Genomic DNA, 224,668 nt, shown 5'->3' on the forward strand with positions numbered 1-224,668 from the left:
GATGGCGGAGCATTCTGCGCTCGGTGAGCACTATCTCGGTGGCGCGACCGAGGACACCATTCATGTTTGAGGTCGACTGGAGGACTCCGCACCTGTGGCGGAAGACGACAGCGGCCCGCAAGACGTCTCCAGCGCTCATCGGCGATATCGAAACCGATGTGCTCGTCGTCGGTGGCGGGTTTACAGGCCTGGCCTCGGCGCTCGGGGCTCGCGACAGCGGCACCGATGTCGTGCTGCTCGAAGGCAACGAGATCGGCTCGGCCGCTTCCGGGCGCAACAACGGGCTCGTCATTTCGCACCATTCGAAGGCCTCGCCGTCGGAGTTCGACAAGGCGTTCGGCAGGACGCACGGTGATCGCTTCAACGCGCTCGTCGCGAGCGCGGCGGATGTCGCCTTCGGCTTGATGCAGCGCTTCGGCATCGATGCGCATCAGGTTCAGGAGGGCTGGATACAACCTGCCCACACGGAGGCGACCTGTGCCCGCGCGCGGCAGTTCCACGATGAGTGGAGGGCTTTTGGAGCGCATGTCTCGTGGCTCGATCGCGATGAGGTGACACGCCGCGTCGGCAGCCCTTATCGCGCCGGCTGGATGGTCCATAATTCGGGGCACATCAACCCCTTCGCCATGACGGTGGGGCTGGCTGATGCCGTCGAGCGGGAAGGCGTGCATATATTCGAGAACACGCGCGCTGTGCGCATCGAAAGGGTGGAACGCGGTTGGCGGGTCTATTCGACGGGCGGCAGCGTCACCGCGAGCGAGGTTATCCTCGCCACCAACGCGCTGACGGATGATCTGTGGCCGGGCCTGAAGCGCACGCTGATCCCGATGAAGGTCTTTCAGGCCGCGACCGAGCCGTTGTCCGATGGTATCAAGGCGCAGATCCTCGTCGGCAATCCGGCCGTTTCCGATATGCACAACGACCTGCGCTATTTCCATTACGATTGCGATGGCAGGCTCGTCAGCGGTGCGACGCACACATTCTGGCATGACGAGGACAGGCGCGGTCGCGCCAAGGTGGCGCGCATGCTGACGCGCACCTTCAAGGCGCTCGGTGGTGAGCCGCCCATTGCTGAGTACTGGAGCGGTACCTTTGCCGTGGTGCCGGATCTCACGCCGCATCTCTATCGTCTGGCGCCCGGCCTCGTCTTTGGCGGGGTCTATTCCGGACGTGGTGTCGCGCTTTCCATGGCGCTTGGGCAGGAAATGGGACGCTGGGCGGCGGGTCGGCGGACGGATGCAGAAATGCCGCTTCCGGTCACGGCGATGCAGCCGATTGCCTTTCATCCGGTCGCGGTTCAGGTCGCCAACCGCATGCACGTCTGGAACCGCCTCAAGGACAGGCGCGCCTGAGCGCGCCTGTGGCAGGGCTTAGGCCTTTTTGTCGAGATTGCGGAAATAACGGACTTCGATGGCCCGCAGGATGTCGCGGGGTTCATCGTCGTAGCTTTCTGAAAACTGCTCTTCACCACATTCGATGGTGATGGCCCAGCGGCCGCGATGCGGATTCAGCGCGCAATCGGGGAAGTTCATGTGGTGATGCCAGGATTTTCCGGCGCTATCGATCTCCACGAGACGCTTGAGCAGCGGTGAACCATCGAGAAGCGTGTCTTCGGCGCTGGACGGATGACCGGCGTCGAGAATGTCGTCGCCATGCAGCATCCTCACCAGTTGCTTGTCGACTTCGGGAAATCCGTCGGACGGCGCGATATAGGCGGTGTGCGTCGCGTCGTCCTCCACGACGGCAGCATAGCGGCCATCGAACGGGTTGAACCGGCAGCCGGGGGACAGCACATGCGAGTGCCAGGGCTTGCCTTCGCGTTGCAGACGTTGTGCAAGCGGCAGGCACGCATCGAGCGCAATGGTCGTGTAATTGATGGAGCCGTGGTGGGCGGTGCCGTTGCACATGATGGGGCCTTTCGTTGGATGGGAAGGGGGATCAGCTCTTCGAGAAGCGGGTGCCACCGACGACCTGCCGGGTGGGAAGCATCTCGATGATGGAAAGGTCGACGGCCGGCGGGGTTGCAAGCATATGCGAGATCGTCGCGGCGACGTCCTCGGGCAGGATGCACTCATAGCCGTCATAAAAATCAGCATCCATTTCGAGCTGGTTGTGAATGCCTGTGCGAACACGGCCGAGGCGGATCTCGCCGACACGCACCGGTGTTTCCTGCAATTCGAACCGCAGGTTGGCGGCGACCGACTGCATGGCCGCCTTGGTGGCGCTGTAGGCGCCCGGGCCCGCGCCGGGGACGTTGCCGCAGATGGAGCCGAGGAGAACGATGCTGCCGCGCTGCCGTTCAACCATTCCAGGGACGACTGCGCGCAGCACATTGAACAGGCCGGTGAGATTGACGGCGATCAACCCGGCAATCGTCTCCGCCGGTGTCTTGTGAATGGGCAGGTTCGGGCCGAGGACGCCGGCGCCGTGAACAAGAACATCCGCGGTCAGCCCTGCAAGGGCCGCCTCGACGGCAGCCGCGTCGCCGATGTCGACGGCGATACCCTCGCACCCGTATCGTTCACAGAGATCATCGAGAGCCGCGCGGCGGGTGCCGACAGCAATCACGCGAAAACCTTCGCTGGCCAGGCGCTTGGTGACCGCATCACCGATGCCTCCCGTCGCGCCCGTTACGATGGCCGTTCCCGTCATTCGCGTCCTCCCGGAGGTATATGTTATTTGTTGTAACATTTAACGCGATGCAGCTTTTCGCGTCAAGGATCAGATTGGAAATCAGGCCTTTTGCGAGAAGATTGAGTTTTGGGAGAGATGGTCGGCGCAACGCTTGAGCGACGACGCCATGACGCCCGCGAGCGCACCTATCTCAGCGCGCCGCCTTGTGCCGGCGCTCGGTGCCCTGCTGGGCCTTGATCATATCGACCAGCGTATCTGCCGCGAAGTTGATGTCGACGACGACAGCGCTGGCAAGGCGCTCGGGATCGCGCGATTGAAGCGCACGCACCATCATCTGGTGATTGTTGATGCCCTGTTCGATCTGACCGAAGCGGGGATAGATGACGTTGAGATAGGAGCTGTTCATCATCCAGCGCTTTTCGATCATCCGTACCAGCTCATTCATCCCGCTCGCGCGATAGATCGCGAAGTGGAATTCCCAGTTCAACTCCATGACCCGGGCATAGTCCTTGCGCTCGTTTGCCTGGACCATCAGGTCGTTGATTTCGATGATATGGGCGATTTCCGCGTCGGTGATGCGCAAGGCCGCTTCGCGCGCGGCCAGACCTTCGAGCGCTGCACGGATCTTCGTGAGCTCGATGATCCGCTCCGTCGTCAGCGTCGGCACATAGACCGAGCCGTTCGAGCGCATTTCCAGAATGCCCTCGGCGGCGAGATTGTAGAGCGCTTCGCGCGCCGGCGTCAGGCTGACATCGAGTGCCGTGGCGACGGCGCGGATCGTGAGCTTCTGGCCCGGCTTGAAACGGCCGGCCATGATGGCGCTGCCGAGCTGGGTGCGCACCTGCTGTCCCAGCGTCTCGCTACGGCCGATCGGTGCCAGATCGATGCCGGCGAAGGAGGTGTCTTCGGTCTTCGTCTTGTTCATTTTGTCGCCGGCACCCGAGACGCCTCCAGCCCGATAACTGAGGCGTGTATTGTTATTTGCTGCACCACTTTACACGTGATTGATGGCGGACGGAAAGAGGCGGCGGCCGTCTCTCCCCGGTTCAGTGGCTCAGCACCTGGCTGAGGAACGTGCGTGTGCGCTCGTTCTTCGGGTTATCGAAAAGTTCGGCCGGCCGGCCCTGCTCGACGATCTCGCCCTTGTCCATGAAGATGACCCGGTCGGCCACTTGTCGTGCGAAGCCCATTTCGTGCGTGACGCAAAGCATGGTCATGCCGTCACTGGCGAGTTCCACCATGACATCGAGCACTTCCTTGATCATCTCCGGATCGAGCGCCGATGTGGGCTCGTCGAAGAGCAGGATTTTGGGTTTCATGCAGAGTGCGCGGGCAATAGCCACGCGCTGCTGCTGGCCACCGGAGAGCTGGCCCGGAAATTTCGATGCCTGCTCGGGAATGCGCACGCGCTCCAGATAGGTCATGGCGGTCGCCTCGGCTTCCTCGGCCGGGATCTTGCGGGCGAGCGTCGGCGCAAGGGTACAGTTTTCCAGCACGGTCAGGTGCGGGAAGAGATTGAAGTGCTGAAAAACCATGCCGACGTCGCGCCGGATATGGTCGATATTGCCGATATCGTCGTTCAACTCCGTTCCCAGCACGTCGATGCGGCCTTGCTGGTGTTCTTCCAGGCGGTTGATGCAGCGGATCAGCGTCGATTTGCCCGAGCCCGACGGTCCGCAGATGACGATCCGTTCGCCCGAGCCGACATCGAGGTTGATGTCCCGCAGGACCTGAAACCGGCCGTAGTACTTGTTCATGCCGGTGATGCGTATTGCGGCTTCACTCATGAGGGTTTCTTTCAATGCTGGCCGAAACGCATGCGCCGCTCGAGATAGGCGCCATAGCGGGAAAGGCTGAAGACGAACACGAAGTAGACGAGCGCCACGAAGATGTAGACCTCGAAATAGGCGAAGGACCATTCGCCGGTGCCGTAGGCGGCATTGCCCGACGCGAGGATGTCGAAGAAGCCGATGATGACGATCAGCGACGTTTCCTTGAAGGTGATGACGAGCTGGTTGATCGTCGGCGGCAGGGCATTGCGGAAGGCCTGGGGCAGCATGATGCGGCCGGTTCGCTGCCAGTAGCTCAGCCCGAGCGCCTTGGCCGCCTCTTCCTGGCCAACGGGGATGGACTGAATGCCGCTGCGTATGATCTCTGCCTGATAAGCGGCGAAGAAGAGAGCAAAACCGATGATGACGCGCCAGATCTTGTCGCCTTGAAGCCAATCCGGCAGGACGAAGGGGAAGATAAGGGCGGCGGTAAACAGGATGGTGACGAGGGGCAGGGAGCGGACACCGTCGATCAGGGCACCGGTCATTCTGGAGACGAGCGGCATTTCGGAACGGCGCAGTAGCGCCATGGCAATGGCCATGGGCATGCCGATCAGGACGCCGGCGGCATAGAGAAACACCGTAAGCGTCAGCCCGCCCCAATCGGCGGGCATGACGGCCCGCATGCCGAAAAGGCCGCCGCGCATCAGCACATAGAAGATGATGAAGCCGGCGCACCAGAGGATGGAAAGCCGCAGCGGTTTCCAGAACCATGGCAGGCAAGACAGCACGATCGTCACGACCATGACGACGCAGGCCAGCATGGAGCGCCACTGTTCGTCATAGGGAAACAGGCCGAAGATGATGATACGCCACCGTTGTTGGATCACAGCCCAGCAGGCGCCCGCGATGTCGCGGCAGACGGCGGACGTGCCATCCGGGGAAGACCACACTGCCTTCAACACCGCCCAATCGAGCGCATGATAGGCGAGGTAGAGGAGAGCTGCCATGCCCAGGAGCGAGATCAACGCGTTGGCGGGGGTGCGGAAGTAGCGCCGGCGAAGGCGCGTTGCGAGCCCGTCGGGCCGAAAGCCGACGTTAAGCGTTTGCCGGGGTGTGTTCATGTCGGAAACGGCGGTCATGGCGCTCTCCTCAGGTTCTCAACTGCGTGCCCTTGAGGGCAATCGCCTTGTTGACGCGGTTGAGGACGAAGGAGAGCGTGTTGTTCATGATCAGGAAGCCGGCCATCAGGATGGCGATCAGCTCCAGCGTCTGGCCGCTCTGGTTGATGGAAACCGAAATGACCGAGAAGAAGTCGGCAAAACCGACGACGATGCCGAGCGTGGTCGCCTTGAACAGCCAGACATACTGGTTGATCAGGGTCGGTAGCACCGCGCGGATGGCGAGCGGCAGGTGGACGCGGGAAAAGACGTGCCAGGAAGACAGACCAAGCGCGCGGGCCGCCTCCACCTGGCCCTTGCCGACGGACTGGAAGCCGGCGCGAATGACCTCCGCGATATAGGCGCCGCCATAGATGGCGGTGGCGATCGCCAGGGCTGACAATTCCGGCGGAATGGTGATGCCGCCACGGAAATTCAGGCCGCGCAGTTCCGGGACGGAAAAAATGTCCGAGCCGGGCTCTCGCGCATAAGCGAGAATGCCGACCATGGCAGCAAGCGTCAGGCCGGCCATGACGAACTGGAGCGTGCCGCGGTTCTTCACGCGCCGGAAGCGGCGCGACATGGAAAACCAGGCAAGCACGGACAGGCCGAACAGCAATGCCAGCGCGACGGCGGCAAACCACTGGCCACCGACGTTGAGGCTGGGCACGAACATGCCGCGGGCCGACAGGAAGATGGCGTCGAATAGCGAATAGGCCTGTTTCGTCGGCGGCAGATGGGTCAGCGCCGCATACCAGAACAGGGCCTGGAGGATGAGCGGGACATTGCGGAACGTCTCGATGTAGAGGGTGCCGATATCGTTGAGCACGCCATTGGAGGAAATCCGGAAGGAGGCGATGACCAGGCCGACGATGTTGGCCAGGATGATGCTGAGAATGCCGAGGAAGATGGTGTTTGCGATGCCGACCCACAACATCTGAAGGTAGCTTTCGAACGGATCGAACGGGACGAGCGAGAAGCCGATCCGGAAGCCGGTTGATTTGTAGAGGAAATCGAAACCGCTGGTCATGCCTTGTGCGGCCAGCTTCCTCGATGCCTCATGTACGGCGCCGAAGACGACGAGGGCGAGAATGACAAGAAACGCCACCTGATAGGCGAGGCTGCGCGTTTTTCTGTTTCTGAACATCTGCATCGGAACAGCCCTCCGCTGTCATCGGGGTCGCCGGCGCGTCATGCGCCGGCGACCAGCCTTGGGAGAAGGATCAGTCGAGAACGAGCGGATAGAGGATGCCGCCGTTCTTCATCAGGGCGTTTACACCGCGCTCGACCTTGTAGGGCGAGTCCTTGCCGATGTTGCGGTCCCAGATCTGGGCGTAGTTGCCGACGGTCTTGATGACGTTGTAGCCCCAGTCGTCAGTAAGTCCGAGCGGCGTGCCCATGCCGGGTGTCGCGCCCAGCAGCTTGCCGATGGCGGGCGTCGGCGGGTTGGCTTTCATCTCATCGACATTTTCGCTCGTCACGCCGGCCTGTTCGGCAAGCAGGAGCGCGGTCTGCACCCAGTTGGCGATGTCGACCCAGTTGTCGTCGCCCTGGCGCATGACGATGCCGACCGGCTCGGCCGAGAGGACGTCCGGCAGGATGACGAACTCGTCGGGGTTCTTGGCTTCCGTGGCGCGCAGGACGCCGAGCTGCAGATCCCATTCCATCATGGCGTCGCAACGGCCGGCAAGAAAGGCTGCGTTGGCTTCTTCGGTCTTCTCGAAGGGAACGACGTTCAGCTTGTAGCCGTTCTGCGCCTCGTGCTCGACGGCGTAGCGTTCCATGGTGGTGCCGCTCGGCAGGCAAAGCGTGCCGCCGTCGAGATCCTTGGCCGAGGCGACGTTCAGGTCCTTGCGCACCATGTAATGAATCGCGGCCATCATGTAGGGCTGCGCGAACTGGGCGCGGATTTCGGTGTCGCGGCTGAACGTCCAGCCGGACGATTTGATGACCATATCCAGTTCTCCCGACTGGAGCGACGGCCAGCGCTGTGCCCAGCTGGTCGGCTTGATATCGACATGACCTTCCCACGTGCCGAAGATCGCCGTCGCAACGGCATGGCACAGATCGATGTCGAAGCCCTTCCAGTTGCCTTTGTCGTCCACTTCGGCAAGGCCCATGTAAGAGCCGTTGTGGCCGGTGCAGGCGAGAGCGCCGCGCTCCTTCACCTTCCTCAGGGTGTCGCCGAACTCTGCATGGGCCGGTGCGACCGAAAGCAGAACCGTACCCGCGAGCGCGGCGACAAGTGTCGACTTGATAGACATGGATTCCCCTTTTTTGCTGCTTGCCGACAAGCCGGACCACCCGGCCGCCAAAAGTTATTTGTTATATAATGATCGAGGCTTCAGATTTGTCCAGATGATTCACGCACTGATCCGAGAAATCTAGTAAGTACATGTTTTTATGTTCAATATTGGAGAATTCGTGCGATCTTCACGCGAATTTTCGGGTTTGCATCAAAAAACAAATTGCGCGGCTTCTCCGTTATGATACGTGTTATAACAAATTAGGCCACGAGGACGATGATGATCAACGCGCCATCCACGGACGAACTGAAGGACATCCACCACAAGATGGTGGTGACGCGTGAACTTGAGGAAGTGCTTGGTACCTATGCCAAGGAAGGCAAGACCCGTGGCCCCATTCATCGCTGCGACGGACAGGAGGCCGTGGGCGTTGCAGCCTGTGCGGCCCTGCGCGCAGACGACTACGTCTGCACCACCCACCGCGGCCATCATGTCTATGTCGGCAAGGGCCTGACGACGCGCGGTATCGTCGCCGAGATCTTCGGCCGCGAGACTGGTTACTGCAAGGGCCGCGGCGGGCATATGCTGCTGGGCGACGTGAAGACCGGCATGCTCGGCGGCAACGCCATCGTCGGCGCCGGTATTCCGGCCGCGACGGGCATGGCGCTGTCCATGCAGATCCTCAAGCAGGACCGTGTCTCCATGGTGGTGTTCGGAGACGGCGCAGCCCAGACCGGCATCTGCCACGAGGCGATGAACATGGCGGGGCTTTGGAAACTGCCGGTCATTTTCGTGCTCGAGAACAACCAGTACGGCTTGACGGTGCGCCAGGAGGTGCAGTCGCCGGTGGAGGATCTCAGCATCCGGGCCGCCGGTTATGCGATGCCCGGCGAAATCGTCGACGGCAATGATGCCGAAGCGGTCTACCGCGCCGTTGCCGCCGCTGCCGAACGTGCTCGCCGCGGTGATGGTCCCACCCTTATCGAAGCCAAGACCTACCGCGTGAAGGGCTTCTCCACATCCGACATGGGCGGTTACCAGTCCGAGGAGGAAATGGCGCCCTGGCTCGACCGTGACCCGATCAAGCTTTCGGCGGAGAAGCTTTCGGCGCTGGTGGGCGCCGATACGGTTGCCGCCATCGAGGCGGCCGCCCGCGCGGAAGTCGCACAGGCTTTCGAGGTCGCGCTCTCCGACCCGTTCCCGACCTTTGAAATCCATGCCCCCTCGGCCGCCTATTCGGAGACCAAGTGATGACCGTGATGCGTTATGCCGAAGCGTTGAACGCCGCCCTCAGGGAGGAGATGCAGCGCGATCCGAGCGTGTTCCTGTTCGGCGAGGACATCGGACGATATGGCGGCGTCTTCAAGGTCTCCAAGGGCTTGCGGGACGAGTTCGGCGATGCGCGCGTCCGCGACACACCGATTTCCGAACAGGCGCTGACGGCGATGGCGGTCACGGCGGCGATGTCCGGCACGCGCCCTGTTCTCGAGATCATGTATGCCGATTTCCTGCCGCTGTCGCTCGATGCGCTCATCAACCAGGCCTCGGTCTTTACCTATCTCTGGGAAGGGCAGGTGGATATTCCCTTCGTGCTGCGCACGCAGGGCGGTGGCGGCGTGGGCACAGGCGCCCAGCACGCCAAGAGCCTCGATGCGATGGTCTGCCATATTCCCGGCATCAAGGTCGTCGCGCCGGCTACGCCCGCGGATGCGAAAGGCCTGTTGAAATCGGCCATCCGTGACCGCCAGCCCGTCGTCTTCCTCGAACACAAGCTGCTCTACAACACACGCGGCGAGGTGCCAGACGGTGACGAAGTGCTCGTGCCGATCGGCAAGGCGAAAACCGTCGTCGAGGGCAAGCATGTCTCGATCTTCGCGTCGTCCAAGATGGTGATTGAGGCTGAGAACGCGGCCAAACTGCTCGCCAAGGATGGCATCGAAGCCGAAGTGATCGATCTGCGCACGCTGCGTCCGCTCGATCTCGATGCGATCCGCGGATCCATCGCCAAGACCAACCACGCCGTTGTGGTCAATGAGGGCTGGACTTTCTGCGGCTATGCCTCGGAGCTTTCCGCGACGATCATGGAGCATTGTTTCGATGATCTCGATGCGCCGGTCGCGCGCGTCGCGATGCCCGACATGGCTATCCCCTATTCCGAGCCGCTGGAAATGGCCGTTCTGCCGAATGCGGTGAAGATTGCCGCCGCGGCGAAAAAGGCCCTCGCGTAAGGCCGGGAGACAGATATGGCAACGCCGATAACCGCAGGCGCCGTCGCCGGCGAATATATGGAAACGCTCGTGATTGTGGAGTGGCGTGTCGGAATCGGCGATGCGGTCGCCGAGGGCGATGTGCTCCTCACGATCGAAACCGCCAAAGCGGCGGTCGATATCGAGGCTCCCTCTGCCGGTGTGGTCAGCGCCATCTTCGCGGAGGTGGACAGCGAGGTTCCGGCTGCGGCCGTGCTGTGCCTGATCGGCAACGATATAGCTGATGTCGACTATGACGGCGGAGAGGCGCCTGTAACAGGTTCCAGCTCGTCATCCACGCCGGCGACGGCGGTCATGGCGGCGGAACGTGCCGCGGAGGCGCCGCGTGCGGCGGTGTCCTCCGCGCGCATTGTTGCAAGCCCGGCAGCGCGCCGCGCGGCCAGTGCCGCCGGCATCGATCTGCGCGTGGTCAGAGCGTCCAGTCCGTCCGGCCGGATCAAGCTGCGCGACATCGCCGGTGCATCGCAAAGCGCCCCGGCCTTTGCCGGGTCTGCGCCTGTTTCGGCTGGCCTTCCCGTTGACGAAAACGGCCCGCTCAAGGTGCACCGAAGCGGTGCCACGGGCGGCGCGCCCGTTTTCCTGATCCATGGTTTCGCGAGCGACTCGCTGTCCTGGTATCCGCTCGATCGCCAATTGGCGAAAAGCCATCCCGTATACCGTGTCGATCTGCCGAACCACGGCGCTTCGCCGAAACGGCAGGTCTCAGGCTTCGCCGATCTGGTGCGCGAAGTGCGCGACGCCTTCGATGCGCTCGATCTGGACGGCGCGCATGTGATCGGCCATTCACTGGGCGGGGCGCTCGCGCTTGCGCTTGCCGATACGCGGCCGCGCAAGGTGGCGTCCCTCACGCTCCTTGCACCGGGTGGTCTCGGCCCCAAGGTCAACGGCGACTTCATTTCCGGCATTGCCCGCGCCTCTCGTCCCGAAAGCCTCGCGGCCTGGCTGAAGGTGATGGTGCGTGACCAGACGCTCGTCGACCTCCCCTTCGTCAAGGCCGCCTTCGCGGCCCGTGCGAGCGCGGCCCTTCGTGCCGCGCAATCCCATATGGGTGAGACGCTGTTTGCGGACGGCACCCAGAGCTTCGATCTCGTGGCTGCGCTGCATCGCCTGGACTGCCCGACGCGGATCATCTGGGGCCGCAAGGACCGGGTTCTCGATTGGCGCGACGCCTTGCAGGCACCCGGTCATGTCGGCCTTCATCTTCTGCCCGACGTCGGCCACGTGCCGCATCTCGAGGCGCCGGATCTTTCCCTTGGCATCATCAGCGCCTTGATCAAGAGCATTTGAGGAGCGGCCCATGTCCCACACGCTTCTCCTCATCGGCTGCGGCAACATGGGTTTCGCCATGTTGCGCGGCTGGCTTCGCGAAGACCCGACGCTCACCGTCCATGTGGTCGAACCCGCCGATGCGCTTCGTGACCGAGCAGCCGGGGTGGGCGCGCTCGCCGTCCCGCAAGTGGCGGATCTGCCGCAAGGCCTCGCTCCTGAGGTGGTGTTCGTCGCCGTCAAGCCGAACCTCGTGGAAATGGTCCTGGCAGGCTGCGGCGACTTTGCCGCGCGCGGCGCGACCTTCGTCTCCGTCGCAGCCGGCGTAACCACCGCGGCAATGGCACATCGTCTTCCCGGTGGTGCCTCCATCGTCCGCTGCATGCCGAACACGCCTGCCGCGATCGGCGAGGGCATGATGGTTCTCTATGCTCGTGTTGACGTTTCCGATGCCGCGAAAACGCTCGTGGCCTCGCTGTTGGCGACCTCGGGCATGGTCGCGTGGATCGATGATGAAGCGCAGATGGACGCCGTCACTGCGATTTCCGGTTCGGGGCCTGCCTACGTCTTCCATTTCATCGAGGCCTTGACGGATGCGGGCATCGCCCTCGGCCTTCCGGCCAAGACCGCGGCGTTGCTCGCAAAGCAGACGGTGCTCGGCGCAGGCCGGCTTGCCATGGAAGCGGATGTGGATCCGGCCACGCTGCGCCGGCACGTCACGAGCCCGGGCGGCACGACGGCCGCGGCCCTGAATGTCTTCATGAGCGATGAGCGTACCGAAAAACTCGTGGCAGAAGCGGCTCGCGCGGCTCGCGACCGCAGCATCGAACTTGGAAAATCCAACTGACAGCAAATCCGGAAGGACATGGACATGATCAGCCTCATAACAGGCGGCGCGCAGGGCATCGGTTTCTCCACGGCGGAACATTTCGTCCGCAGGGGCGATAAGGTCTGCATCCTGGACCGCGCCGGCGTTGCCGAAGCGCGTGAGAAGCTCGGGGCCGATGTATTGGCCATTGAAGGCGACGTCACGAACCCGGCGGATGTCGATGCAGCTGTTGCGCGCACGGTCGAAACGTTCGGCGGGCTCGACACCCTCGTGACGGCCGCCGGCATTGTCGCCGTCGAGCAGGCGATGGATGTGGTGGCAGACGCTTTCATGCGCATGATGTCGGTCAACGTGCTGGGCAGCTTTCTGCCGGCCCAGAGTGCTGCGCGCCACATGAGCGAGAACGGCGGTGGCAGCATTGTCTTCATCGGTTCCGTCTACGGCTCCGTCGGTGCGCCCAAGCGCACGGCGTATTGCGCCTCGAAGGGCGCGGTTCACAACATGATGCAGTCGCTGGCGACCGAATGGGGCCCGCTCGGCATCCGCGTCAATGCGCTGGCACCGACGGGTGTGCGCACCCCGATGGTGCAGGACCTTATCGACAAGGGCATCTACAACATGGTCGGCGTCCGCAACCGCACGCCGCTCGGTCGCATCGCCGAACCGCAGGAAGTCGCGGCTGCGGCTGCGTTCCTCTCTTCGCCGGAGGCCTCGATGGTGCATGGCATCGTGCTTCCCGTCGATGGCGGCTGGATCGCAAACGGCTATACCTGGTGACATTTCCCGATCGAACCATTTCGGTTCAGGCATGAAAGGCTGAAGACAATGACGAAGCGCATCAACATCTCCTCCGGCTCCTCCTTCGAAAAGGCCTATGGTTACTCCCGTTGCGTGAAGGTGGGCGACACGGTCTACGTCTCGGGCACCGTCGGCATCAATTTCCAGACAGGCGAATGCAGCGCCGATCCGGTCGAACAGCTCCGGCAGGTCATCCGCAACATCGAGCCCTGGCTGGAAAAGGCCGGCGCCTCGCTGAAGGATGTGGTCCAGATCACGACCTATGTGACCTCGGCCGAGGTGTTCGCAGCCATTGGCCCGACGTTGAAGGACATTTTCGGTGACATCCTGCCGACCAATGCGGCGCTTGTCGTGCAGTTCCCGGTGCCGAACGTCAAGGTCGAGATTTCCGCAACGGCTGTCGTCGGCTGCGGCGCGTGACCGATCGGCCGCCGGCCTGAACCGGCGGCCTTCACCCCTGAGCCGTCTCAAAGGCGCCCCGGCATGCTTCGCAATCTCCTTCGCCCCGATAACCGGCATGCCCTGACCATGGGCATCGTTCTCGTCATCGTCGGATACTTTCTCTTCGCGCTGAACGATGTCGTGGCAAAGATGCTGGTCGCAAGTTTCGGCGTGGCGCAGGTCCTGACCATCCGTGCCATCGGCGCGTTCATGGTGCTCGTGCCGCTGGTGCGTCAGCAGCGGGAGACGCCTTTTCACAATGTGCACCGCCCGACCTTGCAAACGGTGCGAGCGCTGCTCATCACCCTCGACACATCGCTGTTCTATGCGGCCGTCATCTACCTGCCGCTTGCCGACGTCATGACCTTCTACATGGCCGGGCCGATCTACATGACGGTCGCCTCGCATTTCCTTCTGGGAGAGCGCGCCGGCTGGCGGCGCTGGACTGCGGTTCTCATCGGCTTCGTCGGGGTCGTCATCGCGCTCGATCCCTCTGCTTCGGCATTCTCCGCCCCGGCCTGGTTCGCACTGACCGGTGGTCTTGCCTATGCGCTGACCCTGGTGCTCAACCGGTCTTTGGCGCAAACCGGCGACGCGACGCTCGGTATCTACCAGGGGCTCGCCACATTCGTGCTCGCCGGGATTGCCTCCATTTTCGACTGGCGATCCTTCACCCTCGCAGAGGGCGCCTCGATGCTGCTTCTCGGTGTGATCGGCGCCTTCGCCCACCTCGTCGTCACGCGTTCGCTGAAGCTTGCGCCCGTCTCCATCCTCGCGCCGTTCCAGTACACGTTGCTCTTGTGGGGTATGGTGTTCGGCCTCATGTTCTTCGACGATGTGCCGGGCACGAACATGCTCATCGGATCCGCGATCATCGTCATCGCCGGCCTTTTCATCTCGCATCGCAAGGCGCAGAAAATCGAGCCCGTGCCCGAGACCGACCTGCCGGCACACCTGCCATGACGATGCTCTATTCAAATCACCGGCAGCGGTGCGACGCGTACAAAACCATTCCCGAATTTCCATTCCGACAACCCACCGAAGGTTAGTGATCATGTCCATGGCAAGCCCGATCGATCCCACCATGCAAGGCGTCGTCTGGACGAAGACGCTGCAGGAAACCGTCCGTGACTATCCCCGTCTTTCCGGCGGGGAGACAGCCGACCTCGTCGTGATCGGCGCGGGATATTCCGGTCTCAACACCGCGATCCACGCTGCAAAGAACGGGCTTCGTGTCGTCGTCCTGGAGGCCGGGCGCGTCGGAAACGGCGCCGCCGGCCGCAACGGTGGTTACAATGTGCCACAGTTTCCGGGCGGCATTACCCCATCGGTCGTCGAGGCGTCCGTCGGCCGGCGCAAGGGCCTCGCGCTCGCCGATCTCGTTCTGCACGGCGCCGACGCCGTCTTCCGGCAGATCGAGGCCTTCCAGATCAAATGCTCGGCGGTCCAGAACGGCTGGATGCAGCCGGCCCATTCCGACGCCTCGATGCAGAGGGTGCGAAAGGTCCATGACGAATGGAAGGCGCTGGGCGCCAAGGTGACATGGCATTCTGCCGCCGATGTGGCCGATCTTCTGGGGGCACAGGGTTATCTCGGAGGCTGGTCCAATGCGGAAGGCGGCACCGTCAACCCCTATAGCCTTTCGGTCGGCCTGGCGCGGGCCGCCGAGCAAAGCGGCGTGCGCATATTCGAAAATAGCGCCGTCGACGGTTTCGAAGAAACCGCGCAGGGCGTCGTCGTCCGCTGTGGTGCAAGTCGTGTGTCTGCGCGCTCGGCCGTATTTGCCACCAATGCCTATACGGGAGACTTCCTGCCGGCCGTACAGAAATCCGTCATTCCCGTTTATCTCTACCATGTCGCCACGAAGCCGCTGAGCGAGGCGCTACGCCAGAAAATCCTCAAGACGCAGCTGTGCTTTACGGATCTGCGCAAATCCGGCGGTTTCGGACGCCTGGATTCGGAGGGTCGCCTGATTTCCGGCGGGGCCGTCTTCGATTTCGGAAACAAGGTCGCCTATGGCGAAAATCATGCCCGCGGCCGCATGAAGATGCTCTTCCCGCAACTGACCGACGACGACATTCAGCTCGAAAGTTACTGGGAAGGCTATTGCGCCGTGACGGACAGCTATTTGCCTCACATCCTCCGGCTGGGTCGAAATGTCTTCTCAGTCGGCGGCTTCTCCACCCGAGGCGTCAACCTTGCGCAAAACCTCGGCCGTCTCATGGGCGAGTTCATCGCGGGTAAGCGCGAACTCGACGACGTGCCGGTCAATGTCTACGACCAGCGCAACGACGTCGCGCTGTGGTCTGTCAAAACCAGGGCCGCGAGATACGTCTTTCCGTATTACCGCCTGAAGGATCGCTTGGGAATGACGTGATCGAAGGTGTGAGCCATCTTCGCCCGACAGGATATCTGGTTCTCACCGCCCAGCCGTGCCGCCGGCAACGGAATCGAGTTGCTGCGGTAAGACCAATGTCACGGAGCAGATCGGCAAAGCGGCGACAAAATAATGGGCACGTTTGACACCAAAGCTAAGGCACAGCCAACGCCTCGGCGCTGAGAATGCCGGGTTGCGCATCGACTATCCCGGATTAAGCGCTAACGAGCACGCAGAATATGGCGTAGGGCGCCGCGCCACGACGCGGCCTTGGCATGCATTCAGCGGTGATTTGATCGGCAGTGAAATGCGCGGCAGCGCGCCGTTACTGGCGCGCGCCGCCTCGCATCTGGTCGACATAGTATTGTTGATAGAGGTCGCGGTACTTCTCGGCGGTGCCCGCGTCGCTGTAGCGGGGCAGGGTGTCCATGTCCGTCTTGTTGAGGATGACGCCGATGGTTTTCGCGTCGATGCGGCTTTCAGCGGCGAGAAGTTCCTTGACGAGGTTTGCCGGTGTGCGGCCCCATTCGACGACGAAGAGGAAACCGTCGGCCAGCGGCTCGAAAGCCTTGGCGTCTATCACCGGAGCGAGCGGGGGAAGGTCCACGACGACATAGTCGAAAGCCTGGCGTGCTTCTTCGACGAGTTGCTGCATGGCCGGCGAGGAGATGAGGTCATTGACATGGGGCGCGCAGGCGCCGTCGGGTTGGATGGCGATCGGCAGCATGGAGAGCTGGGAGTGTCTGTCGGTCTTGACCGCCTGGCCCCATGCGATGGTTCCCAGAAGCGCTTCGACGAGACCCGCCTGCGGTGCCGGCTTCATGATCGCACCCAGGCTCGGCCTGCGCATGTCTGCGTCGATCAGCAGGGTTCTTCTGCCACTCGCGGCAAGAAGTGCCGCGAAATTGATCGCGACGGTGGACTTGCCCTCGCCCGGCAGGGCCGAGGTCACGCCGATCACCCGATTCTTGCTGCTTGGGAGCGTCATGTCGCTGGCCAGCTTGGCGTTGCGCAAGGTTTCGGCAAAGACAGAGCGCGGCGCATCGAGGACGACGCGTGTCATGCGCTCGAGCGGCACCGCGTCCTCGCCGCTTTCGCCGGCAGCGTTGTCCGGTCCGGGTTCGGGCTTCACCGCCTTGGCGCCGATCGTGACGGGCCTGCCTTTCCTTACGCCGCCGATGAGTGGCAGGTAGCCGAGCGGCTTCAATCCAAGGATGGCGCGCACGTCGCTTTCGAGCCGGAAGGCGCGTTCGCGCATCTCCTGCACGAAGGTCAGGGCGCCGCCAGCCATCAGGCCGAGCACGGCGGCAAGGCCGAGCACCATGGTCTTGTTGGGGCTGGAGGCGGATGTCGGCACGCCGGCATCCGAGATCACCCGCGCCTTGGGGATGGGAAAGGACTGTTTCTGCGAGGCCTGCTCATAACGGGCGAGATAGGATTCCGAAAGCGCCTTCAGCGCCGTCGCCTTCTGCTCCAGCTCACGCAGGCGCACGGAGGAACGGTTCGCCTCGGCATTGCTGCCGGCGACCTTCTGGATGCTCTCGCGCAGGGAAACCTCGCGCGAGCGGGCGACTTCGTATTCGTTGCGGAAGCTTGCCGTCAGTTGCTGGAGTTCGCGGTAGATCTGTCCGGCGAGGTTTTCTCTCTCGGCTTGCAGCGCGGCGACCTGCGGATGGTCCGCGCCGAAATTCTGCGTGATGTCCTGCGCGCGCTTGACGACGGAATTGTAGCGTTCGCGCAGGTCCTGCAATACGGAGCCGCCGGCTTGCTGGGTCGGGATTGAGGCATTGTCGACGGCCTTGTCCGGCCCCTGATCGACGATGGCCCGGAACTGCGCGTACCGGGCGGACGCGCTCGCCGCATCGGCCTGGGCGAGAATGAGCTGGCTGTTGAGGTCGGCGAGCTGCTGCTCGGACATCAGCTCACCGCGGGCGGTGGTCAGACCGTTTTCGCTGCGGTAGCGCTCGACTTCCAGCGCAGCCTCCTGCGCGCGGTTCTGGATATCGGTAAGCCGCTCCTGCAACCAGGTCGAGGCCTGTTCGGTTGCGGTGAAATTGGCGCTGAGCTGGTCTTCGAAAAAGGCCTCGGCGTACCGCTTGGTGACGGCGGCCGCGAGCTGCGGGTCGGTCGAGCGGAAGGAGACGGCCAGCACGGCGCTGCGTGAGACGCGTTCCACCGTCAACGACTGTTGCAGGATGCTGGCAGCCTTGTCGCGGCGTCCCTTCGCCAGCGCCTCCTGCGAGGCGGGCTGGCCGGACGAACCGAGCGAGGCGAGCGATCTCGCCCAGCCTTTGACGGTCGCGACGGGCGACTGCGGCGGGTTGAGAACGGTTTCGTTGTCGGCCAGCTTCAGATCATCGACCACGCGCAGCGCCAGCCGGCCGGATTTCAGGATCTCGACGGCGCTTGCGATACGCATGTCGACCTGTTGGCTGCTTTGCGGCGACGGCTCGCTCTCCTCGGCGTAACGCGACAGATCCTCGTCGAGCAGGATTTGCGTCATCGACGTGTAGACGGGTGTCGCGAACACCAGATAGGCGACGGCGAGCGCGATGGCGACCGCGACCGAAAGGGCAATCAGCCGCGCCCTGCGGACGAGGATCGTCATCAGGCGGTTGAGATCGATGAAGGAATCGGACGGATCCGGTTCCCGGTGAAGGATGCGGCTGTGTGTTACCGTGCGTTGATGCATGGGGCTCCGTTCTGCCTTTCGGCGCGATGGATGCTTTCCTCCCCGATATCCTCCGGGCTTGTCTGGCCCGGGGGCACGAGATTATGCCGCGCGAATCCGGCCCTCGTGCGACGACATCATGTCGCGCAGGGATTCATAGACCGCGCCTCCGATATCCGGACGGGCGAGCGCGAAAGCGACATTGGCCTCGATGAAGCCGTGCTTGGACCCGCAATCGTAGGTCCGCCCTTCATAGGGATGGGCGTGGAAGGGTTGGCTTCTGGAGAGCTCCAGCATGCTGTCGGTCAGCTGGATTTCATTGCCTGCACCGCGCTGCTGGCGGGCGAGATGGCCGAAGACCTCCGGTTGGAGAATGTAGCGGCCGTTGAGGAAGAGATTGGAGGGCGCTTCGCCGGCTTTCGGCTTTTCCACCATATGGGTTACGGCAAAGCCGTGGCGCACGGGCGCACCCTTGCCGACGATGCCGTATTGCGAGGCGTCCTCCGGTGCGCATTGTTCGACACCGACGACGTTGCCGCCGACTTCGCCATAAAGCTCCATCAGGCCGGCCAGGCAGCCGCGCGGCCCGAAGGAGATCATGTCGGGCAGGAGCAGCGCGAACGGCTCGTCGCCGATGAGGTCGCGCGCGCACCAGACGGCATGGCCGAGGCCGAGTGGCGCCTGCTGGCGGGTGAAACTCACCGAGCCGGCGGTGGGCAGCAGGCGGCCGAGCTCGCTGACCTTGTCGTTCTTGCCGGATCTTTCGAGCGAGGAGATGAGCTCCGGCGTGTCGTCAAAATGATCCTCGATGACCTGCTTGTTGCGGCTGGTGACGAAAACGACATGTTCGATGCCGGCCTCGCGGGCCTCGTCGAGGGCATATTGAACGACGGGGCGGTCGACGATGGTCAGCATTTCCTTGGGCATCGCCTTCGTGGCGGGCAGGAAGCGGGTTCCGTTGCCGGCGACGGGAATGACGGCCTTGCGGACGGTCTTGTTTCGCACCATGGCATTATCCTTTATTCTTGAGCGCGATGTCCGGCGCTGTCGAGGAAGAAGAGGCCGCGCGGGACGCGGCCGTCTTGTGGTGGATCGGTGGCGTGGTCAGGCGGCGCCAACGAGCGGCGATGGGCATGGCGAGGTGCCGTATCGCGAGGGGATCACCAAGCGCCACCTTGGCGGCAGCGCCGAGCGAACGGTTCTTGAGGTGGTGGACGAGCGCGAGGAAGGCGCGCGTTTCCCTGAGGTTGCGCGTACGACGGCGCTGTGCGGCAGCGGCTTCGCCCGAGAGCGGGAAGCGGGCAAGCAGCCGACTGTCGCCGGCCAGCATGGCGTCGACATGGTCGAGATGCAGCACGCGCGAAATCGAGCCTTCACGGATATGATAGAGATAACCCGCCTCCGGAACGGCCGTGCAGCGGCCGCCCGAGGCGAGCACGGCGGCGAGCAGAAGATAGTCCTCGCCGATGCGCAGGGCCTCGTCGTAGGCGAGCCGGTTTTCCAGCAGGAAGGCGCGGCGAAAGACCGGTTTCATATAGCCGAAATTGTGCGTGCTGCGAAAAATCCGGTTGGAATCGATGAATGCCGGCAGCGTCAGTGCGGGCATGTCGGCCAGGAGATCTTGCGGGAACATCCGCTCCGTTCGGCCATCTTGATGCAGCACGTCCAGATTATCGACGGCTGCCACGGCATCCGCTCCTTCCGCAGCGGCGATCATGCGGGCAAGACGGTTCGGCCGCATCGTGTCGTCGGCATCGAGAACCGCGATCCAGCGGCCGCGCGCGGCGGCAAAGCCGGCATTGCGCGCTGCACCGGGCCCACCGTTGGAGCCGAGCGATACAAGCTTCACGACCGGCTCGCCGAGCGCGGCAACGATCTGGCGCGTCGCGTCGGTCGAGCAATCGTCGGCGACGATCACCTCCACCGATACGCCATCCTGCGCCAGGGCGCTGGTTATGGCGCGCTGGATGGTGTCGGCCGCGTTGTAGGCGGCGATCACGACACTGACATCGGGGGCGGTCATCGCGCCGCCTCCAGTTTTCCGTAGGGCTCAATGGCACGTGCGCCGAACAGGCCACCGACTGCGCCGGCATGAAGAAGGCCGCGCAGGAGGAAGCGGTTGCGGCGTACCGGAGAGAAGGCGAAGGCGCTCGCGCCGGCCAGGCAGACAGCGCCCTTCGCGGCAGCAAGCGCCGCTGCACCGAGGCGCGCTGCGCCTTCATGGCGTGCAGCGAGCAGCTGGCCATGGGTCTGCCCCATCCGCAGCCTCCGCTGCGCCAGCCAGGAGAAACGGGCGCGTTCGGCGGGAACGACTTCCTTCACCCATGCCTCCTCGGCGAAGGCGATGCGCCCGCCATCGGCATGCACCGCGCTGAAGAAGGCGGTGTCCTCGCCGCCGCTCCGCCCCAGTGCAAGATCGAAACGCCGGCCGGCGATCGCCGGTGCGGTGCGGCGCATCAGGACGTTGCAGGTATATCCCGTGCGGATTTCGCCGTTTACCCAGACCGGGCGCGTGGCGTGGAAATCGCCTTCACGCATCCAGTCCGGCGCGCCTTGCCCGTAGAGTGCGCGCACCGGGCCCAGCACCACGTCGGCACGGTGCTTTTCTGCGGTGGCAAGCAATGCGTCCAGCCAGAGCGGTTCCACGGTCTCGTCGTCGTCGACGAAGGCGATGAAGTCGGCATCGCTGTGCTCAAGGCAGGCGTTGCGGGCGATGGAGATGTTTCCAGCGGGGCAATGCACATAGACGATGCTGGCCGGCAGCATCGGCATCGCAGCTTCGACGCGGTTGCGGGCGCTCGGCTCCACATCGTTGTCGGCGACGATGATGCGAAGGCGTATGCCTGCGGGTACGACCAGCCGGGAGAGCGAGGTGAGCGTTTCCGTCAGCGCTGCGCGCCGAAAGGTGCAGATGGCGATATCGATGTGGAGGGGCGCTGTCATGCCAAGGCCCTCCGCTGGCGCGGATCCAGCATTTCGCGCCAGAAGCCGGCCGACCAGGCGAAGTGCATGATCATGGCGGAAACGGCGGCGAGCGGGCCGTACGGATTGCGTTGGCCGAGCGCCATCCACGCACCGTAGCCCATGCATGCGGCGGCCCACAGCACGAAGGGCACGGCGGCAATCCAGGTGATCGCGGCGAGGAACGCGCCGACCGCGACCGGCGCCACCATCAGCGGCAACATCTGCCGGAGGCTCGGCCGCGAGCGGTGTTTCAAGAAATTGCGCGCCCGGCCGCGGCCATAGCCGAAATACTGCTTGAAGAGCGGCAGGGCACTTGCCCGCGGATAATAGACCATGCTCGTGCGTGCGGTCATCCACACGCGGTAACCGGCCTGATGGAGCCGATAGTCGTATTCGGCGTCCTCGTTGGCGGTGAACGCCTCGTCGTAGCCACCGATGGCGCGGAAGGCCGCTATGCGCATCAGCGCATGATGACCATGGTCCGTCCAGTGACTTTCGGCGCCGACCCGGTGCTTGGCCCCGCCATTGCCCAGCACGGAGTTCTGCGCCACGGCCGTCGCCTTCTGGAACGTGCCGAACCCGATGGTCTGCATGGCGACCACGACCGAATCCGCGCCGGTTTCCAGCGCCTCCTCCACCAGCACACGGCAATAGTCGTCAGGATAGGTGCCGTGGGCGTCGATGCGGATGAGGTAATCATGTTCGGTGCCGAAGGTCGCGACGGCGAGGTTGATCGCAGCACTCTGGATGCGCTTCGGATTGTCGAGCACATGCATGTTCGGCACCTCTGCCGTGAGGCGGCGGGCAATGTCGCGCGTGCCGTCCGTGCTGCCGCCATCGACCACGACGAGGGTGGCGGTGAGATCGGCAAGGTCCGGTTCGAGATGTCGGACCAGACGCTCGAGATAAGCCGCCTCGTTGAGGCAGGGGATGACGATCAGGCAACGCACCGAGGCGACAGCATCAGCGTTCATGGCAATCCACCTTGTTGGCGATGAGGGACGGGAGGGGTTGCAGGGGCGCTGCCTGTCCGGACGGCTGGCGCAACGCGCCAAGGCGCTGGACGAAAGCCGTGCAGTCGGCGCGATCCAGGATCCAGGGCCGTGTGCCGAGCGCGACGAGACGCGCGTTCAGCGACTGGTAATCATCGTCGCCGAAGGCGGCGAAGCGCTGGATGAGCGTCTCCAGACGACCATCGGCAAGGGTGATGCCGACACCGTGCCGGGCGGCGAGGCGGGCCGTTTCAGTCCCCTCGAGAACGATGGGCAGGGCGCCGTGCCGACCACCTTCATAAATGCGGTTGGGCAACAGCCACTGCGAGTTCTGGCCTTCCTCGAAGAAGTCGATGGCCCAGGTGAAATCCACCTCGGCATAGATGGCCGACAGGTCCTCCGGGTTGCGGTAAGGGCCTTCAAAGCGGATGAAGGGTTCTCGTTTGACGATGCCGTCGAAATCATCGAATTCGCGGTAGGCCGGCCGGCCGCGCAACACCACCTCGAAACGTCCTTCCGTGCGTCGCGTAAACGCACAAAGCAGGTCGAGCGACTTGCGGCAGCGGATCGCGCCGAACCAGCCGATGCGCCAGGGGGCGCCGGTCGGGCGCATGCGCGCTGGCAGACCGGCATCGCCGCCGTCCAGTTCCAACACCCGGTTCTCCAGCAGATGGATGGGCGCGCGGATGCCCGAAAGGGGTTTGAAATAGTGTTCTATGAAGGCTGGCGAACTGGTGACGACAAGCCCTGCCTTACGCCCGAAATGGCGCTCGGCCCCACGTAGGAGGCGGCCGGCCGGACCTGCCTTCAGCATCAGGCGGTGCACGTCGAGGCATTCATAGGCGATGGGGACCTTGCCGAAGTGCGTCGAGGCGCGGCGGGCGAGCACCAGCATTTCAAGGTTGCGCGCAAGGATGATGTCCGGTTTCGCCAATCCTGCGAGCTTTCGGGGCAGCCGCGCTACCGCACCGGCTACCGCGACGAGCCGCTGGGCAAAGCGCGCGTCTGCGGTCGTGCCGAGTTCCAGCGGTGTGACGCCTTCGATGTCGGCGAGACGGTTTTCGCCGCGGCGGAAACCGGCAAGCATCACCTCCGCGCCGCCCGCCTGCAGCATCAGCACCCGCCGGCGCACGGCGGGGTCTGAAAGGTCGTGGACGAGGTAGAGGATCCGTAGCATCGGCGTCATCCGATCAATTCACCAGGCAGGCGACGGAACCGTCGAACTGGCAAGGCTCGCCCTCGGCGGTGAAGGCGAGACGCTCCACTTCCAGCCGCGCCGGGCCGGAAAAGGCAAAACGACCCATCCAGTCGGAGAGCGTGTCGGTGCCCCAAAGCGACAGGAAGATTTTCTGCGCGTGGTTGGGCAACTTCTTCGGGTCTGTCACCTCATGCACCAAAGTGCCGTTCACGTAATAGCGCAGGCTTTGCTTCTGCCAGACGAAGGCATAGTCGTTGAACCCATTGTCGGCGCCGCCGGGAACAGGCACGAGTTTCTCGTTTCCACCCTTGCCGGCAATGTACTGGTTGAGCTGGACGCGGTTGGTATCCTTGCCGAGAACCTCGAAGTCGATCTCGTCATGCGGTTTCTTGTCGGTCGGTCCGATGTAGGTGAAAAAAGCCGAATTGAGGCCCGAGCCGGTCGCCGTCTTCATGCGCACCTCGTAGGTGCCGTAGCCGTAGCGCTTGCGGGTCTGCACCTCGCCGCAGGAATACTGACGTTCGCCGGCGGGCTTCGCGTCGAAGGAAAGCAGGAGTTTTCCGCCTTCCACCTGCACCTGATCCTTCGACCACGTGCAGTTCTGGTGTGCGCCGTTGTTCCAGCCGTCCGAAACATACCACCGGGCGGTGTCGAGCCGATCGAACTCCTCGACGAAGGACGTGCCGTTCGCTCCGTCCTGCGCGGCGGCGGGAACCGTGGTGCACAGCATGCTGAGAAGGGCGGATGCCCCAAGGGCCTGTGTCAGGGAAACGGTCATGATCACCTCCGTTGGGCGACGGAGCCCTCGGGCTTCATCTGCGGGTGTGGGCGGCCGGCCGGAGCCCGTTTGCGGTCGCCCATGCGGCGACCGGTGAGGATGGCGTGCAGCGGGGGTACGAAGCGCTGTGCCAGCGCATGGGTGGAAACGAGGATGACGAGGGCCAGAAGCGGGCTTGCGATATAAAACAGCGGGTAATCCGCGCTGCCGAACCGGTTCCAGACCATCCAGAAGAGGATGAGCAGCGGATAGTGGCCGCAGAATATCCAGAAGCTCAGCCCGCCGAGCCGCGCCAGGCTCTGACCTGTGGCGGTGCGGACAAGCAGCGCCGAAAGCGCCCAGGCGCCGAAGATGCCGGCGATGGCGGTAACGGCACGCAGCATGTCGAGCCAGGCGGGAAATTCCGGACCATAGGCATAAAGCGCGAAGGAGAGCAGCACCGCCATCGCGAGCACGGCCAGCACGACAGGCAACGCGAAACGATCCATGCGCCTGATGTCGACGCGATGGAGTGCCATCGCCACGCCGAAGCTGAAGCCGAACAGAATGGATTTCTTGAGGAAAATGCCATTGGGAACCGGCAGCACGGCATAGGTCAGCATGAGCACGAGCACCGTGCGCGGATAACGCAGCACCGCAAGCGCGATCAACGGCGATAGGATCAGGCAGAGAAGGAGATCCCGCAGGAAATAGAGCGGAATATTGATCGGCCAGCTCTCGACGGCGAGCGCAAGGTTCATCATCTCCCGCGGCGTGGCATTGGGCACGTCGGGCAGGTAGCCGAAGCCGATGCCGCGCAGCTGGGCTAGATAGACGAGTGCGAGAAAGGTGATGTTCCAAAGCAGGAACGGCAGAAGAATCGTGGAGGTCTTGGTACGCAGTGTCCTGCGATAATCGAAGGCCTCGAAGCCGCGATGGAAAAGCAGATAGCCAGATATGGCACTGAGGCAGGGCACGCCGATACGAAACAGGCTGTCGCCCAGGAAGACGCGCATCCAGTCGAAACCGCTGACCGCGCCCGCATAAGCGCTCGTTGCCGGATCGTGGGGAACATGCACGAAGATGATCCCCGATATCAGCACGATCCGCATCATGTTGATGCGTGCGGAGACTGTCGCGTCGATTTGCACGGTTGCGTCACCCCTCTGGTGCGCCGTTCCCATCGGGCGGCCTTTGAACAAGGTCAGACCGAAGCCTGTGAAGAGGAGTTTGCACGATCGGACTGCAGAAAATGTGGCAGCGCAGCAAATTTTCCGGCAGGTCCGGTTGCATCGCAGCATCGGAAGCGAAATTGCATTCCGCCAAAGATGCACGCTCACATATGCGTGAGAGAAGCGTGATGTCTCTTTTGACAATACTTTGAAGATTATTCGAATGTACTGATTTAAGCGCAATTTCTGGGTGTAGGCGAACCGGATTTTTTTCAGTCTTCTACGGTGATTCAGGGCGGAGCCGCGCGAACTGCGGCGAATCTTCCCTGAATTGGGGCAGTCTCAAGGCAGGCTTGCGGCCGATGCGGCACGCGGCCGGCGCACCAGATCCAGCAGCTTCCGCAGCAGCGGCCGTTCGGTAAGAACGGTGAGAACAGCGTAGATCGCACCGCCGAACAGGATGCCGATGCCGACCTGTAGCGCGGGGTGGAACTGCGCGGCGAGATAGTGCTCGAGCGCGTAACGCACCGCAAGCGCCATCAGTGCGGCGGTGAGCATCGGACGGATGGATTGGTAGAAGCCGGAGAGGACAGGCGTTTCGTCGACCCGGAACACGACCCACGAATAGCCGACGAGCACCGCCGCGTTGACGAGGCAAAGGGCGACCATCGCCTCGATGAGCGTGCCATTGTAAGCGCCATAGGCGACGGCGGCTGTCGTTGCCGCCGCGCGCCCCACCGCCCACCAGAACAGCGCACTCCCGTGGCCCGAACCCTTCAGGTAAGGAATGAAGGTGCTGCAGGGCGTCAGCAGTCCCTTGGAAAGGGCCAATAGCCCGAGCACGGGCCAGGCGGCGGCCCATTGCGCACCGAACAGCAGCAGCATGGCCGGCTCGGCGACCGCCCAAAGGCCGAACATCATCGGCGCGAGCAGCAGGGTCGTGACCTGTGTGCTCAGCATCAGCGCCTGCGAGCGGCGTTGGCGGTCGTGCATCATTGCGCTGAAGGCGGGAAAGAGGACGCCCATCACGCCTGACAGAACAACCTGATTGGGGATGCTGGAAAAGCGGTTGGCGGCGGAATAGGCGCCGGCATCGGCAAGGCCGAGGAAGCGCGATATCACCACCATCGGGGACTGGAAAGTGACGAAATTTGCAAGTTCCGAGCCCATCAGGCCGAGGCTGAACCGGGTCAGCCGCACGACGCTTGAGAGGCGGAACTGCAGACGCGGCAGATAGCGCGAAACGAGGAAGAGGCCGACGAGCCGAATCACTCCGGCAACGAAAAGCTGGGCAACGAGCGCGAAGACGCCGAAACCGGAGAGCGCAAGGATCACCGCGGCGACGGCCGCAATCGATTCGGAAATCATGCTCCACAGCGCATCCCGGCTGAACTGCATGCGGCGGGCGACCAGTGCATAGGCGACGTCGCCGGCAAGCTGCAAGGGGATGAGCAGACACATGAGCTTCAACAGCCAGGCCGCATCCGCCGCGCCGAACCAGTCCGCCAGGGGTTCGGCGAAGACATAGAGCCCCGCCGCCATCAGGAAGGCGAAGCCGAGATTGGCCCAGAAAACCGAATGAACCGTCTCGGATTCTTCCTGTGCCTCAAGGATGAGCGCCGAGGCGAGACCCGCCCCGCCGATCATCGCCAGGAACTGCACGACGGCCAGCGCGACGGCCACCGCACCGAATTCTTCCGGCGTCAGCAGTCGGGCAAGAATGGGCACAGTGACAAATTTAAGCCCGAATGTGCTTGTCTTGGATAAGACGCTCCAGCCGACATTTCGCGTTACCGACTTCGCGTTCACGGACTGGGACATGGCGGAAACCTGCTTCAAAAAGGAGCGTCGACGAAGACAGAAGCCTGCGCCGGAAACGGCCGCGCCCCGGTGGGAGGAGACCAGACGAACCTCTTTCTAGAGAAACCACAGGGACGAAAAGATGGCGAAGCTGACAGTAATCATTCCCTTCTATCAGAAGGAGCCGGGCATTCTGAGGCGTGCGCTCACGTCTGTTTTTGCTCAAGAATTCAAAGACTTCGATGTCATCGTGGTCGACGATGAATCGCCTTTTCCACCCGATGGCGACCTGGTCGCCTTTTCGGAGGAGCAACAGGCGCGCGTGCGCGTCGTGCGCCAGGAAAATGCCGGTCCGGGTGGTGCGCGCAATACGGGGCTCGACAGCGTTTCAGCGGCGACCGACTTCGTCGCCTTCCTTGATTCGGACGATATCTGGACGCCCGACCACCTCGCTCTCGCCCATGCGGCGATGACCGAATTTTCTGCAGATTGCTACTTCGCCTCCATCACGGGGGGCGATGCGTTCTACTACCATTTCGGTATCGAGGACCTCGCACGAACCGAGGCGGTGGTGCGCCTCGCCGATGATCCGCTCCTCATCGAGATTCCCGATCTCACCCAGGTCATGCTGAAGAACTGGAGCTTCCTGCATCTCTCTTCGATGGTGATAGGCCGGCCGGTTTTCCAGCGTATCCGCTTCGACGCGGCGCTGCGGCTGGCGGCAGAGGACGTGCTGTTCTTCTGCGACTGCGTGCTTGCCGCGCGACGGGTGGTACTGAGCGGTGCGGCCGGTGCGGTTCGCGGGGAGGGGGTCAACATCTTCCACGGGATCGACAACGACTCACCCCAGTTCCTGCGCCAACAGTTCAACACCTGGGTCGCGCTCGACCGGTTGGAGGCGCGCTTTGCCGAGCGACCGGCCGAGGTGGCGTCGCTGCGATCCTACAAGCAGACCGCCCGCCGGCAGGCGCTGTGGAGCCAGGCGCGGCGCGTCAAGCACCGCAAGTTGCCGCAATTCGACATGCTGGCCCGCTGGGCGATGCGCGATCCGCGCATCCTCGCAAGCGCGGTGGGACTTGCCGTCGGCAAGTTCTCCCGCTGACGCAGACAAGGAGAGACCCATGAAGCCCTATTACTGGGAATCGCAGCACGGCAATTTCGGTGACGACCTCAATCTCTGGCTATGGGATTTCCTGCTGCCGGGGTTCCGCGAGGTACATGCCGATGTGCTGCTCGTTGGTGTGGGCACGGTGCTGAACGATGCCCTCCTGCCGCAGGACGGCCGCAAGCTCGTGCTCGGCAGCGGCTTCGGGTACGGCACCCTGCCTGACATGCGCGACCGGTATCTGTGGGACGTGCGCTGCGTGCGTGGCCCGCTGACGGCGGCAAGGGTAGGCCTGCCGGCGGAACTGGGCATCATCGATCCCGCCGTGCTGGTCGCGGACATGCCGGAGTTCGCAAACCGGCCGAAGCGCATCAAATGCGCTTTCGTTCCCCACTGGGAATCGGCGGTGGCCGGGCTCTGGCCGGTCGTCTGCGCGATGGCGGGCCTGCACTATATCGACCCGCGCGGCGAGGCGAAGGACGTGATCGGCGAGATCGCCGGATGCGAACTGATCGTCGCCGAATCCATGCACGGCGCCATTCTTGCGGATGCTTTCCGTGTGCCGTGGGTAGCGGTCAGCACATCGGCCAACATCAACGGCTTCAAATGGCGGGACTGGGCCGGGACGGTCGGCGTCGATCCGACCGCGCGGCGCATTCCCATCTCGACACGCGCCGAGGCCATCAGCAAGGGCGCCCGTTTCTGGGGCGTCGCCTACGATGGTGCGAGCCATGCAGCCGAGGAAAGCGCGGTCGCCGTTACCACGGCAGCGCCCAGCTCAGGTCTTCGTCTTGCCGCCAAACAGGTTCTCGCCGCGCCCTCCACCTTGGCTCTCTGGCAGGCAAGCCGTGCTGAACCCCAACTCAGCGCGGACGCGCGTCTTCTGGAACGCAAGGAGCGTCTATACGCCGTGCTGGAAGGCGTGCGCCGCGATTATCTCTAAGATCCTATCGCGTGGCGGAGGCGGGTAGGAGGTAGCGCAACCCGTCTTGCGGCGCCGAAGGCTCCGTCCCCATCCGCCGTTGCGCGGCTTGCAACTTGTCGCGCAGGATGTCGCCGGCAATGGCCGGCATGGCCGAGGGGTTTTTGACCGCATAAGCGAGGGCCGCACGCGCGCCGCCCTCCCGTTTGCGGTCGAGGAAATGCCGCAAGGCGTGGCGCCGGCCGATCTGGCGGCAATGGCGACGCATCGCGTGCTCAGCCTCGGATGGTACATTGCCCGCCGAAAGAATCGAGCGCTCCGCCTCATACAGCGCTTCGAGATCCTTCGTCCGATGCTGGCCGCTCAGGGAATCGGCACGCACGACCGCGCCGTAGCCGCAGCTTTCGATGACGGTGTAGCGGGCGCCCGCAAGCAGCGCTCGCACATAAAGTTCGTAGTCCTCGCCAAGGCGCATGTCCTCGCGGTAGCGGAGGTCGTGCGCATCAAGGAACGCGCGGCGCATGACCGGCTTCAGGAAACCGAGCTCGCCGCGTGGCGCGCCGCGCCGGGAAATGTTGCCGAGAACGAAATCGGCAAGGCCGAGCCGGCGCGGGCGCGGCGCGAAATCGTCCGGTTGCCGGGTGAGTTCGGCCTCCGGCATGAAGGCGATGTTATCGGCGATAAAATCCCAGTCCGGGCAGGCGAGCATGCGCCTGAAGCGACCGGGAAAGAAGAAATCATCCGCGTCGAGAATACTGATCAGAGGTGCGCGGGATACGGCGATGGCGTGGTTGCGCGCGGCCGATGGCCCCCTGTTCGTGCGGAAGCGGATGATGTCGAGCCGCCGGCTCGTATCGTCTGCTGCGGCCGCTGCTGCGAGCGTTCGGTCGTCCGACCCGTCGTCAACCACCACGACTTCGTCGACCTCCGGCTGCGCGAGCGCGGAGCGCACCGCCCGGCCGATCGTTTTTTCCGCATCCTTCGCGGCGATAATGACACAGACCTTTTCTTGCTGGATCACGGCATACCTCTCGTTCGTGCTAAGCCGACGGCGCAGACTTGTCCGCGCTGCAATGCAGCATGAAAGGGAAAGGGGGCACAAAAACGGCCCGGCAGGATCAGTTTGGGGTCAGGGCTTGGAGTGGCCCGGCTCGTTCATCGAAACGGGGACCGTGGGCTTTGCCTTTTCGAGGTCCGTCGCAGGGCGTCCCGATCCGGCCTTTTCCTTGCGAGCCTTGCCGACGCGCCAGGTAAGGTAGAGCACAGCGCCGAAGTAGCCGAGCTGGATGAGAACCGCGCAGATCAGGGTCTGGACCGCCGTTGTCGCGGCGGAGCCCGTGCTGGCATAGGTAACGGCGGCAAAGGCGACGAGCACAAGGGTCATGCTCACAAAAAAGCGTGGCGCATAGGCCATGCTGTCCCGCCATTTCGTATCCGGCGCTGGTTTCATCGATGGATCGCCTTCTCCTCTGAGGCTGGCCTGAACTATAGGCGGTGGCGGCACTGCATGCAACTAGCAGGACTAATGAGGGCGAGCATGGCCGGTTCCGAGTCGTAGCCGACCGATCTTGCGGTTCGGTTAAGGCGGTTGTGGTCGACCGAAGAATCGCGTCCGCCACCTTGCTGCCCAGATTTCGGCACCTTTCCAACCCGGGCGGCCGAAAATACCCCGAAAAAGCGAATACGTGCTTTCGCGTTGCAGCCGGTGGGTTGCGTTGCAGCATAGCCGTGATCACCTTTTGTTACAATATGAGGCGTCGCTTATGGAAAAAGTGTGCGCCGCAAAATAATATTGCAGCGCAAAATTATTAGCGGCCGCCAGGTTAAGGCGGGCCTATGTACCATCATATGCCGAGCCTGTAGCGTATAAATATGTAAAATTGGGTGCGGAAAGCCGATAACGGAAAGTCATTTTGGCGCGTGAATAGGAATATCGCACGCCGATCAGCGACCTGGTTCGACAAAATCCCATATTTGATACTTTTCATATACTGCCGGACAAAAAATTTTAGGACATAATGATTTTCTTAAATGCCGGGTTCCGGCAATCAATTCGTCACATCACGTTTCAAAAAACAAACTGTGACCATACACTGCGTATTGGATGTCTGAACGCGTCCGAGGGACCCGACCATCGCAATTCCAATGGAGCCATCTCTATGAAGTCCGCGAGCCGATCGGCCAGTTCGCCGTTATTCAATTCTGTGACAGCCGGTGCTCCGCCGGTGGGGGGAATATCGAAACGGAGCTTTGACATCCTGGTGGCACTTGCCGCGCTCATCCTGCTCAGCCCCATCTTCCTGCTGATCATGGCGCTTGTGAAATACACCGACGGCGGCAGCATCTTCTATGGCCACCGCCGCATCGGCTACAATGGAACGACCTTCCGTTGCCTGAAATTCCGAACCATGGCGGAGAATGGCGATGCCCTTCTCCAGCAATATTTCGAAGAAAACCCTGAAGCGCTGGAGGAATGGCGCGCCACGCGCAAGCTGCAGGACGATCCGCGTGTCACCGTGCTCGGAACGGTGCTTCGCAAGCTCAGCCTCGATGAACTCCCTCAGCTCATCAACATCCTGAAGGGGGAGATGAGCATCGTCGGCCCCCGTCCGGTGGTCGAAGACGAACTGGAGCTCTACGAGGCATCCGCCGTCTATTATCTGCGCAGCCGCCCGGGCCTCACCGGTCTCTGGCAGGTCAGCGGCCGCAATGACGTTTCCTACGCGGCGCGCATCGCCTTCGATACGCATTATGTGCGCAACTGGTCGCTCACGCGGGACCTCGTCATCGTCGTGCGCACCATCCCGGCCGTGTGCCTTTCGCGCGGCAGTTACTGATTTCCGCAAGAGGTTGCCATGAAAACGATCTCGACCGCAGCCACGGTTGCGCACGCCTTTTCCATGAGAATGCTCGGTGGCCTCACGCTCGCCGCGGTGCTGATGGCCGGATCCTCCGCCTCTGCGGAGGAATACCGGCTCGGCGTCATGGACAAGTTGCGCATCCGCGTGGCGGAATGGCAGACCGCAGAAGGCGCGATCCGCGATTGGAGCGCCGTCAGCGGTGATTACCGGATCGGTGCCGATGGTTCCCTTTCCCTGCCGTTCATCGGCCAATTGCCTGCCGATGGTCGCACCACAGCGGATCTTTCGGCCGATATCGGCAAGAAGATGCAGGTGCTCTTCGGCCTCAAGGACCTGCCGTCCGCCTCGGTGGAGATCGCCGAATACCGGCCGGTCTATCTGTCCGGCGACGTGCAGACACCCGGTGCCTATCCCTATGCGCCGGGGCTGACGGTCCTCAAGGCCATCAGCTTCGGTGGCGGGCTGCGCCGGGCGGATCCCGGCCAGCGCTTCGCCCGCGATTTCCTGCGCTCGGAAGGTGAGGCGGCTGTCTATGTCGCCGAGCGCAATCGTCTGCTCATCCGCCGCGCACGCATCGTGGCGGAGATGTCCGGCGCAACGGAGATCGAAATGCCCAAGGAGCTCTCCAAGTCCGAGGAGGCCAAGGCGATCATGGAAAGCGAGAAGGCGCTGATGGCCTCTCGGGAAAAGCGGCAGCGCTTGCAGCTGACGGCGCTGGCCGATCTCAAGTCGCTGCTTGAGAATGAAATCGACTCGCTCGCCAAGAAGTCCGAAACCCAGACGCGCCAGCTCGAACTCGTTCAGGGCGACCTTTCCAAGGTCGATACGCTGGCGGAGAAGGGGCTCGCGATCAGCTCGCGGCGTCTTGCGCTGGAACAGCGCACCGCCGACCTCCAGGCCGCCCTGCTCGATATCGACACGGCCTCGCTGAAGGCCAAGCAGGACATCAACAAGGCCTCTCAGGACGAGACGAACCTGACGAACGACCGGGATGCCGAACTGGCGCAGGAGCTACAGAACACCGAGCAGGAACTCGATACGCTCGCTCTGAAGCTCGGCACCAGCCGTGACCTGATGTCGGAGGCGCTGATGCAATCGGCCGATGCCGCCACGCTGAAGGGTGGACTTTCCGCCAATATCGGTTATTCGATCGTGCGCACGGTCGGGGACAAGACCGAGCAGATCCGCGCCACCGAAACGACGCCGGTCCTGCCCGGTGACATCGTGAAGGTGGAAGCCAGTCTCGCAACGCAGTGAGACGGACCATGCGGATCGCGAAGCAACGGCTCATCGGACCTGAGGGCAACGAGGCCTATGGCGCCTTCGCCGTCGCGCTGTCGTTGTTCGTCTTCGCTTATTCCTTCCGCTTCGGCCAGGTCTCGATCCTTGCCTATTACGCCCTGTGGCTGCCGTTGGTCGCCGTCGATTACCGGCGGGTTCTCGGCAACTATGCCCATTATCTCTGGCTTTTCGCGTTTGCGCTTTTTGCCTGCCTGTCCGTGTTCTGGTCGCAGGCGCCGGGCGCGACGATGCGCACCGGGCTGCAATATCTCTCGCACGTCGTTTGCGCCCTCATCGCGATGCGCGTGGTCGATACGCGCACGCTGGTACGCGGCGGGTTGATCGGCACGGGGCTGGTGTTGTTCTACTCGCTCGCCTTTGGCGTCTATCATCTCGATCCGCTCGACGGGACCTACAGCTTCGTCGGTGCCTTCGCTTCCAAGAACCAGCTCGGGTTCTATGCCTCGCTCGCCGTGCTCTTTGCCTTCGCCGCGCTTTTTCTCGGCATGGAGCGGGGTGTCTGGAAGCTGGCTGCCGTGGGCTGCGTGCTGGTCGCGCTCTATTGCCTGAAGGCCTCGCAATCGGCCACATCGGTCCTCACGACCGTCGCCGTCGCCGGCCTGTGCGTCGCGCTGCGCGCATTGGAAATGCTCGCGCCGCGCCACCGCAAGATGCTGTTTTCGGCGCTCGCCGTGCTGACCGTGGGGCTCGGGCTCGCCGCCGTCTATGGCGGTGGCTTCGAGATGATCCTCGGCGTCTTCGGCAAGGATGCGACGCTTACCGGGCGCACCTATCTGTGGCAACAGGGCATCGCGGCGGCGAGTGCTGCGCCGCTTGTCGGCATCGGCTACCAGGCTTTCTGGGTGCAGGGTTTTGCAGAGGCCGAGCGGCTCTGGGCGGCGTTCTTCATCGCCGGGCGCAGCGGCTTCCATTTTCACAACACGTTTATCGCCGCGACGGTCGAGACGGGCCTGATCGGCTGCCTGCTGCTGTCCATGGTTCTCCTTGCCACGCTGACGGGTCACCTGCGCCGGCTGCTGTCGGCTGCACGCGACCGCGAGGCGCTGGTGCTGTTCACCATCGCGGCATTGCTGGCGGTGCGCACCTTCGTGGAGATCGATATCCTCAACCCCTATCACGTCGGTTCCTTCCTGCTTTACTTTGCCGCCGGCAAACTGACGGATGGGCGGCGAAGCCGCGCGCATCGCTTCGTGCCGGCAGGAAGATCGATACGACCTCGCCTCGGAACGGTGGCCGCATGACGTCCCCGGCCATCCCCGAAGCGCGCCGGGAAACGCTCTACGGCATTCAGTATCTGCGTGCCTTCGCGGCGCTCGCCGTCCTCGCCTTCCATGCGGCCGAGCGAAGCGGTTACGCCTTTGCCATCGGCGCGGCCGGCGTCGATGTTTTCTTTGTCATCAGCGGCTTCATCATGTGGGTGATCGTCGAACGGCGCCCCGTTTCGCCCGGACACTTCCTGCGGGAGCGTATCCGCCGTATCGTGCCCATCTACTGGCTGGCGACCGGGGTGATGGTGGCGGGAGCGCTCGCGGGTCTGTTTCCCAATCTGGTGCTGACGGCCAGCCATATCTTCGCGTCGCTGTTCTTCGTGCCGATGCGCTCGCCGAGCACCGGAGAGCTTTGGCCGGTGCTCGTCCAGGGCTGGACGCTCAATTACGAGATGCTCTTCTACGCCGTCTTTGCCTCGTGTCTGCTCTTGCCCGGCCGCGTGCGCCTCGCGGTCGTCGCGGCGATCTTTGTGTCCCTCGTCGCGGTCGGCTTTATGGTGGAAAGCGACAACGCCCTCTTTGCTACCTATACGAGGCCGATCATTCTGGAATTCGTTGCCGGCATGATGATCGGCCGCCTTTGGCTTTCCAGGCATGTTCCACCCCGGTGGCTGGCGCTTGCCCTCATCGTCGCGTCATTCGCCGGCTTTGCGATGATCGGCATTCTGAACCTGCCGTTTGACGAATGGACGTGCGGTCCGCTCGCTGCCGCCCTTGTCTATGGAACCGCCTTTCTGGAAAAACACGGCCGTGGCGTGCCGTTCGCGAAGGTTCCCGCCCTTCTGGGCTCCGCATCCTATTCGATCTATCTCTGGCACACCTTTGCAATCTCCGTCGCGGCCAAGGCCGGCGGCGCTGTCGGCCTCGCCCCGCCGATCATCTTCGTCACATCGATGTGTGCCGGTTTGGCCGCAGGTCTCTGCGCCTATGTCGTCTGCGAGCAGCCACTCCTGCGCAGCAGGGGAAAGCTCCTGGCGCAGAGACGCCTTTTGCCCTTCATGCGGCGGAACCTAACTCAAGATCAAGGGAGATGACGTGCTGCGGTTATACATCCTGACGTCTTGGGATCTCTGTTTGGCGCTCAGGCCGATGATTGCACTCCATCACCGAGGCTCGGTTCTCGACGCTTGTTCATCGTCTGCGCCCTTGAGAAGCAAGGTCAGGCGGTCGGCCGCGCCGCGGAGGTGGTCTTCCGCCGCCAGCCGCGCCTCCTGCGGGTCGGCTTTGGCGATGGCACGGTAGATCGCCGTATGTTCGGCCTGAACCTGTTTGAGAAGGGCATTGCGCAATGTGCTGGCCCGCGCCTTGCGGATGAAGTTGCGGACATGGGATTCGAGAAAATCCGACATTTCACGGAAATGCGGATTGCCGCAGGCATCGACGATCTCCCGGTGAAACGCCAGGTCCTCCTCGATGCCGGCCTCGCCGTTGTCGAATGCCGTCTGGATGGCGTTGAGCCGCCGTTCGATCTCGCGGAGCTGCGTTTCGGAACGCCGCTCTGCCGCAAGCGCCGTCGCCGCGGACTCGACAGCCATTAGCAGTTCGATGACGTTCTGTACATCGAGCGCATCGGTCAGATCGACGCCCGCTAGCCGGAAGGCAATTTCCTTGGTTTCGATGACGAAGGCGCCAAGCCCCTGACGCGTCGCGACCAGGCCATCTCGCTTCAGTGAGCCGATTGCCTCGCGGATGATCGGCCGGCTCACGCCGTACTTCTCCGAAAGAACACGCTCCGTCGGCAGCTTGTCTCCCTTCGCATAGGTTCCGGACGTGATGTCGGCACGGATGCGGCCGGCGACCGAATCCGCAAGCGACGGGCCGCGTGTTACCCTGTCATCTAGCACCATGCGCGCCCTCCGAGCGTTTCCGTTTCCCTGACTCTACCATCCGGAGCGGTTTTAACAGGCTTTGCCGCCCGCAACTGCCCCATCGCATCTTTTTCCGCAAGAATAGCAGAAACCACTTGTCAGGCAACCATGTAATATGGTTCATTGTCCACAGGAGGAGGGCGGCCGCTGGTCGCCACGACGGGTTTCCGGTTGATCGAGGCGGGCAGGGTGCCGGAGGTGGTCCGGCGCCGCCGGCGAAGCGTGTCCAGCCGTCGTCCGGTGGGAAAGCACCAGGCCTCTGGGGACCAGATCAGAAGCGACAGGGAGGAAAGCATGAGCTTCTTTGATGACACCGTACGGCTGCGAAGACTTGCCGAGGAGGCCACCGAATTTGCGCAGTTCAGTCGGCGCACCCTTTTGAAGGGCGCGGCCGGCGTTATCGGCGGCGCGGCCCTTGCTGGGTCTGCGACGGTCGCGAGCGCGGAAGAGATCACGCCGCCAGCGCCTGGCAAGAAGGTGCGCATCGGTGTTCCGCTGACCTATGGGCCATTCAATCAACCCTGGCGGCGCGGCTGCTGGCAGATCGTCAAGGCCGTGCTCGATGCCGGAGGCGAGGTCGTGACCGTTCGCGGCGAGCCGACAAAGGCGAGCGAGCAGGCCGCTGCTCGCGCGCTCCTCGATCGCGGCATCGACGCGCTCGTCATGGGCATCTACTCCCAGGAATCCGAGACGGCCTATATCGCGGACGAAGCCCACAAGCGCGGCATCAAGACGGTCGGCTTTACCATACCCGTGAAGGATTCGCCCGCCGTCATGGACGATGTGTGGGGCACCGCCACGACGCTGGGCTACTTCGTGCAGAACTACTGCAAGCGTCAGGGCACTTTCGCCCAGACCGCAGAACAGCGCGGCTACTTCACCCCGTTCGACATGGAAGTCGACATGTTCGAGCTGATGTGTCGTTACGAGCCGCGCATGAAGGTCCTCCCGTTCATCGATGGCGGGCAGGGCACGACGGACGAAATTTCTGTGGGCCGCAAGAACATGTTGTCCCTGCTGCAGGCAAATCCCGAGCCCGGCTCGCTGGCCGGCTTTATTTCGTGGTGGTGGCCCTTCACGCTTGGAGCCGGGCAGGCACTCAAGCAAATGAACCGCGACGATGTTCCGCTGTTCAACCACTACCTGTCGACCCAGTTCCTCGAAGCCTGGGCCGCCAAGCAGGTTCCGGTGGTTTTCAGCTGCGACTCGCCGTTCCCCGAAATCGGCCGCAAGACCGGCGAGCTCGCCGTCAAACTCGCCCGGGGCGGGGATGTCCCGAACCTCGTCTACCGCATTCCGGTCATCACCAAGACGCCGGATCAGGCGGCAGAGGCCCTTGCCGAACTCAAGAGCATGGACGAGCAGGCGATCGCCCTGCTCAAGCAGTTCGGCGGCTGATGACCGGCCTGGCATGCGGCGGGCACCATCTTCCCGCCCGCCGCATGCGTCTTCCATCGCATGACAAACGGGTAGATCGTTGCGGCTCAGGCCGGCGCTTGCCCTCTATCGATCAAGAACGACTGGAACAGAACAGTGACGCAAGAGCAGGAAAGCCTCGCGAGGGCGAAGACGACGCGAAACGCCTTGGAAAAAACACAGGTCGCGGGACGAAAGGAGTCCGCTGCCATGCGCTTTCTGCGGCGCTGGGGAACAATCATCGTGCTCGTGCTGGCGGCGGTCGGCTTTTCCATCGCCTCGCCCTATTTCGCGACCGTATCGAACCTCAACAATATCCTGTTCTCCATGATCGTCAGTGCACTGGTATCGCTCGGCCTGACATGGGTCGTCATTTCCGGCAGCTTCGATCTGTCGATCGGCCTGACGGTGACCACGTCGTCAATCCTCGTCGCCTTCCTCATTCCAATCCTTGGGCCATGGGCCGCAATAGCCGTCGCGCTTGTGGCCGCCTGCCTGATCGGTGCGGTCAACGGCGTTCTCGTCACCTATGGTCGGCTGTCCGGCATCGTGGTGACATTGGGGGTGATGTTCGTTCTTTCGGGCATCAACATCTTCATCACCGGCGGCTATCAGGTGCCGGTCGGCTATGACGAGACGGCCTTCCTCTATTTGGGCCAGGGCAAGCTCGGCATTATCGGCGTTCCGGTTCTGATCCTGCTTGCGGTGTTCCTCGTTGCCTTGGTCGCCGCGACGCGCACGCGCATCGGCCACTATATCGCTGCTGTTGGCGACAATCCGATGGCGGCCTTCTACTCCGGCATCAACGTCTATCGCTGGGTCATCCTCGCCTTTGTGCTGTCTGCTCTCATGTCGGGCATTGCCGGGGTGATCGTGACATCCATCTCTTCGTCGGCGCAGCCTGTTGGTGGCGAAGGCTATCTGCTGGAGGCATTCGCTGCCGTGTTCCTCGGCGCGACCGTCCTCGGCAAGGGTAAGCCGCATCTGCTTGGCACGCTCGTCGGCGTCTTCTTCCTCTACATGGTGGATTCCGGCATGAACATGGTCGGCTTCCCGTTTGCCGCCCGCCACATCTTCCAGGGGCTGGTTCTCATCATCGCGGTCGGCGCAAACGCGCTTCTCAACCGCGAAGAAGTCCACCTCAAGTTCATCTGAGGTAAGGACCATGACTGACACAGCACTCGTCGAACTGAAAAATCTCGAAAAGGAATTTGCCGGCACCAAGGCGCTGAAGGGCGTGAGCCTCAGCTTTCTTGCCGGCGAGGTGCACGGTCTGCTCGGCGAAAACGGTGCCGGCAAGTCGACTTTGATCAAGATCCTCACGGGCGTTTATTCACCCAGCGACGGCGAGATCCTCCTCGAAGGCGCGTCTGTGCGGGTCTCCAGCCCACCCGAAGCGCGCCGCCTGGGTCTTGGCGCCGTCTACCAGGACGCCGAACTCGTTTCCAGCTTCACCGTCGGGCAGAATATCCTGCTTGGCAACGAACCGGGGCGGTTTGGCGTCAGCGACCGGGCAATCCACGACGAGGCAACCGCGATCCTGGCCGACATGGGCATCGACCTTGATGCGCGCCGCATGGCCAGCACGCTTTCTGCCGCCGAGATGCAACTGGTTACGCTGGCGACGCTCTTTCATCGCCGATACAAGCTGATCGTGCTGGATGAGCCCACGGCCCGCCTTTCCGCGGCGGAATCGGAAGTGCTCTTCCGCATCATCGAACGCTTCAAGAAGCAGTGCATCGCCATCGTCTACATCTCCCATCGCCTCAGGGAGGTGCAGGAAATCTGCGATCGTGCAACAATCCTGCGCGGCGGGCTGGTCTCCGGGACGCTGAACCGCGGCGAAGTCACCGAGGACCGGGTGACCGAGCTGATGGTCGATCGCAATCGCTCGGAGTTGTCGATCTATAATGATGGCAGCCGGGCTCGCCCGGAGGTTCTTCTGGAGGTCACGGAACTGGCGACGGCCAACCTGTCGCCGCTCTCATTCACCATCCGAGCGGGCGAGGTTCTGGGCATTACGGGGCCGGTCGGCGGCGGCATGGAGGATGTAGCGCGCGCACTAGGCGGCGTCGTGCGCCATGCGGGCAAGGCCAGCCTGCGCGGCAAGGCCATCGACGTCAGGACACCCATTGCCGCGCGCCGTTCGGGCGTGGCCCTTATTCCCGAGGATCGGCGCAAGCAGGCGCTCTTCCCGGCGCTCTCCGTTGCCGAGAACATCTGCCTTCCGATACTGAACAGACTTGAGCGGTTTTTGACCATACGTCCCGGCGCGATGAGGAAATATTCCGACGACGTGATGGGCCAGCTCGCGGTTCGCCCGCGCAACGCCGCCTTGCAGGTCCGTTTCTTTTCGGGCGGCAACCAACAGAAGTTGGTCATCGGCAAATGGATGAGTGCCGGTGCATCGCTCTACATCATCGTGGAACCGACGAACGGCGTGGATGTCGGTGCGATCAAGGAAATCTACGACATCATCCTGCAGCTTGCGCAGGATGGCGCGGCAGTATTGCTTGTGTCGTCATCGTTGCGTGAGACGTTGGCGCTTGCCGATCGCGTGATGGTCATTCACGACGGCAAGTGCGTCGCGGAAGCCCCGAAGACCCACTGGACCTACGATGAGCTTCTGGCCGTCACGCTGAGCGGCAAATCGAAAACCGCGGCTTAGCCGCAGCCTATTCATGACAGGAGGAGACCCCATGAGCACAGATATCAGGCTCTACATGTTCCAGACCGGCCAGATCCGGCAGAAGGAAGTCGACATTAAGCTCGGCTACAGTCAGGATCCGTTCTTCACGCCGATACCGTGGTATCTGATCGTCCATCCCAAGGGCAACATCGTCATCGATGGCGGTACGGCCGTCGAGGCGGCCCACGATCCGGAAGGCTGGTGGGGCGAGACGACCAAGAAGTACTACCCGATCATGGATCCGGTCGAGGGCTGCGTGAACCAGCTCGCCAAGATCGGCATGAAGCCTGACGACATCAAGTTCGTGCTTCACTCGCATCTTCATCTCGATCATTCCGGCGCCTGCGGCAATTTCCCAAAGGCGCGCCATCTGGTGCAGCGCCGCGAGATCGACTGGGCCTTCTCCGGGGACTGGTTCATGCAGGGCGGCTATATCAAGAAGGACCTGACAAAGGACGGCATCACCTGGGACGTGATGGAGGACGAAGACCAGTACGACGTGTTCGGCGACGGCAGCGTGCAGACGTTCATATCGCCGGGGCATACGCCCGGTCACCAGTCGATCATGGTGCGGTTGCCGAACACTGGCTCGATCCTGCTGGCGATCGATGCGGCCTACACGATGGATCACTGGAACGAGAAATGCCTGCCGGGTGCGCTGACCTCGGCGCGCGAGGCAGCGGCATCCGTACGCAGGCTGCGGCGTATCGCCGAGAAGGAAAATGCGATCGTCGTGCCCGGCCACGATATGGAAACCTGGCAGGCCTTCAAGAAGGCGCCTGCTGAATACTACGACTGATCCGCGCAACCAGGATGCCGTCGGCGGGCAACCGCTGACGGCGGGCGCCACGCTCTACCCTCCATTCCCCGAAACATAACCCATGATGGCTGCCGCTAGGTTTCCGTCCGAGAGCATCTGTTTTCAAATGCATGAAATAATCCTCAATCAGATAGAGCAGCGGTGGAACGATGCCGCGGCGACCTGGGATAGCAAGGCGCTCTCGCGGATCTACACGGACGACGCCGTTTTTTTTGGTTTGCTCCCCCGGCTTTATGTCGGCCGCTTGGATGTCGAGGCGTATTTCCGCAGCTATGAGGACGTTCTCCAGGGCGTGACGCTCTCCCTCATCGACCAGCAAATCCGCTCTCTAGGGGAGGGTTTGTTTATCGCGCAGGGTTTCGGCAATATCGTCAATCGCCGTATGGACGGCACGATCGTGCATAACAGGGTTCGCACCTCCTTCGTTGTGACGGAGACGGAAAGCGCATGGCTGATAGCGCTGCATCACTTTTCGAACGTGAAGCCCTCTGAAAGTGGGACGTCGTGATCCGGCGGTGTTTGAACTTTTTTCATCTCGTTGCCTCGCCCTGACGCGGCTTGTCGGCGCAGGCATTTAGCCGTCACGAACCGGCAGGCGGCTTCAGCCAGAATGTCTGGAACTGCATCACGATCAGCCCGAGGAAGATGAGGCCGAGACCGGCAAGGCGGGACCATGAAACGGGTTGTTGCGGCAGGCCGACGAGGCCCCATTGGTCGATGATGATCGACGCCAGCATCTGCCCGGCGATGACCGCCATGATGAAGCCGGCCGCGCCGAGTTTTGGCGCAAGCATGAGCGCGCCGGTGATGTAGACGACGCCGACTATGCCGCCGATCCATATCCAGCGCGGCGCGTGGACAAGGTTTGACAGGGTCGGCAACGGCACCTTCGTCAAAAGCATGACGGGCAGGATGCAGGCCAGGCTGACGCAAAGGGATACGAGCGTACCCCAAAGCGGATGACCAAGCGACCGTCCGAGAGCCGCGTTTGCTCCTGCCTGAAACGGAACGACCGCACCGGTCACGACGGCAGCGAAGACAAGGAATATTGTATTGGTTTGCATGGCGAATAACCTCCGATGCCCACCACGTGCACTATTTGGTGTGCTGATGGAAATTCCGATGTAATATCTTCGCTATGCATGATGTGAATAATCTCCGAGGCGTCGACCTCAACCTTCTTGTGGTCCTTGATGCCCTTCTGGCCGAGCGGCACGTGTCGCGGACAGCCACGCGGCTCAATATGAGCCAGCCGGCAGTCAGCCATGCGCTCGGGCGTCTGCGTCTTCTGTTCAACGATCCCCTGCTCGTACGCCGCGGTGGTCAGCTTGTTCCAAGTGCCAAGGCAATGGAGATCGCGCCGGTTCTGGGGCAAGCCCTGCGACAGATGAGGGAGGTCCTCGGCCCGAACGGCTTCGACCCTGCGCGTGAGAAACGGGGTTTTCGCCTTGCAATGTCGGACTATGGCTCTGCCGTTGTGCTCCCCGGTCTTTTGCGAAGGCTGCGTCGCGAGGCGCCAGGGATCGAACTTGTAGTGACCCAGTCGAGCCGGGAAGCCATGCTTCGGCTGCTGCTGGACGGCGAGTGCGATCTCGCCCTGGGCGTCTTTCCTGATCTTCCCGAACGGCTGCAAGCCGGGCAGCTCGCCATCGAGCACTTCGCCTGCGTGGCGGACCGCAGTTCGATGGCGGGCAAGGACCGCCTCGATATGGACGGCTATCTTGCAAGGCCCCACGTTCTCGTTGCGATGAACGACGGCACGAACACCGAAATCGACACGGCTTTACGCGCTTTAGGCCGTACGCGACACGTCGTGGTCACGCTGCCCCATTGGGGCAACGCACCGCGGCTGATCCATGGAACGGATCTCGTCCTGACGGTCGCGCGCAATGCGCTCGCACTCCATGAATCCGATCCCTCTCTGGTTTTCTTCGAGCCGCCGTTTCCGATAGCGCCATTTCCGTTTGTGCAGGTCTGGCATGAGCGTCGCGCGAGCGATCCTGCTCACCTGTGGCTTCGCAACACCATTGCAGATGTCGTGACACATGCCCAAAGACTGACAAGCTAGGGCGCACTGTCCAACGGCGAGATTTTCCGAAGCGTATTGAGGTCGGGCGTGCGGACGATGCGATAAGTACCCTCGGTCTCCTCGCCTCCTTGCGAAATCGTGCAACGAGCTGATCTCGCAAACGAGCGTAGCGGCCTTTAGTTCCATCGATAAATCGCCTGCCCATCCTGAGGGAAGGGCAGGCGGAGCGTATTAAGTCGTGAACCCATAAACGCGGACGACTATCTGATTTTTGCGACGATGTGCCGTTAATTCCAGATCGTCACCGACGTGTTCGCCTTTTAGGGCAACTTCCAGAGGAGGACGGACGGTCTTATTTCTTTTGATTGCCAGCGAAAGCGGCCGTCAAGCCAAGACCGATATACACGAAACCACTGACCCAGCGTTCAGCCTTGAGATAAACAGGACTGCGCTTCAGCCACTTGCCGGCCGTGCCGGCGGCAAGTGCGTAGGAGCTGTCCGTCAGAACGCCAATCGCTGTGTAAACGAGCCCGAGAAAAGCGATCTGCATAGCCACATGACCACGGTTGACGTCAACGAACTGCGGCAAGAAAGCCAGAAAGAACAATGCTGTCTTCGGATTGAGGAGATTGACGATAAAGCCCTCACGAAAGAGGCGCATGCGGCTTCGCGTCGGTAAACCGCCCTCAACGTCGGGAATGTCCGAGGGGCCGAAAAGCTTCTTGAGGCCAAGCCAGATCAGATAGGCCGCGCCAGCATATTTCACCACGCTGAAGGCGAGCGCGGATGACGCCAGCAGCGCCGACAACCCCACAGCGGCGGCGGCGACATGAACAAGCGTGGCCGCATGGATGCCAAGGATCGAAACGAGCCCGGCAGAGCGACCCTGCTCGACCGAGCGCGCGAAGATGTAAAGAACTGCCGGTCCCGGCACGAGAAGTAACACCAGTGTGGCGCTGACGAACAGGCTGAGATTCGTTGCGCTGGGAATTGCCAAATCCATGATTGTCTTGCCCCGTTTTATATTGCCCGAACGATAGCATCGAACTGCCTCCAATGCGAGGTCGTCTTCTGCTTTTACGCTTTCACATCGCGACGATTTCTGGTTCAGGGCTCACGATGAGCCGATATGACCTGACAGATTTTGAATGGCGCATGATCAAGCCGCTATTACCTAACAAGCCGCGAGACGTGCCTCGCGTCGATGACCGACGCGTGTTGAACGGTATCTTCTGGGTCCTGCGATCTGGCGCGCCGTGGCGTGATCTGCCTGATCGCCATGGCCCACGCAAGCGGAGGCATTGCATTTCGCCGTACATGACGGTTGAAAGCAATGTGTCCGAACCGGAAGCCGGCGCGGCTGAAGAGGTTCTTTTAAGCGCCCATCGCGCGCTCGGGAACCGTGGCCTCAACGGCGAGCAAGTCACCGCGGATCTGGACGATCATATTTCCAGGTGCAGCAAACGCTACAGGTCTTACCGCCCTGAAGACAATACATACCAGCCCTTCGACGGAGGTCCCCGGCGCCAGTGTCGGTAATGTCCCGCCCTCTGCACGGTCTATCAAGCTCTCAGGTGCTAGCTCGGGTTACTCCGGAATGTTCAAGGCTTGGTTCTCGTGAAACGCTGTTCGAGGACTTCGTTGCCCCACTGGGTTCCAAGCTGTTCCTCCGCGAGAACGAAGCCACGCGATTCGTATAAATATCGCGCCGTGTTGAGGCCGGCGAAGGTCCAGAGATGCGTCTGCTTGAAGCCATGCGCGTCCACAAAGGCCAAAGCTGCATCCAGGATGCGCTTTCCGGCCCCCATCCCTCGAAGGGCAGGGTCGACGATAAACCAGCGGAGATGAGCAGTATCCGGCCCGATATCCTCGCCGTCAATGGCGACCGAACCAAGGATCCGGCCATCACGCATTGCCGCCCATATCTGGTTTGTCGGCCTGTCCAGGCGGCCGCAAAACTCGGCCAAGCCGCTCGCGACGACGCTTTCGAATGGCTGACCAAACCCGTATGCCTGAGAATAGTAGAGCGCATGCAGCCCGGTTATCCCAGCGATGAGGCCGGCCCGATACCCATCCAGCACGTGGATACCCTCGGATCGGGTGGTGTCGTCTGGGGGCGACAATGCGCGGGCGTAAAGCCGCATGCCGTCGAGAACAACTCGATCTTGCCCCGGTTCCAGACGTTCCAGCGCTCCGGCAACCTGCTCGCGGGCGAAGGCATGGATGGCAGCGACGCGTTTCCGTCCAGCCGATGTCAGTGAAAGAAGTTTGGTTCGAGAATCCTCTTTGCCAGCAACCCATTGCACGTCGCCGGATTCGACGAGCTTGCGCAGCATTCTGCTGACGCTGGACTTTTCAAGGCGGAGAATTGCGGTCAGATCGCGCGCCGTCGCCGTTCCCTTCTCGATTTCGATGAGAGCGTGGACTGCAGAGGGCGAGAGCTCCGTGCCAGCAAAGTCTCCGCCCATGAAGCCAAGCTGCCGGACAAGTTGGCGGGAGGCTGCCCGGAGGGCATCGATTGTCGACTGAGATACGCCCATCACCATACGCAGACCTTATAAAGTTGTATCATGCAACTTTATGCGCGCGCTCGTTTCCGGCGTCAAGAGGAGGCGTGGTTTGCACGCCCTCTCACCCGCCGAAATCGTGCTCCCATGGAAGTTGGTCCAGCGACGGGCCCAAGTGGCCACGCCTACGCTGACTTGCGAGCGGCAATCTGGAGATTCCTCGGGCAGATGCCGTATCGCTTGCGAAAAGCCCGGCTGAAATAGGCCGGGTCGTCGAAACCGAAATCGAATGCGACCTGTGTGACGGACATGCTGCTGTTGCCCAGCATAAGGGCGTCTTTTGCGCCCTCCAGGCGGCGCTCTGAAAGGTAGCGCGAGAATGTGGTGCCGGTCCGCTGAAAAAGCTTCTGAATAGCGCGTGGTGAAACACCCTGTTGTCGGGCGACATCGGTAACTGAAAATGTGCTGTCCGCGAGGTTTCCTGCAATCGCCGTCTTGATCGCCGTCAGTCGGTCCGGACTGCCGGTCCGCTTCGTGTCGGCGGCAAGTTCAGCCACGAGCACGGGCAGCAACTGGTAGAAGTGGCGCACCATCATATCGGCGTGCCTGTCATTCTGCCGCTGTTGCTGCAGCATGTAGCCCGCATAGGTGATCAACAGTTGCAACGGCAGGCAGCTTGCGGAAATCTGCTGCATGAGAATGGCGGAAAGCTGCATATCCGACGCATTCACGACGTGGCTTGGAAGATAGGCGCAATCAAAACGCCCCCCGAGCGGCAATTCGATGGTAAGCGGTGCGTCCGCCATCGCGAAGATGACATCGCCTTCAGGGGCCTCGACCCGGCGTCGGCGCTGCTCGACGACAAGTGGCCCCTCCATCGCGCGCATGATCACGAGGCCCGATTCCGAAAGCCCGGTCGTCCAGAAGCGGACGGCGGTCGCCGGCAGGTAAAGTGTCGTCAGGGAGAGACCGAGCCTGGCAAAGAACAGGCCGGACGCTTTTTCGAAAATAGCATCGGACTCGACGTCGATATCGCCGAGCATTTCCCGCAGGACGAGCCGCCAGAGACCCTTGGGATACTCTGCACCTCTCGTTGCGCCGAACTTGAGTGGGGTGATCTGCCGGTTGCGATGCACTTCAGAAAATCCGATTCCGTTCGTTTCTGTCCAAGTCATGTTCGCGACAATCTGCGCACTCCAGTCGAGACGCTTATAAACATGACTAAATTAATCTTGTTTGGCAATCGGCCTTGATCTGGTGCTTGTCAACGTCTCGGAGATGAACTCATGCGTTTGGAACTTCGGTTTGGTGTCTCTTTGGTGGCCATGACTGCCGCGTTGCCGGCCTATGCGCAAGACGCGCTCGATAGGACACAAGCGACCGCACAGACCACCAGCCAGGGCGCGACCATGCTCGAGGCCGTCACGGTGACAGGCAGCCGCGCACCGCAGCAGATCTCCGAAACGGCAAAGACGATCCATGTGGTCGAGGCCGAGGAAATCCAGAGCCGCGCGCGATCCGGTGAGAACCTGCAGCAGATCCTCGCCCACGAGATACCGAGCTTCGACGCTGCGAGCTACGGTTCGCGTACGTCATACGGCCAGAACCTGCGCGGGCGTGCCGCACTCGTGCTGATCGACGGCGTCTCGTTGAATTCTGCGCGCGGGGTCAGCCGACAGTTCGACTCGATCGACCCATTCAATATCGAACGCGTAGAGGTGCTCAGCGGCGCCACATCCATCTATGGCGGAAATGCCACCGGCGGCATCATCAACATCATCACGAAGAAGGGCAATAATGCAGAGGAGGGACTGCACGCCGAGGTGACGGCGGGTGCGCAGAGCGGATTCGCCGGCAGCGGCGACCTGGACAAGAACGCGGCCGCCGCAGTGACGTACAAGAGCGAGGACTGGGACGCGCGTTTTGCGGTTTCGGGCCTTGGAACGGGTACATTTTATGACGGCCGCGGCAATTTGCTGATGCCCGATATCACGCAGACCTCGACCGCCGACAACCGGAGCCTCGATCTGATGGGTTCGATCGGATATCAGATCGACGCCAACAGGCGCCTTGAAGTGACGGGACAGTTTTTCGACAGCCGTCAGGACTCCGAATACGGCGTTTACTTCGGGCCGTTCCTGGCCGCGCTTTCCGATCCCAGCCTCTTTGAAGCGCGCAGCGGCTACAGTTCCGATTTCAATCCCCGCACACGCCGCACGATGCTGAACGCGACCTACACGGATGACGATTTCCTAGGGCAGAGCCTGATGCTGCAGGCCTTTCACCGGTCGGAGAAGGTGCAATTCCATCCCTTCCCATCGTCCACCTATTTTTATGGCAGTTCGCAAGACACGGACTATTATGGCGTCAAGGCCGCGCTCGTGGCCGAGCCGACGGATGGTCTGCGCATTACCTATGGTGTCGATGCCGACCGGGACTCTTTCTCCTCCCGCCAGAACATCTTCGACCTGATGACGGCGTTGACCTCGGGAGCGATGGACTTCGACACGATCGGCGTGACGGGATTGTATCCTGCCCTCGATGTCAGCACCGTCGCGGGATTTCTGGAGGCCTCCTATGAGGTCAACGACGCGCTCACGGTGAATGGCGGCGTCCGCTACCAATATGTCGACACGAAGGTCGGCGACTTCATCGGCGCCCAGCAGCAGATCGCCATTCTCCAGGGTACGGCCACCTCCGCCGACGCCATTCCCGGCGGTTCTGTGAGCTACGACGCGGTCCTGCTCAATGCCGGTGCGACCTACAGCATTACGAACACGCAACAGGTCTACGCGAATTTCAGCCAGGGCTTTGAACTGCCCGATCCCGCCAAATATTACGGCTTCGGCGCATATTCGCTGGCGGGCGGCCATTATACGCTGACCAACAGCGTGAATGTTGCGCAATCGGCTCTCGAGGCCATCAAGACGAACTCCTTCGAGCTCGGTTATCGGCTGGATGAGGGCGATTATCGTTTCGATACCGCCGCCTTCTACTCTTTGTCGGATCGATCCATCACGCTGAACCGCACGACGCTCGCCGTTGAAATGCAGGACCAGGAGCGACGCGTTTATGGTATCGAAGGCAAGGTCGGCGTCGATCTCGCATACGGCTTCGAAATCGGGGCGCTTGGCCAGTGGGTCCGTACGCAGGTTAAGAGCGACGCAGGCTGGAGCAACGACAGCGTCGGATCGGCAAGCGTCTCCAAGCTCGGCGGCCATATCGGCTGGCGCGGCGAGGCGCTCAGCCTGCGCCTGCAGGGCCAGCATGTCTTCGACCTGACCGACAAGGACGATTACAAGATCGATGGCTACACGCTCTTCGACCTCGTCGGCGCCTACCGCTTCGAGGATACCGCGACGACCGTGAATTTCGGCGTCCACAACCTGTTCGACAAGGAATATACGACGATCTGGGGCTCCCGCGCCAAGGCACTCTACGGTGCTTTGGCAAACGAGGCGATCTTCGATTACAAGGGCCGCGGCCGCACCTTCGCCGTATCGCTGACCAAGGCGTTCTAAAGTGTCGGTTCAAGAGCAAACACATGCGCAGCGGGGTCGGCTCTACGCCGTCCTCGGCGGCCTTTATCTCGCGCAGGGCATTCCGACCTACCTGCTGATCGTAGCGCTGCCGCCGCTCATGCGGGATGCCGGCGCGTCCCGAACGGTCATAGGTCTTTTTTCGCTCCTGATGTTGCCGCTGGTGCTGAAGTTCCTGGCGGCCCCTTTCGTCGACCGTATTTCGCCGCTGGCGCGACTGGGGCATCGGCGCGGCTGGGTCATTCCGACCCAGCTCCTGGTTAGCGCCCTGATCGCATCGATGGCGTTCTTCGATCCGTCCCGGGCGGGGCCGCTTTTCGCCATCGGGTTGGCGATCACAGTTCTTTCGTCTCTGCAGGATATCGCGACGGACGGATACGCGGTGCGTCATCTCGACGGCGCGACGCGGGCGGTTGGCAACGCCATTCAGGCGGGTGCGGTTGCCTTGGGCGTTGTGCTGGGCGGAACGATGGCCCTCGTCCTGTTCGGCAGGATCGGCTGGACGATGACGATCCTCATCGTGGCAGCGCTATCGCTCCTGCCGCTTGCCGCAGCAGTGTGGATGCGGGAGACGCGAGAGCACCAGCAGGTGCTTCGCGGCAAGCCCGCAGCGACCCTGCGCGCTTTCTTTATGCGTCCCAATGCCTGGATCATTCTTGGATTTGCCCTGACGTACCGCGCGAGCGAGGGCCTCGTCCGGGGCATGGAAGGCCCGTTCCTTGTCGATATCGGCCTGCCGGTTGAATGGATCGGCTATCTCAGCGGGGGCACGGCAGCGACGGCTGGATTGGTCGGCGCCGTCATCAGTGCATTTCTCATTCGCAAGGCCGGCCTCAAAGCCGCGCTCGTGACACTAGGCGTGCTCCGAACGGTTTGTTTCCTCGTGTTCACGCTTTGCGCGGCCCACGTCTTTCCCGGTCCGATCGTCGCCATGAGCGCCTCGGCCTTCCAGTCATTGATCCGCTACATGGAACTCGTCGCCATCTATTCGCTCTTCATGAAGTCGTCTTCCAACGAGCAGCCCGGCACCGACTTTACCATTCTCACCTGTGCCGAACTCATCGTTTATCTCGTCGGGGCCTCCATCGCCGGCTTCCTCGCAGATCGCCTGGGTTATGCCATCCTGTTCGGCATCGCGACTTTTGTTTCTTTCGCCGGCATAGGACTGGCCTATCGGCAGTTGGCGAAGCTCGATCAGCGTGAATTGCCGGTTCGGCAGGGCGAAAAGGCATGACGCGAGCCATGCAGACAACGGCCGATGTGCAATTGGCGAACCCCGATCTCTTCCTGACGGTCTTCCTGGACCATCTTGAAACACATGCTCATGTCGAGCGCCAAGCTGATGGCGCTGACATTATGAGCGAATATGGGCATGTGCGCCTTCGGCGGTCTCTTGCGGGCTTTGCCATCGAGGCGACCGCGTCGACGGCATCGGAACTCGCCGTCATAAGAACCTTCATTGCAGATCACGTGTTCGAGTTTGCTGCGGACGCGCAGGTCGAATGGTCGGGTGAGGGCGCAACAGACGCCGTTCCGGCCAATTTCCAGGAGGTTCGCGTCGAGCGCGCGGAAGCGGTTACGCCAAGAATGCGACGCGTCGTCTTTCGGGCTGGCCGACTGCCTGCATTCCTGAACACGAACCACCATCATGTCCGGTTGCTTTTCCCGCCAGACGGAAAGGTGCCGCGCTGGCCGCGCCAATCGGCAAGTGGCCGCCTGACCTGGCCGGCCGGGGACGACACGCTTTCCAGCCGCGTTTACACAATACGGTGGGTTGATGAGCGGACATCCACCTTTGCCATCGATTTCGTGCTGCATCACGAAACGACATCCGGCCCAGGCGTTGCCTTCGCTCACCGGGCGATACCGGGTGAGATAGCCGGCCTCATGGGTCCGGGCGGCGGTGGAACGCCTCCCGGCGAAAAGCTGCTTCTGATCGGAGACGAAACGGCGCTGCCTGCGATCGCCCGCATAGCGGAATCGCTTGCGGGACAAGCGGAAATAAAAGCCGTTGTCGAGGTCAGCGATATCGCCGAAACAGCCTATCTCTGTCCCGGGCCAGGTCTGCATATAGAGTGGTTACTTCGCAACGGACGTCCGGCCGGAGATCCCGCGATGATCCTTGATGCGGTGGAAACGCAGCTCGACGATAAAGCAGGCGGACTCAGCGTCTGGGCGGGATGCGAGCATGGCGTCGCCGCTGAACTTCGAGCGTGCCTGTCGACGAGACTGCCACGTCTTGGCAAGACGTCCGTAACGGCCTATTGGAGGCGGCCCGCCAACGGCACGCGTCAATAGCACCACCCGTTGCAAACCACCCCCAGCCTTGCTCGCGCCGGACGGTTTCGACCAAGGTTTGCAGTCCGGCGTGCGTCTGATGATCGGGTTCAACAAGAGGAAACGCCATGACGATCACAACGCGCTCCGGTTTTGCGGCCATCGCCCTATCCCTTTCGGTCTCCGCGCCGGCCTATGCAGGCTGGGAAACGACGCGATGGGGCATGTCGCCGAAGGAGTCCATCGCGGTGCTCGACGGTGCTGTCGAACATGCGCCAGCCGGCAATGAGATCTATGAGCAGGGGGGCAAAAAATACGCGCCGCTTGTCAAGCTTTCCCGCGAGATAGAGGGTGTGCCCGGTCAGGTATCATTGTTGTTCGACACCGATGAAACGCTGCGCTTCGTCATGTTCAATCCCGCCGACGTCGCGGCGTGTGATGCGCTGGGGGCGGCGCTGGCGGAACGCTACGGTGCCGCCGACGCCGTGGGCGCGGGTGCGATCAGCATCTCGGACTGGGTCGACGGCGCGGAGGTGATCAAGCTGGCGAAGGTCGGATCGTCCGTCTGCAACCTGTCCTACTCGGCGAACTGACGCCGATGGCTTACTGCGTCCCGATGTTGAGAATGCCGGCCTTGCGCGTGAAATAGGACGACAAGATCTGTTCGTAGGCCGGGTTTCTTTCGATGCCCGGCTCGGCGAGCACCACCTTGACGGCGGCTGCGCAGAGCCCGTCGATGCCCTCAGCGGTCCCCGCTGTGATCTTGCCCTGTGCGTTGTCGCCGGCCATCGTCGTCCATCTTTGGGCGATCATGTCGGCGGCCTGCTGGGCAATGGCGCAATCGGCATAAGACAGAGAGATACCGATAGCCGGTGTTTCAAGCTGGATGTCGGTGATGATGCCGCCAAGATAGGGCGGGATGCCGGCGCCGAGTTCGGCGGCCTGCGCTTCGATCTTCTTGCGTGTTTCGGCGATGTCCGCGGACGGTGAAAGGACAAGCGACGGATCGATGCCCGTGATGCCGAAGGCGGGCGATATGACGACCGCCTTCACCGGTTTCTTTGTCATTCCGTAAATCGTTTTCGGCCAACGGGGAACGGCGGCTCTTCTCGGTTCAAGGCGGATCTACCTCCAGCGGGCGAGCAATGGACCTGATGAACCATATACCGGATCGGTACGGGGCAGGGGCACAGACGCGATCGTCGAGAGTTGTTCGGCGGAGGCGGCAGATGTTTGGATATCAGCATGTTGGTTAGGTGGGTATGCGCCCACCACCTCGAAGTCGTCAGAGCAGCCGAGATTTTGGTGTCCGGTGCCCGCTGGAAGGACGAGGCAATCGCCCTTCGAGACATGCAAGTGACGGCCTCCCTGCCCGCCGATCAGGAGGGTGGCGTTTCCCTTCGACACACCCAGGACCTCATGGGCTCTCGTATGGTAATGCTGATAGTCGAAAACCCCGTTGGTCCAGATGCCGGTCCAGCCATTGGCCGCAAAAAGCGCTTCAAACGGCTTTTCACTTTCGACCGATCCATAGAGAAGAACCGGGAGCCGCGGATTGTTGGGTACCCATTCACTCGGATCGAACAGAATCTCTTCGACGGTCATTTCGGGCTTCTCCGCAATTCAACGCCGGCTTACCGATGTCACCGTTCATCATTGTGCACCTTAGCGCACATGCGGATCACGGTCTCGATGCAATCGCGATGCTGCAAGAATATGGCTGTCGGGTGCAAGCAGGTCATGTTTTTCTGCGAAGGCAGCGAACAGGCCGCGTGCCGTTTCCGCTTCGATCTCGCCGCGCAGTGCCGCGTTGCAAGCTTTGAGAGCGACCGAATGGGCGGCGTCCCTTGACGATGCCGGCCACTCGACGAGGTGCCGGTAAGCCTCCATTACCGAACGAACCTCGGCCGGAAAGCCGAGGCCGACAAGAATCGACAGGGGCTGCTCGAACAGATCGGGTTTCATCCAGCTTCTCCTTCCTTGCCTTGGATGTGCTTGGGCGCCGCCGCAACGGCGCCCTCCGACTGGCGTCTGCTCACGCGGCTTTTTGTGCCTCGATCTGCGCCGGGGCGGAAGACTGTTCAAGCGCCGGAGCGCTCTGAATGGCGATCTTCCGCGGTTTCATTTCCTCAGGGATTTCGCGAACCAGGTCGATCGACAGGAGGCCATTGTTCAGATCCGCAGCGTTCACCCGGACATGATCGGCGAGCTCAAAGCGGTGTTCGAAGGAGCGGGCGGGGATTCCTCGATGGAGGTAGCCTTCCGCCGACGCCTCCTGTCTCTTGCCTGTGACGGTCAGGAGATTGGATTGGAACGTGATGTCAAGGTCGTCTCGTGCGAAACCCGCGACCGCGATCGATATCCGGTAGCTGTCATCGCCCGTCTTGGCGATGTCGTAGGGCGGCCAGTCGCTGATCGAGCGGGCACGCTGTGCGTTTTCCAGAAGATTGAAGACCCGATCGAAGCCGATGCTCGAGCGGAACAGCGGTGCGTAATCGTAAGATGTTGCCATAGCCATATCCTCCTTGAAGCAACATGGGTACGGAGCGCCGAAAGACGACGCTTCCAGCAAACCAGCCCTATCCAGCGGCTGGCGGCAGTCGATTTGGTTGCAAGCAATCCGCGTTTCAAGAGTTTTTTCGGAAAAAATTGCGCCTGTTGCGGCGGTTGTTGCCGGCCTGTCCTCAGCCGGAATGCTGTCTCAGCGACAGATACCGGCTCGATTCGCTGCAAACAGGAAGGGTTCATCGGTTATTAAGGTTAACCTAACATAATGGCTCCATACTTTTGGGGACAGCACAATGGCATCAATTCAACACAAGATCACCGCCGCGAGCATTGCCATATTTCTCATCGCAGGGGGCGCTGCCGGCGTCGGAATCTGGTCGGCGTCGACGATGAATGCGGATGCCGTCGATATTGCCGGGTCGGGGCAGATCCTTCGCAATCACATGCAGGCCGACATGATGCATGACGCCCTTCGCGCCGATGTACTTGCCGCGCTGCATGCCTCCAATCCCGCGGCCGGTATCAAGTTCGACCAGGTGAAAGCCGATCTCGCGGAGCACATCGCCTCGTTCCGCAGCGTGATCGACGAGAACAAGGTGCTGGCGAAAGATCCCGTCACGCAGAAGGCGCTTGCAGATGTCGAGCCGCCGCTCCTCACCTACATCGACAGCGCCACCAAGATGGTGGCAGCGGCGGAGAAAAGCCCTGTCGATGCGATGCGTGCGCTACCGGATTTCATGACGCAGTTCTCGGCGCTTGAAAGCGCGATGGAGCACGCCGGGGATCAAATCGAGACGGTCACCGCATCGATCTCCGACCAGAGCACCCAGACCGCGAACACCATCAACGACATGCTGAAAGCCATTCTCGGACTGACGCTGATCCTGTCCATCGCCCTTTTTGTCTTCTTTCGTCGATCCGTGACGGCTCCCATTCTTCAGTTGTCAGCAGGCATGGTGAAAATTGCCGATGGTGATACGGATGTGAATTGCGCCGGGCTTGGTCGCAAGGACGAGATCGGGACGATGGCCGCCGCGGTCGAGGTGTTCCGCAAGGCGGCGATTGCCAAACGCCAACTCGAGATGGAGGCTGCGCGGGCTCGCGAGCAGGCGGAGAGCGACCGTATCGCGACGCAGCAGAAGGCGGAGGCCGACGCGGCCGAGCGGCTGCGCATCGCAACCTCCGGCCTCGCCGGTGGCCTCAAGCGCCTGGCATCAGGCGATCTTGCTTTCCAGCTCAACGAGCCGTTTTCGCCGGATTTCGAGAGCCTTCGCCACGATTTCAATGCGTCTCTAAGCCAGTTGGGCGGAACGCTGATGGCGATCTCCCAGGCAATTTCGGCCATCGACGGCGGCACGCAGGAAATTTCGTCCGGCGCCAACGATCTTGCTCACCGCACGGAACGTCAAGCGGCCTCACTCGAACAGACCGCGGCTGCACTCGATGAAATCACGGCAAACGTGAGCAATTCCAGCAAACGCACCGAGGAGGCCCGCGCCGCCGCAACGGAGGCTGATCATGGCGCTGTCCGATCGGTTGACGTGGTACGCCAGGCGGAGGAAGCGATGCAGCGGATCGAGAGCTCCTCGCAACAGATTTCAAATATTATCGGGGTCATCGATGAAATCGCCTTCCAGACCAACCTGCTTGCGCTGAACGCCGGGGTCGAAGCCGCGCGTGCCGGGGAAGCCGGCAAGGGGTTCGCCGTTGTCGCGCAGGAAGTCCGTGAACTCGCGCAGCGCTCCGCAACAGCCGCCAAGGAGATCAAAGCACTGATCAACACATCGTCTGCGGAAGTTGGAAGCGGCGTGCGGCTTGTGCGCGAGACGGGGGTCGCGCTCAATGAGATCGGAGAGCGCATTTCCGGTATCAACCAGCATATGAACGCCATTGCGACGGCGGCCAAGGAACAGTCGGTTGGCCTGGTGGAAGTCAACAAGGCCGTCAACACCATGGACCAGACGACACAGCAGAATGCGGCCATGGTGGAACAATCCACCGCAGCGTCCATGAACCTTGCTGCCGAAGCCCGTAAATTGCGGGATTTGGTGGGGCAGTTCCGTTTCGATGATGCCGCCACGCCAGGCGCTTCGAGACTTCAGATGGCCTCGTAGCAATCGCTCCAAGCGTGGCCGACGTCGGGCGAAGAATCGCCCGGCTGGCGTCGTTGAAGGTGCCTTGGCGCCTGCAGCGCTCCAGGCTATTCCAGGAATTCGCAGCCGGCTTCCTTCAGCGCCTTGTCGACCCAGTCGCGATTGACGGTGCCGGCCTTGGTTTCGGCCATCTGCTTGGCCTCGGCCTCGTGCTTTTTGATCGTCCCCTTGAGAACATCGGCCGCGTGCGCTTTCGGCACGCAGACGACGCCGTCGATATCGCCGAGAATCAGATCACCCGGCTCGACAACCGTGCCGTTGATCGCGATCGGAAGACCGATTTCGCCCGGGCCTGTGCGATATGGCCCCCGATGCGTCACGCCGACCGCAAAGGTGGGCAGATTGTGCTCCAGAAACGCCTCTGCATCGCGGATGGCGCCGTTGAGCACGAAGCCTGCGACACCGCGCCGGATCGCGTGCGCGAGCATCAGTTCGCCCATCAGCGAATTGGCCATATCAGCGGCGGCATCAACGACAATGACATCACCCGGCTGCGCCATGTCGATCGCCTTGTGCAGCATCAGGTTGTCGCCCGGGCGCGTGCGCACCGTCAAAGCCGGGCCGGCGAGCGTACCGGAGCGGTGCATCGGCCGCATGCTCGTGCCGAGCCCGCAGATGCGCGACATGGAATCGCTGACATTGGCAACGGGCAGGTTGCGGAAGGCGTCCACGAGCGAAGGCTCGATGCGGTCCCAGTTCAGTTTGATGCGAAATCCATAAGTCATTGCAAGCCTCAGGCAGACAGTTCGGTTGGAGTGGCGATCGAGCGCTGATCGGGCGGGTTGCCATCGAGAACGCTGATGATGTGCTGGGCGGCAATGACCGCCATCGCATCGGCAGAGCCATAGGTCACGCCGCCGATATGCGGCGTCGCAATGAGCGTGTCCAATGTCCACAGCGGGCTGTCGGCGGGCGGTGGCTCCGTGGCAAAGCTGTCGAGGGCCGCACCTGCGATGGTGCCGCCGGCAAGGGCCTGCGCCAAGTCCGCTTCGTTGATGATCCCCCCGCGCGCGGTGTTCACGAGGACCGCCGATTTCTTCATCAATCCAAGTCGTCGCGCATCGATGAGATTGCGCGTCGTCGCCGTGAGCGGGCAATGGATACTCAGCACGTCGACTGACGGCAGCATGGCATCGATATCACCGATGGATACGAAGCCATCGGCCTCGGCGGCTTCCGGTGCGAAGGGATCGTGGACCACGACCTCCATACCGAGCGCTTCGGCCATTCGCGCCGTCTCCCTGCCGATCCCGCCGTAACCGATGAGGCCGATCGTGGCGCCAAGGACATCCTTGCCCGTAAAGGTCGGCTTCGGCCATTCGCCGCGCTTCACGGCCCTGTCGAGCGGAAGCACTTCCTTGATCAGGCTCAGTGCCAGTGCGATCGTGTGCTCGGCGACGGCGCGCGAATTCGAGCCCATCGCCCGAAGTACGGGAATACCAAGCTTGGCCGCCGCCGCAATGTCGACATTGTCGACGCCGACGCCATGCTTGGCGATGACCTTGAGCTTCGGCGATGCGGCGATAACCTCCGCGTTGATGCGTCCCTGGCGCACCATCAGGCCGTCGATTTCCAGCTCGGCGGCGCGCTTTGCCACAACGTCGGACGGGTCGTAGGGCGGGGAAAAGAAAACGTCGATATCGTGTTGGTTCAGCAGCCTGATCGCCTTTTCGGCGATCTTGTTGTGGCTCACGAGAATGCGCCGGCCTCGCGTGCCATGCTCGACGCCCTGTATGATATCATGGGTCATGTGGCGGCTCGTCCTTTCTCAGATCTGCGAAGTAGATTTTCGGCGCGCGTCACGATTGGCGCGTCGACGAACTGGCCGTCCAGCATGAAGGCGCCTCGCCCTGCCGCCGCTTCCTGCCTGCTGGCCGATACGACCTTGCGGGCCCATTCGACTTCCTCTGCGGTCGGCGCGAAGCACTCGTTGAGAATGGGCACGACCGACGGATGAATGCAGGTCGCACCATCAAATCCGAAGTCGCGCGCTTCCAGGGCGGCAGCCCGTATGGCAGCTTTGTCGGCAAAATCCACGGTCGTTCTCAGCAATCCGAAGGAAAGCAGACCCGCTTCCTTGGCCGCATAATGGATCATCAACTTGGGATAGCGCAGAACTTCAGGCGTCGGCTTTGCACCCATCGCCGTCGCGAGGTCTTCGCCACCGGACGTGAGAGCGAACACGCGCGGGCCATGGGCGATCGTCCGGACGTCCAGCAGACCCTTCATGTCCTCGATAAGAGGAACGAAGCCGATCGGGTGCCGATCCGCTTCATGCCCGGAAAGACCTTCCGCCAGATGAACAAGGCTGTCGACGCTGCTGACCTTCGGAATATAGAGCGCGTCGGCATTGGCCGTTACGGCTGCGATTGCATCGTCGAGCAGCCGGTCGGACTGGTTCACACGAACATAGACCTGGCAGCCGCCTTTCTTGATCTCCGGTACCCATTTCGCCAGACCGTCCCGGGCCTCGCTTTTGGCATTTTCCGGCACCGCATCTTCCAGGTCGATGATGACGACATCGGCGCCTCGCTGTCCCGCTTTTTCCAGGAAGCGCGGTGCGTTGCCAGGAACGTAAAGCAGCGAGGAGATCACGCCTCGTCCTCCAGATCCGCCGGCGTCATGCCGATTTCGGAAAGGATCGCCTCGGTCTGCTCACCGACATCAGGCGCCGGATGCCGAAAGACCCCGGGTGTGCCGGAAAAGCGCGGAAAAATGTTGTGTTGTGAAATTCTGCCAAGATCGGCATCCTCGACATCCACGATAATCTCCCGCTCGGCGAAATGCGGGTCGGTGCTGATATCGGCGATATCGTAGACCGGTCCGACGGTGGCGCCGGCGCCGCGCATTACGGCGAGGGCTTCGTCCCGGGTGCGGGTGATGAACCATGCCCCAAGGGCGGCGTCGACCAGTTCACGATGCCGGACGCGTTCCATGTTCGTGGAAAAACGTGGATCGTCCTTCATGTCGGGTCGGCCGATGATGTCGAAGATGCGCATTGCGATGACCTGGGTGGATCCCGACAGGGCCACATATTTCCCGTCGCTGCACAGATAGACGTTGCGCGGCGATACCGTGTTGGAGCCCGAGCCGGAGCGTTGCTTGACCTTGCCGGTGACTTGATAGATCGAGGCTTCCGGGCCGAGCGACGCAAAGATCGGCTCGAGAAGAGACAGGTCGATGACCTGGCCGGCAGCATCGCCGCGTTCGCGGGCAAACAGCGCCATCATCACGGCGTTTGCGCCGGTGAGGCCGGAGATCATGTCGGCCAGGGCAAGCGGCGGCAGTACCGGCTCGCGATCCGGAAAGCCGGTGCGCGACGCAAAACCGCTCATGGCCTCAACCAGCGTGCCGAACCCGGGCAGTTCCGCATAGGGGCCGTCCTGCCCGAAGCCGGATATCCGCACAATGACAAGCCTCGGATTGAGTTCGAGCAGGCTTTCCGGCGAAAGCCCCATCTTCTCGAGCGTACCGGGACGATAGTTCTCGATGAAGACATCGGCTTTCGCCAATAGCTTCTTCAGGGCTTCCAGGGCCTTGGGCTGGCGCAGGTTGAGTACGATCGAGCGTTTGTTGCGGCCATAGGTCTTCCAGTGCAGCGAATAGCCGTTATCGCGCCATTCGCGCAGCGAGTCTCCCTGCGGCGGCTCGACCTTGATGACATCCGCACCGAAATCACCAAGCTGCAGCGACAACATGTTGCCGGCGACGACGCGGCTCAGGTCAACGACACGGATCCCGTGCAGGGGGCCTATGCGGTCTGCCTGAAAGCGAACGGTTTTCTTGCTGTCTGCCATCGGGGACCTCAATTCGCGCCGGGCTTGTCGGGGAAGACAGCGCAATGTTCCTGCGGGATATGCACCAGGACCGAATCCTCCTTCAGTTCGACGGGGGTCTGGATGCGGAACTCGATTGAGCCGGAGCGCACGGCATATTGCCAGACCGACCCGAGATAAGTCCGCTGATCGATCGAGACGCGCATCGTGTTCTGGCCGGCCGAGCTGGAAAGCTCGATCTTCTCCGGGCGGATGGCGACGACCACGGACCCGTCCCTTGCCGCGGCACCCGGCGGTGTGACGATCTCGCTGCCATCAGCCAGGCGGATGCGGGCTTTGTCCGTGCCGTTTTCAAGCATCGTGCCATCGAAGAAGTTCGACGAACCGATGAAGTCGGCGACGAAGCTGTCGGCGGGGCGCTCGTAGATCTCACGCGGCGTGCCGAGCTGGCGCATCCGGCCCATGCTCATGACGGCGATGCGATCGGAAACGGCCAGGGCTTCCGCCTGGTCATGCGTTACGTAGATGGTGGTCACGTTCAACCGCTCCTGCAACTCGCGCAGCCAGACGCGGGCGCGCTCGCGCAATTTCGCATCGAGGTTCGACAGGGGCTCGTCGAGCAGGAGAAGCGGCGGCCGGTAGACGAGCGCGCGGGCAAGCGCCACGCGCTGTTGCTGGCCACCGGACAGTTCGAACGGATATCGATCCGCATAGGGCAGCATCTCCACGAGACCCAGCGCTTCCTTGATGCGCTCGTCGCGCTCAGCCCGGCCGATCTTTCGCAGCGTCAGCGGGAAAGCCAGGTTTTCGGCAACCGTCTTGTGCGGCCACAGCGCATAAGACTGGAAGACGAGACCGATGTTGCGCCGTTCCGGGGGGACGGTGTTGCTCGGGTTGCCATCGAAAAGCACCCGCTCGCCGACGCGGATGGTGCCTGAGGTCGCGTGGTTGAGGCCGGCAACGGCAAACAGCGAGGTCGACTTGCCGCATCCCGACGGTCCGAGCAGCGTCAGGAATTCGCCGGATGCGACGTGGATGTTGAGGTTGTCGACGGCCGTGACCGCACCGTATTTGATGGTCAGGTTCTGAAGAACGAGATCAGCCATAGATTTTGGCTCCCATGACGCGGCGTGCAAGGATTACGAACGCGGCGGTAATGACGACTTGAATGGTTGCTAGTGCGGAGACCGGGCCGTTATCGCCTTGGGCGACCAGCTGCAGCATGGTGGTGCCGATGATTTCGGATCCAGGCTGATAGAGGAACGCTGCCGTCACGTATTCCTTGAAGAAGTGGATGAAGAGCAGGGCGTAGCAGCTGAACAATGCCGGTTTCAGGATCGGTACGATGATGCGCGTGACCGTCGTCCACCAGTCGGCTCCGGATATACGGGCACCACGGTCGAGCTCTTCGCCGACCTGGGCGAGCGCCGGCGCAATGGCGCCGAAGCCAACCGGGATGTAGCGGATCATGAAGGCGAGGATCAGGACCAGGATCGTGCCGCGGATGACATCCGCTCCGGGAAGCCAGATGACCGCGTAGAAGAAGCCGAGGCCGGCGATGATGCCCGGGAGCGAGCGCGGGAAAAGCGCGATATATTCGAGCGCGCGGTTGTGACGGAAATCCGACCGGCGGGCAACGAGCGCGATCACCAGGATGAAGAAGGTGCCGATCGCCGCGCCGATCGTTGCCACGAGGACGGAGTTGACGATCGAGCGCACATAGTTGGCCGAGCCCAGGACATGCTCGAAATTCGCCGTCGTCAGCACTTTCCAGAACGGGATAAGGGGCGTGAGGAAGCTCACGGCCGAGCGCATGAAGATGCCTCCGAAGATCGAGATGATCGTGAGGAACGCGAAGGCGAAGACGAACAGGAAAGCGGGCCAGCGCCAAGCGCCCAGATCCAGCGTCGAGGGACGGCTGGCCTTGCCGCGTACGGTGACGAAACGGCCTGCACCCTTCATGAGGAAGCCCTGGAGCCAGACGAGGAAGGCGACAACGAGGAGCAGGATCACTGCCGCAGCGCCAACGATGCCGTATTCAGGCCGGACCGCCGCGTTGATGCCGGCATTGTAGAGGAAGGTCGTGACCGTCTGGATGCCGGACGGTCCGCCGAAGAGCAGCGGGATCGCCAGCATCTCGATGCCGACGACGAAGTTCAGCACCGCGGAGTAGATGATCGCCGGGCGGATCATGGGGATGGTGACGGAAAACAGCGCCCGGAAGGGACCTGCGCCGGTGGATCGCGCCGCATCTTCGAGCAGCGGATCGGCCTTTGTGACGGCCGCCAGACACATGAGATAGGTGAGCGGCGCCTGGCTGAGGCCCGCGACGATTCCCATGCCGGTCACGGTGTAAAGGTTCCACGGCGCGCCGCCGAGATATGTCTTGGCAGCCAGCGTTATGAAGCCCGACGGGCCGTACATCGTGAACCAGCCGAAAGCGATGACGAGGTTCGAGACGAAGAGCGGCCAGATGAAGATCTCGCCCAGCCACTTGCGGCCCGGTAGATTGGTTCTGCCGACAAGCACGGCCATGACGGCGCCGAATACCTGGGCCACGATCATGGTCAGCGCGCCGAAATAGAGCGTGTTGAAGAACACGCCGGCCATGCCGGGTTCACTGAAAAGGCGCGTGAAGTTGCCGATCGTGACGACCGCGCTGTCATCATAGAGCGGCTTGTCGAGAAAGGCCTGGAAGATGATGGGGGTGATCGGACCAAACACGAGGATCGTCGTCAGCGCCGCAACGCCCCAGTAGATCGCCTGTGATCGGTCTATCCCCCGTCCGGCCGCGCCGGGGTGGCTGATATCCGTCATCGAATTTTCCTGTCAGGGTTGGTGGAAGGGCCGACCAGACGGCGGCCCTTCGGGTCGGCTTACTTGCCGGCGAGTGCGGCGTTCCACTTCTCGACGAAGGGACCCGCTTCGGTGATCAGGCGCTGGTCGAAGCCGGCCGTGATGATATTGTCCTCGCCGACGATCTCGCCGATCTTCTGGAACGTGTAGCGAACCTGGTCTTCCGGAACATCTTCCCGATACGGCACCAGACCGCCCTTTCCGACCTGTGTCTGGCCGTCCTGGCTAAGCGCGTAATCGACGAACAGCTTGGCGGAGTTCGGGTTGGCCGCCCCCTTGGGGATGCCCATGCCGCGCAGCATCATGATCGTGCCGTCGTCGGGGAAGGCAAAACCGAGAATCTCGCCGCCCGGCTGCTCGAGGCGCGGGAAGATGGTGATGCCGGACACGGCGATACCCATCAGATATTCGCCGGTGGCGATCTTTTCGTTCATCGGGCCGCCGGAGGTTTCACCGCGGATCATCGGGCCGATCTTACGCAGACCGTCCCATCCGGCATCACCCTTCTTGTCCATGTAGGCCCACCAGGCTGTCAGGCCGAAGCTGTTGCGGGCCGCATCATAGGTCGTGATCTTGCCGTTGAAATTGCCGGGATCGGCCGTCGCGGCCTCAACCAGCGATGCAAAGCCCTTCGGGCGCTGATCTTCCGTCAGAAGGGCCGCATTGTACGTGATGACCAGCGGATCGGTGGAAAGCACGTTCACGCCCGGATAGGGACGCGCGAATTCCGGCAGCTTATCGGCTTCCGGACTTTTATAATCGTCCATCAGGCCGTCTTTGCCATACGCCGCCCAGCGGTCGTTGGCGCCGGATACGAGCACGTCGGCGGTGCGGGCGCTCGATCCCTTCTCGGCTTCCCAGCGCGAGTGCACGGTGCCCGAGCCGAGGTCGACGGTCTCGACCTTTATCCAGGGATACTTTGCGTTGAAACCGGCGATGATCGGCTGCCAATTGTTGTCAGCCATGTTGGAATAGATCATCAGGCCCTTTTCCGAGCGCGAACCCTCGATGATCTTGGCGTAGTCTTCCGGATATCCGGCCGGCACGTCCTGTGCCTGCGCAAAACCGGCGATGCCGGCAAACAGGCCTGCAACGGCTGTCAGAGCCACGATTTTCATTCTTACCTCCCTTTGGATAAACGACGACTGCGGCGCGCCAGCTCCTCACTGATCGTCACCGCCGTTTCCCGGACCACTTCAGAAATGCGGTCGGAATTCTTGACGAACCGGACCTGAGGCCCGGAGATGTTGAGCGCGGCGATCGCCTTGCCGTTTGCGCCCATGATCGGCGCGGCGGCGCCCGCTGCGCCTTCGACGATCCCCATGGGATTGACGTAGAAGCCTGATTTGCGGGCGCTTTCGACGGCGTTCAGGAGCTTCGAACGCTCTGCCTCGGACAGTGAGGCGGACACGGCGTAAGCCTCGATTTCCGCGTCGCTTCCGGCTGCCAGCAGAACCACGCCGCTGGCGACTTTATGCGCGGGGCGTGTCGGACCGATATCGCGATCATAGAGGATTTCGCGTTTCGGCAGCACCTTGTTGAGATAGCGGATGGACGGGCCTTCCAAGACGGCGACAAAGCCTGTCTCGCCGGTCTGCTGCACAGCGTCTGCAAGATAGGGCGAAACGAGAGCGATGAGTGCACCGTAATTGCGGCCGTCCGGCGATATTTCGCCCGGCAGCCTGAGCAGTTGGTATTCGCCGCTGCCAAGACGATGAATGTAGCCGCGTTCGGTGAGCGACTGCAGCATCAGAAGCGCGCTCGACTTTGGCATGGCGAGAGCAGCCGCAATTTCGGAGAGGCTTGCGCCTTCCGGTGAGGCGGCAAACCACTCAATCATGTCCAAGACACGCTCCACTCCGCGTCCGCTCACGTCCATCCTCCGTCTTTGTTCAGTATATTGAACATAATCAAAATAGTGAATTTGTCGTGGCCCGTCAAATTGATTTTGCTCCGACGTTCCGGCGCGCACGGAAAACGGTCACCAACGCATGCGTGGTTCGCTTCATCGAACAGTGGAGGATGGCGGCCTGGACGCACTCATCGGCTCTGCCGCGACGGCATGGCCGGTTGCAGGCGAAGGGCAGTAATTCTACCGAACTGAGGCGAGTGGCGTCGGTCAGACTAAAGCAAGCCGGCAGGATCTTGCCTCGCGTTAAGCGAGGCAAGATCCTGCCGGCTTGTCAGGCTTTCCTTGCCTGCCGGGGTCGCATGACGAACAGGGCAAGGTCGGGAAATCGGTTTCTACACGGGTAGGGGCTACTTCGCTTCAGAAAGAATGCCGCGCACACTTTCTTCGTCGAGCTTGACCGGATTGCCGCCGGCACAGGGATCGAGCAGGCTCATCTGCGCCACCTTGTCGAGGTCGATGTCTTTCAATCCCATGCCCGACAATTTGTCCGGAATGGAGAGGTCGCCGCGCAGTGAAACGATCCAGTCGATGACACCGTCCGCGTCTTTGCGCGGGAGATCCAGAACGCGGGCCAGCAGTTCGAGTTTATCTGCAATCGCCGGGGCATTGAACGCGACGACATATGGCATCAGCACGGCGTTCAGCAGGCCGTGGTGTGCGTCGTGGAGAGCACCAAGCGGATGAGCGAGCGCATGGATTGCGCCCAGGCCCTTCTGCAGCGCGACACAGCCCATTCCGGAAGCGATCAGCATTTGACCACGTGCTTCCAGATTGCTGCCGTCGTGGGTGGCGGTCGGCAGCCATTTGTGAATCAGCCGCAGCGCGTTGAGCGCAATGCCCTCCGCCATGGGATGGAAGGAGGGGGCGCTCAGCGCTTCGAGCGCGTGGGACAGGGCGTCCATGCCTGTTGCGGCGGTGATATGCGCAGGCAGGCCGACGGTGAGCTCCGGGTCCATGACGACGATTTCGGGCATCATGCGCGGATGAAAGACGATCACCTTTCGCCTGTCGTCCTCATGCGTGATCACCGAGGAGCGGCCGAGTTCCGAGCCTGTCCCGGCTGTTGTCGGAATGGCGATGACAGGCACGAGGCCGACAGTGTTGGCGCGTTTCCAGTTGTCGCCGATATCCTCAAGATCCCACATGGGGATCGTCTGGCGGGCCATGAAGGCGATTGCCTTGGCCGCATCCAGCGCGCTGCCACCCCCGATCGCCACCACCAGATCATGGTCGCCGGCGCGAAAGGCCTCGACGCCGTCGGCGACATTGCCGCCGGTCGGATTGGGTTTGACGTTCCAGTAGAGCCCGGCCGCAAGACCTGCCGCTTTCAGCGCTTCAAGCGTACGCTGTACGGGATAAAGATCCTTCAGACCCGCATCGGTGACGACGAGCGGCCGGCTTGCGCCGAGTTCGCGTACCATCTCGCCCAGGCCAGCGATGCGGCCGTTCCCGAAACGCACGGCCGTGGGAAAACTCCAGTTGCTGGTGGCGGTGGGTGTATCAACAGGCATGTTGGAACCTTGCTTTTTAGGATGTGGCGATGCTGGAAGCCTGCCGCTTCAGCGCGCGGCGTCGCAGCACTTCGGCGACGATGACCAGGAGAAGGGCCGGCACGAGATTGACGGTGGCGAGCGCAGGATAGATCGGCGACGAGCCGACGGCGATGCCGCTATAGACGAAGATCGGTAGCGTGCGCGCCGTTCCCGCAAGGGAATAGGAGACGTAGAAGTTCCCCCAGGAGAGCAGGAAGGAGAAGATGGCGGCAGAAAAGATGCCGGGCCACAGCAGCGGAAACGTAATCTCGCGGAAGACTTCCCAACCGCTTGCGCCCGCATCCCGGGCAGCGTCCTCGAGCGTCTCGTCGAAGCCGTAGACCTGCACCGCCACGACAACCAGTGCGAAGGGAGTGATGTAGACGACGTGGCCGATGATGACGGTGACAAGGCCTGTCGAAAAACCCAGCCAGCTGCCGAGAACCGAGAACCACAACAGCATGACCACGCCGAGCAGCAGTTGCGGAAACAGGAGCGGCGCGAAGGTGAGCCCGCGGAATACACCCTGCAGGCGGAAACGGTATCTGACCCATGCGACGGCCCCTGCCGTGCCGAGTACCGTCGCGAAGAGCGTTGAGATCGTTGAAACGGCGGCGGAGTTTAGGACGGCGGGCAGGAAGTCCGGCTTGTTGAACAGTTCGCCATACCATTGCAGGGAGAAACCTTCGATCGGCAGCGTCAGCACGCGGCTCGACGTGAAGGAAAACGCGACCAGCGTGGTGATCGGCGCGTAGAAGAACACGAGAAGAAGAACGACCGAGCCGACCAGTGTGGTATCGACGAGCGCGTTGCGCATGCGTTGCGACATCATGCGGGTCTCCTCCCGGTGGACGGGCGGCGAAGGACGAATGCCGCACACGCAGCAAGCATCAGCGCGCCGATGGTAATCAGCACCATGGTCAGCGCCGCGCCGAGCGGCCAGTTGACACGGGTCTCGAAACTCTGGCGGATCAGTTCGGATGCGAGCGGAGACGTACCGCCGCCCAGCACCTTGGGTTCGAGAAATGCGCCAAGGCTGAGCACGAAGACCAGCACCGCGCCGGAATAAAGTCCCGGCCGCGACAGCGGCAGCGTAACCTCGAAGAAGGTCCGAATTCGTGACGCCCCGGCATCATAGGCCGCGAGCATCAGGTCGCGATCGATACGCACCAGCGACAGGTAGATCGTGAACATGGGATAAGCGACGAGATTGTAGACCATGCCGATCATGGTGCCGGTCGGCGTGAAGAGCAGGTTCAGCATTTCCGGCGGGAAGCCCAAATGCATCAGCAGCCAGTTCGCCACGCCATTCTTGTCGAGAATGAGGATCCAGCCGAAGGTCTTGAGCACCGCATCGGTCAGGAAGGCGAAGATGATCAGGATCTGGATCTGCGTCTTGAAGGTCTTCAGCCGCGTGGCAAGCGCATAGGCGGCCGGAAAGGCGATCAGCACGGTCAGAACGACACAGATCAGCGCCATCGCCACCGTGCGCATCATGATCGTCCAGTAATGCGGCTTGGAGAAGACCTCGGTCCAGATCTTGAGGTCCCACGTCCAGACGAGCCGGTAATATTGCGTGGTCTGGAAGGTCAGGACCGCGGTCATCAGGAGTGGCACGAGAAAGAACGCGACCATGACCAGCGCGAGCGGCGCGACCGTGGCGACGAAAACCGGATCGTTCCAGGATTTGCGTTCGATCCTCATGCTCACTCCGAAAGAAGGAAGGCTTGGGTGGGATCGAAGCCGATGCGCACCGCCTCGCCGACAGCGGCCGGCAGTACGATCGAGCCGGGAAGGTCCAGAATGACGGCGTTGTCGAGCCCGTGGACGCGGACACGGTACTGCGTCGATGCACCCTTGATGAAATATTCCTCCACGTGGCCGTCCAGCACCCATTCGCCGGGAGCGGCATCCCCCTTCACGAAACGAATGGTCTCGGGGCGGACAAGAAGCGCCGTGCCTTTCGCGGACAAGGACGGTGAGACATGCTCGGACGCGATGGTCGTTTTCCCGACAGCAACCAAGGGCGAAACGACCGCCATCCCGTCACCGGCGGCGCTTGCGGTCACGGGCAGGAAATTGGTCTCGCCGATGAAGCCCGCGACGAACATGTTGGCTGGACGGTAGTAGATGTCAGCGGGCGTTCCGACTTGAACGACGTGTCCTGAGCGCATCACGCAGATGCGGTCCGCCAGCATCATCGCCTCCTCAAGATCGTGCGTCACGAGTACGAAGCTGGTGCCGAGTTCGCGGTGCAGTTTCTTCAGTTCCGCCTGAAGGGATTTCTTGAGCTTGGCGTCGAGCGCACTCATGGGCTCGTCCAGCAACAGTACGCCGGGCTGGGACACCAGCGCACGGGCGAGCGCCACGCGCTGCTGCTCGCCGCCGGAAAGCTGTGCGGGATAGCGCTCGAGATAGTCCGGCTTCAGATGCATCAGGTCGAGCATCGCGCGAATGCGGCCGTTCGCTTCCGTCTTGCCGACCTTCTGGAGCTTGAGGGGAAAACCGATGTTCTCCGCGACCGTCTTGTGCGGAAAGAGCGCGAGTTTCTGGAAAACCATGCGCGTGGGGCGGCTTGCCGCCGGTACGCCGCGCATATCCCTGCCCTGAATTTGAAGATGCCCGCCTGTCGGCTCCTCGAAGCCTGCAAGGATTTTCAGCAGCGTCGTCTTTCCGCAGCCCGACGGACCGACGAGCGCAACGAATTCGCCGGTGCCGATCTGCAGCGAAACGCCGTGAAGCGCACGCGCCGTTCCATAGTCCTTGACGATGCCGGATGCATCGATGATGGGGCTGGCCAAGCTCGATTTCCTTGATATCTGCAATGGGAACGGACAGGCCTGCCCTTCGGGCGGCCTGTCGTTGTTCTGCGCGACTAGCGAGCGGCGAGCTCTTCCTGCCAGATCGCCAGCATGTCGTCGATATTGGGCGCTACGGTGTGGAACTGGCTGTTGTCCCAGGCCGTCCACATGTAGTCCATCTGCAAGGCCTTTTTCTCTTCTTCGGAGAACAGCGCCTCGGCCTTGCTGTTCGGCACCAGGTTGCAGGTCGCCTCGGTGATTGCGAGTTGCTTGGCGACATCGGGAGACACGATGTATTTCAGGAAGTCCGCCGCGATCTGCGAGTTCTTGCCGTTGTCGATCAGGCCGGTCGCTTCCATCCAGATGATGCCCTGCTTCAAGCCGTTCTTCGGCTCGGGCACGATGGACTGGATATAATCGTGGCCCTTCATGCGAAGCGCCGAGGTCGCATAGGTGCCGCCACCGATAAGGGCGCGGAAAGAGCCGTCGATCAGGCCCTTCTGCGCCACGGCGAGGTCGGCGACGATGGCACGCGTGTTCTTGAAGGCGGCGCGCAGGACTTTGCGGACCTCTTCGAGCGCCGCATCGTCCAGCTCCTCGTAGGGGTTGATGCCGGCATAGAGCGCCAGCGGCATGATCGGCCAGTCGCCCCAGTCGAGGAGGCAGATCTTATCCTTGTAGGCGCTGTCGAAGACAGGCGCGTAGCTCGACCATGTCTCCAGCTTGTCGAACTTGGTGTTGACGGTCGGGCCGACCCAGCCCCAGCGGGTCGGAAGGCCGGTCGCCTTGCCTTCGAATGCGAGCGGTGCGAAGGGCGCGCGGAATTGCGGGTAGAATTCGGCGAACTGGTCGGCGAAATCGGCTTCGTCTATATAGCGGCAGAAGCCCGCCGGTCCCATGCGCTGGATCCAGGGACTGTCGGAGGACACGAGGTCGAAGTCACGCGATGCGCCGGCTGCGAGCTTGGCGAAACCGCCGGCCGAGTCGGTGATCAGGTCGATCGAGATCGAGGCGTCCTTCGATTTCTGAAACGGCTCCAGAATGCTGGGTGCGTTATAACCTTCCCAGCACATGTAGTTGAGGCTTTCGGCCGCTGCGGCATCGCGCCGTGACGCCAGGAAGCCGCTGCCGGCTGCGGCCAGGCCGAGGCCGAGACCGCCCATGCCCTTGAGCACGGACCGGCGCTTCATGGCGCCGATGTTGGAGCTGGTATCTGCTGTTCCCTTTTTCATTTTTTCTTCCTCTCTTGATCATTCATTGGGGCGCGGCATCAGACCACGCCCAGATAGCGCCGGATCTCCCATTCGCTGACTTGTCGCTGATATTCGGCATGCTCCACCTCCCGGCTTTCCGCGAAGCTCTCGACGAAATCGCTGCCGAACAGCTCTCTTGCCTTGCTGCTCGCGCGCAGGCGCGTGGCCGCCTCATGGAGATCGCGCGGAAAGACGGTTTCCGGCGCCGGTTTCGATGCATAGAAGTCCGCAGCGCTGCCCGGTGGCGGCTCGATGCCTTCGCGAATGCCGGCGAGGCCCGCGCCCAGCATCATCGACAGGGCCAGATAGGGATTGGTGTCCGCCGACGGCACGCGGAACTCGATGCGGGTGCTTTCCGGCTGGTCGTTGATGACACGCACGGCAGCAGTGCGGTTCTGCACCCCCCAATTGGCTGCCGTCGGTGCCCAGGCGCCCGGCACGAGGCGCTTGTAGGCGTTGACGGTGGAGGAGCACATGGCCAGAAGCTCCGGCATGAGCTTCAGGAGGCCGCCAAGGAAATGCCGCGCCGCCTTGCTGAGGCCATCAGACGTTGATGGATCGGAGAAGACCGGGCGGCCATCACGGTCGCGCAGCGACAGATGAAGGTGGCCCGACTGACCGGACAGCTTGGGCGACAGCTTTGACATGAAGCTCACCGTCTTGCCATTGCGGGCGAAGTACGCACGGGCAAAATTCTTGAAAAGCATCGCGTCGTCCGCCGCCTTGATACCCTTCGCATGATAAAGCGGCGCTTCGAAGCAGCCGGGACCGAGTTCCGTGTGGATGGCATCGAGCCTGACGCCCATGGTCTCCATCGTCGTTTCGAGGCCGGCCAGGAGATCGCCGTGAAGCGCCGACGTCTGAAGGGAATAGGTCCGGTTTCCCTGCGCGAAATGCGTGAGATCGCGATACTGCTTCGCTTTCATGCTCTCTGCGGTCTCATCGAAAACGAAGAACTCGAATTCGAAGGCGGCATGCACGTCAAAGCCGAGTTCGGCAGCCTCTTCGATCTGCGCCAGGCAGACATTGCGTGGCGAGCGACGGCCGAATTCGCCGTCGAAATCCGCGATGCACAGCGCCATGTTTTCGGCGAAGGGATATGTGCGGATCGTCGTCGCATCGAGCTTGGCCGGCCGATCGATAAACGATCCATCGCGATAGGTGTTTTCGGCAATGTCCCAGAAATAGAGAACCTCGCAGAACGGATAGCCGTCCTTGGCGAGCTTCACCGCCTTTTCGGCGGAGACCAGCTTGTCGCGGAATTCGCCTTCGGGGTCCACCATGCCGATATGGACTGACCGGGCGCCGATCTCTTGCAATTTCGTTTCGAAGGATTTGTTCGTATCCGGAGATTTCGGCATGACTTGTTCCCGTTGTTGCGGTTAGCCTAGGGCGTGATGTCGTTGCGTGAAAATATCCCCGGGGGGATAGAACGCGCTGTCGGGTTTCGACGTCGGCAAACGGGCAAGGGGCAGCGGTTGGATCAGGGGTTTGCAGCATGGAACAGCGCGCTTGCGGGCGCCATGAAGGCCGTCGGTACGGAAAGCTTTGGACAAAGCCTTGAAGCGGCGCTTGCGACCATCATCGATTTCGACGTGCTGATGGTGTTCGCCTATCGCGGCGCGGAAAAGCCTGTCTGCTGCTACCACAACATCGATCCGAAGCGGGCGCGAACCATCATCGACGCCTATACCGCCGGTCCCTACCTGCTCGACCCCTTCTATGGCGCGGCCCTGGACACGAAGAAGACGTCGATCCTTCGGCTGAAGGACATGGCGCCGGATCATTTCTACAGCTCGGAATATTATCGTCAGCACTATGTCCTGACGGGCATCAGGGATGAGGTCGGCATTCTGTGCCGCACGCCGAACTGGACCGGAATTGTCATCAGCTTCACGCGTCCCGTCACCGCGCCGGCATTCGGCCGACGGGATCTTTCCCTGATCCGCGGTGCGGAGCCCCTGCTTCGAACCATCTGCGAGAGACATTGGAGTGTCGTCGGCAGCGATACCGGTGCGGGCCCCGTGCCGGGACACGATCCCATCAATGATACTTTGAACCGGATGACGAACGGCGTGCTGACACCGCGCGAGATCGAGGTAACGTCATTGATCCTGCGCGGCCATTCCAACGCATCGATCGCCGCGACGCTTAAGATCACGTCAGGGACGGTGAAAATTCACCGGAAGAACATCCACCAGAAGTTGAACATCACGAGCCAGGCAGAGCTTTTCGGGCTTTTCATCCGAAAGCTGGCGAAACTCTGAAGTCTTGCGGATTTCCCTTGCGGAAATTGGGCGTTCACTCCGAACCGCCTGTTCCAGCCAAACAGCACGGTTGGCCTGGAGGTGTTCATAAGAGCGGTTCCTGACACTGAAATAAACAATCCAATCTCAGGAACCGGCTGCTTCGGGTTATATCAAACGCCGCCTGCGACCATCGTATAAATCTTGCGGGTCTGCTCGTGAATGGTCCATTCCCCACGCCAGCCGAGCGGAAGGACGAACATTTCGCCGGGACCGATTTCCCGGGAGGTGCCGTCGCCATTGTGAAGCGTCACGCGGCCGGTGAGAATGTAACAGATTTCGGCATTCTGGCTGCGGTCCGCGGTGAAGCGACCCGGCGTGCATTCCCAGATACCCGTCTCCATCTGGCCGTTTGCACTGCTCCACAGCTCCAGCGTCGCCTCCATCTGGTCGCCGGCGATAGAAGTGGGTTTGGGCGTGAATTCGCCGATCTCGCGGTCGTGAAGGTCGCCGAAATTCTCGAAATTGATCATTGAGTATGTCCTTGAAAGGCGTCAGTGGCCGGTAATAGCGTCCGCGATCGCGGCGAGCCTGGATGTTTGGGCAAGGCCGGCGAATTCGCGTTCGTCGGCAATTCGATAGAGCTGGTACATGGAATGCACGCCGAGCCAGCGGAATGGCTCCGGCTCCCATTTGCGCACCGTCCGGTTGACCCACGGCAGGCCGGTCAGCGCCGTTTCCCGGCCAAGGACGAGATCGGCGAGCGTGCGCCCGGCAAGGTTGGAGCTGGAGACGCCGAGGCCGACATAGCCGCCGGCCCAGCCGATCCCCGTCTGCCGGTCGAAGCCGGCCGTCGTGCACCAGTCGCGCGGCACGCCGAGCACGCCGCACCAGGCATGATCGATCCTCAACGACTTCGTCTGCGGCAGCAGGCGCGTCAGGATGGCATGCAGCGCTTCGATGGTTGCCTGTTGTGTCTGGCCGTTGATGTCTGTCTTCGAGCCGAAACGGTAGGGCACGCCGCGTCCGCCCATGGTGATGCGGCCCTCGCGGGTGCGCTGCGCGTAGCAATAGGCATGCGCGGCATCGCCGAGCAGTTCATGCCCCTCCCAGCCGATCTGCTCCCACAATGCGTCAGGCACGGGCTCGGTGACGATCTGCGCGCTGTTGAGCGGCAGCCAGGTGCGCTCTTCTCCCGGCAGGCCGGCGGTGAAACCTTCAGTTGCGCGGATGATGACGGGTGCGAGCACCGTGCCGCGATCGGTCGTCACACGGCCCTTCTCGAAAGCGGTGACGGCCGTGCCTTCGAAAATCGGAACGCCAAGCCGCTCGACCACCGCAGCGAGCCCGCGCACGAGCTTCGCCGGCTGCACGCGCGCCATATCGCGAATGACGAAGCCGCCCTTCACGTTTGCGATGCGGATGCGTCTGGCGGCCTCTTCAGCCGACAGCATTTCGATCTGCTCGGGCGGCATCTCCCAGTCGAGATAGAACTGATACTCCTCCCGCGCGCGGTCGAGCTGCGGCTGGTTGGTGGCGACGGTCAGGTTGTCGGCGCGCAGGATATCGGCATCGATGCCTTCCGTTTCCGCCACCCGGATCACCTCGTCGACCGTACCCGCCATCGCACGCTGCATGTCCACAACGGCGCCACGGGTAGATGTCTTCAGGTATTTTTCGCGCGACCATCCGAACCCGCCGGAAAGCCAGCCGCCATTGCGGCCGGATGCGCCGAAGCCGGCGAATTCGCGCTCCACGACGACGATGTCGAGCGAAGGATTGGCCTTCTTCAGATAGTAGGCGGTCCACAGGCCCGTATAGCCGGCGCCGATGATGCAGACATCGGCGGTGCGGTCGCCGGGCAAGGGAGAACGCTTCTGCGGCAAGCCGCCGATATCGGCATACCAGAAGGAGATGTTACCGTTGGTCTTGACGTCCATGGCAGAGCTTTCGGTTCAGGTCAGCGTCACGTCGGCGCTGGCATCGTCGGGGAGGAGGATAAGATCGGAGGGCAGGAAGGTAACGTCGACGGTGTCGCCGATCGCGAAATCTGCGGAGCCCAGCGGGCTGCGCACGACTGCGGTGGTGCCGTCGGCCAGCCGGATTTCATATTTCGAGCCGGAGCCGAGATAGATCGCTTCCACGACCGTACCTGCCAGACGGTTCTCGCCGGACACGATATCCGCGCCGGTGCGCTTCAGCGCCAAACGCTCGGGCCGCAGAAGGATGACCGGACGCGCGTCACCGGCCAGATGGCCATGCGCGAGAACCTTCTGGCCACCGATGGTCATGACCGTGTCGCCGCCTGAAATCTCGGCGGTTCCGCGCAAAATGGTGGACTCGCCGATAAAGCGGCCGACGAAGAGCGTCGCCGGGCTGTCATAGAGTTCCCGTCCCGTGCCGATCTGCTCGATCCGGCCGCCGTTGAACACGGCGATGCGGTCGGACAGCACCAGGGCTTCCTCCTGATCGTGCGTGACATACACAAAGGTGGTGCCGAGTTCACGATGGATGCGCTTGATCTCCAGTTGCAGCCATTCGCGCAGCTTCTTGTCGAGCGCACCAAGCGGTTCATCCATCAGCAAAAGCGGCGGATCGAAGACGAGCGCGCGGGCGAGTGCCACGCGCTGCTGCTGGCCACCCGAAAGTTCGCTCGGATAGCGATGGGCGAAGTCGGCCATCTTCACCATGTCGAGGGCGCGGTGGACGCGCTTGTCGCGTTCGTCGCCCTTGATGCCGCGCAGCGTCAGCGGATAGGCGACGTTCTTGCCCACCGTCATGTGCGGGAAGAGGGCGTAGTGCTGAAAGACCACGCCGATGTTGCGCTTGTGGGAGGGCAGGCCGGTGACGCTCTTTCCGCCAATTTCGAGTACGCCCGAGGTGATGTCGGTAAAGCCTGCGATCAGGTTCAGCGTCGTCGTCTTGCCGGAGCCCGATGGACCCAGCAGTGTCATGAATTCGCCGGGACGGATATGCAGGTCGATGTCGTTGAGTGCCGTAAAGCGACCGTAGCGTTTGGAGGCCTTTCGAATTTCGATCGCGGCACCCGCGGAGCGTTGGGAAACAGGCATGGTCAGGTCCTTTCGCGGCGCATGCCCAAGAGGAGGCCGGCGATGATGATGAGCGACGTGGCGAGGAAGAGCAGCGTGCCGACGGCCGCGACCGTTGGGTCAGCGTCGCGCGTTATCGACGTGTAGATCTGAACCGGCAGCGTCTTGAGATAGGGGCTGGTGATGAACAGCGCGACGATGATCTCATCGAACGATGTGATGAAGGCGAAGAGCGCGCCCGATAGCACGCCCGGCAGGATCAGCGGCAGCGTCACCGTACGGAACACGGTCAGGCGGCCGGCGCCCAGGCTCGAGGCTGCCGTTTCCAGCCGGCGGTCGAAGACCTCGAGGCTCGCCTGCACGGCGATCAGCACGAAGGGAATGGCAAGCATGGTGTGTGCCAGCACGAAGCCGGTGACGGTGCCGACGAGGTGCGTATCGAGATAGACCGCATAGATGCCGATCGCCAGCACCACGCCGGGCACGACCATCGGCGTGATGAGCAATGCACGCAGCAGGCCGCCCGTGCGCGCGGCGGCGCGGCTGACACCGAAGGCCGCGAGCGTGCCGATTACGGTCGCCACGACGGCCACGATGATGGCCACGATCAGCGAGTTGGAGAAGCTCGTCGTCCAATCCGGGCTGCTGAAGAAATTTTCGTACCACTGCCAGCTGAAGCCGACGGGCGGGAAGGCGAGCGACTTGTTTCCGTTGAACGACATCGGGATGACGACCAGTGTCGGCGCAAGAAGCAGGATCGCCACGAGCAGGCAGAAGAGTCCGAGAAGAATGCGCGGGAAGGACGGCATGGTCACGCCTCCCTGCGCGAGGATGTGTGTTTCTGGCGCATCAACGGCGCGGCGATGGCGAGCAGCACGAAAGTGGCGACGAGGAGCACGACACCCATGGCACCGCCGCGGCCCCAGTTGAGCAGGCTGAGCACCTGGTTCTGCACAAGCGACGACAACAGGATGCTGCGCGGGCCCCCCAGCAGCGCCGGCGTGATGTAGAAGCCGAGCGAGAGAATGAAGACGATGATCGCGCCGGCGTAAACGCCGGGCAGAGAGAGCGGAACGTAAATCTGGAGGAACGCCTTCCAGGGCCGTGCGCCCAGGCTCCGCGCCGCTTGCAGCAGACGTGTGTCTATGCCCTTCATCACGGAATAGATCGGCAGGATCATGAAGGGCAGCAGGACCTGCGTCATGCCGATGACGACGCCCGGAAGCGTGCGGATAAGCTTTACGGGCGAAAGGCCGATGCCGCGCAGGATGGAGTTTATGACGCCGGAATCCTGCAGGAGGATGACCCATGCGAGCGTGCGCACCACGCCGCTGAGCCAGAAAGGCACCAGCACGCACAGGATGAGCGCCAGCCGCATGTTCCTGCCGACGATGGTCATGGCATAGGCGTAGGGATAGGCGCAGATGAGGCAGGCGAGCGTGACCCAGGCGGCGACGACGAAGGTCCTCTGCAAGACGGTGCGGTTGACGGCCGACTGGAAGAACCAGACGTAGTTGTCGATGCCGATCGCGGGATCGGAAAAAGAGCGCCAGACCACGATACCAAGTGGATAGGCAAGCGCAACGAGCAGCACCAAAACGGCGGGAGCGGTTAGCCACACAGCGCCCCGCGGGCGCAAACGCGGCAGGAACGGCGAGTGCGCGGCATCGACGGCTGTACCGGCTCGCTGGCCGTCATCGGGCGTGGCTGTCATCATCATCTCCCGTTTGGAAAGCAAGCCCGGCGCGACCGGGCTTGCAAGGCAGGCGATCGGCTCAGTTGCCGGAAAGAAGCGCATTCCACTTCTCGGCGGCGAGATCGAAGTTCTTCACCCAGAACGGGATGTTCTGCTGATAACCCTGCGCGTTGCGTTCGGGCGTCGAGGTGAGGAAGGCAGCCGTCGCCTCGTCGACCTTCGGCTTCGCGTCCATGTTGATGGGCGTGTAGGAGGTTTTTTCCGTGAGCACGGCCTGCGCGTTCGCGCCGAGATAGGCGTTGATGAGTGCATAGGCCGCATCCGTATCCTTGACGCCCACCGGGATGGTCAGCTGGTCCATGACGACGAGCCAATCCTGCCAGACCGGCGTATAGGCCGCACCGTTCTTGACGGCCGTCATCGCGCGGCCGGTCCACATCATGATCATGTCGGCTTCGCCGGATTCGGCAAGCTGCTGGCTCTCGGCGCCGGTTTTCCAGTAGATCGTGTCGGGGCCGAGATCGCGCAGTTTCTGGATGCCTTTCTCGATATCGTCCGATGTCATCGCCTTCGGATCGCCGCCGGCCGCCTTGAAAGCCTGCTCGATCAGGCCGCCTGTCGGATCGCCCGAGCCGTCGATGGCGCGCACGCCCGGGAACTTTTCGGTGTCGAAGAAGTCGGCCCAGCTCTTCGGCGGGTTATCCTTGTAGGCCTCGTTCTTGTACATGAGGACGACGCCGTAGTTCATCGCCGGAACCGAGCATTCGCCGACCTGACCCTGGGGGATCTTCGAGACGTCGAGCTTGGAAAGATCGAGTTTCTGGAAGAGCGTGCCACAATGGACGTAGGGTGGCAGGTCGGCGGTATCGACCACGTCCCAGGTGACGTTTCCGGCATCGACCTGCGCCTTCAGCTTGGCGATTTCGGTCGGGCCGTCGTTCAACAGCGTCACGCCGGACTTGTCGACAAATTCCTTGAGGGCGGCGACCTGACCATCCTGATAGATGCCACCATAGGACACGAAGGTCAGGGTCTTGCCCTTCAGCGATCCTTCCTTGACCTCGCCTGCGACCGGCTTGTCCTGTGCGAATGCCGGCAACGCCAGGGCGCACGTCATCGTTAGGGCCAAGGCCCTCGAAATTTTCTTCATGTTGATACTCCCAGTAGCGCTCGCGTTACGTTGTTCCTGCCGGGGCTACGAGCCGGGCCGAGGCAGGTATTGGTCGAGTTCATCCGCGACGCTGGTGGGCGGCGCGATCATCCAGATGACTTCAGCGGTTTCCGTGCCGATATTGACGGTCTTGTGCGGAACCGAGCTTGGATATTCAATGCTGTCACCGGATGACAGCCTATGGCGCTCCTCGCCGAGGGTGAGTTCCACCTCGCCGCGGATAACGAAGAAGAGTTCCTGCGAATCCCCGTGGCTATAGGGTTTGTCACCCGTCGAGCCACCCGGATCGAACTCGCCGATATAGACTTCCATGTCGCGGATCGGACGCCGGGACAGCAGCATCTTGCGATACCCTTCCGCCGGCGGCAGCGCCGGACGTTCCGCCTTGCGCAGTACGCGGCCGACGGCCGGTGAGCCATCGTCGAAAAGATCGGTCAGGCTGATGCCGAGCGCGCCGGCGATGCGCATCAGCGTGCTGATGTTGACGCCGCTGAGGCCTCGCTCGAGCTGGCTGAGAAAACTCGCCGTGGTGCCCGTCGCGTCGCCAAGGGCGCGAAGCGACATGCGCCGGGCGGTACGGAAGGCCTTCACCTTCTCGCCGATGCCCGACTGATTGTCCGCGTTTACCGAAATCTCGTTCACGGCCTCACCCTTCACTTAACGCCATATTAAGTGAAGGGCGAAGATTAGCAATATCGAAATGCGTGATTCCGATTTTTAATTTGGACGACCGCCGGCGGCTTGCAAACCTCGTCGATCACCGCACGAAATGGATGTGCGGCCTCGCATGATAGGGGGAGGGCGATACGTGCGCCTCCACGGAGAAAACATCGCCGAGCAGCTCGCGGGTCAGCACGTCTTCAGGCGCCCCGGCCGCAATGATCTTTCCCGACTTCATGACAAGCAGCCGATCGCAAAACATCGCAGCATGGTTCAGGTCATGCAGCGCGATGATGCTGGTCACCTCAAGCTGGGAAACGAGCCGCAGGAGGCTGATCTGGTGGTGTACGTCGAGATGGTTCGTCGGCTCGTCCAGGATGAGTTCTTTCGGCGACTGGGCAAGAGCACGGGCGAGGTGGGCGCGTTGCTTTTCCCCACCCGACAGGCTCTGCCAGGTGTCGTTGCGTTTCGCGGTCAGCTCCGTTCGATCAAGCGCATCGTTGACGGCAGCATCGTCGTCGCTGGTCCACCCGGAAAACATCGATCGATGCGGGAAACGGCCAAGCTTGACGACGTCCACGACCTTGAGATTGGCGTTGGTTGTTGCATGTTGCTCGATAAAGGCCACGCGCTGTGCGATCGCGCGTCGGCGGATCCTGCCGATGTTTTGCCCGTCGAGTGTGACTTGCCCCGAAAGAGGCCGCTTCAGTCCCGCCAGCAGCCGCAGCAGCGAGGTCTTGCCCGAGCCGTTCGGCCCCAGCAATCCCAGCATTTCACCGGGCTTGGCAATGAGCGAGACATCGTCGACGATCGTCTTCGCGCCGACCTTCCAGACCAGATTTTCCGCCCTGATGCTCATGATGCCCGCTGGAGCTTGTAGAGAATGATTGAGAAGAAGGGGACGCCAACCAGTGCGGTAACGACGCCGATCGGCAGCACCTGCTGAGGGATGAGCGTGCGCGAGGCAATATCGGCCAAAACCATGAACACCCCACCCGTGACCGCGCAGGCAGGCAGAAGCCGCGCGTGAAGGGGACCCACCACGAAGCGGGCGGCATGCGGTACGACAAGCCCGACGAAGCCGATCGTTCCGACCATGCTGACGATGGTCGCGGTCATGATTGCCGTCAGCGCGAAGAGAATGATCCGCGTTCGACCGACGTCGATCCCGAGGGAGGAGGCGGCCTCATCGCCGAAAGCAAAGGCGTCAAGCACGCGAGCGTAAAAGAGACAGACGATCAATCCCAATCCAACAATGATGGAGACCAGCCAGAATTCCGGCCAGCGAACGCCGCCGAAGCTGCCAAGCAGCCAGAACATCACGTCGCGGGCCTGCTGGGCATTGCCGGAGGTGGTGACGATGTAAGAAGTTGCCGCATTGAAGAGCTGCGATGTCGCAACGCCCGCCAGGATCGTTCTGTCGGCTCCGCCGCGTGCTCCGTTGGACAGAAGCGCCACAAACAGAAATGCGGCGAAGGCTCCGGCAAATGCGCCTGCCGAAAGCGAGAACGCGCCTGCGCCGATGCCGAGGATGACGACCGCCACGGCGCCGGTCGAAGCACCGGCGGAGATGCCGAGCACGTAGGGCTCTGCCAAAGGGTTGCGCAGCATCGCCTGCATGATCGCGCCGCACAGCGCCAGGCCCGCGCCGCAGAACACCGCGACCAGCGCGCGGCTCAGCCGGTATTCCCAGATCACGGTCTCGTGGATGGGGTTGAGCTGGACCATCGTCCAGCCCAGCCTGTTCGTGATCGCCGAATAGGTGGTCGACAAGGGGATGGGCATGTCACCGATCCCCACGCTGATCCCGACGACCAGCGCTATGGCCACGAGCGAGCCCAGAATGATCCCCGCGGCGACCGTGAGGTGCCGAGGTTGTCGTCCCGACGAACTGCGGATCGTCTCGGTCGTCACTTCAGGCCAAGCGTTTTCAGCTGTTGGGCGATCTGTTCGGCGCCGTAGATCGTCCGCACGGTCGGGTTCATGGCCTGGCCGTCCATGACCACGATCGCCTTGTTCTTGACGGCGGGCATCTGGCTCGTGCCGGGATCCGTCGTGAGGAACTTGATCTTGGCCTCCGACTTGTCCAGGTCCCAGCGGTTGCGATCGACCTGCGCGACCACGATGACATCGGGATTGCTGGCGATGATGCTCTCCCAGCCGAGCGCAGGCGACTCGGCCTCGGAGGTGATGGCGTTCGTTCCGCCCAGCACATCGGCGATATAACCGGAAGCGCTGTTCTTGCCGCCGAGATAGGCGTCGGCGGACGGCGAGGGGCTGGAGAACCAGAAGACGTAGGACAGCTTCTTCCCGTCCTTCGGTGCATCGGCGCGCAGCGCGGCCTCACGCTTCTTCAGGTCGGCAATGAGCGCGTCGCCCCGATCGCGCACGTCGAAAATCTGGGCGATCTCGTCGATCTCCCGGTAAAGCGTGTCCGGGTTCCAGAGCTGCGACCGGTCGCCGTAACCGAACTTGTCCTTGGCGCCACCTTCGGCGACGCAGGTGCTCGGCGAGATGTAGCTCGGCACGCCAACCTTCTCGAAGTCCTCGCGCTTGGCAACCTTGCTGGAGGGGCCAATCAGGCTCGGCAGGGCGGCTGCGACGAAATCCGGGGTCTGCGCCAGAATGGCTTCGAAGGTCGGAAACTCGACCGTCAGGACTTTGACCTTCGCGTTGGCCTCGGCCAGTTGCGGAAGAACCTTGTTCGGCCAGAACGCCGTGCCGACCATCCTGTCTTCAAGGCCGAGAAGCAACATGATTTCCGCGCTGTTCTGGCCAAGTCCGACGGCGCGTTCCGGAGCCTTGTCGAAGGTCACCGTCGCGCCGCAGTTCTCGATTGTCAGCGGATAGGTGGTCGAGGCTGCAAAACCCGGTGTCGCCAGCATGCCAATAACGGCGCAGACAGCCGCACTCACAAACACCCTGTTCATCGTCTCGCTCATCCTTGTTTCCGGTCGGGACAAAATATGAGCGCTCTGTAATCCTCGGCGCAAAGGAAAACAAGAGCGTTTTCCTCACCTTTCTCCTGCGCGTCGCACAGGGCTGGCCGCCGCGATGGCCTTTACGAGATGCCCTCCTGCCACGCCTGATAGACGGTCCTTATGCCGGGGCGGAAACCGAGGCTGCGGGCGAGGGATGTGTCGACATGCAGGTACCATGGATTTGCAAGAGGCTCGGCGCTTGATTTCATGGGGGACCCGACGATTCCCGCGAGTTCGTAGATGGAGGAGGGGGCTTCGTCCGCAACGTTTACAACGCGTCGGTCGAAAGCACCCCTGAGCGCCAGCGTGACCGCCTGTGCGATGTCGCGATGGTGGATCGTGCTCATGCGCTGTGCCGGATGCCAGGTGCCGACGTGATCGGGCAGGGATTCGAGATGTCCGTCCCCATCACCATAGACGAAGGGAAAGCGAAGGATCGACCAATTCAACCCGCTTTCACGCAGCTCCCGTTCTGCTGCAACCTTGCTTGCGGGGTAGGCGTGTTGTGGGTCGACCGGATCGTCTTCCCGTCCCGGATGCGGATTGTCCTTGTTGTAGACATGGCTGGTGCTCGACATAATGAAGCGCGCATCGGGAGCATGGGCCTTCACGGCCGCGATCAGGTTGCGCGTCCCATCGAGATTGCTTTTCCAGATGAGATCGGTGTCCTGCGTTCGGAAGACGGCCGCGAGGTGCACGACGGCAGAAATCTTCGTGACGGCCTTCGCCAAGCTCGAAGGGTCGAGAATATCGCCCGTAACCCCTGTGGCGCCCGCGGGGCAATCCTTGCCAGGCCGAAGCAGGACGCGGCAGGCAAAGCCGGCCTCGGCCAGCCGCGGGACAAGTCGCTCACCCACGAGCCCGGTGGCCCCGGTAATCAGTACGGTCATCTGCTCAATCCTTTCTCAACAGGGTCTGCAGTCGTTCTGTCGCTGATTTGAGAACACGTATGGTCGTGGCCAGATCAGCCTCGCTAATTCCGCCGAAAGCAGCATCGTGAATGAAAGAAAGATCAGGGAGCCGTCGCCATAGCGCCTCTCCCGTCGCCGTCAATGTCAGCAGACGTTGTCGCTGATCGTCGCCATCCGCGGTCTGCGCAACCAGATCCTTGCGGACGAGCGTTGCGATGATTCCGCTCAAGGTGGCGCGTTCGAGTTCCAGAGCGCGACCGAGGTCGCGCTGGACGGACGGGCCGTTGTTGACGAGATACCAGAGGACATACCACTGCGTGGACCCCAGATCGAAGGGTCTTAGGCGCTCGTCCATGAGGGCCCGGCCGGCGAAATAGCACCGCTTGGTCCAGGCGCCCACGGAGAGATTTTTGGTGTCCGACTGATCGTGCATTGAAAACTCATTCGTTTGCTACCTAACGATAATTGCAAGGTAGCGAACGAATGTCAAGGCTCAAGGAGAGTGGGCCAGGTAAGACGACAGCGATGTCACGATGGGCGCTATCGCCACCGCTTCACATGGTCGACGAGCGCACGCAGTTTCGGAGCGAGATTGCGCCGGCTGGGGTAATAGAGAAAAAACCCGGCAAAGGGTGGACAATAGTCCTGAAGCAGGGGAACCAGCTGGCCGGATTCGACATAGGGCTTGAAGGTGTCCTCCATGCCGAAGGTGATGCCTCCGCCGGCACAGGCTGTGCGGATCATAAGCAACATGTCGTTGGTGGTGATCTGGGGATCGACTGCCACATCGAAATCGCGCCCATCCTGGCCGAATTCCCAGCGATAGGGTGCGCTGTGCGGCGCCGGGCGCCAGCCGATACAGCGATGCGCTGAAAGCTCCGAAGGATGCGCGGGCATGCCGAAACGTTCGATGTAGGATGGCGCGGCGAAGGCGCCCTGGCGCTGATCGCCCGAGACGGGAACGGCAATCATGTCCTGATCGATGACTTCGCCCAGCCGTACCCCCGCGTCATAGCCTTCCGCGACGATGTCGAACTCCTCGTCCGTGACCGTCACGTCGATCTGAACGGCGGGACAGGCATCCGCAAAACGCGCCAGAAGCGGCCCGGAAATGAACTGTTCGGCGATGGACGACACGGCCAGCCGCAAGAGCCCGCTTGGTGCGCTGTCGCGGTCTGCCGTTGCGTCGAGCGCCAGTCCGACTTCGGAAATCGCCGGCGCCACACGCTGGTACAGTTGTTCGCCGGCCTCCGTGAGGCTGACGCTGCGCGTCGTGCGACGCACGAGCGCCACGCCGAGCCGATCTTCGAGACGACGGATGGCCTGGCTGATGGCTGGCCGCGTGACGCCCAGATTCTCCGCGGCCACGCGAAAGCTGCGCGCTTCCGCGATTGCCAGGAAAACAGAAATGCCGTTCAGATCGATCGCCATTGGTTAGATAGATTTACCAGCGTGGTCATCATTGGGCAAGTTGTTTGATCTTATCGAGCCGTCTACCTTGTTCTCGCAACCAGGAGAGAGCTGACATGGCGCTTGATGATTATAAACTTCTTGGACGGTCGGGCTTGCGCGTTTCACCGCTGAGCCTGGGAACGATGACCTTCGGTTCCGAGTGGGGCTGGGGTGCCGACGGCAACGAGGCGCGCCGCATTTTCGATCTTTATGTCGACCGGGGCGGCAACTTCCTCGACACGGCGGTCAACTATACCGATGGCGGTGCCGAACGCCTGCTTGGAACCTTCATCGCCGACAAGCGCGAGCGGATCGTTCTTGCGACGAAATTTACCATGGCACGCGACCCAGGCAACCCGAACTCGGGCGGCAACCACCGCCTGAACATGCTTCGCTCCGTCGAGCAGAGCCTGAAGCAGCTCGGCACGGATCGTATCGACCTTCTTTATCTTCACGCATGGGACATGACGACCCGGCCGGACGAGGTGATGAGGGCACTCGATGACCTCGTTCGTTCCGGGAAAGTGCTCTATCTCGGCATATGCAACACACCTGCTTGGCGCGTTGCACAGATGCAGACACTCGCCGATATCAGAGGCTGGTCTCCATTCGTTGCGCTACAGATCGAGTACAGCCTCGTCGAGCGGACCGTCGAGCATGAGCTTCTGCCGGCGGCAGCGGCTCTGGGTCTCGGCGTGCTTCCATGGTCGCCGCTCGGCGGAGGCGTGCTCACAGGCAAGTACTCCCTTGCCGATGTCGAGGATTCGCAAGAGGCAGCCGTGTCCGCCACCCGCAAGGGTGTCATAGCCTCGTCCGGGCATCTGAACCGGCGTGCGATCGACATAGCAAACGAGGTTCGAACCGTCGCGGAAGAGGCCGATTCCACGCCGTCGCGCGTGGCGCTTGCCTGGACGCTGGCCAACCCGGCCGTCGTCTCCCCCATCATCGGCGCGCGCACGCTTGCCCAGGCCGAGGACAATCTCAAGGCTCTGGATCTGGCGCTCACGCCGGAGCAACTGGATCGACTGGACCGGTTCAGCGCGCCGGCCCCCGTCTTTCCCGCCCGCTTCACGCAACGTCCCCTTGTCCAGCAACTGATCTTCGGCGGTGCGGCGGTCGAACGCCGTAACTGACCGTTGAAACGCGAGTCTCATCGACGGTGCATCCGGTTTCATTGCTCGTCGATAGGCCCCGCCAAGTCCCCAGCAACAGAAAGGATCGATACCATGACCATTTTTCCGACACGCCAGCGGGTTGCCGGCGCGAGCCATACGGCTCTGATCACAGTGGCATTGCTGTCGCTCGCCCTGCCGGGTCCAGCCATCGCCAACACAACGGCAACGCAGGTGCAGGCTGCCGATAGCGCCGCGGTCGAGCAACGGAACAAGGCGATCGTCGAGGCCGCCTTCGAAAAATGGCGCGGAGGCACCTATGTCTTCGCGGAACTCCTCGCCCCCGACGTCGTCTGGACAATTCATGGCTCGGGCCCGGTGGCCGGCACCTATCGAAACCAGAAGGATTTCGTCGAACAGGCCTCTCTTCCCCTGACCAGCCGCCTTGCGACGCCGATCATGCCGCAGGTGCACAACATCTTTGCCGACGGCGACACGGTCATCATCCGCTTCGACGGGACGGCGACGACGACGTCCGGCGCACCTTACCGCAACCAGTTCGTCTGGATTCTCAAGATGAAGGACGGCCTCGTGGTCAATGCGGAAGCCTTCCTGGATCTTGTTGCCTATCAGCAGGTCGTGGATAACAACGCCCCGCGTTCCCAATGACCGATGCTGCGGTTCGGCAGACCTGCGCGTCTGCCGGACCGGCACCGCGCGCGTATTCGCGCCCTCACCAGACCGCCAACAGCAACGTCTAAAGGAGCCAGACCATGCGACCGGCATTCGCAGCCCTCGTCACTGCCACCCTTTCGTTTCAATCCGTAGAAGCACAGGAAACAAATTTGCAGCCGAACCATCCCTACGCCGGCATGTGGGTCACCGACGACAACCGAGTCCGCCACGAACTTCTGCCGAACGGACGCTATGTCGAAGCGCGCGGCCAGCGCGAACGAGCCTATGAAGGCCGCTATGAAGTCGACGGAACGCATATCGAGTACTGGGACGACACGGGCTTTACCGCCGACGGCGATTTCGTCGATGCCAACACCTTGCACCATGGCGGCATGATCTTGCGTCGAAAGCCGGCGACACCCTGACATATCGAACGAGCCTGCGCTGCGCGATTGGGCCAGAGCGATCGTGTGGCAGGCTCGTCTCGATCCATCTGGCAGGCCATCTGACAGGGGCAGACGCCATGCGGCGTCGCCCCTTTATCGTGACCGGTCCACCTCCCGCAGGAGGTCGATGAAGGCTCGCAGCGGTGATGGTACATGCCGGCTGCGCGAATAATAGAGCGCCAGGCCGGGCAAGGGCGGGCACCAGTCATCGAGCACGGTCACCAACCGGCCCGATCCGACGAGCGGCCGCGCGAAATGTTCCGGCACATAAGCAATACCGCGGCCGTCCGCCGCCGCCTGCACGAGAAGATCACTGTCATCGAGGGTGAGGTTGCCCGGCACGTCGACAGAGATTTCGGCGCCGCGTCTGGAAAACTCCCAGCGATAGCGCTTGCCGCTCGGCAGACGTTGGCGGATGCAGCAATGCTGATGAAGATCATCGGGTGTTTGCGGTTTGGCCTTGCCGTCCAGATAAGATGGCGCTGCGACGGTGACGAAACGCACGTCGCCGCCGAATCTTACCGCGATCATGTCTTTCGGAACGGCTTCCAACAGGCGTATTCCGGCGTCGAAGCCCTGTTCCACAATGTCGACAAGGCGGCCTTCCGATACGAGATCAAGCTCGACGTCGGGATAGAGATCGAGAAAGCGCGGAACGACGTCAGCGAGAAGGATGCGTGCGCCGCTCTTGTTCGCATTGATCCGTAGCGTGCCACTTGGCGTGCCGCGTTCCTCCGAAAGCGTATCGAGCGCCTGATCGAGATCCTGAAGAAGCGGATTGACGCGACCGAGCAGGCGCGAGCCGGCTTGTGTCAGCGAAACACTGCGCGTCGTCCTGTTGAAGAGCCGAACGCCGAGTTTCGCCTCGAGACCGATGATCGCGTGGCTGAGGGCGGAACGCGAAACACCCATGACATCGGCTGCTTTACGAAAGCTCTGATGATCGGCCACTGCCGAAAAGGCGGCTAGATCGCTTAGGCTGGGGCGCACCATTCGTGAATTTTCCTCACTATCTCATCTCAAATTGCAAATCTTATATCACCAATCCGGGAGATCTACATTCGCGAATGGAAGATAAGGAGATCACATGCCAAAGACATGGTTCATAACCGGCGCTTCTTCGGGGCTCGGTTTCGAAATGACGCAGCGACTGCTTTCGCAGGGTCACACGGTCGTTGCAACTGTCCGCCGTCGCGGGGCGCTGACGCAACTCGAACAGACGTACCGCGAACGCCTGGACGTGGTTCTGCTCGATCTGGTCGAGCCGGAAAGCATAAGTCTCGCAATCGGAGATGCCTTCCGAAGGCACGGCCGGATAGACGTCATTGTCAGCAATGCCGGCTACGGACTGTTCGGTGCTGCGGAAGAGCTGACGAACGGCGAGATCGATCGACAGATCGCCACAAATCTCACGGGGTCCATTCACCTGATCCGCGCAGCATTGCCGCTTCTTCGAAAGCAAGGCGGCGGACGCATCGTCCAGGTGTCGTCCGAAGGCGGGCAGATCGCCTATCCGGGCTTCAGCCTCTATCACGCGACCAAATGGGGCATCGAGGGCTTCATCGAAGCCGTGGCACAGGAGGTGGCGCCTTTCGGCATCGACTTCATCATCGCCGAGCCGGGGCCGACGGGCACGAACTTCGGAGCCAATCTGGTCTGTGCGGATCCTATGTCTGCTTACGATGGAACGCCTGCGGGCGCCGTTCGCCGTGCAATCGCCGATGGCAGTTTCGAGATCAGGGGGGATGCGGCGCGCACCGTGGCCGCAATCCTGTCGGCTGCCGCAAGCGAGGCACCACCATTGCGATTGGCGCTGGGCAGCACGGCCTACTCCTCCATCTCGCAGGCGCTTTCCAAACGCCTGTCGGCACTTGAGGCGCAGCGGGACGTCGCGAATTCCGCCGACCGGCAGGATCTGTGAACCGCGCAGCGGCAGGACCCTATCATTCATAACAGCAGAGGAAACGACATGTTCATTCGACCGATCACATTGGCTGTAGCCGTCAGCATTTCGTCGGCTGCCTTCGCGCAGACTGCCACCGAAAATCAGGTCGTAGGCACCTGGCGCATGATCTCCGCGACGATCGACCCCGGCGGGGAAAATATCGCCGCCTATGGAGAGAAGCCCAATGGGCTTCTGGTCTTCACGCCTGACATGCATTTCGTGGAGGTCTTGACCGACGCCGAAATCCCGCCGTTTGCTTCCAACACGCGCGGCGAGGGAACGGATGATGAAAATCGCACGGCCATGTCACGCAGCATCGGGTTTTTCGGAACCTACACCGTCGATGAGAATGGAGAGTTCAGCGGAAACCGTGTCGAAGGGTCGACATTCCCGAACTGGGTCGGCAGCGTGCGAACGCGTGCTGATCTCACGCTCATCGTTGATGGCGATCGTATGTCCGAGCAATTCCGCCGGCCGGAAGGCACCGAAATCAGGATCGAATGGCAGCGGGTCAAATAAGGCATCGCCGACAAGCCGTTCCTGCCGCAATGCCGGCTGGAACGGCATCAGGTCCTGGCCTGCCAGTCATAGTTCCTCATGTAGTCGAGAAAGGCGCGCATGGCGGCGCTTGGAAGGCGTCGGCTGGGATAGTATAAGAACCAGTGTTGCAGGGTGTGGCTCCAGTCTAAGAGAAGCTCCACCATCCGGCCGGTTTGGATATGCGGCTTGGCGTAGTCATCCAAGACATGGGCAATCCCCCTTCCTGCCAGCGCAGCTTGCAGTTCGTTATGCGCGGAGCTGACCGTCAATCGGCCCGTTGGCGTGACTTCGATCTCTTCGCCCGCCTCGTCGAACTGCCAGGTGACGAGCGTGCCGCCCGGGAACCGGCGTCTTATACAGTCGTGATCCACAAGTTCTTGCGGTGTCTGCGGCTGTCCCCACCTTCCGATATAATCCGGTGAAGCGACGATGGCGTAGCGAAGTGCAGGGCCAAGCGGCAGCGCGATCATGTCCTGCGCCAGCTGCTTGCCGAACCTGACGCCGGCATCGAAACCCTGCTCCACGATATCGATGACGGCCGCATCGCTGATGATCTCGATTTTCACCTCTTGATAGGCGTCCATGAAATCGAACACCAGCGGGCAGAGAAAATGATCGACGGCCGGCGCGGGCGCGTTGATCCTGAGCGTACCGGATGGGCTGTCCCGGAGTTCATCGACCTCGGCGATGGCGAGCCTGATGTCGCCCAATGCAGGTGCCAGGCGTTCAAGAAGGCGCTGGCCTGCCTCCGTGGGGAACACGCTCCTCGTCGTTCGATTGAGGAGCCGGATACCCAGAGCCTCTTCCAGGGCGTTCATCGTTTGGCTCAGGGCCGATGAAGAGACCCCTCGCTCAAGCGCTGCCGCGCGGAAACCGCCGCAACGCACGATGGCCACGAAAACGTCGAAGCTGTCCAGACGAAGAGGGTTCATTGAGAAGTATTTCTAATCAAGCTGATAAACTTAATGCAGCTTATCAGATCAATTGTCCGGTGTCATGGTTGGCGTAGAGTTGAACGCCGCGCTCCATCCGGTTCCTTTGCCGGTCATTTAGGCCCCTGCGTAGCGAAGCCGGGCGTGGCCAATGCGAAAGGGAAGACCGATGAATGCCTTCACCCTCAACAGACGCTCTGTGATGCTGTCCGCCGTCGCAGGCGCATCAAGCATGCTCATACCCGGCCTGGCCGGTTCCGGCACAGCCCACGCCCAGGCCACGCCCGCGCTCGCTGGCAATGCCGGGCATTACCGCTTCCGCGTCGGGGACATCAGCGCGACAGTGTTGAGCGACGGCGTGATCGGTGGCCCGCCGCGCGTCTATGCGAGCGATGCGCCGGAAGCGGAGCTTCAGGAGGTCCTGCGTCAGGCCTTTCTTCCGGCCGATCACATGACACTCAACCTCAACACGCTGCTGATCGAAACCGGCGGCCGGCGCATTCTGATCGAAGCCGGAGCCGGCAAGACCATGGGCCCGAACGGCGGCCAGATCTTTGATAACCTCGCGGCTGTCGGCCTCGCGCCAGCGGACATCGATGCGATCGTTATCTCCCATACGCACCCTGATCACGTGGGTAACTTGAGAACCGCGGATGGCGGCAAGGCCTTTCCGCGCGCCACGGTTTTTGTCCCGAAGGCGGACTGGGACTTCTTCGTCCGGACCGATCCGGATCTCTCCTACATGCCGGTGCCGGAGGAGTTCCGCCTGCGCTTCGCCGCAAACATCAAGAACAGCCTCGCGCCGTTCATGAACGATGTGGAGCTTTACGAAGCTGGCGCCGAGATCGTGCCGGGCCTGACGACGATCGTCGCATCCGGCCACACGCCGGGCATGGCCACCTTCCTCGTCCATTCCGGAAACGACCAGTTGCTGCTGACGGCGGACCTGGCCTATCACCCCGTCGTCAACGTCGACAGGCCGTGGCTTCCAGGCCCGGATCGCGACAAGGAAACCGCTCTTGCCTCCCGTCGGCGCATCTTTGACAGGGCGGCCGCCGATCGTCTCCCGGTGCTCGGCTTCCATTTTCCCTTCCCCGGCCTCGGCCGGATGCTGAAAACCGACGGCGGTTACGCCTGGGTCCCCGCCAACTGGCAGTTTTGACGATTAAGGAAACAGGAGAACTCTCATGGACCAGTCAAAGATCAACAGGCGCGGTTTCCTCGGCACGATGGGCGCGGCGGCGACAGGGCTGGCATTTGCCAGCCACGCTGCGGCGCAAACCCAGGAAACGAATGCGGCGTCGCCAACCACTGGATCAAACCCGGACGTCCTTACCCGCACCTTGCCGCGGACCGGCGAAAGGGTCACGGCGCTGGGTCTCGGCACCTTCCTCACCTTCGACCTGAAGCCCGGTGACCGGCGCGACGCCTTGCGCCAGGTCTTCGAGCGGTATGTCGCCGCGGGCGGCCGTGTGGTCGACACATCGCCGCTTTACGGCTCGGCCGAGGTCAGCGTCGGCCAGTTCATGGGAGAGTTCGACGGTTCGGACGAGATATTCCTCGCCAACAAGGTCTGGTCGACGGGAGAATATCTCGGCGACGAAAGCCACGCGATGGAAAGCTTCCGGCAATCGCGCATGCGCACATGGCGCGACACGATCAATCTCATGCAATGCCACAGCATTACCAATGCGCCGGTCGTCGTCCCGCTTATGAAGGCCTGGAAGAAGGAAGGCCTCATACGCCATGTCGGCGTGACCCACCACGAGTCGGCGGCGCAGGACCAGCTCCTGGCGATCATCCAGCGTGATGATGTCGACTTCATCCAGACGAACTACTCGATCTTCAACCGCGACGCCGAACGTCGTCTTCTTCCCGCTGCGGCCGACAAGGGCGTCGGCGTTCTGATCAATCTGCCGCTCGAAAAGGCCCGCCTGATGAAGGTGGTCGAGGGCCATGAGCTTCCCGGTTTTGCAGCCGAGTTCGGAGCGACGAGCTGGGCGCAGTTCTTCCTGAAATGGGTCATGGCGCATCCTGCCGTCACGAGCGTCCTCTGCGGCACGTCCAACCCCGACCACATGAGCGACAATGTCCAGGCGCTGAAGGGCCCGCTTCCCGACGAGCGGATGCGCGCCCGCATGGTCGCGCATATGGAAACGATTCCCGGCTTTGGGTCCATCGGCACGATGCCGTGGTATCCCGGCAAGGAGAATATGTATGAAGGCCTTATCCGGGAGGCGCAGGCGAACGCCGCGCAACGCCTGCAGCCTTGACGGCGCGCCGATTAACCGACCATCACACTGGGAGACCGGTCTTGTCCGCCACCAGACGCTCGCTTCTGACTGCCTTTCTGACGCTGCCGTTCATCGAGGCGGCAAGAACAAGGGCGTATGCGCAGGCCGCTCCCGAGCTGCCGCTTACCCCCGCATGTGACGATGGAGACGAACCGACCCTGGAACGGGAAGCCGGTCCCTTCTTCAGGCCGAACTCGCCGCTCAATCGGGATCTCTATCCGGATGCGCCCGGAGGCGAGCGAATAACCGTCGCCGGCTTCGTCTTCGACAATCGCTGCCGGCCTTTAGCCGGCAGCCTCGTCGAGATCTGGCAAGCCGATGAGAAAGGCGACTATGACAGCGTGGGATTCCGCCTGCGCGGACACCAGTTCACCGACACGCAGGGGCGGTGGTGGTTCAACACCATCATACCCGCGCTTTATCCCGGCCGAACGCGCCATTTCCATTTCAAGGTCCAGCGTCCGGGTGGGCGCGTTCTCACCACCCAGCTCTATTTCCCCGGAGAGCCCGGAAATGCCGGGGACTGGTTGTTTGACGAGGCGCTGCTCCTCGACATCAGGCAGACCGGTGACGGAAGGTTCGGGCGGTTTGATTTCGTGACATGACGAAGGAAAGCTGCCGGAAAGGGCAGGGTTCAGTCGCGCTACGCGTTGGAAGTCGGATAATGCGAGGCCAAAATCACGCGTTGAAGCCTGCATCCACACTGAGAACCGCACCCGTGATGAGATCTGCCCCTGGACCGGCCAGGAATGCGACGGCGCTGGCAACTTCGCGGGGCTCGCCAAAGCGGCCGAGCGATGTGAGGCTCCGTTGATAATCCGCGTTCTCCCCATTGGCAGGGTTCATGTCCGTATCCGTTGAACCGGGGAGGACGAGATTGACGGTGATGCCCTGAGGCCCAAGTTCGCGCGAAAGGCCTCGCGTAAACGACAAGAGTGCGGACTTCGACATCGCGTAAGCCGTCACACCCGGGAAGGGCACACGCTCCGCCAGGGACGAGCCGATCGAGATGATCCGGCCGCCGGAGGACAGATGCGGGATCGCCGCCTGTGCGAACAGGAACGGCGCGCGAACGTTGACGTCAAGCATGGCCTGCAGGTCGGCGAGTGCCAGATCCGCAGTCATGCCGGCGGTCCCGACGCCCGCGCTGTTGACGAGGATATCAAGCCCTCCAAGCGTGTCGACCGTCTGGCCGACGGCGCGACGGATAGCGTCCGGGTCGGCGCTGTCGGCCTGGATGGCAAGCCCGCGCCGGCCCGTTTCCTCGATCGCCTGAACCACCGATGCAGCTCTGTCGGCCGAGCGCTGATAGGTGAACGCGACATCCGCGCCCTTCTCGGCGAGCGCAATTGCGATCGCGGCCCCTATGCCCCGGGAGCCACCGTTTACCAGCGCGCGCTTTCCAAGCAATTCCATGATCGTTTCCTTTATGCAGTGATCGATGCATAAATCGTTAGCGACATTGCAAACGGCCGTCAATCAATTTATACAGTGGTCGATGCAGAATAATGTTTCACCCTGTACCGACCATTCAGAACCGACCCTGCGCCCGCGCGGTCGGCCGCGCGAATTCGATCGCGTTGCCGCACTCGCCGCCGCAACCAGACTGTTCTGGGTCAAGGGTTACGAGGCGACGTCGATCGTTGATCTGACGGAAGCGATGGGGATAGGGACCAAGAGCCTTTATGCGGCTTTCGGTTCGAAGGATGCGCTCTATGCCGAGGCGCTCAAATATTACTACACGACGTATGAAGGGCTGGTCTGGACCCGCTTCAGGGCTGCATCGACCGCAAAAGAGGCGGCGCTGGCGTTTCTCCAGGATTCCGCTGTCGCCATGACCGGTGGAGACCGCGATCTGCCGCACGGCTGCATGGCGACGCTTGCAGCCGTGGGCAGCGAAGGACACTCCGAACTGGCCGAACTCATGCGAGCGACGCGCGCAGGCGGCTTCGATCTCCTCAAGGCGCGCTTCGACAGAGCGAAAAGCGATGGTGACCTCACGGTCACGGCAGATACAACCAGGCTGGCGAGATTTGTGCAGACAGTCCAAAGCGGCATGGCGATCCGCGCCCGCGATGGCGCGGATCGCGCCGAGCTGCAAGCCGTGGCGGAAATTGCGCTTTCCGGCTGGGACAACGTCACCGGCGGCATCGATCCCCGTTACGGTGACGGCTGATCATGACGACAGCTGGATTCTAGGTTGCCCCTTTATCCGGCGTTTGCGGTACGCTTGTCCAAACGTGTTGGGGGCGCGGTTTTCGCCTGCTTATACGATAGACGGCCGCGGGCGGGATGTTCGCGAACGTGCGGCCAACAAACGTCGCCTTCAAGCCGAGCCGGTCGAGGAGCGGTCTCGGTATCGGGCATCGCGGGCCATACGTGAACTGATAAAGCGCGCCCTCCTGGCGAAGATGCGAAAAAGCACCTTCGAGAATCGCGATCACTTTCCGCATGGGCATTGATAGAAGAGGCAGACCGCTCAGGACAGCGCCGACCGATGCCGAGGGCAGCACCGTCACCTTGCGCAGCTGCGCAGCGTCCATCTGGATGGTTCTGGCTGCGGGAAAGCGCAGGCTGAGCTTGGCGGCGAATTCCAGGCCGTATTCGACGAGAACAAGATCGGATTCCGCAACACCGCGATCGAGCAGCGCCTCTGTGAATACGCCTGTCCCCGGCCCGAGTTCAATGACGGTTCCTGTATCGGCCGAGATCTCTGAGGTCATCAGCGATGAGAGTGCCCGCCCGGAGGGTGTCACCGAGGCGACCTGCAGCGGCGCGGAGAGCCACGCGCGAAAGAAGAGGACTGCGTCTGCCGCTTTGCCGGTCATCGGGCATTTCCCTCCCGACGAAGCTGCTTCGTGAGCCGAAACTGCAGACGGAATATCAGGGCGACGATCACCTCCACGGCAACGAGAAGCACCATGGTCTTGAGTGCGAATGCTGATGAGTTGATGCTGGGCAGTACGAGTCCGGCCAGATAGCCAGCGGCGATGAACAGCCCGTTCCACAACACGATGCCGGCCGCCAGGTCGAAGGCGAGCCTCATGGCACTCGCTCCCATGAGCCCCGCGGCCAAAGGCGAGATCAGGCGTATGGTCGGGATGAGTTGTGACGTTATGATGATCAACCGTTCCCGGCCGCGCAGGGACGACACTGCTCGGTCGATGCGTTCTCGTGAAAGGCCGACCCATTTGCCGACTGTGTACAGAATCGCGGCGGACTTCGATTTGCCAAGCGCGCGGACAAGGAAATAGAGTGCGAAGGCGCCCAGGAAGCTGCCGACGGTCGTGCCGACAACAGCGGTGTGGATGGACCATGCATCGTCATGGGATGCGATGCCGATGGCAACAAGGATACCGTGGGACGGAAGTGCAGGAACGAAGCGTTCCGCAAGGCCGACCGTAACAAGGCCAATGATCCCATACAGCGCTATCCAATCGACGAGATTTGCGAGCGGGTCCATCCTTTAGCCTTCCCGAGCGAGGGATTGCGTAACCGGTTCGACGGTTGCCGACGACAGCCGCGGCTGTTCGAATGAAACGCCGGTCAGCCTCTCCGAGATTTCCCAGAGCCTTTGCGCGACATGGTTTTCCATTGCCTGCCTTGGTATCCGAGCTTCCGTTGGGTGGCCGCGTGTCTCCTGAAGCTTGTCGGGACCGTAGTAGCCGCCGCCATGTGCATCCGGCGATGTCGCTGCAAACAGGGTCGGCAGCGCTCCCTGGGACGCCGGCTGGAACAAAAACCACAACAGCGACCGCAGGAGGCCTTGAGCGCTGCGCCGGCCCGGTGCGTTGTGCAGAAGGTCGGTGCGGGATATCCCGGGATGGGCCGCAATGGACGAGAGGCCCCAACCGGCCTTCTCACTGCGCCGCTGGAGTTCCAGAGCGAACATCAGGCACGCCAGCTTCGACTGGCTGTAGACCGGCATCGGTTTGTAATCGTGCTCTGCCTGCAGGTCGTCGAAGTTGATTGCGGCGTTGGCCGTGCGCGCCGCAATGCTGGACAATGTCACGACCCGCGGCTCCCGGCCATTGATGAGAAGCGGCAGCAATCGGGCCGTCAGGGCGAAGTGGCCGAGATAGTTGGTGCCGAACTGCAATTCGAAGCCGTCGTCCGTCGTCTTGCGGATGGGGGGCGTCATGACGCCCGCATTGTTGATGAGCACATCCAGATGAGCGCGGCTGCCTCTCAGTCTTGTGGCAAGTGCCTCGATGGACGCGAGGTGGCCGAGATCGACTTGTTCGAACGTTACCGCAGCACCAGGCACGTTTTCCTTGATACGCCGAATGGCGCTGGCGCCTTTCGTCGGATTGCGGCCTGCGAGGATCACGTCACCACCGGCGCCGGCCAATGCGATGGCGTCCTCGAAAGCCAGGCCACCCGTTCCAGTGACGAGGATCGTGCGGCCTGTCTGTGATGGCATGTCATCAAGCGTCCAGTATTTCGACATTGTCAGTTCCTTCTCTTGGGCGGGGGGTGTCCGCCGCAGAGCCGGCGGGGAGGGGCCCTGCGGCGGACAAAGGTCGCTGTGGGGGGCGCGACCTCATGAATCCTGAATTGCGGAGCGAAAAGCGGGGCTTACTGAGCCGCGTCGACGATCTTGCCGAGCGGTGGTCTTGCCGGCACCTGACGGCTTCGCTGCATCCAGGCTGGATATTCGGGTGGGAGCCTGCTGACCTTGTCGAGTTCGGCCATTTCGTCGGAGTTCAACGCGACCTCCGTGGATCCGATACCGTCGTCGAGCTGGTTGATGGTTTTCGCGCCGATGATCACGCTCGTGACACGGGACTGATGCAAAAGCCAGGCGAGCGCAATCCGCGCGGCGCTCACGCCCTTCTTCGCGCCGATACGCTCCATGGTCTCGATTATGTCATATGCCCGATCCATGGCGACCGGCGGGAAATCGAAGGTGCTGCGGCGGCTGCCTTCTTCGACTTGCCGGCCACGGCCGAACTTGCCGCTGAGCAGACCGCCGGCCAGCGGGCTCCACACCAGAAGCCCGAGCTTCTCGGCATCGAGGAACGGTACGATCTCGCGTTCGATATCGCGGCCGGCAAGCGTGTAGTAATTCTGCGACGTTGCGATCTTCACGACATTGAGGCGTTCGCTGTGGCCTATCGCCCTGGCCATCTGCCACGCCGACCAGTTCGAAACGCCGACGTAGCGAACCAGGCCCTGCCTGACTAGACCGTCGAGCGCCTCCAGGCTCTCTTCGATTGGCGTCACGTCGTCAAAATTGTGAAGCTGGTATAGATCGATGTAATCGCGCTGGAGCCTCTTCAGGCTGGCTTTGATGCTGTCGAAGATATGAGCCCGTGAATTGCCCGCTTCGTTGGGTCCGGGGCCCATCGGGCCGCAGACCTTGGTGGCGATGACCACGTCTTCCCGCCTGACGCCAAGGTTCTTGAGCGACTGGCCTATCATCTCCTCGGAGACGCCATTCGAATATATATCCGCAGTGTCGATGAAATTGATGCCGTGCTCGAGAGCACGCGCGATCAAAGCCTGGGCGTCGCCCTGCTGGACGTTGCCCATGTTGGACCAGAGGCCTTTGCCTCCGAACGTCATCGTGCCGAGGCAAAGCTCCGAGACGAATAGACCTGTATTGCCCAGGGTTTTGTATTTCATGGGAGGCTCCTGAAAGCTGTTTTAAGTTTCAGTTGGGTGCTGGCGAAGGAAGATGCCGATGCGGCGACTTGCGACGAGCAGGGTGATGCCCGACAGGACACTGGCGAGGGGCACGATCAAGAGGCCCAGTCCCAGGCCATTGGAAATGCCGGTTGCACTTGCGGCATCGCTGATAACGCCGACGAAGAGCGGTCCAAGTGCCGGACCGGCAAGGCCGCTCCCGATCATCACGAGGCTGGACGCCTGGGCCTGCCGGCCCGGCCCGGCAACGAGGTGTGCGGCGCCAAACCCCCAGGGCAGCATGAAGGAGAACGACAGCATTCCCGGGACGAACAATGCGATCGACATCCAGCCGGCCGGAGCAAACAGCGCTGCCGTCGTTGTCAGGCTGGCGAGCAGGAAGAGAACCGCCGGAGGGCCCAGCACCCTGCCGGAGCCCGAGCGCACCGCGTGATCGAACCAGCGCCCGCCGCCCAGCGTGCCGATGATGCCCATCAGCCCCTGCAGCATGCCAAAGGAAACGCCGACCTCGGTTGCGGTAAAGCCATAGGTCCGTATCAGGAAGGGTATGGAAAAGGCGTAGAAGGGCGCACCGGCAAAGCCGAGGAAAACCGTGCCCAGGAACAGCCAGCGGAAAGCCGGAGACGACGAAAGATCGAGGCTTGTCCGCAGGAAGGGTTCGCTGCGGGTGGTCGTAAGCGGCAAGCGTGGCGTCGGGCCTGCGACAAGCGCCGTCAACAGGCCGACCAGGATGCCGATGACGCCGGCACCCATCAACACGACACGCCAGCCGAAGATGTCCGCAATGGCGCCGCCTGCTGCAAAACCCACCATCGTTCCGAGCGGGATTCCCATTGCGAAAAGGCCGATCGCAAGGCCGCGTCGTTCCGGTCCGATCTTGCGCGCGATTAATGCGTGGCCTGCCGGAACCGCTCCCGCCTCTCCGAACGCGACACCGAAGCGGGTCAGCGCGAGAAAAGCGAAACTTGCTGCGAAGCCGCCGAGTGTGGTCATGACGCTCCAGAGCAGGATGCAGGACACCAGCACAAGTCGCGGTGATCCCCTATCCGCAGCGCGCGCAAGCGGTAATGAGAGAAGGGCATAACAGACTGCAAAGGCGAGACCGGTCAGAAGTCCCATCTGGGTATCCGTGAGAGATAAGTCGGCCTTGATCTTTTCCGAGAGAATGAAGGGAAGTATTCGATCGATCTGCGACAATGCATTGATCAGGAGAAGCACGGCGCAGATGGCGACGATACGCCATCTGCTTGCGTATTCACGGCTTGATGCTTCAGAGAACACCCTTTTCGTGGAAGGATCTCTTGACCCTGCGGCGATTTCTGCCATCTTGAGACTACTCCTCGCTTGGTTGCACCCATAAGCTAGATGGAGTGTCCCATGACCAGAATGCCTGAACCCTCAAGAAACTTGCCCATTCCTGCAAAAGGCGTGACAATGCCGGCGCGGGGTCAGGTGTTTTCCTGGCCCGTGAAGGGTCGGGAGCCAAACGTGAACAGGCCATTGCTGGATGCCGTAACGGCGTATATCGACGAGCAGGGAGGTGGCCAGGGGCTGTTTCCGACCGCGATCGAAGGCTTCAATATTGTACGGTCCTTTCAGTCGATGATGCCGATGCGCAACATCTATCGGCCGTCGCTTTGCGTGGTGCTGGAAGGCGGAAAGGAGCTGCATCTCGGAGATCAGCGCCTCAGCTATGGAACGATGGAGTGCCTCGTCGTCAGCGTCGGGGTCCCCGCGACAGGCCAGATCGTGGAGGCAAGCGAAGAGGCTCCATATGTTGGCGTCATGATCGATTTCGACGTCGCCACGTTGCGGGAGGTTCTCGAGCAACTGGACACGCCGCCGGCGCAGGTAGAAGAGTCGGGCCCCTGTGCCTTTGTTGCCAAAGTGGATGAACCGTTGGCAGACTGCATTCTTCGTCTGGTTCGAATGCTGGCGACGCCGAAAGCAATCCCTGTCCTGGCGCCTTCGATCGTGCGCGAAATCTGCTTTTGGCTGTTGAGCGGCCCCCATGGCGGCGAGCTCTGCAAACTGGCTTTGCCGGAATCAAATATCGAGCGCGTCGTCAGGGCCGTATCGACGTTGCACACGAACTTTGCAGACACGCTTCGCGTCGAGCATCTGGCGGAAATTGCGCGGATGAGCCCATCGTCCTTCCACCAGCACTTCAAGGCATTGACCTCGATGACGCCGCTTCAGTTTCAAAAGCAGCTGCGTTTGTTGGAGGCGCGCCGGCTCATGGTCACGCAGGCGGTCAATGTTGCCGAGGCCGCCTACAAGGTCGGCTACGAAAGCGCGTCGCAGTTCAGTCGGGAATATTCGAGGACCTTCGGCATCGCGCCCAAGCAGGATGCGTTGAACCAGCAGCGCCTGCGCACCGCCTATGCAAGCCGAACCGTCCGCTCAGCGTAATCCTGTGGCGATCGGACTTTAACAGAGCTCCTAAGGTCCGGACTCCGCCAGCGCTTCCGCCCGGCGGAAGAGGGGCGGAGGCTTGCCATGACGATTTTTGTGTTGCTGGCGTTATTGTTTCTCTTCGAGATCCTCGGCCATTTTCAAATGGTGTTCCAAGGCGGGAACCGTCTTGGCAGCCCAGGCTTTCAAATCCGGGTTATCACCTTCCGAGCCGTAGCGCTTGAAAAGATCGACAGCGTCTTCATGCGCGTCTTCCTGTTCATCCTGGTAGGCTTCGTCGAAGTCGTTTCCGGAGAGGCCTCTGAGTTCTTCCGAGCTTGGAGGGCGTTGAATCGACTGTCTTTACCTGTCGCTCTTCCTGAATGAAGGCGCGCGCGCCCGGCATTCCTTCGCTTCATTTCAGGTGAACAGAAGGCTGCATTGCGGGATCACACACCTGCACCGAACGAAACGCCGCCAGCGACGGGTGGGTGAAGACTTCATTGGCGCTCTTATGTTCCCGTCTTTCTAAAAATTGTGACGCGGCCCACGCCGTTGTTGGAACCTGAGCGCCTTGCGGGGGTTAGGCTGATGTCTAAACATGGAGGTAACAATGAAGAAGATGATCCTTATCGCCTGCATCGGCCTGTCGCTCGGTGCCTGCACTGCCACCGAACGCGGTGCCGGTGTGGGTGCTGCAACTGGAGCCGTCGTGGGCGGGGTCGCAACCGGTAACGTCCGTGGTGCGGCTGTGGGTGCTGCCGTCGGCGGTGTCGCAGGCGCGCTGATCGGCAACGTCCAGGATCAGCCCGGCCAGTGCTACTATCGCGACCGCTACGGCCGCCGCTATATCGATCGTTGCTGAGGCGCAAGCCAGATCCAACGACTGCCAGCCCGGCGAGGCATATTCTTCGGCCGGGCTGGCTGTCGTGACTTGATCGTCAGCGATGGAAATCGGAGGATTTGCGTCTTTTCAGCGCGGGGCTGTCAGCCCGGCAGCACGCCGTTTTTTCGCTATCACGTCGGGCAGCAGGGAACGTTCCGCCTTCATGCTGGTTGGGTGCCCGAAAGGAGGGCCGCCATGCGTACATTCCTTCTAGATCATTGCAGCATCAATCTCCACCGTCCGTGACCACATTCATATCGCCGCCATGCGCGACGCCCACGGCAAGGTCGTGCGCTTCATATCGCAAATCGAAGACATCACCCGCCATAAGGAGCATGAGCGACAGCTTGCCGAGCGTGCGGCGCAACTTGAACTGGCGCTCGAAGCCATCCGCGGCGGCTTCTGGCAAATGGACATTCTGACCGGAAAATTCGAGACATCGGACCGGCTGGCTCAGTTTATCGGCGGTCCAACCGCCGCACGGCTTGATCTTGAGTGCTACGTCAACAGGGTCAATGTGAACGATGGCGCTCAGGCGGACCTCACGCCCCTGATCGCGGGAGAACTCGATCAGAATGTCGCTGAATATCGTCTCGATACCATCCATGGCGAACGCTGGATGCGCTGCGATAGGAGGCTGCTACGTGACAGCGAAGGCAGGCCGGTCAAAATCGTTGGAATGGCGTTCGATTTCACGGAAGAGCGGCGAAGGATCGAGATGCTGGAGGAGACGGCGCGCACGGACGCGCTGACCGGGCTCTTGAATCGCCGTGGCCTTTCGATCGCATTCGCTACTCTACAGTCGGCGGACGGCTTCGTCGTTCTTGCGCTCGACCTGGATGGCTTCAAGAAGGTGAATGACGTTCATGGCCATGCAATGGGAGATATCGTCCTGCAAACCGCCGCAACCCGCCTCACATCCGCTGTCAGAGAAAACGATCTCGTCGCGCGGATCGGCGGGGATGAGTTCGTTGTGGTTATCGCCGGGAGCCGCGTTACAGGGGAGGCCGCGGCCAAACGCATCATGGAGCGCATGAGGGAGCCTATCCCTATCGGCGGGAACATCGCCGACGTTCGCACGAGCATCGGCGGCACGTGGAGCTCTTCCAAGCGCGATATAAGCGAGCTGATCAACGAGGCGGACGCATTACTCTATGATGCGAAGGCGGCCGGTAAAGACGCCATGCGGTTCTAGTCCGCGTCGACAGCCGTGCGGGAGTCGCCTGGCTGTCGGACAAACATGATTCTCCGGCTGAAATCGACTACGGCGAATGCGACGGCAAAGTCGACTGGCCGTGCGGGAGGGTCTCCATCAGGAGACGCAATGTGAGCAAGGGCCTGAAGTCCTCATCCTGCAACTCGACCGAAATGCTGTCGACCGGTTCTTTGGGCAGTCCGTCGAGGGCCATTTCCGCCAAGAGGGTTTTCGCTTGCTCCGTCGCGTCCGCGACGGATTCAAATTCGAAGGCCCTGTCCGGGAGGAGTACGCCTTCCTGGTCTTGAATCTTGAAATAGAACCTGGCCACCTAATCCTCCGTTATGCGGTTCGGCCCTCAACGATTAAAAGGGGGCAACGTTCCCAAGCGAAAGTCATGGGCTTTCGCCTGCCACATCCGTGGCAGGCTCCGTCTCATCTTTGGGCTGTTTAGTGTTTTCCGCCCTTGCGTCCGGCTTCGGAGGCTTTTTCGCGATCGTTCGCGAAATTGCCCTTGCCGCCGCGTTCACCGCCGCTCTGGTCGCGACTGCCGGCAGCCTGACGTTTTTGATCATCGTTCTTGTGGCTCTGCTGACCAGCCTTTACGTGTTGTTCATGAGTTCCGCCTTGGTTCGGCATTATGCTTCTCCTTGGGTTTAGAAAGGCAGGCGTTCATTCGCCTGCGCCAAGTCAACCACGATCTGCGTCCGTCGTTCCCTGATGAAATATTTCGTGATTGGCGCCAGCGATCGGGCCACGAGTCTAGGGGCGGCGACGCAGTTGCATATCGCGGCGATGGAACTTTTTCAGCGGAATCCGTTTCTCTTAAACCCGCCCATGACTGACAAGGACAGCAGTCGGTCACATCAAAGCGCAAGCTCTGGAAGAGAAGATGGATTTCACCTCGACGGTTTCCCTTAAGGTCAACGGCCAGCCTTACCAACTCACGCTGGACAATCGCACCACGCTGCTCGATGCCTTGCGCGAGCATCTGCACCTCACCGGAACGAAGAAGGGTTGCGATCATGGCCAGTGCGGCGCCTGCACGGTTATCGCCGATGGTCGCCGCATCAATTCTTGCCTGTCGCTGGCGCTGATGCACGAGGGCGACGAGATCACCACCATCGAGGGGCTGGGCCAGCCGGAAAACATGCATGCAATGCAGTCTGCCTTCGTTCGACATGATGGCTTTCAGTGCGGCTACTGTACGCCGGGGCAGATCTGTTCCTCCGTGGCGGTTCTTCAGGAAATCGCCACCGGGATACCCAGCCACGTCACCGAGGATCTGACGGGCACGATCGCGCTTACGCCGGAGGAAGTTCGCGAGCGGATGAGCGGCAATATCTGTCGGTGCGGTGCCTATTCCAACATTCTCGACGCCATATTCGAGGTTGCGGAGGGCACGCCATGAGAGCCTTTACCTATGAGCGGGCCACGTCCGTCCAGGAAGCGGCCAACCTGGTGGCCGCTTATCCCAATGCGAAGTTCATTGCCGGAGGCACCAATCTCCTGGACCTGATGAAGCTGGAAATTGAAAGGCCGGCGCGATTGATCGATGTCAACGGTCTGGAGCTGGACCGGATCGAAGCCACACCTGAAGGCGGTTTGCGTATCGGCGCGCTGGTCCGCAACACGGACCTTGCGGCGCATGATACGGTTCGGCGCGACTACGGATTGCTGTCCCGTGCGCTGCTGGCGGGGGCATCCGGACAATTGCGCAACCGAGCCACCACGGCGGGAAACCTGCTTCAGCGCACGCGTTGCCCATATTTTTACGACACCAACCAGCCCTGTAACAAGCGCAACCCCGGCAGCGGCTGTGCCGCGATCGATGGTTTTAGCCGCCAGCACGCCGTAGTGGGCGTGAGCGACGCCTGTATCGCCACCCATCCGAGCGACATGGCAATCGCCATGCGCGCGCTCGACGCGACCATCGAAACCGTGAAGGGCGATGGCACCGGGCGCACGATACCCATCACCGATTTTTACCGCCTGCCCGGCGAGACGCCACATATCGAAACCGTCCTAGAGCACGGCGAGATCATCACGGCGGTGGTTCTGCCGCCGCCGGTCGGGGGAAGGCAGGTCTACCGGAAGGTGCGTGATCGCGCCTCCTATGCCTTCGCGCTCGTTTCAATCGGCGCGGTGGTCCAGTCCGACGGCACGGGCCGCATCGCTGTCGGCGGCGTGGCGCACAAGCCATGGCGTTCGGAAGAAGCCGAGGCGGAGCTTGCGAACGGACCGGGCCGGGCCGCTGCGGTCCTGATGGCTGATGCCCGCCCGACAGAACAGAACCGTTTCAAGGTCGATCTGGTCGAGCGCATGGTCGCTGCGATCTTCACGGAAGCGAGGGGGTAAGACATGCAGTTCGACAAGCCAGCAACCACAAATCCCATTGATCGGCTCAATGTTGTTGGGCGACCTGTTCCGCGCGTTGACGGTGAGCTGAAGACGACCGGCAACGCCCGCTATGCCTATGAATGGCATGATCCGCAGATGGATTATGCCTACGGCCACCCTGTCGGCGCCGCCATCGCCAAGGGCCGTGTACGATCGATCGATACGGAGGCCGCAAAAAAGGCGCCGGGTGTGCTGGCTGTGGTGACGACACTCGACGTCGGCGAGCGCGAGAAGGGCAAGTACAACACCGCGACGGTGTTCGGCGGCGACAAGATCCAGCATTACCATCAGGCCGTGGCCGTCGTCGTTGCGCGCTCTTTCGAGGAGGCCCGCGCCGCAGGCGCTCTCGTCAAGGTCGAGTACGCGCCTGAGGACGGCGCCTACGATCTCGAAGAGGCGATGGATGGTGCGGTGAAACCCGACGGTTCGGACAAGCCCGATACCGCCGTCGGTGATTTCGAGCGGGCCTTCGCCGATGCGCCGGTGACGCTCGACGCCGTCTACAGGACGCCCGACCAGTCGCATGCGATGATGGAACCGCACGCCTCCATCGCCGCCTGGAAAGACGACGATCTCACGATCTGGACATCCAGCCAGATGATCGATTGGTGGCGCAGCGATCTGGCGACCACGTTGGGCATCGACAAGGAACGGGTTCATCTGATGTCGCCCTTCATTGGCGGCGGCTTTGGGGGCAAGCTCTTCCTGCGTGCGGATGCCGTTCTGGCGGCCTTCGCCGCCAAGGCGGCCGGACGACCCGTCAAGGTGGCGTTACCGAGGCCGCTGGTGGCCAACAACACCACCCACCGTCCGGCGACTGTCCAGCGCATACGCATCGGCGCGGAACGTAATGGCCGGATTACGGCGATCGGTCATCAAAGCTGGTCCGGTGACCTTCCCGGCGGTCAGCCGGAGCTCGCTGTCAACCAGACGCGGCTTCTTTACGCCGGGGCAAACCGCAAGACGGCAATGCGGCTCGCCACACTCGACCTGCCGGAAGGCAATTCCATGCGCGCGCCCGGCGAAGCGCCGGGCATGATGGCGCTTGAAATCGCCATCGACGAAATGGCGGAAAAGCTGCAAATGGATCCGGTCGAATTCCGTATTCTCAACGATACGCAGGTCGATCCCGAAAAGCCGGAGCGTCCCTTTTCGCATCGCAACCTGATCGGGTGTCTCCGGCTGGGTGCGGAGCGTTTTGGTTGGCAGAAGCGCGGTGCGCCCGCAACGCGGCGGGAGGACGGCGCCCTGATCGGCGTCGGCGTCGCCGCCGCTTTCCGCAACAATCTTCTGATGCCTTCTGGTGCGCGCGTTCGCCTCGATGGCGACGGCATGATCACGGTTGAAACCGACATGACCGATATCGGCACGGGCAGCTACACGATCATCGCCCAGACGGTGGCGGAAATGATGGGGGTGGATATCGACCGGGTGACGGTGCGTCTGGGTGATTCCCGGTTTCCCGTTTCGTCCGGTTCGGGCGGCCAGTTCGGCGGAAACTCGTCGACATCGGGCGTCTACGCCGCCTGTGTGAAGTTGCGCGCGGCGGTCGCCGCCAGGCTCGGCTTCAACACGCAGGATGTTGTTTTCGACGGTGGCCGGGTCCGCTCCGGCGACCGGGCGGTGCCGCTCTCCCAGGCAGCCGGTGCGGACGGGCTGATCGGCGAAGACACGATGACATGGGGGGATCTCGACAAAACCCACCAGCAATCCACCTTCGGCGCGCATTTTGTGGAAGTCGGGGTCGATATCGTTACCGGCGAGACGCGTATCCGCCGAATGCTGGCCGTCTGTGCGGCGGGCCGCATCCTCAACCCGCTCACCGCACGCAGCCAGGTCATCGGTGCCATGACGATGGGCGCGGGGGCGGCCCTGTCCGAAGAACTGGTGGTCGATACGCGCCGCGGCTTCTTCGTCAATCACGATCTCGCCGGTTACGAGGTGCCTGTTCATGCGGACATCCCCCATCAGGACGTGATCTTCATGGATGAAACCGATCCGTTCTCATCCCCGATGAAAGCGAAGGGCGTAGGAGAACTGGGCCTTTGCGGTGTCGCAGCGGCCATCGCCAATGCGATCTACAACGCCACCGGTGTCCGGGTGAGGGACTATCCGATAACACTCGACAAGCTGATCGGCGGGTTGCCCGAGGTCGCGTAGGGCGAGCATGATGAACGACTGTCCGGGTTTGATATCGTCCTGCCTTGCGGCGGCCCGCACCGATGTCGATACGCGGGACGACGTCATCGCCGCTGACGGAACTCGGATGAAGTGAATCACTCCGGTCGTTTGTTTTGGGCGCATCAAGCACGCCACGCTGGGACTGCAGGAGCGATTGCCTTATCACTCGAATATCAGTTTCTCCATCAACGCCTTGAGCTCCCTGGCGACATCGAAGCTGTTCTCCTGGTGTTGACGCCGGCAGAACAGTTCGCAGCTCCACCAGCCTTTGTACCCCGTCGATTTTACCGCATCGACCCAGCTTTGCAGGTCGAGAACGCCTGCGCCGGTGGGCACATCCCGCAGCGCTGCCTCGTTGGGTACGCCCCCGCTATAGGCAAGGGAATCGCAAAGATGCACGCCGTAGATCAGGTCTTTGTCGAGGCGAGCGACACGCTCCGGACTGTCGCCCGACGTATAGGCGTGCCAGAAGTCGATCACGAGGCGCACGTTGTCCCGTTTGCACAGATCGAGAATCCGCATTTGCGCATCCAGGCTATTCAGAGGGGTCCAGGAAAGAGATTCGAGATAGACTATAAGCCCGTAGGTCGCCGCTATATCGGCGACCGTCCGGAGATTTGACGCCGTGCGTTCAAGTTGCTCCGTTTGCGGCAGGTCGATCAGGCCTCGGTACAGATCGGGGTGATGTTTTTTGGCATCGGCTTCAAAAACCCTGATATCCAGCGGCCCGGTGATCGCTTCAATCCCCCTGGCGCCGGCGGCGCTGGCGAGCACACACAAGGCTTCCGCCTCCTGCAGCATTTGCTTTCGAGCCTCTCCCTGCCGTTCGAGATCGATCAGGAAGCCGATACCGGGAAGGAAGAGACCGTCAAGCCGGGCTTTGAGCGCCTGTTCGTCATGACCGGCGTCGAGATAGGCGGAGATCTTGGCGCCGGACGTCTCCAGTCCGTCGAAGCCAACGCTTTTGGCGATCTCGATGTCGATCGCCAGCGAATTCGGTTTCGACGCCATGGAATGAAAAACGAGTTGGTTGTGGGATTTGATCACGGTCGGGCTCCGATGGTCCGTTTACTGGCTGACGATAACCGGCCGACGCTTCTGCGCGGCCTGAATGGCTTCTGCGACCTGAAGCGCGATGACATTGTCTTCGCCGAGCGAAAGCCAGATCCCGCCATTTTTTTGCGGAAGCGTCAGGAAAGCCTCCAGTGTCGACATGTGCTGGTCTCTGTCCCGCACAGGAATCAATTCGTTTCGGCCGTTCAGGCGCCGCACGAGGGTTCCTGACCCCTTTCCGCTGAGCGTCCCATGGGCAACGAGCGTTCCACGATCGCCTGCGAGCATCACGACGCTTTCGAATTCCGCTGCCGTGAAACTCTCATACGCCTGCAGGATCGCGCCACCGGACATCTCGATTGCATAGGCGCGTTGATCCGCGGCGATGAGCGCAGATGCGGCAACCGCTTCCTGCCCGGTCAGAAACCGGGCGAGATCGATGTCCTCCAAAGTGATGTCGAGCAGGGCTTGTTCGTGATCAACGACGTCGTCGATATGTCGGTTCGGTGGAGGGTGAAAAGGCGCGCCACGCGCGATCAGCAGGGATTGCAGGGTGCCGATTTCGCCCTCTTGCAGCAGGCGGCGCATCGTCTGGTGCGGTGACAAGGCACGAAGCGGCTGGTTGATCGCGAGGATCACGCCGGCCTTCGCGCAGGCATCGGTCAGCTCTGCGGCGACGCGGCTGCCGCCTGCGATCGGGCCGTCGCACAAGAGGTGCTTGCCCTCCGCGGCGGCAGCCAGGATGTAATGTTTTCGTCGGCTCCTGGCCGCACTGACATAGGCGAAGCCGACACGTTTATCGCGCAGGGCTTCGCGTGCGTCGATGGTGATGCCGGGTATTTCCATGTCCTGCGAAAAATGCGCGGCATATCTTTCGTTACGGCTGACGACCCAAAGCGGCTGGTGGCCTGCCGCGCGGATCGCCGCAACCATGTGCTCCGTTGCAATCGTGCCTGTGCCCATGACGGACCAGCCGGTGGCTTGCGTAGGGTGCACTAAAATCCTCCTCTTATCGCCTTGAGATTGATCCGGGACGTCTTGCGGCACAACTTCGCAGATGATTGATACCTTTAGCGATATGACGTATTTTGAGCGTCATAATGCGTCACTTTTGAGGGCCGGAATGGATCATCTGGGTAGAGACGGTAATGCCTTCGCGGCAAATCTCAGGACACTCTGCGGGCAGCACGGCTCCGTCGCTGCGGTCTGCCGCAAGATCAATGTCAACCGGCAGCAGTTCAACAAGTACCTCTCCGGCGCCCATGTCCCATCGGCAGCCAACCTCCGGATCATCGCGAACTATTTCGGGCTCAGCGTGCCGATGCTGTTTGCCGATCCCGACGAATTCCGCACCCTTGTGGAAGGCAATTTCTTTCACGCCATGGCGACGGCCCGTCAGATGCCCGAATTCACGCGTTTCGTTTCCGACATGATCGTGGAGAACAACAGGGCGGATCACGACGACATTGTGGGTGTCTACGATCGCTACCAGTTCTCCTCGATCTACAAGGGCTTCGTGTTGCGCTCTGCCTTCTGCATCTACCGCAACAACGAGTTCCTCCAGCACTATTACGTCGAGCGCTTCCCAAGCTTCGATAATCCGAAGAAGACGGAGTACGTCTTCAAATATTACGGTTTCTGCTTTCCCGTCGCCGACCGTTTGTTCACAGCCGATTTCGAGGGTATCCAGTCCAACGAGCTGACGTTCGGCGTCTATGCTCAGGTCAAGCGCAATGCCAAGCGGTTCATGTTCGGCATCTCCAGCGGCATCGCGGCGACCGTCTTTCGCCAGCCGTATTCCACGAAGGTGGCATTGCACTATCGCGGCCCGGGTCTGCTGGGCCGCGATCAACTCAAGGACCTGACAGTTCTCGATCGCAACGACCCGGCCATTCCCCGCGAGGCCCTGCAATATCTCGGCGATGGCTCGGACATGATCCAGATGAGCTGACGTCCGCCACCCTAGGGATGGAGTTCGACCGCAAGCCAGACGCTGTCGGTATCCGCATAGTAGCGGTGCCAGGGATAGGTCCATTGATTTTCGCCTGTCACCCGGCAGAAGGGGTCGTGCGAATAGCCGATCGGCATGACGACGTCCTCGTAGATCTCAGCGGCATCCCGCGTCTTGAACTTCTGCATGCGGCCCGAGCCATGGATCTGCGTATGGGTTTCCAAGAACGGGTGCTCGTTGTGGATAAAGCAATCCGTATCACCGGGCGACCACCAGAGATTGAGCTTCAATGTGAAGGTCTGCGACGCCTCTGCGCTCGCACGTTCATTGGTAAAGACCCGCGGATCGAGTGTCACCGTGCCGATCGTATCCTGCGCCGAGATGTAAAGCGGCGTATCGCGCGGAAAGCTGCGGATACGATTTCCCAGCCAATCCCAGCCCCGGAACATGCAGCCGCCCAGATTGGTCGGGTTGACGACCTTGATGACGGCGGCTCGCTCGGCTGAACGGATGCGCCCGCCCTTCAGCCAGGTGGATTTCCAGGCCGGGACGATGGCGGGGTGTTCATCGCCGGTCACCATGGGGGAGGGGCTGATATTGACGACGATCGCATCGGCCACATCGTAGTCGACCACATTTTCCACCAGCGTCGCCGTGATGAACGCGTCCGCGAAAGCCAGGTCTCTGCTCAGGTTCTGCACTGCAATGCCTCTCGTCTCTTTCTGTGCCCTAAACAAGCCACACCGGATGGCGTCAAAGAAGTTCGCGGCGCAACTTATTTCTTCGCATCATGACGCAAAATCCGCTTCAGCTTGCGAAGGATGCGCAGCCGGCCGCCTTTCAGCTTCTGGCGTTCTTCCGTGGCGACATGACGCGACATCCGGTCGATATTAGCCAGTCGAATGATGCAAAACTGCGCTGAATGTGCGTCACCTTGCGTCAGCGTTTCAATTGCTGCGAACTTGCGATGCGTCACGCTCCGCCGAAGAATGCGGCTCTCATCGGAAGACGCCCCGAGCTGCTGATCTTCCTGTAAGCACCATAACGATATTTCAGAGGGTCGATCACATGAAACTGACAGGTGGCCAAGTCGTCGCGAAGGCTTTGAAGGAATACGGCGTCGAATATGTCGCGGGCGTGCCGGGCCATGGCATCTGGTCGCTGTTCGACGCATTCCTGCAGGAGGGATCGGAAATTCCCTTCATCCAGGTCATGCACGAGCAGAGCGCGGTTCACATGGCCGATGGCTACTATCGCGCTTCGGGCAAGCCGATGGCGTGCTCGACCTCTGTCGGTCCGGGCGCCGCAAACACCATCATCGGCCTTGCAACTGCCTATTGCGACTCGACCTCGCTCTTTTACGTTTCCGGTTCGCCCCAGACCTACATGCACGGCCACGGGACCATGCAGGAACTGGAACGCCAGCAGGACAACGCCTTTCCGCGCATCACCGAACAGGTGACGAAGCGCGCCTGGCAAGCCAATTCGGTGCAGGTCCTCCCAAGCATTATGCACCGTGCCTTCAGCGAATTGCTGACAGGCCGACCGGGTCCGGTCCATGTCGAAGTCCCGATGGACGTGCAGGTCGAGGCGGCGGATGTGACCATTCATCCGCTTGGCAAGCGCCTGCCGGTCGGCGTCGCCTATCCGGATCCCAAGGCCGTCGAAGCAGCATTGAAGGTTCTTCTTTCCGCCGAACGCCCGGTTATCGTCGCCGGCGGCGGCGCGATCACGGCAAACGCCTCGGCCGAGCTGACGCGTCTTGCCGAAAAGCTCGGTGCGGCCGTCTCGATCACCTGGAACGGCAAGGGCGCGATTTCCGAAGACCATGCGCTTTTCATCGGCGCAGTCGGGCAGACAGGCACGACCTGCGGCAACAAGATCACCGCGTCCGCCGACGTGGTCGTTTCCGTCGGCTGCCGATTCACCGATTGGTCGGCGTCCTCCTATGCCAAGGGCGTCTCGTTCTCGATCCCCTCGGCCAAGCTCATTCATATCGACCTTGATCCGCGTGAGATCGGCAAGAACTACGAGACGGAAGTCGGCATCGTCGCGGACGCCAAGGTGACTCTGGAGGCGATCCTGTCACTGATCTCGGACGCAGATGCCCAGAAAATGCAGGCACGTCGAGAACCGTTCCTCGCCGACGTGCAGAAGGCCAAGGCCGAGTGGCGCACCCTGGTCGAGCCGCGCGAAAACAGCCGCGAGACGCCTTTCACCTCGCAGCGTCCGCTCGTGGCGTTGCGCAAGGTGCTCGACCGCGACGGTATCGTCGTCGTCGGCTCGGGCAACACCCAAGGTTCCGTCAAGCAGAGCTTCCCGGTCTACGAGCCGCGTACCCATATCACGTCCGGCTCCTATTCGCCGATGGGCTGGGCGGTTCCGGCGGCACTCGGCGCCAAGCTCGCCTGCCCGGACCGTCAGGTCGTTTCAATCGTGGGCGACGGCGATTTCATGATGTCGTTGCCGGAAATGGGCACGGCGGTCATGAACGGCATCAACGTCGTCTTCCTTGTCCTGAACAACCAAGGCTACATGTCGATCCGCGGCGGCATGCGCAAGTTCATGGGCCGTCACATTGCCTCGGAATTCAACCATCACGCGGGCAATGGCGCGCCCTATTCGGCGGATATCGCGGCCTCTGCCCGCGCGTTTGGTCTGCAGGCCTGGAAGGTCGAAAATGACGAGGATCTCGAAAGCAGCCTGAAGGCGGCGCTCGAATGCGGCGGCCCCGCGCTCGTGGAAGTCATCGTCTCGCGAGACGCGGCCGGCCCCTTCGCAACCGGTTGGTGGGATTTCCCGTCGCCGGCCTACTACGAGAAGGAACAGGCGGCCTACGCAGAGATGCGCGCCCGCGAGCAGCACCTCTGATTGCTTGAGCGGGGAGGCGACGGCCTCCCTGCAACCCTCCCAAGACCATTGATGACGCGGCGCCACCGGTGGCCGTGAACGAAGAGACTTTGTCATGATCCGGCACATCAAAACGGCCACGGCCACCATCGAAGACGGCGGCACCGACAGCGCGGTCACCAAGGCAGTCGAAGCCCTTCTGGCAAAGGTCAGGGACGGTGGCGACAAGGCGGTTCGGGAACTCTCCGTCCAGTTCGACAAGTTCGACCGGGACTCCTATCGCCTGACCAAGCAGGAAATCGCAGCCTGTATCGATGCGCTGACGATCCGCGAACGCGAAGACCTCGATTTCGCCCAGGAGCAGATCCGCCGCTTCGCCGAGGCGCAAAAGGCGGCGCTGAAGGATATCGAAATCGAGACCCTGCCCGGCGTCGTGTTGGGGCACAAGAACGTGCCGATCCAGAATGTCGGCTGCTATGTTCCGGGCGGCAAATATCCGCTGCTCGCCTCCGCCCACATGACCGTGCTGACGGCGAGGGTTGCCGGCTGCGAGCGCGTCATCACCTGCGCGCCGCCATTCCAGGGAAAGATTGCGGAGAAGATCGTCGCGGCGCAGGCACTTGCCGGCGCCGACGAGATTTATTGCCTCGGCGGCGTGCAGGCGATTGCCGCCATGGCCTATGGCACCGAGACGATCGAGCCCGTCGATATGCTGGCCGGCCCTGGCAACGCCTATGTGGCGGAAGCCAAGCGCTTGCTTTTCGGCCGCGTCGGCATCGACCTTTTCGCCGGCCCGACGGAAACGCTTGTTATCGCCGACGACAGCGTTGATGGAGAGCTCGTCGCAACGGACCTGCTAGGTCAGGCCGAGCACGGCGTCAACTCTCCGGCGGTGCTCATCACCAATTCGGAAAAGCTGGCGCGCGACACGCTCGCGCAGATCGAGCGGCTGTTGAAAATCCTGCCGACAGCGGCCGTTGCCGGCAAGGCCTGGGAAGACTTCGGCGAGATCATCCTGTGCGACACGATCGAAGAGATGCTGTCGGAAGCCGACCGTGTCGCCTCCGAGCATGTCCAGGTCATGACCCGCGATCCGGACTACTTCCTCGACAACATGCGCAACTACGGTGCGCTGTTCCTCGGCGCACGCACCAATGTCGCCTTCGGCGACAAGGTGATCGGCACCAATCACACGCTGCCGACCAACAAGGCGGCCCGCTACACCGGCGGCCTGTGGGTCGGAAAATTCCTGAAGACCTGCACTTACCAGAAGATCCTGACCGACGAGGCTTCCGCCATGATCGGAGCCTACGGCTCGCGGCTTTGCCTCATGGAAGGTTTCGCCGGCCATGCCGAGCAGGCCAACATCCGCGTCCGCCGCTATGGCGGCCGCAACGTGCCTTATGCGGCGGCGGTCGAACCGGCCGACGCATAGTCCATGCGGCAGGTGCCGGGAGTTCGCACCTGCCATCCACATTCAACCACCAGAGCAAATACAGGGGAACATAATGAAACTGATTACGCTTCTTGCCGCCTCGATCTCGCTTCTTCCGGTCGCCGCAATGGCCGAGAGCAAGGGAACTGTGGAAGGCATCCATCACTGGGTTTCCGAAAGCGAAGTCAACGCGTTGAAAGTGATTACCGACAAGCTCGCTTCGAAGGGTTACACCTGGCAGGACAGCGCCGTCGGAGGCCTTTCCGGTGCGAACGCCTTGCAGGCGCTCAGGACGCGCCTTGCCGCGGGCAATCCGCCGACAACCATGCAGTTCCTCGGCTACGAAGGCCTGGACTGGGCGAAGGAGGGCGTCCTGCGCTCCCTCAACGATCTCTATGCCAAGAACGGCTGGGACAAGGCGCTGGCGCCGCAGCTGCTCGTCTTCGTCAAGAGCGACGACACCTTCATCTCGCTGCCGATCAACATGCATCGCCAGAACTGGGTATGGGCCAACAAGGCCGTTTTCGACAAGGCCGGCATTGCCGAACCGAAAAGCTGGGATGAGCTCATCGCGGCCGGTGACAAGCTCAAGGCAGCCGGCGTCGTGCCGCTGGCCATCGGCGACGAACCTTGGCAGATCCTCGAAGTCTTCGAAGCGATCGTGACCGATGTGAATGGTACGGAGTTCTACAAGAAGGCGGTCATCGATCTCGATGAAGCCGCTCTTTCCAGCGACCAGATGGTCGATGCCTTCGACAAGCTGCGCAAGGTGCGCGGTCTCGTCGACGACGGTTTCACCGGCCGCGACTGGGCGGTGGCGACGGGCATGGTCGCAAGCGGCAAGGCCGGCATGCAGATCATGGGCGACTGGGCCAAGGGTGAGTTTCTGGCCAAGGGCATGAAGCCCGGCGAAGATTTCCTGTGCTTCCCGACGCCGGCCGCAACCGCGAACTTCAAGTTCATCATCGATGCCTTCGGTGTGTTCAACAACGACGATCCGGCCGTCATCGCCGCGCAGGATGCCTGGGCGGAATCGATCATGGACCCGGAGGTCCAGAAGAACTTCAACAAGATCAAGGGCTCAATTCCGGCCCGGTCGGATGTCTCGGTCGAGGATTTCGACGCCTGCGCCAAGCGCAGCTTCGCCGATCGTGAAGCGGCTGTCGCCAGCGGCAACATGGTGGGCGGCCTGACGGAGGGCTTCGCAGCCCCGCCGCAGTTCTCCGGCGTGTTCAGCGACGTCGTCGGCAAGTTCTTCGTCACCGACATGTCCTCCAAGGACGCCGTCCAGGCTCTGGTCGACGGCATCAACAACGCGCGCTGATCGCTCGTTCCGAAATGCCCGCCGGACAATTCCGGCGGGCATTTCGGGCATGAATATTATGAAACGGTGGGATGACTGTCATGCGCAGTACACTTTCGCTGAAGGATAGATTCTCGCGATGGCTGCCGCGGCTGGTCCTTTCGCCAAGCCTCGTCGCCATCATCGTCGGCGTCTATCTCTTCATTGCCTGGACGGGCTGGATTTCCCTGTCGTCGTCGAAAATGGTTCCGAAATACGACTTTGTCGGACTGGAGCAATATATCCGCCTGTGGTCGACGCCACGCTGGGAAACGGCGGTCGCCAATCTCTTCGTGTTCACCGTGCTGTTCCTGGCGATCACGATCGCGATCGGTCTTCTGATCGCCATCCTGCTCGATCAGCAGATCCGCGCCGAGGGGTTTTTGCGCGCCGTCTATCTCTATCCGATGGCGCTGTCCTTCATCGTGACGGGGACGGCCTGGAAGTGGATCCTCAACCCGGATCTCGGCGTCGAGAAGGTCGTCAACGATCTCGGCTGGACCGGTTTCGTCTTTGACTGGATCACGCGGCCCGAATACGCCATCTACTGCGTCGTCATTGCCGCTGTCTGGCAATCGACCGGCTTTGCCATGGCCATCTTCCTGGCCGGCCTACGCGGCATCGACACGTCGATCATCAAGGCCGCACAGATCGAAGGCGCGAGCCTGCCGCGCATCTATCTCAACATCATCGTGCCGATGCTGCGCCCGGCTTTCCTGAGTGTCATCGTCCTCTTGAGCTACATCTCGATCAAGAGCTTCGATCTTGTGCTGGCTCTGACCGGCGGCGGTCCCGGCAATTCGACGGAGATGCCGTCCACGTTCATGTTCTCCGCCACCTTCCGGCGCAACCAGATGGGTGTCGGTGCTGCAAGCGCCATGATGATGCTGATGACGGTCGCCGCCATCATCATTCCCTATCTCTATTCGGAGCTGAAGGAGGCGCGCAATGAGCACTGAGGCTCGCTCCGCGCGCCGCGCGCATCAGTTCGGCCGCCTTTTCATCTACGGATCGCTGATCGCGCTCGCCATCTTCTATCTGATGCCGCTCTGGGTGATGATCGTCACCTCGCTCAAGTCGCTCGACGAAATCTATTCGGGCTCCTTTATCGGCTTGCCGCAGGCGATCACTTTCGAGGCATGGGAGAAGGCCTGGGGGCAGGCCTGTATCGGTACGGCCTGCGATGGCCTGCGGCCCTACTTCGTCAACTCGCTGCTGATGGTCATCCCGGCGGTTGCGCTGTCCACAGCGATCGGCGCGATCAACGGCTATATCCTGACGAAATGGCGCTTTCCCGGGGCGAACTTCGTCTTCGGCCTGATGCTGTTCGGCTGTTTCCTGCCGTTTCAGGCCGTCATCCTGCCGATGGCCCAGCTTCTGGGCAGCCTGCGTCTGTCGGGCACGATCCCCGGTCTCGTGCTGGTGCACACGGTGTACGGCATCAGCTTCACCACGCTGTTCTTCCGCAACTACTTCATCACCATTCCCGATGAACTGACGCGGGCGGCGCAGATCGACGGGGCAGGGTTCTTCCGCATCTTCTTCTCCGTCATGCTGCCGGCGGCCCTGCCCATCATCGTCGTGTCGTGCATCTGGCAGTTCACCCAGATCTGGAACGACTTCCTGTTCGGCGTGTCCTTCACGGCCGGCCAGTCTTCCCCGATCACCGTTGCGCTCAACAACATCGTCAACGTCACGATGGGCCGCAAGCAGTACAATGTCGACATGGCCGCCGCCATGATCGCCGCCATCCCAACCTTGGTCGTCTACATCGTCGCGGGCCGCTATTTCGTCCGCGGGCTGACGGCCGGCGCCGTGAAAGGCTGAGCCCATGTCCACTCTTGAAATCGATCGCGTCCGCAAGGCCTACGGCAATCTGGAGGTTCTGAAGGAAGTCTCCATCTCCATCGGAACCGGCGACTTTCTCGTGCTGCTCGGGCCTTCCGGCTGCGGCAAGTCCACGCTGCTCAACATGATCGCCGGACTGGAGACCGTCACCGGCGGCGAGATCCGCATCGCCGGCAGGACCGTCAACGACCTGTCGCCGAAGGATCGAGACATCGCCATGGTGTTCCAGTCCTACGCGCTCTACCCGACCATGACCGTGCGGCAGAACATCGAGTTCGGCATGAAGATCCGCAAGGTCGCGCAGGCCGACCGCGACAAGGCCGTGAAAACAGCCTCCGATCTGCTGCAGATCACCCATCTGCTCGACCGCAAACCCTCGCAGCTCTCGGGCGGCCAGCGCCAGCGCGTCGCCATGGGGCGCGCCATCGTACGTGAGCCGAAGCTCTTCCTGTTCGACGAACCCCTGTCGAACCTCGATGCCAAGCTGCGCGTGGACATGCGCACAGAAATCAAACGACTGCACGCGCGTCTCGGTACGACGATCGTCTATGTCACGCATGATCAGATCGAAGCGATGACGCTTGCCACCCGCGTCGCCGTGATGAAGGACGGCGTGGTGCAGCAGCTCGACGAGCCGCAGGCTGTCTATGACCGTCCCGCCAATGTCTATGTCGCGCGTTTCGTCGGCTCGCCCGCCATGAATATCGTGCCGGCCCTATTGGAAGCGGACGGCACGGCGGTGATCGAGATCGCGCGCCGGCCGGCGGCGCGCATCGGCGGGATCGCGCTTTCGGCGGACGCCCTGCGTCGCTATGCCGGGAAGAAGGTCCTGGTTGGCATCCGTCCGGAGAATTTCTCCATTGCTTCAACCGGCAGCACCGCTCCCTCGCTGACCATCGATTTCGACGTCGTCGAGCCGACCGGGCCGGATACGCTGGCCGTCTTCCAGCTTGGCGGCGTGGAAGTGACCGCCCGTCTCCCGCCACGGCAGGCCCATGCGGGTCGCGAAGCCGGACTGGCGGTCGATACCTCGAAGATCGTGCTGTTCGACAGTGAAACCGAAACGCGCATCGACTGAAAGACCTTTCATGACCGAGACGGCAGACATCGTCATCATCGGCTCCGGTATCGGCGGAGCCTCCTTGGCCTACAGCCTTGCGCCCTCGGGCCTCAGGATCGTCATTCTCGAACGGGGAGGGCACCTGACGGACAGTCCCGAGGCGCGAGACGACATTGCCATCTTCCAGAAGGGCTTTTACCGGTCGTCCGAGGAGTGGCTGGGGACGGACGGTGAGAGCTTCCTGCCCGGCAACTACTACTATGTCGGCGGCAATTCGAAGTTCTTCGGTGCCGTCATGTACCGTTACCGCCGAGAGGATTTTTCGCCGCGCCGTCACATGGACGGTGCATCGCCGGGCTGGCCGCTCGCCTATGATGATCTGTCACCGTGGTATGATGCTGCCGAGGCGATCTTCAAGGTGCGCGGCTCCGTCTCCGGCGATCCGACGGAACCGACGCACGAAAAGCCTTACGATTATCCGCCGGTTCCCGACGAACCGGCCATGGCTGCGGTCCGCCGCCGGCTTGAAAAGGCCGGGGTTCATCCCGCGTCCCTGCCCCTGTCGATCGATATCGAGGCTTGGCTGAAGCGGGCCAAGACCGGCTGGGACGCCTTTCCGAACACCGGAACAGGCAAGATCGATGCGGAGGTTGGCCCGCTCGCCGGCGCGCTTGCGCATCCGAATGTCAGCCTCGTCACCGATGCCGGCGTCAGCCGCCTCGAGACCGATCCGAGCGGGCGTCGTGTCGTTGCCGCCGTCTATGCGAAGGACGGGATCGAGCATCGGATCTCGGCGGATCGCTTTGCCGTGGCGGCCGGTGCCGTTCAGACCGCGGCGCTCCTTCTGCGCTCGGCCAGCAAGGCGCATCCGTCAGGCCTCGCCAATGGCTCCGACCAGCTCGGCCGTAATTTCATGAACCACAACACGACCGCGATGCTGACGATCGATCCCTTCGCCGCCAATAGCTGCGTTTATCAGAAGACCATTGCCTTCAATGATTTCTATAACGAAGACAACGAGTACGGCTTTCCTCTCGGGAATGTGCAGCTGCTCGGCCACATCACCGGCAACATCCTCAAGGCCAATCTGCCGATGCCGGCGCCGGCATGGTTTGCGCGGCTCATGGCGCGCTACGCCTATGGCTGGTTCCTGACGAGCGAGGACCTGCCCAATCCTGAAAGCCGGGTCATGGTTCGCGACGGGCGGATCGTTATGCACTGGATCCGATCGAACATGCGTGCGCATGAGGCGCTCATTCGCAAAACCCGCGCAGTGATGCGCAAAGCCGGCTTCCCGATCGTGCTGACGCATACCTTCGGCCGCAAGACGACGTCGCATCAGTGCGGCACGGCCCGCCTCGGCGACGATCCGAAAAACTCCGTCGTCGACGTGAACTGCCGCAGCCACGATGTGGAGAACCTCTACATCACGGATGCCTCGGTGTTGCCCACGTCGGCTGCCGTCAACCCGGCGCTGACCATTGCCGCGCTCGCTATCAAGGCGGGTGCCGCCATTGCGGGAGGAAAGTGATGACGGTTCGCGACATGGGATCGGCACGCTACGGCATTTCTCCGCGTCAGCCGGAAGAACTTCGCACCTTCGACTATATCGTCGTCGGCGGCGGCTCGACCGGCTGCGTCGTCGCCGCGCGGCTTTCGGAGGATCCCGATACGCGTGTCCTGCTGATCGAGGAGGGGCCGCGCGACCTCAGTCCCTATATCCACATTCCCGGCGCCTATTACAAAACGGCGCAGGGCGATCTGCTGAAGCGCATTCCCTGGGAGCCGATGCCAGAGCAGGAACGGACGGATACGCCGACCATGGTACAGGCGCGCGTGCTGGGCGGCGGCAGCTCGGTCAACGCGATGATCTACATCCGTGGCGTGCCTGACGACTACGACCAGTGGGTGGAGCTTGGCGCGGAGGGATGGGGCTATCGGGATGTGCTGCCGTTCTTCAAGCGTGCCGAGGACAATAACCGCTTCTGCAACGAGGCGCATGGCGTCGGCGGGCCGCTCGGCGTTTCCGATATCGAGTATATCCACCCGCTGACCCGTGCGTGGTTGCAGGCCTGCCAGCAGGCGGGACTACCATACAACCCGGATTTCAATTCGGGCGACCCGGCCGGTTGCGGCCTCTATCAGATCACGGCGAAGAACGGCCGGCGCAGTTCCGCTGCCGTCGCTTATCTCGGACCAGCCCGCAAACGGCGCAATCTGCGCATCGAGACGGGAACCACTGTCACTCGCCTTATCATCGAGAACGGACGGGCCATCGGCGTCGAGTGCGTGAAGGGAAGGCGCAGCATCGTCTACCGCGCGGATCAGGAGGTCATTATCTCGACCGGCGCGATCGCCACGCCGAAGCTTCTGATGCTGTCCGGTATCGGCCCTGCGGAGCAACTTCAAAAGCACGGCATTGAGGTCCACGCCGACCTGCCCGGCGTCGGTCAGAACCTGCAGGACCATATCGAGATTTCCCTCGTCTACCAGTTGAACGGACCGCACAGCTACGACAAGTACAAGAAGCTGCACTGGAAGGCTGCTGCCGGTCTGAATTATGCGCTTTTCCGCAACGGACCGGCGGCATCCAACCTCATCGAGGGAGGCGCTTTCTGGTGGGGTGACAAAACACAGGCGACGCCGGACATCCAGTATTTCATGGTTGTCGGCGCCGGCATCGAGGAGGGGGTCGATGCGGTGCCGGGCGGCAACGGCTGCACGGTCAATTTGGGGCAGATCCGGCCGCGGTCGCGCGGTGAGGTGACGCTGCTGAGCGCCGATCCGGCAGCGACCCCGCGCGTGGCGCCTCGCTATTTCTCCGAGGCTTACGATCTCGAAGCCATCACCGACGGAACGATGGCGGCGCTCGATATCATGGAACAGCCCGCCATCGCGAAATTCGTGGCGGCGCGCCACACGCCGGGCCCCGCGCTTCGGACACGTGAGGAGATCCGGGCTTTCTGCGTGAAGGACGCCCACGCTGCCCTGCATCCGGCTGGAACCTGCCGGATGGGCCGCGACGACATGGCCGTGGTCGATCCGAAGCTTCGCGTGCACGGCGTCGAGCGCCTTCGCATCGCCGATGCGTCCGTCATGCCGACGCTGATTTCCGGAAACCCCAATTCCGTCTGCATCATGATCGGCGAGCGCGCCGCGGATTTCTTGCGGACTTGAACAAAAATAGCGTTGCGTTTTATTGCGTAAATTCGCCTATTCGTGCATAAGTGAATCGAATTTGTGCACGAAGAGGCAAGACAATGAATCCGAGCATCGTGGTCTTCGATATCGGCGGTGTGTTGATAGACTGGAACCCGGCCTATCTCTATCGCAAGCTCCTTTCGGATGACGTGGCGGTTTCGGCGTTCCTGAGTGATATCTGCACGGGCGCGTGGAACGAGCAATTCGACGCTGGCCGCCCCTTCGCCGACGGTATTGCCGAACTTACGGCGCGCCATCCCGAACAGGCCGAGTTGATCGAGGCCTACTGGCTGCGTTGGCATGAAATGCTGGGCGGCGAGATTGCTGGAACCGCGGAGTTGCTCGGTCGCCTGAAGGCGGGTGGCGTTCCCGTGCATGCGATCTCGAACTGGTCGGCCGAGACTTTCCCGCGCGCCAGGGAGATTTTCCCGTTCCTGGATGCGTTCGAGGTTCTTGTCGTCTCGGGTACGGAAAAACTCGTCAAGCCGCATGCACCGATCTTCGAGCGCTTTCTGGAGCGCGCAGGCGTTCGTGCGGAACAATGCCTGTTCATCGATGACAATGCTGCGAACATCGCCACGGCAGCGGCGCTGGGATTTCACACAGAGCATTTCCGGAGCGCAGAGGTGCTTGAAGCGCGTTTGATATCGCTTGGCCTTTTGGCGCGCGAAACGGAGGCGATGGGGTGAACGCAGACAGAAAGGAACTGGCGGCGCTCTCTCCGGAGGAGCGGCAGGCTGTCATTCTCGAGAGGATCAATACCGCAGGGCGCGTGCTCGCCGCGCCATTGGCGCAGGAGTTCGGTGTCTCCGAGGATTCGATCCGCCGCGATCTGCGCGACCTTTCGGATGCCGGCCTCGTGCAACGGTTCCACGGTGGCGCGGCACGGCTTGTCACGCCGGCACTTGATTTTCATCGCCGTGAAACGCTCCATTCCGAAGAGAAACAGGCGATTGGCGGCGCGGCCGCGGCCTCCATCCCCCAAGGCGCGACGCTCCTGGTGGATTCCAGCACGACCATCGTGCGTTTCGTGCGCGCCCTTTCGCCGACGCTTGACGTGCGCATCATCACGACTGCCGTCGATGTAGCCGCCGCGGCGCTCGACCATCCATCCGCCGAGGTGATCATGCTCGGCGGGCGTCTCGGCCGGTTGACGCGTAGCGCCACAGGCGTTGCGGCGATCGATGCGATCCGCGCCCTGCGCGTCGACTACTGCATTCTCGGCACTTGTGGCGTTGCTGAGGACATGACATTGCGCGCCGACGATTATGAGGACGCGCTCCTGAAATCAGCGATGATCCGCGCAGCGAACAAGACCCTGCTTCTGGCCACTGCCGAAAAGCTCGGCCAGACGGCGACCTACGAGGTGGCGCCTGTATCCATGATTTCAACGCTGTTCACCAGCAGCAAGAATACAGCGATCCTCAAGGCCATACGTGATGTTGGCATCGATGTGGAAGCGGTTTGACGGAGTATGAGACGATGACGGATTTTTCAGTCGATCAGGACGCAAGGGCGGTCATCCTCCCCGCTTTCGATAGCCTCGATTTTGCGGAGGTCATGCTTCCCTTTCTCGAGCGGGGCGGCTGCTCCGTGCTGATCGGAGAAAACCGAGCGGAATATGTCGCCCGCGCCATGTCGCCGGAGCGATTGGCGAGAGAAACGCCGGAGCGATTTCATGCCTGCATCGCTGCATTGAAAGGCGTGACGCCGCATCTTATCGTCGCTGTCGATCAGGAACTCGGCGGTATCCAGCGGTTACAGGGCCTTGTGCCGGCACTTCCCACCCTTGAGGAAGCGCACGCCTTGGACGGCGAGGCGTTGGCAGAGCGTTGCCGGGTCACTGCGGCCGTGGCGCGCGAACTCGACGTTACGATGTTCCTTGCCCCCGTTGCCGATATCGTCGACGGCCAGAACCCCTGGCTGCACGCCCGTACCATGGGTGTCGAGCCGCAAGCCGTGGCACGGTTCGTGTCGGCCTTCGTGAAGGGTGTCCAGTCGGCAGGCGTGACGGCGGTAACGAAGCACTTCCCCGGCTTCAACGATCTTGCTGAAGATCCGGCGCTCGTCGACGTTTCGTTGTTGTCGCCGCGCGAACGCATTCTCCAAAATGCACTCCCGTTCACCGCCGCCATTGAAGCCGGCACAACGGCGATCATGACGGGTCCGGCGCCGGTGGCCGCGATCGACCCCGACAACGCCGCGAGCACGTCGCCGGCGGTCATGGCGATGCTGCGGAACGACTTCGGCTTCAAGGGGCTGGTCGTCAGCGATGATCTCGATGCACCCGCAACCCTGCGCGGTCGCACACTTTTGGAAACCGCGACTGCGTCCCTTAATGCCGGTGCTGACCTGCTGCTTGTCGGCGGTGGTCCGCATCTCGACGCGCTATGTGAGGGCATAGCAGCCGCAACGCGGGCAGGGCGCATCACGCGGGAGCGTCTCGGTGAAGCGGCAGCCCGCGTCAGGCAGAACGCGACCGGTGTGTGACATGACCTCCAATCAAGCTGTTCCATCGACACGGCGGTCTTCAAGCCGGCTGCAATGCACGCTCTTCTTTCTCGCCGCCGGCCTCGGCATCGGTGCCTGGGCGTCCAGCCTGCCGCTCCTGGCATCGGGCGTCGGGCTCGACAAGGGGCAGCTCGGGCTTGTCCTGCTGTGCTTCGCCCTTGGCGCGATCGTTCTCATGATGACGATTGGCCGCTACATCGACCGGGTTATCAGCAACGAAACGCTCAGCCTTTGCGGCGGCGCGGTGTTCGGTGCGATTTTCCTCGCCATTCCCTTCATCGAAAATCCCGTTGCGCTCGGTGGAGCCGTTGTCGTCGCGGGTGCCGCTTTCGGCACACTCGACGTCGCCATGAATACGGGCGCCTCGCGGATCGAGCAGGAAACGGGAAGGCATCTGATGTCGTCCTTCCACGCGGTATTCAGCGTCGGCAACCTTGTTGGCGCGCTTCTCGTCGGCCAGCTGATCGGGTATGGCGGCGGCCTGCTCGCATGCCTGGGCATTGCCGGTCTGCTGGTTCTGTCGTTTTCCTTCGTCTCCCGCCTGATCGCAGGTCGGGTGGAGTATTCGGCGGTTTCTTTCAGGGTGGGCAGAAGCGAGCCTGCGGCCGGTCTCGGTGCCGCACAGCGAGCTCTGATCCTTCTGCTGGGTGCGATTGGGTTTCTGGCCATGCTTGCCGAGGGCGGCGTGATGGATTGGACAGCGATCTACATGATCGATGTGCTCGGTCGGCCCGAAAGCCATGGCGCCTATGCATTTGCGGCCTTTGCCGCGGCCATGGCCGTTGGTCGTTTCGCCGGCGATGGCCTCGCGCGCCGGCTTGGCCATGGGATCATCATCCGGGCAGGCGGGCTGATCTGCGCTGTCGCGATCGCCATTCTGCTGTTTGTCGACCATGCATTTCTGTCCTTCGCATCACTTGCCTTGTGCGGCTTCGGCGTTGCGAACATGGTGCCGGCGGTTTTCGCCAGTGCAGGACGTGTCGGCGGGAGGGCTGCCGGCCGCGCCATCTCCATCGTAACGACCATGGGCTACACTGGCCTGCTGCTCGGGCCGGCCGTGCTGGGCTTTCTTGCGCAGGCAACCACGCTCGTCGTGAGCTTCGTGGTGATCCTGATCGCTTTTCTGGTAATAGCCGGTATGACGGTGCCACTTGATCGTCGTCTCAAGCACTCCCGATCGGAGCACTGAGTTCGGCGCTCATGGCAGGAGCGACCTGCCATGAGCACGCGCCCGCGCGGGAGATGCAACGTTTCTCGACGGGCACGTTCATGATTCCTAGAAATTGGTCTTGAACCATTCGATCGTCGCGGGTAGCAGGACCTCGTCGACGGTCTTTGTCGTGGTTCCGGCGTTCCAGTCATGGTCGGAATCGACCGTGATGAGATCATCGGGACCTTCGTGATAATCGAGCAAAATCTGCCCGGCCGCCGGCTGCGGTGTCACGACCGTCTCCTTCAGCCCGACGATGACCCGCAAGGGGCCGGGATAGCCACCAATCGCGCCCACCGGCGTCACTTTTGGAAGTTCGCTGAAAAAGGCGCCCTTGAGCTTCGTTTCGCCTCCCCACGACAGCTTGGCCGTCGTAACGGTTTCCACCGGCCCGGACATTGCCCTCTTCACCGTATCAACTCCCATGATGGTGCTATAGGTCGCGACGGGATTGGTGACCGGTGCCCAGAGGACGACGGCGGATGCCTCCGGCCTCAAAGCGGCCAGATGCCCACCGACAAGACCGCCCTGGCTATAGCCGAGAATACCGATCTTCGAGACGTCAACATTCGGAAGGGCTTGCAGGTAATCGAATGCGAGAACAGCGTCCTTGACCTGTCCTGAAAACGTGGTGTCTTCCCAATTTCCGTCGCTCTCTCCCGATCCGTTGAAGTCGATGCGCAGGCTGGCGATACCGCTATCTGCAAGCCGTGCAGCGGTATAGGCAAAAAGTCCCGTTGTGCCTCCTGCGATGGGAAATTCGTTTTTCTGGCCGGTGAAGCCATGGAGCATGAGGACGACGGGCGGGTTCTTCTCATTGTCCGGCAGGTTCAGGATGCCGGCGAGCCCTCTTCCGCCACTTTCAATTCTCACCGCCGTTTCTGCAGCATGACCGGCGGTTGACACGAGAGTCAGAAGCAGCGTTGCCGCTACGGAGCAGACATTCATCACAGTTCACCTCATTGTTGTTGGCTTTGAACAATCTTCGCAAAGAGTGCTTTCATGCCAATTTCGCGTTGATGAGAAAGGTGACGCGAACAGAAGCATGACCCGAGAATTGTTGTCGATCAGATGTCCGCCGTCGCGATGGGGCGCGGCCCCGACACGGGATGTATAACGGGCTGGACTGAGAGATGCGTAATCATTATGGAGTAGGCCTGCGGCTGCGCTGATGTGCCGTCAAACATTTCCTTGGATATGTAGGGCTTCCAACTTTGAAAAAAACGCAACGTAGTTTTGCAGTCGAATACAAGGGTCGACGCAAGCCAGACCCCAAGTCCAACTCGATATGGGGCGGCATTGATCTCAAATCTGTTGCCCGCGATGTTGAGGAAGAGGCGGTGCCATATGCTCCAGGCAATCAATCGGACGACAGATCCGCCGGCGATGTGCTTGCCTCGAAAGCTGAGGCAGTTGAACCGTTCTTGACAGAACCGGTCCGGCAGCACACAACTGGAGCAACCAACGAGGAGACGACCATGGCTGACGAAAGCGAAACGACGACCACTGTAGATGCACCGACTGTTGTTGGCACGCCCACCCCGGCGAAGAAGCAGCGCCGACCGCGCGCTAAGAAGGTGGCTGCTGAGGTGGCTTCCGTCGGCACCGCATCGGAAACAGCGGTCGTTTCGAACGACACGGCTGGAAAGCAGAAGCGGGGACGCAAGGCGAAGCCGGTCGAAGCTGTTGCTCCCGCAAAGCCCAAGCCCGTGAAGCGTACTCCAAAGCCCGTGAAGAAGACGCCTGCCGTCTCCAAAGCGACCGACGATATCTCGGATCTGCTGCAGCTTGAGGAAGAAAACCAGAAGCTGCGCAAGCTGCTTGCTGAAAAGCTTCGCACCGAAAACGCCGACCTGCGCAAGCGGCTTAAGCTCGATTAATGCCGGCAGCCGGCCGTTGTTCGGCCGCGGGGTCATGTGTTGACGAGTGTTCTGATGACGTTTGACCGCGTCAGCGTGTGAACTCGTAGTCTGCAGGCGGATAACGCGGGGTCGATAAATGGCGTCTCCTTGGAACATCCTTGCCCGGCTTGTGTCGCCGCGACGCCAGCAACGGCAGGAAGATGACCCGGTCGAAAAGCCGAACGTTCCGGCGATTGCGGATTCGACAGAAAAGCCGGCGGCCGTCGATCAACCCGACGGCCCTTCCACCGTCCGCTCGCAGCTTGACGATGCTGCCAGCGGCACCGTTGCTGACGGGACGGTGGAGAACGATAACGCCGACGTCCCGAAAGACGTCGGCAGTTCCCTTGCCGATGTCTCTCCAAACAAAACCCGGAAACCAAACAAAACCAGAAACACTGCCAAACCCGCATCGGCCAAGCGAAAAGGCCGTGCCGGAAACGTGGAACCGCCCGCTGCTGCCGCGCAGCCTCCGCAGGTTGTCCCTACCGTCTCCGAGCAGATGACCAGTCTGGACGAAGAGATCAGGACTTTCCGCGAGCAGTTGGCGAGCAAGCTTCGCCTCCAGAACGCACAGCTGAGGACGATGCTGGAGCGTTACGAACGTTAAGCTGCCCCGCGTGGTCCGTCGGTTTGGCGTAAGCCGGAAAGATCGCGATCGAGCCAACGGATAGGCAGAGCGGACCTGTATCGGGTGTCGGCGCTCGGAGAAGGCGCTTCTCACTTTATCGCAATGCTCCATGACGACGTCGAATGCGGATTCGTTCCCGTCTCTGATCCCCATTGGATCTCTTATGCATTCATTCCTTAGCCAGTGAAGACCTCGGGCGTCAGAGACTTGCTTGTCGATCAATCCGCGCGTTTCAACCGTCCGCTCTCAATGGCACGCCGTCCGAATTGGAGTATCGCTCGAGCAATTGCTCGACTTTCGCGACACCAAAAAGGTCGTCCAAGATGAGATACGCCGCCCCGAACAGGGCGCTGTCTTCTTGCGCCATCGACAGCACAATCGAGAGGTTACGCGTCGCCAGCGGCAGGCAGCGCTGATAGACGAGCTCGCGAATGCCCGAGAGCAGCAAGTCTCCACCGCGCGCCAGCGTGCCGCCGATGACGATCAGGCTGGGATTGAGGATGCTGACGACATCGGAAACGACCTCGCCAATGGTTCGACCGGCCGCCCGTAGCAGCATGAGCGCCTCCGGTTTGCGCTGGTCGACATGGTCGATGACATCGCGGGCGGTTTCCGCGTGAAAACCACGTGCATTCAGATCGCGCGCGATTGCCCAACCGGCAGCGCGCGCCTCTATGCAGCCGAATTTTCCGCAGCGGCAGAGCGGTGCATCGTCCGACAGGAACTGGATATGGCCGATATCGCCTGCAGCGCCCTGTGCGCCGCGAAAAAGCCGGCCTCCGGCAATCATGCCACTTCCGATCCCCGTTCCGATCTTCACGAAGACCATGTCGTCGATGGCGGGAAATCGGCGCTTGTGCTCACAGATCGTCATCAGGTTCACGTCGTTCTCGACATAAACCGGCACGGCAAAACGGCGCTTCAGCCAGCCGATGATATCGAACTCATCCCACCCGGGCAGGACCGACGGGCCGACGACGCAGCCGCGCTTGAAATCGACCGGCGCGGGCAGACTGAGTCCGATGCCGACAAACAGGCCGTTCGTCTTCTGCGCATCTTTCGCCAGTGCAGAAATCGCATCGCCGATTTGTGCCAGCGTTACATCCGGCCCGCTGGTAATCGAAAAGGGCAGCGTCATCTCGGCAAGGATAGCCGGCTGCAAATCCATGGCTGCAAGATGAATGTGCGTTTCGCCGATATTGGCGACGATCACGAACCCGCTTTCCGCGTTGATCGCGAGGACGCGCGTGGGACGTCCGCCGCTCGGCAGTGTGTCCTGCGTCTCGCATACGAGCCCGCTTGCCAAAAGCCCGTTCAACCGTTGCGTGACCGTAGCCCGCGACAGGCCCGACGCCTCAAGCAATTCGGCGCGTGATGTCGCCGCTCCCGAGGCGATCAGGGAAAGCAGGCTTCCCGCCCCGTCGATCATCGTCGCGTCGATACTCTGGTTTGGTTTTTTCATGCAAAGCTCCCGTCAGCCCGCTCTAGCGGGAATGGCCGGCGAAAGAAAGCAAGGATTTTCCGTGCAACGGCCAATTATGTATAATAAAATACATAAGATTGCTATTTATGTATTATTTTGTATGTATCGGGTGATTGTGGCTGGAGAGGTCGTTCGTGCGTACATATCTTATCGGGTTGGACTACGGTTCCGAGTCTGCGCGGGGCGTGCTGATCGATGCGGAAAGCGGGCAACAGGTGGCCCACCACGTCCATCCCTATCGGCACGGGATCATGACGACTGTCCTGCCTGAAGGAAGCAGCATCCCTTCCGGCTGCACGCTGCAGAACGCCGATGATTACACGGAGGCTGCGGCCGACATTCTCTCGCGGCTGGGGCGCGGGCGCACGATCCAAGGCATCGGGCTCGGTTTTACCGCCAGTTCGCCGCTTCCTGCCAGCGCCGACGGCGTGCCGCTGTCACGACTGTACCCTGGCGATCCGCACGCCTATGTAAAGCTCTGGAAGCACAACGCGCAGGCCTATGCGGACAGCATCAATGCCCGCCCGGCCCCGTTTCTCGACAATTTCGGAGGGCGTGTCTCCGGCGAATGGCTGCTGGCGAAGGCCGCGCAGATTGCGGCGGAAGCGCCGGCCCTGTGGGCGGCGACGGACCGGTACATCGAAAGTGGCGACTGGCTTGTCTGGCAATTGACCGGGCAGGAGGCGCGGGGCCTGGGCTTTGCCGCCTTCAAGGCGCAGTTTTCGGCCGAAGCCGGTTATCCCGAGGGTATAGTGGAGGGCCTCCACGAGCGGCTTTCAGCCCCGCTACCTGTCGGGTCGGCGGCGGGAACGTTATCGGCGGAATGGCGTGACGTGACGGGTATTCAGGGCGCTGCAGTCGTCGCGGTCGCGGTCATCGATTCGCATGTTTTGCTGCCGGCCATCGGTGCTGTCTCGCCGCGCTGTTTTGTCGGCGCGCTGGGGACATCCGCCGCCTATCTTTATCTCGGGGACGCGTACAGGCCACTGCCTCCGGGCATCGAAGGCGTCGCCTTCGATGGATCCATGCGCCAGCTCTGGTGCTACGAGGCCGGCCAGCCGAGTTTCGGCGACACGCTCGCGTGGTTCGTGCGGACATTTCCGCGTGGCAAGGACATGCAGGCAAGCTTCCTTGCCTATAACGAAGAGGTGGCCGCGCTCGGTCCCACGGCCGGCCGTCTTGTGGCGATCGACTGGCTGGGCGGCAACCGTGTCCCGTTCGCTGATGGCAACCTGACCGGCCTGCTTGCCGGCCTGACGCGCCACACAACGGCTGGTGAAATCTATCTCGCCCTGATGGAAGGCCTGTGCTTTGGCGCGCGGACGATCTTCGATCTTTTTCCCTCAGGTGGATTGCCGGTGGACCGCGTGTTGATGGCAAGCGGCCTGGCGCGCGCAAATCCTTTGTTGATTCAGATGATGGCAGACGTGCTCGATTGCCGCGTCGAAGTCCCCGACATCGAAAATGCCACGGCCGTTGGTGCTGCCATCCATGGCGCTGTGGCCAGCGGCGCTGTCGAGACGTACGCCGAAGGCGCCGCGCGTTTCGGTGCCCAACGTTTTACATGTGTCGAGCCGCAACCGATGAAGGCATCGCGCTATCGATCCGTCTATGAAATTTACCGCGGCCTGACATCGGGTGGAACCGTTCACTCGGCGATGCATGCGCTTCGTGATTTGTGACCAGGCACGATTTCGGCAGCCTGTTTATTTTGCATAAAAATATACAAAACATAAGTTTTTAGCATTTGACTTTATCCAAAAGAGATGCGCAAATTCCCTCGGCCTTTGAGGAGAGGTCGTGCCGGCCGTGAGAGCCAGAAGGCTCGGCGGCGTCATCAAATTTGGGAGGGTTTCATGTCGCTTCATAGCATTCGCACATCCGTGCGTTCGACGGCTTTCGGCGCGCTCGGCCTTGCGCTGGGCCTGACTTTTGCCGCTGGGTCCGCTTCAGCGGAAGACGTCATCGTCGGTCTCGTTACGAAAACCGAGGTCAATCCATTCTTCGTCAAGATGCGGCAGGCGGCCGACGCCCGCGCCAAGGAAAAAGGCGTCAAGCTGATCGCGCGCGCCGGCAAGTTCGACGGCGACAATGAAGGCCAGGTTGCGGCCATCGAGGACCTGATCAGCGCGGGCGCCAAGGGCATCCTGGTTACCCCGAACAATTCCTCCGGCATGCTCGATGTCATCAAGAAGGCACGCGAGGCTGGCGTGCTTGTCATTGCACTCGACACGGCAACGGACCCGGCGGATGCGGTCGATGCCACTTTCGCGACCGACAATTTCGAGGCCGGGGTGCAGCAGGGCAGCTATGCCCGCAAGGCGCTCGGCGACAAGAAGGCCGTCGTCGCCATGCTTGACGGCACGCCCGGCGGCACCGTCGACACGTTCCGTCACGACGGTTACCTGAAGGGCTTCGGCATCGCGGAAGGCGATCCGTCCATTGCCGGTGCCGCGATCACAAACGGCGCGCAGGACAAGGGCCAGATCGGCATGGAGAACCTGCTCTCCAAGAACGGCGACATCAACGCCGTTTATACGATCAACGAACCTGCCGCCGCTGGCGCCTATGCAGCGCTCAAGTCGTTCGGCAAGGAAGGCGATGTCATGCTGACATCGATCGACGGCGGCTGCGCGGGTGTGCGCGACGTCAAGGACGGCAAGATCGCGGCGACCGTCATGCAGTTCCCCTACAAGATGGCCGCTATGGGTGTCGATGCGGTTGTGGAATATGCAGCCACCGGCAAAAAGCCGAGCGGCTTCGTCAACACCGGTTCCTTCCTGATCACGGACAAGCCGGTCGAGGGGCTGGAATCGAAGGATACCGCCTGGGGTCTCGAAAACTGCTGGGGTGACTGAACGCTTTCTCCCGATGGGGCCATGTGAGGCTTATGCCGAGCGTGGCCCCGTTCGGGGATCGCTGCATCCGTGAGCACACCGCCGGCTGCGTCCAGCCGACGTTTCCCGGGTGGGGCGCGCCGCGCAAGATGACCATCAGCATGAGATCGCCATGACAACAGCCACCGTTTCTCCAGTCGAGACGTCGCGAAGCCTGAAATCGCGCATCCTTGGTGCGCCCTCGGCGGGGCCGCTGCTGGTGTTGATCGGCTTCTGCCTGATCTTCGCGCTCAGCAATCCGCGCTTCCTGGCAACGCACAACCTGTCGATTATCCTGCAGCAGACCGTCATTATCGGCGTGCTGGCCATCGGGCAGACACTTGTCATCCTGACGGCCGGCATCGATCTGGCAGTGGGCGCCATCTGCGTTCTCGGCACGATCGTTGCGGGCAAGCTGGTCAACCTCGGCTATGATCCCGTTCTGTCGATGGGCTTTGCCATCCTGCTTTGCACAGCAGCCGGCCTTGCCGCTGGCGGTCTCGTCAGCGGGCTCAGGCTGCCGCCTTTCATCGTCACGCTCGGCATTCTCGGCATTCTGACCGCCGCCTTGCGGCTGATCTCGGAAGGTGGCGCGTTTCCGGTGCGCGATCCCTTTCTCGCGTGGACGGGCAACACGATGAAGCTCGGCGGCTTCGTGCTGACCTATGGCGTGCTGATCATGTTCGCGCTCTACGCCGTCGTCTGGTATCTGCTGAACCAGACGAAATGGGGCCGTCACGTCTATGCCATCGGCAACAATACCGAGGCGGCGCGCCTTGTCGGCATTCCGGTGCGGCGGCACCTGCTTTCGGTCTACCTGCTCGCAGGGCTGATATACGGCATTGCCGCCTGGCTCGCGCTCGGGCGCATTCCAAACGCCGATCCGAACGCGATGCAGAGCGCCAATCTCGATTCGATCACCGCCGTGGTGATCGGCGGCACCAGCCTTTTCGGCGGGCGCGGTGGCCTCATCGGCACCCTGATCGGTGCCCTTATCGTCGGTGTGCTGCGCAACGGCCTCACGCTCGCCGGCATCGATCCGCTCTGGCAGGACCTGGTCACGGGCATCCTCGTCATCATCGCCGTCGCACTCGATCAGATGTCCCGGAGGAAAAGCTGATGTCTGCCGAGACCACGCCCCTTCAGGCCACCGAGACAAAGCCCCATATCGTGCTCGAAGCACGCAATGTGGTGAAAACCTACGGCCATGTCACCGCACTTGATGGCGTTGACTTCGAACTGCGCGCTGGGGAAATCCTGGCCGTCGTCGGCGACAATGGCGCCGGAAAGAGCACGCTGATCAAGGCGCTGACAGGCGCGCTGCACCCCACCAGCGGGGAAATCCTGCTGGATGGTGTTCCCATCCACTTCAAGGGTCCGCTCGATGCGCGTCATGCCGGTATCGAGACGGTGTATCAGGATCTGGCCGTCGCCCCGGCGCTCGACATCGCGTCCAATCTCTTCCTTGGCCGTGAACTGCGTGCGCCCGGCCTGTTGGGAAGCCTTTTCCGTCGCCTTGACAAGAAACGGATGCGCGAGGAAGCCCGACGCGCAATGAACGAGTTGAAGTTCCGCCTGCCGGCAATCGACAATCCAGTCGAGTCACTCTCTGGCGGCCAGCGACAAGGGGTGGCGGTTGCGCGTGCCGCGCTCTTTGCCCGCAAGCTGGTCATCATGGATGAGCCGACCGCCGCGCTCGGCGTGCGCGAAACCGGGCAGGTGCTGGAACTCATCCGCTCGATCCGCGATCGCGGCCTGCCGGTGGTGCTGATCAGCCACAACATGCCCAATGTCTTCGACATTGCCGATCGCATTCACATCATGCGGCTTGGCCGGCGTGCGGCGGTCGTGTCGCCGAAAACCCATACCATGAACGATGTCGTCGCCATCATGACCGGTGCCGCGACGGCCTAAGTCTTCCCGCCCGCCTTCGGGCCGGGCCGCAACGAAAGGAAATAGCCTCATGTACCGCCTCGATCAGAAGCTCGCGCGCATCCGCGCCGGCCAGTACACGCGCAACGACTTTATCATCGCCGATGCCAAGGACGGTGATATGGGGCCGAGCATGACGTCGTGCGGCCCCAAGCGGGCCAAGGACGGTACTTGGTCGCGCCACTACACCCGGCCAGAATTCCTGGAAAACATCCGTGCCGTGGTCGAGCAGGACCTCGTGGATATCATGCTGACATCAGCCTCCAACATGGAGGCGCTGATCGAGATGGGCGTCTACCGCAACAGCGCGGTGAAGCCTGCAATCCGCGCCAACGACACGACCGATGTCTGGGTCTGCCGCGGCGCGACCTATTCGAAACAGCCGTCGCGGCCTTTCCGGACGGCATCCCTTTCGCGCGTTGCCACCGGCACCATCGACCCGGCGCCTGGCGCTCCGATCACCGGCACGGACCTCGGGCTTTATTCCATCACGTTCAACAACGACCTCGACCATGACTATCAGGCGCTGGAAGCGTTCCATGCGTTCCGGGAGGACGCTGCGCGCAACAATTTCAAATACTTCCTCGAAGTCTTCAATCCGAATGTCGATTCCGGTATCGCGCCTGACATGGTGCCGCACTATGTCAACGACGTCATGATGCGCTGCCTTGCCGGTGTGACGAAGGCGGACCGGCCGCAGTTCCTCAAAATCCCGTTCAACGGGGCCAAGGCAATGGAAGAACTCGCCTCCTATGACCCGAGCGTCATCGTCGGCGTCCTGGGCGGCGGAGCGGGAACGACGCGGGATTGCTTCGAACTCCTGCACCAGGCCGAACGTTTCGGCGCGCGGGTGGCCTTGTTCGGTCGCAAGATCAACCTTGCCGAAAATCCGCTGGAGATGGTGCGTTTCATGCGCGAAGTCGCTTCGGGCACGATCGCCCCGTCCGAGGCCGTAAAAGCCTACCATGCCAGCCTTTCGAAGGACGGGATCACGCCTATTCGCGCACTTGCCGAGGATAACGTCGTCACCGAAGCGGTTCTCAAGGCGGAACAGTCGAAATGACCAGCGGCCGGCGGGGTATTCTCACAGCCGGCACGTGGTGTGTCGATTACAATCGCACGGTCAGCCACTGGCCCGGCGAGGATGGCCTTGCCGAACTGTTCGAGGAAGAGCGTCACGGCGGAGGATCGGGCTGCAATCTCGCCGTCGACATCAAGCTGCTCGATCCTGCCATCCCCGTCGAGACGATCGCTCTTGTCGGAGACGATGATGACGGCCGCTTCCTCATGGCGACCGCCACGACCGCCGGGATCGATACGCGGCAGATGAGGACGACGGGAGGGGTCGCTACCCAGTTCTGCGATGCCTTCGTGTCGCGCGCAACGCACAGGCGCACTCACATCTTCCATGCCGGAACAGGTGCACTGCTCACGCCCGAGCACTTCGACTTTTCCGAAACACGAATGCGCTTTCTGCATCTCGGTCTGCCCGGCGTGCATCGTATTCTCGATTCACCCTGGCATGACGAGCCGAATGGCTGGGTGGCCGTCCTGAAAAAAGCGCGCGCGGCGGGCCTGCTCACCAATATGGAACTGGCGAGCATCGAGCCGAGCCTGATGGCCGCGCTTGTCGCGCCATGCCTGCCGCATCTCGATTATCTCATTGTCAATGACGTGGAGATCGGGGCGATTGCCGGTGTCGAGACCACTCGGGCCGGTACGCCGGACGCGAACGCCTGTATCAGGGCGGCGCAGGCGGTCATGCAGCGGGGCGCGATGACGCTGGTTGCCGTGCATTGCCCGGGCTTCGCGATCGCCGTGACGCGTGACGGAGAGCATACGGTCCTGCCCTCCGTTGCCATTCCCGAGAGCGAGATCAAGGGGGCAAACGGCGCCGGCGATGCTTTTGCCGCGGGCATGATCTATGGCCTCCACGAGGAATGGACAATCTCGCAATCACTGCAACTGGCTCATGCCGCCGCCGCGGCGTCCCTTCGCAGCGTTTCCACGACCGGTGCGATCGTGCCGTGGCGTGAGTGCCTGTCCCTCGCGAAAACGTGGGGCGTTCGCGCTCCCGGCGGTGATGGCCAATTGCCCACCGGCGCTTACTGAATGAGATGGGACAGCGCCACCGTTGCCAGATTGGCCAACAGAGCGGTGGGCGCGCCGCTTGGCTCGCCCACCGCTCCGCCCGAAGTCAGATAGCCTGGCCACCCGAAACCTCGATGCGCTGTGCGGTCACCCAGCGGTTGTCATCGGAGAGCAGGCTCGCGACCATCGGACCGATATCGTCGGGCAGGCCGACGCGACCGAGTGCCGTCAGCTGGGCGAACTGTGCGTTCAGATCCCTGTTATCGCGCACGACCCCACCGCCGAAATCGGTCTCGATGGCGCCTGGAGCGACGGCGTTTACGGCAATGCCGCGCGGGCCCAGTTCTTTCGCCATATACCGCGTCAGCGTTTCGACCGCGCCCTTGGCGGACGCGTAGGCCGAGAACCCTTCATAGGAGAAGCGGGTCAGCCCGGTCGAGAAATTGACGATCCTGCCGCCATCGGCAATCAGTGGCAAAAGCGCCTGGGTCAGGAAGAATACGCCCTTCACGTGCACGTTGAACAGCCCGTCGAACTGTGCCTCGGTCGTCTGCCGGAACGGGGCGAATTCGCCATGGCCTGCATTGTTGATCAGATGATCGAACGTTTCGCGGTTCCAGATTTCCCGCAGGCTGCTACGCAGCGCATCTGCAAAAGCCGGAAAGCTTGCTATGTCTGCAACATCGAGCTGGAGGGCAACGGCCTTGCGGCCCATGGCTTCTATTTCCGCGACGACCTCGCTTGCCTGGGCGGCGTTGCCACGATAGGCCACGATGACATCACCGCCGTGGCGGGCAATCGCGATGGCTGTGTTGCGGCCAAGGCCGCGATTGGCGCCGGTGATCAGTGCGATTTTACTCATGGAATGCTCCTTCCGTCGTTGGGGTGAGCCCAAGATGGCGCGGAAGCGCCCTGAAGAGTTGCCTGTTCCTCGCCGAGTTTTGCCTGTTTCTGCGAATTTCGATGATATGGCTTGCAAATGAGCCGATATCCTTGCCTGATACGGCAACGAAATTTTCATAAGACCGCCTCATGCACACTCTTCTTGACCTTGTTCGCCGTCATACCAATGGCCATTCCGACCGGTCCGGTTTTGCGCCCACGTCCTTTCATGGTTTGGGTGCGGTGCGTGTGCTGCATCCGGGCGAATTGCAGGTCGCGGTGCAGAAGCCGCTGATAGCGATCTGTCTTCAGGGCCGCAAACGCGTGACCATGGGCACGAAGAGCTTCGAATATGGCGCAGGCGAAGCCCTGGTCATCACGGCCGATGTGCCGACGATAAGCCAGATTCTCGATGCAAGCCCGTCAGCTCCGTATTATGCGGTCGCGCTCGAACTCGATGCCGCGCTCCTGCGCGCGCTGACCACCGAGGCCGATCTGCGTCCGGTCGATGCCGGCCCGATCCATGTCGAGCCGGCGGACGCCGACGTGATGGATGCGGCGCAGCGGTTGCTGCGACTGATGGAGAGGCCCTCCGCTCTGCCGGTGCTGGGTGACGCATTGATACGCGAGATGCATTACTGGCTGCTGACAGGGCGGCATGGTGCCGCGATCCGTTCGCTTGGCAGGGCCGATACCCACGCCGATCGTATAGCGCGGGCGGTGGCACTGATCCGCCAGAACTATGCCGGCACACTGCGCGTTGGGGATCTCGCAGCAGAGGCCGGGATGAGCGAATCGTCCTTTCATCAGCATTTTCGCGCTGTCACCACGCTGTCGCCGCTTCAGTTCCAGAAGCAGCTGCGGCTGATCGAGGCACGCCGGATAATGCTCATGGATCGTGCTGGCATCGCCCACGCCGCCCACTTCGTCGGCTATGAAAGCGTGCCGCAGTTCACGCGGGATTACGCGCGGCTGTTCGGCATGCCACCCGGCCGTGATATGCGCGAGGCGAGGCTGGGTGCATGACGCCACGCAGAACGGGACGTCTTGGCGGCCGGTTTCAGGCTGCACTGCTTGGGCTCGACGACGCCCGGAAGGTGCTGGGCGTCTGTCCGAAAGCCTTCCGAAACTCGCGTGAAAAATGCGCCGTGTCGGCGAAGCCCGTGATGTTTGCGATCTCCATCACCGAGAGCGAGCCGCCCGATAGAAGGTAGCGCCCATAGTTCAGCCGCATGCTTCTGAAGGCCTGTCCTATCGTCTGATTGAGATTTGCACGGAACAGGCGCTCAAGCTGGCGGTGGGAAATCGCGCAGTACCGTGCAATCGCAAGGCTGTTGGGCGGCTGGTCGAGCTGCTGTTCCATGAAATGCAACGCTTTGCGCACGCGGCTGTCGGTTCCATCGGGCGGCAACTGGAAGAAGTGCGCCTGCGGTACGCTTGCCGGTCGCATCGATGTGAGCATCATGTGGCGCATGACCTGCCGCGCCCGTTCTGATCCGCAGTGCCGCACGATGAGATAAAGCGCCAGATCGATGGCCGCGGTCGATCCGGCGCAGGTGATGACATCGCCTTCATCGACAAAAATTCTGTCCATGGAGATCTGCGCCCGTGGAAACCGGCTCTTGAAGGCCTCGAGAACGTTCCAGTGGATGCAATATCTCCGGGCGTCGATCAGGCCGGCTCGGGCAAGCGCGAAACTTCCCGTGCAAACTCCGAGCAGGCCGATACCGAGATTGTGGGCCGACCGGATGAGGTGGAGCAGTTGAGGCGACGGGGTATCATCGTCGAAACTGTTGCCACCGCAGATCGCGATGTAGTCGTAACCGGTGGGATCGCGCGGGGCCGCCAGCGTTGTTACAGACAGACCGCAACTGGCGTGAACCTGGCCCCCCTTCAGCGAGTATACGCTCCAGCCGACACGGATCTGCCGGCTTTTGGCCGCGTCGTCCGCCGCCAGCCGAAGTGCGTCTATGAAGCCGGAAAAGGCCGCCAGCGTGAACTTGTCCTGCAAGACGAAGGCGATACGCAGCTCCAGGCTATTCTCCGGTGTTCTCATCAAGGCTCGTCCGTCCAGCTTTGTCGATAATGTTCAACCATGTGGCCATATTATTCAATAGAGATCGTCTTCTTACTGCTATGGTCCTCCCCGGACAATGATCCCAAGCGCAAAACGCGCCATCCCAGAGACGGAGAACGAGATGTGGAATAAAGTATTGATGAGCACGGCGGCGGCACTTGTCGGTCTGTCGCATGCAGCCCATGCCCAGACGACGCCGCAATCGATTACGGTCGCCTACTACGGTGGCAATTGGGGTGAAGCGTTCGACGCATGTGTCGCCCAGCCTTTCACGAAAGCAACCGGAATCAAGGTCGTCGCCGAGATCGGCAATTCCACGACGACGCTGTCCAAGCTGCAGCAGCAGACGGGCGAAGCGGTCATCGACGTCGCCTATATGGATGGCGGGATCAGCGAGATCGCCGAGGCCGCTGGCGTTCTGGCGCCGATCGATCTGGAAAAGCTCTCCAATGCCGCCGCCCTTCAGCCGCAGGCGATCTATAAGAACGGCGACCACGCGTTCGCTGTCAGCGCGGGCTACTATTCGCTCGGCCTCATCTACAACACGTCCGAGGTCAGCGACGTGCCCCAGAGCTGGGAAGAGCTCTGGAACGAGAGCTATGCGGGCGCCGTTGCCATCCCTTCGCCCAACAATTCGGCCGGCGTCCCGTTCGTGATTTTCCTCGCCGGGGCTTTCGGCGACAAATCCGAAACCATGGATGCCACTTTCGCCAAACTGAAGGCGCTCGACACCGGTCTGCTCTATGATACGTCGGGTGCGGCATCGAACGCGTTTCAAAGCAACGAAGTCGTCATTGGCGCCCATTTCAACGTCGGCGCATGGGACCTCATCGACGCCGGCCTTCCGATCGGCTTCACCGTTCCCAAGGAGGGCGTGTGGGCGACTGACGCTCGCATGCATATCGTCAAGGGAACGAAAAATGCCGATGCTGCCGCAGAATTTATCGACACCGCATTGACCGCCGAGGCGGCGAGCTGCCTTGCCGAAAGGCTCTATCTTGGTCCGGCTGTCACCGGCGTGACGCTTTCACCCGACGTGGAGAAAAAGCTGCCTTGGGGCGCCGGCGGATCGATCGAAAGCCTGCATCTCTTCGACTGGTCGGACGTCAACACCAAGCGTCCCGCAGTCACCGACCGTTGGAACCGCGAAATCGCGAACTGAGCCAATGACCCTGCTTGCCATCCAAGACGTCTCGAAGTCCTTCTCAAGCCACCGAGCGCTCGATCGCGTGTCGCTGGATGTCATGCAGGGCGAGTTCATTTCTCTGCTCGGTCCGTCCGGCTGCGGCAAGACGACACTTCTGCGCGTCATTGGCGGCTTCATGTCGGCCGACGGTGGGCGCGTCATCATCGATGGGCAGGATGTGTCGTCGTTGCCGCCGGAACGGCGGCCACTCAACACCGTTTTCCAGAACTATGCGCTGTTCCCGCACATGACGGTTCTGGAGAATGTCTCGTATGGACCGCGGCGTGCCGGCGCTTCTCGCAAGGAAGCGGAAGTGCGGGCGCATGAGGCGCTGGAAATGGTTGGCCTGGCCGCGATGGCACCGCGCAGCCCGCGTGCTATGTCGGGCGGTCAGCAGCAACGCGTTGCGCTCGCCCGCGCCATCGTCAACAAGCCCAAGCTCCTGCTGCTTGACGAGCCGCTGTCGGCACTGGACCTGCAACTGCGCAAACGGATGCAGATCGAACTCAAACAGCTGCAGGTCCAGCTCGGCATCACATTCATCTTCGTGACACACGATCAGGATGAGGCGATGGCCATGTCCGACCGCATCGCAGTGATGTCGGCCGGCCGTATCGAACAGATCGACGAGCCCGAGACCATATACCGTCGGCCGAAAACCCGTTTCGTCGCCGATTTTATCGGTGAGGCGAACATCGTGCCAATGCAGAAAGACGGGCGTTCGCTCGCGCGCGACGCCGCTTTCGATGGCGTGTTGCGTCCGGAGAACCTTCGTGTCTTTACGCGCGCCGAAAGCCTGCCGGACGGCTGGCTTTCGCTTCCGGCGACCGTTTCGGCGAGCACATATGTTGGCGGCACCTCCAACATCTACATGGTCTCCGGCGACCGGTCGTTGCATGCGCGCAGCTACGGCGTCCTGCCCGGCGACATCCGCGAAGGCGTCGAGATCATCGCGGGATTCGATCCGGCCGACATCCATATCCTGGAAGGGTAGGGCAGATGTTTACCTCCCGTCTCACCCTTCTCTGGTTGCTGGCGCTTCCGCTCTGCGTCTTCACCGCCTTTTTTCTCATTCCTCTCGGTGTCGTCTTCGTCGCATCGCTGACGACGCAGGACGGGCAGTTCACGCTTTCCCAATATGGGCGCGTGCTTTTGGATGGTTACCACTGGCAGGTCATTGCCGTTACCTTCCGGCTGGCAATTCTCTCCACGATCATCTGCATCGTGCTCGGTTATCCGCTGGCGTGGTACCTCGTGCGCATCGTCAAATGGCGCAGCTGGCGCAGGGCATGCGTCATCATGCTGATCCTTCCGCTTTTCACGTCCAACATCGTTCGCTCGTTCGGCTGGATGGTCCTCCTCGGACGGACGGGACTGGTCAACGACGCCTTGCTGGGAGCCGGCCTGATCGAACGTCCCATTCGCTTCCTCGGAACAGAGACCGGCATCCTCATCGGCCTGGTCTACATCCTTCTGCCGTTTACGGTGCTGACGATCGGCAACGCGCTGGCCCGTGTCGAACCATCGCTCGAGCACGCCTCGCGCGATTTGGGGGCCGGACCACTCCGCACCTTCTGCAGCATCACGTTTCCGCTGACGATGCATGGGGTCATGGCCGGGGGCATCATCGTCTTTTCGATGGCAATCAGCGCCTATGTGACGCCCGCACTTCTTTCAGGTGGCAAGGTCACCGTGCTCGCCATGCTCGCCTTTCAGCAATATTCGACTGTCTTCGATTTCAACTATGGCGGCGCGCTTTCCATCACGCTGCTTACGTTCACCATGGCCCTTATCGGCATTTCGTCCTGGATGACGCGCATCGGCGTGCACGAAAAGAAGGGAAACTGAGATGATCATTCGTCTCATAGCGCTGACCACGCTGGCCTATCTCGTGCTGCCGTTGGTGGTGGTGATCGGCGTGTCGCTCACCGAAACCAAATTCCTCGCCTTTCCGCCTCAGGGGCTGACGCTCTCCTGGTATGCGGTGATCCTGGAGAACCCGACCTACATTCGCTCTTTCCTCACCAGTGCCGGTCTTGCTGCCCTGGCGACGATGGCGGCGATGCTTGTGGCTCTGCCGGCCGCAATTGCGATGACGCGCTACACCTTTCCGGGCAAATCAGCGCTTTCCGCCGTCCTCCTGTCGCCGCTTGTCCTGCCGCATATCGTGATCGGCGCGGCCTTGCTGCAATTCGGTGCGTCGATCGGGCTGGTAAGGAACTTTCCGGCACTGCTGGTCGGGCATGTCATCATCGTGACCCCCTTCGTGTTGCGCACGCTTCTGCCGTTGTTTTCCCACGACCAGCTGTCCCAGGAAGAAGCATCGCGTGATCTTGGCGCATCAGCGTGGTCCACCTTCTTTCTGGTTACGCTTCCGCAGATCAAGGCGGGACTGGTGTCGGGTGGAATATTCGCTTTCATTACGTCGTTCATCAATGTCGAGCTATCGATCTTCAATACGACGTCGACCCTGAACACGATCCCAGTTCAACTGTTCAACTACGTGCAGTACTCGGTCGATCCCTCCATCGCGGCGGTCTCGTCGCTAACCATCTTGGCAGCAGCCATAGCAATCATATTGATCGATTGGCTGATTGGCTTGGACTTCCTGTCCGGAAGTTAAACGTATTCACCCAAACATCGTCAGGAGAAGAAAAATGCGCGTTCAGGACGTGTATAACGTGATCTATACCCACACGGAAGGCGAGCCGCTGTGCATCATCTACAGTGGGATTCCCTATCCGGCCAATTCGAGCATCCTTGAGAAGCGTACTTTTCTTGAAGAGAACTACGACTGGCTGCGCAAGGCGCTGATGCGCGAGCCGCGCGGTCATGCGGATATGTTCGGCGTCTTTCTCACACCGCCATCATCTTCCGAATTCGATGCCGGGCTGATCTATATCGACGGCAAGGAGTATTCGCATATGTGCGGGCATGGAACCATTGCGGTCGCAATGGCGATGGTCGCAAACGGCCTGGTGCGGCGCTCGCCGGACGGGCTTACCAAGATCCGCTTCGAGACGACGGCGGGCCTGGTCGTGGCCGAAGTCGCGCACGAAGGTGATCGCGTGCTCTGGACCCGTTTCGAGAACGTTCCGGCCTATGTTGCCGAGCAGGATATCGAATTCGAATTGCCGGGCTACGGCCCCCTCAAGGCCGATCTGGTCTGGGGCGGAAACTACTTCGGCATCATCGATCTTCGCAACACGACGTTGCGTATCGCGCCGGAGAACGGTTCCGAGCTTTCCCGCATGGGCCTGATCGCACGCGAAGCGATCCGCGAGAAAGTCAAGGTGCAGCACCCGACCGAAGCGCACATCAACAATCTGAACTTCGTGACCTTCTGGCACGAGCCGACGATCGAGGGTTGCCTCTACAAGAATGTCCACGTTTTCTCGGCAGGCCAGCTCGACCGTTCGCCCGGTGGGACCGGCACGTCGGCAATGATGGCGTATTTCGAAAAGCGTGGCGTGATCAGCCTCAACCAGACGATCACGTCTGAAGGCCTGCTGGGATCGGGCGTGTTCGAAGGCTGCCTGATCGGAGAGACAAAGCTCGGTGAAGTCCGCGCTGTGCGCCCCACCGTCAAGGGCACTGCCGGCATGCTGGGTACGGCCGCCTGGACCATAAACCGCGATGATCCGGTCGACGCGGGTTTTCTCGTGCTCTGATGTGAATAGGGTGCCGGCGGCAAGTCCGCCGGCATCTCGGTCATCGCGAATGGCGCGTGTGAACGGAAGCGATTGTCGGGCTCCCGTCCATACCGATACTGCCGACGGTTCGCACCACGGTTGCCCGCGTAGAGTGAAGTGGTTATTTGAGGAGGCGCGATATGGAGTGTGCCGCTCAATGCCAAATGAACCGGGATTTCTGGATGAGGACCTCGAGCGTGCGCGCGTCGCCTGGCTCTACTTCATAGGCGGGCAGACCCAGCAGGAAATCGCTCAGCGGATGAATATCACGCGGTTGAAGGTCAACAAGATCATCGGCCAGGTTCGTGATTCCGGTGCGGTTCAGGTGAGCGTTTCGCTGCCCCTGACGGATTGCATCGAACTCGCTGAGGAAGTGTCTCATCGCTATGGTCTCGCCGACGCCGTCGTGGTGCCGGACCTCGACGATTACATCGAGCAGAAACGCGTCATCGGCGAGGCGGCCGGGACGCTTGCCAGCGAGCTCATCGAAGATCGTGACATGGGGGTCGGCATCGGGTCGGGACGAACCCTGAGCTTTGCGGTCCGTGCGCTTCGGGCGCGTCCGCGATCCGAAAGCTGGGTCGTGGGGCTGACCGGCGGTGTGACGAGCGGCTCGTCGACGAACACATTCGAGGTCGCGACGGCGTTTGCACGCGCGCTCGGCATCGAATGTCATTATCTGACCGCGCCCATCTACTGCGCCAACCCGGAAAGCCGCGATGCCATTCTGTTGAACGATGAACTCACCGACGTCCTCGCGCGAACGGAGATCGCGGATGTGGGCATCGTTTCGTGCGGGGCGTTGACGCAGGATACCTCGCTCACCCAGATTCGAGTCGTGAAGGATAATCTCGATACCGTCCTGAAACGTGGCGCGGTGGGGGAGTTCATGGGCTGGTTTCTGGATGCCCAGGGCCGGCCCATCGATCACTTCCTGAACGAGTCGATCATTGCGCTCCCGCCGGAGAAGCTCAAGCTCAAGCCGATTTCCGTGCTGGTGTCGGGTGGTATCCGCAAGATCCCGATCATCCGCGCCATTCTGCGCGCCGGCTACGTCAATCGGCTCGTTACGAATGAGGGGGTCGCGCGGGCCCTTCTCCAGGGCCCGCGCTGATATCGATCAGCCACGCGCCTTTTCGAGGGCGGCGGTCATGGCGCGCAGGGTGACGTAGGTCGATGCCGCGCCAGGGTCGATATGGCCGACGGAGCGTTCGCCGAGCTTGGCGGAACGGCCCCGGCGCGATTCCAGCGCGGCGGTCGCCTTCATTCCGGCCTCGCTGCCATCTCTTGCCGCGACCAGCACGTCAAGCGACGAGCCGCCATTGGCCGCCGCCTTTGCGGCCGCCTCGACGGCCGGGACCCATGCATCGACCATCGTCTTGTCGCCGGGTTCGGCCCTTCCTCGGTCGCGAATACCCTGGCAGGCGGCAATCAGCCATTCGGCCATGCCGGCGCCGTCGAGATTGAGACGGTTGCTGACGGCTGTGCCGGCGCGCAGAAACGCGGTGGCATAGAGCGGGCCGGAGGATGCGCCGACCGCATCGAGAAAGGCCTTGGCCATTCGCTTGCAGATGGATTCGATCGTTTCGTCGTCCTGGGCATCCTTGAGCGCCATTTGGACCGCTCTCCAGCCGATCTCCATCGTCACGCCGTGGTCACCGTCGCCAATCACGCCGTCGAGTTCGGAGAGCCAGTTTTTCTCCGCGATGATCTGCTCGCCTACCGCATCCATCATCGCCTTGAAAATGGCGGGCGTCACGTCGCCCTCCGTCACGAGAACGCCGGGTTTTCCTTCAGACGGGGCCGCGCTTTCGACCAGTCTGGCGCTCTGGCGGCTGCGCGATGCGACACCGCTCGTCTTCTCGAAGGTGCCGACGACAAGAGCGGGGGTTCGGCACGGATGATCCAGCAGGGCCTGGAGCGTATCGTCGAGCTTTATCATCGTGACCGATGCGCCGGCCATTTCCAGCGATGTCGCGTACTCACCGACCCAGGATGCGTGAATTTCGACGCCAAGCGCGTCCAGGCGCTGCTTGACGCGGCGGAAGATCACATAGAGTTCGATCTGCGAGGTGGCGCCCAGCCCGTTGACCAGAACAGCGACGCGCTGACCGGCCTCGACCTGGAGTTCCCCCAAGATGGCGTCAACAAGTTCGTCCGTCACCTCGTCCGCCGTCGCGAGCTTCTGGCGGCGAATGCCGGGCTCGCCGTGAAGCCCCATGCCGATTTCCATCTCATCGTCGCCGATCGTGAAGTTCGGTTTGCCCGTCTGTGGCAGCGAGCACGGGCTGAGCGCCACACCCATCGAACGGGTTGCGTCGTTTGCTGCGTGCGCGAGCGCCTCGACGCGGGCCAGCGGCTCGCCCAGATCGGCGGCTGCGCCTGCGATCTTGAACACGAAGAAGTCGCCGGCGATGCCGCGCCGTTCGGATTTGCGTTCGATCGGCGCGGAGGCGACGTCATCGGCGACTGCCACATGACGCACCGCGATGCCGGCTTGCTCCAGCTCTTCCGCGGCCATGGTGAAGTTGAGGACATCTCCGGTATAATTGCCGTAGAGCATCACCACGCCCACACCGCCATCCACCGCACGGGCCGCTTCGACGATGTGCGACGGCGAGGGGGATGCGAAGACGTTGCCGACGGCGGCGGCATCGGCGAGGCCGCGTCCGACATAGCCCGCGAAAGCCGGTTCGTGGCCCGAACCTCCCCCCACGACGATGCCGACCTTGCCGTCGCGCGGACCATCGGCCGCAACAACGGCGCGTCCGGTTTCACCCTCCACCCGCAGCATGTCGGGATGCGCGCCGACCATGCCCTCGATCATCTCGGCGATGATGTTTTCCGGGGCGTTGATCAATTTCTTGGTTTTGACTTCCTGGTTCATTCTCTTGTCTTTCGTCAGATCGATGCAGCCGATGCGTCACGCGTCGCGACGCAGATAGCGGCGGGAAATGGCGTCGAAGGAAATGGCGAGTACGACGATCGCGCCCGAGACGATACCCTGCCAGTAGGGCGAGACGCCGAACAATACGATGATGTTCTCGATGATGGCGATAATACCTGCACCGAAGATGGCGCCGATCGGACTGCCGACGCCGCCGGTCGTGGCAACGCCGCCAATGACGGAGGCTGCGATGGGCGCGAGCACCCATGTCTCGCCGATCGATGGCTGCGCTGTGCCGAGACGGGCGACCATGAGCACGCCGGCCAGGGCGGCGATCGCGCCGGCGACGACGAACACGAGGAGGCGGACCTTGTCGACCTTGATGCCGAGCATGCGCGCGCCGGCCTGGTTGTTGCCGATCGCATACATGTAGCGGCCAAAGGGCGTCTTCAGCATCACGAAGGTGGCGACAGCGAGCGCCGCGAGCATGATGACGAAGGGGACGGGCATGCCAAGCACATCACCGCGGCCGAGATACTGGACGTCCTTCGGGATGCCGGTGATTGCCACGCCGCGCGTCAGCACCAGGTTCGCGCCCCCGAAGATGCCGGCCGTGCCGATGGTCAGTACCAGGGAATGGAGCCTGAGCATGGTTACGAGCAGGCCGTTCACGAGACCGAGCGTGGCGCCGAGCAGAACGGCCAGAAGCATCGCAGAATAGGGTTCAACACCCAGCCGCACCATGAGGATGCCGGAGATGACGCCGCACAGGCCGCCGATCACGCCGAGCGAGAGATCGAGTTCGCCGAGAACCATCAGCATCGACTGTGCGATCGTGATGAGGCCGACGAAGGCGAGGCCGCGCGCGATGACGGACAGGTTATAGGGCGTCAGGAAATAGGGGGAGATCAGCGCGGAAAGCGTGAAGATGACGGCCAGCGCGACGAAAACGCCGGCAAGCGGGCTGCGCGTCAAAAGTGCCAGGGGTTTAGTTTGCATCGGCTTTCGCCTCCGTGCCAAAGATGGCGCCTACGAGTGTTTCATTGTTCGTTTCGGCGGTATCGAACGCGCCGGTGATGCGGCCATGGTGCATCGTGATGATGCGGCTTGCGCACTTCTTGAGTTCGTCCAGTTCCGACGAGACGAGGATGACGCCCACGCCCTCTTCCGCAAGGCCCTTCATGATCCGGTAGATCTCGGTCTTCGTGCGGATGTCGATGCCCTTCGTTGGCTCGTCGAAGATCAGCACGCGGGGCCGCGTCGCCATCGCCCGGCCGATGATGGCCTTCTGCTGGTTGCCGCCCGAAAGCTGCGATATGCGCTTGCCCATGCCCGAAGTGCGGATACCGTATTCGTCGATGATCTTCTGCACGGCCTCACGCTCGCGTCCGCTGCTGATGCCGAGCGTACCTTTCGTCAGCGACAGGATGGAGATGCCGATGTTCTCGCGCAGAGAAAGCAGCGGGAAGATTCCGTGATGCTTGCGCTCTTCCGAGAGATAGAGCATGCCGCCATCAACGGAGGCGGCCGTGTCGTTCAGTGCCCACGGCTTGCCTTCGACGGTGACCGTGCCCGCCTTGGCTTTGAGGAAGCCGAATATCGTCTGCATGACCTCCGAGCGGCCGGCGCCCACGAGCCCGGCAAACCCCAGGATTTCGCCGCGGCGCAGTTCGAAGTCGATATCCTGGAAGCGCGGCCCGGCAAGTCCGCGCACGGTCATGATCGTGTCGCTAACCGGCACCTGCGGACGGAAGTGCTCCTCGAACGCGATGTCGCGGCCGGACATGGCGCGGATCAGGTCGGCTTCGGAAATGTCGGCAATCTTTCCGCTTTCGATCTTCTCGCCGTTGCGCAGGACCGTGTAGTCGTCACCGATCGAGAAGACCTCGTCCATCTTGTGGCTGATGAAGACGATGGCGTGATCGCGGTCGAGCAGGCCACGGATCACCCGGAAGACCCTGTCGACCTCGACGCGCGTCAGGGATGACGTGGGTTCGTCGAGGATCAGCACTTTCATGTCTGCGTTTGTGCAGGCGCGGGCAATCTGAAGAAGCTGCTGGTCCGAAACGGAGATGTTGGCCACGAGCTCGCGCGGATCGGCCTCGATGCCGAAGCGTTCGAGATAGCCGCGTGCTTCCTCGACCAGGGCGCCGCGGTTGACCAGGAGCCCGCCGTGGCCCGTCCGGCTGAACGGCATGAACAGGTTCTCGGCAACGCTCATCTGCGCAAACAGATTGAGCTCCTGGGGAACGTAGGCGACATTCTTGTAAAGCGAGGGATCCTCGACGGGGTTGCGGCCGTCGATGAGGATATCGCCGCGGGAGGCCCGGTCGGTACCGGTCAGGATCTTCACGAGGGTGGATTTGCCCGCACCGTTCTCGCCCGCGAGAATATGCGTGCGGCCGAGTTCGATCGAAAGATCGACCCCGTTCAACGCGGTCACACCGGGAAAATCCCGGCCGAGGCCGCGGGTTTCAAGATAAGCCATGGGGCACCTCAGCGCCTGTAAGAAATGGAGGAGGCGCGGGAATCCCGCGCCTCAGGCATCCGATCCTCCCGGATCAGCCGCCCACATTTTCTTTGGTCAGGAAGGCGTTGCCAGTGTCGAGATAGCCGGGCACCTTGGCGCCGGTCGCCTGCGCCCAAAGCAGCATGACGGACCAATAGCCCTGCAGCTCCGGCTGCGAAGCAGACGAGCTGTCGGCGACGCCGTCACGGATCATGTCGAGCATTTCCGGCAGATTGTCGAGACCGACGAGCGTGACCTTGCCCTGCTTGCCGGCTTCGACGATCGCCTGGCCGATGCCGATCGGGCCCGCGGCGTCCGAAGCAACCCAGCCCTTGAGGTTCGGATTTGCCTGCATGATGGCGGCAGCCTGCTGCTGGGCCGTCTCGATGCTGTCATTGTCGATGCCTTCGGCGACGACCTTGATGCCAGGATGTTCGGCGAAGACCTGGCGGTGGCATTCGGCACGGATCGAGTGGTTCGGCGCCGTGGGAACACCCTGCATGATGGCGACTTCGCCTTCGCCGCCGAGAACCTCGACGAGGCGGCGGGCCGCGATCTTCGCCTGCTCGCAGAAATCCGAACCGATGTAAGGGATGGCCATGCCTTCCGGCGGAACGGAATCGAAGATGACCAGCGGAATCTTCTGGTTCTGCGCTTCTTCGAGCGAGGCGCGGTTGCCCGAGGGGTCGAGCAGGTCGAGCGCCAGGCCATCAGGCTGGGTCGCAAGCGCGCTGTCGATGATCTGGTTCTGCTGAACCACGTCGGCGGCCTGCGGTGCGGAATAGATGACTTCGACGTCGGAGCCGGTCTGGGCCTTGATGGCCGCAGCGGCAGCCTGGGCGCCTTCGTTTACCTTGTCGAACCAGGGATGCACGACTTTCGGCACGACGACGAAGCGATAGGCATCCTTCTTGGTTGTGCCTTCCGCGTCCTGTGCCGTCGCGGTGAAGGGCAGGGCAAGCGCGGTCGCGCAAGCCAACAGTATGGCGATTTTCTTCATGATGATCTCCCTTGGATCAGGCGAAGTCTCCTCCCGCCTGAATGGTGCATGGCGGCCTCGAATCCCGTAACCCTCAGCCTCCGCGTTATCAGATACACATGTAAGTTTGAAAATACAAGAGTAAACTGCGCGCGGTGTCTGCCCCGAGGAGCAGTGGAAACCCTGAGGCCTAATGTGGTCGGCGGGATGGTGTGAACCACACGTCAGCCCAACGCGCGCACTCGCCTGAAGGCTCCGCTACGCGGTTGAGCGATCGGTGTTCTCGGGAAACAGGCTGGCGATCCACGCTATGAGCGCAATCGCACTGAATGTAGCGCCCAGCATGACAACGCCTTGCCAACCGAACTGTGCATAGGCTGAGGTGGCGCCAATCGCTCCGAGAGCGCTGCCGGCCGAGTAAAACACCATATACGCTCCAATCAGGCGTCCGCTCTTTTCCGGACTAAAAGCGACGATGACGCTGAGATTGCTGACGTGGACGGCTTGGACCGCCAGGTCCAGCAGGAAAACGCCGATAACGAGCCCGGTCATTGAGAGCGGAAGCAGGGCGATCAATCCCCATGACGCGACCAGGACCACCAAGGAAATGCCGGTGGTCCATCGACCATAGCCCCTATCCGCAAGTGTTCCGGCCCATGTTGCGCCTATCGCTCCTGCCAGCCCGATCAGCCCGAACAAGCCTATGTGGGTGTGAGAGTAGGAAAACGGCGGTGCGCTGAGCGGGAGAACGAGTGCGGTCCAGAAAGTGGCGAAGGACGCGAAGATGAGAAGCGCGATTGCGCCTCTCGATAGAAGCATGCGTTCCCGCAGAAACAGGCCCGGCGTCGAGATGAGTGCGCGAATATATGTCTCCGAACCGCGTTCTTGGGATCGCCGCGGCAGAACCGACATGAGAATGCCGACCATCACAAGTGTCACAAATGCGGATGCAAGATATACAGCGCGCCACCCGCCGATATCGGCAACGATGCCTGCGACGGATCGGGCGGCGAGGATGCCCGTCACCACGCCGCTGGTAACCGTGCCGACCACCTTGCCCCGTTGAGTTGGCGTGGCCAGAGCTGCGGCTTGGGCGACCAGGACCTGCACGAGAACGGCCAATAAGCCGACAGCAGTCATTCCAAGCAAGAGCACCGTTCTTGCTCCCGCCGCTGCGACGATCAAAAGGGCAATCGCCAACAGCAACCCTTGCGCAATGATAAGCTTGCGGCGATCGACAAGATCACTCAACGGCACGATAAAGATCAGCCCTAAGCCGTATCCGATCTGGGTGACCATCACGATCATGCCTATGGTGGCCGCCGAAATCCCGAGGTCATGAGCCATCAAGTCGAGCAGTGGCTGCGCGTAATAGATGTTTGCAACGCTCGAACCTGCGGCGGCCGCGAGAACCAATGTCGTGACCCTCGACAATCCCTTTACCGGCACGTCGTGCGCGATCTTCCCAACCATTCCGTATACCTCGCAGTGCTGTTTCAGTCTCACCGAGAGACCACTTGGCCTGGTGCAAATCTAGTTCTAAGATAGAACTGGTTTGCGTAGTGGAGGTTTGGAAGGATGGTAAAACGCGTCAGCCTGTGGAACTCGGGATGTCCCGTGGCGCGTTCGCTTGACGCGATCGGAGACTGGTGGTCGCTCCTGATCATCCGTGATGCGTTCGATGGCAAGCGCCGCTTTGGCGAGTTCCAGACCGGGCTTGGTATCAGCAGGGGCGTATTGGCCACTCGATTGCGCGACCTCGTGATACGCGGAATTTTCGAGACTGCGCCCGCCTCCGATGGAACCGCCTACCGCGAATATGTCCTGACGGAAAAAGGCAGAGGCCTGTTCCCCGTCATCGTCGCGCTACGTCAGTGGGGTGAGGATTTCCTGTTTGCGGCTGGTGAGGCGCATTCCTCATTGGTGGATCGGGAAAACGGTGCGCCAATCGCAAGACTTGTCGTCCAGTCCGCCGACGGCCGGCCCGTCAACTGGCAAGACACAGTGGTCACGGGCTAAGTCCAATTAATAATCCAGGCAAATTAGTCATTCCACTCTTCGTCATTGTTGCCGCCATCGCCGCATGCATAATTTGACCAGGTTAGATGGCCGGTCGGTCGCGACGTCCGGCAACACAGCCTGAGCGGCTGCAAATTCATTGCCGGCGGGCTCACCTGTGGCGGTGCGCGTCTGCGCCTGTTGCCGCCTTCCGATCCGCCGAATTCCGCGCCCGGAATGTCGTACGACGTAGTTCTCAAAGCCATTTGTCCATGGACAAAAGGCAAAGTCACTGTGGGGAAAGGTTCACTGTGGGTATTCTCGAAAAAATGCGACTGGACGGCAAGGTCGCGTTCGTCACCGGTGGGGCCAGGGGCATCGGAAAATCCATTGCGACGGCCTTGTCGGAAGCGGGCGCGCAGGTCGCCATTGTCGACCTCGATCTGGACGAGGCGCAAAGAACATGCGCCGAGATATCGTCGGCGACCTCGAACAGGCTGATCGCGATCAGGACGGATATTACCAGCCCGCAGCAGGTGAACGAAATGATCGATCGCATCCTGTCGGAGCTCGGCAGGCTCGATATCGCATTCTGCAATGCCGGCATCTCCAACGAAGTCGCCGTCGAGGACGACACGTACGATGACTGGAAGAAGATCATCGAGGTCAACCTCAACGGCACGTTCCTGACCGCGCAAGCCGCCGGTCGTGTCATGCTGAAGCAGGGCAAGGGGTCGATCATCTGCACGGCGTCGATGTCCGCGCACATCGTCAATGTTCCGCAGCGGGAGGCGTCCTACGCGGCGTCCAAGGCGGGGGTCATTCAGATGTGCAAGGCAATGGCCGTGGAATGGGCAACGCGAAACGTCCGCGTCAACACGATCAGCCCGGGCTATATGGCGACGGAAATGACCCTCAACTCGCCGGCGCTCGTTCCGCTCATCGATCAATGGAACGAACTTTCGCCCATCAAGCGCATGGGCAATCCGGAGGAACTGCAATCGATCGCGGTTTATCTGGCGGGAGACACCAGCTCCTTCACAACAGGTTCCGACTTCATCGTGGATGGCGCCTACACCTGCTTTTGAGCGCGCTGCATCGGAAGCGATATCCCGAAGGAAATGAAATGATTTTATCGTGCACCAATATCATGGTTCCGGGAAAGACGCTGACCGAGAAGGCGCATCTCCTGCGGCGCTGGGGCTATAGCGGCGTGACCGTCTTCGCGGACCGCGCAGGCTGGAATGACGAGAAACTCGAGGAACTGCTGACACTCGAAAACAACACGGGTGTCGTTCCCTGCGAGTTCCTCTTCATGTCGCCCGCAGCCGGAAAGCTGATGAGCGAGAATGCCGATGAGCGGGCCGCGACGAAGGCGCTCTACATCGAAGCGGCGGAAGTCTGCGCCAGGATCGGCGCGATTACCGAAATCGAATATCTCCTGGGCCCCCAGGACCCTCTGCCCCTGTTCGACGTCTACAAGCAGATGACGCCGGAGCAGGAAGAGGGCTTCCTTGCCGCATACAGGGAGATTGCGCAAACCGTTGCCGGTACCGAAGCGGCCGTTCTGCTGGAAGGCATCAACCGCTACGAAAGCCCTTATATGAACAGTATCGTCGATTGCGCCCGCGTTGCCGCGAAGCTCGACATGAAAGAGGTCGGCGTCCTGCCTGACTTCTTCCACATGTCGATCGAGGAGGCCGATATCGCGGACGCCATTGCTGCGGTCGCCGGCTCGATCCGGCATGTCCATCTGGGCGACAACAACCGGTGCACGCCGGGCAGGGGCAGTATTGATTGGGAGCGTGGCCTGAAGGCCCTCAAGGCGACGGGTTACGACAAGTTCATCAGCCTCGAATGCAGCACGATAGGGCAGCCTGATGTGACCTTGCCGGAAGCTGCCGACTACCTGAACAGCATTCTCGCCAGGATCTGACGGTCATGTTCAGGCCGTTCAAGCTGAAAGCGCCGTATTTCGAGATCGGCCCCAAGGTCTACATGTATGGCGATGAGGCGCTTGATCTGGCGATCCACGCGGATGCGCTGTGCCGAAAGTTCGACGTCGATATTATTTTTACGGCGCAGTACACCGACATTTCGAGGATCGCGCACGCCACCACGCATTTGAAGGTCTTTGCCCAGCACATGGATGCCAATCCGGTTGGCCGTGGCGTCGGCGCGGTCTTGCCGGAAGCCCTCAAGCAGGCAGGCGCTGTCGGCGTTCTCTTGAACCACGCGGAAAAACCGCTGGGCCTGTCGGTTCTCAACGAGACAATCCGTCGCGCGGACGATGTCGGCCTTGCCACGCTCGTTTGCGCCGCCACCGTCGAGGAGAGCGCGGCCGTGGCGATGCTGCGGCCCAACATGGTGCTGGCGGAATCTCCGGCCCTTATCGGCGGCGGCAAGCGCAGCGAGGACGATGCGCTGGAAGTCGCAAGGATAAATGCCGCCGTGCAGGCTGTCGGGAACGACATTCTCGTTCTGCACGGGGCCGGCATCAGCGACGAACATGACGTCTACCAGATCATTCGTTCCGGTGCCGACGGCACGGGCTCGACGAGCGCCATCATGCGCGCCGCGGATCCCAAGGGCATGCTTTCGCGCATGATCGAAGCGATGAGCCAAGCGTATCGCGAGAGAACCACAGATTAAAGGAGTTGGACGCATGCCCGTGTTTCATAAAACGATCCCGGTCAATTCGCCCCATGGCATCTATTTCGAGGACGTCACCGACAAGGTCGCGTCGATCGTCGCAGAGGCTGGTATCAAGGATGGCATCGTCGTCGTGTTCAGCCAGCACACCAGCTGCAGCGTGCTGATCCAAGAAGATTCGGAGGCGGAGACATATGCGAAGATCCCGCTCATCCTGCAGGACACGATCAATTGCCTGGAGAAGATCATCCCTGATTGCAAATATGAAGGGCAGTATCTTCACCCTGGCGCCTATCACACCAAACAGGCCTTCGAACTTCGCGGCGAGCTCAATGCCTGGTGCCTGAACACTGACGGTCATATTCGGTCTTCCCTGCTTGGCCGCTCGGAAAACATCCCCCTGCTGGACGGGAAAATGACCCTGGGTGAGTTCGGCCGGATCTACTTCGCCGATCTGGATCAGACCCGACCGAGGGAGCGCACTGTCCGGGTGCAGATCGTCGGCGAATAGCCGAGCCGCAGCCTGCTTTCGCGACGGCGTCGGCAATGCGAGCAGGCTGACAACGACGATACGGTGGAAGAAGGAGTTGTGCCGCCGATGGGGATCATTACCCTCGATCTGGGAACAACCAACACAAAGGTCGCCTGTTATACGCGCGACCTGAGGCCTATTGCCATGGAAAGCAAGGCGGTGGCCTATATCCATGTGAACGGCTTTGTCGAATTCGATGCAAAGCAATATTTCAGCGAAATCGTCGGCCTGATCCGCTCCTGTGTCCAAAAATCAGCTGCTGTTCAGGACTGGCATCCGGATCAACTGGTTATTACAGGGCAGGCGGAATCGCTGGTTGTCACCGATGCGCAAGGAGAGCCGCTGCGCAACGGCATTTCATGGTTGGATATGCGCTCTCGAAGCGAATGCGACGAACTGTCGGCGCTGTTCGACAAGGATACCTGTTACCGGATCACAGGACAGCCAGAGATCATCCCCACCTGGCCTCTGACCAAGATCCTGTGGCTCAAGCACCACGAGCCGGAATGCTTCCAGAACGCTGCAAAATTTCTTCTGCTGAAAGACTATATCATCTTCCTCCTGACCGGACGATTCATCGGCGAGCACTCGATCTATCCGTTCTCCCATTACTTTGACATCGTCGGCAAAACCTATTGGGAAGCACCGCTGGAATACTGCGGAGTCGACGTCTCCCGGTTGCCTGTGCTCATGGAACCTTGCTCCGTGGTCGGAGAAATCCTGCCCGACATCCGCGCAATGACCGGCCTGCCACCGGCCTGTCTCGTTAACGCCGGAACGCTGGATCACTTCGCCGCCATGATCGGTACAGGCAATACCGTGCAAGGTATCGTAAGCGAATCGGCGGGAACTGTGTCCTCGATCGCGACCCTCGTCGAAAACCCGTTTTCGGCAGCCACGACCGTGCCGGTCTACTGCGGACCTTTCAAAGACAGCTACATCTATCTTCCGGTCTGCGAATCCGGTGGCATCAGCCTGGAATGGTTCAAGAACGCATGTCTGCCGGAGACCTCCTTCGCGGACCTGGATGCGCGATGCAGCCGAAAGGCGATCGATCCCCGCCTGACGTTTCTGCCCTATCTGACGGGTGTGAATCCACCCGAGTTCGATCCTAATGCAACCGGCGTGTTCTTCGGCGCGACCATTGCCCACGACGCCTATGACTTTGCCCTGGCCATCATGTGTGGCGTCGCCTGCCTTCTGCGGAAGAACATCGAGAACCTTCAGTCGTCGGGCATCGCCTTCGAGAAAATCATCTCGACAGGCGGCGGCGCCAAATCGGCCCTGTGGTCGCAGATCAAGGCCGACATCTGTGGTCTGCCGGTCGCAGTCCCGGCCGAGGAAGAGGCTCCCAGTCTCGGTGCGGCCATCATCGGCGCAGTGTCTTCCGGGTACTATGCGACCTATGAGGCGGCGGCCGAGGACTGTGTCCGGATGAAGACGATTTACTATCCGGATCTGACAAATTCCCAAGTCGAGCGGCAATATCGCTTGTTTTGCCGATTGTACGATTCACTCGGGCCGGTCTTCTCCGAATTCCCGTCAAATGGATGACGAAATCCGCCTGACGACGTCGATGAAGTCAGCCATGAGTGCCGTGGGAGAACCGCGGTGGCCAATTCCGATAATGCATTCGCGCATGTCGGTGATGTCGCGGAAGACGACACCCGGCCGGGCATAGTAACGCGCCGTGCTGTCTGCCGTGATGCTGATGGCCCGGCCCATTGCCACGGCCTGCAGTTCCGACTCCACGGTTGCCACCTCGAGCACGACTTGCGCGGGATGTTGTGCATCTCGGTATTCTCCGGCCAGCCAGTAGTCGCGCCATTGTCCCGGCGTCGGCGCCCCGATCAACGGCTCGTCCAGAATGTCCGCGAGAACAACGGTTTCCTTTGCCGCCAGCGGGTGTCCTGTCGGCAGGCACACGACACACTTCTCGCGTGTTATTTCGACGATGTTGATGTCTTCGTCTCCAATCGGAGGGCGGATGATGCCGCAGTCGACCTCTCCCGAAATCAGGCCGGCGGTCGGATCCGAAAAGTCGTATTCCTTCAGCTTGAGGATTGCATCGGGCCGCACCCGCTCGAATTCCTTGACGATCGCCGGTATGAACTCCACCGCCGTCCCGATCATGAAGCCGACGCGCAGCTCGCTCTTGAGAGCCAGTTGGACCCGCCGTGCCTCCTCCTGGAACAGATCCATGGACCGGCTGACGGCCAGCGCTTTTGCCAGCATCTGTTCGCCGAAAGGGGTGAGGCTGACCGCGCGTGTGGTGCGCGTGAACAATGGGAAACCGGCGTTCGTCTCGAGTTGAATGATGGTCTGGGAAAGGGCCGGCTGCGACACGTTGAGACGCTCCGCCGCCCGGCAGAAGCTCTTCTCCTGCGCAACGACGATGAACGACTTTATATGCCGCAATTGAATATTCATAAGCAGGGACGATAAATTTGCGAACCCTTCCTTGTCAATTGTCGTCGTCCCGAACCGGCCATAAAAGCAGGTCGAGGTGGCATCGTGACGTTGGCGAAAAGAGTCGACGAATTAATAATTTCGGTGAATTAATCAATTCGTCAATCGTCCTTGTTGCCAGCGGCTTTCTGGTTCTTAATTGCGTCGAGGATTGGCCTGGGGCGTGCGGGGAAAATGACGGTCTGTCAGGATATTGGAGGCTTTGTCTTGGCGCCCGCCATATGTCGCCAGTGCAACAGATTTCCGTGCCTATGACGTCATCGAGCCATCGGCGCAGGTCAACGTTGCGGCGCCGCCATCCAAGTGGCAACGGCGCATCATTCTTAAAATGCAGGCAACATGTCGAACCAGAACAACGAAGGGGAATTCCTACATGTTTGACACCAAGCTTACGCGCAGAAGCGTTCTTGTCGCCGGCGCCACAACAGCGCTCGCTATGCCTTTTGTGCGCCCGTCCTGGGCGGCCCCGGATACGGTTCGTGCGCTGATGTGGGAAGCCTATCTGCTTCCCGACCAGATCACGGCCTTCGAGGAGGCAAACAAGGTCAAGTTCGTCCCTTCCTTCTTCGACGGCAATTCCGAAGCCTACAACAAGCTTCGCGTTGGCGGTTCAAAGGAATTCGACCTCGTGCAGGCCGACGGATTTTGGCCGCAACTGTATTTCCGTGAGGGGCTGTTGCGGGCGGTGGACTATTCCAAGGTCCCGAACGCCTCCGGTTATCTGCCGGAATTTGAAGCCGAAGCGTTCAAGGTCCTTTCCGATCCCAAATCCGGCAAGAAGATCGGCTTCCCGTTCTGCTGGGGCGCGTACGGTATTACCTATGATGCCGGCAAGGTTCAGCCGGAACGAACCGAGACGCTCGAATGCATGTTCAGTTCCGACTACTCGGGCATGCTGTCGACCAGCGCGCGCTTCGAGGAGAACATCGCGCTTGCGGCACTCCTGGTTACGGATCGCCTCGGCAGCCGGGACAAGCCGCGTCCGGACGGAAAGCCGTTCAATCCGTATGTCCTGTCCGATGAAGAGCTTGCGGAGGTTGAGAAGCTTCTGATCCAGCAGAAGAGCCTGCTTCTCACCCGCTACCAGGACAATCCGACACTGTTCCAGCTTCTGCAAAGCGGTGCAGTCGTCGCCGCGACCGAGTTCGCACAGGTCTTCCGGCAGTTGCTGACGGCCGAAGCGCAAGGCGCCGCGCCAGTCGATTTCCGGCATGCGCTGAAGATGAAGGAAGGCGGTCTCGGCTGGGTTGATACCTGGCTGGTCACCTCGGGCGTTCAGGACGGCGCGAAGTTCGATCTCTGCAACAGCTTCATCGATCTTATGATCTCGCCTGCGGTCATGAAGAAGATCGGCGAGGTGGCGGGATGCTCGACGACAGTCGATCTGCGTTCGATCTCGAATGAAACCGAGCGAAAACTGTTCCTGATGGATCGCTCGAACGAGATCGCCGACCTCTTCATGTTTGATCAGCCTTCCTCGCCCGAGAAGTGGGAACGCGTCTGGTCGAACGTTCAGGCGGCCTGAGCGATAGGTTCATCCTCACGGGGGTAGGGCGGCTTCGGGGCATTCTGTTGCCCTGGCCGCCTGCAACGCAGGAAATCTCATGAGCAACGCAAGTTCCTACATCCGGATCGACAACGTGTCGCGGCGTTATGGCGCCTTCAAAGCACTGGACGATGTCAGTCTGGACATCTCCAAGGAAGAATTCATCGCCATCCTGGGGCCAAGCGGCTCGGGCAAAAGCACGTTGCTGCGCCTCATCGCCGGCCTCGATCGCCCGACGGAAGGCCGCATCCATTTCGAGGGAAAGGACGTCACCGAGCTCGCACCGCACAAACGCGGGATCGGCATGGTGTTCCAGGAGTTCCTGCTCTTTCCGCACAGGACGGTGCGCGAAAATCTCGCCTTTCCCTTGAGAATGCGCAACGAGGCCAAGGGCGAGATCGAGGAACGGGTCGAATGGGTGGCCGGCATCCTGTCGCTGAGCACGATGCTGGACCGCTATCCCAGCCAGCTTTCGGGCGGCCAGCAACAGCGCGTCGCCCTTGGCCGCGGCCTTGTCGCACGTCCAACGCTCCTGCTTCTCGATGAACCGCTGGCCAATCTCGACCGCGAGCTCCGGCAGGAAATGGAAATCGAAATCCGGCGGTACCAGAAGCAGCTCGGCATTCCCTTCATCTATGTGACGCATAACCAGGAAGAAGCGCTCTCGATGAGCGATCGGATCGCCGTCATCAACAATGGGCGTCTCGAAGCCCTAGGTGAGCGGCAGGCGATCTACGATCACCCGCAGACACCGTTTGTCGCTCGTTTCGTCGGAAAATCGAGCAAATTCCAGGGTGTCGTGGAGCCGGACGGTGCGACCGTGCGCCTGACCCGACACGATTACGAATTCGCGTTGCCGTCCGATAAAACATTCAAGCCGGGTGACGCGGTCGAAATTTTCGTCAAGAACGAGCGGTTTGACATTACGCCTAAGCAGCATGGCGGCGCAGGCATTCCATCCAAGGTGGTGGACGTCGTGCTGCGTGGACCCTTCCTCGAATATGTGCTCGAGACCGATCGCGGCGATACGGTGATCGCCGTCAAACCGAAGCGGAACGATCCGATCCCACTTCAGGAGCGGGTCCTGCTGTCATGGAACCCGGCCGATTGCCACATCTTCAAGGACGGAGCTGACGATGCAAGACGCTAATCTCCAGCGCCGCCTCATCCTTAATATCCCGACGGCCTTCCTGCTGCTCTTCTTCGTCCTGCCGCTGACGGCACTGGTGGTCCTGAGCTTCTGGCAAACCGAGAACTACAAGATAGTCCATGACTGGACATTGATGAACTACACCACGCTCGCGACGGAGGGTGCTTACATCACCTTCTTTCTCCGCTCGCTTGTCATGGCGGTCGGCGTATCCGTCACGCTGGTGGCCCTGGCGTGGCCGATCGCCTATTTCATCGTTCGTTACGGCGGGCGCTACCGCATCATCTTCTCGCTTCTTCTCGTCATTCCCTTTCTGTCGGGCGAGGTTCTCCGCCTCATCGCGCTGCAGGGGATGCTTGGACCGGCCGGCCTGGTCAACGGTGCGCTGATCCGCATGGGCGCCGCACCGCTCAGGATGATCATGTATTCCAATGCCGCGTCCTTCATCGCCTTTATTTATCTGTATCTGCCACTCGTGGTGACGACGGTCTACCTGTCGCTGATCAACTTCGACTTCAGGCTGGCGCATGCCGCCAGCGCCTGCGGCGCCAACCGGTTCCGGATCTTCACCGAGGTGGTCTGGCCGCTCAATCTTTCGGGCACGATCGTCGGCTTCATGCTCGCCTTCATTCCGACGCTCTCGGCGTCATTGGTACCGCGCTTCCTCGGCGGACCGAACGGCACGCTCTATGGCATGTCCATGGCGCAGCAATTCGGCGAGTCGGGCACATGGGCTCTTGGAGCCGCCATGGGCGTCGTCCTGTTCTTGTTCTCGGCGGTCGCGCTCGCGATCCTGAGTTATGGCGTGGATCTCCGCCGCACTGGCTTTACGGGATTGGGGAGGCAGTAGCATGAGCCCGAGCTTTACAGATTCCCTCATCAAATGGACGCTGGCAGCCTTCCTCGCCCTGGTCTTCGCCTTCCTCTATATGCCGATCGTGCACATCTTGTTCGCGTCGCTTTCGACACGGCCGAATTTTCCCTATCCGCCGGAATTCAACGTTGCGAGCTATGTCCGCCTCTCGACCAACACCGTCTACCAAAGCGCCTTCCTCAACAGTCTTCTTCTCGCCTCCTGCACGGCTGTACTGTCCACCGTGCTCGGCTTTCTCGCCACAGTCGGCGTCCTGCGGTTCGCTGGAAAGCGGGCGTTGATTTACGCCATATTCTTCGCCGCGCCGCTGTTTGTGTCGGAAATTCTCCTGGGGATATCGAGTATGGCGCTCTACTACATGCTGTTCGAACTTCAGGGGAACATGCTGACTGCGATCATCGCGAATGCCGTGCATTGTTTCAGCTTCTGCTTCCTGATCATGGCGGCGATGCTCTACAAGTACGACTGGCGCATGAATGAAGCGGCGATCGTCTGCGGCGCTTCGCCCTTGCGTTCCTTCTTCGAGGTCATGCTGCCGATCACGTGGCCGGGCATCATGGGAAGCCTGATCACCGCATTCGTGCTTTCCCTGAACGGTCTCGATGTGTCGTTCTACCTTTTGGGGGCGACACCGACCATGCCGTCCGTCGCATGGGGTGCGCTCCGATATGGCGTCAAACCGGAACTCTATGCTCTTTCAAGCCTCATCAACATCATCGTGTTTGCCATGATCATCGCATTGCTTGTGGCGATCAGGTTGAAACGAAAGGCAGTTTAGCAGAAGACGTTGCGATGCGCGTTCACCTGACACGGTGAAAATGAAGCCATGTGTTGACTTTTGTCAGCCATGTTGACTAATGTCAGGACTCCACCGATGGAGCCCCGATGCCAATCCGAGTCAACGACCAGATCATCCATAAGGCCGCCTGGCTGTACTATACGCACGGCCTGCGGCAGGATGAGGTGGCGCAGCGGCTCGGGATCTCCCGCGCATCCATAGCTATGTATCTCCGCAAGGCACGCGAGATGGGCATCGTCACCATCTCGACATCTTCGGAGCTGTTCTCGGATGATGTCCTGGCTCGGGAGCTGGAGGATGCCACGGGCCTGAGCACGGCCTGGCTTGTGCCTGAGGACCGTCAGGCAATGGACCCTGCATCGGAGATGCCGGTTGTCGCGGCATCCGTCTTTCTGGAATTGCTCAGCAAGGGCGACAGGGTGGGCGTTGCCTGGGGCCGCACAGTCTACCATATCGCCGATGTCATGCCGTTTGCGGACCTGCGCGGCGTCACCGTCGTGCAGCTCTGCGGCAATCTCGGCGCACCCTATTCCTATCGCCCCGACCAGTGCACGACGGAAATCGCCCGGCGCCTGAATGCCGAAGGCATCAATTTTTACGCGCCGCTCGTCCTGTCTTCCGAACGTCTCGCCGAGGAGTTGCGCGGGGAACCCGTCATCAAGGATCAGCTTGCGACGATCTCGGACTGCAATCTCGCGCTCTATTCCGTCGGCGGCATCGAGGATGACAGCCACCTCGTCAAATGCGGTGCGTTGTCCGCCGCCGACATGCATGCCTTGGGAGAGAACGGAGCTGCCGGCGTCATCGCCGGCCAACTCATCGATCATGACGGCCAGTGGCTGGACTGCAACCATAATCGCCGCTGCATTTCCGCCGACCTCGATTCCATCCGGTCGATCGAGAAGCGCATGCTGGTCGTGCAGGAAGACAACAAGTTCGAGCCGTTGATGGCAGCGCTGAAGGGAGGATTTGCCTCGCATCTGGTCGTGACCACCTCGATGGCGCGTCGCATTCTGGAGCGCTGGTCCAAGGAAGGACGTGGCCGGAGGGGCTTGGCCGACAGCGGGCCGAGCGAGGTCTGAAGAAGGTTTAAAGGTCCGCCGGTGCCGGCCGGACCGGTTATCGGGAGGATGAAACATGGAAAATCTCTGGCGCGACGACGAAGCGGAAAAAGTCGTCGCCGGCTACGCATCCAAGGGCGTGAACCGCGACCTGGCGCTGCGCACCTACACGACCCGGCTGCTGGGCGGTGAGCCGCGGCTGGTGCTGCACGGCGGCGGCAATACATCCGTGAAGACCGAAGTGACCGATCTCGTCGGCGACACCCATGCGGTGCTCTGTGTGAAGGGCAGCGGCTGGGACATGGGCACGATCGAGCCGCCCGGCCTGCCCGCCGTGAAAATCGCTCCGCTCCTCAAAAGCCGCAAGCTCGACAAGCTGTCGGATGAGGACATGGTGACGTTGCTGCGTGCCAATCTCATCGATCCCGGTGCGCCAAATCCTTCCGTTGAAGCGCTGCTGCATGCATTCCTGCCCCACAAGTTTGTGGACCACACCCATTCGACGGCGATCCTGGCCATCGCAGATCAGGCAAAGAGTCGCGAGATGAGCGCCGCGCTCTTCGGCAAGAAAATGGGTTTCGTACCCTATATCATGCCCGGTTTCGCGCTCGCCAAGGCCGCGGTGGAAGTATTCGAGCAGGATCCGACGGTGGAAGGCCTGATCCTCGACAAGCACGGCATCTTCACCTTTGGAGAGACCGCAAAGGAAGCCTATGACCGGATGATCCACTACGTCACGGTCGCCGAAGACCATGTGAAGGTCAACGGCCGCAATCCCTTCACGCCGGCCGTTCTCCCCTCGAAGCTGGCAAGCCCGGCCGATATCGCCGCGATGCTGCGTGGCGCAGTGGCCGTCGACAAGGGCGAGGGCCGCTTTGATCGAATGGTCAGCGTCTTTCGCTCGTCGCCGGCCATTCTCGATTTTGTCAATGCAGCGGAAGTCCGGGACATGGCGGCGCGCGGCGTCTCGACGCCCGACCTCTCCATCCGCATCAAGACCGGCCCGATGGTGCTGCCGGCACCCCCCAGCGATGATCTCGACGGCTATCGCGCTGTCATCGATCAGCACGTCGCCGACTTCGCCGCCGATTATGCCGAATATTTCCGCAGCAACGACGCCCGCGACGATGTCAAGCGCATCATGCTCGACCCGATGCCGCGCCTGACACTGGTGCCCGGTCTCGGCATGTTCGGTCACGGTCGGACGCTCAAGGATGCGACCATTGCCGTCGATGTCGGCGAGATGTGGATCGAAGCCGCGCGTGACGCAGAGTCCATCGGCCGCTTCGAGCCGGTCAGCCGTCCCGATCTCTTCGATCTCGAGTATTGGTCGCTGGAGCAGGCGAAGCTCGCCGGCGCCAAGCCGAAGCCGTTTACCGGTCAGGTGGCGGTCGTTACCGGTGGGGCGGGTGCCATCGGCGCCGCGGTGGTCAGGGCTTTCGCGGCTGAGGGCGCCCATGTCGTGGCCCTCGATCTCGACGGCGAGAAGGCGGCGGCCGTCGCCAAGGCGGCCGGCAACAACTCGATCGGCATCGCCTGCGATATCACCGATCCCGTCTCCGTCCGCATGGCGTTCGACAAAGCCGTTGCCACTTTCGGCGGTGTCGATATCGTCGTTTCCAATGCGGGTGCGGCCTGGGAAAGCCCGATCGCCACGATGGACGACGCGCTTTTGCGCAAGAGTTTCGAGTTGAACTTCTTCGCTCACCAGACGGTGGCGCAGAATGCCGTAAGGATCATGAAGGCGCAGAAGACCGGCGGCGTGCTGCTGTTCAACGCCTCCAAGCAGGCCGTCAATCCTGGTGCGAAGTTCGGCGCCTATGGCCTGCCGAAGGCCGCAACGCTCTTCCTGTCGCGGCAATACGCGCTGGAGCACGGCGCCGACAATATCCGCGTCAACGCCGTCAATGCCGACCGCATCCGCTCCGGCCTGCTGAACGACGAGATGATCGCCAACCGCGCCGCCGCCCGTGGGCTTTCCGTGAAGGAATATATGGGCGGCAACCTGCTCGGCCTCGAGGTCACGGCAGAAGACGTGGCGCGCGCCTTCGTGCACCATGCGCTCGCCGAACGCACGACCGCGGATGTCACCACCGTCGATGGTGGCAATATCGCAGCGGCAATGCGCTAGCGCGGATCAGGCGAGATCCGTCTGCGCGAAGTCGTCGCCGTTGTAGGCGAGAGGGACGCCAAGCGCCTTCGCACAGGCATAGGCGAAGCAATCGCCGAAATTCAGAGCCGCCGGGTGACCGGCGGTTTTGCCATAGGTCGTTGCGGCATCAAGGGCGAGTTCACCGATCCGGGGCGTTACCGTTAGTTCGCTCGCTCGAATCTCGGACAGGAAATTCGCTACCGCGTCCCGCGCGGATGCAATCGCTTGCCGCTTGTCCGGGCTCGAAGGCTGTTTTCTTGCGAGCGCGAGCACGGCCTCGAAACGAGCCAGTGAACTGACCGAAAAGCTGGTTTCACTTGCGTCAAGCCGCTCGACGATGTCTTCCCAGCCCGGCTCGCGCGTCATCACCGCGACGATGGCGGAGGCATCGATAAACATCAGAGATCGTCCCACATCTCATCCGTGAACTTTTTCATGTCGAAGTTGGGATCGGGCTTGCCCCATGACGCGACCCTCTCCTGAAGAGGTGCAAGTCTCTCCCGCAGCGACGCCTTGTGCTTTTCGCGATCCAGTTCGTTTTGCAACGCACGGCGTACCGCTTCCTTCTTCGTCGGGGCGTTCATGGCTTTTTGCAGCTGGGCGGCAAGCGCGTCGACCTCGTCGTCACGAATAAAGAGCGCCATCGGATATCTCCTATAGATATCCAGATATACACGCCAGATATCTCGCGTGCAAACAAAAAGGGCGGCCCGATGGACCGCCCTTCGTCATCCACATGCCGAAATCAGGGCTTCGGCATCCATGCCGGCATGGCGACGTCGGCATGGGCGAACTGGGGCAGCTTCGCGCCGAGCTCTTCCATGTTCTTGATGTCCTGATCGTTCAGGTCTTTCTGGGTGATCAGCGTCGGCGGCACGATGACCTGCTTGCCCGGGTCTTCGCCGGCAAGCAGCATGGCGAGCGAGCGTACCGAGACCTGGCCGACCACGGCCGGGTTCGTGGCGGCCGTCGCGACCCAGGCCGAGCCGGATTCACGCATGGCGGCGATGTCGGAGGTCGAGATGTCGGCCGAGTAGATCTTCACGCTGGAGGACAGGCCCGCCTCGTCGACGGCGATCTTCACGCCCTTGGCGAATTCGTCATAGGGGGCGAACATCACGGTGATATCGGGGTTGGCCGAAATCACCGACCGCGCCTGGTTGGCGACGGAGTTCGCGATCGGGTTGTCCATCGTGCCGAACTGGGCAGCCTCGTTGATGCCGGGATACTTCTTCTTGAATTCCTTCCAGGTCTCGTCGCGACGGTCGAGCGGCGCAATGCCGGCGACGTAGACGTAACCGGCCTTGAAGCTTTCGCCATTGTCCTTGATCGCCTGCTCCAGCGCGAGGCGGGCGAGGTCGCGGTCGGACTGCTCGACCTGCGGTATCTTGTCGTTTTCGACATTGACGTCGAAGGCGACGACCTTGATGCCGGCATCGACCGCACGCTGGGCGGCTTCCTTCATGGATTCCGTCAGGCCGTGCTGGACGATGATGCCCTGCACGCCGAGTGCGATGGCCTGATCGACCATGTCGGCCTGGAGTGCCGCGTCCTGGCGGCTGTCGAAGACCTGAAGCTGCACGCCGAGCGCCTTGGCCTGCGCTTCCACACCAGCCAGGTAGGACTGGAAGAAGTCGCCGGTCGAGAGATAACGCACGAGGGCGATCTTCACGTCGCCGGGCTTGTCGAACGGCTTGGGCATGTCAGCCGCAAAGGACGGCACGGCAAACGATGCCGCGGCCATCAGCCCGAGCGTCATCTTGCCCAGGGTTCTACGCGTAAAATTCATGGTCAGTCTCCTCCACTGGTGAACTTTGGTGATCCGCCAGGCCTCCCGCCTCAGCGTTTGCCTCTTTTCGAGAGCGCAAAGGTAAAGATCAGGGCGATGACAAGCACGGCGCCCTTGATGAAATCCTGGGTGTAGTAGGGCGCGTTCATCATCGTCAGGCCCTGCAGCAGGATGCCGACGAAGAGGGCGCCCACGGCCGTCCCGAAGGCATTTGGCTTGGCGGATCCAAGCACTGCGAAGCCGATCAGCGCGGCGGCGACGGCATCGAGCAGCAGGTTGTTGCCCGAGGCGATATCGCCGCGGCCGAGGCGGGCGGCAAGCAGGATGCCGCCGATCGAAGCGAAGACGCCGGAAATGATATAGGCCGAGATCTTGTAGGCATTGACCGGCGCACCGGCGAGGCTCGCCGCCCGCTCGTTGGAGCCGACGGCATACATCATGCGGCCGAAGCGGGTGTATTCGAGGAAGAACCAGATGACGATGGCGAGCACGATCAGCACGACCACCGACACCGGCACGAGATTGGGCAGGATCAGGTCGAAACGGTGGCGGCCGAGCGCCAGGAAGGCCGGGCTGAAGGCGCCGGTCGCCGTCGAGCCGTCCGGCAGTGTCATGCCTGTCGCGATCGAACGCCCTTCGGTCGGGATGCGTTGCAGTCCGAGCAGCAGGAACATCATGCCGAGCGTCGCCAGCAGATCCGGCACGCGCATATAGACGATGATGATGCCGTTGACGAGGCCGACGAGCACGCCGACTGCAAGGCAGACGAGCGTCGCGGTCAAAGCGTCGCCGCCCATCACGACCATCACATAGGACGATGCCATCATGGCCGTCGTGGCAACGGATCCGATCGACAGGTCGAAGCCGCCGACCACGAGCGTTGCGGTGACGCCGAGCGCCAGAATACCCGTGATCGACACGGATTGCAGGATGAACACCGCGCTCTGCGGCGAGGCGAAGCCGCCGGTGACGAGAGAGAAATACAGCACCATGCCGGCGAGCAGCACGAGGAAGCCGTACTTGATCGCGGTTTCCCGGATGTTGAAGGCAGCCGGCGGGACGGCGCCGGTGGAATTGCTCTGTTGGCTCGTCATCATGCACTGACCTGTTGATAGAATTGTCCGGCGATCTCGGAGAGCAGCCGCTCGACATCGATGTCGGCATTGCGATGCTCGCCCACGATGGTCTGTTCAGACATGACGAAGATGCGGTCGGCGACCTCGAAGGCTTCGTCCAATTCCGTGAGGAAAAGAATGGTGGAGCGCCCGGCGGCGGACGCGCGCAGCTTTTCGCCGATATCCCGGCGGGCGGCGATATCGACGCCCTGGAAAGGTTCGTCGAGGATCAAGAGACGCGACGGTTCGGACAGCCACCGGCCGACCATGACCTTCTGCTGGTTGCCGCCCGACAGCGTCTGCATCTCGTCGCGCTCGCTGCGGCAGACGACGCCCAGCGCAGAGATCTGCTGGCGCGCCTTGGTCTTTTCCGCGCGCCGGCTGGCGATGCCGAAGGACGAGAGACGGCGCAGGAACGGCAGGCTGATATTCTCGTAGATATTGAAGTCCGGCACGATTCCGCTGATCGCGCGGTCCTTGGCGACGAGGAAGACGCCCTGGGCAATCGCCTGGCCCGTCGTCTTCGGCGCATAGCGTTTGCCGTCCAGCGTCATCTCGCCGGCTGCCGGTGCACGGACGCCGAAAAGCGTTTCCGCAAGTGCCGTCTTGCCGACACCGACAAGGCCGGTGACGGCGACGATCTCGCCATCACCGAGATCGAAATCGAATGGCCGCGCCTGCTCCGACAGTTTCAGGCCGCGCACGCTGAAGACCGGACGGCTTGCGTCGCGCACCGCGACGGCACCGGCCGAGACCTTGCGGCCGAGCATGGCATTGACCGCGCCTTCATAATCGAGCTCCGGCCCCTCGAAACGGCCGGTGATGCGGCCATCGCGCAAAGCAAGGATGCTGTCAGCGAGGCGGCGGATATCCGACATGCGGTGCGAGATGTAAAGAATGGCGACGCCGCGCGCCTTCAGGCGGTCGACGAGGTCGAACAGGCGGTCTGCTTCCGCGCTCGACAGCGACGAGGTCGGCTCGTCGAGGATCAGCACCTTCGGCTCATGCGCCATGGCGCGCGCGATCGCCACCATCTGGCGGTCGGCCAGCGTCAGGTCGTTGATGTTGGCGGCAAGCTCGATCGACAGGCCCATGCGGGAGGCGACGGCGGCCGCCTCGCGGCGCACCCGGCGCGGATTGAAGAACAGCCGCGCGCCGCGGCCGTTCAGCCGGTCGAGCGTCAGGTTGGTCGCGACATCGAGATCGGCGACGACGCCGTCATTGATGTTCTGATGCACGGTGACGACACCGACGCGGATCGCCTCGGCCGGCGTTGCCGGCTCGAAGGCGGCGCCGGCCAGCGTGATCGCGCCGGCGTCCTTTGTGTACACGCCCGAGAGGATGCGCACGAGCGTGGATTTGCCGGCGCCGTTGGCGCCCATCAAAACCGTCACTGCGCCTGCCTTGAGGTCGAGGTCCACACCCTGAAGCACCGGAACCGGGCCAAAGGATTTGCGCACGCCCTCAATGCGAAACACTGCCTGTTCGCTCATTCCATCCTCCCATTGAGACCACGTTAGGATAGGCTCTGATCAAATGTCAAGGCCGTTGACAATTGACAGAATGATGCCTTAGCTGTGGGCACAGACGGCATGGCGGCAGGCGATGGAGGCAGCCCCGTGCGCAGGAGGAGAACATCATGGACAGTCCCGTCTTCGAGGCGCTGAGCGCCGAGACATTGCCGGATAGGCTTGGCGGTAACGCCGCCCTGAAAGACAGGATCGGCAACGATTCGTCGCGCTGGACGATCAAGGAAGTCGGCGACGGTAACCTCAATCTGGTCTTCATCGTCACGGGAGAGACGGGCGCCGTCATCGTCAAGCAGGCGCTGCCCTATGTGCGCCTCGTCGGCGAGAGCTGGCCGCTGCCGCTGAAGCGCTCCTTCTTCGAATATCACGCGTTGAAGCGCCAGGGCGCACGCGACCCCGGCATGGTGCCGGAGATCCTGTTCTTCGACGAGGCGCAGGCCATCATCGTCATGGAGTTCCTGACGCCGCATGTCATCCTGCGCCGCGCGCTGATCGACGGGCGCGCCCTGCCGAAGATCGGCCGGGACCTCGGCCTGTTCGTCGCCCGCACGCTGTTCCGCGGCTCCGACCTTTCCATGGTCACACGCGAGAAGAAGGCGGATGTCGCGCTGTTTTCGGACAATGTCGAGCTCTGCGACATCACGGAAAACCTCGTCTTTTCCGATCCCTATTTCGAAGCTGAACTGAATCGCCACACAACGCCGCAGCTCGATCCCCTCGTTGCCGAACTGCGCGCCGACCGTGACCTCAAGGTCGAAGCGCAGCGGTTGAAGCATCTGTTCTCCGCCAAGGCCGAGACGCTCTGCCATGGCGATCTGCATACCGGTTCCGTTATGGTGACCGACGACGAGACCCGCGTCATCGACCCGGAATTCGCCTTCTACGGCCCGATCAGCTTCGACGTCGGCATGCTGATCGCCAATTTCTGGATGAGCTATTTCTCGCAGGCCGGCCACGAGGCATCCCCCGGCGCGCGCGACGGCATGCGCGCCTATCTCCTCGATACGATCGATACGCTGTGGGAGACGTTTCGCGCGGAATTTTCCCATCTCTGGCGCACCGAGCGCAAGGGCATCCTCTATCAGGCCAGCCTCTTTGAGGACCGCAACGACCAACTCGCCGCTGAACAGGCGCTCACTATCGTCATCGATGAGATCTGGTGCGAGATGCTGGGCTTTGCCGGCATCGAGATCCACCGCCGCATCCTCGGGCTTGCCCACAATGCCGATTTCGAAACCATCGCCGACCCCAACCGCCGCGCGTCCTGCGAAAGCAAGGCCCTGAAGCTCGGGCGTCACCTCGCCGTCAACCGGCAGCGCATCCACGGTCTTCGCGATATCCGCGAGACGGTGGAGCGGCTTGAAAAGGAGATCATCGCGTGAAAGTCGAAGAACGCCATTACCGTACGATCTGGCTCAACGAGGATGGCCGCTCCGTCGACATCATCGACCAGCGCTGGCTGCCACATGAATTCCGTGTCGTCACGCTCAAGACCGTCGCCGATGTCGCGATCGCCATCCGGGATATGTGGGTGCGCGGCGCGCCGCTGATCGGCGTCACCGCCGCCTATGGCGTCGCCATCGCTATGGCGCAGGATCCGTCCGATGCGCATCTCGATGCCGTCTGGGAAGAATTGAACGAGACCCGTCCGACCGCCATCAACCTGCGCTGGGCGCTCAACGCGATGCGTGATCATCTCGCCCCGCTACCGGAAGACCAGCGCACCGGTGCCGCCTATGTGCGCGCCGCCGAGATTGCCGAAGAGGATATCGAGCTCAATCGCGCCATCGGCGCCAACGGCCTCGACGTCATCCGCAAGATCGCGGCCAACAAGAAGCCGGGCGAGCCCGTGCGCATCCTCACCCATTGCAATGCCGGCTGGCTCGCAACAGTCGACTACGGCACAGCGACGGCGCCGATATACATGGCCGTCGAAGCCGGCATACCGGTCCATGTCTATGTCGACGAGACACGTCCGCGCAACCAGGGCGCATATCTCACCGCCTGGGAGATGAACGGCCACGGCGTGCCGCACACGCTGATCGTCGACAATGCCGGCGGCCACCTGATGCAGCACGGCGATATCGACATGGTGATCGTCGGCACCGACCGGACCACGGCGAATGGCGATGTGTGCAACAAGATCGGCACCTATCTCAAGGCGCTCGCTGCACGGGACAACGACGTGCCCTTCTATGTGGCCCTGCCGTCGCCGACCATCGACTGGACGGTGCATGACGGCGTCAAGGAAATCCCGATCGAGGAGCGTGCCGGCGACGAGGTGAGCTTCGTGCAGGGCCGCGCCGCCGATGGCTCTATTGCCAGCGTGCGCATCTCGCCGGAGGGCAGCCCGGCGGCCAACCCCGCCTTCGACGTGACGCCCGCCCGCCTCATCACCGGCCTCATCACGGAACGCGGCATCGCCACGCCATCGCCGGAGGGTCTGAAGACACTCTTTCCCGAACGAGGCTGACACCCGGTAAACCCTGTCCAAGGGATGTCGAAGAGGAGGCTCGGTGAAGCCAAGCCTCTCATCTGTCACGCCTTTGCCAGATGCTCGAAAAGGTCTTGGGTTGTCGGCGTGATGTCGAGGCTTGCAGGTATGCAGACCGAAAGATGCCGCTTCGCCCAGCTGTCCACGAGCGGCGTGATGGCAAGCGCATGCGAGCGCCTGCATCGTCGGGCGATCGTCTCGGGAACGACCGCCACGCCGATACCGGCGGCAGCCGCGGAACATATGGACTCGAATGTGCGCAGCCGGATCCGGTATCGGAGCTTCACCGCAAGCCTGTCGGCCTGAAGGTCGATGTGATCCTGCAACGCGCCGTTTTCCAATCCCATGAAATACTCGTCGGCCACCTTGTAGAACGGAACGTCCTTCTCCTTCGCAAGCCAATGCGACTGCGCCGACACCATGACAAGCCTGCTCACGGTGAAGGGCTTGCGCCGCAGCCCATCCGTGGCAGCGGCATCGGACAACACGCCGATGTCGGCGAAACCTGCTGCAACGCTTCGGGCGATTTCGTGACTTTGGCGCTCCTGCAGATCGATATCGACCTGCTGATGCATCGCGACCCAGGGAATGAGGAGTGCCGGGAGGACGTCCGCGATGGCGGCCGTGTTGGCGCGTAGGCGGATCGTCGCTCGTATACGCTCCTGCTCTCGTCGGCCGCCGTTGTCCCGGCACTGTTCGGCATGTGGGCGGGGCAGTCAGTCAGACGGCGCGTCAGTCCCGCAACGTTCAAGCGCTGATTCCTGATCGCGCTCGCGCTTCTCGGGCTGGAAATGATGCTGAGGTACGTGCTTTAGCTTACGACATGTATTGATCGCTTTCGCGTTCCAAAGCGGCTGAAAGCACCAAACGCCTGGTGTGGCCGGCAGTCTGCCAAACCGCGCGGCCGTTGGAAACTCAATCGTCGCTTCCCTCGCCAGCATTTTCAGACGTATCCGAAAACCTTCGGAAATGTGCAGGCGTGCGGCTCGTTCAGCGCGGTCGCCGTCACCTTGTGCAATTGCGTCCACGATTTCCTCGTGCTCGACCTGCGCGGACTGTACGCGGTCAGAGTGTATGTGGAGCCGGGCAGGAGGCTCAGGTGGACACGCAGATTGCTGAGCGTGTGCGCGTCCTTCCAAAAGAAAATGGGCGGCACAAGGCCGCCCATAGACTGGATGTTCCGGTATTTCGCTCAAGCCGGGCGTTCTTCGCCGGCCTTGGGGCGCCAGGTGATCAGGCGCTTTTCGGCGACGTCGAGAAGCAGGTCGATGATCAGGACGAACACCGCAAGGATGATGATCCCGGCGAAGACGCCAACCGCATCGAAGTTGCCTTCCGCACGGGCGATCAGGTAGCCGAGGCCGGCGGAAGCGCCGAGATACTCGCCGATGATCGCGCCGACGACCGCGAAGCCCACGGAGGTGCGCAGCGACGACAGGATCCAGCTGGCTGCCGCCGGGAAGTAGACATGGCGGAGCAGATCGGAGCGGCGTGCGCCGAGAATGCGCGTGTTGGACAGCACGACCGGGTTGACTTCGCGCACGCCCTGCATGGCGTTGAAGAACGTCACGAAGAACACCAGCGTCACGGCCAGCGCGACCTTCGACCACAGGCCGAGGCCGAGCCAGAGCACGAAGATCGGTGCGAGCACGACGCGCGGAATGGCGTTGATGGCCTTGATGAACGGATCGAGGATGCGGGCCGTGAAGGGGCTCAGGCCAAGCCAGACACCTGCGGCGACGCCGAGGCCTGTACCGATCAGGTAGCCGAGCACGGTTTCGCTGAGCGTGATGCCGACATGCTTGTAGAAGCCGGGATCGATGACCCAGGTGACGACCTGCTGGACGATGTCGAGCGGAGCCGGGAAGAAGAAGCGGTCGATGACGCCGGTCGTCACACCGAGCTGCCAGCCACCAAGGATCACGGCCAGAAGCGTGATCTGGATGAGACGTACGTTAACGGCTTGCATAGGACTTCTCCACTTCGCCCCTGAGCGACGCCCAGATGTCGCGGTAAAGGGTCATGAACTTCGGGTCGAGCTTGATTTCGGAGACGTTTCTCGGACGTTCGAGATCCACGCCGAAGCTTTCGATGACGCGGCTGCGCGGACCTGCCGCCAGCACGACGACGCGGTCGCCGAGCGCAATGGCTTCCTCGAGGTCATGGGTAATCATGACGACAGCGCGGCGGTCTTCCTGCCACAGGCGCAGCAGTTCGTTCTGCATCAGGTGGCGCGTATGGATGTCGAGCGCGGAGAAGGGCTCGTCCATGAGAATGACCTTGGGTTCGGTGATCAGCGCCTGCGCCATCTGGACACGTTTGCGCTGGCCGCCCGAAAGCTGGTGCGGGAAGCGGCCTTCGAAGCCCTTCAGGCCGACCTTCTCCAGCCACGCCATGACCTTGACGCGGCGCTCTTCGACGGGCACGCCGCGAAACATCAGGCCAAGCTCGACGTTCTGGAACGCGGTCTTCCAGGGCAGGAGGGCATCCTGCTGGAAGAGATAGCCGATGTTGTTCTGAACGCTCTTGACCTGTGCGCCGTCGATGGAAACCTGGCCTTTCGCGGGCTTCAGAAGGCCCGCGATGGCGTTGAGGATGGTGGACTTGCCGCACCCGGTCGGCCCGACGATCGACAGGAACTCGCCGTTTCCAACGGTGAGGTTGACGTTCTCGACTGCGACGAACGACCCGAACGCCATCGTGACGTCGTCGATCGTGACCATCGGGGGCAGACCGGGCTGCGGCACAGCCTCGATTTTAGCTGCTGCAATAGACATGATGGTTTTCCTTAGTTCTTGGCGGGCTGGCCTGCAGCCTCGACGAACTTGTTCGTGTAGGTCGCGCCCAGATCGATGGTGGCGTTGCCGACGCTTTCGTTGAAGCTCTTCAGCACGGCCAGCGGGGTTTCCAGATCGGCCGGAACGAACTTGCCGTCCTCGGAGAAGATCGCCTTGGCGTTCTCGACGGCCTTGATATACGTCTGCTTGTCGCCGGACACGAAGTCCTCCGGCAGCTTGGCGACGATTTCCTCGGCCGAATGATCCTTCATCCAGTGCAGCGCCTTGAGCGTCGCATTGGTGACCTTCTGAATGACTTGCGGGTTGGCCTTGATATAGTCCTGGTTCGCATAGAGCACGGACGTGGGATAGATGCCGCCGTAGACGGCTTTTGCACCTTCGTCGCTGCGGGCGTCGATCAGGATCTTGCCGAGACCGCGCTCGACGACGATCGTCGCGGCCGGGTCGTAGTTGACCAGAAGGTCGATCTTGCCCTGCTGGAGCGCCGCGACCGCGGCAGCACCCGAACCGACGCCGATGATCGAGATGTCATCGTCGGTCAGGCCGTGCTGCTTGAGATAGTAGCGGATGAAGAAGTCGGACGACGAACCCGGCGCGGTGATGCCGACATTCTTGCCCTTGATCGTTTCCGGCTTGGCCGGGTCGAAATCCGTGTCGTTCTTGCCGGCGAGCACGAGGCCGGAATTGCGTGCGAGCTGGATGAAGCCGATGACGTGCTTGCCCTGCGCCTGCATCTGGATCGTGTGGTCGTAGAAACCGACGGCGACGTCGGTCGAGCCGGCAACCAGCGCCTGAAGCACCTTGGAACCGCCCTGGGCGAAGTTCTCGATCGTCACGTCGAGACCTTCTTCCTTGTAGAAGCCGAGGCTTTCGGCAACCGGGAAGGGCAGGTTGTTCAGGTTATAGGAGCCGACGCTCATACGAACGGAATCGGCGTGGGCGGCAGTGGTCAGGGCGAGCACAGCGGCAGTCGCCAGAAGTAGTTTGCGCATGAATTTCCTCCGTTAATGCTCCGGTCCTCACCAGAGCGCGTTAAGCAGCGTGATCCACACGCTCTTTGGGCTTTGCGAAGGCATAACCTTCGAAAAGTCGTCTTGCGGTCCTCACCAGGCCCGCGACAGTGGCCCCGTTTCGTATCTCCAGTTGGACGTCGATGCGTCCGCCGGGGTGTTCGATACGAATCAGGGCCGGCAGTTCCGTAGCGCCGGCAATCGACGAAGCGACGGTACCCACGCTGGCCACCGCCGTCGCGATTCCGACAGCGCCGGTGGTCGCGAGAGCAGGATGGCAGTCATTCGGCATGAAATAGCGGACGGACAGCGTGCCGCCTTTTCGCGGCGCCGAAAGGATGACCGGTTTCGGGATCACCATATCCGATACGTCGCCCATGCCCATCAAGCGCCCGGCCTCCGTACGGATGGATGCCAGCTTCGCGATCAATTCACTGTTGGCCGACAGGGAGGCGGCATCTTCGTAACCGGTGACACCAACGTCTTCCGCGCGCATCAGAACCATCGGAATGGCGCAATCGATCGAGGTCACGGGTATGCCCTGGATGATATCCGAAGGATTTCCCGTGGGAAACAGTTTGCCCGTCTTCGCGCCGGCCGCGTCAAGAAAGGTGAGGGCGATCGGTGCCGCCAGCCCCGGAACGCCGTCGATCGACGCGTCGCCGAGATAGATCACCTCGCCGTTGCGGGTCGGCACCTTGGCCTCGATGATCTTCTTGGTGTTGACGTTGTGAATGCGCACGAGCGTGCTCGTCCCGGTGGCCTGGACAAGCCCGGCCTCGATTGCGAAGGGCCCGACGGCTGCAAGCATGTTGCCGCAGTTCGGCGAATAGTCGACCATCTGCCTGTCGGTTCGCACCTGAGCGAAGAGATAATCGACGTCCGCCCCGTCCACGCTGGCGGGACCGATGATGGCGACCTTCGATGTTACAGGATTTCCGCCGCCGATCCCGTCGATCTGGAGAGGGTGGCCGGAGCCCATGATGGACAGGAGTACGGCATCGCACTTTTCTCTGTCGGCAGGAAGATCGGAAGCAAGAAAGAACGGACCGCGCGACGTGCCTCCGCGCATCAGGACGCATGGAATGCGTATCAGATCGTTCATTTCCTCACCTCAATATTGCGTAACCCGGATTAATCGGGTGTCTTGTTGCAATATGCGAAATGTGGGATAGCTGTGAAATGCAATGTTTGAAGGGATTGATGCGTCATGAGCATAAATTGTGAGATTTTTGATCTGCGTGCTTTTCAGGCGGTCGTCGATCTCGAAAGTTTTCACCGCGCTGCCGAGGCCCTTCATATTTCGCAGCCCGCGTTGACGCGGCGCATCCAAAAACTGGAACAATCCATTGGCGCGCCGCTGCTCGATCGCACCACCCGGCACGTTGCGCCGACGGCGACCGGACAGGAACTGCTGCCGCTTGTGCGCCGCATGCTGGAGGAGTTCGACGGGTCGCTTTTCGCTCTCAAGGAGGGCGGCTCCCAGCGCCGCGGGCTCATCACGATGGCGTGTGTACCCACCGCCGCGTTTTATTTTTTGCCAACGGTCATCAAGACATTCGGCAACGATTACCCGCACATAAGGCTTCGCATCCGCGATCTCACCGCCAATGAAGGTCTGCAGGCCGTCGCGCGCGGAGAAGTCGAGTTCGGCATCAACCTGATGGGGAATTCGGATCCGGACCTGTCGTTCGAGCCGCTCATCGACGACCCGTTCGTGCTGGCGATGCGCAAGGACCATCCGCTTGCCGAATTCGATCAGATCCATTGGCGCCAGCTCGACGGCTATCCCCTGGTGGTGGTCGACCGCTCCAGCGGCAACAGGGCGCTTCTGGATGGCGCGCTTGCCAAACACAATCTGCGCCTCAACTGGTTCTACGAGGTGACGCATCTGAACACATCGCTCGGTCTGGTCGAAGCCGGGCTCGGCATATCCGTCCTCCCGCGGCTTGCCACGCCCCAGGAGGAACACCCCTATCTGGTGACGCGTCCGATTATTGACCCCGTCGTCACGAGAACCATCGGCATCGTCCGCCGCCGCAGCGCGCCGCTTTCGCCGGCGGCTGAAAAGTTCATTCAGGTCCTGCTAAACGTTTGGAAACGATGATATTTTTTCGCCTCGCGCAGGCGATATATAGTTCGAGCCGACCTGCGAGCCCAGCTTTCTGAAAGACCGCCAAACTCGTGTTTGCGACACGGTTTTCCGTGTGCCGAACGCCCCTTTTATCGTCCACCGATAAGCGGTGGTTTGAATGTCGAAGCGTGCGTTCAAGGCTATCTGACGGCCAGCGCGATTCCCACACGATGAAATTGCGAAAGCGCCCAAGGGGCATTCCCGGGGCACTCTGAGTACCCGCCAACAGCTCATAATTATCGATGTTGACAAATTGAAAATTTTACTTTGATATACGCTTATCGATATATAAGTATCGCATAGCGATAGCAGGCAGAAATGTATGATCCTCTTGTTCACCCCTTTCCAGATCAGGCGCAGTCCAATCCGGACTCATACTGGCTGAAGGTCAGCACAGGCGAGCCGGAAGATGATGGCGCCGTCGCAGGAGATGTCGATGCGGATGTCGCCATCATCGGTGGTGGCTACACGGGCCTGTCGGCGGCATTGGCTTTGGGGCGTGATCACGGGATCAAGGCCACTGTTCTCGAGGCTCGGTCTTCCGCATGGGGATGCAGCGGACGGAACGGCAGTTTTGCCCGCATTTCCGGCGGGCGTGTGCCGTGGTCGACGTTGGTGAAGACATATGGTGCGGAGGTTGCCCGGGCCTATTTCGGGGAACTCCGGCAGGGCCTCGATACCGTTCGCGCGTTAATCGCGGATGGCAGCGTCGATTGCGACAAGCAGCCGGACGGCGTCTACAAGGTCGCGACGTTTGCCAGCCATGCGGCTGCGCTGAAGCGGGAAGAGGAACTTTACAACACGGTTCTCGGCTATTCCGCACGCTATGTCGATGCCGCGGGGGTGCGTGGCATTCATGAGGGGCCGGAAAGTCACGGCGCGCTCTATCTGCCCGACGGGTTCTCCCTCGATCCCCTGAAATTTGCGCAGGGAGTCCATCACATGGCGCGCAGCCATGGTGCGCGCGTTCACACGAATTCTCCCGTCGTCGGCTGGAAGACGCAGGGCACTGTACATCACCTCGCGACACCCGGCGGAACCGTTCGCGCCAGACGGGTCATCGTTGCGACCAATGGCTACACGTCATCGCGCCTGCATTCGAGACTAGCTGGCCGCGTTCTGCCCGTTCATTCCCAGATCATCGTCACGGCGCCGATGACACAAGCGCAAGTCGATGCCAGCCTGCCCTCCGGTAGCTGCATGTTCGATACCCGTGGCCTGCTCTTCTACTATCGCCGTCTTCCCGACAATCGCATGCTGTTCGGCGGGCGTAGTGCGATTTCGGGTGCGGACGCGGCGGCGCCCCGCCACAGGCAATATCTCTACGAGGCGATGACGCGGAAGTTTCCGGCGCTCGCCGGGATCGCCGTGGAGAACTGGTGGGGTGGATGGGTCGCAGTCACCCGTAACTCCCTGCCGTTCTGCTATCAGGTCCCGGGTCTCGGCGATGTCTTCACCGCCGGCGGCTATGCGGGCAGCGGCGTCTCCTTCTCCATTCATCTCGGCACGAAGCTGGCGATGATGGCGGCCGGCAAGCCGTTCGAGACGGGTGCGACATTCCTGACCCGTGAACCGGAACGCTATCCGTTCGCGTCGTTCATCCGGCTTGGCCAGTGGATGGCTTATCGCTGGTTGCATGCCAAGGACGCGCGTGAAGCGCGTCGGGCAGGTTGAACATGCTCAATGGCTTTACAGAGCAGCGTCGCGCGAGCTCGGTTCGATCCAACGCGGACGGGCAAACCGCCCATCGCCATCGCATCGTGACAGCGGGGAGGGGAGTGCTATGACTGCAGGTCTCTCCAACCTGACGCGATTGGCTACCATGACTGAAGCTGAAGATTCACCTCTCTACGTCACCGCCCTTGCAAAAGGCCTTTCCGTTCTGACGGCCTTCGGTCCGTCACGACCGGCGATGAACCTCCTGGAACTCGCGGATGCCACCGGCCTGAACAAGAGCACCATTCAGCGTTCCGTGTTCACGCTGGAAGCGCTCGGCTACCTCGCGCGTGACGGCGGCTCCAAGCGATACCGGCTGACGGTCAAGTCGCTGGAAATGGGGACCGGCTACCTCCAGACCGCGGAATTGGTGGAGAGGGCCAACCCCTTCATCCAGCAGCTGAACCGCCAGACGGGCGAGAGCTGTAACCTGCTGGAGCCATGGGAAACGGACATGGTGTATGTGGCCCGGTTCACAAGCCACAAGGAAATGCCGATCCATGTTCCGATCGGTCAACGTCTTCCAATGTACTGCACGGCGGCAGGCCGCGCCTATCTCTCGGCGCTGCCGAAGGAGGCGGCGAGCGCATACATAGAGCGGTCAAAAAGGACGGCGTTCACCGCCCACACCGTGACGGATCCCGACGCGTTGATGGCGTTGCTGCAGCGCGCCCACACCGACGGTTTCTCACTCATTACCGAAGAAATCTACGTCGGCGACATCGCTGTCGGCGCCTGCATCGTCAATGCAGATGGTCAGCCACTTGCCGCGATCAATATCTCCGTGCCGTTCAGCCGGTGGCGGCCGGAACAGGTCCTGTCCGATCTCGCCCCGCAGCTCGTAAACACGGCACGAGCGATTTCGAGTGCCGCGAAGGGGCTGAAGCCCGCCGGCACAATCAAGCAACAAACGTAGTTTTCGTAAGGAGATCGAATGTCCATCCAACGCTTTGAACCGAACGGCAAGCGCCTGAGCCATGTGCTCGTTCACAACGGCATCGCCTATGTCACCGGGCAAGTGCCGGCCGATCGCAGTCAGGATGTCGCCGGCCAGACCGGCCAGGTTCTGGCGCGCATCGACGAGCTTCTCGCCAAGGCCGGAACCGACAAGTCCAAGATCCTTTTCGCACAGGTCTGGCTCAAGCACGTCGTCTCGGATTTCGCGGCGATGAACAAGGCCTGGGAAGACTGGATTCCGGAAACGGCGCTGCCGGCTCGTGCAACCGTCGAGGCCAATCTCGCAGCAGAGAACATTCTCGTCGAGATCGCAGTCCAGGCGGCTGTGTAACGTTCAAGCGCATTCACAATCGAAGAATTCCAAGCAAAGGATGGGGAACCGAATATGCGTACTTTTCTTGCAATGACTGCCATGGCGACGCTTCTCGCCGGTACGGTCGCCAACGCTGCTGATACGACGCTGACGATATCGAGCTATGGCGGCGTCTACCAGGAGGCCCAGTCGAAATCCTATTTCCAGCCCCTCATGGCTGAGAATCCGGGTATCAAGATCGTAGAAGACAGCTCGTCGAGCAATGCCAAGCTCAAGGCAATGGTGGAAACGGGCAACGTCACGCTGGACCTCCTGGTGACCGATGACAGTTTCGGCCTCGACACCGACGCGCAGTGGCTGGAGCCCATCGACTACTCCGTGGTCGACAAGTCCAAGTTCATCGAAGGCGCTGCCGGCACGTATCGTGTGGCGGCCGATATCGAAGGGACCGTGCTTGCCTATAACGCCGAAGAATTCGGCGGCGAGGCGCCGAAGGGTTTTGTCGACTTCTTCAATACCGAGAAGTTTCCCGGTTCGCGCGCGGTCTGGAAATATGCGGCGTCGGGCATTTTTGAAGCCGCTCTCATTGCCGATGGCGTGAAGCCTGAGGATCTTTACCCGATCGATGTCGAGCGTGCGCTCAAGAAGCTCGATACGATCAAGGAGGACCTCGTCTGGTGGGAAAGCGGTTCGCAGTCCGAGCAGCTTCTTTCCAGCGGCGAAGCGAGCATGGCGCTCGTCTGGGTCGGCCGTGCCGTCAACGTTGCCGAGAAGGGCATCAAGATCGACTGGACCAATTGGACGTCGCAGACCGGATACTGGGTCGTGCCCAAGGGCACGAAGAACAAGGAAGCGGCGATGAAGGCGATCAATTTCTTCACCGAGCCGGCCCAGCAGATCGCCTTCACGAAGTACATGCCCTATGGCCCGTCCAACAAGAACGCGCTGGCTTCTGTTGATGCCAAGTTCAAGGGCAGCCTGCCGACGGACCATCTCGACACGCGCGTCATGATGAATGCTGACTGGTGGGCCGAAAACGGCGCGAAGGTCGACCTGCGCTTCCAGGAATGGCTTCTTCAGTAACGGATATGGCAGGGACCTGCCCGCGAAAGCGGGCGGGTCCAAGGCACAACCTCGTATTTCGGGTTTAAGATGAACGTTTCAGCTCAGGATGGCGGCGCGCCGGCATCAGCGCGTGCACCATGGTCGCTTCCTGTGCCATCAGCGTTCTGGCTGATTGCACCGGCGGTCCTGTTTCTCGCGCTCTTCTTCGTATTCCCCTTGCTGAAGCTCGTCGCGATCTCGCTGCCGGGCGGAAGCCTGGAATACTACGAGCAGATCTTCACGACCCCGGTCTTCCTGCGGGTGATCGGTGAGACTTTTCGGGTGTCGCTCATCGTGACGTTTGTCACCATCGCGGTGGCCTATCCCTATGCCTACGCCATGGCGCACGGCGGACGCACGGTTCTCCTGCTCCTCACCGTGGCGTTGCTCATTCCGTTCTGGGTGAGCCTGCTGCTGCGCAGCTTCTCCTGGATCGTGCTGCTTCAGAACAGCGGTCTCATCAATGATTTCCTGATCGCTATGGGTCTGATCGAGAAGCCCGTTCGCCTGATACGCACACCCTTCGGCGTGATGATCGGTATGGTCCACATTCTCCTGCCCTATGCCGTCCTGCCGCTCTATACCGTCATGAAGAAGATCGATCTGCGGCTGATGGAAGCCTCTTCCATCTGCGGCGCCAGCTGGCTCAAGGGGTTCATGCGGATCTATTTCCCGCTGTCTCTGCCGGGTGTGGCCGCATCCGCCATTCTCGCCTTCACACTTGCTTTGGGCTTCTATATCACGCCCGCACTTCTCGGCAGTCCGCGAGACATGATGATCGCGCAGATGATCGCCGGGCAATTCAACGAGCAGCTTAATTTTGGCCTCGGCGCCGCGCTCGCCGTTGTCCTCATGGTTCTAACAGCCGTTGCCTTCGGGCTGTTTGGCGCCGCGCGTGCTGCGCTCCAGTCGCGTGGCCGCGCGAAGGGCGGGGTGTGACATGGATCGTCTGAGACGCGCGCTCTTCTGGTTCATCGTCAGCCTCACGGCCTTGTTCCTGCTTTTGCCCACGCTGATCATCGTGCCGATGTCGTTCACGACGACCACCACACTGGAGTTCCCCCCTGTTGGCTTCACGCTGGACTGGTATGGCAAGGTCATCGGCGCGGCCGACTGGCAGAGCGCGCTGATCAACAGCCTCGTCGTCGCGATTGCTGCGGCAGCGCTCGCGACTGTCGTCGGCACGGCGGCCGCCCTTGCACTGCACGCGCATCGCTTCCCGGGCAAGGCCGTCGTCATGGGACTGCTGCTTAGCCCGATGGTTACGCCGGTCATCGTGCTTGCCGTCGGCATGTATATGGTGTTTTCGGGATGGGGCCTCGTCGCCACGCGGCTCGGGCTCGTTCTCGCCCACACGGTGCTGGCGATCCCGTTTGTCGTCGTCTCCGTGCTGGCCAGCGCCGGCATGGTGAACCCCTCACTGGTGCCCGCCAGCCTTGGCCTTGGTGCGAGCCGCTGGTTCACCTTCAGGCGCGTCACACTGCCGCTCATCATGCCGGGGGTGCTTTCCGGCGCTGTGTTCGCGTTCATCACGTCGTGGGATGAGGTCGTCATTGCGCTTTTCCTTGCCGATGCACAGACCCGCACCGTACCGATCATGATCTGGAACCAGGTCCGCACCAATCTCGATCCGGCAACAGCCGCCGTCGCGGCCATTCTCATTCTTCTATCGGCGCTCGGCGTCTTCCTTTCATATAAATTCAGGGACGCGAGATCATGAACGCTGTTCTCCAGAACAACGCCGCAACGGCAATGACGCTCGAAGGCGTTTCGAAACTGTACGGCCCCGTGAAGGCGCTCGACAACGTATCCTTCGAGCTCAGGAAGGGCGAGTTCCTGACGATGCTCGGCCCGTCGGGTTCCGGCAAAACGACATCGTTGCGCGCAATTGCGGGCTTCATCCAGCCGACGGCCGGTCGTCTTCTGATCGACGGGCGTGACATGACCGGCGTTCCGCCGCAGAAGCGCAATATCGGCATGATGTTCCAGGATTACGCGCTCTTCCCCCATATGACGGTGCTGGAGAACATCGGCTACCCTCTCGAAACGCGCGGCATCAAGCGTGCGGAGCGCGAGAAGCGCAGCATGGAAATGCTGGAGATCGTCGGTCTGGCACATTGCGCGACGCGCTATCCGAAAGAAATGTCCGGTGGCCAGCAGCAGCGCGTGGCGCTTGCACGCGCCCTTGTCTTCAAGCCAGATATCGTGCTGCTGGACGAGCCGATGGCGGCCCTCGACAAGAAGCTACGCGGGCAGATGCAGATCGAAATCATGCACATTACCCGGCAGGTCGGCGCGACCGTGGTCTCCGTCACGCATGACCAGGAAGAAGCCCTGGTCATGAGCGACCGGATCGCCATCTTCAAGGATGGTCGCCTCGAGCAGATCGGCAGCCCGCACGAGCTCTATCAGCAGCCGCGTTCCGAGTTCGTGGCGGATTTCATCGGTGAGGCGAACCTCCTGCATGGCAAGACCCGCGTGATGCCGGACGGCGTGGTCGTCGAAGGCGATGGTTGGAATGTCAGCCTGCCGAAGGACGATCCGCAGGGGCAGGCCCTCACGGCGACGAACACAGCTTGCGTTGTCCTTCGTCCGGAGCGCATCCGCGCTGTCGCGGCCGGATCGCCGGGCGGCAATGCCGGCGAAGGTGTGATCGAAGACAAGATCTACCTGGGCGTTGAGTATCGACTGGTCGTGCGCATGAACGACGGGAGCAAGGTCAATATCCGTAGCCGTGACGTTGCGGCCATCGCCGGCATGAAGGCGGGAGACAGGATCGGCATGGCCTGGGCCCCCGACGATATCGTGATCATCGGTGCATGAAGAGACGGACAGGCAAAGAGATGGATCGAGACAGCCGTCACCCTGCGGTGACCTTTTTCTGGAACGGCGCGTCCGTCATCGGGCAGCGCGGGGATACTGTTGCGGCCGCGCTGTGGCGAGCGGGCATTACCACGCTCGCCCGCTCGCGGAAGGTCCATCGCCCGCTAGGCTTTAGCGGCTCCTACCCGACCGGTGTGCTGGCGCGCGTCAACGGCCGACCGAATGTGCGCCTCGATCAGCTATCCGTCGAGACAGGGCTTGTCGTCGAAATGCAGAACACGTGGCCGTCGCCGCGTTTCGATGTTCTTCGTCTGGCGCAGGCCTTGCCGGCCAAACTCGTCTACGGCGGGTTCGAGCATGGCGCGTGGATGCCGAAGAGTGGTCTGGCCTATCGCCTTGCGGAAAGGGCGATGGCAAACCTTGCCGGTGTCGCACGCCCTGCGGACGTCGCCACTGTGCCGGCAGTCGTCCCCGGTGAACGTTTGGAGGTGGACTGCCTTGTCGTAGGTGGCGGTCCCGCCGGGATTGCCGAAGCCAACAGGCGCGTCGCGCTTGGTCAGACGGTGGCGCTCGTTACCCGCGGCGAGAGCCTTGCCCGGTTCGCCACATCCATGGGAGCGGCCATAGAGGAACTGAACTCCGATGTGCGTCTCTTTTCCGGGATGGAACTCTTCGGCGCCTATCGCGACGGCGCTCTTATGGTCGCGGCATCGCATGACCACCGTCGCGGCGCCGTCGCCTTCCTTCCGAAGGAGACGGTACTTGCAACAGGACGCCGTTCGATCCCGCCGTTAGTAAGGGGCAGCCAGCTGCCGGGTGTGTTCGATGCTCACTCCGCACTGCAACTGGCTGCCGTTCACCGCGTCAAGCCGGGTAAGCGTGTCGCGGTCGTTGGCACGGGAGCGGAGATAGACGTAGCAGAAAAGCTGATCGCGCTTGGTGTCGATGTGGTCCACCGCGGCCCGGTCTCAGACCTCATCGAAATTTCGGGGCGCCGCCGCGTAACGGGGGTCCGCGCCGATGCGCACATCCGGTGCGATGCGGTCGTGCACGCCGGGCCCTGGCGGGCCGATCCGAGTCTCGGTTTCCAGACCGCCGGCGAGGGCCTTTTCCAGGTGCAGGTCCGCCCTCTGCCGCACTCAGTTTCCATCGCAGGCGCCGCCGCGCGGGGCGATGAGCGCATCCACGCGTCACGGCATGTGCATCCAGACACGTTGATCTGCCCGTGCATGGACGTGACGGCCGGCGAGCTCTACAGCCATATCGACGCCGGTGAGACGGATCCGGAGGTCCTCAAGCGGTTGACCTCGTGCGGCATGGGAACCTGCCAGGGTTTCCCCTGCTGGGACAACATGCTTGCTTTGCTCGCGGCTCGGGTGGGTGCAGAACCCGAAGTATTTGCCCGTCCGACCCACCGGCCACCGCGCCGTTCGATCACCGTCGCGCAGGCCGCGGGCCTTGCCTCATTGGTGGAGCCTGACAGATGAACACGTTGCCGCTTCCCAAACGGGCATCCGTCGTCATCATCGGCGGCGGCGTTCAGGGCCTTTCCGTTGCTTTCAACCTCGTCGAGCAGGGCCAGAAGGACATCCTGGTGCTTGACGCCGGCTATTGGCAGGGCGGGGCTTCCGGCCGCAACGGCACGCTCATCCGCCCCGGCTTCGCATCCGTGGCGTGGACGGAGCTTTTCGTTCTGACGGTCAATGAATGGCGCAGCTGGTCGAGGCGGCTGGGCGAAAACGTCATGTTCACGCAGCGCGGTTACTCGGTGGTTTCAGAAATGGAAAAGAGTGAGGCCATGTTGCGCGAAGGGTTGAAGGTGCAGCAGAGCCTTGGCGTCAACAGCTGGATGTTGTCGCGCCGCGAGATCGATGACCTGCTTCCCGCAATCAACAAATCCCGCGTGCAGGCAGTACAACATCAGCCGGATGGCGGCGTGGCACCTCACCACGCGGTGATGAAGGGCTTGTTGGCCTTCTGCCAGCGCAACGGCGTGGACGTTCGTTACCGCACCGCAATTTCCGGTCTGGAGCGTACGGGCTCACGCGTCAGCGCGGTGCTCGTCGGTGATCACCGGATCGAGGCCGATTGCGTGGTCTCTTGTGCCGGCCCGAACAACCCCGATATCGCGGCAATGGCTGAGGTTCCCCTGAACGGCTTCGGCATGCGCATTGAAGCGATGGCGCTCGAACCGACACGTCCGCTCATCAAGCCTGCGATCGCCCTGATCGATAGCCTTGCCTATTTCCACCAGACCTCGCGCGGTGAGGTGGTGGGCGGTACGGAGGTGCCGGAGAGGCCGCGTATGTCGTTGAAGGTGGACCTGCCCGTGATGGCCAACATGGCGAAGGTCTATCTGGAGATGTTTCCCCAGCTTGGCGAGGTGCGCATCCTGCGCCACTGGGCGGGGCAGTTCCATGCTTCGACGGACTATGCGCCGCTCATGGGCGAGCATCCTGATCTCAAGGATCTCTGGTTTTCGGCCGGGTGGTCCTACGGGTTTGCCGGCGCGCCTGCGGCCGGCCGGCTGCTGGCGGAAGCCATTGCCAAGGGCCGCATCGATCACCGCATGAAACCGTTCGCGCTCGACCGGTTCGAGACGACGGGGCCGATCATCGAAGGCGGCATCGTCCTTGCGTGAGATGCCGCAAAACGCGTTGAAACAATAACAGGAAGGACAGCTCGATGAGCCATCACGAACAATTCTACATCAATGGCGAATGGGTATCGCCGGTTTCGCCGAAGACGCTCGATGTCATCAATCCGGCAACCGAAGAGGCCTTCACCCGCATCTCTGTCGGTTCCGCCGCCGATGTGGACAAGGCTGTCGCCGCCGCAAAGACAGCCTTCGAGACCTTTTCGCGGACGACGCCCGCCGAACGGCTTGCCCTTCTGAAGCGCGTCCACGAGGTCTATCTCGAGCGCTTTGAGGATATCGCACGGGCCGTATCGGCTGAAATGGGCGCGCCGTTGGCCTTCGCAAGGGATGCGCAGGCCTGGGCAGGCCGCGGACATCTCGAATCCACCATCAAGGCCTTCGAGACCTACGAATTCAGCGAAAAGCGCGGCACGACGACGGTCGTCAAGGAGCCGATCGGTGTATGCGCGCTGATCACGCCTTGGAACTGGCCGCTCAATCAGATCGTCTGCAAGGTTGCTCCGGCCATTGCGGCAGGGTGCACCGTTGTCCTGAAACCCTCGGAGATCGCGCCGATCTCCGGCATCATCTTCGCCGAGATCATGCATGAGGCGGGCGTGCCGAAGGGCGTGTTCAATCTGGTGAACGGCACGGGCCCGGATGTCGGCCAGGTCATGGCCTCCCATCCCGATGTCGACATGGTCTCCTTCACCGGTTCGACCAGAGCCGGCATCATCGTCGCGAAGGCAGCGGCCGATACGGTGAAGCGTGTGGCCCAGGAACTGGGCGGCAAGTCGGCAAACATCATCCTGCCCGACGCGGATTTCGAAATGGCCGTCACCAAGGGCGTGCGCGGCTGCTTCAGCAATACCGGACAGTCCTGCGATGCGCCGACCCGCATGCTCGTCCCGCGCGATCGCCATGACGAGGCGCTCGCGATCGCCAAGGTGGCGGCGGAAGAATTCCGCACCGGCGACCCGAATTCGGAGGATACGAATCTCGGCCCCGTCGTAAGCGACGTGCAGTTCAGCAAGATCCAGGGCCTGATCGAGAAAGGCATCGAAGAGGGTGCGACCCTTGTGACCGGCGGTCTCGGCCGCCCCGACGGTCTCAATCGCGGCTACTATGTCCGGCCGACGATTTTCGGCAATGTCACACCCGATATGACCATCGCGCGCGAGGAAATCTTCGGACCGGTTCTCTCCATCATCTCCTACGAGGATGAGGACGACGCAATCCGCATCGCAAACGATACCGTCTACGGTCTCGCTGCCTATGTCCAGTCGACCGATATCGAACGCGCCCGCCGGGTGGCATCGCGCATGCGCGCCGGTTCGGTCTATCTCAACTATCCGGCATGGGACACGATGGCCTCGTTCGGTGGCTACAAGCAATCCGGAAACGGTCGCGAATATGCCGATTTCGGCATCCACGATTTCCTGGAGATCAAGAGCATCGTCGGCTTCGGCGATTGATACTCGAGGAGGCACGGGACGTCCCGTGCCTCCGTTACGTCTTTGATTCGCAGTGACGATAAAAGGTCCTTTGCGATCCGAGACGCTCCGCTCTCTTCGGAAAAAGCCGTAACATCGAGGCTAGCGGCGGCTTGCCTTCGAGCACATCGTCGCGATTTGCCATATCCATCCCGGCTTACTAAAACGGCCGGTACCGTCGGCTTTCATGGATATGTTCGCTGCGGCCAACTACATCGAGGTCACGCCGACCTGCATCGCTGATGCCGGACCTAGGAGAAAAACATGCCATCAATCACGATCCTCGACGGCGGCATGAGCCGTGAACTGGTGCGTCTCGGCGCGACGCTCCGGCAACCCGAATGGTCGGCGCTGGCTCTTATGGAAAGCCCTGATATCGTTCGGCGCGTGCATGAGGAGTTCATCGCGGCGGGCGCCGATGTGATTACGACCAACAGTTATGCGCTGGTACCATTTCATATCGGCGAGACCCGTTTTCGCGAGGATGGCAGGCGCCTGATCGCTCTTGCGGGACAGTTGGCGCGTGAGGCGGCGGATGCCGCCGGTGACGGCCGGGTCCGCGTCGCCGGCTCGCTGCCGCCGATCTTCGGCTCCTATGAACCGCAACTGTTCCGACCGGACCGTGTGCACGACTACCTCTCCGTTCTCGTAGAGGAACTGGATGCTTCGGTCGACGTGTTTCTGGGAGAAACACTCAGCTTGATTGCAGAGGCCGAAGCGGTCCAGCAGGCCGTCGCTCCGACTGGAAAGCCGTTCTGGATTTCTTTCACGCTGCAGGACGACCCCGGGGCCGAGGCGCGGCCGCCCGTCTTGCGCTCGGGTGAAAGTGTCGAAGAGGCAGCGCGCTGGATAGCCGGCTCGAATGCCGCTGCGCTCTTGTTCAATTGCAGCCGTCCAGAAGTGATGCGAAACGCCATCGCCGTGGCAAGCAGGGTCCTAGCGGAAGACGGCCGGACCGTTCCGCTCGGCGTTTATGCCAACGCCTTCACGACGGACGACGAGGGGGCAGCGAACGAAACGCTCCATGCCATTCGTGACGATCTTTCGGATGATCGCTATTCAAGCTTCGCCTGTGACTGGGTGGAAAGCGGTGCGACGATGATCGGCGGCTGCTGCGGTGTCGGCGCCGCGCATATCCATCGCGTGAAGCAGCGTTTATCGGCGGATTGAGAAGCCGAACCGCGCCCGTCTCCTATTGCTTCACGGTCGTCGCCGGCGGTCACCCGACGCCAGCGATGGCCAGACCAGATTCCGCTCGATCCAGGTTGGAGATATTTTATTCGAGAAAACCGGCGTGCGTCATGCTCGTGGGCACGGCGACGCCGAGGCGTGACAGGATCGTCGGTGCGACCTGCAACTGGTTGAGCAGCGTATCCTCGGGCGGGCCTTCGCCGCCGCCGAACCAGTAGAAAGCGAAGTCCTGCATTTCCGGGTCATGTCCACCATGATGGCCGCGATCGGTCTGGCCATGATCGGCCGTCACGATGACCTCGTAACCGTTCTTGCGCCAGCGCGGCAGGAAGGCGGCAAGCTGCGCGTCGATGGCGAAACAGGCATGATCCATCTGCGAGCAGTCGTGCCCGTAGCGATGCCCCATGCTGTCGAGCGTACAGGTGTGCAGGATGCCGTAATCGATGTGATGGCGTTCGGTCAGCATTGTCAGCGTCGCGAACAGGTCGAGGTCGCTCGGCGTCATCTGGTTCTGATGGTTGTAGCCCGCCATGGTGTGAAACCGACCATGATGGATCGGACCTTCCGCGTCGTCGTACTCGATGTCCTCGACCATGTCGAAGGGCGCGCGGCGAAAGAAGGTGGACCAGAAGGAGTGCGTGACGGCGCCTGTCTTGCCGCCGGCCTTCGTCACCTCCGAGAAGATGTCCGGCTGTGCCACGCGAAACAGCGTCTCGTTGGAGAGCACGCCATGCACCTGCGGCGGGACCCCCGTATGGATCGATGCGTAGCAGGACGCGGAGGTGGAGGGCAGAACCGAACGCATGCGCCAGACGCGCGCCTCGCCGGCCTGGACCCAGCCCTCCAGGTTGCCCATGAGCCGGCGCGCATTGCGCCACGGCTGTCCGTCGAGAATGATGATGAGGAGTTTGTTGCGAAGCGGCATCATGTATCCCTGATAGTGAAGGACGCAACGCCTGAAGCGGTGCGCCACATGCGGTTCGTCAGGCGCTCAGCCAGCAACGCAACGGTGCATCGGCGTTCATGAGTTCACCGGCCGGATTGTCCTCCCAGCCGAGAATGTTCTCGCTGACGCCGTCGATGAAATCGTTGAACATCGGCGAAATGAGACCGCCTTCGTCACGCATCATTTCCGAGAGGTCGCGATACATGGCGCGCCGCTTCGTCTCGTCGAGTTCCGCGCGGGCGGCGACGACGAGCTTGTCGAAAGCCTCGTTCTTGAAGCGCGTGTCGTTCCAGTCCGCCGAGGAAATGTAGCCGGTGGAATACATCTGGTCCTGCGTCGGACGGCCACCCCAATAGGAGGTGCAGAAGGGCTGGACATTCCAGACATTCGACCAGTATCCGTCACCGGGTTCGCGTTTCACATCGATCGTGATTCCGGCCTTCTTCGCGCTCTCCTGATAGAGAACCGCGGCATCGACGGCGCCGGGAAATGCGACTTCCGACGTGCGCAGCACGATCCCGCCGCTATGACCGGACTTCTTGAAATGGAAGGCTGCTTTTTCCGGATCGAAGGTCCGCTGTTCGATCTCCTCGAAGAGCGGATAGGCCTTGTTGATCGGCGTATCGTTGCCGACGCTTCCGTAGCCCATCAGAATACGATCGATCATCGTCTCGCGATCCATGGCGTATTTCAGGGCGAGGCGCAGGTCCTTGTTGTCGAACGGGGCCGTGTCGCAGAACATGTTGAAGGGATAGAAGCCACGCCCGGAGACGTTCTTGATCATCACCTTCTTCATGTTCTTGAGCAGGGCGACCGTTTTCGGCTCGATGCGATTGATCATGTGAACCTGGCCGCTTTGCATCGCGGCGATGCGGGCCGTCGCATCGTTGATGACGATGATCTCGACCTGCTCGGCAAACCCCGCCGTTTCGCGCGCCCAATAGTTTTCGAAACGTGTCGCGTTGTAGCGGACGCCCGGCTCGCTGCTGGCCAGTCTGTAAGGCCCGGTTCCGATCGCGGCCTCCGGATTGTCCTTTCCGCCATTCGGCTGGATGACCAGATGATAGTCGTTCATCAGGAAGGGCATATCGGCATTGGCTTCGCTGAGCGTGATGACGACGGCATCGCCGTCCGCCTTGATGGTCTGGATACCCTTGAGAACGCCGAGCGCGCCGGACTTGGCGCTCTCGTCCGAATGCCGTTCGATCGTTGCAACGACGTCATCGGGCGTCAGCGTCTTGCCATCGTGGAACTGCACGTTTTTCCGGATCTTGAAGGTCCAGGTCCTGGCATCGGCGGAGGCCGTCCATTCTTCAGCCAGCACCGGGACGGGCGAGCCGTCCGGCGCCAGCCAAACGAGGGTTTCGCCCCACAGATGGTTCACCATGGCGCTCACCTGGTTTGTCGCCAGGCCGGGGTCGAGGCTGTCCGTCGAAGCGCCACCCTGCATGCCGACCTTGATCGTGCCGCCGCGCACCGGGCCTTCCGCGCGTGCCGCCGTGGACAGCAAGGATCCTGCCGCGGCGAGGCCCAGGCCGAGCACCGCGCTGCGGCCGAGAAAATCGCGCCGCGACATCCGGCCCTTTGCGACGAGCTCGGAAAGATAGGTCAGTTCATCCATCGCTTTTTCCCCTGATACAGCGGTGCGCGTGCCGCGCGGCCGATCGTTTTCGGGGCGGATACTAAACGGCAAGATTACCGTGTATATGTCCAGAAATCGCAAGAATGACCAGTCCACTTTCGGGCCGGCACGTCTGCGTGGAGTGCTGGCATGGGCCGAACAATTGATGGTTTTAGTCTGGACGGGCTCATGCTTGATGGCCAGGGCGCTCGACCTCTCTATCTCCAGCTTTATGATGGGCTGCGGGAAATGATTCTTTCGGGCGCAATTGCCGGGGGAACACGCATTCCATCATCACGCGTCCTGTCAGAAAGCCTCGGCGTCTCTCGCTTCACCGTGGTCACGGCACTCGATCAACTTGCCGCGGAAGGGTATCTCCACTCCGCGAGGGGTAGCGGCACCTATGTGGAAACCGTCCCGAGGCGGCAGGAGGCCGGAGCGGGTTTGGGGAGGCAGCCAGACGATGCTGCTACCGGACGCTTTGAAAAAATGCTGTCGCGGCGCGGACAGGCGCTGACATGGCGCACTTCACTGACGCTGAACGACGGCTCCCAGCACCTCCATATGGCAAGCCCCGATCACCGGCTGTTTCCGGTGGACATCTGGTCGCGGCTGACGAGGGAAGTTTATGCGGAGGGGGATTTCCGCATCGTCAACTATCGGGAAATCTTTCAACCCTCTCTGCTCGAAGAGCAGATTGCCCGCCATATCGCGGTAAGCCGCGGTATCCGCTGCGAACCGGAGGAAGTGGTCACCACGCTGGGTGGGCACCACGCCGTGACGCTTCTTGCCGAACTGCTGCTGAACCCCGGAGATACGGTTGCGTTTGAGGAACCGGGAATGGCGGCCATCCGGTCGATTTTCCAGTCCGCTGGCTGCAATATCGTCCCAATGCATGTCGATGTATCAGGGCCAAATCCAGAGACGGCCGCACATCGTGATGTCAAGCTTGCCTTCGTCACCGCGGCCAAGCAGCAACCGATGACGGTCGCCATGCCCCTGAAACGCAAACTGGAGATGCTGCATTGGGCCGCCGACCGTGACACCTTGATCATCGAGGACGACCTGGGAAGCGAATTCCGATACCGCGGCGGACCCATCCCGCCGCTCAAGGCCCTGGATCAGGCCGGGCAGGTTATCTATGTCGGCGCCTTCAGTATGACGCTGCTGCAATCGCTGCGCGTCGGTTACATGATCATGCCGCGGGCGTTGGCGGAGCGGTGCCGCCGGCTGATCCAGGTCCGCTACAGGGCGTTGCCGCAGTTCACCGAACAGATCGTCGGCCGTCTTATCGAGGATGGTCACTATACGCGGCATCTTCATCGCATGCGGCGGATCTATGCTAAGCGCCAGACCCGTCTGCTGCAGATCCTGAGATCGGACTTCTCCGACATTTTCGAGCCGCCGGAATTTGCATCAGGCTTCTACAACCTGTGCTACTTCAAGGATCAATCCATTGACGAGAATGCAGTTCTGATCCGGTGCCGTCAGCACAATCTCGGGGTCGAGCAACTATCCTACTACTATGCGGATCGAACATCACCGCGCAAAGCGCTCCTCGTCGGCTTCGCCGCCTCGAACGAAGATGAAATCGAACATGCAACAAAGCTGCTAAAGCACTGTATCGACATGAAATAGCGCTGTTCCGGTCGTATCGATCCGCGCGGTTTCGGACGTAGACATGCCTTTTAGCCGGCCAAGCAAACTCGAAGGCGGTTCATGACAGCCCGACGGGGTTGAGCATCGCTTAAATTTTTATTCTCATTTTATTAAGTTTGTTGGAGAAAACTCTTTTCCAGGGGCCGACTGATTGTGGGGAGACCGCGTTGAACGCGTAACCGAAGTACGGAGGTCTCAGCATGCCCCATCTAACCGTGCTCGTCGTGGAAGACGAAACGCTGATCCGCATGGCCCTGGCCGATGCCCTTCTGGATGAGGGGCATGACGTCATCGAGGCGTCAAGCGTGCTTGAGGCCGTTGCAGCCTTCGGCACGCACCCTATCGATTTTCTGATAACGGATGTGGATATGCCGGGGGGGCTCAACGGGTTCGATCTCGTGCGCTTCGTTCGGCACCACGATAACCGTGTGGGCGTCATCGTCGCATCCGGCGGACGCCATCCCACAGATGCAGATCTGGAGCCCGGCGAGACTTTCATCCCCAAGCCTTATCGGCTGGACGAGATCATCGCCCACCTGAACCTCCATGGCCTCCGGGAGGAGCGTCGAATGAAGGCGTAGTCCACCAGTACAACATGCGCTTGGCAGGGCGTAATACCGTCATGTGGCATCCCGATAGCTCGCCGTCTCGGGGGGAGGCGGGCTGGTGCGAAAACGCGCGCCTTTGAGCCAGAGCTTGAGCGCCTCCCAGTGAATACCGGCCATTACCTTCAGTGTCATGAAGGGAAAGCGCAGGAGGTATCGCGCGAGGTTGGCGTCGGTCAGCGGCGCGGCCTGCGCATGGAACGTGGCGGCCAGGACCGGCTCCTTGCCCGCGGTTTCATGGATGCGTATGCGCAGCGCTTTTCCGGGCGGCAGGACGCGGAAGTGGTAGCGCAGTCCCATGTCCATGAAGGGCGAGACGTGGAAGATCTTGGTTCGGGACTGGCGGATGCCGGCAGGGCTTTTCTCATCCTCGAGCACCGGCGCGACATAGCTGTGCCGCTCGCCGAAGGTGTTGCGCACGGCGTAGATGATTGCGACCAGCCGTTCGTGTGCATCATAGGCGAAATAGGTGGAGAGAGGGTTGAAGACATACCCGAACATGCGCGGATAGGCGAGCAGCAACACACGCGCCGCCGGCTTGTCGAGCCCGGCACGCGCCAGCAGGCGGTCTGCGAACATGCGCAGCGTCTCACCCTTTTCCTCGACGTGATCGCTTTCGCGGAAAGAAAGAATGCCCGGTTTGTTCACGGCGAGGAGGCGGGTGCTCCGGGAAAGCGCATCGAGACGGTCGATATCGACCAGCAGGGAGAAGACGCTGTAGCTGAAACGGTGTCCGAACGGTTTGAGCCGCTGGTGCATGACCTTACCGGGATAAAGCGTGCCCGCCGCCGTCGGCGCCGGTCCGTTCTCGGCCATGCTGGTAATGCGGTCTTGCCTCATCTTTTTCCTCTTGGCCGAGCCTTTACGGCGCCGATTGCCAGTGGACATTCTTGCACAACACACCGCCCAGGATGCAGCCGCGGGTGACAAGCGATTTGCCTGAGACCTGCACCGTGATCGCATATGTTCGGTCGCGTTTGGCATCATAGGCGGTACCGGCGAGTGTGTTCGCCGATTTCGGCTTGAGCGACATGACCAGCCGGTCTCCTGCCTCTTCACCCTTGCTGGTATCGCCAATCCACAGATTGGTGGCACAGATGTTGTTGCCGCAGGGCGCGATGCGCACGCGCGCATTGCCATCGTCGCGCAGCCATACGCCGCTGGGATCGGCAGATTGCTGCGCGTAGGACACAGCGGTGGTCGACATCAAGGCGGCGCATGCAGTCAGAACGGCTATTCTCATCGATCCATCCTCCTTGCCTTTGCTTGAAATACGCAAGTGCGCGCCAATCGGTTCACTTTCGGTGATCCGCCGAAGTCGGGATGGCGTAGTCAGAGACGAGGAAACCGCAGGAGACACCGCCATGAAAACGATCGCAACGGCTTACCTGGCGACCGGCATTGCATTCCTGATCGTCGATGCCATCTGGCTGTCGACCATGGCGGACATGCTATACAGGCCGCTGATGGGCGATAAGCTCGCACCGCAGTTTCATCTGGCGCCGGCCATCGTTTTCTATCTGATCTATGTCGCCGGCATCGTCTTCTTTGCCGTGATGCCCGCACTCGATGGTGGTGGCCTCGCCAAGGCTGCGCTGAATGGCGCGGTGCTCGGGCTTGTGGCCTATGCGACCTACGACCTGACCAACCAGGCGACGCTGAAGGATTGGCCGCTTGCCGTAACCCTTGCCGACATTCCCTGGGGTGCCTTCGTGACCGTCGTTGGCGCGTCAGCCGGTTTTCTCGTCGCCAGCCGCGTTGGGTGATTGTTCCGCCTCGGCCAGTATGCCGGAGAACAGCAGAGCGACAAAGGCTGTCAGCGTGCTGGCGCTTAGGAGATTGAGGCGGGCCAGCGCGGCATACTCAACCGCATCGTAGACGGCGAGCGGTGGTCCATAGCCATCATGCAGCAAGAGAAACACGCCGAAAGCAAGTGCGGCGATCGCCAGCGCGGCCAGACGCTCACAAGGGCGAAACAGCAACAATGCGATGACCCCGCAGGGGATGAGAAAGATCTCGACCGCTGAGGCGGTGCCGAAAAGCCAGGCAGAAAGCACCGTATTCCCGATGCCCGCCAACGGAAGGAGCGCCCGGCCGGCCGCGCCGTTCCGGCGTGAAACGGCGGGCACGGCGAGGAAGAAGGGCGTGGAGAGGAATGTGAACCACGCCGCGGTGATGTCGTCACTGACCAGCCAGAAAAGATAAAGCGGATAGAAGGGCTGGTTCGAGGCTACCAGCAACGCGATCACGTTCGCGGCAGCGACGCGGGGGTCGGGATGGCGGGCATAGGCCCGAACCATCTCGGCTGCCTTTGCAATAAGAGAGATCACCGTCCTGTGCCGGCGGGGCGGAGGCGATAGTGGCTGACACCCCATTCCTCGCCATTGGCGTGGCCGAAGAGCCCCGCCGTGGCGAGGAAGAACAGTCGCCAGCGCCGCATCCAGAGCGTGGCATCAGGCCCATAGGTCGCATTGAAAATGGTTCGGATCTCGTCTCGGTTCTTGTCGAAATTATCGAGCCAGTCCAGCGCAGTGCGCTCGTAGTGCTTGCCGTTCCAGCGCCAGTCCTTTTCGACGATGAAGCTGTCGCTGAACTCCCGCACGAGACCGTGGCTTGGCATGACACCGCCGGTGAAGAAATATTGAGCGATCCAGTCCGCCTTGTCGGAATGGTCGAAACGGTAGGCGATCTTGCGGTGCGAGAAGACATGCAGGAAAAGCCGGCCGTCGTCGCGGATCCAGCCGCGCGCCCGGTCCAGAAGAGACTTCCAGTTGGACATGTGCTCGAACATCTCGACCGAAACGATCCGGTCGAAAGTGCCTTCGGGAGAAAAGACATTCATGTCGGCGGTGACCACCGAGAGGTTGCCGAGACCGCGCGCGGCAGCCTGCGCCTCGATATGGGCGCGTTGCGAGGCCGAGTTCGAAACGCAGACGATGCGGGCGGCAGGGTAGCGCTCGGCCATGAAGAGGGAAAGCGAGCCCCAGCCGCATCCCAGTTCCAGAATGTCCTGCCCGTCGGCAACGTCCGAATGGCCGCAGGTTTCTTCAAGCGCCGCAATCTCCGCCTGCGCCAGCGTGGTGTTGGGCGAGGAATAGAGGCAGGAGGAGTATTTTCGGCGCGGACCGAGCGTCAGCGCGAAGAATGCCGCCGGCAGTTCGTAATGCTGGGAATTCGCTTCATCGGTGTGAACGGCTATCGGCCAATCGGTCATCGAACGGGCAAAGTCGTGATCGGTCGGGCCACCGGTCTCAGCCAGCAGGCGTCGCGTGCGGCCGACCAGCCGGCTGATGCCGAAGCGAAGGGCAGGGTCGGGAACGGGCAAACGCTCGGCGGCAGTGATGGCGGTAACGGCAAGGTTCATGACGTCTTCTCCCTGTTTGGCAGCCCGGGCCAGAACGCATTGACGCGATCGGCATAGGCGGTGAAGGCAGCGCCCCGCGAGCGCATCATGTGAGCTTCGAGCGGCGGAATTCCCGAGACATGCACGAGCAGCCAGTACATGAAGGCCGGACCGGCGAGTGCCACCCAGCCCCAGCTCCACGCGCCAGCCGGGCCGATGGCGATGACCGCATATCCGCACCAGCCGAGCCACTGGAAGAAGTAGTTGGGGTGACGGGAAAGGCTCCACAGCCCCTCGTCACAGACCTTCCCCTCGTTGGTGGACCTGCCGCGGAACCGTGACAGCTGCGCGTCGGCGATACCCTCACCGATCACGGCCATGGCGAGGATGGCGATGCCGGCAATATCGCTCCAGTGCAGCCCCTCTGCCGGGTTTCTCGCTGCAATGAAGATGGTCGCGGCCAGGAGAAGGGCTGCTGCGGCCTGGATCTGCAGGAAGAGAAACAGGCGAAAGCGCCAGCTTTTCCCCCATTCCTCACGCAATCGGGCATAACGCGGATCTTCACCGCCTTGCAAAGTGCGCCGCAGGATATGGATGCCCAGCCGACAGGACCAGAGCCCGGCGGCCGCGGCGATGAGGAGCCGGCGCTGCCAGTCGCCTTCCCAGCCATCAACGGGCGCGAGTGCTGCCGTAACGCCGGCAGCGCCGACAAGGAACGACCAGACCGCATCCACCCAGCCGGATGCCGCCCCCTTGACGACGGCAAACCACACAGCGGTCATCACGAGCGCGGCAGCGGCAGCCAGGAGAAGGAAAAGCACCGCCGCCGTCATGATTCAGATCCCGAAAATCGGCTGCAACATGCGGCCGATGACATTCTTGAAACGCATCTTGCCCTCCATGGCTGCAAGGCAGATGCATTCGCCATCAGGGTCGACCACGGGTTGGTGCTCGACGTCGTCGTCCATCTCGGCGAGGTCGCCGGGACGAAACGTTCCGAACTTGTCGGAGAACGAACCGGAGACGATGTAGGTGAACTCCGTACCGACATGGCCATGATCGGGAAGCGCGCGACCGGGGCCGACTTTTAGCAGGATGAGGTTGGCGTCGGGATCCTGCGGAACGCCGACGCGGCTCATCTTCATGCCGGGACCGATCCAGCGCCAGCGTCCGATATCGCAGCCGCGCAAAGCGTCCGGCAGGCGGATACCCTCGATTTCCATGGGTGCGAGTGGCGGCTGTGCGATCGCCGCTGCGTCCTCCTCGTCATCGAGCATGGCGAGCGTGTCGTTCAATGCTTTCGCCGAAAGCGGGGTGGGGGCCATATCTTCCAGGACGGCGCCGCCGAGCGCCTCGAACGTGCCGATGCGGGCGCGACAGGCCGGGCAGCTCGCCAGATGCGCCTCGACCACGATGGCTGGTCCCGCGGCAAGCGTGCCGGCGGCAAAGCGCATCAGAGTTTCGTCGGTTGCGTGATGTGTGGTGGTCATGATTTGTCTTCCAGCAGCGCGCGCAGGCGATTCATTGCCAGGCGTGTTCTAGATTTCACGGTGCCGAGGGGGATACCCAGCTCATCGGCGATTTCGGTCTGCGATTTCTCGCTGAAGTAGGAAAGCCGGATGATCGTCTGCTGCTCCGGTGAGAGAGCCGTCAACGCCCGGCGCACCTGCGCGTCGCGCTCGGCTCCGAGCAATTCGTCCTCGATCGTCTCAGGTCCGTCTTCGGGGTCTGGCGGCAGCGCCGATGGATCACGCTGCCGGCGCAGATGATCGATGCGAATGTTGCGCGCGACGGTAAAAATCCAGGTCGCGACGCCCGCCCGCTCCGCATTGAAATAGGTAGCTTTGCGCCAGACCGTCAGCATCGTTTCCTGCACAAGATCCTCCGCCACACTGGAAGAGATCGTCCAGCGCAGGAAGAACGTCTTCAGCCTCGGGCCGAAATAACGGAAGAGCAACGCGAAGGCCTGGCGGTCCCGGCCTTGGGCGACCTGCATCATCATTTCCACGAGCGCGTCGGGCGACGGTGTTTGTTGTGTATCCCTTGAACTTACCACGGCAAGCCGCCGGCCTGTCGGCACAATGGGTTTGTGATCAATCTCAACGGGGCTCGAAACTTCATTCATGGGTCCTTCTACGCGGCGTTTTCCGGAGTGGATCACACCGGACGAAATAGGTTTCCGGCAGTGATCCGTCAGAAGCCCGTGCTCGTAAAGAGCTCTATTAGTTTCTCATGAGTTCGGTAGCCGCAGAAGGATTGTCATGCGCCATTTTCCTCAATCGGACCGTCCCCTTAAAATTGCGGTGGTGGGCACGGGCATTGCCGGTCTTTCCGCTGCATGGCTTCTGTCGCAGCGCCATGAGGTAACGGTTTTCGAGGCTGACAATCGCGTGGGCGGCCATTCGCATACTGTAGAGGCGGGCGGCGTCCCCGTCGACACCGGCTTCATCGTCTATAACGAGGCGACGTATCCCAACCTCACGGCGCTGTTTGCGCATCTCGACGTGCCCACCCGGGCATCGGACATGTCCTTCGCCGTTTCCATGGATGGGGGGCAGCTCGAATATGCGGGGACAAACCTTGCCGGCCTTTTCGCGCAGCGCAGCAATCTGGCAAGCCCGCGTTTCTGGTCGATGCTGCGCGATCTCGTGCGCTTTTATCGGCAGGCGCCGAGCGGTGTGAGAAATCTCGATCCGTCCGCGAGCCTCAACGATTATCTCGACAGTGCGGGCTTCGGCCGCGCCTTTCGTGAGGATCATCTCTATCCGATGGCGGCCGCTATCTGGTCGACGCCGGCGCTGGAGATCGGCAATTATCCGGCTCTTTCCTTCGTGCGTTTCTGCGAAAACCATGGTCTTCTGAAATTCGCGCGTCGGCCGGTCTGGCGCACCGTCGATGGTGGCAGCCGTGCCTATGTCGAACGGCTGATCGCTCCGTTCCGCGATCGCATCCGCACCAATGCGCCGGTGAAGTCGATCCGCCGGGTGAACGGTGCCGTGGAGATTTCCACGCCGGGTGCCGAGCCCGAATGGTTCGATCATGTCGTGATCGGCGCTCACGCCGACCAGGCGCTCGGCATGCTGGCCGATCGCTCGCAACGGGAGTCCGATCTGCTGGGCGCCTTCGCCTACGGCGACAACGAAACCGTCCTGCACCGGGACGAAAGCCTCATGCCGAGCCGGCGCCGCGTCTGGGCGAGCTGGAATTATCTGGCGAAGTCCGGGCGCGATGGTACCGCGCCCCGCAAGCCCTGCGTGACGTACTGGATGAACAGGCTACAGGGTATTTCCGATGAGCGTCCATTCTTCGTGACGCTCAGCCCGCTCCATGCGCCGGCCGAGGACAAGGTCATCTGGCGGGGACTTTATCAGCATCCCCTTTTCAACGCCGCCACCCTTGCCGCGCAGAAGCAGCTCTGGTCACTCCAAGGCGAAGGCAACACCTGGTTCTGCGGCTCGTACTTCGGATCGGGTTTTCACGAGGATGCCATCCAGGCCGGGTTGGCGGTCGGCGAAAGCCTGGGGGGAGCCAGCAGGCCATGGACCGTGCCGGGGCATTCCGACCGGATTTTCTGCGCCCCGCAACACGCGTGATTTCGCCTGGCTTACGAACAGAGAAGAGGCGCGGCATTTCTGCCGCGCCCGATGTCGATCTACTTGATTGGCGGTGACGCCTTGCCGAGCTTGACCGAGGGTTCACGTCCCCAGACACGCAGCTTGCCGAGTTCGGAAACGAAGCCTGCCAGGCCGTCCTCGCCCGGAAGCATGATGACGCCTTCGTCGAGGGTATCGCCGATCCCCGCTTTTTCCAGCAGTTTGGCCGCCGATGCGTCATAGCCGATGAACTTGCAGTGCTGGAAAGCATCCGCGACGAAGTCACGAGCGGCCGCTTCCATCACAAGGTCGTCGATGGCCTCTGCGGACGTCAGGAGTGCGACGGCATCGAACAGGACGGACGGTCCGCCATCGATCATGTGATGTGCCTCCACCCATGATCCGTCCGACGCCGTCACGCCACCGACCTTCGGAGCGATCAGTTCACAGACGGCTTTTTCCTTTTCCACCGCCGCCATCATGCCCTTCAGCAGTTTGGCGTCCACGCCGTCGGTGACGACGATGCCGAGCTTGCGGCCTTCGAACCGCTTGGGGCCCTTCTCGACGATGCTGAGTGCCGGCGACGGTTCGAGATCCTGGCGCGTCGGTACCGCCGCGTCGGCGGGCTTGGGCATCGACTGGAAGCCGAGTTTCTGGGCGACCGTCGCTGCCAGCGTCTCATCGATATTGAGGAGATGCGAGACCATACGCTCGCGGATGACGGGCGTTTCGACTTTGCTCAGCTCGAAGGTGAGCGCGGCTGCGATATGGCGCTGCTCGGGCGGAGTCTGGCTGAGATAGAACTGCCGGGCCTGGCTGTAGTGGTCGGCAAAGCTCCCGGGACGCAAGCGCGCCTTGATGCCTTGTTCCTCGACGGGGTAGGGGCGATGGCCGCGCATGGGGGATTCGCGCGGTCCCTCGTTGAACGAATTCGGCTGGTAGTTCGCCCGGCCAACCGGATTTCGCATCGCCATGTGGCCGTCCTGCTGGAAATGCGCGAACGGACACTTGGGCGCATTGATCGGCAGGTGTGTGAAGTTCGGGCTTCCCAGGCGCTTCAGCTGGGTGTCGAGATAGGAGAAGTTCCGACCTTGCAGCAGCGGATCGTTGCTGAAATCGATGCCCGGCGGCACGTTCTGCGTCATGAAGGCGACCTGTTCGGTCTCGGCGAAGAAGTTGTCCGGCATGCGATCGAGCACCAGCCGCCCGACAGGCTGCGGCTTGAGGATTTCCTCGGGGATGATCTTCGTCGGGTCGAGTACGTCGAAGTCGAAGCTGTCGGCGAAATCCTGGTCGAACAGCTGGACCTGCAATTCCCATTCCGGGAAATTGCCCGACTGGATCGCCTGCCAGAGGTCGCGACGGTGAAAATCGGGATCGGCACCATTGATTTTGACTGCTTCGTTCCAGGCGACCGATTGCAGCCCCAGCTTCGGCTTCCAATGAAACTTCACGAAGGTCGATTCGTCCTTGGCGTTGACGAAGCGGAAGGTGTGGACACCGAAGCCTTCCATGAAGCGGAACGAGCGCGGAATGGTCCGGTCCGACATGATCCACATGACCATGTTCATGCTCTCCGGAGTCAGGCTGATGAAATCCCAGAAGGTGTCATGCGCCGTCTGCGCCTGCGGGAAGGCCCGATCGGGCTCCTGCTTGGCGGCGTGGATGAGGTCAGGGAACTTGATTGCATCCTGGATGAAGAAAACCGGGATGTTGTTGCCGACGAGGTCCCAGTTGCCTTCCTGGGTATAGAGCTTGACGGCGAAGCCGCGAACATCGCGTGCAAGGTCTGCCGAGCCCTTGTTGCCGGCAACCGTCGAGAACCGGACAAAGGCTGGCGTCCGCTCGCCGGGCCGCTGGAATAGATCGGCCTTGGTATAGGCGGCAAGCGATGCGTAGGTTTCGAAGAAGCCGTGCGCCCCATAGCCGCGGGCATGAACGACACGCTCGGGAATGCGCTCGTGGTCGAAGTGGAAAAGTTTCTCGCGGAAATGGAAATCGTCGATGACGAGCGGACCCCGCGGGCCGACGCGCAGGGAGTTCTGGTCGTCAGCGACAGGTCCGCCCTGGGCGGTGGTCAGGATCGGCGCGTCGCCGTCATCAGCAGTCTGGTGAAGTTCGCCGCCTTCCCCCCTTTGCAGCTTCACATCGTGGATGGTGGCGGTATCGGCCGCACGGCGCTGCGACGGGGCAGTTGTTTTCTTGGCCATGGATCTGGCTCCCTCTCAACAAGTCGATGGGCAACGAGGGCCCGGAAGCAAAGAGGCCGCCCTTGAGGGCGGCCTGATTGTTCGTGCTGACGGTCTAGCTGGCTTTCTTCATGGAACCTTTGGCGTTTGCCGAGGATTCTCCGAGCGCGGTCAGCTTCTGGTCGGTGGCGATCTCTTCCTGGAGATTGGCGTCGAGCAGCGGGATGGCATCCTTCAAGCCGAGCTGTTTCGCCCAGGCCTTGAGGGTGCCGTAGCGCGCGATCTCGTAATGCTCGACCGCCTGCGCGGAGGAGATCAGACCAGCATCGAGGGCAGCCGTGCCCTTGTATTCTTCCATGATCTCCTCGCCTTCCGCGATAATGCCCTGGATCGCTTCGCAGGTCTTGCCGCGCGCCGATTTGCCGAGCAGTTCGAATACCTGTTCAAGGCGCTCGATCTGGCCCTGTGTCTCGTCGCGATGCTGCAGGAAGCCGGCCTTGCCTTCTTCCGACTGAGCCGCACGCGCCATCTTCGGCAGGGCCTTGAGGATCTGCTTTTCAGCGAAGTAGATGTCCTTGAGGGTATCAAGGAAAAGGTCGTTCAAAGTTTTTTCCGTGGCCATGAGAGTATCCGTTCTAGTTTGAGAGACGAGGTTTGAACCATGGAACTGAAGCGATGTTCCTCAGGCTGAAAATAAAATCGACCGCGCCGCTGGCGACCAACCCGCAGAAGGCGAGAAGCCGCCCAACGGGCGGCTTCTACGGTAATCAACGTTCAACGATCACCGCTGCTTCGTCATCGTCGCGCTGGCGTCCGCCGAGGGCGGCGGCGGCAGAGGCGATGAAGGCACCGACCAGCAAAGACAGCGCACCAAGCATGGCAGCCGTGGCCGCGGACTTGCGTGCATCGTCGGCCGCCTTGAGGGCAGCGTTCTTTGCATCCTCGATCTGGGTCAGGACCTGATCGACGCGTGCGCGGGCTTCTTCCGGCGAAATGCCGGCGCGCGAAGCGACGATGGACGAGATATAGGCCCGGTCGGCCTCCGGCACGCCGTCATTGACGGCGCCACGCATCAGAATGCGCGAGATCTCGGCTGCCGCCGACGCGTCGTCCGTCTGGGCGCGGCTGGCGACGTCCTGCGGACGCAGCAGGATATCCGTGAAATAGCCCGTCGCCGCGTCAGGCGTGGCAGCGTCGCTGTTTGCCGCGGCTGCCGTGCCCGCGACCGTCGCGGTCGCAGCGGCGGATGATGCCGCCTGGACACCTGCGCCGGCGAGCCCGGTGAAAGCCGAGCCAGCCATGCCGACGACGACAACCGTTGCGAGCGCCCAGCTCAGAAAGCCGTGGGCCGTGTCACGGAAGAACACCTCGTCCGTGTGAACATTGGCCCACTTGGTCCGCAGGCGTCCCGTGAGATAGCCGCCGAGTGCGGAAGAGAGCCACTGGACGACGACGAACCAGATCGCCGCCGTGACGCCCACCGTGGCGAGGGAGGCGCTGTCACCTGACCATGGAGACACCATCGTCAGGCCCACGCCGGAGCCGAGGAGAAGCAGAATGATCGTGGCGGCGGCGGCTGCGACCGCGCCCCCGATCACCGGCCCCCATGCGAGGGCCGGCCGGCCGGATTCGACACCGACGTCGGAAACATCCGAACTGTAAAGCGCCATGTCCGCCTCCTATCGCAGAAACAGGACAAGCAGAATGACGAGCGGCAGGGGAATACCCAGAAGCCAGAGAAGAATACCACGACCCATTTTAGAGACCTCCTGTGAAGCGCGGGCGACGGCCCGCAGCATGGTGGCCAAACTCATTGAATCGTTCGATGTTCCATGAGGCGTGATCGCTAAATGCGAAGCGACGTCACGCCCGTTCGAGGGTGGGCGTCCAGCGTCAGGTCCCCGCGTGTTCAGGCGCGCCGTGGACCAGTTGCGCGTCGGGTAGCTGGACGAGGCTGAGATAGCGCTCGAACTGGCCCAGGACATCGGCGATGATCTGGTCTCGTTCCATGCCCATGACGTCGTAGCCACGGCTGCCGCTGGAAAAATAGGTGCGTGCTTCGAAGCGCATTTCCGGTTTGCCGGCGGCCATCGGCGACAGGACGGCAAGCGGATGGCTGGCGACGGCGACGCCGTAAACGAAGTCGCGCACGCCTTCGGATTGGCACCGCAGGGCGATGGCGCCGTTTTCGCCCTCTTCGACATGAGTCGGGCGCCCACGAGCCGAGAGCTCCTTGGCAACCTGTTCCAGTGCCGCACGGACCTGGGTCGTGATGAAGGCCCTGACCTCGCCTTCGCGCGGCGCACGCAGCATGTGCCCCAGGCGTCGCTGCCAGGAGACCCCTGCAGCCGGATAGGCGGGCATGCCGCCGCCCGCGGATCGGCCTGCCCATTGTTGTGCCATGTCGGCGCGCATGCCCGCCAGGAGAGACCACAGCAGCGCCAGCATGACGATCACGAAGGGCAACGCGCTCGCGATCGTGACCGATTGAAGGGCCGACAACCCTCCCGCAAGCAGCAGCACGGCGGCGACGATGCCGGAAAAGGCGCACCAGAACACGCGCTGCAGCGTCGTCGTTTCGGTTTCCCCGCCGGCCGCGATGGCATCGACGACAAGCGATCCCGAATCCGCCGATGTGACGAAGAAGATTGCCACCAGGAGAATGGCGAGTGTCGAGGTCACGGCCGTGAAGGGCAGGTAGGTGAAGAACTCGAAGAGCCCGACCGAAAGATCGTTGACGATCGCCTGTCCAAGCGCGCCGGCGGCGACGCCATTGTCGATGGAAATGGCGGTGTTGCCGAACACCGTCATCCAGATGAAGGTGAAGCCGGCCGGTATGAAGAGCACGGCCGTGATGAAGCCGCGGACGGTCCGCCCGCGCGAAATGCGGGCGATGAACATGCCCACGAAGGGCGACCAGGAGATCCACCAGGCCCAGTAGAAGAGCGTCCAGGCGTCGATCCACGGCGTCGGGTTGTAGGCGTATATGTTGAAAGTTCGAAGCACGAGGCCATCGAGATACAGGCCGAGATTCTGGACGAAGTCGCGCAGCAGTTCGGTCGTCGGACCCACTACGAGAACGAACATCATCAGGAGGATCGCCACCAGCAGGTTGAGCTCCGAGAGGATACGGACGCCCTTGTCGAGCCCGGTCAGGACCGACACCGTGGCGAGGCCGGTGACAAAGGTGATGATGAGCAGTTGCACGGCAGGCGCGATGGGCACGCCCAGCACGAAGTTGAGGCCGGAATTGATCTGCGTCACGCCGGCACCCATGGACGTGGCGAGACCGAAGATGGTCCCGACAATGGCGAAGATATCCACCGCATGGCCGATCGGGCCGTTGATGCGTTCTTTCAGCAGTGGATAGAGGCCGGATCGAATGGTGAGCGGCAGGTTATAGCGATAGCCGAAATAGGCGAGGGACAAGCCGACCACCGCGTAGACCGCCCATGCATGAATGCCCCAATGCAGGAAGGTGACGGACATGGCCTCACGAACAGCGGCGATCGAACGCGGTTCGGCGGTCGGCGGCGCGAGATAGTGGGTCATCGGCTCGCCCACGCCGTAGAACATCAGACCGATGCCCATGCCGGCAGCGAACAGCATGGCGATCCACGACAGGAAGCTGAAATCCGGCGTCGAATCGTCGGGGCCGAGCTTCAGGTCGCCATACCGGCTGAAACACAAGAGCAGCATGGAGGCGAGAATGACCCCGACGGCAAGAAGGTACAGCCAGCCGAAGCCTGACAGGATCTGTGCCTGAAGGCTTCTGAATATGTCCTCAGCCTGCGATGGAAACACAATGCCGACAGCCAGGAACAGTCCGATGATCGCGAGCGATCCGAAGAAGACGGGCGGGTTGATGACGAACGGCTTGAACATGATGCTGGCATCCACTGCTGACGGCCCGCACGCCTGACGACGTGATCGGACCTGTATTCCGGGACAGCAGATATAGAGCAAAAATCAAAAGGTCGACCAAGAGCGGCACGTTTGAGAGCCGAGCCTGCCTCCACACCGCGGGCTTGCCTGAGAGCCGTTCGATCGGGCGAGTTCACTTGCGGAAATAGGCCGGCTCGTTGGATTTTGGATCTGGATCACAGGTGCCGCCGCCCAGCCATGAACTGTCGTAGCAGCGCCGCAGCGCGTGGTAATCCAGCCGTTCGAGCCGGGCTTCCGCGATATCGCGCCACCAGCGCATGTCGAGCGTCGGCCACTGGTTCTGCGGGATCGTGCAGACCTGCACGCTCGTGTCACCGACGCAATGGAACGTGAAATCGGAGCCGCCGTAGCGAAGGATTGCCGCCAGGGAGCGGGCGCCGCGTTCGTCCGCCGGTGGCAACGCGTCCTTGCCTTCCACTTTCCCCCAACGGGCATTTGTCCGTGCCGCGTCGCTTTCCCCGGCATGTTCGGCGCGGGGCAGCACGCGGATGACCTGTCCGCCGGACGAGTAGGCATCCTTGAAGCCGACGGTCATCTGCGGGCCGCGGTCTTCCATATCGGTGCCGATGACGGAGAGCGCCTGCGTGCCGAGCTTCTGATCATCTGCGGCCCCTTCCGGGCTCAGGAACCGGAAGACGTACTTGCCGTCCTTGGGATATTTCAGCTGCACCTCGGCATAGCGCGATGTGACCGTAACCCGGCCGGCGGCTTTGCCATCCTGCACGGGCAGCTCCTCCGGCGGCACAGGGATCGGATAAATGGTCACTACGCCGCCGTGTTCGAACAATGCGCCACCGACCTCGATCGTGAGATCGGCGTCCGATGCCCCGGCGCTGCCCGCCATGAGCATGACCGTGAGCGCAATGGCTCTCCGCGGCGCGTGGTTGAACATGCCTGACCTCCTGTATAACGACGGCATCTGAGCTCATCCGCCGTTCCGATGATTGCATCGCCGTGGTGCACCTTTGCCTACAACAACGGTTTCGACATCGCCATAATTCGCGAGGCTTGCTCATCGCTGCGTGATAGGTCCGCGCTGTTCAATGTCGCGCAGAAAATACCTTGCAGTGCACACAGTGTTCGCGCTGCGGCAAGTCGCTGAATTCACGAATTGTTCATGCGTTTAGCGACGGCTTCTGCCCAATTATCGCGCGATTTCGCTTCTCACGCTTCGCATTCGCGGAATGCAATCTGCTTGACACTGTCCACGCGTCGTGAAAATTTTCGCCTGAAAATTATTTCAAGAAAAGCAAAAATTATCAGACCAGGGTGGAGGCATGGCAGCGGGCGGTGGCGGATCCCTTCGGGATGACGAGGCGAGCATGGCGGCGCGCGCGGCGTGGCTGCACTATGCGGGCGGCCTGACGCAGTCGGAAGTCGCCAAACGGCTCGGCCTCACATCGCTGAAGGCGCACCGGTTGATCACGAAGGCCAACCAGGATGGGCTGGTCAAAGTCTATATCGATGGCGAAGTGTCGGAATGCGTGGAGCTGGAGCAGGCGCTGATCGAACGCTATCGCCTGGACTATTGCGAAGTCGTTCCCGATTTCGATCAGGACGCTTTGCCGCTGAAGGCGCTCGGCATTGCAGGCGCACAGTTTCTCAAGCGCGAGATCGAGCGCGGCGGCGATATGCTGATCGGCATGGGACACGGCAGGACACTGGCTGCCTGTGTCGAATACCTGCCCCGCACCACGACGGGCGGCGTGCGCTTCGTCTCGCTGTTGGGCGGCCTTACCCGCAAGTTCTCGGCCAACCCGCATGACGTCATCCATCGGCTGGCCGAGCGCACGGGCGCGGAGGCCTATGTGATGCCGGTGCCGTTCTTCGCCAACTCGGTTGAGGATCGCGACATCCTGTTCAGCCAGCGTGGCGTGCGTGATGTCTTCGATCTGGCCACAAGCGCCGACCTTCTGATGGTCGGTGTCGGTACCGTCGAGCGCGAGGCCTCGCTGGTGGCGACCGGCATGATCGAGAAAGGGGAACTCGAGGAGATCAAGCGCGCGGGAGGCGTCGGCGAGATCCTCGGTCATTTCTTCGATGCCAAGGGCAGAACCGTCGAGACGGCGCTGTCCGACCGCACCTTCACGCTCGGGCGCGACCAACTTCGAGACCGGCGGATGGTGGCGGTTTCTGGTGGCAGGATCAAGTTGCCGGCGATGAAGGCGGTTCTGGCGAGCGGGCTGCTCAGCGGCCTCATCACCGACGAGGCGACCGCGTCCGCGCTGGTGGGACACGCCAGGTGAGGGCGTTCTGAAAACAGGTCCGGGGCAGGGCGCTGGTCCGCCCCGGTGGGAGGAATACCGGTCTGGGTAGCCGGTGACATGCTTGTCCAAGCAAGAAGTACCCGCAACGGAGGAGAACAAGAATGTATGATAAAGAGAAAGATCTTATCGGCGCATTCATGCGCGGACAGATGGGCCGCCGCGACCTTTTGAAGGGCATCGCGGCCGCCGGCATGACCACGGCGGCTGCCGGCACGCTCTACAACATGATGGCAACCCGGGCCCTCGCGGCCGATTTCGATTGGAAGGCGCATTCCGGCAAGTCGCTGAAGCTGCTGCTCAACAAACACCCCTATGCCGACGCGATGATCGCCAATCTCAAGGCGTTCAAGGACCTGACCGGCATCGAGGTCACCTACGACGTCTTCCCCGAAGATGTGTATTTCGACAAGGTGACGGCGGCGCTGTCTTCGGGGTCATCGGAATACGACGCGTTCATGACCGGCGCCTACATGACCTGGACCTATGGCCCGGCGGGGTGGATCACCGACCTCAAGGAATGGATCAACGACCCGACGAAGACCAATCCAAACTACAACTGGGGCGACTTCGTCGAGGGCGTGAAGAATTCCTGCGCCTGGAATGGCCAGCCCGGCGGCGCGCTGGGATCGGAAGACGCCAAGCAGTGGTGCATTCCGTGGGCCTTCGAGCAGAACAACATCACGTATAACCGCGCGATGTTCGACAAGGCCGGCGTGCAGATTCCGAAGAACCTTGACGACATGATCGCGGTTGCCGCCAAGCTGCAGAAGGACGTGCCCGGCATCTACGGCATCGGTCTTCGCGGATCCCGTTCCTGGGCGACGATCCATCCGGGCTTCCTGTCCGGCTATGCGAACTTCAACGAGAAGGACCTCAACGTCGATGCCGACGGCAAGCTTTCGGCTGCCATGAACACGGCCGGCTCCAAGGCCTATCACGAGAAGTTCGTGCAGCTCATCCAGGAGAGCGGCCCGAAGGACTGGTCGACCTATACATGGTATCAGGTCGGCACGGATCTCGGCGCCGGCGCATCCGCCATGATCTACGACGCCGATTGCCTCGGATACTTCATGAACGGCGGCGACAACAAGATGGCCGGTGAACTCGGCTATGCCGCCTTCGTCGCCAATCCCGAAGCCACCCAGTCCACGCCGAACATCTGGATCTGGTCGCTCGCCATGTCCAACTTCTCGAAGGACAAGGACGCCACCTGGTACTTCCTGCAATGGGCGTCGGGTCCGGAACATGCGCTCTTCGGTGCGGTGGAGATGGACTTCGTCGATCCGGTTCGCAACTCGATCTGGAAGGACGAGGCGTTCCGCGAGAAGCTGAACAAGAAGTATCCGGGCTATGTGGAAATGTTCGACGCTTCGGCCGCGGGCGCCTCGATCAAGTTCACCCCACAGCCGCTGTTCTTCGACGTGACGACGGAATGGGCCGCCACGCTGCAGCGCATGGTCGCCAAGCAGGTTCCGGTGGACGAGGGTCTCGATCAGCTGGCCGAAAGCATCAACCGGCAGCTCAAGGAAGCCGGCCTCGGCTGAGACCGCACATCGCTCGCAGGGGCCCGGCAACATGCCGGGCTCCATTACCAGAACATGAGAACCGGTCGGCGCAGGATGGACGCGGGGCTTGGCCCCGGCGAACCGTGACGCCGCGCCGGACCATCGAACGAGACCTGTCATGGCTTCCCCGGCAACACCCGAATCCAGGCGCTCCGGCTTCCGGATCAGCAAGAAGGCGCTGCCCTATGTGCTCAGCCTTCCCGCATTGCTCGTCTGCATCGGTATCCTCATCCCGTTCTTCACGGCTGTCGTCTATTCGTTCCAGCGCTACCGGCTGTCGCAGCCCTGGGCGCGCCAGTTCAACTGGGGTGAGAACTATCTCAATTTCTTTAGCGATCCCGCATTCTGGAACACGCTCAAGGTCTCGTTGCTCTATGCCGGCTTCACGGTGGTGCTCGAATTGCTGCTCGGCCTCGGTATCGCGCTTCTTCTGCAGCGCCGGTCGACCGTCAACAACTTCATCTCGATCATGCTTCTCCTGCCGCTGATGATTGCGCCGGCCCTGGCCGCGCTGATGTGGAAGCTGATGACCAATCCGGGTTTCGGCGTCCTGAGCTATCTCGCAAGCCTCGTCGGACTGCATGATTTCCGCTGGGCGTCCTCGCCATCCACGGCATTGCTGACGGTCGTGCTCGTCGACATCTGGGTCTATACGCCCTTCATCATGATCCTGCTGCTTGCCGGGCTGCGCTCGCTGCCGACCCAGCCCTTCGAGGCTGCCGCGCTCGACGGCGTGCCGCGGCTCTTCGTCTTCTTCCGCATAACCCTGCCGATGCTGACACCCTATATCCTGACGGCGACGTTGTTCCGCCTGCTCGACAGCATCCAGCAGTTCGACATCATCTATGCGATGACGCAGGGCGGACCGGGCAATACGCTGACGGTGTTCCAGGTCGAGGCGTATCTGAACTTCTTCCAGTCGACGAATGTCGGGCGATCGGCCGCGCTGCTCATCATCCTGTGGGCCATCACCTACATCCTGTCCAACATCTTCATCAAGAACTGGCTGCGCCTGCGCGAACGCGCGCGCGGTGAGGCATGAGGACCTGACCATGGAAACGACGTCCACACTCGAAAAGACGCTGCGCCTCCTCGCGCTCACGCTCGTCGTCATCTTCTTCATGTTCCCGATCGTCTGGATCTTCCTCATGTCGTTCCAGACGAACGAGACGATCCTGCGCATTCCCCCGCAGGTCATCTTCGAGCCGACGCTGTCGAACTATACGGCGCTGATAACCGGCAAGCTGACATCGGCCGCCGGTACGCTCGACATCGCCTTCATGAAGAACCTCGGCAACTCCGTCTTCCTGTCGGTGACCTCGGTCGCCCTGGCGCTGGTGCTCGGCGTTCCCGCTGCCTACGCTTTTGCCCGGCACAAGTTCAAGGGTTCGGAAGACATCGCCTTCACGCTCCTGTCATTTCGCTTTGCCCCGCCGCTCCTCGTTTTGCTGCCGCTGACGCAGTATTTCCAGTGGCTCGGCCTCGCGAACACCTATATCGGCCTCATATGGGTCTACCAGCTGATCTGCCTGCCGCTGATCCTATGGATCGTGCGCGGCTATTTCGAGGACATCTCGGCCGATGTGGAATACGCCTATCGCATCGCCGGTCATTCCTGGTTTGCGACATTCCGCCGGATCGCGCTGCCGCTAGCCGGCCCCGGCATTGCGGCCGCAGGCCTGCTGGCCTTCATCTTCGCCTGGAACAACTTCGTCTTCGCGCTGGTGCTGGCGTCTGCCGACAAGCAGCCGGTGACGGTGGGCGCGCTCGCTTTCGTCACCTCCTCGGGCATCCAGTACGGACAGATCGCCGCCGCGATCGTGCTGTCCGTCACGCCGACGCTCGCACTCGCACTCTATGCCCAGCGCTACCTCGTCGAAGGCCTGTCGCTCGGTGCGGTGAAGGGGTGAGACCATGACCACGCTTCAACTCGAAAACATCGTCAAGCGCTACAAGAACCACACCGTGCTCGACAACCTGTCGCTCGACGTGAAGGACGGCGAGACGCTCGTGCTGTTCGGCCCGTCGGGTGCCGGCAAGACGGTCCTCCTGCGGCTCGTCGCCGGCGTCATCGACCCCGAAGAGGGCCGCATCCTCATCGGCGGCGAGGACATGACCGATGTCGATGCCGAGCATCGCGGCATCGGCATGGCCTTCCAGAATTTCGCGCTCTTCCCGCATATGGACGCCTTCGAAAATATTGCGACGCCGCTCGAGGCGAAACGCTCCTCTGCGGATGCCATCAAGGCCGGTGTGCACCGAGTGGCAAAGCTCCTCAAGATCGACCATGTGCTGACGCACCGGCCGAAGGCGCTTTCGAACGGCCAGAAGCAGCGCACGGCGCTTGCGCGAGCACTTGCTGGCTCGCCACCGCTTCTGCTGCTCGACGATCCACTCAGGAACGTCGACGCAAAGCTGCGCTTCGAAATGCGGCTGGAGCTGCCGCGTGTTCTGGCCGCGCAGGGGGCGACGGTCGTCTATGTCACCCAGGATTACAAGGAGGCGATGGCGCTCGGCGACCGCATCGCCGTGATGTCGGACGGCCGCATCCGCCAGATCGGCACGCCGGAGGACATCTACAACGCACCGGCGGATATCGATATCGCCCGCCTCTTTGGCGATCCGACCATCAATCTGCTGGACGTTACGCCCAATGCAGAGGTGGACGGCGTGTCGGTGCTGCTTTCCGACGTGCGGATCGTATTGCCCGGCATTCCCGCGAACACCGCCGGTAAGTCCTGCGTGATCGGACTTCGTCCCGAAGCGCTGCGTTTCGTGCCGGCAGGAACGCCGGGCGCCATTCCCGTTAGCGTCGAAGCGGAAACGCCGCTTAACGAGAAGACCGTGACGCTCGCCCTGACGGTGCGCGGCCGGGAAATCCTGGTGTCGCGGCCGGCGGGAACGCCCGGACCGGCGTCCGGGTCTGCACATATCGCGGTGGATTGTGCGAGTGCATTCCTCTTCGACAAGGAGACGGGCGCACTGATCGCCCGGCACGGCAGCCATACGGGGACGCAAGGAGAAGCGGCATGAGCGGCGCAGGACTTCAGATCAAGGGCGTCGACAAGTTCTATGGGCCGGTCGATTACGGCGTGCACGCCGTGAAGAAGCTTTCGATGACTATCGAAAAAGGCGAGATCGTCGCGCTGCTCGGCTCGTCCGGCTGCGGAAAAACCTCGACGCTGCGCATGATCGCCGGTTTCGAGGCGGTTTCGCGCGGTCAGATCTCGCTCGCGGGCCGCGAGGTCCATACCTTCGCGCCCGTCAAGCGCAATGTCGCGATGGCCTTCGAGGGATACTCGCTCTATCCGCCGCTGACGGTGCGTGAGAACATCGCCTTTGCGCTCAAGGCCTCCAGGCTGCCGCAGAACGTGGTCGACGAAAAGGTTGCCTATATCGCAAAGCTTCTGGAGATCGAGGATATCCTCGGCCGGTACCCGAGCTCGATCTCCGGCGGCCAGCAGCAGCGTGCGTCGCTCGGCCGCGCGCTGATCCGCGATGCCGACCTGCACCTGCTCGACGAGCCGATGGGGCAGCTCGAGCCGCAGCTGCGTGCCGTCCTGCGCGGCCGTATCAAGCACTACATCAAGGAAAAGGGGCTGACCGCCATCCTCGTGACCCACGACCAGACCGAGGCGAATGCGCTCGCAGACCGGATCGCCGTCATGGAGGGTGGGGTGCTCCAGCAGTTCGATACGCCGCAGATGATCAAGGAGCGGCCGGCGAACCTCTTCACCGGCACCTTCGTCGGTGAGCCGCCGATGAACGTGTTCGATGCTACCGTGACGGTCAGTGCCGACACCGCGGTCTTCGGCCTCAACGAGGGTGTGCGGCTCGAATATGCGGTATCCGATTTCTCGCCGGCCGTTCTTGCCGAGCTGCGGAACCGAAAGAAGGTGTCTCTCGGTATCAGGCCCTATGCAGTGCGACGTGCGGAAGGCGGTGTGCCTGCGAAGGTATCCGTCAGCCAGTGGCTCGGCGACCAGACGCATATCGCTGCGGATTTCGCAGGCGGCACGATGGTGCTCGTCGAGCACGACCGTGTGCGCCTCGGCCTGGGCGACACGATCGCGTTGAAGCTTGATCCGCACAGCCTGCACGTCTTCGACGGCGAGACCGGCGTCGCCGTCAGCCACGGTCCGGAGCTCGCCTGACATGCGCGATATCTTGATCGGCATCGATGCGGGAACGTCCGTCATCAAGTCGGTCGCCTTCGATCTGAAGGGCCGGCAGATCGCGGCGGCGGCGGTCCCCAACAGCTATGAGACCGTAGGACGGACGGGTGCGGTCCAGGACATGGCGCGGACCTGGGCGGACACCGCCCGCACGCTTTCCGAGCTCTCCGGGAAGATCGAGAATTTCGGCGCGCGTGTCGTGGCGATCGCCGTCACCGGGCAGGGCGACGGGACCTGGCTCATCGACAAGGCCGGCGATCCCGTTGGCAAGGGGTGGCTCTGGCTCGATGCGCGGGCGGGAGACACCGTCCTGCGGCTTCGCGGCGAGGGCGGGGATGCCGAACGTTTCAGCCGTACTGGTTCCGGGCTAGCCGCCTGCCAGCAGGGATCGCAGCTCCGCTGGATGCTGGACGCCGCTCCTGAAATGCTTGAAGGGGCGGCGACCGGCTTCCATTGCAAGGACTGGCTCTATTTCAAGCTGACGGGAATACGCGCGACGGATCCCTCGGAAGCCTGCTTCACCTTTGGAGACTTCCGTACGCGGGCCTATTCCGAGACCGTGATCGACGTTCTTGGCCTGCGCGGGCAAAAATACCTTCTGCCTGACATCGTCGACGGTGCGGTCACGCATCATGGCCTGTCTGAAAGCGCGGCGGCGTTGACCGGCCTCGTCGCCGGCACGCCCGTCGTGCTGGGCTATGTCGACGTGGTCTGCACGTCGCTTGGCGCCGGCCTTTACGATCCCGGAAGCGATACGGGATGCTCGATCATCGGCTCGACCGGCATGCATATGCGGCTTGCGACGAGCCCCGACGACGTGCGGCTCAATGACGATCTGACCGGCTACACGATGTGCATGCCGATCCCCGGCGTCTATGCGCAGATGCAATCCAACATGGCCGCGACCCTCAATATCGACTGGATATTGTCGGTGGCGGGCGGATTGCTCAAAAGCATGGGGGTCGAGAAGACGAAGGCGGAACTTCTGGCGCAGATGGAGGTGTGGCTCGCCGAGGCGAACGATCGTCCGCCGATCTTTCATCCCTACATATCGGAAGCCGGGGAGAGAGGGCCGTTCGTCGATGCATCGGCGCGGGCATCCTTTATCGGGCTTACTGTGTCGAGCGGTTTCCCGGACATGGTGCGCGCCGTGTTCGACGGTCTGGCGCTTGCCGCGCGCGACTGCTATCTCGCCATGGGACCGTTGCCGCAACGCGTGCGGCTGACCGGCGGTGCCGCACGCAGCGCCTCGCTCCGGCGCATCCTCGGCGGTGCGCTGGGCGCCAGCATCCAGACCAGCGAGCGGGAGGAGGCGGGCGCGGCGGGTGCCGCGATGATCGCCGCAGTCTCCCTTGGCCTTTACGGATCGATGGCGGAATGCATTCAGGAATGGGTGACGCCCTGCCAGCGGCCGGCCGAACCCGCCGACGAAAAGCTCTCCCGGCATTTCGATGCCGTATTCCCCGCCTATCGCCAGTCGCGGGAGGTGCTTCGGCCCGTCTGGGAGACGATGACCAAACAACAGGACAAGGTTCAATGACGAAGAAGATAGCCATCGCGGGCGACCGTTTCATGCTTCCGCAGGTCTTTCAGGAGAAGCTCGTGGAATCCTGCGGTGACGGCCACGACATCCGGCTGCTTGAGCTGCCCTGGCCGGACGTGCCGATGGAGCACGGTTATGAAGTCGCGGGCATGGACGGGCTCAAGGAGTATCTCGGCTCGGCCGACGAGATCGTGGACTTCATCGGCGACGCGGAAATCTTCATCACGCAGCTGGCGCCGCTTTCGCGTGCGATGTTCGAGCGCATGCCGGGCCTGAAGTTCGTGGCCGTCTCCCGTGGCGGTCCTGTGAACATCGACATGAAGGCGGCGCGTGCGGCCGGTGTTACCGTGGTCAATACACCCGGTCGCAACTCCAGCGCGGTGGCCGAATTCACCATCGGTGCGATCCTCGCCGAGACGCGGCTCATCCGCAGCGGGCACGAATCGCTGCGAAAGGGGGAATGGCGCGGCGAACTCTACCGTGCAGATATGACCGGGCGCGAACTCTCCGAGATGACCGTGGGCGTGGTTGGTTATGGCAATATCGGCACGAAGGTCGTGCGGCTGCTGCGGGCCTTCGGAACGAAGGTCCTGGTTTGCGATCCCTATGTCCAGCTTTCCGCCGACGATCGGAACGCCGGCGTCGAGCATGTCTCGCTGGACACGTTGCTGTCCCGCTCGGACGTCGTCACGCTGCATCCTCGTGTTTCGGAGGAGACACGCAACCTGATGAACGCTGACGCCTTTGCAAAAATGAAACCCGGCGCTTTGTTCGTGAACACGGCGCGCGGGCCGCTTTGCGATTATGACGCGCTCTATGATGCCCTGACGAGCGGCCATCTGGGCAGTGCCATGCTGGAGACCTTCGCGGTCGAGCCGGTACCGGCCGATTGGCCGCTATTGCAGTTGCCCAATGTCACGCTCACGCCGCATATTGCTGGCGCGTCCGTGCGCACCGTGACATATGCTGCCGAGATGGCGGCCGACGAGGTGCGCCGCTATATCGCCGGCCAGCCGCCGGTCAATCCCTGCTGAGGCCTCCCATGACAGAACTCTCCATTCGCCAGTCGATCATCGACCATTGCCGCGGTATGAACGCCTCCGGGCTCAATCAGGGCACATCTGGCAATATCAGCGTGCGCTTGGGCGACCGCATGTTGATCACGCCTTCCGGCATCCCTTACGAGACGATGCAACCGGACATGATCGCGTCGCTCCCGATCGCCGGGAACGGGGATTATGACGGCCCGAAAAAGCCGTCCGTCGAATGGCCGTTTCATCTCGATATCATGAAGGCGCGGCCGGATGTCGGTGCGGTCGTGCACACGCATTCCACCTACGCGACGATCCTCGCGATGGCGGGCAAGCCCATCCCCGCCTGCCACTACATGATCGCGGCGTTCGGCGGCCCTGATGTCAGGATCGCCGACTACGCCCGCTACGGCACGAAAGCGCTTTCGGACAGTGTGCTTCGGGCCATGGAAGGGCGTTCGGCCTGCCTGATGGCGAACCACGGCATGATCGCCACCGGCGCAACGCTGGAAAAGGCCATGTGGGCGGCGGTCGAACTCGAAACGTTGTCAAAGCAGTACTACCACACGCTTCTCATCGGCGGCCCGATGATCCTGCCCGAGGAGGAGATCGTCGGCGTGCTCCAGGGTTTCGCGACCTACGGTCTCCAGGACGGAAAGACAGGCGGCAAGGCTGCCTGACGCGTCCAGATAGCTGGAACGCTTGTTGGCCCGGTGCTCATGCGCAGCTCCGGGTCTTTTTGTGGCGACATATTGCCGTCGATCCCTCGATCGTGGCCGCTTGGGCCTGATTTTCCTGTCATTTATCCAAGATGTCGAGTTCAAGCTCGTCGCGGCTCTTAAATTGCATCGTCGTCGCGCAAATGAATTTGCCTGTTTACGTGCGTGCGCTTTCTGTTGTATGTAACACATAACATGAACCGGACAGGAGGAGGTCGCGGTTGGTAGGCACTCGTCAATTCCGTATCAAGCAGCCGCAATCCATCGCGCAGATGGTGGTGGAACGACTGCGGGAAGCCATCATCGACGGGCATTTCGGGCTTGGCGAGAATATCTCGGAGGACAAGCTTGCCGAGACGTTCGGCGTCAGCCGGACGCCAATCCGCGATGCTCTCTTGCAGCTTCAACAGTCCGGACTCGTCATCGTGCGCCCGAAGCGTGGAACCTTCGTGTTCTCGCCGACGCTTGCCGATGTGGAAATCCTCTGTGAATACCGGTTGATGCTTGAGATGCAGGCGTTGCGACTGTCCATGACGCGCAACCATGGTGACCTCACGGACGCGATCCAGTCCGCTGTCACGGTGATGACCGCGGCGCTCGAAGCCAGCGACCAGTTCGCCTATGCCCGCGCCGACGCCGCGTTTCACCGCGCCTTTTTCGATCTCTGTGGCAATCGGCTGATCAGGGATGCCTACACGGTCGCGGAGGGCCAGCTCGGCGCCATCCGCAGCTCTCTCAGCGTGGCTTATGGTCGGCCCGGCGATCAAAGCTACGCGGAACACAAGCAGATAGCGGAACTGATTGCCGCCAAGGATATCGACGCTCTCGCCGCCGTCATGGATGAACATGTCTGGCGAACACTGCGTGTCGCTCGCGATGCGCTGCCCGAGGATGCGGGTAGCAGGAGATCCTGAAATCATGAATGAAGCACAAAACCTGCGCCGTCTTCTCGACGGTGGGCGGATCATTGCTGCGCCCGGCGCACCCGACAGCCTGAGCGCCCGGCTCGTGCAGCGCGCCGGCTTCGAGGCGGTCTACATGACCGGTTTCGGCGCAACGGCGACGCGACTGGGCACGCCCGATATCGGTCTTTTGACGCAGACCGAAATGACGGAGCACGCCCGCAACATGACGCGCGCGGTCTCCATTCCGGTCATCGCCGATGCCGATACCGGCTATGGCGGTCCGTCGAACATTCATCGCACGGTGCGTGAATACATCCAGGCTGGCGTTGCCGCGATCCATCTGGAAGACCAGGTCGCACCCAAGCGCTGCGGGCAGATGGCCGGCGTGAAACTGATGGGCCGTGAGGAATCGGCGCTGAGGCTGAAGGCGGCGATAGCGGCGCGCGCCACCGACGATCTCGTCATCATCGGCCGGACGGATGCGCTGCAGGCGGAAGGCATCGAGGAGGCTCTCTACCGGGCAAGGCTTTATCAGGACGCGGGCGTGGATCTCGTCTTCGTCGACGGCATCAAGAAGATCGCCGATGTCGAGGCCGTTGCCAGGGCAATCGAAGGACCGAAGGTCGTTTCCATCGTCGATGGCAACGAAACCACCGCGCTGAAACTGGCCGACCTTCAGGAAATGGGGTTCAGCGTCGTCTTCTACGCGCTTACCGCACTGCTCAGCGCCACGCGTGCCATGCACGACGCCCTGACGGAGCTGCGCGCCACCGGTGCGCCGGAAGGTGGCCCGGCCAAGCACAGCTACGCCGAGTTCTGCGAGATCGTCGACCTCGGCTTCCATCAGCAACTGGATGAAAGTTACGGACGATGACCGCCGTCGTTCTCATCACAGGCGGTGCGGCCGGGATCGGCCGTGCCATTGCTGACGCCGTCGTCGCCGGCGGCGCCCGCGCGATCCTCTGGGATATCGACGCGCAGCGCCTTGAGACCGCTCGCAACGAACTCGGCGAGAAAGTCCGCGTGGAACGGGTGGACGTTTCGGATGCTGCGGCCGTTCAGGAAGCGATGGGCCGGATCGGCGACGATTGGGCTCCGACCCATCTCGTCAACAATGCCGGCATCATCGGTCGCCGCATGTCCCTCGTCGACATCGACCCGGCAGAGGTGGATCGGGTTTTCGGTATCAATGTGCGCAGTGCCTTCATCGTTACGCAGGCCTTCCTGCGCGCCCGGGCTGACCATCCCGAGGCTGCGATCGTCAACCTGTCGTCCATCGCGGCTGGAAACGGCGGGGCAGCCGGCAACGCGGTCTATGCCGCGAGCAAAGGCGCTCTCCAGTCGTTGACCTTCGCGATGGCCCGCGAGCTCGCGCCGGCCATTCGCGTCAATGCGCTCGCGCCTGGGATCATCGACACCGACATCCAGAAGGATGTCTTTGCTGACCGCGCGGAGATGGATGCGCGTGCTGCGACCATACCGCTTCATCGTCTCGGCGAGGCAGCGGACGTTGCGGAAGCCGCCGCATGGCTGCTTTTCCGCGCTGCCTACACCACGGGAGAGGTGGTTACCGTTTCGGGAGGAAGGAAATGATCGACCGTTCGATCAATGTGTTTTTCAAGCTGCTCGAGGTTCTGCTCGTGCTGCTGCTCGCCGGCATGACAGTCATGGTGTTCGCCAATGTCGTGCTGCGTTACGTCTTCAATTCAGGCCTGGATGTCTCCGAGGAGCTGTCGCGCTTCTTCTTCGTCTGGCTGATTTTCATCGGTGGCGTTGTTGCGATGCGCAACCACGCGCATATGGGCTTCGATCTGCTTGTCAGCGCATCCGGCCCGGCGGTGCGGCGTGTGCTTCTGTTCATCGCCAACGGGCTCATTGTTTTCGTCTGCTGGCTGCTCCTTGACGGAGCGTGGCAGCAATCCGGAGTCACAGCCACGGACCGTTCGCCGGTGACCGGCCTGTCGATGATCTTCGTGTTCGGCATCGTGATCCCGTCGGCGATCGGTATCGGCGTCATCGCGATCCACCGCATGATCGGCGCGGCGCGTGGCACGTACGATCCCTATGCCGTCCCGCAGACGGCCGAAGCTATGGTGGAGCGCGCGCTATGACCCTTGTGATCTTCATTGCCACGCTCGGCGGCGCTCTCGCCGTCGGTGTCCCCGTCGCATTCGCGCTCATCCTGTGTGCGTTGACTATGGGCCTCTATCTCGATCTCTTCGACACGCAGATCATCGCGCAGCGCATGGTCGTGGGGGCGAATAACTTTCCGCTTCTGGCCATTCCGTTCTTCCTGCTGGCCGGCGAACTGATGAATGCCGGCGGCATGTCGAAGCGCATCATCGCCTTCGCGAGCTCGTTCCTCGGCCACCGCCGCGGCGGCCTCGGTTTCGTGGCGATCCTCGCCGCCGTCATCATGGCAAGCCTGTCCGGCTCGGCAGCCGCCGACACGGCCGCGCTGATCGCCATGCTGCTGCCGATGATGCGTGCGGCCGGCTATGAACAGGGCCGATCCGTCGGCCTCATGGCCGCCGGCGGGACGATCGCGCCGATCATGCCGCCGTCTATCGCCTATATCATTTTCGGCGTGGCGACGAACGTGTCGATTACCCAGCTCTTCCTGGCCGGTATCGTGCCTGGCCTGATGATGGGCGTCGGCCTTGCCATCGCCTGGGCGATCGTCTCTCGCACCGACAATGTCGAGGTCATGCCGCGGCAGGGCTGGGATGTTCGCCTGAAGACGTTGGGCGCAGCCGGCTGGTCGCTCGGCATGCCTGTGATCATCCTGGGGGGCATCCGCTTTGGGATCGTCACCCCGACGGAAGCTGCCGTGGTTGCCGCCGTTTACGCGATCTTCGTCGGCATCTTCGTCCATCGCGAACTGACCGTGTCGGCGATGTATGAGGCGCTTCGCAACGCAGCCGTAACGACAGCCGTGGTCATGATGCTGGCGGCAGCCGCGCTCACGACGGCCTGGTTCATCGCCATTGCCGATCTGTCGGGCGTCGTGATGGATCTCGTAGAGCCGCTCGCCGACAATCCGAAACTGCTGCTGGCGGTGATCATGCTGATCATCCTCGTTATTGG

Annotated in this window: 218 protein-coding genes and 3 pseudogenes (2 of these 221 cut by a window edge); 117 read left to right on the forward strand and 104 right to left on the reverse strand. The window is 61.9% G+C overall.

All coding sequences use genetic code 11. From position 1 onward, the window contains the following. Positions 1 to 70: the 3' end of an ABC transporter ATP-binding protein gene (locus tag B5M41_RS01365; protein ID WP_230639942.1), read on the forward strand. Its footprint begins 680 nt before the window's first position; only the last 70 of its 750 coding nucleotides appear in the window; its start codon lies off the left edge, out of view; its stop codon occupies positions 68 to 70. Next, a complete protein-coding gene (locus B5M41_RS01370) occupies positions 63 to 1,352 on the forward strand; it encodes an NAD(P)/FAD-dependent oxidoreductase (protein ID WP_134646277.1) in 1,290 nt (429 codons plus the stop codon). The genes B5M41_RS01365 and B5M41_RS01370 overlap by 8 nt, the downstream gene beginning before the upstream one ends. Positions 1,353 to 1,370: 18 nt before the next feature. Here B5M41_RS01370 and B5M41_RS01375 read toward each other — a convergent pair whose 3' ends face one another. From B5M41_RS01375 to B5M41_RS01405, 7 genes are all read right to left on the reverse strand, one after another. After that, positions 1,371 to 1,907, reverse strand: coding sequence for a hypothetical protein (locus B5M41_RS01375; protein WP_134646279.1), 537 nt, complete (start codon positions 1,905 to 1,907; stop codon positions 1,371 to 1,373). 31 nt (positions 1,908 to 1,938) lie between these two features. Beyond that, positions 1,939 to 2,652, reverse strand: coding sequence for an SDR family oxidoreductase (locus tag B5M41_RS01380; RefSeq protein WP_167718773.1), 714 nt, complete (start codon positions 2,650 to 2,652; stop codon positions 1,939 to 1,941). Positions 2,653 to 2,824: 172 nt separating this feature from the next. Beyond that, positions 2,825 to 3,559: a GntR family transcriptional regulator gene (locus B5M41_RS01385; protein ID WP_134646283.1), complete on the reverse strand. Its 735-nt coding sequence runs from the start codon at positions 3,557 to 3,559 to the stop codon at positions 2,825 to 2,827. A 121-nt stretch (positions 3,560 to 3,680) separates the two neighbouring features. Then, positions 3,681 to 4,421: an amino acid ABC transporter ATP-binding protein gene (locus B5M41_RS01390; RefSeq protein WP_134646285.1), complete on the reverse strand. Its 741-nt coding sequence runs from the start codon at positions 4,419 to 4,421 to the stop codon at positions 3,681 to 3,683. 11 nt (positions 4,422 to 4,432) lie between these two features. Continuing rightward, positions 4,433 to 5,545 (reverse strand): amino acid ABC transporter permease, encoded by a 1,113-nt coding sequence (locus B5M41_RS01395; RefSeq protein WP_230639943.1) that lies wholly within the window; start codon positions 5,543 to 5,545, stop codon positions 4,433 to 4,435. A gap of 10 nt (positions 5,546 to 5,555) precedes the next feature. Next, positions 5,556 to 6,716, reverse strand: coding sequence for an amino acid ABC transporter permease (locus tag B5M41_RS01400; protein WP_134646287.1), 1,161 nt, complete (start codon positions 6,714 to 6,716; stop codon positions 5,556 to 5,558). A gap of 70 nt (positions 6,717 to 6,786) precedes the next feature. Continuing rightward, on the reverse strand, positions 6,787 to 7,827 hold the full coding sequence (locus B5M41_RS01405) for a transporter substrate-binding domain-containing protein (protein WP_134646289.1): 1,041 nt from the start codon (positions 7,825 to 7,827) through the stop codon (positions 6,787 to 6,789). A 261-nt stretch (positions 7,828 to 8,088) separates the two neighbouring features. Between B5M41_RS01405 and B5M41_RS01410 the strand changes: the two genes are divergently transcribed. From B5M41_RS01410 to B5M41_RS01445, 8 genes are all read left to right on the forward strand, one after another. Next, positions 8,089 to 9,060, forward strand: coding sequence for a thiamine pyrophosphate-dependent dehydrogenase E1 component subunit alpha (locus B5M41_RS01410; protein WP_167718776.1), 972 nt, complete (start codon positions 8,089 to 8,091; stop codon positions 9,058 to 9,060). Then, entirely contained in the window at positions 9,060 to 10,037 is a 978-nt protein-coding gene (locus B5M41_RS01415) for an alpha-ketoacid dehydrogenase subunit beta (protein ID WP_134646293.1), read from the forward strand. Before B5M41_RS01410 ends, B5M41_RS01415 begins: the two co-directional genes overlap by 1 nt. A gap of 15 nt (positions 10,038 to 10,052) precedes the next feature. Next, positions 10,053 to 11,363: an alpha/beta fold hydrolase gene (locus B5M41_RS01420; RefSeq protein WP_134646295.1), complete on the forward strand. Its 1,311-nt coding sequence runs from the start codon at positions 10,053 to 10,055 to the stop codon at positions 11,361 to 11,363. A 10-nt stretch (positions 11,364 to 11,373) separates the two neighbouring features. Next, positions 11,374 to 12,189 (forward strand): pyrroline-5-carboxylate reductase, encoded by an 816-nt coding sequence (gene proC / locus B5M41_RS01425; protein WP_134646297.1) that lies wholly within the window; start codon positions 11,374 to 11,376, stop codon positions 12,187 to 12,189. 24 nt (positions 12,190 to 12,213) lie between these two features. Further along, positions 12,214 to 12,948 carry an SDR family NAD(P)-dependent oxidoreductase gene (locus B5M41_RS01430; protein WP_160872335.1) on the forward strand — a complete coding sequence of 245 codons (735 nt, stop codon included), beginning with the start codon at positions 12,214 to 12,216 and terminating at the stop codon, positions 12,946 to 12,948. A gap of 48 nt (positions 12,949 to 12,996) precedes the next feature. After that, positions 12,997 to 13,389, forward strand: a complete 393-nt coding sequence (locus tag B5M41_RS01435; protein ID WP_134646301.1) for a Rid family hydrolase — start codon at positions 12,997 to 12,999, stop codon at positions 13,387 to 13,389. A gap of 63 nt (positions 13,390 to 13,452) precedes the next feature. Further along, complete coding sequence (locus B5M41_RS01440) at positions 13,453 to 14,373, forward strand: DMT family transporter (RefSeq protein WP_134646303.1); 921 nt, start codon at positions 13,453 to 13,455, stop codon at positions 14,371 to 14,373. 28 nt (positions 14,374 to 14,401) lie between these two features. Then, positions 14,402 to 15,787 carry an FAD-dependent oxidoreductase gene (locus tag B5M41_RS01445; protein WP_329959066.1) on the forward strand — a complete coding sequence of 462 codons (1,386 nt, stop codon included), beginning with the start codon at positions 14,402 to 14,404 and terminating at the stop codon, positions 15,785 to 15,787. A gap of 325 nt (positions 15,788 to 16,112) precedes the next feature. Here B5M41_RS01445 and B5M41_RS01450 read toward each other — a convergent pair whose 3' ends face one another. From B5M41_RS01450 to B5M41_RS01490, 9 genes are all read right to left on the reverse strand, one after another. Next, positions 16,113 to 18,479, reverse strand: coding sequence for a polysaccharide biosynthesis tyrosine autokinase (locus B5M41_RS01450; protein ID WP_134646307.1), 2,367 nt, complete (start codon positions 18,477 to 18,479; stop codon positions 16,113 to 16,115). An 81-nt stretch (positions 18,480 to 18,560) separates the two neighbouring features. Next, positions 18,561 to 19,466 (reverse strand): UTP--glucose-1-phosphate uridylyltransferase, encoded by a 906-nt coding sequence (locus tag B5M41_RS01455; protein WP_134646310.1) that lies wholly within the window; start codon positions 19,464 to 19,466, stop codon positions 18,561 to 18,563. 4 nt (positions 19,467 to 19,470) lie between these two features. Further along, positions 19,471 to 20,481 (reverse strand): glycosyltransferase family 2 protein, encoded by a 1,011-nt coding sequence (locus B5M41_RS01460; protein WP_134646312.1) that lies wholly within the window; start codon positions 20,479 to 20,481, stop codon positions 19,471 to 19,473. After that, positions 20,478 to 21,401: a glycosyltransferase family 2 protein gene (locus B5M41_RS01465; protein ID WP_134646314.1), complete on the reverse strand. Its 924-nt coding sequence runs from the start codon at positions 21,399 to 21,401 to the stop codon at positions 20,478 to 20,480. The genes B5M41_RS01460 and B5M41_RS01465 overlap by 4 nt, the downstream gene beginning before the upstream one ends. Further along, entirely contained in the window at positions 21,398 to 22,396 is a 999-nt protein-coding gene (locus tag B5M41_RS01470; RefSeq protein WP_134646316.1) for a glycosyltransferase family 2 protein, read from the reverse strand. The genes B5M41_RS01465 and B5M41_RS01470 overlap by 4 nt, the downstream gene beginning before the upstream one ends. Next, a complete protein-coding gene (locus tag B5M41_RS01475; RefSeq protein ID WP_134646318.1) occupies positions 22,386 to 23,591 on the reverse strand; it encodes a glycosyltransferase family protein in 1,206 nt (401 codons plus the stop codon). Before B5M41_RS01475 ends, B5M41_RS01470 begins: the two co-directional genes overlap by 11 nt. Positions 23,592 to 23,604: 13 nt before the next feature. After that, positions 23,605 to 24,390, reverse strand: coding sequence for an endo-1,3-1,4-beta-glycanase ExoK (gene exoK, locus B5M41_RS01480; protein ID WP_134646320.1), 786 nt, complete (start codon positions 24,388 to 24,390; stop codon positions 23,605 to 23,607). A gap of 2 nt (positions 24,391 to 24,392) precedes the next feature. Further along, positions 24,393 to 25,520 (reverse strand): acyltransferase family protein, encoded by a 1,128-nt coding sequence (locus B5M41_RS01485; RefSeq protein ID WP_329959067.1) that lies wholly within the window; start codon positions 25,518 to 25,520, stop codon positions 24,393 to 24,395. Positions 25,521 to 25,883: 363 nt separating this feature from the next. After that, on the reverse strand, positions 25,884 to 27,362 hold the full coding sequence (locus B5M41_RS01490; protein ID WP_134646322.1) for a lipopolysaccharide biosynthesis protein: 1,479 nt from the start codon (positions 27,360 to 27,362) through the stop codon (positions 25,884 to 25,886). Between the two features lie 121 nt (positions 27,363 to 27,483). Between B5M41_RS01490 and B5M41_RS01495 the strand changes: the two genes are divergently transcribed. Both B5M41_RS01495 and B5M41_RS01500 read left to right on the forward strand, forming a co-directional pair. Further along, positions 27,484 to 28,443: a glycosyltransferase family 2 protein gene (locus B5M41_RS01495; RefSeq protein ID WP_134646324.1), complete on the forward strand. Its 960-nt coding sequence runs from the start codon at positions 27,484 to 27,486 to the stop codon at positions 28,441 to 28,443. Positions 28,444 to 28,462: 19 nt separating this feature from the next. Next, positions 28,463 to 29,389: a polysaccharide pyruvyl transferase family protein gene (locus B5M41_RS01500; RefSeq protein WP_134646326.1), complete on the forward strand. Its 927-nt coding sequence runs from the start codon at positions 28,463 to 28,465 to the stop codon at positions 29,387 to 29,389. A gap of 4 nt (positions 29,390 to 29,393) precedes the next feature. On the opposite strand, the gene B5M41_RS01505 is transcribed toward B5M41_RS01500, so the two are convergent. Then, positions 29,394 to 30,389, reverse strand: coding sequence for a glycosyltransferase family 2 protein (locus tag B5M41_RS01505; RefSeq protein ID WP_134646328.1), 996 nt, complete (start codon positions 30,387 to 30,389; stop codon positions 29,394 to 29,396). Positions 30,390 to 30,497: 108 nt separating this feature from the next. Beyond that, on the reverse strand, positions 30,498 to 30,818 hold the full coding sequence (locus tag B5M41_RS26975) for an exopolysaccharide production repressor protein (RefSeq protein WP_329959068.1): 321 nt from the start codon (positions 30,816 to 30,818) through the stop codon (positions 30,498 to 30,500). A gap of 709 nt (positions 30,819 to 31,527) precedes the next feature. Between B5M41_RS26975 and B5M41_RS01515 the strand changes: the two genes are divergently transcribed. From B5M41_RS01515 to B5M41_RS01530, 4 genes are all read left to right on the forward strand, one after another. Beyond that, positions 31,528 to 32,205, forward strand: a complete 678-nt coding sequence (locus B5M41_RS01515; protein ID WP_134646331.1) for a sugar transferase — start codon at positions 31,528 to 31,530, stop codon at positions 32,203 to 32,205. A gap of 63 nt (positions 32,206 to 32,268) precedes the next feature. Next, positions 32,269 to 33,486, forward strand: a complete 1,218-nt coding sequence (locus B5M41_RS01520) for a polysaccharide biosynthesis/export family protein (RefSeq protein ID WP_230639977.1) — start codon at positions 32,269 to 32,271, stop codon at positions 33,484 to 33,486. 8 nt (positions 33,487 to 33,494) lie between these two features. Next, positions 33,495 to 34,772, forward strand: coding sequence for an O-antigen ligase family protein (locus B5M41_RS01525; RefSeq protein WP_134646335.1), 1,278 nt, complete (start codon positions 33,495 to 33,497; stop codon positions 34,770 to 34,772). Then, positions 34,769 to 35,833, forward strand: a complete 1,065-nt coding sequence (locus tag B5M41_RS01530) for an acyltransferase family protein (RefSeq protein WP_134646337.1) — start codon at positions 34,769 to 34,771, stop codon at positions 35,831 to 35,833. The genes B5M41_RS01525 and B5M41_RS01530 overlap by 4 nt, the downstream gene beginning before the upstream one ends. Before the next feature lie 69 nt (positions 35,834 to 35,902). Here B5M41_RS01530 and B5M41_RS01535 read toward each other — a convergent pair whose 3' ends face one another. Beyond that, positions 35,903 to 36,646, reverse strand: coding sequence for a FadR/GntR family transcriptional regulator (locus tag B5M41_RS01535; protein WP_134646339.1), 744 nt, complete (start codon positions 36,644 to 36,646; stop codon positions 35,903 to 35,905). A gap of 315 nt (positions 36,647 to 36,961) precedes the next feature. Here B5M41_RS01535 and B5M41_RS01540 point away from each other — a divergent pair, with 315 nt between their 5' ends. The 5 genes from B5M41_RS01540 to B5M41_RS01560 all read left to right on the forward strand — a co-directional run bounded on the left by B5M41_RS01540 (position 36,962) and on the right by B5M41_RS01560 (position 42,100). Next, on the forward strand, positions 36,962 to 38,065 hold the full coding sequence (locus B5M41_RS01540; protein WP_134646341.1) for a sugar ABC transporter substrate-binding protein: 1,104 nt from the start codon (positions 36,962 to 36,964) through the stop codon (positions 38,063 to 38,065). Between the two features lie 228 nt (positions 38,066 to 38,293). Continuing rightward, positions 38,294 to 39,238 carry an ABC transporter permease gene (locus B5M41_RS01545; RefSeq protein ID WP_134646343.1) on the forward strand — a complete coding sequence of 315 codons (945 nt, stop codon included), beginning with the start codon at positions 38,294 to 38,296 and terminating at the stop codon, positions 39,236 to 39,238. A 10-nt stretch (positions 39,239 to 39,248) separates the two neighbouring features. Next, positions 39,249 to 40,751, forward strand: a complete 1,503-nt coding sequence (locus tag B5M41_RS01550; RefSeq protein WP_134646345.1) for a sugar ABC transporter ATP-binding protein — start codon at positions 39,249 to 39,251, stop codon at positions 40,749 to 40,751. A gap of 31 nt (positions 40,752 to 40,782) precedes the next feature. Next, positions 40,783 to 41,571 carry an AttM family quorum-quenching N-acyl homoserine lactonase gene (gene attM, locus B5M41_RS01555; RefSeq protein ID WP_134646347.1) on the forward strand — a complete coding sequence of 263 codons (789 nt, stop codon included), beginning with the start codon at positions 40,783 to 40,785 and terminating at the stop codon, positions 41,569 to 41,571. 82 nt (positions 41,572 to 41,653) lie between these two features. Further along, positions 41,654 to 42,100 carry an SgcJ/EcaC family oxidoreductase gene (locus tag B5M41_RS01560; protein WP_230639944.1) on the forward strand — a complete coding sequence of 149 codons (447 nt, stop codon included), beginning with the start codon at positions 41,654 to 41,656 and terminating at the stop codon, positions 42,098 to 42,100. 73 nt (positions 42,101 to 42,173) lie between these two features. Here B5M41_RS01560 and B5M41_RS01565 read toward each other — a convergent pair whose 3' ends face one another. Then, on the reverse strand, positions 42,174 to 42,656 hold the full coding sequence (locus tag B5M41_RS01565; protein ID WP_134646349.1) for a DMT family transporter: 483 nt from the start codon (positions 42,654 to 42,656) through the stop codon (positions 42,174 to 42,176). Between the two features lie 74 nt (positions 42,657 to 42,730). On the opposite strand from B5M41_RS01565, the gene B5M41_RS01570 reads away from it, so the two are divergent. Further along, positions 42,731 to 43,660 carry a LysR substrate-binding domain-containing protein gene (locus tag B5M41_RS01570; RefSeq protein ID WP_230639945.1) on the forward strand — a complete coding sequence of 310 codons (930 nt, stop codon included), beginning with the start codon at positions 42,731 to 42,733 and terminating at the stop codon, positions 43,658 to 43,660. Between the two features lie 313 nt (positions 43,661 to 43,973). On the opposite strand, the gene B5M41_RS01575 is transcribed toward B5M41_RS01570, so the two are convergent. Further along, the gene (locus B5M41_RS01575) at positions 43,974 to 44,624 is read right to left on the reverse strand and encodes a LysE family translocator (protein WP_134646351.1); all 651 of its coding nucleotides are present in this window, start codon (positions 44,622 to 44,624) and stop codon (positions 43,974 to 43,976) included. 116 nt (positions 44,625 to 44,740) lie between these two features. Between B5M41_RS01575 and B5M41_RS01580 the strand changes: the two are divergent. Both B5M41_RS01580 and B5M41_RS01585 read left to right on the forward strand, forming a co-directional pair. Further along, a pseudogene (locus B5M41_RS01580) lies at positions 44,741 to 44,908 on the forward strand (transposase); the annotation flags it as partial. A 168-nt stretch (positions 44,909 to 45,076) separates the two neighbouring features. Next, a pseudogene (locus tag B5M41_RS01585) lies at positions 45,077 to 45,160 on the forward strand (BA14K family protein); the annotation flags it as partial. A 62-nt stretch (positions 45,161 to 45,222) separates the two neighbouring features. On the opposite strand, the gene B5M41_RS01590 reads toward B5M41_RS01585, so the two are convergent. Together B5M41_RS01590 and B5M41_RS01595 are read right to left on the reverse strand one after the other, a co-directional pair. Beyond that, positions 45,223 to 46,161 (reverse strand): bifunctional helix-turn-helix transcriptional regulator/GNAT family N-acetyltransferase, encoded by a 939-nt coding sequence (locus B5M41_RS01590; protein WP_413713157.1) that lies wholly within the window; start codon positions 46,159 to 46,161, stop codon positions 45,223 to 45,225. 152 nt (positions 46,162 to 46,313) lie between these two features. Further along, positions 46,314 to 47,264 (reverse strand): AraC family transcriptional regulator, encoded by a 951-nt coding sequence (locus B5M41_RS01595; RefSeq protein ID WP_230639946.1) that lies wholly within the window; start codon positions 47,262 to 47,264, stop codon positions 46,314 to 46,316. Positions 47,265 to 47,414: 150 nt separating this feature from the next. Between B5M41_RS01595 and rhtA the strand changes: the two genes are divergently transcribed. The 4 genes from rhtA (at position 47,415) to B5M41_RS01615 (ending at position 52,537) form a co-directional block, all read left to right on the forward strand. Then, complete coding sequence (gene rhtA / locus B5M41_RS01600; protein ID WP_167718782.1) at positions 47,415 to 49,649, forward strand: TonB-dependent siderophore receptor RhtA; 2,235 nt, start codon at positions 47,415 to 47,417, stop codon at positions 49,647 to 49,649. 1 nt (position 49,650) lies between these two features. Next, positions 49,651 to 50,901 carry a RhtX/FptX family siderophore transporter gene (locus tag B5M41_RS01605; protein WP_134646355.1) on the forward strand — a complete coding sequence of 417 codons (1,251 nt, stop codon included), beginning with the start codon at positions 49,651 to 49,653 and terminating at the stop codon, positions 50,899 to 50,901. Positions 50,902 to 50,909: 8 nt separating this feature from the next. Then, positions 50,910 to 51,965, forward strand: coding sequence for a siderophore-interacting protein (locus tag B5M41_RS01610; protein WP_167718786.1), 1,056 nt, complete (start codon positions 50,910 to 50,912; stop codon positions 51,963 to 51,965). Positions 51,966 to 52,072: 107 nt separating this feature from the next. Then, positions 52,073 to 52,537: a hypothetical protein gene (locus tag B5M41_RS01615; protein ID WP_134646359.1), complete on the forward strand. Its 465-nt coding sequence runs from the start codon at positions 52,073 to 52,075 to the stop codon at positions 52,535 to 52,537. Between the two features lie 10 nt (positions 52,538 to 52,547). Here the strand turns inward: B5M41_RS01615 and B5M41_RS01620 are convergent, their stop codons facing one another. The 4 genes from B5M41_RS01620 to B5M41_RS01635 all read right to left on the reverse strand — a co-directional run bounded on the left by B5M41_RS01620 (position 52,548) and on the right by B5M41_RS01635 (position 54,456). Next, positions 52,548 to 53,012 carry a hypothetical protein gene (locus tag B5M41_RS01620; RefSeq protein WP_134646361.1) on the reverse strand — a complete coding sequence of 155 codons (465 nt, stop codon included), beginning with the start codon at positions 53,010 to 53,012 and terminating at the stop codon, positions 52,548 to 52,550. Positions 53,013 to 53,069: 57 nt separating this feature from the next. After that, entirely contained in the window at positions 53,070 to 53,549 is a 480-nt protein-coding gene (locus B5M41_RS01625) for a cupin domain-containing protein (RefSeq protein ID WP_134646363.1), read from the reverse strand. 60 nt (positions 53,550 to 53,609) lie between these two features. Continuing rightward, entirely contained in the window at positions 53,610 to 53,909 is a 300-nt protein-coding gene (locus B5M41_RS01630) for a DUF982 domain-containing protein (protein WP_134646365.1), read from the reverse strand. 70 nt (positions 53,910 to 53,979) lie between these two features. Beyond that, a complete protein-coding gene (locus B5M41_RS01635; RefSeq protein ID WP_134646749.1) occupies positions 53,980 to 54,456 on the reverse strand; it encodes an Hsp20 family protein in 477 nt (158 codons plus the stop codon). Between the two features lie 289 nt (positions 54,457 to 54,745). Between B5M41_RS01635 and B5M41_RS01640 the strand changes: the two genes are divergently transcribed. Next, positions 54,746 to 56,566, forward strand: coding sequence for a methyl-accepting chemotaxis protein (locus B5M41_RS01640; protein ID WP_134646367.1), 1,821 nt, complete (start codon positions 54,746 to 54,748; stop codon positions 56,564 to 56,566). Positions 56,567 to 56,652: 86 nt separating this feature from the next. Here B5M41_RS01640 and B5M41_RS01645 read toward each other — a convergent pair whose 3' ends face one another. From B5M41_RS01645 to B5M41_RS01710, 14 genes are all read right to left on the reverse strand, one after another. Next, positions 56,653 to 57,330, reverse strand: a complete 678-nt coding sequence (locus B5M41_RS01645; RefSeq protein ID WP_134646369.1) for an RraA family protein — start codon at positions 57,328 to 57,330, stop codon at positions 56,653 to 56,655. Positions 57,331 to 57,338: 8 nt separating this feature from the next. Beyond that, entirely contained in the window at positions 57,339 to 58,355 is a 1,017-nt protein-coding gene (locus B5M41_RS01650; RefSeq protein WP_134646371.1) for a hydroxyacid dehydrogenase, read from the reverse strand. After that, entirely contained in the window at positions 58,352 to 59,200 is an 849-nt protein-coding gene (locus B5M41_RS01655; protein ID WP_134646373.1) for an HpcH/HpaI aldolase/citrate lyase family protein, read from the reverse strand. Before B5M41_RS01655 ends, B5M41_RS01650 begins: the two co-directional genes overlap by 4 nt. Then, positions 59,197 to 60,402: a CaiB/BaiF CoA transferase family protein gene (locus B5M41_RS01660; protein ID WP_134646375.1), complete on the reverse strand. Its 1,206-nt coding sequence runs from the start codon at positions 60,400 to 60,402 to the stop codon at positions 59,197 to 59,199. Before B5M41_RS01660 ends, B5M41_RS01655 begins: the two co-directional genes overlap by 4 nt. An 8-nt stretch (positions 60,403 to 60,410) precedes the next feature. Then, complete coding sequence (locus B5M41_RS01665; RefSeq protein ID WP_134646377.1) at positions 60,411 to 61,487, reverse strand: ABC transporter ATP-binding protein; 1,077 nt, start codon at positions 61,485 to 61,487, stop codon at positions 60,411 to 60,413. Continuing rightward, the gene (locus B5M41_RS01670; RefSeq protein ID WP_134646379.1) at positions 61,480 to 63,198 is read right to left on the reverse strand and encodes an ABC transporter permease; all 1,719 of its coding nucleotides are present in this window, start codon (positions 63,196 to 63,198) and stop codon (positions 61,480 to 61,482) included. Before B5M41_RS01670 ends, B5M41_RS01665 begins: the two co-directional genes overlap by 8 nt. A 59-nt stretch (positions 63,199 to 63,257) precedes the next feature. Next, entirely contained in the window at positions 63,258 to 64,355 is a 1,098-nt protein-coding gene (locus B5M41_RS01675; protein WP_134646381.1) for an ABC transporter substrate-binding protein, read from the reverse strand. Positions 64,356 to 64,357: 2 nt separating this feature from the next. Continuing rightward, the gene (locus B5M41_RS01680) at positions 64,358 to 65,209 is read right to left on the reverse strand and encodes an IclR family transcriptional regulator (RefSeq protein WP_209020838.1); all 852 of its coding nucleotides are present in this window, start codon (positions 65,207 to 65,209) and stop codon (positions 64,358 to 64,360) included. 287 nt (positions 65,210 to 65,496) lie between these two features. Further along, positions 65,497 to 66,660 carry an iron-containing alcohol dehydrogenase gene (locus tag B5M41_RS01685; RefSeq protein WP_134646383.1) on the reverse strand — a complete coding sequence of 388 codons (1,164 nt, stop codon included), beginning with the start codon at positions 66,658 to 66,660 and terminating at the stop codon, positions 65,497 to 65,499. A 16-nt stretch (positions 66,661 to 66,676) separates the two neighbouring features. Continuing rightward, positions 66,677 to 67,513 carry an ABC transporter permease gene (locus B5M41_RS01690; RefSeq protein ID WP_134646385.1) on the reverse strand — a complete coding sequence of 279 codons (837 nt, stop codon included), beginning with the start codon at positions 67,511 to 67,513 and terminating at the stop codon, positions 66,677 to 66,679. Next, on the reverse strand, positions 67,510 to 68,385 hold the full coding sequence (locus B5M41_RS01695) for an ABC transporter permease (RefSeq protein WP_134646387.1): 876 nt from the start codon (positions 68,383 to 68,385) through the stop codon (positions 67,510 to 67,512). The genes B5M41_RS01690 and B5M41_RS01695 overlap by 4 nt, the downstream gene beginning before the upstream one ends. Positions 68,386 to 68,387: 2 nt before the next feature. Beyond that, positions 68,388 to 69,482, reverse strand: a complete 1,095-nt coding sequence (locus B5M41_RS01700; RefSeq protein ID WP_134646389.1) for an ABC transporter ATP-binding protein — start codon at positions 69,480 to 69,482, stop codon at positions 68,388 to 68,390. 74 nt (positions 69,483 to 69,556) lie between these two features. Further along, positions 69,557 to 70,714: an ABC transporter substrate-binding protein gene (locus tag B5M41_RS01705; RefSeq protein WP_134646391.1), complete on the reverse strand. Its 1,158-nt coding sequence runs from the start codon at positions 70,712 to 70,714 to the stop codon at positions 69,557 to 69,559. A 38-nt stretch (positions 70,715 to 70,752) separates the two neighbouring features. Then, the gene (locus B5M41_RS01710) at positions 70,753 to 72,096 is read right to left on the reverse strand and encodes a glutamine synthetase family protein (protein WP_134646393.1); all 1,344 of its coding nucleotides are present in this window, start codon (positions 72,094 to 72,096) and stop codon (positions 70,753 to 70,755) included. 117 nt (positions 72,097 to 72,213) lie between these two features. On the opposite strand from B5M41_RS01710, the gene B5M41_RS01715 reads away from it, so the two are divergent. After that, positions 72,214 to 73,002 carry a helix-turn-helix transcriptional regulator gene (locus B5M41_RS01715; RefSeq protein ID WP_160870317.1) on the forward strand — a complete coding sequence of 263 codons (789 nt, stop codon included), beginning with the start codon at positions 72,214 to 72,216 and terminating at the stop codon, positions 73,000 to 73,002. Positions 73,003 to 73,154: 152 nt separating this feature from the next. Here B5M41_RS01715 and B5M41_RS01720 read toward each other — a convergent pair whose 3' ends face one another. The 13 genes from B5M41_RS01720 to B5M41_RS01780 form a co-directional block, all read right to left on the reverse strand. Further along, positions 73,155 to 73,514: a cupin domain-containing protein gene (locus B5M41_RS01720; protein WP_134646397.1), complete on the reverse strand. Its 360-nt coding sequence runs from the start codon at positions 73,512 to 73,514 to the stop codon at positions 73,155 to 73,157. A gap of 21 nt (positions 73,515 to 73,535) precedes the next feature. Then, entirely contained in the window at positions 73,536 to 74,921 is a 1,386-nt protein-coding gene (locus B5M41_RS01725) for an NAD(P)/FAD-dependent oxidoreductase (protein ID WP_134646399.1), read from the reverse strand. Positions 74,922 to 74,936: 15 nt separating this feature from the next. Continuing rightward, the gene (locus B5M41_RS01730) at positions 74,937 to 76,052 is read right to left on the reverse strand and encodes an ABC transporter ATP-binding protein (protein WP_134646401.1); all 1,116 of its coding nucleotides are present in this window, start codon (positions 76,050 to 76,052) and stop codon (positions 74,937 to 74,939) included. Between the two features lie 2 nt (positions 76,053 to 76,054). After that, complete coding sequence (locus B5M41_RS01735; RefSeq protein WP_134646403.1) at positions 76,055 to 76,840, reverse strand: ABC transporter permease; 786 nt, start codon at positions 76,838 to 76,840, stop codon at positions 76,055 to 76,057. A 2-nt stretch (positions 76,841 to 76,842) separates the two neighbouring features. Next, positions 76,843 to 77,748 (reverse strand): ABC transporter permease, encoded by a 906-nt coding sequence (locus B5M41_RS01740; protein WP_371731619.1) that lies wholly within the window; start codon positions 77,746 to 77,748, stop codon positions 76,843 to 76,845. A gap of 58 nt (positions 77,749 to 77,806) precedes the next feature. Then, positions 77,807 to 78,844 (reverse strand): extracellular solute-binding protein, encoded by a 1,038-nt coding sequence (locus tag B5M41_RS01745; protein ID WP_371731620.1) that lies wholly within the window; start codon positions 78,842 to 78,844, stop codon positions 77,807 to 77,809. Positions 78,845 to 78,922: 78 nt separating this feature from the next. After that, positions 78,923 to 79,540, reverse strand: coding sequence for a helix-turn-helix domain-containing protein (locus B5M41_RS26980; RefSeq protein WP_230639947.1), 618 nt, complete (start codon positions 79,538 to 79,540; stop codon positions 78,923 to 78,925). Between the two features lie 115 nt (positions 79,541 to 79,655). Next, the gene (locus B5M41_RS01755) at positions 79,656 to 80,417 is read right to left on the reverse strand and encodes an ABC transporter ATP-binding protein (protein WP_134646407.1); all 762 of its coding nucleotides are present in this window, start codon (positions 80,415 to 80,417) and stop codon (positions 79,656 to 79,658) included. Continuing rightward, positions 80,414 to 81,406, reverse strand: a complete 993-nt coding sequence (locus tag B5M41_RS01760; protein WP_134646758.1) for a FecCD family ABC transporter permease — start codon at positions 81,404 to 81,406, stop codon at positions 80,414 to 80,416. Before B5M41_RS01760 ends, B5M41_RS01755 begins: the two co-directional genes overlap by 4 nt. Before the next feature lie 62 nt (positions 81,407 to 81,468). Beyond that, the gene (locus tag B5M41_RS01765) at positions 81,469 to 82,488 is read right to left on the reverse strand and encodes an ABC transporter substrate-binding protein (RefSeq protein WP_134646760.1); all 1,020 of its coding nucleotides are present in this window, start codon (positions 82,486 to 82,488) and stop codon (positions 81,469 to 81,471) included. Between the two features lie 131 nt (positions 82,489 to 82,619). Beyond that, positions 82,620 to 83,429 carry an NAD-dependent epimerase/dehydratase family protein gene (locus tag B5M41_RS01770; protein WP_134646409.1) on the reverse strand — a complete coding sequence of 270 codons (810 nt, stop codon included), beginning with the start codon at positions 83,427 to 83,429 and terminating at the stop codon, positions 82,620 to 82,622. 4 nt (positions 83,430 to 83,433) lie between these two features. Then, positions 83,434 to 83,883: a MarR family winged helix-turn-helix transcriptional regulator gene (locus B5M41_RS01775; protein WP_134646411.1), complete on the reverse strand. Its 450-nt coding sequence runs from the start codon at positions 83,881 to 83,883 to the stop codon at positions 83,434 to 83,436. 107 nt (positions 83,884 to 83,990) lie between these two features. After that, entirely contained in the window at positions 83,991 to 84,881 is an 891-nt protein-coding gene (locus B5M41_RS01780; protein WP_134646413.1) for a LysR family transcriptional regulator, read from the reverse strand. A gap of 95 nt (positions 84,882 to 84,976) precedes the next feature. Here B5M41_RS01780 and B5M41_RS01785 point away from each other — a divergent pair, with 95 nt between their 5' ends. From B5M41_RS01785 to B5M41_RS01795, 3 genes are all read left to right on the forward strand, one after another. Continuing rightward, complete coding sequence (locus tag B5M41_RS01785) at positions 84,977 to 86,035, forward strand: aldo/keto reductase (RefSeq protein ID WP_134646415.1); 1,059 nt, start codon at positions 84,977 to 84,979, stop codon at positions 86,033 to 86,035. Positions 86,036 to 86,128: 93 nt separating this feature from the next. Continuing rightward, a complete protein-coding gene (locus tag B5M41_RS01790; RefSeq protein ID WP_102761916.1) occupies positions 86,129 to 86,683 on the forward strand; it encodes a nuclear transport factor 2 family protein in 555 nt (184 codons plus the stop codon). A gap of 104 nt (positions 86,684 to 86,787) precedes the next feature. Further along, the gene (locus B5M41_RS01795; RefSeq protein WP_134646417.1) at positions 86,788 to 87,114 is read left to right on the forward strand and encodes an Atu4866 domain-containing protein; all 327 of its coding nucleotides are present in this window, start codon (positions 86,788 to 86,790) and stop codon (positions 87,112 to 87,114) included. Between the two features lie 114 nt (positions 87,115 to 87,228). Here B5M41_RS01795 and B5M41_RS01800 read toward each other — a convergent pair whose 3' ends face one another. Then, the gene (locus B5M41_RS01800; RefSeq protein WP_134646419.1) at positions 87,229 to 88,128 is read right to left on the reverse strand and encodes a LysR family transcriptional regulator; all 900 of its coding nucleotides are present in this window, start codon (positions 88,126 to 88,128) and stop codon (positions 87,229 to 87,231) included. A 94-nt stretch (positions 88,129 to 88,222) separates the two neighbouring features. Here B5M41_RS01800 and B5M41_RS01805 point away from each other — a divergent pair, with 94 nt between their 5' ends. Next, the gene (locus tag B5M41_RS01805) at positions 88,223 to 89,056 is read left to right on the forward strand and encodes an SDR family oxidoreductase (RefSeq protein WP_134646421.1); all 834 of its coding nucleotides are present in this window, start codon (positions 88,223 to 88,225) and stop codon (positions 89,054 to 89,056) included. A 48-nt stretch (positions 89,057 to 89,104) separates the two neighbouring features. Next, the gene (locus B5M41_RS01810) at positions 89,105 to 89,599 is read left to right on the forward strand and encodes a lipocalin-like domain-containing protein (RefSeq protein ID WP_134646423.1); all 495 of its coding nucleotides are present in this window, start codon (positions 89,105 to 89,107) and stop codon (positions 89,597 to 89,599) included. Positions 89,600 to 89,646: 47 nt separating this feature from the next. Here the strand turns inward: B5M41_RS01810 and B5M41_RS01815 are convergent, their stop codons facing one another. Further along, entirely contained in the window at positions 89,647 to 90,552 is a 906-nt protein-coding gene (locus B5M41_RS01815; protein WP_134646425.1) for a LysR family transcriptional regulator, read from the reverse strand. Positions 90,553 to 90,721: 169 nt separating this feature from the next. Between B5M41_RS01815 and B5M41_RS01820 the strand changes: the two genes are divergently transcribed. From B5M41_RS01820 to B5M41_RS01830, 3 genes are read left to right on the forward strand one after another with little or no spacing between them, the layout of a single operon-like run. Beyond that, positions 90,722 to 91,714, forward strand: coding sequence for an MBL fold metallo-hydrolase (locus B5M41_RS01820; RefSeq protein WP_134646427.1), 993 nt, complete (start codon positions 90,722 to 90,724; stop codon positions 91,712 to 91,714). A 25-nt stretch (positions 91,715 to 91,739) separates the two neighbouring features. Beyond that, the gene (locus B5M41_RS01825) at positions 91,740 to 92,825 is read left to right on the forward strand and encodes an aldo/keto reductase (RefSeq protein ID WP_134646429.1); all 1,086 of its coding nucleotides are present in this window, start codon (positions 91,740 to 91,742) and stop codon (positions 92,823 to 92,825) included. Between the two features lie 41 nt (positions 92,826 to 92,866). Then, positions 92,867 to 93,451: a dioxygenase family protein gene (locus tag B5M41_RS01830; RefSeq protein WP_134646431.1), complete on the forward strand. Its 585-nt coding sequence runs from the start codon at positions 92,867 to 92,869 to the stop codon at positions 93,449 to 93,451. Between the two features lie 73 nt (positions 93,452 to 93,524). Here the strand turns inward: B5M41_RS01830 and B5M41_RS01835 are convergent, their stop codons facing one another. Next, positions 93,525 to 94,265 (reverse strand): SDR family NAD(P)-dependent oxidoreductase, encoded by a 741-nt coding sequence (locus B5M41_RS01835; RefSeq protein ID WP_134646762.1) that lies wholly within the window; start codon positions 94,263 to 94,265, stop codon positions 93,525 to 93,527. A 79-nt stretch (positions 94,266 to 94,344) separates the two neighbouring features. On the opposite strand from B5M41_RS01835, the gene B5M41_RS01840 reads away from it, so the two are divergent. Continuing rightward, the gene (locus tag B5M41_RS01840; RefSeq protein ID WP_134646764.1) at positions 94,345 to 95,022 is read left to right on the forward strand and encodes a TetR/AcrR family transcriptional regulator; all 678 of its coding nucleotides are present in this window, start codon (positions 94,345 to 94,347) and stop codon (positions 95,020 to 95,022) included. Between the two features lie 19 nt (positions 95,023 to 95,041). Here the strand turns inward: B5M41_RS01840 and B5M41_RS01845 are convergent, their stop codons facing one another. The 5 genes from B5M41_RS01845 to B5M41_RS01865 form a co-directional block, all read right to left on the reverse strand. Continuing rightward, positions 95,042 to 95,674, reverse strand: a complete 633-nt coding sequence (locus B5M41_RS01845; RefSeq protein ID WP_134646433.1) for a class I SAM-dependent methyltransferase — start codon at positions 95,672 to 95,674, stop codon at positions 95,042 to 95,044. Further along, positions 95,671 to 96,309: a DedA family protein gene (locus tag B5M41_RS01850; RefSeq protein WP_134646435.1), complete on the reverse strand. Its 639-nt coding sequence runs from the start codon at positions 96,307 to 96,309 to the stop codon at positions 95,671 to 95,673. Before B5M41_RS01850 ends, B5M41_RS01845 begins: the two co-directional genes overlap by 4 nt. A 3-nt stretch (positions 96,310 to 96,312) precedes the next feature. Further along, a complete protein-coding gene (locus tag B5M41_RS01855; protein ID WP_134646437.1) occupies positions 96,313 to 97,296 on the reverse strand; it encodes an SDR family oxidoreductase in 984 nt (327 codons plus the stop codon). Positions 97,297 to 97,424: 128 nt separating this feature from the next. Then, positions 97,425 to 98,474 carry an aldo/keto reductase gene (locus tag B5M41_RS01860; RefSeq protein ID WP_134646439.1) on the reverse strand — a complete coding sequence of 350 codons (1,050 nt, stop codon included), beginning with the start codon at positions 98,472 to 98,474 and terminating at the stop codon, positions 97,425 to 97,427. Between the two features lie 21 nt (positions 98,475 to 98,495). Next, positions 98,496 to 99,821 (reverse strand): MFS transporter, encoded by a 1,326-nt coding sequence (locus B5M41_RS01865; RefSeq protein ID WP_134646441.1) that lies wholly within the window; start codon positions 99,819 to 99,821, stop codon positions 98,496 to 98,498. A 162-nt stretch (positions 99,822 to 99,983) separates the two neighbouring features. Here B5M41_RS01865 and B5M41_RS01870 point away from each other — a divergent pair, with 162 nt between their 5' ends. Then, positions 99,984 to 100,907 carry an AraC family transcriptional regulator gene (locus B5M41_RS01870; protein ID WP_209020844.1) on the forward strand — a complete coding sequence of 308 codons (924 nt, stop codon included), beginning with the start codon at positions 99,984 to 99,986 and terminating at the stop codon, positions 100,905 to 100,907. A gap of 111 nt (positions 100,908 to 101,018) precedes the next feature. On the opposite strand, the pseudogene B5M41_RS01875 reads toward B5M41_RS01870, so the two are convergent. Further along, positions 101,019 to 101,222 (reverse strand): annotated as a pseudogene (locus B5M41_RS01875) (DUF4142 domain-containing protein); the annotation flags it as partial. A gap of 280 nt (positions 101,223 to 101,502) precedes the next feature. Here B5M41_RS01875 and B5M41_RS01880 point away from each other — a divergent pair. Then, entirely contained in the window at positions 101,503 to 101,754 is a 252-nt protein-coding gene (locus tag B5M41_RS01880; RefSeq protein ID WP_134646443.1) for a glycine zipper domain-containing protein, read from the forward strand. Positions 101,755 to 102,040: 286 nt separating this feature from the next. After that, positions 102,041 to 102,970, forward strand: a complete 930-nt coding sequence (locus B5M41_RS01885; protein ID WP_134646445.1) for a sensor domain-containing diguanylate cyclase — start codon at positions 102,041 to 102,043, stop codon at positions 102,968 to 102,970. A gap of 67 nt (positions 102,971 to 103,037) precedes the next feature. On the opposite strand, the gene B5M41_RS01890 is transcribed toward B5M41_RS01885, so the two are convergent. Together B5M41_RS01890 and B5M41_RS01895 are read right to left on the reverse strand one after the other, a co-directional pair. Beyond that, a complete protein-coding gene (locus tag B5M41_RS01890; protein ID WP_134646447.1) occupies positions 103,038 to 103,301 on the reverse strand; it encodes a DUF6894 family protein in 264 nt (87 codons plus the stop codon). A gap of 119 nt (positions 103,302 to 103,420) precedes the next feature. Next, positions 103,421 to 103,609: a KGG domain-containing protein gene (locus tag B5M41_RS01895; protein ID WP_134646449.1), complete on the reverse strand. Its 189-nt coding sequence runs from the start codon at positions 103,607 to 103,609 to the stop codon at positions 103,421 to 103,423. 253 nt (positions 103,610 to 103,862) lie between these two features. Between B5M41_RS01895 and paoA the strand changes: the two genes are divergently transcribed. From paoA to paoC, 3 genes are read left to right on the forward strand one after another with little or no spacing between them, the layout of a single operon-like run. Then, a complete protein-coding gene (paoA, locus tag B5M41_RS01900) occupies positions 103,863 to 104,381 on the forward strand; it encodes an aldehyde dehydrogenase iron-sulfur subunit PaoA (RefSeq protein ID WP_134646451.1) in 519 nt (172 codons plus the stop codon). Next, the gene (locus B5M41_RS01905) at positions 104,378 to 105,328 is read left to right on the forward strand and encodes an FAD binding domain-containing protein (RefSeq protein WP_134646453.1); all 951 of its coding nucleotides are present in this window, start codon (positions 104,378 to 104,380) and stop codon (positions 105,326 to 105,328) included. The genes paoA and B5M41_RS01905 overlap by 4 nt, the downstream gene beginning before the upstream one ends. A gap of 3 nt (positions 105,329 to 105,331) precedes the next feature. Further along, on the forward strand, positions 105,332 to 107,530 hold the full coding sequence (gene paoC, locus B5M41_RS01910; protein ID WP_134646455.1) for an aldehyde oxidoreductase molybdenum-binding subunit PaoC: 2,199 nt from the start codon (positions 105,332 to 105,334) through the stop codon (positions 107,528 to 107,530). 183 nt (positions 107,531 to 107,713) lie between these two features. On the opposite strand, the gene B5M41_RS01915 is transcribed toward paoC, so the two are convergent. Further along, positions 107,714 to 108,598 carry a sugar phosphate isomerase/epimerase family protein gene (locus B5M41_RS01915; protein WP_230639949.1) on the reverse strand — a complete coding sequence of 295 codons (885 nt, stop codon included), beginning with the start codon at positions 108,596 to 108,598 and terminating at the stop codon, positions 107,714 to 107,716. Between the two features lie 21 nt (positions 108,599 to 108,619). Next, a complete protein-coding gene (locus tag B5M41_RS01920) occupies positions 108,620 to 109,567 on the reverse strand; it encodes a Gfo/Idh/MocA family protein (RefSeq protein WP_134646772.1) in 948 nt (315 codons plus the stop codon). A gap of 160 nt (positions 109,568 to 109,727) precedes the next feature. Here B5M41_RS01920 and B5M41_RS01925 point away from each other — a divergent pair, with 160 nt between their 5' ends. Next, complete coding sequence (locus tag B5M41_RS01925; protein WP_134646457.1) at positions 109,728 to 110,555, forward strand: helix-turn-helix domain-containing protein; 828 nt, start codon at positions 109,728 to 109,730, stop codon at positions 110,553 to 110,555. An 11-nt stretch (positions 110,556 to 110,566) separates the two neighbouring features. On the opposite strand, the gene B5M41_RS01930 is transcribed toward B5M41_RS01925, so the two are convergent. Further along, positions 110,567 to 111,256, reverse strand: a complete 690-nt coding sequence (locus B5M41_RS01930) for a hypothetical protein (protein WP_134646459.1) — start codon at positions 111,254 to 111,256, stop codon at positions 110,567 to 110,569. A gap of 74 nt (positions 111,257 to 111,330) precedes the next feature. Further along, complete coding sequence (locus tag B5M41_RS01935) at positions 111,331 to 111,531, reverse strand: hypothetical protein (RefSeq protein ID WP_134646461.1); 201 nt, start codon at positions 111,529 to 111,531, stop codon at positions 111,331 to 111,333. Positions 111,532 to 111,623: 92 nt separating this feature from the next. On the opposite strand from B5M41_RS01935, the gene B5M41_RS01940 reads away from it, so the two are divergent. The 12 genes from B5M41_RS01940 to B5M41_RS01995 all read left to right on the forward strand — a co-directional run bounded on the left by B5M41_RS01940 (position 111,624) and on the right by B5M41_RS01995 (position 125,991). Next, positions 111,624 to 113,426 carry a thiamine pyrophosphate-binding protein gene (locus B5M41_RS01940; protein WP_134646463.1) on the forward strand — a complete coding sequence of 601 codons (1,803 nt, stop codon included), beginning with the start codon at positions 111,624 to 111,626 and terminating at the stop codon, positions 113,424 to 113,426. Between the two features lie 94 nt (positions 113,427 to 113,520). Next, complete coding sequence (hisD, locus tag B5M41_RS01945) at positions 113,521 to 114,840, forward strand: histidinol dehydrogenase (RefSeq protein ID WP_134646465.1); 1,320 nt, start codon at positions 113,521 to 113,523, stop codon at positions 114,838 to 114,840. Between the two features lie 73 nt (positions 114,841 to 114,913). Next, positions 114,914 to 116,164 carry an ABC transporter substrate-binding protein gene (locus B5M41_RS01950; RefSeq protein WP_134646467.1) on the forward strand — a complete coding sequence of 417 codons (1,251 nt, stop codon included), beginning with the start codon at positions 114,914 to 114,916 and terminating at the stop codon, positions 116,162 to 116,164. 80 nt (positions 116,165 to 116,244) lie between these two features. Beyond that, positions 116,245 to 117,141: a carbohydrate ABC transporter permease gene (locus B5M41_RS01955; RefSeq protein WP_134646469.1), complete on the forward strand. Its 897-nt coding sequence runs from the start codon at positions 116,245 to 116,247 to the stop codon at positions 117,139 to 117,141. Further along, positions 117,131 to 118,009, forward strand: coding sequence for a carbohydrate ABC transporter permease (locus B5M41_RS01960; RefSeq protein ID WP_134646470.1), 879 nt, complete (start codon positions 117,131 to 117,133; stop codon positions 118,007 to 118,009). The genes B5M41_RS01955 and B5M41_RS01960 overlap by 11 nt, the downstream gene beginning before the upstream one ends. Before the next feature lie 4 nt (positions 118,010 to 118,013). Beyond that, positions 118,014 to 119,108, forward strand: coding sequence for an ABC transporter ATP-binding protein (locus tag B5M41_RS01965; RefSeq protein ID WP_134646471.1), 1,095 nt, complete (start codon positions 118,014 to 118,016; stop codon positions 119,106 to 119,108). A 10-nt stretch (positions 119,109 to 119,118) separates the two neighbouring features. Further along, positions 119,119 to 120,621, forward strand: coding sequence for a GMC oxidoreductase (locus B5M41_RS01970; RefSeq protein ID WP_134646473.1), 1,503 nt, complete (start codon positions 119,119 to 119,121; stop codon positions 120,619 to 120,621). A gap of 14 nt (positions 120,622 to 120,635) precedes the next feature. Beyond that, on the forward strand, positions 120,636 to 122,267 hold the full coding sequence (locus B5M41_RS01975; protein ID WP_134646774.1) for a GMC family oxidoreductase: 1,632 nt from the start codon (positions 120,636 to 120,638) through the stop codon (positions 122,265 to 122,267). A gap of 83 nt (positions 122,268 to 122,350) precedes the next feature. Continuing rightward, positions 122,351 to 122,980, forward strand: coding sequence for an HAD-IA family hydrolase (locus B5M41_RS01980; RefSeq protein ID WP_134646475.1), 630 nt, complete (start codon positions 122,351 to 122,353; stop codon positions 122,978 to 122,980). Continuing rightward, a complete protein-coding gene (locus B5M41_RS01985) occupies positions 122,977 to 123,759 on the forward strand; it encodes a DeoR/GlpR family DNA-binding transcription regulator (RefSeq protein ID WP_134646477.1) in 783 nt (260 codons plus the stop codon). Before B5M41_RS01980 ends, B5M41_RS01985 begins: the two co-directional genes overlap by 4 nt. Before the next feature lie 14 nt (positions 123,760 to 123,773). Beyond that, positions 123,774 to 124,781 (forward strand): glycoside hydrolase family 3 N-terminal domain-containing protein, encoded by a 1,008-nt coding sequence (locus tag B5M41_RS01990; protein WP_134646479.1) that lies wholly within the window; start codon positions 123,774 to 123,776, stop codon positions 124,779 to 124,781. A gap of 1 nt (position 124,782) precedes the next feature. Continuing rightward, entirely contained in the window at positions 124,783 to 125,991 is a 1,209-nt protein-coding gene (locus tag B5M41_RS01995; RefSeq protein ID WP_134646481.1) for an MFS transporter, read from the forward strand. A gap of 87 nt (positions 125,992 to 126,078) precedes the next feature. Here B5M41_RS01995 and B5M41_RS02000 read toward each other — a convergent pair whose 3' ends face one another. Then, on the reverse strand, positions 126,079 to 126,960 hold the full coding sequence (locus B5M41_RS02000) for an alpha/beta hydrolase family protein (RefSeq protein ID WP_134646483.1): 882 nt from the start codon (positions 126,958 to 126,960) through the stop codon (positions 126,079 to 126,081). A 266-nt stretch (positions 126,961 to 127,226) separates the two neighbouring features. Between B5M41_RS02000 and B5M41_RS02005 the strand changes: the two genes are divergently transcribed. Together B5M41_RS02005 and B5M41_RS02010 are read left to right on the forward strand one after the other, a co-directional pair. Beyond that, positions 127,227 to 127,892 (forward strand): transcriptional regulator, encoded by a 666-nt coding sequence (locus B5M41_RS02005; protein WP_134646485.1) that lies wholly within the window; start codon positions 127,227 to 127,229, stop codon positions 127,890 to 127,892. 118 nt (positions 127,893 to 128,010) lie between these two features. Beyond that, complete coding sequence (locus tag B5M41_RS02010) at positions 128,011 to 128,523, forward strand: hypothetical protein (RefSeq protein ID WP_134646487.1); 513 nt, start codon at positions 128,011 to 128,013, stop codon at positions 128,521 to 128,523. A 253-nt stretch (positions 128,524 to 128,776) separates the two neighbouring features. Here the strand turns inward: B5M41_RS02010 and B5M41_RS02015 are convergent, their stop codons facing one another. Further along, a complete protein-coding gene (locus B5M41_RS02015; RefSeq protein WP_230639951.1) occupies positions 128,777 to 129,973 on the reverse strand; it encodes an ROK family transcriptional regulator in 1,197 nt (398 codons plus the stop codon). Between the two features lie 239 nt (positions 129,974 to 130,212). Between B5M41_RS02015 and B5M41_RS02020 the strand changes: the two genes are divergently transcribed. The 6 genes from B5M41_RS02020 (at position 130,213) to B5M41_RS02045 (ending at position 136,947) form a co-directional block, all read left to right on the forward strand. Beyond that, complete coding sequence (locus B5M41_RS02020; protein ID WP_230639952.1) at positions 130,213 to 131,709, forward strand: FGGY-family carbohydrate kinase; 1,497 nt, start codon at positions 130,213 to 130,215, stop codon at positions 131,707 to 131,709. Positions 131,710 to 131,898: 189 nt separating this feature from the next. Further along, complete coding sequence (locus B5M41_RS02025) at positions 131,899 to 132,885, forward strand: substrate-binding domain-containing protein (RefSeq protein WP_209020845.1); 987 nt, start codon at positions 131,899 to 131,901, stop codon at positions 132,883 to 132,885. Between the two features lie 151 nt (positions 132,886 to 133,036). Further along, positions 133,037 to 134,023, forward strand: a complete 987-nt coding sequence (locus tag B5M41_RS02030; RefSeq protein WP_134646493.1) for an ABC transporter permease — start codon at positions 133,037 to 133,039, stop codon at positions 134,021 to 134,023. Next, positions 134,023 to 134,817: an ATP-binding cassette domain-containing protein gene (locus B5M41_RS02035; RefSeq protein WP_134646495.1), complete on the forward strand. Its 795-nt coding sequence runs from the start codon at positions 134,023 to 134,025 to the stop codon at positions 134,815 to 134,817. Before B5M41_RS02030 ends, B5M41_RS02035 begins: the two co-directional genes overlap by 1 nt. 49 nt (positions 134,818 to 134,866) lie before the next feature. Then, entirely contained in the window at positions 134,867 to 135,898 is a 1,032-nt protein-coding gene (locus B5M41_RS02040) for a hypothetical protein (protein ID WP_134646497.1), read from the forward strand. Then, entirely contained in the window at positions 135,895 to 136,947 is a 1,053-nt protein-coding gene (locus tag B5M41_RS02045; RefSeq protein ID WP_134646499.1) for a carbohydrate kinase family protein, read from the forward strand. The genes B5M41_RS02040 and B5M41_RS02045 overlap by 4 nt, the downstream gene beginning before the upstream one ends. A gap of 85 nt (positions 136,948 to 137,032) precedes the next feature. Here the strand turns inward: B5M41_RS02045 and B5M41_RS02050 are convergent, their stop codons facing one another. Then, on the reverse strand, positions 137,033 to 137,788 hold the full coding sequence (locus B5M41_RS02050; RefSeq protein ID WP_134646501.1) for an SDR family NAD(P)-dependent oxidoreductase: 756 nt from the start codon (positions 137,786 to 137,788) through the stop codon (positions 137,033 to 137,035). 170 nt (positions 137,789 to 137,958) lie between these two features. Between B5M41_RS02050 and B5M41_RS02055 the strand changes: the two genes are divergently transcribed. Beyond that, the gene (locus B5M41_RS02055) at positions 137,959 to 138,834 is read left to right on the forward strand and encodes an AraC family transcriptional regulator (protein ID WP_134646504.1); all 876 of its coding nucleotides are present in this window, start codon (positions 137,959 to 137,961) and stop codon (positions 138,832 to 138,834) included. A 34-nt stretch (positions 138,835 to 138,868) separates the two neighbouring features. On the opposite strand, the gene B5M41_RS02060 is transcribed toward B5M41_RS02055, so the two are convergent. Then, positions 138,869 to 139,864: a GlxA family transcriptional regulator gene (locus B5M41_RS02060; RefSeq protein WP_134646506.1), complete on the reverse strand. Its 996-nt coding sequence runs from the start codon at positions 139,862 to 139,864 to the stop codon at positions 138,869 to 138,871. A 142-nt stretch (positions 139,865 to 140,006) separates the two neighbouring features. Here B5M41_RS02060 and B5M41_RS02065 point away from each other — a divergent pair, with 142 nt between their 5' ends. The 6 genes from B5M41_RS02065 to B5M41_RS02090 all read left to right on the forward strand — a co-directional run bounded on the left by B5M41_RS02065 (position 140,007) and on the right by B5M41_RS02090 (position 145,877). Next, positions 140,007 to 141,047 carry an ABC transporter substrate-binding protein gene (locus tag B5M41_RS02065; protein ID WP_134646508.1) on the forward strand — a complete coding sequence of 347 codons (1,041 nt, stop codon included), beginning with the start codon at positions 140,007 to 140,009 and terminating at the stop codon, positions 141,045 to 141,047. 4 nt (positions 141,048 to 141,051) lie between these two features. Next, a complete protein-coding gene (locus B5M41_RS02070; RefSeq protein ID WP_134646510.1) occupies positions 141,052 to 142,065 on the forward strand; it encodes an ABC transporter ATP-binding protein in 1,014 nt (337 codons plus the stop codon). Positions 142,066 to 142,070: 5 nt separating this feature from the next. Then, on the forward strand, positions 142,071 to 142,919 hold the full coding sequence (locus B5M41_RS02075; RefSeq protein ID WP_134646512.1) for an ABC transporter permease: 849 nt from the start codon (positions 142,071 to 142,073) through the stop codon (positions 142,917 to 142,919). 1 nt (position 142,920) lies between these two features. Continuing rightward, positions 142,921 to 143,694, forward strand: a complete 774-nt coding sequence (locus B5M41_RS02080; RefSeq protein WP_134646514.1) for an ABC transporter permease — start codon at positions 142,921 to 142,923, stop codon at positions 143,692 to 143,694. A 34-nt stretch (positions 143,695 to 143,728) separates the two neighbouring features. Then, positions 143,729 to 144,742: a proline racemase family protein gene (locus B5M41_RS02085; protein ID WP_134646516.1), complete on the forward strand. Its 1,014-nt coding sequence runs from the start codon at positions 143,729 to 143,731 to the stop codon at positions 144,740 to 144,742. 178 nt (positions 144,743 to 144,920) lie between these two features. Next, on the forward strand, positions 144,921 to 145,877 hold the full coding sequence (locus B5M41_RS02090) for a sugar-binding transcriptional regulator (RefSeq protein ID WP_134646518.1): 957 nt from the start codon (positions 144,921 to 144,923) through the stop codon (positions 145,875 to 145,877). Positions 145,878 to 145,883: 6 nt separating this feature from the next. Here B5M41_RS02090 and dhaL read toward each other — a convergent pair whose 3' ends face one another. From dhaL to B5M41_RS02115, 5 genes are all read right to left on the reverse strand, one after another. Next, the gene (gene dhaL, locus B5M41_RS02095; RefSeq protein WP_134646520.1) at positions 145,884 to 147,650 is read right to left on the reverse strand and encodes a dihydroxyacetone kinase subunit DhaL; all 1,767 of its coding nucleotides are present in this window, start codon (positions 147,648 to 147,650) and stop codon (positions 145,884 to 145,886) included. Positions 147,651 to 147,686: 36 nt separating this feature from the next. Next, positions 147,687 to 148,649, reverse strand: coding sequence for an ABC transporter permease (locus tag B5M41_RS02100; RefSeq protein ID WP_134646522.1), 963 nt, complete (start codon positions 148,647 to 148,649; stop codon positions 147,687 to 147,689). Next, positions 148,639 to 150,138, reverse strand: coding sequence for a sugar ABC transporter ATP-binding protein (locus tag B5M41_RS02105; RefSeq protein ID WP_134646524.1), 1,500 nt, complete (start codon positions 150,136 to 150,138; stop codon positions 148,639 to 148,641). Before B5M41_RS02105 ends, B5M41_RS02100 begins: the two co-directional genes overlap by 11 nt. Positions 150,139 to 150,211: 73 nt before the next feature. Next, positions 150,212 to 151,159, reverse strand: a complete 948-nt coding sequence (locus tag B5M41_RS02110; protein ID WP_134646526.1) for a substrate-binding domain-containing protein — start codon at positions 151,157 to 151,159, stop codon at positions 150,212 to 150,214. A 237-nt stretch (positions 151,160 to 151,396) separates the two neighbouring features. Further along, a complete protein-coding gene (locus B5M41_RS02115; RefSeq protein WP_134646528.1) occupies positions 151,397 to 152,611 on the reverse strand; it encodes an MFS transporter in 1,215 nt (404 codons plus the stop codon). A 105-nt stretch (positions 152,612 to 152,716) separates the two neighbouring features. Between B5M41_RS02115 and B5M41_RS02120 the strand changes: the two genes are divergently transcribed. The 6 genes from B5M41_RS02120 (at position 152,717) to B5M41_RS02145 (ending at position 157,874) form a co-directional block, all read left to right on the forward strand. Next, positions 152,717 to 153,157 carry a winged helix-turn-helix transcriptional regulator gene (locus B5M41_RS02120; protein WP_134646530.1) on the forward strand — a complete coding sequence of 147 codons (441 nt, stop codon included), beginning with the start codon at positions 152,717 to 152,719 and terminating at the stop codon, positions 153,155 to 153,157. Between the two features lie 290 nt (positions 153,158 to 153,447). Then, complete coding sequence (locus B5M41_RS02125; protein WP_134646532.1) at positions 153,448 to 154,224, forward strand: SDR family oxidoreductase; 777 nt, start codon at positions 153,448 to 153,450, stop codon at positions 154,222 to 154,224. 38 nt (positions 154,225 to 154,262) lie between these two features. Continuing rightward, positions 154,263 to 155,072 carry a sugar phosphate isomerase/epimerase family protein gene (locus B5M41_RS02130; RefSeq protein ID WP_134646534.1) on the forward strand — a complete coding sequence of 270 codons (810 nt, stop codon included), beginning with the start codon at positions 154,263 to 154,265 and terminating at the stop codon, positions 155,070 to 155,072. A 5-nt stretch (positions 155,073 to 155,077) separates the two neighbouring features. Then, positions 155,078 to 155,788 (forward strand): triose-phosphate isomerase, encoded by a 711-nt coding sequence (locus B5M41_RS02135; RefSeq protein WP_134646536.1) that lies wholly within the window; start codon positions 155,078 to 155,080, stop codon positions 155,786 to 155,788. Between the two features lie 13 nt (positions 155,789 to 155,801). After that, positions 155,802 to 156,299, forward strand: coding sequence for a secondary thiamine-phosphate synthase enzyme YjbQ (locus B5M41_RS02140; protein WP_134646538.1), 498 nt, complete (start codon positions 155,802 to 155,804; stop codon positions 156,297 to 156,299). 87 nt (positions 156,300 to 156,386) lie between these two features. After that, a complete protein-coding gene (locus tag B5M41_RS02145; RefSeq protein WP_134646540.1) occupies positions 156,387 to 157,874 on the forward strand; it encodes an FGGY-family carbohydrate kinase in 1,488 nt (495 codons plus the stop codon). Here B5M41_RS02145 and B5M41_RS02150 read toward each other — a convergent pair. After that, the gene (locus B5M41_RS02150; RefSeq protein ID WP_134646542.1) at positions 157,863 to 158,750 is read right to left on the reverse strand and encodes a LysR family transcriptional regulator; all 888 of its coding nucleotides are present in this window, start codon (positions 158,748 to 158,750) and stop codon (positions 157,863 to 157,865) included. The genes B5M41_RS02145 and B5M41_RS02150 overlap by 12 nt on opposite strands. Before the next feature lie 412 nt (positions 158,751 to 159,162). Between B5M41_RS02150 and B5M41_RS02155 the strand changes: the two genes are divergently transcribed. The 6 genes from B5M41_RS02155 to B5M41_RS02180 all read left to right on the forward strand — a co-directional run bounded on the left by B5M41_RS02155 (position 159,163) and on the right by B5M41_RS02180 (position 166,350). Beyond that, positions 159,163 to 160,314, forward strand: a complete 1,152-nt coding sequence (locus B5M41_RS02155) for an ABC transporter substrate-binding protein (RefSeq protein WP_230639953.1) — start codon at positions 159,163 to 159,165, stop codon at positions 160,312 to 160,314. Positions 160,315 to 160,393: 79 nt separating this feature from the next. Beyond that, entirely contained in the window at positions 160,394 to 161,485 is a 1,092-nt protein-coding gene (locus tag B5M41_RS02160; protein WP_134646544.1) for an ABC transporter ATP-binding protein, read from the forward strand. Beyond that, positions 161,472 to 162,335 (forward strand): ABC transporter permease, encoded by an 864-nt coding sequence (locus tag B5M41_RS02165; protein WP_134646546.1) that lies wholly within the window; start codon positions 161,472 to 161,474, stop codon positions 162,333 to 162,335. The genes B5M41_RS02160 and B5M41_RS02165 overlap by 14 nt, the downstream gene beginning before the upstream one ends. Before the next feature lies 1 nt (position 162,336). Continuing rightward, positions 162,337 to 163,137 (forward strand): ABC transporter permease, encoded by an 801-nt coding sequence (locus B5M41_RS02170; protein ID WP_167718789.1) that lies wholly within the window; start codon positions 162,337 to 162,339, stop codon positions 163,135 to 163,137. A gap of 107 nt (positions 163,138 to 163,244) precedes the next feature. Beyond that, positions 163,245 to 164,240 carry a sugar-binding transcriptional regulator gene (locus tag B5M41_RS02175; protein WP_134646550.1) on the forward strand — a complete coding sequence of 332 codons (996 nt, stop codon included), beginning with the start codon at positions 163,245 to 163,247 and terminating at the stop codon, positions 164,238 to 164,240. A 55-nt stretch (positions 164,241 to 164,295) separates the two neighbouring features. Beyond that, entirely contained in the window at positions 164,296 to 166,350 is a 2,055-nt protein-coding gene (locus B5M41_RS02180) for a bifunctional aldolase/short-chain dehydrogenase (protein ID WP_134646552.1), read from the forward strand. 6 nt (positions 166,351 to 166,356) lie between these two features. Here B5M41_RS02180 and B5M41_RS02185 read toward each other — a convergent pair whose 3' ends face one another. The 5 genes from B5M41_RS02185 to B5M41_RS02205 form a co-directional block, all read right to left on the reverse strand. After that, the gene (locus tag B5M41_RS02185; protein ID WP_134646554.1) at positions 166,357 to 166,770 is read right to left on the reverse strand and encodes a type II toxin-antitoxin system VapC family toxin; all 414 of its coding nucleotides are present in this window, start codon (positions 166,768 to 166,770) and stop codon (positions 166,357 to 166,359) included. Next, the gene (locus B5M41_RS02190; RefSeq protein WP_134646556.1) at positions 166,770 to 167,015 is read right to left on the reverse strand and encodes a type II toxin-antitoxin system VapB family antitoxin; all 246 of its coding nucleotides are present in this window, start codon (positions 167,013 to 167,015) and stop codon (positions 166,770 to 166,772) included. The genes B5M41_RS02185 and B5M41_RS02190 overlap by 1 nt, the downstream gene beginning before the upstream one ends. Positions 167,016 to 167,116: 101 nt before the next feature. Next, entirely contained in the window at positions 167,117 to 168,160 is a 1,044-nt protein-coding gene (locus tag B5M41_RS02195; RefSeq protein WP_134646558.1) for a substrate-binding domain-containing protein, read from the reverse strand. A gap of 50 nt (positions 168,161 to 168,210) precedes the next feature. After that, positions 168,211 to 169,257 (reverse strand): ABC transporter permease, encoded by a 1,047-nt coding sequence (locus B5M41_RS02200; RefSeq protein ID WP_413713155.1) that lies wholly within the window; start codon positions 169,255 to 169,257, stop codon positions 168,211 to 168,213. Further along, a complete protein-coding gene (locus B5M41_RS02205) occupies positions 169,254 to 170,768 on the reverse strand; it encodes a sugar ABC transporter ATP-binding protein (RefSeq protein WP_134646560.1) in 1,515 nt (504 codons plus the stop codon). The genes B5M41_RS02200 and B5M41_RS02205 overlap by 4 nt, the downstream gene beginning before the upstream one ends. 146 nt (positions 170,769 to 170,914) lie before the next feature. Here B5M41_RS02205 and mtnK point away from each other — a divergent pair, with 146 nt between their 5' ends. Further along, entirely contained in the window at positions 170,915 to 172,186 is a 1,272-nt protein-coding gene (mtnK, locus tag B5M41_RS02210) for an S-methyl-5-thioribose kinase (RefSeq protein WP_134646562.1), read from the forward strand. Next, complete coding sequence (gene mtnA, locus B5M41_RS02215; protein ID WP_134646564.1) at positions 172,183 to 173,277, forward strand: S-methyl-5-thioribose-1-phosphate isomerase; 1,095 nt, start codon at positions 172,183 to 172,185, stop codon at positions 173,275 to 173,277. The genes mtnK and mtnA overlap by 4 nt, the downstream gene beginning before the upstream one ends. Positions 173,278 to 173,342: 65 nt before the next feature. On the opposite strand, the gene B5M41_RS02220 is transcribed toward mtnA, so the two are convergent. From B5M41_RS02220 to B5M41_RS02245, 6 genes are all read right to left on the reverse strand, one after another. Beyond that, on the reverse strand, positions 173,343 to 174,014 hold the full coding sequence (locus tag B5M41_RS02220; RefSeq protein ID WP_134646566.1) for a LysR substrate-binding domain-containing protein: 672 nt from the start codon (positions 174,012 to 174,014) through the stop codon (positions 173,343 to 173,345). After that, positions 174,015 to 174,494: an FCD domain-containing protein gene (locus B5M41_RS02225; RefSeq protein ID WP_209020839.1), complete on the reverse strand. Its 480-nt coding sequence runs from the start codon at positions 174,492 to 174,494 to the stop codon at positions 174,015 to 174,017. Next, positions 174,491 to 175,267, reverse strand: a complete 777-nt coding sequence (locus B5M41_RS02230; protein WP_134646568.1) for an ABC transporter permease — start codon at positions 175,265 to 175,267, stop codon at positions 174,491 to 174,493. Before B5M41_RS02230 ends, B5M41_RS02225 begins: the two co-directional genes overlap by 4 nt. Continuing rightward, on the reverse strand, positions 175,254 to 176,021 hold the full coding sequence (locus B5M41_RS02235) for an ABC transporter ATP-binding protein (protein WP_167718809.1): 768 nt from the start codon (positions 176,019 to 176,021) through the stop codon (positions 175,254 to 175,256). Before B5M41_RS02235 ends, B5M41_RS02230 begins: the two co-directional genes overlap by 14 nt. Positions 176,022 to 176,086: 65 nt before the next feature. Next, a complete protein-coding gene (locus B5M41_RS02240) occupies positions 176,087 to 177,088 on the reverse strand; it encodes an ABC transporter substrate-binding protein (protein WP_167718791.1) in 1,002 nt (333 codons plus the stop codon). 40 nt (positions 177,089 to 177,128) lie between these two features. Next, the gene (locus tag B5M41_RS02245) at positions 177,129 to 178,211 is read right to left on the reverse strand and encodes a 4-oxalomesaconate tautomerase (RefSeq protein WP_134646572.1); all 1,083 of its coding nucleotides are present in this window, start codon (positions 178,209 to 178,211) and stop codon (positions 177,129 to 177,131) included. Positions 178,212 to 178,316: 105 nt separating this feature from the next. Here B5M41_RS02245 and B5M41_RS02250 point away from each other — a divergent pair, with 105 nt between their 5' ends. The 12 genes from B5M41_RS02250 (at position 178,317) to B5M41_RS02305 (ending at position 191,454) form a co-directional block, all read left to right on the forward strand. Next, complete coding sequence (locus tag B5M41_RS02250) at positions 178,317 to 179,213, forward strand: LysR family transcriptional regulator (RefSeq protein ID WP_134646574.1); 897 nt, start codon at positions 178,317 to 178,319, stop codon at positions 179,211 to 179,213. Positions 179,214 to 179,558: 345 nt separating this feature from the next. Beyond that, positions 179,559 to 180,914 carry an NAD(P)/FAD-dependent oxidoreductase gene (locus tag B5M41_RS02255; protein ID WP_134646576.1) on the forward strand — a complete coding sequence of 452 codons (1,356 nt, stop codon included), beginning with the start codon at positions 179,559 to 179,561 and terminating at the stop codon, positions 180,912 to 180,914. A gap of 109 nt (positions 180,915 to 181,023) precedes the next feature. Next, entirely contained in the window at positions 181,024 to 181,872 is an 849-nt protein-coding gene (locus B5M41_RS02260; protein ID WP_202402171.1) for an IclR family transcriptional regulator, read from the forward strand. 18 nt (positions 181,873 to 181,890) lie between these two features. After that, on the forward strand, positions 181,891 to 182,244 hold the full coding sequence (locus tag B5M41_RS02265) for a RidA family protein (protein ID WP_134646578.1): 354 nt from the start codon (positions 181,891 to 181,893) through the stop codon (positions 182,242 to 182,244). Positions 182,245 to 182,298: 54 nt separating this feature from the next. Continuing rightward, positions 182,299 to 183,309 carry an ABC transporter substrate-binding protein gene (locus B5M41_RS02270; RefSeq protein WP_134646580.1) on the forward strand — a complete coding sequence of 337 codons (1,011 nt, stop codon included), beginning with the start codon at positions 182,299 to 182,301 and terminating at the stop codon, positions 183,307 to 183,309. A 69-nt stretch (positions 183,310 to 183,378) separates the two neighbouring features. After that, positions 183,379 to 184,269 (forward strand): ABC transporter permease, encoded by an 891-nt coding sequence (locus B5M41_RS02275; RefSeq protein WP_134646582.1) that lies wholly within the window; start codon positions 183,379 to 183,381, stop codon positions 184,267 to 184,269. 1 nt (position 184,270) lies between these two features. Continuing rightward, complete coding sequence (locus B5M41_RS02280; RefSeq protein ID WP_134646584.1) at positions 184,271 to 185,050, forward strand: ABC transporter permease; 780 nt, start codon at positions 184,271 to 184,273, stop codon at positions 185,048 to 185,050. Next, positions 185,047 to 186,153 (forward strand): ABC transporter ATP-binding protein, encoded by a 1,107-nt coding sequence (locus tag B5M41_RS02285; protein WP_134646586.1) that lies wholly within the window; start codon positions 185,047 to 185,049, stop codon positions 186,151 to 186,153. The genes B5M41_RS02280 and B5M41_RS02285 overlap by 4 nt, the downstream gene beginning before the upstream one ends. Before the next feature lie 20 nt (positions 186,154 to 186,173). Beyond that, entirely contained in the window at positions 186,174 to 187,640 is a 1,467-nt protein-coding gene (locus B5M41_RS02290) for a 2Fe-2S iron-sulfur cluster-binding protein (protein ID WP_167718794.1), read from the forward strand. Continuing rightward, positions 187,637 to 188,794, forward strand: coding sequence for an NAD(P)/FAD-dependent oxidoreductase (locus tag B5M41_RS02295; protein ID WP_134646590.1), 1,158 nt, complete (start codon positions 187,637 to 187,639; stop codon positions 188,792 to 188,794). Before B5M41_RS02290 ends, B5M41_RS02295 begins: the two co-directional genes overlap by 4 nt. 44 nt (positions 188,795 to 188,838) lie before the next feature. Then, positions 188,839 to 190,266 carry an aldehyde dehydrogenase family protein gene (locus tag B5M41_RS02300; RefSeq protein WP_134646592.1) on the forward strand — a complete coding sequence of 476 codons (1,428 nt, stop codon included), beginning with the start codon at positions 188,839 to 188,841 and terminating at the stop codon, positions 190,264 to 190,266. Positions 190,267 to 190,548: 282 nt separating this feature from the next. Then, entirely contained in the window at positions 190,549 to 191,454 is a 906-nt protein-coding gene (locus B5M41_RS02305; protein ID WP_134646594.1) for a homocysteine S-methyltransferase family protein, read from the forward strand. A 106-nt stretch (positions 191,455 to 191,560) separates the two neighbouring features. Here B5M41_RS02305 and B5M41_RS02310 read toward each other — a convergent pair whose 3' ends face one another. Both B5M41_RS02310 and B5M41_RS02315 read right to left on the reverse strand, forming a co-directional pair. Then, the gene (locus B5M41_RS02310) at positions 191,561 to 192,400 is read right to left on the reverse strand and encodes an alkaline phosphatase family protein (protein WP_134646596.1); all 840 of its coding nucleotides are present in this window, start codon (positions 192,398 to 192,400) and stop codon (positions 191,561 to 191,563) included. A gap of 58 nt (positions 192,401 to 192,458) precedes the next feature. Beyond that, positions 192,459 to 194,042, reverse strand: a complete 1,584-nt coding sequence (locus B5M41_RS02315) for an ABC transporter substrate-binding protein (RefSeq protein WP_134646598.1) — start codon at positions 194,040 to 194,042, stop codon at positions 192,459 to 192,461. A gap of 150 nt (positions 194,043 to 194,192) precedes the next feature. Here B5M41_RS02315 and pdxR point away from each other — a divergent pair, with 150 nt between their 5' ends. Continuing rightward, on the forward strand, positions 194,193 to 195,680 hold the full coding sequence (pdxR, locus tag B5M41_RS02320) for a MocR-like pyridoxine biosynthesis transcription factor PdxR (protein ID WP_134646600.1): 1,488 nt from the start codon (positions 194,193 to 194,195) through the stop codon (positions 195,678 to 195,680). Positions 195,681 to 195,901: 221 nt separating this feature from the next. Beyond that, entirely contained in the window at positions 195,902 to 196,282 is a 381-nt protein-coding gene (locus tag B5M41_RS02325; RefSeq protein WP_134646602.1) for a response regulator, read from the forward strand. Positions 196,283 to 196,321: 39 nt separating this feature from the next. Here the strand turns inward: B5M41_RS02325 and B5M41_RS02330 are convergent, their stop codons facing one another. Both B5M41_RS02330 and B5M41_RS02335 read right to left on the reverse strand, forming a co-directional pair. Beyond that, positions 196,322 to 197,146 (reverse strand): DUF1365 domain-containing protein, encoded by an 825-nt coding sequence (locus B5M41_RS02330; RefSeq protein ID WP_134646604.1) that lies wholly within the window; start codon positions 197,144 to 197,146, stop codon positions 196,322 to 196,324. 22 nt (positions 197,147 to 197,168) lie between these two features. After that, positions 197,169 to 197,549: a DUF2147 domain-containing protein gene (locus B5M41_RS02335; RefSeq protein ID WP_134646786.1), complete on the reverse strand. Its 381-nt coding sequence runs from the start codon at positions 197,547 to 197,549 to the stop codon at positions 197,169 to 197,171. 121 nt (positions 197,550 to 197,670) lie between these two features. Here B5M41_RS02335 and B5M41_RS02340 point away from each other — a divergent pair, with 121 nt between their 5' ends. Beyond that, a complete protein-coding gene (locus tag B5M41_RS02340; RefSeq protein ID WP_134646606.1) occupies positions 197,671 to 198,072 on the forward strand; it encodes a DUF2177 family protein in 402 nt (133 codons plus the stop codon). On the opposite strand, the gene B5M41_RS02345 is transcribed toward B5M41_RS02340, so the two are convergent. From B5M41_RS02345 to B5M41_RS02365, 5 genes are read right to left on the reverse strand one after another with little or no spacing between them, the layout of a single operon-like run. After that, positions 198,037 to 198,606 (reverse strand): hypothetical protein, encoded by a 570-nt coding sequence (locus tag B5M41_RS02345; protein WP_134646788.1) that lies wholly within the window; start codon positions 198,604 to 198,606, stop codon positions 198,037 to 198,039. The genes B5M41_RS02340 and B5M41_RS02345 overlap by 36 nt on opposite strands. Positions 198,607 to 198,632: 26 nt before the next feature. After that, on the reverse strand, positions 198,633 to 199,670 hold the full coding sequence (locus B5M41_RS02350; protein WP_134646608.1) for an SAM-dependent methyltransferase: 1,038 nt from the start codon (positions 199,668 to 199,670) through the stop codon (positions 198,633 to 198,635). Then, on the reverse strand, positions 199,667 to 200,482 hold the full coding sequence (locus tag B5M41_RS02355; RefSeq protein ID WP_134646610.1) for a DUF1295 domain-containing protein: 816 nt from the start codon (positions 200,480 to 200,482) through the stop codon (positions 199,667 to 199,669). Before B5M41_RS02355 ends, B5M41_RS02350 begins: the two co-directional genes overlap by 4 nt. Before the next feature lie 3 nt (positions 200,483 to 200,485). Continuing rightward, positions 200,486 to 201,139: a ChrR family anti-sigma-E factor gene (locus tag B5M41_RS02360; protein ID WP_134646613.1), complete on the reverse strand. Its 654-nt coding sequence runs from the start codon at positions 201,137 to 201,139 to the stop codon at positions 200,486 to 200,488. Further along, the gene (locus tag B5M41_RS02365; RefSeq protein WP_134646615.1) at positions 201,136 to 201,774 is read right to left on the reverse strand and encodes a sigma-70 family RNA polymerase sigma factor; all 639 of its coding nucleotides are present in this window, start codon (positions 201,772 to 201,774) and stop codon (positions 201,136 to 201,138) included. The genes B5M41_RS02360 and B5M41_RS02365 overlap by 4 nt, the downstream gene beginning before the upstream one ends. A gap of 136 nt (positions 201,775 to 201,910) precedes the next feature. On the opposite strand from B5M41_RS02365, the gene B5M41_RS02370 reads away from it, so the two are divergent. Beyond that, complete coding sequence (locus B5M41_RS02370; RefSeq protein WP_134646617.1) at positions 201,911 to 203,242, forward strand: NAD(P)/FAD-dependent oxidoreductase; 1,332 nt, start codon at positions 201,911 to 201,913, stop codon at positions 203,240 to 203,242. Between the two features lie 59 nt (positions 203,243 to 203,301). On the opposite strand, the gene katE is transcribed toward B5M41_RS02370, so the two are convergent. The 5 genes from katE to B5M41_RS02395 form a co-directional block, all read right to left on the reverse strand. Then, complete coding sequence (katE, locus tag B5M41_RS02375; RefSeq protein WP_134646619.1) at positions 203,302 to 205,452, reverse strand: catalase; 2,151 nt, start codon at positions 205,450 to 205,452, stop codon at positions 203,302 to 203,304. A 94-nt stretch (positions 205,453 to 205,546) separates the two neighbouring features. After that, positions 205,547 to 206,053 (reverse strand): YciE/YciF ferroxidase family protein, encoded by a 507-nt coding sequence (locus B5M41_RS02380; protein ID WP_134646621.1) that lies wholly within the window; start codon positions 206,051 to 206,053, stop codon positions 205,547 to 205,549. Between the two features lie 145 nt (positions 206,054 to 206,198). Further along, entirely contained in the window at positions 206,199 to 207,101 is a 903-nt protein-coding gene (locus tag B5M41_RS02385; protein WP_134646623.1) for a hypothetical protein, read from the reverse strand. Positions 207,102 to 207,324: 223 nt separating this feature from the next. Next, the gene (locus B5M41_RS02390) at positions 207,325 to 209,316 is read right to left on the reverse strand and encodes a BCCT family transporter (RefSeq protein ID WP_134646625.1); all 1,992 of its coding nucleotides are present in this window, start codon (positions 209,314 to 209,316) and stop codon (positions 207,325 to 207,327) included. 172 nt (positions 209,317 to 209,488) lie between these two features. Then, positions 209,489 to 210,268, reverse strand: a complete 780-nt coding sequence (locus tag B5M41_RS02395; RefSeq protein WP_134646627.1) for a hypothetical protein — start codon at positions 210,266 to 210,268, stop codon at positions 209,489 to 209,491. Positions 210,269 to 210,653: 385 nt separating this feature from the next. Between B5M41_RS02395 and B5M41_RS02400 the strand changes: the two genes are divergently transcribed. From B5M41_RS02400 to B5M41_RS02465, 14 genes are all read left to right on the forward strand, one after another. Beyond that, a complete protein-coding gene (locus B5M41_RS02400; protein ID WP_134646629.1) occupies positions 210,654 to 211,622 on the forward strand; it encodes a sugar-binding transcriptional regulator in 969 nt (322 codons plus the stop codon). A 122-nt stretch (positions 211,623 to 211,744) separates the two neighbouring features. Continuing rightward, on the forward strand, positions 211,745 to 213,187 hold the full coding sequence (locus B5M41_RS02405) for an extracellular solute-binding protein (RefSeq protein WP_134646631.1): 1,443 nt from the start codon (positions 211,745 to 211,747) through the stop codon (positions 213,185 to 213,187). Between the two features lie 139 nt (positions 213,188 to 213,326). Beyond that, positions 213,327 to 214,250, forward strand: a complete 924-nt coding sequence (locus tag B5M41_RS02410; RefSeq protein ID WP_134646633.1) for a carbohydrate ABC transporter permease — start codon at positions 213,327 to 213,329, stop codon at positions 214,248 to 214,250. A gap of 10 nt (positions 214,251 to 214,260) precedes the next feature. Further along, positions 214,261 to 215,118: a carbohydrate ABC transporter permease gene (locus B5M41_RS02415; protein ID WP_134646635.1), complete on the forward strand. Its 858-nt coding sequence runs from the start codon at positions 214,261 to 214,263 to the stop codon at positions 215,116 to 215,118. Positions 215,119 to 215,122: 4 nt separating this feature from the next. Beyond that, on the forward strand, positions 215,123 to 216,241 hold the full coding sequence (locus B5M41_RS02420; protein ID WP_134646637.1) for an ABC transporter ATP-binding protein: 1,119 nt from the start codon (positions 215,123 to 215,125) through the stop codon (positions 216,239 to 216,241). Beyond that, a complete protein-coding gene (locus B5M41_RS02425) occupies positions 216,238 to 217,362 on the forward strand; it encodes an ABC transporter ATP-binding protein (protein WP_134646639.1) in 1,125 nt (374 codons plus the stop codon). Before B5M41_RS02420 ends, B5M41_RS02425 begins: the two co-directional genes overlap by 4 nt. Position 217,363: 1 nt before the next feature. Further along, a complete protein-coding gene (locus B5M41_RS02430) occupies positions 217,364 to 218,923 on the forward strand; it encodes an FGGY-family carbohydrate kinase (RefSeq protein WP_134646641.1) in 1,560 nt (519 codons plus the stop codon). Continuing rightward, positions 218,920 to 219,960 (forward strand): 2-hydroxyacid dehydrogenase, encoded by a 1,041-nt coding sequence (locus B5M41_RS02435; RefSeq protein WP_134646643.1) that lies wholly within the window; start codon positions 218,920 to 218,922, stop codon positions 219,958 to 219,960. Before B5M41_RS02430 ends, B5M41_RS02435 begins: the two co-directional genes overlap by 4 nt. Before the next feature lie 8 nt (positions 219,961 to 219,968). Next, complete coding sequence (locus tag B5M41_RS02440; RefSeq protein WP_134646645.1) at positions 219,969 to 220,637, forward strand: class II aldolase/adducin family protein; 669 nt, start codon at positions 219,969 to 219,971, stop codon at positions 220,635 to 220,637. Between the two features lie 260 nt (positions 220,638 to 220,897). Next, positions 220,898 to 221,590 carry a GntR family transcriptional regulator gene (locus tag B5M41_RS02445; RefSeq protein ID WP_134646647.1) on the forward strand — a complete coding sequence of 231 codons (693 nt, stop codon included), beginning with the start codon at positions 220,898 to 220,900 and terminating at the stop codon, positions 221,588 to 221,590. Positions 221,591 to 221,594: 4 nt separating this feature from the next. Beyond that, positions 221,595 to 222,455 (forward strand): isocitrate lyase/PEP mutase family protein, encoded by an 861-nt coding sequence (locus B5M41_RS02450; protein WP_134646649.1) that lies wholly within the window; start codon positions 221,595 to 221,597, stop codon positions 222,453 to 222,455. Continuing rightward, positions 222,452 to 223,174, forward strand: a complete 723-nt coding sequence (locus B5M41_RS02455; RefSeq protein ID WP_134646651.1) for an SDR family NAD(P)-dependent oxidoreductase — start codon at positions 222,452 to 222,454, stop codon at positions 223,172 to 223,174. Before B5M41_RS02450 ends, B5M41_RS02455 begins: the two co-directional genes overlap by 4 nt. Further along, positions 223,171 to 223,692 (forward strand): TRAP transporter small permease, encoded by a 522-nt coding sequence (locus B5M41_RS02460; RefSeq protein ID WP_134646654.1) that lies wholly within the window; start codon positions 223,171 to 223,173, stop codon positions 223,690 to 223,692. Before B5M41_RS02455 ends, B5M41_RS02460 begins: the two co-directional genes overlap by 4 nt. Further along, positions 223,689 to 224,668: the 5' portion of a TRAP transporter large permease gene (locus B5M41_RS02465; RefSeq protein WP_134646656.1), read on the forward strand. 298 nt of this gene lie beyond the right edge of the window; only the first 980 of its 1,278 coding nucleotides appear in the window; the start codon lies at positions 223,689 to 223,691; its stop codon lies off the right edge, out of view. The genes B5M41_RS02460 and B5M41_RS02465 overlap by 4 nt, the downstream gene beginning before the upstream one ends.

This window comes from Shinella sumterensis (genome assembly GCF_004514425.2).
GTDB classification, from domain to species: Bacteria; Pseudomonadota; Alphaproteobacteria; order Rhizobiales; family Rhizobiaceae; genus Shinella; species Shinella sumterensis.

What these genes read in the sequence shown, in the direction of transcription:
- B5M41_RS01370 (WP_134646277.1), top strand. Translation starts at nt 63, where the DNA reads ATGTTTGAGGTCGACTGGAGGACTCCGCACCTGTGGCGGAAGACGACA.
- B5M41_RS01375 (WP_134646279.1), bottom strand. Translation starts at nt 1,907, where the DNA reads ATGTGCAACGGCACCGCCCACCACGGCTCCATCAATTACACGACCATT.
- B5M41_RS01380 (WP_167718773.1), bottom strand. Translation starts at nt 2,652, where the DNA reads ATGACGGGAACGGCCATCGTAACGGGCGCGACGGGAGGCATCGGTGAT.
- B5M41_RS01385 (WP_134646283.1), bottom strand. Translation starts at nt 3,559, where the DNA reads ATGAACAAGACGAAGACCGAAGACACCTCCTTCGCCGGCATCGATCTG.
- B5M41_RS01390 (WP_134646285.1), bottom strand. Translation starts at nt 4,421, where the DNA reads ATGAGTGAAGCCGCAATACGCATCACCGGCATGAACAAGTACTACGGC.
- B5M41_RS01395 (WP_230639943.1), bottom strand. Translation starts at nt 5,545, where the DNA reads ATGACCGCCGTTTCCGACATGAACACACCCCGGCAAACGCTTAACGTC.
- B5M41_RS01400 (WP_134646287.1), bottom strand. Translation starts at nt 6,716, where the DNA reads ATGCAGATGTTCAGAAACAGAAAAACGCGCAGCCTCGCCTATCAGGTG.
- B5M41_RS01405 (WP_134646289.1), bottom strand. Translation starts at nt 7,827, where the DNA reads ATGTCTATCAAGTCGACACTTGTCGCCGCGCTCGCGGGTACGGTTCTG.
- B5M41_RS01410 (WP_167718776.1), top strand. Translation starts at nt 8,089, where the DNA reads ATGATCAACGCGCCATCCACGGACGAACTGAAGGACATCCACCACAAG.
- B5M41_RS01415 (WP_134646293.1), top strand. Translation starts at nt 9,060, where the DNA reads ATGACCGTGATGCGTTATGCCGAAGCGTTGAACGCCGCCCTCAGGGAG.
- B5M41_RS01420 (WP_134646295.1), top strand. Translation starts at nt 10,053, where the DNA reads ATGGCAACGCCGATAACCGCAGGCGCCGTCGCCGGCGAATATATGGAA.
- proC (WP_134646297.1), top strand. Translation starts at nt 11,374, where the DNA reads ATGTCCCACACGCTTCTCCTCATCGGCTGCGGCAACATGGGTTTCGCC.
- B5M41_RS01430 (WP_160872335.1), top strand. Translation starts at nt 12,214, where the DNA reads ATGATCAGCCTCATAACAGGCGGCGCGCAGGGCATCGGTTTCTCCACG.
- B5M41_RS01435 (WP_134646301.1), top strand. Translation starts at nt 12,997, where the DNA reads ATGACGAAGCGCATCAACATCTCCTCCGGCTCCTCCTTCGAAAAGGCC.
- B5M41_RS01440 (WP_134646303.1), top strand. Translation starts at nt 13,453, where the DNA reads ATGCTTCGCAATCTCCTTCGCCCCGATAACCGGCATGCCCTGACCATG.
- B5M41_RS01450 (WP_134646307.1), bottom strand. Translation starts at nt 18,479, where the DNA reads ATGCATCAACGCACGGTAACACACAGCCGCATCCTTCACCGGGAACCG.
- B5M41_RS01455 (WP_134646310.1), bottom strand. Translation starts at nt 19,466, where the DNA reads ATGGTGCGAAACAAGACCGTCCGCAAGGCCGTCATTCCCGTCGCCGGC.
- B5M41_RS01460 (WP_134646312.1), bottom strand. Translation starts at nt 20,481, where the DNA reads ATGACCGCCCCCGATGTCAGTGTCGTGATCGCCGCCTACAACGCGGCC.
- B5M41_RS01465 (WP_134646314.1), bottom strand. Translation starts at nt 21,401, where the DNA reads ATGACAGCGCCCCTCCACATCGATATCGCCATCTGCACCTTTCGGCGC.
- B5M41_RS01470 (WP_134646316.1), bottom strand. Translation starts at nt 22,396, where the DNA reads ATGAACGCTGATGCTGTCGCCTCGGTGCGTTGCCTGATCGTCATCCCC.
- B5M41_RS01475 (WP_134646318.1), bottom strand. Translation starts at nt 23,591, where the DNA reads ATGCTACGGATCCTCTACCTCGTCCACGACCTTTCAGACCCCGCCGTG.
- exoK (WP_134646320.1), bottom strand. Translation starts at nt 24,390, where the DNA reads ATGACCGTTTCCCTGACACAGGCCCTTGGGGCATCCGCCCTTCTCAGC.
- B5M41_RS01490 (WP_134646322.1), bottom strand. Translation starts at nt 27,362, where the DNA reads ATGTCCCAGTCCGTGAACGCGAAGTCGGTAACGCGAAATGTCGGCTGG.
- B5M41_RS01495 (WP_134646324.1), top strand. Translation starts at nt 27,484, where the DNA reads ATGGCGAAGCTGACAGTAATCATTCCCTTCTATCAGAAGGAGCCGGGC.
- B5M41_RS01500 (WP_134646326.1), top strand. Translation starts at nt 28,463, where the DNA reads ATGAAGCCCTATTACTGGGAATCGCAGCACGGCAATTTCGGTGACGAC.
- B5M41_RS26975 (WP_329959068.1), bottom strand. Translation starts at nt 30,818, where the DNA reads ATGAAACCAGCGCCGGATACGAAATGGCGGGACAGCATGGCCTATGCG.
- B5M41_RS01515 (WP_134646331.1), top strand. Translation starts at nt 31,528, where the DNA reads ATGAAGTCCGCGAGCCGATCGGCCAGTTCGCCGTTATTCAATTCTGTG.
- B5M41_RS01520 (WP_230639977.1), top strand. Translation starts at nt 32,269, where the DNA reads ATGAGAATGCTCGGTGGCCTCACGCTCGCCGCGGTGCTGATGGCCGGA.
- B5M41_RS01525 (WP_134646335.1), top strand. Translation starts at nt 33,495, where the DNA reads ATGCGGATCGCGAAGCAACGGCTCATCGGACCTGAGGGCAACGAGGCC.
- B5M41_RS01530 (WP_134646337.1), top strand. Translation starts at nt 34,769, where the DNA reads ATGACGTCCCCGGCCATCCCCGAAGCGCGCCGGGAAACGCTCTACGGC.
- B5M41_RS01535 (WP_134646339.1), bottom strand. Translation starts at nt 36,646, where the DNA reads ATGGTGCTAGATGACAGGGTAACACGCGGCCCGTCGCTTGCGGATTCG.
- B5M41_RS01540 (WP_134646341.1), top strand. Translation starts at nt 36,962, where the DNA reads ATGAGCTTCTTTGATGACACCGTACGGCTGCGAAGACTTGCCGAGGAG.
- B5M41_RS01545 (WP_134646343.1), top strand. Translation starts at nt 38,294, where the DNA reads ATGCGCTTTCTGCGGCGCTGGGGAACAATCATCGTGCTCGTGCTGGCG.
- B5M41_RS01550 (WP_134646345.1), top strand. Translation starts at nt 39,249, where the DNA reads ATGACTGACACAGCACTCGTCGAACTGAAAAATCTCGAAAAGGAATTT.
- attM (WP_134646347.1), top strand. Translation starts at nt 40,783, where the DNA reads ATGAGCACAGATATCAGGCTCTACATGTTCCAGACCGGCCAGATCCGG.
- B5M41_RS01560 (WP_230639944.1), top strand. Translation starts at nt 41,654, where the DNA reads ATGATGGCTGCCGCTAGGTTTCCGTCCGAGAGCATCTGTTTTCAAATG.
- B5M41_RS01565 (WP_134646349.1), bottom strand. Translation starts at nt 42,656, where the DNA reads ATGCAAACCAATACAATATTCCTTGTCTTCGCTGCCGTCGTGACCGGT.
- B5M41_RS01570 (WP_230639945.1), top strand. Translation starts at nt 42,731, where the DNA reads ATGCATGATGTGAATAATCTCCGAGGCGTCGACCTCAACCTTCTTGTG.
- B5M41_RS01575 (WP_134646351.1), bottom strand. Translation starts at nt 44,624, where the DNA reads ATGGATTTGGCAATTCCCAGCGCAACGAATCTCAGCCTGTTCGTCAGC.
- B5M41_RS01590 (WP_413713157.1), bottom strand. Translation starts at nt 46,161, where the DNA reads ATGGGCGTATCTCAGTCGACAATCGATGCCCTCCGGGCAGCCTCCCGC.
- rhtA (WP_167718782.1), top strand. Translation starts at nt 47,415, where the DNA reads ATGCGTTTGGAACTTCGGTTTGGTGTCTCTTTGGTGGCCATGACTGCC.
- B5M41_RS01610 (WP_167718786.1), top strand. Translation starts at nt 50,910, where the DNA reads ATGCAGACAACGGCCGATGTGCAATTGGCGAACCCCGATCTCTTCCTG.
- B5M41_RS01615 (WP_134646359.1), top strand. Translation starts at nt 52,073, where the DNA reads ATGACGATCACAACGCGCTCCGGTTTTGCGGCCATCGCCCTATCCCTT.
- B5M41_RS01620 (WP_134646361.1), bottom strand. Translation starts at nt 53,012, where the DNA reads ATGACAAAGAAACCGGTGAAGGCGGTCGTCATATCGCCCGCCTTCGGC.
- B5M41_RS01625 (WP_134646363.1), bottom strand. Translation starts at nt 53,549, where the DNA reads ATGACCGTCGAAGAGATTCTGTTCGATCCGAGTGAATGGGTACCCAAC.
- B5M41_RS01630 (WP_134646365.1), bottom strand. Translation starts at nt 53,909, where the DNA reads ATGAAACCCGATCTGTTCGAGCAGCCCCTGTCGATTCTTGTCGGCCTC.
- B5M41_RS01635 (WP_134646749.1), bottom strand. Translation starts at nt 54,456, where the DNA reads ATGGCAACATCTTACGATTACGCACCGCTGTTCCGCTCGAGCATCGGC.
- B5M41_RS01640 (WP_134646367.1), top strand. Translation starts at nt 54,746, where the DNA reads ATGGCATCAATTCAACACAAGATCACCGCCGCGAGCATTGCCATATTT.
- B5M41_RS01645 (WP_134646369.1), bottom strand. Translation starts at nt 57,330, where the DNA reads ATGACTTATGGATTTCGCATCAAACTGAACTGGGACCGCATCGAGCCT.
- B5M41_RS01650 (WP_134646371.1), bottom strand. Translation starts at nt 58,355, where the DNA reads ATGACCCATGATATCATACAGGGCGTCGAGCATGGCACGCGAGGCCGG.
- B5M41_RS01660 (WP_134646375.1), bottom strand. Translation starts at nt 60,402, where the DNA reads ATGGCAGACAGCAAGAAAACCGTTCGCTTTCAGGCAGACCGCATAGGC.
- B5M41_RS01665 (WP_134646377.1), bottom strand. Translation starts at nt 61,487, where the DNA reads ATGGCTGATCTCGTTCTTCAGAACCTGACCATCAAATACGGTGCGGTC.
- B5M41_RS01670 (WP_134646379.1), bottom strand. Translation starts at nt 63,198, where the DNA reads ATGACGGATATCAGCCACCCCGGCGCGGCCGGACGGGGGATAGACCGA.
- B5M41_RS01675 (WP_134646381.1), bottom strand. Translation starts at nt 64,355, where the DNA reads ATGAAAATCGTGGCTCTGACAGCCGTTGCAGGCCTGTTTGCCGGCATC.
- B5M41_RS01685 (WP_134646383.1), bottom strand. Translation starts at nt 66,660, where the DNA reads ATGCCTGTTGATACACCCACCGCCACCAGCAACTGGAGTTTTCCCACG.
- B5M41_RS01690 (WP_134646385.1), bottom strand. Translation starts at nt 67,513, where the DNA reads ATGATGTCGCAACGCATGCGCAACGCGCTCGTCGATACCACACTGGTC.
- B5M41_RS01695 (WP_134646387.1), bottom strand. Translation starts at nt 68,385, where the DNA reads ATGAGGATCGAACGCAAATCCTGGAACGATCCGGTTTTCGTCGCCACG.
- B5M41_RS01705 (WP_134646391.1), bottom strand. Translation starts at nt 70,714, where the DNA reads ATGAAAAAGGGAACAGCAGATACCAGCTCCAACATCGGCGCCATGAAG.
- B5M41_RS01710 (WP_134646393.1), bottom strand. Translation starts at nt 72,096, where the DNA reads ATGCCGAAATCTCCGGATACGAACAAATCCTTCGAAACGAAATTGCAA.
- B5M41_RS01720 (WP_134646397.1), bottom strand. Translation starts at nt 73,514, where the DNA reads ATGATCAATTTCGAGAATTTCGGCGACCTTCACGACCGCGAGATCGGC.
- B5M41_RS01725 (WP_134646399.1), bottom strand. Translation starts at nt 74,921, where the DNA reads ATGGACGTCAAGACCAACGGTAACATCTCCTTCTGGTATGCCGATATC.
- B5M41_RS01730 (WP_134646401.1), bottom strand. Translation starts at nt 76,052, where the DNA reads ATGCCTGTTTCCCAACGCTCCGCGGGTGCCGCGATCGAAATTCGAAAG.
- B5M41_RS01735 (WP_134646403.1), bottom strand. Translation starts at nt 76,840, where the DNA reads ATGCCGTCCTTCCCGCGCATTCTTCTCGGACTCTTCTGCCTGCTCGTG.
- B5M41_RS01740 (WP_371731619.1), bottom strand. Translation starts at nt 77,748, where the DNA reads ATGATGACAGCCACGCCCGATGACGGCCAGCGAGCCGGTACAGCCGTC.
- B5M41_RS01745 (WP_371731620.1), bottom strand. Translation starts at nt 78,844, where the DNA reads ATGACGTGCGCCCTGGCGTTGCCGGCATTCGCACAGGACAAGCCGGTC.
- B5M41_RS01755 (WP_134646407.1), bottom strand. Translation starts at nt 80,417, where the DNA reads ATGAGCATCAGGGCGGAAAATCTGGTCTGGAAGGTCGGCGCGAAGACG.
- B5M41_RS01765 (WP_134646760.1), bottom strand. Translation starts at nt 82,488, where the DNA reads ATGAACAGGGTGTTTGTGAGTGCGGCTGTCTGCGCCGTTATTGGCATG.
- B5M41_RS01770 (WP_134646409.1), bottom strand. Translation starts at nt 83,429, where the DNA reads ATGACCGTACTGATTACCGGGGCCACCGGGCTCGTGGGTGAGCGACTT.
- B5M41_RS01775 (WP_134646411.1), bottom strand. Translation starts at nt 83,883, where the DNA reads ATGCACGATCAGTCGGACACCAAAAATCTCTCCGTGGGCGCCTGGACC.
- B5M41_RS01780 (WP_134646413.1), bottom strand. Translation starts at nt 84,881, where the DNA reads ATGGCGATCGATCTGAACGGCATTTCTGTTTTCCTGGCAATCGCGGAA.
- B5M41_RS01785 (WP_134646415.1), top strand. Translation starts at nt 84,977, where the DNA reads ATGGCGCTTGATGATTATAAACTTCTTGGACGGTCGGGCTTGCGCGTT.
- B5M41_RS01790 (WP_102761916.1), top strand. Translation starts at nt 86,129, where the DNA reads ATGACCATTTTTCCGACACGCCAGCGGGTTGCCGGCGCGAGCCATACG.
- B5M41_RS01795 (WP_134646417.1), top strand. Translation starts at nt 86,788, where the DNA reads ATGCGACCGGCATTCGCAGCCCTCGTCACTGCCACCCTTTCGTTTCAA.
- B5M41_RS01800 (WP_134646419.1), bottom strand. Translation starts at nt 88,128, where the DNA reads ATGGTGCGCCCCAGCCTAAGCGATCTAGCCGCCTTTTCGGCAGTGGCC.
- B5M41_RS01805 (WP_134646421.1), top strand. Translation starts at nt 88,223, where the DNA reads ATGCCAAAGACATGGTTCATAACCGGCGCTTCTTCGGGGCTCGGTTTC.
- B5M41_RS01810 (WP_134646423.1), top strand. Translation starts at nt 89,105, where the DNA reads ATGTTCATTCGACCGATCACATTGGCTGTAGCCGTCAGCATTTCGTCG.
- B5M41_RS01815 (WP_134646425.1), bottom strand. Translation starts at nt 90,552, where the DNA reads ATGAACCCTCTTCGTCTGGACAGCTTCGACGTTTTCGTGGCCATCGTG.
- B5M41_RS01820 (WP_134646427.1), top strand. Translation starts at nt 90,722, where the DNA reads ATGAATGCCTTCACCCTCAACAGACGCTCTGTGATGCTGTCCGCCGTC.
- B5M41_RS01825 (WP_134646429.1), top strand. Translation starts at nt 91,740, where the DNA reads ATGGACCAGTCAAAGATCAACAGGCGCGGTTTCCTCGGCACGATGGGC.
- B5M41_RS01840 (WP_134646764.1), top strand. Translation starts at nt 94,345, where the DNA reads ATGCAGAATAATGTTTCACCCTGTACCGACCATTCAGAACCGACCCTG.
- B5M41_RS01845 (WP_134646433.1), bottom strand. Translation starts at nt 95,674, where the DNA reads ATGACCGGCAAAGCGGCAGACGCAGTCCTCTTCTTTCGCGCGTGGCTC.
- B5M41_RS01850 (WP_134646435.1), bottom strand. Translation starts at nt 96,309, where the DNA reads ATGGACCCGCTCGCAAATCTCGTCGATTGGATAGCGCTGTATGGGATC.
- B5M41_RS01855 (WP_134646437.1), bottom strand. Translation starts at nt 97,296, where the DNA reads ATGTCGAAATACTGGACGCTTGATGACATGCCATCACAGACAGGCCGC.
- B5M41_RS01860 (WP_134646439.1), bottom strand. Translation starts at nt 98,474, where the DNA reads ATGAAATACAAAACCCTGGGCAATACAGGTCTATTCGTCTCGGAGCTT.
- B5M41_RS01865 (WP_134646441.1), bottom strand. Translation starts at nt 99,821, where the DNA reads ATGGCAGAAATCGCCGCAGGGTCAAGAGATCCTTCCACGAAAAGGGTG.
- B5M41_RS01880 (WP_134646443.1), top strand. Translation starts at nt 101,503, where the DNA reads ATGAAGAAGATGATCCTTATCGCCTGCATCGGCCTGTCGCTCGGTGCC.
- B5M41_RS01885 (WP_134646445.1), top strand. Translation starts at nt 102,041, where the DNA reads ATGCGCGACGCCCACGGCAAGGTCGTGCGCTTCATATCGCAAATCGAA.
- B5M41_RS01895 (WP_134646449.1), bottom strand. Translation starts at nt 103,609, where the DNA reads ATGCCGAACCAAGGCGGAACTCATGAACAACACGTAAAGGCTGGTCAG.
- paoA (WP_134646451.1), top strand. Translation starts at nt 103,863, where the DNA reads ATGGATTTCACCTCGACGGTTTCCCTTAAGGTCAACGGCCAGCCTTAC.
- B5M41_RS01905 (WP_134646453.1), top strand. Translation starts at nt 104,378, where the DNA reads ATGAGAGCCTTTACCTATGAGCGGGCCACGTCCGTCCAGGAAGCGGCC.
- paoC (WP_134646455.1), top strand. Translation starts at nt 105,332, where the DNA reads ATGCAGTTCGACAAGCCAGCAACCACAAATCCCATTGATCGGCTCAAT.
- B5M41_RS01920 (WP_134646772.1), bottom strand. Translation starts at nt 109,567, where the DNA reads ATGGGCACAGGCACGATTGCAACGGAGCACATGGTTGCGGCGATCCGC.
- B5M41_RS01925 (WP_134646457.1), top strand. Translation starts at nt 109,728, where the DNA reads ATGGATCATCTGGGTAGAGACGGTAATGCCTTCGCGGCAAATCTCAGG.
- B5M41_RS01940 (WP_134646463.1), top strand. Translation starts at nt 111,624, where the DNA reads ATGAAACTGACAGGTGGCCAAGTCGTCGCGAAGGCTTTGAAGGAATAC.
- hisD (WP_134646465.1), top strand. Translation starts at nt 113,521, where the DNA reads ATGATCCGGCACATCAAAACGGCCACGGCCACCATCGAAGACGGCGGC.
- B5M41_RS01950 (WP_134646467.1), top strand. Translation starts at nt 114,914, where the DNA reads ATGAAACTGATTACGCTTCTTGCCGCCTCGATCTCGCTTCTTCCGGTC.
- B5M41_RS01955 (WP_134646469.1), top strand. Translation starts at nt 116,245, where the DNA reads ATGCGCAGTACACTTTCGCTGAAGGATAGATTCTCGCGATGGCTGCCG.
- B5M41_RS01960 (WP_134646470.1), top strand. Translation starts at nt 117,131, where the DNA reads ATGAGCACTGAGGCTCGCTCCGCGCGCCGCGCGCATCAGTTCGGCCGC.
- B5M41_RS01965 (WP_134646471.1), top strand. Translation starts at nt 118,014, where the DNA reads ATGTCCACTCTTGAAATCGATCGCGTCCGCAAGGCCTACGGCAATCTG.
- B5M41_RS01970 (WP_134646473.1), top strand. Translation starts at nt 119,119, where the DNA reads ATGACCGAGACGGCAGACATCGTCATCATCGGCTCCGGTATCGGCGGA.
- B5M41_RS01975 (WP_134646774.1), top strand. Translation starts at nt 120,636, where the DNA reads ATGGGATCGGCACGCTACGGCATTTCTCCGCGTCAGCCGGAAGAACTT.
- B5M41_RS01980 (WP_134646475.1), top strand. Translation starts at nt 122,351, where the DNA reads ATGAATCCGAGCATCGTGGTCTTCGATATCGGCGGTGTGTTGATAGAC.
- B5M41_RS01990 (WP_134646479.1), top strand. Translation starts at nt 123,774, where the DNA reads ATGACGGATTTTTCAGTCGATCAGGACGCAAGGGCGGTCATCCTCCCC.
- B5M41_RS01995 (WP_134646481.1), top strand. Translation starts at nt 124,783, where the DNA reads ATGACCTCCAATCAAGCTGTTCCATCGACACGGCGGTCTTCAAGCCGG.
- B5M41_RS02000 (WP_134646483.1), bottom strand. Translation starts at nt 126,960, where the DNA reads ATGAATGTCTGCTCCGTAGCGGCAACGCTGCTTCTGACTCTCGTGTCA.
- B5M41_RS02010 (WP_134646487.1), top strand. Translation starts at nt 128,011, where the DNA reads ATGGCGTCTCCTTGGAACATCCTTGCCCGGCTTGTGTCGCCGCGACGC.
- B5M41_RS02015 (WP_230639951.1), bottom strand. Translation starts at nt 129,973, where the DNA reads ATGATCGACGGGGCGGGAAGCCTGCTTTCCCTGATCGCCTCGGGAGCG.
- B5M41_RS02030 (WP_134646493.1), top strand. Translation starts at nt 133,037, where the DNA reads ATGACAACAGCCACCGTTTCTCCAGTCGAGACGTCGCGAAGCCTGAAA.
- B5M41_RS02035 (WP_134646495.1), top strand. Translation starts at nt 134,023, where the DNA reads ATGTCTGCCGAGACCACGCCCCTTCAGGCCACCGAGACAAAGCCCCAT.
- B5M41_RS02040 (WP_134646497.1), top strand. Translation starts at nt 134,867, where the DNA reads ATGTACCGCCTCGATCAGAAGCTCGCGCGCATCCGCGCCGGCCAGTAC.
- B5M41_RS02045 (WP_134646499.1), top strand. Translation starts at nt 135,895, where the DNA reads ATGACCAGCGGCCGGCGGGGTATTCTCACAGCCGGCACGTGGTGTGTC.
- B5M41_RS02050 (WP_134646501.1), bottom strand. Translation starts at nt 137,788, where the DNA reads ATGAGTAAAATCGCACTGATCACCGGCGCCAATCGCGGCCTTGGCCGC.
- B5M41_RS02055 (WP_134646504.1), top strand. Translation starts at nt 137,959, where the DNA reads ATGCACACTCTTCTTGACCTTGTTCGCCGTCATACCAATGGCCATTCC.
- B5M41_RS02060 (WP_134646506.1), bottom strand. Translation starts at nt 139,864, where the DNA reads ATGAGAACACCGGAGAATAGCCTGGAGCTGCGTATCGCCTTCGTCTTG.
- B5M41_RS02065 (WP_134646508.1), top strand. Translation starts at nt 140,007, where the DNA reads ATGTGGAATAAAGTATTGATGAGCACGGCGGCGGCACTTGTCGGTCTG.
- B5M41_RS02070 (WP_134646510.1), top strand. Translation starts at nt 141,052, where the DNA reads ATGACCCTGCTTGCCATCCAAGACGTCTCGAAGTCCTTCTCAAGCCAC.
- B5M41_RS02075 (WP_134646512.1), top strand. Translation starts at nt 142,071, where the DNA reads ATGTTTACCTCCCGTCTCACCCTTCTCTGGTTGCTGGCGCTTCCGCTC.
- B5M41_RS02080 (WP_134646514.1), top strand. Translation starts at nt 142,921, where the DNA reads ATGATCATTCGTCTCATAGCGCTGACCACGCTGGCCTATCTCGTGCTG.
- B5M41_RS02085 (WP_134646516.1), top strand. Translation starts at nt 143,729, where the DNA reads ATGCGCGTTCAGGACGTGTATAACGTGATCTATACCCACACGGAAGGC.
- B5M41_RS02090 (WP_134646518.1), top strand. Translation starts at nt 144,921, where the DNA reads ATGCCAAATGAACCGGGATTTCTGGATGAGGACCTCGAGCGTGCGCGC.
- dhaL (WP_134646520.1), bottom strand. Translation starts at nt 147,650, where the DNA reads ATGAACCAGGAAGTCAAAACCAAGAAATTGATCAACGCCCCGGAAAAC.
- B5M41_RS02100 (WP_134646522.1), bottom strand. Translation starts at nt 148,649, where the DNA reads ATGCAAACTAAACCCCTGGCACTTTTGACGCGCAGCCCGCTTGCCGGC.
- B5M41_RS02105 (WP_134646524.1), bottom strand. Translation starts at nt 150,138, where the DNA reads ATGGCTTATCTTGAAACCCGCGGCCTCGGCCGGGATTTTCCCGGTGTG.
- B5M41_RS02110 (WP_134646526.1), bottom strand. Translation starts at nt 151,159, where the DNA reads ATGAAGAAAATCGCCATACTGTTGGCTTGCGCGACCGCGCTTGCCCTG.
- B5M41_RS02115 (WP_134646528.1), bottom strand. Translation starts at nt 152,611, where the DNA reads ATGGTTGGGAAGATCGCGCACGACGTGCCGGTAAAGGGATTGTCGAGG.
- B5M41_RS02120 (WP_134646530.1), top strand. Translation starts at nt 152,717, where the DNA reads ATGGTAAAACGCGTCAGCCTGTGGAACTCGGGATGTCCCGTGGCGCGT.
- B5M41_RS02130 (WP_134646534.1), top strand. Translation starts at nt 154,263, where the DNA reads ATGATTTTATCGTGCACCAATATCATGGTTCCGGGAAAGACGCTGACC.
- B5M41_RS02135 (WP_134646536.1), top strand. Translation starts at nt 155,078, where the DNA reads ATGTTCAGGCCGTTCAAGCTGAAAGCGCCGTATTTCGAGATCGGCCCC.
- B5M41_RS02140 (WP_134646538.1), top strand. Translation starts at nt 155,802, where the DNA reads ATGCCCGTGTTTCATAAAACGATCCCGGTCAATTCGCCCCATGGCATC.
- B5M41_RS02145 (WP_134646540.1), top strand. Translation starts at nt 156,387, where the DNA reads ATGGGGATCATTACCCTCGATCTGGGAACAACCAACACAAAGGTCGCC.
- B5M41_RS02150 (WP_134646542.1), bottom strand. Translation starts at nt 158,750, where the DNA reads ATGAATATTCAATTGCGGCATATAAAGTCGTTCATCGTCGTTGCGCAG.
- B5M41_RS02155 (WP_230639953.1), top strand. Translation starts at nt 159,163, where the DNA reads ATGTTTGACACCAAGCTTACGCGCAGAAGCGTTCTTGTCGCCGGCGCC.
- B5M41_RS02160 (WP_134646544.1), top strand. Translation starts at nt 160,394, where the DNA reads ATGAGCAACGCAAGTTCCTACATCCGGATCGACAACGTGTCGCGGCGT.
- B5M41_RS02165 (WP_134646546.1), top strand. Translation starts at nt 161,472, where the DNA reads ATGCAAGACGCTAATCTCCAGCGCCGCCTCATCCTTAATATCCCGACG.
- B5M41_RS02170 (WP_167718789.1), top strand. Translation starts at nt 162,337, where the DNA reads ATGAGCCCGAGCTTTACAGATTCCCTCATCAAATGGACGCTGGCAGCC.
- B5M41_RS02175 (WP_134646550.1), top strand. Translation starts at nt 163,245, where the DNA reads ATGCCAATCCGAGTCAACGACCAGATCATCCATAAGGCCGCCTGGCTG.
- B5M41_RS02180 (WP_134646552.1), top strand. Translation starts at nt 164,296, where the DNA reads ATGGAAAATCTCTGGCGCGACGACGAAGCGGAAAAAGTCGTCGCCGGC.
- B5M41_RS02185 (WP_134646554.1), bottom strand. Translation starts at nt 166,770, where the DNA reads ATGTTTATCGATGCCTCCGCCATCGTCGCGGTGATGACGCGCGAGCCG.
- B5M41_RS02190 (WP_134646556.1), bottom strand. Translation starts at nt 167,015, where the DNA reads ATGGCGCTCTTTATTCGTGACGACGAGGTCGACGCGCTTGCCGCCCAG.
- B5M41_RS02195 (WP_134646558.1), bottom strand. Translation starts at nt 168,160, where the DNA reads ATGAATTTTACGCGTAGAACCCTGGGCAAGATGACGCTCGGGCTGATG.
- B5M41_RS02200 (WP_413713155.1), bottom strand. Translation starts at nt 169,257, where the DNA reads ATGATGACGAGCCAACAGAGCAATTCCACCGGCGCCGTCCCGCCGGCT.
- B5M41_RS02205 (WP_134646560.1), bottom strand. Translation starts at nt 170,768, where the DNA reads ATGAGCGAACAGGCAGTGTTTCGCATTGAGGGCGTGCGCAAATCCTTT.
- mtnK (WP_134646562.1), top strand. Translation starts at nt 170,915, where the DNA reads ATGGACAGTCCCGTCTTCGAGGCGCTGAGCGCCGAGACATTGCCGGAT.
- B5M41_RS02230 (WP_134646568.1), bottom strand. Translation starts at nt 175,267, where the DNA reads ATGCAAGCCGTTAACGTACGTCTCATCCAGATCACGCTTCTGGCCGTG.
- B5M41_RS02235 (WP_167718809.1), bottom strand. Translation starts at nt 176,021, where the DNA reads ATGGTCACGATCGACGACGTCACGATGGCGTTCGGGTCGTTCGTCGCA.
- B5M41_RS02240 (WP_167718791.1), bottom strand. Translation starts at nt 177,088, where the DNA reads ATGCGCAAACTACTTCTGGCGACTGCCGCTGTGCTCGCCCTGACCACT.
- B5M41_RS02245 (WP_134646572.1), bottom strand. Translation starts at nt 178,211, where the DNA reads ATGAACGATCTGATACGCATTCCATGCGTCCTGATGCGCGGAGGCACG.
- B5M41_RS02250 (WP_134646574.1), top strand. Translation starts at nt 178,317, where the DNA reads ATGAGCATAAATTGTGAGATTTTTGATCTGCGTGCTTTTCAGGCGGTC.
- B5M41_RS02255 (WP_134646576.1), top strand. Translation starts at nt 179,559, where the DNA reads ATGTATGATCCTCTTGTTCACCCCTTTCCAGATCAGGCGCAGTCCAAT.
- B5M41_RS02260 (WP_202402171.1), top strand. Translation starts at nt 181,024, where the DNA reads ATGACTGCAGGTCTCTCCAACCTGACGCGATTGGCTACCATGACTGAA.
- B5M41_RS02265 (WP_134646578.1), top strand. Translation starts at nt 181,891, where the DNA reads ATGTCCATCCAACGCTTTGAACCGAACGGCAAGCGCCTGAGCCATGTG.
- B5M41_RS02270 (WP_134646580.1), top strand. Translation starts at nt 182,299, where the DNA reads ATGCGTACTTTTCTTGCAATGACTGCCATGGCGACGCTTCTCGCCGGT.
- B5M41_RS02275 (WP_134646582.1), top strand. Translation starts at nt 183,379, where the DNA reads ATGAACGTTTCAGCTCAGGATGGCGGCGCGCCGGCATCAGCGCGTGCA.
- B5M41_RS02280 (WP_134646584.1), top strand. Translation starts at nt 184,271, where the DNA reads ATGGATCGTCTGAGACGCGCGCTCTTCTGGTTCATCGTCAGCCTCACG.
- B5M41_RS02285 (WP_134646586.1), top strand. Translation starts at nt 185,047, where the DNA reads ATGAACGCTGTTCTCCAGAACAACGCCGCAACGGCAATGACGCTCGAA.
- B5M41_RS02290 (WP_167718794.1), top strand. Translation starts at nt 186,174, where the DNA reads ATGGATCGAGACAGCCGTCACCCTGCGGTGACCTTTTTCTGGAACGGC.
- B5M41_RS02295 (WP_134646590.1), top strand. Translation starts at nt 187,637, where the DNA reads ATGAACACGTTGCCGCTTCCCAAACGGGCATCCGTCGTCATCATCGGC.
- B5M41_RS02300 (WP_134646592.1), top strand. Translation starts at nt 188,839, where the DNA reads ATGAGCCATCACGAACAATTCTACATCAATGGCGAATGGGTATCGCCG.
- B5M41_RS02305 (WP_134646594.1), top strand. Translation starts at nt 190,549, where the DNA reads ATGCCATCAATCACGATCCTCGACGGCGGCATGAGCCGTGAACTGGTG.
- B5M41_RS02310 (WP_134646596.1), bottom strand. Translation starts at nt 192,400, where the DNA reads ATGCCGCTTCGCAACAAACTCCTCATCATCATTCTCGACGGACAGCCG.
- B5M41_RS02315 (WP_134646598.1), bottom strand. Translation starts at nt 194,042, where the DNA reads ATGGATGAACTGACCTATCTTTCCGAGCTCGTCGCAAAGGGCCGGATG.
- pdxR (WP_134646600.1), top strand. Translation starts at nt 194,193, where the DNA reads ATGGGCCGAACAATTGATGGTTTTAGTCTGGACGGGCTCATGCTTGAT.
- B5M41_RS02325 (WP_134646602.1), top strand. Translation starts at nt 195,902, where the DNA reads ATGCCCCATCTAACCGTGCTCGTCGTGGAAGACGAAACGCTGATCCGC.
- B5M41_RS02330 (WP_134646604.1), bottom strand. Translation starts at nt 197,146, where the DNA reads ATGAGGCAAGACCGCATTACCAGCATGGCCGAGAACGGACCGGCGCCG.
- B5M41_RS02335 (WP_134646786.1), bottom strand. Translation starts at nt 197,549, where the DNA reads ATGAGAATAGCCGTTCTGACTGCATGCGCCGCCTTGATGTCGACCACC.
- B5M41_RS02340 (WP_134646606.1), top strand. Translation starts at nt 197,671, where the DNA reads ATGAAAACGATCGCAACGGCTTACCTGGCGACCGGCATTGCATTCCTG.
- B5M41_RS02345 (WP_134646788.1), bottom strand. Translation starts at nt 198,606, where the DNA reads ATGGTTCGGGCCTATGCCCGCCATCCCGACCCCCGCGTCGCTGCCGCG.
- B5M41_RS02350 (WP_134646608.1), bottom strand. Translation starts at nt 199,670, where the DNA reads ATGAACCTTGCCGTTACCGCCATCACTGCCGCCGAGCGTTTGCCCGTT.
- B5M41_RS02355 (WP_134646610.1), bottom strand. Translation starts at nt 200,482, where the DNA reads ATGACGGCGGCGGTGCTTTTCCTTCTCCTGGCTGCCGCTGCCGCGCTC.
- B5M41_RS02360 (WP_134646613.1), bottom strand. Translation starts at nt 201,139, where the DNA reads ATGACCACCACACATCACGCAACCGACGAAACTCTGATGCGCTTTGCC.
- B5M41_RS02365 (WP_134646615.1), bottom strand. Translation starts at nt 201,774, where the DNA reads ATGAATGAAGTTTCGAGCCCCGTTGAGATTGATCACAAACCCATTGTG.
- B5M41_RS02370 (WP_134646617.1), top strand. Translation starts at nt 201,911, where the DNA reads ATGCGCCATTTTCCTCAATCGGACCGTCCCCTTAAAATTGCGGTGGTG.
- katE (WP_134646619.1), bottom strand. Translation starts at nt 205,452, where the DNA reads ATGGCCAAGAAAACAACTGCCCCGTCGCAGCGCCGTGCGGCCGATACC.
- B5M41_RS02380 (WP_134646621.1), bottom strand. Translation starts at nt 206,053, where the DNA reads ATGGCCACGGAAAAAACTTTGAACGACCTTTTCCTTGATACCCTCAAG.
- B5M41_RS02385 (WP_134646623.1), bottom strand. Translation starts at nt 207,101, where the DNA reads ATGGCGCTTTACAGTTCGGATGTTTCCGACGTCGGTGTCGAATCCGGC.
- B5M41_RS02390 (WP_134646625.1), bottom strand. Translation starts at nt 209,316, where the DNA reads ATGTTCAAGCCGTTCGTCATCAACCCGCCCGTCTTCTTCGGATCGCTC.
- B5M41_RS02395 (WP_134646627.1), bottom strand. Translation starts at nt 210,268, where the DNA reads ATGTTCAACCACGCGCCGCGGAGAGCCATTGCGCTCACGGTCATGCTC.
- B5M41_RS02400 (WP_134646629.1), top strand. Translation starts at nt 210,654, where the DNA reads ATGGCAGCGGGCGGTGGCGGATCCCTTCGGGATGACGAGGCGAGCATG.
- B5M41_RS02405 (WP_134646631.1), top strand. Translation starts at nt 211,745, where the DNA reads ATGTATGATAAAGAGAAAGATCTTATCGGCGCATTCATGCGCGGACAG.
- B5M41_RS02410 (WP_134646633.1), top strand. Translation starts at nt 213,327, where the DNA reads ATGGCTTCCCCGGCAACACCCGAATCCAGGCGCTCCGGCTTCCGGATC.
- B5M41_RS02415 (WP_134646635.1), top strand. Translation starts at nt 214,261, where the DNA reads ATGGAAACGACGTCCACACTCGAAAAGACGCTGCGCCTCCTCGCGCTC.
- B5M41_RS02420 (WP_134646637.1), top strand. Translation starts at nt 215,123, where the DNA reads ATGACCACGCTTCAACTCGAAAACATCGTCAAGCGCTACAAGAACCAC.
- B5M41_RS02425 (WP_134646639.1), top strand. Translation starts at nt 216,238, where the DNA reads ATGAGCGGCGCAGGACTTCAGATCAAGGGCGTCGACAAGTTCTATGGG.
- B5M41_RS02430 (WP_134646641.1), top strand. Translation starts at nt 217,364, where the DNA reads ATGCGCGATATCTTGATCGGCATCGATGCGGGAACGTCCGTCATCAAG.
- B5M41_RS02435 (WP_134646643.1), top strand. Translation starts at nt 218,920, where the DNA reads ATGACGAAGAAGATAGCCATCGCGGGCGACCGTTTCATGCTTCCGCAG.
- B5M41_RS02440 (WP_134646645.1), top strand. Translation starts at nt 219,969, where the DNA reads ATGACAGAACTCTCCATTCGCCAGTCGATCATCGACCATTGCCGCGGT.
- B5M41_RS02450 (WP_134646649.1), top strand. Translation starts at nt 221,595, where the DNA reads ATGAATGAAGCACAAAACCTGCGCCGTCTTCTCGACGGTGGGCGGATC.
- B5M41_RS02455 (WP_134646651.1), top strand. Translation starts at nt 222,452, where the DNA reads ATGACCGCCGTCGTTCTCATCACAGGCGGTGCGGCCGGGATCGGCCGT.
- B5M41_RS02460 (WP_134646654.1), top strand. Translation starts at nt 223,171, where the DNA reads ATGATCGACCGTTCGATCAATGTGTTTTTCAAGCTGCTCGAGGTTCTG.